At 61.9% G+C, this 227652-nt stretch carries 214 protein-coding genes, 1 tRNA gene and 2 pseudogenes (1 of these 217 only partly in view); 95 read left to right on the forward strand and 122 right to left on the reverse strand.

What is annotated here, in order from left to right:
* The 4 genes from NITMOv2_RS20830 to NITMOv2_RS20845 all read right to left on the reverse strand — a co-directional run.
* A protein-coding gene (locus NITMOv2_RS20830) for a sigma-54-dependent Fis family transcriptional regulator (protein WP_083448269.1) crosses the window boundary here: on the reverse strand, window positions 1-1187 show its 5' portion. 451 nt of this gene lie to the left of the window's left edge; 1187 of the gene's 1638 nt are visible here — the first part of the coding sequence; it begins with the start codon at window positions 1185-1187; the stop codon falls past the left edge of the window.
* A 39-nt stretch (window positions 1188-1226) separates the two neighbouring features.
* Window positions 1227-1856 (reverse strand): CHASE3 domain-containing protein, encoded by a 630-nt coding sequence (locus NITMOv2_RS20835; RefSeq protein WP_187299297.1) that lies wholly within the window; start codon window positions 1854-1856, stop codon window positions 1227-1229.
* A 143-nt stretch (window positions 1857-1999) separates the two neighbouring features.
* A complete protein-coding gene (locus NITMOv2_RS20840) occupies window positions 2000-3289 on the reverse strand; it encodes a 4Fe-4S dicluster domain-containing protein (protein WP_053381685.1) in 1290 nt (429 codons plus the stop codon).
* An 86-nt stretch (window positions 3290-3375) separates the two neighbouring features.
* Entirely contained in the window at window positions 3376-6813 is a 3438-nt protein-coding gene (locus NITMOv2_RS20845) for a molybdopterin-dependent oxidoreductase (protein ID WP_053381686.1), read from the reverse strand.
* Here NITMOv2_RS20845 and NITMOv2_RS24575 point away from each other — a divergent pair.
* Window positions 6801-6974 (forward strand): hypothetical protein, encoded by a 174-nt coding sequence (locus NITMOv2_RS24575; RefSeq protein ID WP_238590413.1) that lies wholly within the window; start codon window positions 6801-6803, stop codon window positions 6972-6974. The two genes, NITMOv2_RS20845 and NITMOv2_RS24575, sit on opposite strands and share 13 nt — an antisense overlap.
* Window positions 6975-7202: 228 nt before the next feature.
* Here NITMOv2_RS24575 and NITMOv2_RS20850 read toward each other — a convergent pair whose 3' ends face one another.
* The 10 genes from NITMOv2_RS20850 to tolA form a co-directional block, all read right to left on the reverse strand.
* Window positions 7203-8558, reverse strand: a complete 1356-nt coding sequence (locus NITMOv2_RS20850; protein WP_187299298.1) for a sigma-54-dependent transcriptional regulator — start codon at window positions 8556-8558, stop codon at window positions 7203-7205.
* A 544-nt stretch (window positions 8559-9102) separates the two neighbouring features.
* Window positions 9103-10392 (reverse strand): 4Fe-4S dicluster domain-containing protein, encoded by a 1290-nt coding sequence (locus NITMOv2_RS20855; protein ID WP_053381688.1) that lies wholly within the window; start codon window positions 10390-10392, stop codon window positions 9103-9105.
* A gap of 86 nt (window positions 10393-10478) precedes the next feature.
* Window positions 10479-13916: a molybdopterin-dependent oxidoreductase gene (locus NITMOv2_RS20860; RefSeq protein WP_053381689.1), complete on the reverse strand. Its 3438-nt coding sequence runs from the start codon at window positions 13914-13916 to the stop codon at window positions 10479-10481.
* Between the two features lie 426 nt (window positions 13917-14342).
* Entirely contained in the window at window positions 14343-15761 is a 1419-nt protein-coding gene (locus tag NITMOv2_RS20865) for a sigma-54-dependent transcriptional regulator (protein WP_053381690.1), read from the reverse strand.
* Between the two features lie 18 nt (window positions 15762-15779).
* Complete coding sequence (locus tag NITMOv2_RS20870; RefSeq protein ID WP_053381691.1) at window positions 15780-17837, reverse strand: sensor histidine kinase; 2058 nt, start codon at window positions 17835-17837, stop codon at window positions 15780-15782.
* A 27-nt stretch (window positions 17838-17864) separates the two neighbouring features.
* On the reverse strand, window positions 17865-18779 hold the full coding sequence (locus NITMOv2_RS20875; RefSeq protein ID WP_083448272.1) for a formylglycine-generating enzyme family protein: 915 nt from the start codon (window positions 18777-18779) through the stop codon (window positions 17865-17867).
* 19 nt (window positions 18780-18798) lie between these two features.
* The gene (locus tag NITMOv2_RS20880; protein WP_053381693.1) at window positions 18799-19389 is read right to left on the reverse strand and encodes a hypothetical protein; all 591 of its coding nucleotides are present in this window, start codon (window positions 19387-19389) and stop codon (window positions 18799-18801) included.
* A gap of 40 nt (window positions 19390-19429) precedes the next feature.
* Window positions 19430-20419, reverse strand: coding sequence for a zinc-dependent alcohol dehydrogenase family protein (locus NITMOv2_RS20885; protein ID WP_238590414.1), 990 nt, complete (start codon window positions 20417-20419; stop codon window positions 19430-19432).
* A 115-nt stretch (window positions 20420-20534) separates the two neighbouring features.
* Window positions 20535-21146, reverse strand: a complete 612-nt coding sequence (locus NITMOv2_RS20890; protein ID WP_053381695.1) for a YceI family protein — start codon at window positions 21144-21146, stop codon at window positions 20535-20537.
* A gap of 40 nt (window positions 21147-21186) precedes the next feature.
* Window positions 21187-22176, reverse strand: coding sequence for a cell envelope integrity protein TolA (gene tolA, locus NITMOv2_RS20895; RefSeq protein ID WP_053381696.1), 990 nt, complete (start codon window positions 22174-22176; stop codon window positions 21187-21189).
* 95 nt (window positions 22177-22271) lie between these two features.
* On the opposite strand from tolA, the gene tdh reads away from it, so the two are divergent.
* Together tdh and NITMOv2_RS20905 are read left to right on the forward strand one after the other, a co-directional pair.
* The gene (tdh, locus tag NITMOv2_RS20900) at window positions 22272-23306 is read left to right on the forward strand and encodes an L-threonine 3-dehydrogenase (RefSeq protein WP_053381697.1); all 1035 of its coding nucleotides are present in this window, start codon (window positions 22272-22274) and stop codon (window positions 23304-23306) included.
* 152 nt (window positions 23307-23458) lie between these two features.
* Window positions 23459-24649 carry a glycine C-acetyltransferase gene (locus NITMOv2_RS20905; RefSeq protein ID WP_053381698.1) on the forward strand — a complete coding sequence of 397 codons (1191 nt, stop codon included), beginning with the start codon at window positions 23459-23461 and terminating at the stop codon, window positions 24647-24649.
* On the opposite strand, the gene NITMOv2_RS20910 is transcribed toward NITMOv2_RS20905, so the two are convergent.
* The 6 genes from NITMOv2_RS20910 to NITMOv2_RS20930 all read right to left on the reverse strand — a co-directional run bounded on the left by NITMOv2_RS20910 (window position 24639) and on the right by NITMOv2_RS20930 (window position 28654).
* Window positions 24639-25322, reverse strand: a complete 684-nt coding sequence (locus tag NITMOv2_RS20910; protein ID WP_053381699.1) for a CBS domain-containing protein — start codon at window positions 25320-25322, stop codon at window positions 24639-24641. The genes NITMOv2_RS20905 and NITMOv2_RS20910 overlap by 11 nt on opposite strands.
* Before the next feature lie 82 nt (window positions 25323-25404).
* Window positions 25405-26304, reverse strand: coding sequence for an MlaA family lipoprotein (locus NITMOv2_RS20915; protein WP_053381700.1), 900 nt, complete (start codon window positions 26302-26304; stop codon window positions 25405-25407).
* A 117-nt stretch (window positions 26305-26421) separates the two neighbouring features.
* Window positions 26422-27186: an alpha/beta hydrolase gene (locus NITMOv2_RS20920; protein WP_053381701.1), complete on the reverse strand. Its 765-nt coding sequence runs from the start codon at window positions 27184-27186 to the stop codon at window positions 26422-26424.
* Window positions 27183-27467, reverse strand: coding sequence for a type II toxin-antitoxin system HicA family toxin (locus NITMOv2_RS25230; protein WP_083448275.1), 285 nt, complete (start codon window positions 27465-27467; stop codon window positions 27183-27185). Before NITMOv2_RS25230 ends, NITMOv2_RS20920 begins: the two co-directional genes overlap by 4 nt.
* The gene (locus NITMOv2_RS20925) at window positions 27464-27718 is read right to left on the reverse strand and encodes a type II toxin-antitoxin system HicB family antitoxin (protein WP_053381702.1); all 255 of its coding nucleotides are present in this window, start codon (window positions 27716-27718) and stop codon (window positions 27464-27466) included. The genes NITMOv2_RS25230 and NITMOv2_RS20925 overlap by 4 nt, the downstream gene beginning before the upstream one ends.
* Window positions 27719-27952: 234 nt before the next feature.
* A complete protein-coding gene (locus tag NITMOv2_RS20930; RefSeq protein WP_053381703.1) occupies window positions 27953-28654 on the reverse strand; it encodes an outer membrane protein in 702 nt (233 codons plus the stop codon).
* A 209-nt stretch (window positions 28655-28863) separates the two neighbouring features.
* Here NITMOv2_RS20930 and NITMOv2_RS20935 point away from each other — a divergent pair, with 209 nt between their 5' ends.
* Window positions 28864-29361, forward strand: coding sequence for a hypothetical protein (locus tag NITMOv2_RS20935; RefSeq protein WP_053381704.1), 498 nt, complete (start codon window positions 28864-28866; stop codon window positions 29359-29361).
* Between the two features lie 27 nt (window positions 29362-29388).
* Here NITMOv2_RS20935 and NITMOv2_RS20940 read toward each other — a convergent pair whose 3' ends face one another.
* The 11 genes from NITMOv2_RS20940 to NITMOv2_RS20990 all read right to left on the reverse strand — a co-directional run bounded on the left by NITMOv2_RS20940 (window position 29389) and on the right by NITMOv2_RS20990 (window position 38406).
* Window positions 29389-31299 carry an Lnb N-terminal periplasmic domain-containing protein gene (locus NITMOv2_RS20940; RefSeq protein ID WP_238590415.1) on the reverse strand — a complete coding sequence of 637 codons (1911 nt, stop codon included), beginning with the start codon at window positions 31297-31299 and terminating at the stop codon, window positions 29389-29391.
* Window positions 31300-31354: 55 nt separating this feature from the next.
* Window positions 31355-31864 (reverse strand): DUF3015 domain-containing protein, encoded by a 510-nt coding sequence (locus NITMOv2_RS20945; protein ID WP_053381705.1) that lies wholly within the window; start codon window positions 31862-31864, stop codon window positions 31355-31357.
* Between the two features lie 107 nt (window positions 31865-31971).
* The gene (locus tag NITMOv2_RS20950; RefSeq protein WP_053381706.1) at window positions 31972-32484 is read right to left on the reverse strand and encodes a DUF3015 domain-containing protein; all 513 of its coding nucleotides are present in this window, start codon (window positions 32482-32484) and stop codon (window positions 31972-31974) included.
* A complete protein-coding gene (locus NITMOv2_RS20955; protein WP_053381707.1) occupies window positions 32481-33101 on the reverse strand; it encodes a metallophosphoesterase family protein in 621 nt (206 codons plus the stop codon). Before NITMOv2_RS20955 ends, NITMOv2_RS20950 begins: the two co-directional genes overlap by 4 nt.
* On the reverse strand, window positions 33098-34231 hold the full coding sequence (locus NITMOv2_RS20960) for a M48 family metallopeptidase (RefSeq protein ID WP_053381708.1): 1134 nt from the start codon (window positions 34229-34231) through the stop codon (window positions 33098-33100). Before NITMOv2_RS20960 ends, NITMOv2_RS20955 begins: the two co-directional genes overlap by 4 nt.
* Window positions 34232-34250: 19 nt before the next feature.
* Window positions 34251-34934, reverse strand: coding sequence for a TIGR00266 family protein (locus NITMOv2_RS20965; RefSeq protein WP_053381709.1), 684 nt, complete (start codon window positions 34932-34934; stop codon window positions 34251-34253).
* 145 nt (window positions 34935-35079) lie between these two features.
* Entirely contained in the window at window positions 35080-36561 is a 1482-nt protein-coding gene (locus NITMOv2_RS20970; RefSeq protein WP_145976464.1) for an amidohydrolase family protein, read from the reverse strand.
* A 70-nt stretch (window positions 36562-36631) separates the two neighbouring features.
* The gene (locus NITMOv2_RS20975) at window positions 36632-37162 is read right to left on the reverse strand and encodes a DUF3106 domain-containing protein (protein WP_053381711.1); all 531 of its coding nucleotides are present in this window, start codon (window positions 37160-37162) and stop codon (window positions 36632-36634) included.
* On the reverse strand, window positions 37159-37473 hold the full coding sequence (locus tag NITMOv2_RS20980; RefSeq protein WP_053381712.1) for a hypothetical protein: 315 nt from the start codon (window positions 37471-37473) through the stop codon (window positions 37159-37161). Before NITMOv2_RS20980 ends, NITMOv2_RS20975 begins: the two co-directional genes overlap by 4 nt.
* Entirely contained in the window at window positions 37454-37807 is a 354-nt protein-coding gene (locus NITMOv2_RS20985) for a hypothetical protein (protein ID WP_053381713.1), read from the reverse strand. The genes NITMOv2_RS20980 and NITMOv2_RS20985 overlap by 20 nt, the downstream gene beginning before the upstream one ends.
* Window positions 37804-38406 (reverse strand): RNA polymerase sigma factor, encoded by a 603-nt coding sequence (locus NITMOv2_RS20990; protein ID WP_053382188.1) that lies wholly within the window; start codon window positions 38404-38406, stop codon window positions 37804-37806. Before NITMOv2_RS20990 ends, NITMOv2_RS20985 begins: the two co-directional genes overlap by 4 nt.
* 333 nt (window positions 38407-38739) lie before the next feature.
* Here NITMOv2_RS20990 and NITMOv2_RS20995 point away from each other — a divergent pair, with 333 nt between their 5' ends.
* Window positions 38740-39633, forward strand: a complete 894-nt coding sequence (locus NITMOv2_RS20995) for a class I SAM-dependent methyltransferase (protein ID WP_083448278.1) — start codon at window positions 38740-38742, stop codon at window positions 39631-39633.
* A gap of 15 nt (window positions 39634-39648) precedes the next feature.
* On the opposite strand, the gene NITMOv2_RS21000 is transcribed toward NITMOv2_RS20995, so the two are convergent.
* Complete coding sequence (locus tag NITMOv2_RS21000; RefSeq protein ID WP_145976465.1) at window positions 39649-43653, reverse strand: tetratricopeptide repeat protein; 4005 nt, start codon at window positions 43651-43653, stop codon at window positions 39649-39651.
* Between the two features lie 375 nt (window positions 43654-44028).
* Here NITMOv2_RS21000 and NITMOv2_RS21005 point away from each other — a divergent pair, with 375 nt between their 5' ends.
* Genes NITMOv2_RS21005 through NITMOv2_RS21015 form a run of 3 tightly spaced genes read left to right on the forward strand, consistent with a single transcriptional unit; the run spans window position 44029 to window position 46132 of the window.
* Window positions 44029-44361 carry a hypothetical protein gene (locus NITMOv2_RS21005; protein ID WP_053381715.1) on the forward strand — a complete coding sequence of 111 codons (333 nt, stop codon included), beginning with the start codon at window positions 44029-44031 and terminating at the stop codon, window positions 44359-44361.
* Window positions 44358-45194 carry an HDOD domain-containing protein gene (locus NITMOv2_RS21010; RefSeq protein ID WP_053381716.1) on the forward strand — a complete coding sequence of 279 codons (837 nt, stop codon included), beginning with the start codon at window positions 44358-44360 and terminating at the stop codon, window positions 45192-45194. Before NITMOv2_RS21005 ends, NITMOv2_RS21010 begins: the two co-directional genes overlap by 4 nt.
* Window positions 45191-46132, forward strand: coding sequence for a GGDEF domain-containing protein (locus tag NITMOv2_RS21015; RefSeq protein WP_053381717.1), 942 nt, complete (start codon window positions 45191-45193; stop codon window positions 46130-46132). Before NITMOv2_RS21010 ends, NITMOv2_RS21015 begins: the two co-directional genes overlap by 4 nt.
* Window positions 46133-46177: 45 nt before the next feature.
* Here the strand turns inward: NITMOv2_RS21015 and NITMOv2_RS21020 are convergent, their stop codons facing one another.
* Entirely contained in the window at window positions 46178-46645 is a 468-nt protein-coding gene (locus tag NITMOv2_RS21020; RefSeq protein ID WP_053381718.1) for a hypothetical protein, read from the reverse strand.
* A gap of 375 nt (window positions 46646-47020) precedes the next feature.
* Here NITMOv2_RS21020 and NITMOv2_RS21025 point away from each other — a divergent pair, with 375 nt between their 5' ends.
* From NITMOv2_RS21025 to NITMOv2_RS21040, 4 genes are all read left to right on the forward strand, one after another.
* The gene (locus NITMOv2_RS21025; RefSeq protein WP_053381719.1) at window positions 47021-47758 is read left to right on the forward strand and encodes a hypothetical protein; all 738 of its coding nucleotides are present in this window, start codon (window positions 47021-47023) and stop codon (window positions 47756-47758) included.
* 237 nt (window positions 47759-47995) lie between these two features.
* Window positions 47996-49570: a secretin N-terminal domain-containing protein gene (locus NITMOv2_RS21030; RefSeq protein WP_053381720.1), complete on the forward strand. Its 1575-nt coding sequence runs from the start codon at window positions 47996-47998 to the stop codon at window positions 49568-49570.
* A 73-nt stretch (window positions 49571-49643) separates the two neighbouring features.
* Window positions 49644-50003, forward strand: a complete 360-nt coding sequence (locus NITMOv2_RS21035; RefSeq protein ID WP_053381721.1) for a PilZ domain-containing protein — start codon at window positions 49644-49646, stop codon at window positions 50001-50003.
* 248 nt (window positions 50004-50251) lie between these two features.
* A complete protein-coding gene (locus tag NITMOv2_RS21040; protein ID WP_053381722.1) occupies window positions 50252-52324 on the forward strand; it encodes a cadherin-like domain-containing protein in 2073 nt (690 codons plus the stop codon).
* A gap of 17 nt (window positions 52325-52341) precedes the next feature.
* On the opposite strand, the gene NITMOv2_RS21045 is transcribed toward NITMOv2_RS21040, so the two are convergent.
* A tRNA-His gene (locus tag NITMOv2_RS21045) sits at window positions 52342-52418 on the reverse strand.
* Window positions 52419-52480: 62 nt separating this feature from the next.
* Complete coding sequence (pyrF, locus tag NITMOv2_RS21050; RefSeq protein WP_053381723.1) at window positions 52481-53197, reverse strand: orotidine-5'-phosphate decarboxylase; 717 nt, start codon at window positions 53195-53197, stop codon at window positions 52481-52483.
* Between the two features lie 85 nt (window positions 53198-53282).
* Here pyrF and rpsT point away from each other — a divergent pair, with 85 nt between their 5' ends.
* Complete coding sequence (gene rpsT / locus NITMOv2_RS21055; RefSeq protein ID WP_053381724.1) at window positions 53283-53561, forward strand: 30S ribosomal protein S20; 279 nt, start codon at window positions 53283-53285, stop codon at window positions 53559-53561.
* Here rpsT and holA read toward each other — a convergent pair.
* From holA to leuS, 3 genes are read right to left on the reverse strand one after another with little or no spacing between them, the layout of a single operon-like run.
* Complete coding sequence (gene holA / locus NITMOv2_RS21060; protein WP_053381725.1) at window positions 53533-54645, reverse strand: DNA polymerase III subunit delta; 1113 nt, start codon at window positions 54643-54645, stop codon at window positions 53533-53535. The genes rpsT and holA overlap by 29 nt on opposite strands.
* 13 nt (window positions 54646-54658) lie before the next feature.
* Window positions 54659-55288, reverse strand: a complete 630-nt coding sequence (gene lptE / locus NITMOv2_RS21065) for an LPS assembly lipoprotein LptE (protein WP_053381726.1) — start codon at window positions 55286-55288, stop codon at window positions 54659-54661.
* Between the two features lie 30 nt (window positions 55289-55318).
* Window positions 55319-57754 carry a leucine--tRNA ligase gene (gene leuS, locus NITMOv2_RS21070; RefSeq protein WP_053381727.1) on the reverse strand — a complete coding sequence of 812 codons (2436 nt, stop codon included), beginning with the start codon at window positions 57752-57754 and terminating at the stop codon, window positions 55319-55321.
* 98 nt (window positions 57755-57852) lie between these two features.
* On the opposite strand from leuS, the gene NITMOv2_RS21075 reads away from it, so the two are divergent.
* A complete protein-coding gene (locus tag NITMOv2_RS21075) occupies window positions 57853-58473 on the forward strand; it encodes a class I SAM-dependent methyltransferase (protein WP_053381728.1) in 621 nt (206 codons plus the stop codon).
* Window positions 58474-58488: 15 nt separating this feature from the next.
* On the opposite strand, the gene NITMOv2_RS21080 is transcribed toward NITMOv2_RS21075, so the two are convergent.
* Window positions 58489-59187, reverse strand: a complete 699-nt coding sequence (locus NITMOv2_RS21080) for an HAD family hydrolase (protein ID WP_053381729.1) — start codon at window positions 59185-59187, stop codon at window positions 58489-58491.
* 77 nt (window positions 59188-59264) lie between these two features.
* On the opposite strand from NITMOv2_RS21080, the gene der reads away from it, so the two are divergent.
* From der to NITMOv2_RS24780, 9 genes are all read left to right on the forward strand, one after another.
* A complete protein-coding gene (gene der, locus NITMOv2_RS21085; RefSeq protein WP_053382190.1) occupies window positions 59265-60617 on the forward strand; it encodes a ribosome biogenesis GTPase Der in 1353 nt (450 codons plus the stop codon).
* 188 nt (window positions 60618-60805) lie between these two features.
* The gene (locus tag NITMOv2_RS21090) at window positions 60806-61789 is read left to right on the forward strand and encodes a hypothetical protein (RefSeq protein ID WP_053381730.1); all 984 of its coding nucleotides are present in this window, start codon (window positions 60806-60808) and stop codon (window positions 61787-61789) included.
* 61 nt (window positions 61790-61850) lie between these two features.
* Window positions 61851-62474 carry an RNA polymerase sigma factor gene (locus NITMOv2_RS21095; protein WP_053381731.1) on the forward strand — a complete coding sequence of 208 codons (624 nt, stop codon included), beginning with the start codon at window positions 61851-61853 and terminating at the stop codon, window positions 62472-62474.
* Between the two features lie 12 nt (window positions 62475-62486).
* Entirely contained in the window at window positions 62487-62786 is a 300-nt protein-coding gene (locus tag NITMOv2_RS21100; protein WP_053381732.1) for an anti-sigma factor family protein, read from the forward strand.
* A gap of 17 nt (window positions 62787-62803) precedes the next feature.
* A complete protein-coding gene (locus tag NITMOv2_RS21105; RefSeq protein WP_053381733.1) occupies window positions 62804-63220 on the forward strand; it encodes a cupredoxin domain-containing protein in 417 nt (138 codons plus the stop codon).
* A 6-nt stretch (window positions 63221-63226) separates the two neighbouring features.
* A complete protein-coding gene (locus NITMOv2_RS21110) occupies window positions 63227-63613 on the forward strand; it encodes a c-type cytochrome (protein ID WP_053381734.1) in 387 nt (128 codons plus the stop codon).
* A gap of 133 nt (window positions 63614-63746) precedes the next feature.
* The gene (locus NITMOv2_RS21115) at window positions 63747-65447 is read left to right on the forward strand and encodes a hypothetical protein (protein ID WP_053381735.1); all 1701 of its coding nucleotides are present in this window, start codon (window positions 63747-63749) and stop codon (window positions 65445-65447) included.
* Between the two features lie 43 nt (window positions 65448-65490).
* A complete protein-coding gene (aat, locus tag NITMOv2_RS21120) occupies window positions 65491-66180 on the forward strand; it encodes a leucyl/phenylalanyl-tRNA--protein transferase (RefSeq protein WP_053381736.1) in 690 nt (229 codons plus the stop codon).
* Window positions 66159-66293, forward strand: coding sequence for a hypothetical protein (locus tag NITMOv2_RS24780; protein ID WP_274519488.1), 135 nt, complete (start codon window positions 66159-66161; stop codon window positions 66291-66293). The genes aat and NITMOv2_RS24780 overlap by 22 nt, the downstream gene beginning before the upstream one ends.
* 155 nt (window positions 66294-66448) lie before the next feature.
* Here the strand turns inward: NITMOv2_RS24780 and NITMOv2_RS21125 are convergent, their stop codons facing one another.
* Window positions 66449-67816, reverse strand: coding sequence for a M20/M25/M40 family metallo-hydrolase (locus NITMOv2_RS21125; protein WP_053381737.1), 1368 nt, complete (start codon window positions 67814-67816; stop codon window positions 66449-66451).
* Between the two features lie 81 nt (window positions 67817-67897).
* Here NITMOv2_RS21125 and NITMOv2_RS21130 point away from each other — a divergent pair, with 81 nt between their 5' ends.
* Window positions 67898-68374 carry a hypothetical protein gene (locus NITMOv2_RS21130; RefSeq protein WP_145976466.1) on the forward strand — a complete coding sequence of 159 codons (477 nt, stop codon included), beginning with the start codon at window positions 67898-67900 and terminating at the stop codon, window positions 68372-68374.
* 7 nt (window positions 68375-68381) lie between these two features.
* A complete protein-coding gene (locus NITMOv2_RS21135; protein WP_145976467.1) occupies window positions 68382-69122 on the forward strand; it encodes a hypothetical protein in 741 nt (246 codons plus the stop codon).
* Here the strand turns inward: NITMOv2_RS21135 and NITMOv2_RS21140 are convergent.
* Together NITMOv2_RS21140 and NITMOv2_RS21145 are read right to left on the reverse strand one after the other, a co-directional pair.
* Complete coding sequence (locus NITMOv2_RS21140) at window positions 69099-70262, reverse strand: outer membrane beta-barrel protein (RefSeq protein WP_053381740.1); 1164 nt, start codon at window positions 70260-70262, stop codon at window positions 69099-69101. The two genes, NITMOv2_RS21135 and NITMOv2_RS21140, sit on opposite strands and share 24 nt — an antisense overlap.
* Window positions 70262-70741 carry an Lcl C-terminal domain-containing protein gene (locus NITMOv2_RS21145; RefSeq protein ID WP_053381741.1) on the reverse strand — a complete coding sequence of 160 codons (480 nt, stop codon included), beginning with the start codon at window positions 70739-70741 and terminating at the stop codon, window positions 70262-70264. The genes NITMOv2_RS21140 and NITMOv2_RS21145 overlap by 1 nt, the downstream gene beginning before the upstream one ends.
* A gap of 164 nt (window positions 70742-70905) precedes the next feature.
* On the opposite strand from NITMOv2_RS21145, the gene NITMOv2_RS21150 reads away from it, so the two are divergent.
* Window positions 70906-71547 (forward strand): acetate uptake transporter, encoded by a 642-nt coding sequence (locus NITMOv2_RS21150; protein WP_053381742.1) that lies wholly within the window; start codon window positions 70906-70908, stop codon window positions 71545-71547.
* On the opposite strand, the gene NITMOv2_RS21155 is transcribed toward NITMOv2_RS21150, so the two are convergent.
* The 8 genes from NITMOv2_RS21155 to pyk all read right to left on the reverse strand — a co-directional run bounded on the left by NITMOv2_RS21155 (window position 71535) and on the right by pyk (window position 80181).
* The gene (locus NITMOv2_RS21155; protein ID WP_053381743.1) at window positions 71535-72143 is read right to left on the reverse strand and encodes a hypothetical protein; all 609 of its coding nucleotides are present in this window, start codon (window positions 72141-72143) and stop codon (window positions 71535-71537) included. The two genes, NITMOv2_RS21150 and NITMOv2_RS21155, sit on opposite strands and share 13 nt — an antisense overlap.
* A gap of 103 nt (window positions 72144-72246) precedes the next feature.
* Window positions 72247-73230 carry a site-2 protease family protein gene (locus tag NITMOv2_RS21160; RefSeq protein ID WP_053381744.1) on the reverse strand — a complete coding sequence of 328 codons (984 nt, stop codon included), beginning with the start codon at window positions 73228-73230 and terminating at the stop codon, window positions 72247-72249.
* Between the two features lie 11 nt (window positions 73231-73241).
* Window positions 73242-74084, reverse strand: a complete 843-nt coding sequence (locus tag NITMOv2_RS21165) for an MBL fold metallo-hydrolase (RefSeq protein ID WP_053381745.1) — start codon at window positions 74082-74084, stop codon at window positions 73242-73244.
* Between the two features lie 252 nt (window positions 74085-74336).
* Window positions 74337-75815: a M16 family metallopeptidase gene (locus NITMOv2_RS21170; RefSeq protein WP_053381746.1), complete on the reverse strand. Its 1479-nt coding sequence runs from the start codon at window positions 75813-75815 to the stop codon at window positions 74337-74339.
* Window positions 75812-77443 (reverse strand): M16 family metallopeptidase, encoded by a 1632-nt coding sequence (locus NITMOv2_RS21175; RefSeq protein WP_238590417.1) that lies wholly within the window; start codon window positions 77441-77443, stop codon window positions 75812-75814. Before NITMOv2_RS21175 ends, NITMOv2_RS21170 begins: the two co-directional genes overlap by 4 nt.
* Window positions 77440-78090, reverse strand: a complete 651-nt coding sequence (locus NITMOv2_RS21180; protein WP_083448285.1) for an HAD family hydrolase — start codon at window positions 78088-78090, stop codon at window positions 77440-77442. Before NITMOv2_RS21180 ends, NITMOv2_RS21175 begins: the two co-directional genes overlap by 4 nt.
* Window positions 78087-78620 (reverse strand): hypothetical protein, encoded by a 534-nt coding sequence (locus NITMOv2_RS21185; RefSeq protein WP_145976468.1) that lies wholly within the window; start codon window positions 78618-78620, stop codon window positions 78087-78089. The genes NITMOv2_RS21180 and NITMOv2_RS21185 overlap by 4 nt, the downstream gene beginning before the upstream one ends.
* A 40-nt stretch (window positions 78621-78660) precedes the next feature.
* On the reverse strand, window positions 78661-80181 hold the full coding sequence (gene pyk, locus NITMOv2_RS21190) for a pyruvate kinase (RefSeq protein WP_202967282.1): 1521 nt from the start codon (window positions 80179-80181) through the stop codon (window positions 78661-78663).
* Window positions 80182-80292: 111 nt separating this feature from the next.
* Here pyk and NITMOv2_RS21195 point away from each other — a divergent pair, with 111 nt between their 5' ends.
* A complete protein-coding gene (locus tag NITMOv2_RS21195; RefSeq protein WP_053381749.1) occupies window positions 80293-80706 on the forward strand; it encodes a ribonuclease domain-containing protein in 414 nt (137 codons plus the stop codon).
* Window positions 80707-80736: 30 nt separating this feature from the next.
* Window positions 80737-81282 carry a barstar family protein gene (locus NITMOv2_RS21200; protein ID WP_053381750.1) on the forward strand — a complete coding sequence of 182 codons (546 nt, stop codon included), beginning with the start codon at window positions 80737-80739 and terminating at the stop codon, window positions 81280-81282.
* Window positions 81283-81375: 93 nt separating this feature from the next.
* Here the strand turns inward: NITMOv2_RS21200 and NITMOv2_RS21205 are convergent, their stop codons facing one another.
* Window positions 81376-81570, reverse strand: coding sequence for a hypothetical protein (locus NITMOv2_RS21205; protein WP_053381751.1), 195 nt, complete (start codon window positions 81568-81570; stop codon window positions 81376-81378).
* Window positions 81571-81829: 259 nt separating this feature from the next.
* Here NITMOv2_RS21205 and hemL point away from each other — a divergent pair, with 259 nt between their 5' ends.
* The gene (gene hemL, locus NITMOv2_RS21210; protein WP_053381752.1) at window positions 81830-83113 is read left to right on the forward strand and encodes a glutamate-1-semialdehyde 2,1-aminomutase; all 1284 of its coding nucleotides are present in this window, start codon (window positions 81830-81832) and stop codon (window positions 83111-83113) included.
* 234 nt (window positions 83114-83347) lie between these two features.
* On the opposite strand, the gene NITMOv2_RS21215 is transcribed toward hemL, so the two are convergent.
* Complete coding sequence (locus tag NITMOv2_RS21215; protein ID WP_053381753.1) at window positions 83348-83578, reverse strand: hypothetical protein; 231 nt, start codon at window positions 83576-83578, stop codon at window positions 83348-83350.
* A 133-nt stretch (window positions 83579-83711) separates the two neighbouring features.
* Between NITMOv2_RS21215 and NITMOv2_RS21220 the strand changes: the two genes are divergently transcribed.
* Together NITMOv2_RS21220 and NITMOv2_RS21225 are read left to right on the forward strand one after the other, a co-directional pair.
* Complete coding sequence (locus NITMOv2_RS21220; RefSeq protein ID WP_053381754.1) at window positions 83712-84290, forward strand: thermonuclease family protein; 579 nt, start codon at window positions 83712-83714, stop codon at window positions 84288-84290.
* A 12-nt stretch (window positions 84291-84302) separates the two neighbouring features.
* Window positions 84303-85133, forward strand: a complete 831-nt coding sequence (locus NITMOv2_RS21225; RefSeq protein ID WP_145976469.1) for an amidohydrolase family protein — start codon at window positions 84303-84305, stop codon at window positions 85131-85133.
* Window positions 85134-85270: 137 nt separating this feature from the next.
* On the opposite strand, the gene NITMOv2_RS21230 is transcribed toward NITMOv2_RS21225, so the two are convergent.
* Together NITMOv2_RS21230 and NITMOv2_RS21235 are read right to left on the reverse strand one after the other, a co-directional pair.
* A complete protein-coding gene (locus NITMOv2_RS21230) occupies window positions 85271-85672 on the reverse strand; it encodes an acyl-CoA thioesterase (RefSeq protein WP_053381756.1) in 402 nt (133 codons plus the stop codon).
* The gene (locus NITMOv2_RS21235) at window positions 85673-86929 is read right to left on the reverse strand and encodes a TIGR02710 family CRISPR-associated CARF protein (protein WP_053381757.1); all 1257 of its coding nucleotides are present in this window, start codon (window positions 86927-86929) and stop codon (window positions 85673-85675) included.
* Between the two features lie 142 nt (window positions 86930-87071).
* Between NITMOv2_RS21235 and NITMOv2_RS21240 the strand changes: the two genes are divergently transcribed.
* From NITMOv2_RS21240 to NITMOv2_RS21260, 5 genes are read left to right on the forward strand one after another with little or no spacing between them, the layout of a single operon-like run.
* Window positions 87072-87506, forward strand: coding sequence for an NfeD family protein (locus NITMOv2_RS21240; RefSeq protein WP_053381758.1), 435 nt, complete (start codon window positions 87072-87074; stop codon window positions 87504-87506).
* Window positions 87507-87540: 34 nt separating this feature from the next.
* Complete coding sequence (locus NITMOv2_RS21245; RefSeq protein ID WP_202967283.1) at window positions 87541-88479, forward strand: SPFH domain-containing protein; 939 nt, start codon at window positions 87541-87543, stop codon at window positions 88477-88479.
* Between the two features lie 46 nt (window positions 88480-88525).
* Window positions 88526-89104 carry a D-sedoheptulose-7-phosphate isomerase gene (locus tag NITMOv2_RS21250; protein WP_053381760.1) on the forward strand — a complete coding sequence of 193 codons (579 nt, stop codon included), beginning with the start codon at window positions 88526-88528 and terminating at the stop codon, window positions 89102-89104.
* On the forward strand, window positions 89088-90086 hold the full coding sequence (locus tag NITMOv2_RS21255; protein ID WP_053381761.1) for a GSU2086 family protein: 999 nt from the start codon (window positions 89088-89090) through the stop codon (window positions 90084-90086). The genes NITMOv2_RS21250 and NITMOv2_RS21255 overlap by 17 nt, the downstream gene beginning before the upstream one ends.
* Entirely contained in the window at window positions 90083-90724 is a 642-nt protein-coding gene (locus tag NITMOv2_RS21260) for a SprT-like domain-containing protein (protein ID WP_053381762.1), read from the forward strand. The genes NITMOv2_RS21255 and NITMOv2_RS21260 overlap by 4 nt, the downstream gene beginning before the upstream one ends.
* Here NITMOv2_RS21260 and NITMOv2_RS21265 read toward each other — a convergent pair.
* On the reverse strand, window positions 90721-94374 hold the full coding sequence (locus NITMOv2_RS21265; RefSeq protein WP_083448288.1) for a response regulator: 3654 nt from the start codon (window positions 94372-94374) through the stop codon (window positions 90721-90723). The two genes, NITMOv2_RS21260 and NITMOv2_RS21265, sit on opposite strands and share 4 nt — an antisense overlap.
* A gap of 153 nt (window positions 94375-94527) precedes the next feature.
* Here NITMOv2_RS21265 and rfaE2 point away from each other — a divergent pair, with 153 nt between their 5' ends.
* From rfaE2 to NITMOv2_RS21285, 4 genes are all read left to right on the forward strand, one after another.
* The gene (gene rfaE2, locus NITMOv2_RS21270) at window positions 94528-95010 is read left to right on the forward strand and encodes a D-glycero-beta-D-manno-heptose 1-phosphate adenylyltransferase (protein ID WP_053381764.1); all 483 of its coding nucleotides are present in this window, start codon (window positions 94528-94530) and stop codon (window positions 95008-95010) included.
* A gap of 3 nt (window positions 95011-95013) precedes the next feature.
* The gene (gene mfd, locus NITMOv2_RS21275; protein WP_145976470.1) at window positions 95014-98481 is read left to right on the forward strand and encodes a transcription-repair coupling factor; all 3468 of its coding nucleotides are present in this window, start codon (window positions 95014-95016) and stop codon (window positions 98479-98481) included.
* Between the two features lie 25 nt (window positions 98482-98506).
* Window positions 98507-99385 (forward strand): peptidylprolyl isomerase, encoded by an 879-nt coding sequence (locus NITMOv2_RS23675; protein WP_053381766.1) that lies wholly within the window; start codon window positions 98507-98509, stop codon window positions 99383-99385.
* Between the two features lie 91 nt (window positions 99386-99476).
* Entirely contained in the window at window positions 99477-100454 is a 978-nt protein-coding gene (locus NITMOv2_RS21285) for a peptidylprolyl isomerase (protein WP_053381767.1), read from the forward strand.
* Here the strand turns inward: NITMOv2_RS21285 and yihA are convergent.
* Window positions 100444-101046, reverse strand: a complete 603-nt coding sequence (gene yihA, locus NITMOv2_RS21290; RefSeq protein WP_053381768.1) for a ribosome biogenesis GTP-binding protein YihA/YsxC — start codon at window positions 101044-101046, stop codon at window positions 100444-100446. The two genes, NITMOv2_RS21285 and yihA, sit on opposite strands and share 11 nt — an antisense overlap.
* Before the next feature lie 78 nt (window positions 101047-101124).
* Between yihA and mtgA the strand changes: the two genes are divergently transcribed.
* Window positions 101125-101865, forward strand: coding sequence for a monofunctional biosynthetic peptidoglycan transglycosylase (gene mtgA, locus NITMOv2_RS21295; RefSeq protein WP_053381769.1), 741 nt, complete (start codon window positions 101125-101127; stop codon window positions 101863-101865).
* Between the two features lie 10 nt (window positions 101866-101875).
* Here mtgA and NITMOv2_RS21300 read toward each other — a convergent pair whose 3' ends face one another.
* The 14 genes from NITMOv2_RS21300 to NITMOv2_RS21365 form a co-directional block, all read right to left on the reverse strand.
* Window positions 101876-102310, reverse strand: coding sequence for a VOC family protein (locus tag NITMOv2_RS21300; protein ID WP_053381770.1), 435 nt, complete (start codon window positions 102308-102310; stop codon window positions 101876-101878).
* A complete protein-coding gene (locus NITMOv2_RS21305; protein WP_053381771.1) occupies window positions 102307-103188 on the reverse strand; it encodes an isoaspartyl peptidase/L-asparaginase family protein in 882 nt (293 codons plus the stop codon). The genes NITMOv2_RS21300 and NITMOv2_RS21305 overlap by 4 nt, the downstream gene beginning before the upstream one ends.
* Before the next feature lie 50 nt (window positions 103189-103238).
* Window positions 103239-103805 (reverse strand): hypothetical protein, encoded by a 567-nt coding sequence (locus NITMOv2_RS21310; RefSeq protein WP_053381772.1) that lies wholly within the window; start codon window positions 103803-103805, stop codon window positions 103239-103241.
* Between the two features lie 119 nt (window positions 103806-103924).
* A complete protein-coding gene (gene dtd / locus NITMOv2_RS21315) occupies window positions 103925-104374 on the reverse strand; it encodes a D-aminoacyl-tRNA deacylase (protein ID WP_053381773.1) in 450 nt (149 codons plus the stop codon).
* Window positions 104375-104408: 34 nt separating this feature from the next.
* Window positions 104409-104936, reverse strand: a complete 528-nt coding sequence (locus NITMOv2_RS21320) for a methylated-DNA--[protein]-cysteine S-methyltransferase (RefSeq protein WP_145976472.1) — start codon at window positions 104934-104936, stop codon at window positions 104409-104411.
* A 5-nt stretch (window positions 104937-104941) separates the two neighbouring features.
* Window positions 104942-106558, reverse strand: coding sequence for a murein biosynthesis integral membrane protein MurJ (murJ, locus tag NITMOv2_RS21325; RefSeq protein WP_053381775.1), 1617 nt, complete (start codon window positions 106556-106558; stop codon window positions 104942-104944).
* Window positions 106559-106611: 53 nt separating this feature from the next.
* Window positions 106612-107259, reverse strand: coding sequence for a TPM domain-containing protein (locus NITMOv2_RS21330; protein WP_053381776.1), 648 nt, complete (start codon window positions 107257-107259; stop codon window positions 106612-106614).
* Complete coding sequence (locus tag NITMOv2_RS21335) at window positions 107259-108053, reverse strand: TPM domain-containing protein (RefSeq protein WP_187299300.1); 795 nt, start codon at window positions 108051-108053, stop codon at window positions 107259-107261. Before NITMOv2_RS21335 ends, NITMOv2_RS21330 begins: the two co-directional genes overlap by 1 nt.
* A gap of 110 nt (window positions 108054-108163) precedes the next feature.
* A complete protein-coding gene (locus tag NITMOv2_RS21340) occupies window positions 108164-108763 on the reverse strand; it encodes a LemA family protein (protein ID WP_053381778.1) in 600 nt (199 codons plus the stop codon).
* A gap of 142 nt (window positions 108764-108905) precedes the next feature.
* The gene (locus NITMOv2_RS21345) at window positions 108906-109439 is read right to left on the reverse strand and encodes a PilZ domain-containing protein (RefSeq protein WP_053381779.1); all 534 of its coding nucleotides are present in this window, start codon (window positions 109437-109439) and stop codon (window positions 108906-108908) included.
* A 102-nt stretch (window positions 109440-109541) separates the two neighbouring features.
* On the reverse strand, window positions 109542-110330 hold the full coding sequence (locus NITMOv2_RS21350; RefSeq protein WP_053381780.1) for a succinate dehydrogenase/fumarate reductase iron-sulfur subunit: 789 nt from the start codon (window positions 110328-110330) through the stop codon (window positions 109542-109544).
* Window positions 110331-110362: 32 nt separating this feature from the next.
* A complete protein-coding gene (locus NITMOv2_RS21355; protein ID WP_053381781.1) occupies window positions 110363-112273 on the reverse strand; it encodes a fumarate reductase/succinate dehydrogenase flavoprotein subunit in 1911 nt (636 codons plus the stop codon).
* On the reverse strand, window positions 112273-112950 hold the full coding sequence (locus NITMOv2_RS21360) for a succinate dehydrogenase cytochrome b subunit (RefSeq protein ID WP_083448290.1): 678 nt from the start codon (window positions 112948-112950) through the stop codon (window positions 112273-112275). Before NITMOv2_RS21360 ends, NITMOv2_RS21355 begins: the two co-directional genes overlap by 1 nt.
* A gap of 72 nt (window positions 112951-113022) precedes the next feature.
* On the reverse strand, window positions 113023-114276 hold the full coding sequence (locus tag NITMOv2_RS21365; protein WP_053381782.1) for a BaiN/RdsA family NAD(P)/FAD-dependent oxidoreductase: 1254 nt from the start codon (window positions 114274-114276) through the stop codon (window positions 113023-113025).
* Between the two features lie 124 nt (window positions 114277-114400).
* Between NITMOv2_RS21365 and NITMOv2_RS21370 the strand changes: the two genes are divergently transcribed.
* The 10 genes from NITMOv2_RS21370 to NITMOv2_RS21415 all read left to right on the forward strand — a co-directional run bounded on the left by NITMOv2_RS21370 (window position 114401) and on the right by NITMOv2_RS21415 (window position 126846).
* Window positions 114401-115975: a glycoside hydrolase family 32 protein gene (locus tag NITMOv2_RS21370; protein WP_053381783.1), complete on the forward strand. Its 1575-nt coding sequence runs from the start codon at window positions 114401-114403 to the stop codon at window positions 115973-115975.
* Window positions 115976-116475: 500 nt separating this feature from the next.
* Window positions 116476-117822, forward strand: coding sequence for an undecaprenyl-phosphate glucose phosphotransferase (locus NITMOv2_RS21375; protein WP_053381784.1), 1347 nt, complete (start codon window positions 116476-116478; stop codon window positions 117820-117822).
* Entirely contained in the window at window positions 117806-119080 is a 1275-nt protein-coding gene (locus NITMOv2_RS21380; protein WP_053381785.1) for an O-antigen ligase family protein, read from the forward strand. The genes NITMOv2_RS21375 and NITMOv2_RS21380 overlap by 17 nt, the downstream gene beginning before the upstream one ends.
* A 16-nt stretch (window positions 119081-119096) precedes the next feature.
* Complete coding sequence (locus tag NITMOv2_RS21385) at window positions 119097-120299, forward strand: glycosyltransferase (protein WP_202967284.1); 1203 nt, start codon at window positions 119097-119099, stop codon at window positions 120297-120299.
* Window positions 120299-121087, forward strand: coding sequence for an ABC transporter permease (locus tag NITMOv2_RS21390; RefSeq protein ID WP_202967285.1), 789 nt, complete (start codon window positions 120299-120301; stop codon window positions 121085-121087). The genes NITMOv2_RS21385 and NITMOv2_RS21390 overlap by 1 nt, the downstream gene beginning before the upstream one ends.
* A 4-nt stretch (window positions 121088-121091) precedes the next feature.
* Window positions 121092-121856 carry an ABC transporter ATP-binding protein gene (locus tag NITMOv2_RS21395; protein ID WP_053381786.1) on the forward strand — a complete coding sequence of 255 codons (765 nt, stop codon included), beginning with the start codon at window positions 121092-121094 and terminating at the stop codon, window positions 121854-121856.
* Entirely contained in the window at window positions 121844-123601 is a 1758-nt protein-coding gene (locus tag NITMOv2_RS21400) for a phosphotransferase (protein ID WP_053381787.1), read from the forward strand. The genes NITMOv2_RS21395 and NITMOv2_RS21400 overlap by 13 nt, the downstream gene beginning before the upstream one ends.
* Window positions 123585-124742 carry a sugar phosphate nucleotidyltransferase gene (locus NITMOv2_RS24145; RefSeq protein ID WP_187299301.1) on the forward strand — a complete coding sequence of 386 codons (1158 nt, stop codon included), beginning with the start codon at window positions 123585-123587 and terminating at the stop codon, window positions 124740-124742. The genes NITMOv2_RS21400 and NITMOv2_RS24145 overlap by 17 nt, the downstream gene beginning before the upstream one ends.
* Window positions 124743-124749: 7 nt before the next feature.
* Window positions 124750-125763 carry a hypothetical protein gene (locus NITMOv2_RS21410; protein ID WP_053381789.1) on the forward strand — a complete coding sequence of 338 codons (1014 nt, stop codon included), beginning with the start codon at window positions 124750-124752 and terminating at the stop codon, window positions 125761-125763.
* A gap of 9 nt (window positions 125764-125772) precedes the next feature.
* Window positions 125773-126846: a WavE lipopolysaccharide synthesis family protein gene (locus NITMOv2_RS21415; protein ID WP_053381790.1), complete on the forward strand. Its 1074-nt coding sequence runs from the start codon at window positions 125773-125775 to the stop codon at window positions 126844-126846.
* 31 nt (window positions 126847-126877) lie between these two features.
* Here NITMOv2_RS21415 and NITMOv2_RS21420 read toward each other — a convergent pair whose 3' ends face one another.
* A complete protein-coding gene (locus NITMOv2_RS21420) occupies window positions 126878-127351 on the reverse strand; it encodes a hypothetical protein (RefSeq protein ID WP_053381791.1) in 474 nt (157 codons plus the stop codon).
* A gap of 156 nt (window positions 127352-127507) precedes the next feature.
* On the opposite strand from NITMOv2_RS21420, the gene NITMOv2_RS21425 reads away from it, so the two are divergent.
* Window positions 127508-129811 carry a mechanosensitive ion channel domain-containing protein gene (locus tag NITMOv2_RS21425; RefSeq protein ID WP_053381792.1) on the forward strand — a complete coding sequence of 768 codons (2304 nt, stop codon included), beginning with the start codon at window positions 127508-127510 and terminating at the stop codon, window positions 129809-129811.
* A 31-nt stretch (window positions 129812-129842) separates the two neighbouring features.
* On the opposite strand, the gene NITMOv2_RS21430 is transcribed toward NITMOv2_RS21425, so the two are convergent.
* The 3 genes from NITMOv2_RS21430 to NITMOv2_RS21440 are packed head-to-tail and all read right to left on the reverse strand — an operon-like array spanning window position 129843 to window position 132830.
* Entirely contained in the window at window positions 129843-130577 is a 735-nt protein-coding gene (locus tag NITMOv2_RS21430) for a dTMP kinase (protein WP_053381793.1), read from the reverse strand.
* On the reverse strand, window positions 130525-131280 hold the full coding sequence (locus tag NITMOv2_RS21435; protein WP_202967286.1) for a dTMP kinase: 756 nt from the start codon (window positions 131278-131280) through the stop codon (window positions 130525-130527). The genes NITMOv2_RS21430 and NITMOv2_RS21435 overlap by 53 nt, the downstream gene beginning before the upstream one ends.
* Window positions 131277-132830, reverse strand: coding sequence for a Ppx/GppA phosphatase family protein (locus NITMOv2_RS21440; protein WP_053381794.1), 1554 nt, complete (start codon window positions 132828-132830; stop codon window positions 131277-131279). The genes NITMOv2_RS21435 and NITMOv2_RS21440 overlap by 4 nt, the downstream gene beginning before the upstream one ends.
* Before the next feature lie 285 nt (window positions 132831-133115).
* Here NITMOv2_RS21440 and NITMOv2_RS25235 point away from each other — a divergent pair, with 285 nt between their 5' ends.
* From NITMOv2_RS25235 to NITMOv2_RS25240, 6 genes are all read left to right on the forward strand, one after another.
* Entirely contained in the window at window positions 133116-133628 is a 513-nt protein-coding gene (locus NITMOv2_RS25235; RefSeq protein ID WP_083447634.1) for a helix-turn-helix domain-containing protein, read from the forward strand.
* A 74-nt stretch (window positions 133629-133702) separates the two neighbouring features.
* On the forward strand, window positions 133703-134503 hold the full coding sequence (locus NITMOv2_RS23125) for a TnsA endonuclease N-terminal domain-containing protein (RefSeq protein WP_145976119.1): 801 nt from the start codon (window positions 133703-133705) through the stop codon (window positions 134501-134503).
* Window positions 134504-134511: 8 nt separating this feature from the next.
* Window positions 134512-136701: a Mu transposase C-terminal domain-containing protein gene (locus tag NITMOv2_RS21455; protein ID WP_053378032.1), complete on the forward strand. Its 2190-nt coding sequence runs from the start codon at window positions 134512-134514 to the stop codon at window positions 136699-136701.
* On the forward strand, window positions 136674-138266 hold the full coding sequence (locus NITMOv2_RS21460; RefSeq protein WP_083447632.1) for an ATP-binding protein: 1593 nt from the start codon (window positions 136674-136676) through the stop codon (window positions 138264-138266). Before NITMOv2_RS21455 ends, NITMOv2_RS21460 begins: the two co-directional genes overlap by 28 nt.
* Window positions 138267-139403 carry a TniQ family protein gene (locus NITMOv2_RS21465; protein WP_053378030.1) on the forward strand — a complete coding sequence of 379 codons (1137 nt, stop codon included), beginning with the start codon at window positions 138267-138269 and terminating at the stop codon, window positions 139401-139403. It begins immediately after the preceding gene.
* Between the two features lie 25 nt (window positions 139404-139428).
* Window positions 139429-141111, forward strand: a complete 1683-nt coding sequence (locus NITMOv2_RS25240; protein ID WP_420799905.1) for a TnsD family Tn7-like transposition protein — start codon at window positions 139429-139431, stop codon at window positions 141109-141111.
* Between the two features lie 358 nt (window positions 141112-141469).
* Here NITMOv2_RS25240 and istB (NITMOv2_RS21475) read toward each other — a convergent pair whose 3' ends face one another.
* Together istB (NITMOv2_RS21475) and istA (NITMOv2_RS21480) are read right to left on the reverse strand one after the other, a co-directional pair.
* On the reverse strand, window positions 141470-142234 hold the full coding sequence (istB, locus tag NITMOv2_RS21475; RefSeq protein WP_053378012.1) for an IS21-like element helper ATPase IstB: 765 nt from the start codon (window positions 142232-142234) through the stop codon (window positions 141470-141472).
* Entirely contained in the window at window positions 142234-143772 is a 1539-nt protein-coding gene (gene istA, locus NITMOv2_RS21480) for an IS21 family transposase (RefSeq protein WP_145976116.1), read from the reverse strand. The genes istB (NITMOv2_RS21475) and istA (NITMOv2_RS21480) overlap by 1 nt, the downstream gene beginning before the upstream one ends.
* A 133-nt stretch (window positions 143773-143905) precedes the next feature.
* Here istA (NITMOv2_RS21480) and NITMOv2_RS25245 point away from each other — a divergent pair, with 133 nt between their 5' ends.
* Window positions 143906-144316, forward strand: coding sequence for an antitoxin Xre/MbcA/ParS toxin-binding domain-containing protein (locus tag NITMOv2_RS25245; protein ID WP_145976118.1), 411 nt, complete (start codon window positions 143906-143908; stop codon window positions 144314-144316).
* Between the two features lie 572 nt (window positions 144317-144888).
* A complete protein-coding gene (locus NITMOv2_RS24580; RefSeq protein WP_053378027.1) occupies window positions 144889-145095 on the forward strand; it encodes a hypothetical protein in 207 nt (68 codons plus the stop codon).
* 68 nt (window positions 145096-145163) lie between these two features.
* On the opposite strand, the pseudogene NITMOv2_RS25250 reads toward NITMOv2_RS24580, so the two are convergent.
* The 3 genes and pseudogenes from NITMOv2_RS25250 to NITMOv2_RS21500 form a co-directional block, all read right to left on the reverse strand.
* A pseudogene (locus NITMOv2_RS25250) lies at window positions 145164-145451 on the reverse strand (thermonuclease family protein); the annotation flags it as partial.
* 55 nt (window positions 145452-145506) lie between these two features.
* Window positions 145507-146574 carry a cytochrome-c peroxidase gene (locus tag NITMOv2_RS21495; RefSeq protein ID WP_053378026.1) on the reverse strand — a complete coding sequence of 356 codons (1068 nt, stop codon included), beginning with the start codon at window positions 146572-146574 and terminating at the stop codon, window positions 145507-145509.
* A 626-nt stretch (window positions 146575-147200) separates the two neighbouring features.
* Window positions 147201-147815 (reverse strand): cytochrome P460 family protein, encoded by a 615-nt coding sequence (locus NITMOv2_RS21500; protein WP_202967287.1) that lies wholly within the window; start codon window positions 147813-147815, stop codon window positions 147201-147203.
* Between the two features lie 433 nt (window positions 147816-148248).
* Between NITMOv2_RS21500 and NITMOv2_RS21505 the strand changes: the two genes are divergently transcribed.
* From NITMOv2_RS21505 to NITMOv2_RS21530, 6 genes are all read left to right on the forward strand, one after another.
* Window positions 148249-148803: a Crp/Fnr family transcriptional regulator gene (locus NITMOv2_RS21505; protein WP_187299302.1), complete on the forward strand. Its 555-nt coding sequence runs from the start codon at window positions 148249-148251 to the stop codon at window positions 148801-148803.
* Window positions 148804-149539: 736 nt separating this feature from the next.
* Window positions 149540-150157 (forward strand): cytochrome P460 family protein, encoded by a 618-nt coding sequence (locus tag NITMOv2_RS21510; RefSeq protein WP_053378023.1) that lies wholly within the window; start codon window positions 149540-149542, stop codon window positions 150155-150157.
* A gap of 150 nt (window positions 150158-150307) precedes the next feature.
* Entirely contained in the window at window positions 150308-151813 is a 1506-nt protein-coding gene (locus tag NITMOv2_RS21515; RefSeq protein ID WP_202967288.1) for a protein adenylyltransferase SelO, read from the forward strand.
* 333 nt (window positions 151814-152146) lie between these two features.
* Entirely contained in the window at window positions 152147-152650 is a 504-nt protein-coding gene (gene msrA, locus NITMOv2_RS21520; protein ID WP_053378022.1) for a peptide-methionine (S)-S-oxide reductase MsrA, read from the forward strand.
* Between the two features lie 223 nt (window positions 152651-152873).
* Window positions 152874-153194 (forward strand): hypothetical protein, encoded by a 321-nt coding sequence (locus tag NITMOv2_RS24325; RefSeq protein WP_202967289.1) that lies wholly within the window; start codon window positions 152874-152876, stop codon window positions 153192-153194.
* Window positions 153195-153442: 248 nt separating this feature from the next.
* Window positions 153443-154762, forward strand: coding sequence for a lactonase family protein (locus NITMOv2_RS21530; RefSeq protein WP_053378020.1), 1320 nt, complete (start codon window positions 153443-153445; stop codon window positions 154760-154762).
* A 655-nt stretch (window positions 154763-155417) separates the two neighbouring features.
* Here NITMOv2_RS21530 and NITMOv2_RS23145 read toward each other — a convergent pair.
* The 3 genes from NITMOv2_RS23145 to NITMOv2_RS25260 all read right to left on the reverse strand — a co-directional run bounded on the left by NITMOv2_RS23145 (window position 155418) and on the right by NITMOv2_RS25260 (window position 156701).
* Window positions 155418-156035: a uracil-DNA glycosylase family protein gene (locus tag NITMOv2_RS23145; protein ID WP_083447627.1), complete on the reverse strand. Its 618-nt coding sequence runs from the start codon at window positions 156033-156035 to the stop codon at window positions 155418-155420.
* Window positions 156036-156241: 206 nt separating this feature from the next.
* A complete protein-coding gene (locus NITMOv2_RS25255) occupies window positions 156242-156553 on the reverse strand; it encodes a transposase (RefSeq protein ID WP_420799878.1) in 312 nt (103 codons plus the stop codon).
* On the reverse strand, window positions 156498-156701 hold the full coding sequence (locus tag NITMOv2_RS25260; RefSeq protein ID WP_083447625.1) for a twin-arginine translocation signal domain-containing protein: 204 nt from the start codon (window positions 156699-156701) through the stop codon (window positions 156498-156500). Before NITMOv2_RS25260 ends, NITMOv2_RS25255 begins: the two co-directional genes overlap by 56 nt.
* A 410-nt stretch (window positions 156702-157111) precedes the next feature.
* Between NITMOv2_RS25260 and NITMOv2_RS21540 the strand changes: the two genes are divergently transcribed.
* From NITMOv2_RS21540 to NITMOv2_RS23175, 13 genes and pseudogenes are all read left to right on the forward strand, one after another.
* The gene (locus tag NITMOv2_RS21540; RefSeq protein ID WP_083447624.1) at window positions 157112-157360 is read left to right on the forward strand and encodes a transposase; all 249 of its coding nucleotides are present in this window, start codon (window positions 157112-157114) and stop codon (window positions 157358-157360) included.
* A 141-nt stretch (window positions 157361-157501) separates the two neighbouring features.
* Complete coding sequence (locus NITMOv2_RS25265) at window positions 157502-157663, forward strand: transposase (protein WP_187299305.1); 162 nt, start codon at window positions 157502-157504, stop codon at window positions 157661-157663.
* Window positions 157642-158010, forward strand: a pseudogene (locus NITMOv2_RS21545) (integrase core domain-containing protein); the annotation flags it as partial. The gene NITMOv2_RS25265 and the pseudogene NITMOv2_RS21545, both read left to right, overlap by 22 nt.
* Window positions 158011-158729: 719 nt before the next feature.
* A complete protein-coding gene (locus NITMOv2_RS23165; protein WP_083447622.1) occupies window positions 158730-159371 on the forward strand; it encodes an acyloxyacyl hydrolase in 642 nt (213 codons plus the stop codon).
* A 178-nt stretch (window positions 159372-159549) separates the two neighbouring features.
* Window positions 159550-160563, forward strand: coding sequence for a copper-containing nitrite reductase (gene nirK, locus NITMOv2_RS21550; protein WP_053378018.1), 1014 nt, complete (start codon window positions 159550-159552; stop codon window positions 160561-160563).
* Between the two features lie 128 nt (window positions 160564-160691).
* Entirely contained in the window at window positions 160692-161156 is a 465-nt protein-coding gene (gene msrB / locus NITMOv2_RS23170) for a peptide-methionine (R)-S-oxide reductase MsrB (RefSeq protein WP_083447621.1), read from the forward strand.
* Between the two features lie 90 nt (window positions 161157-161246).
* Window positions 161247-162707, forward strand: coding sequence for a catalase (locus tag NITMOv2_RS21555; protein ID WP_083447620.1), 1461 nt, complete (start codon window positions 161247-161249; stop codon window positions 162705-162707).
* A 115-nt stretch (window positions 162708-162822) separates the two neighbouring features.
* Complete coding sequence (locus tag NITMOv2_RS21560; RefSeq protein ID WP_053378017.1) at window positions 162823-163707, forward strand: Dyp-type peroxidase; 885 nt, start codon at window positions 162823-162825, stop codon at window positions 163705-163707.
* A gap of 22 nt (window positions 163708-163729) precedes the next feature.
* The gene (locus NITMOv2_RS21565; protein ID WP_053378016.1) at window positions 163730-164353 is read left to right on the forward strand and encodes a paraquat-inducible protein A; all 624 of its coding nucleotides are present in this window, start codon (window positions 163730-163732) and stop codon (window positions 164351-164353) included.
* Window positions 164350-164988 (forward strand): paraquat-inducible protein A, encoded by a 639-nt coding sequence (locus tag NITMOv2_RS21570; RefSeq protein ID WP_053378015.1) that lies wholly within the window; start codon window positions 164350-164352, stop codon window positions 164986-164988. The genes NITMOv2_RS21565 and NITMOv2_RS21570 overlap by 4 nt, the downstream gene beginning before the upstream one ends.
* Before the next feature lie 118 nt (window positions 164989-165106).
* Complete coding sequence (locus NITMOv2_RS21575) at window positions 165107-166624, forward strand: PqiB family protein (RefSeq protein ID WP_202967290.1); 1518 nt, start codon at window positions 165107-165109, stop codon at window positions 166622-166624.
* Between the two features lie 86 nt (window positions 166625-166710).
* On the forward strand, window positions 166711-167232 hold the full coding sequence (locus NITMOv2_RS25270; RefSeq protein ID WP_420799906.1) for a PqiC family protein: 522 nt from the start codon (window positions 166711-166713) through the stop codon (window positions 167230-167232).
* A gap of 139 nt (window positions 167233-167371) precedes the next feature.
* Window positions 167372-167953: a DedA family protein gene (locus NITMOv2_RS23175; RefSeq protein ID WP_083447618.1), complete on the forward strand. Its 582-nt coding sequence runs from the start codon at window positions 167372-167374 to the stop codon at window positions 167951-167953.
* On the opposite strand, the gene istB (NITMOv2_RS21585) is transcribed toward NITMOv2_RS23175, so the two are convergent.
* Both istB (NITMOv2_RS21585) and istA (NITMOv2_RS21590) read right to left on the reverse strand, forming a co-directional pair.
* A complete protein-coding gene (gene istB, locus NITMOv2_RS21585) occupies window positions 167883-168647 on the reverse strand; it encodes an IS21-like element helper ATPase IstB (protein ID WP_053378012.1) in 765 nt (254 codons plus the stop codon). The genes NITMOv2_RS23175 and istB (NITMOv2_RS21585) overlap by 71 nt on opposite strands.
* Complete coding sequence (istA, locus tag NITMOv2_RS21590) at window positions 168647-170185, reverse strand: IS21 family transposase (RefSeq protein ID WP_145976116.1); 1539 nt, start codon at window positions 170183-170185, stop codon at window positions 168647-168649. Before istA (NITMOv2_RS21590) ends, istB (NITMOv2_RS21585) begins: the two co-directional genes overlap by 1 nt.
* Window positions 170186-170505: 320 nt before the next feature.
* Between istA (NITMOv2_RS21590) and NITMOv2_RS21595 the strand changes: the two genes are divergently transcribed.
* Window positions 170506-170964, forward strand: a complete 459-nt coding sequence (locus tag NITMOv2_RS21595; RefSeq protein ID WP_083448308.1) for a rhodanese-like domain-containing protein — start codon at window positions 170506-170508, stop codon at window positions 170962-170964.
* A gap of 215 nt (window positions 170965-171179) precedes the next feature.
* Here NITMOv2_RS21595 and NITMOv2_RS21600 read toward each other — a convergent pair whose 3' ends face one another.
* Complete coding sequence (locus NITMOv2_RS21600; RefSeq protein WP_053378009.1) at window positions 171180-172202, reverse strand: TonB-dependent receptor; 1023 nt, start codon at window positions 172200-172202, stop codon at window positions 171180-171182.
* A gap of 233 nt (window positions 172203-172435) precedes the next feature.
* Entirely contained in the window at window positions 172436-173944 is a 1509-nt protein-coding gene (gene nirK / locus NITMOv2_RS21605) for a copper-containing nitrite reductase (protein ID WP_238590516.1), read from the reverse strand.
* A gap of 1462 nt (window positions 173945-175406) precedes the next feature.
* Between nirK (NITMOv2_RS21605) and NITMOv2_RS21610 the strand changes: the two genes are divergently transcribed.
* The 6 genes from NITMOv2_RS21610 (at window position 175407) to NITMOv2_RS21630 (ending at window position 179034) form a co-directional block, all read left to right on the forward strand.
* Window positions 175407-176129: a response regulator transcription factor gene (locus tag NITMOv2_RS21610; RefSeq protein ID WP_053381796.1), complete on the forward strand. Its 723-nt coding sequence runs from the start codon at window positions 175407-175409 to the stop codon at window positions 176127-176129.
* On the forward strand, window positions 176126-176419 hold the full coding sequence (locus tag NITMOv2_RS21615) for a hypothetical protein (protein ID WP_053381797.1): 294 nt from the start codon (window positions 176126-176128) through the stop codon (window positions 176417-176419). Before NITMOv2_RS21610 ends, NITMOv2_RS21615 begins: the two co-directional genes overlap by 4 nt.
* Before the next feature lie 337 nt (window positions 176420-176756).
* Window positions 176757-176975: a TraR/DksA family transcriptional regulator gene (locus NITMOv2_RS25275; protein WP_083448292.1), complete on the forward strand. Its 219-nt coding sequence runs from the start codon at window positions 176757-176759 to the stop codon at window positions 176973-176975.
* Window positions 176976-177024: 49 nt separating this feature from the next.
* Window positions 177025-177285: a hypothetical protein gene (locus NITMOv2_RS23685; RefSeq protein WP_145976473.1), complete on the forward strand. Its 261-nt coding sequence runs from the start codon at window positions 177025-177027 to the stop codon at window positions 177283-177285.
* Between the two features lie 228 nt (window positions 177286-177513).
* Window positions 177514-178623 carry an RMD1 family protein gene (locus NITMOv2_RS21625; RefSeq protein WP_053381799.1) on the forward strand — a complete coding sequence of 370 codons (1110 nt, stop codon included), beginning with the start codon at window positions 177514-177516 and terminating at the stop codon, window positions 178621-178623.
* Between the two features lie 168 nt (window positions 178624-178791).
* Window positions 178792-179034 (forward strand): hypothetical protein, encoded by a 243-nt coding sequence (locus NITMOv2_RS21630; protein WP_145976474.1) that lies wholly within the window; start codon window positions 178792-178794, stop codon window positions 179032-179034.
* Window positions 179035-179447: 413 nt separating this feature from the next.
* Here the strand turns inward: NITMOv2_RS21630 and phoU are convergent, their stop codons facing one another.
* From phoU to NITMOv2_RS21670, 7 genes are all read right to left on the reverse strand, one after another.
* Window positions 179448-180140 (reverse strand): phosphate signaling complex protein PhoU, encoded by a 693-nt coding sequence (phoU, locus tag NITMOv2_RS21640; RefSeq protein ID WP_053381802.1) that lies wholly within the window; start codon window positions 180138-180140, stop codon window positions 179448-179450.
* A gap of 12 nt (window positions 180141-180152) precedes the next feature.
* A complete protein-coding gene (gene pstB, locus NITMOv2_RS21645) occupies window positions 180153-180938 on the reverse strand; it encodes a phosphate ABC transporter ATP-binding protein PstB (protein WP_053381803.1) in 786 nt (261 codons plus the stop codon).
* 4 nt (window positions 180939-180942) lie between these two features.
* Window positions 180943-181851 carry a phosphate ABC transporter permease PstA gene (gene pstA, locus NITMOv2_RS21650; RefSeq protein WP_053381804.1) on the reverse strand — a complete coding sequence of 303 codons (909 nt, stop codon included), beginning with the start codon at window positions 181849-181851 and terminating at the stop codon, window positions 180943-180945.
* A 9-nt stretch (window positions 181852-181860) separates the two neighbouring features.
* Window positions 181861-182793, reverse strand: a complete 933-nt coding sequence (pstC, locus tag NITMOv2_RS21655; protein ID WP_053381805.1) for a phosphate ABC transporter permease subunit PstC — start codon at window positions 182791-182793, stop codon at window positions 181861-181863.
* Between the two features lie 13 nt (window positions 182794-182806).
* Entirely contained in the window at window positions 182807-183823 is a 1017-nt protein-coding gene (locus NITMOv2_RS21660; RefSeq protein WP_053381806.1) for a PstS family phosphate ABC transporter substrate-binding protein, read from the reverse strand.
* Between the two features lie 258 nt (window positions 183824-184081).
* Window positions 184082-184777, reverse strand: coding sequence for a response regulator transcription factor (locus NITMOv2_RS21665; RefSeq protein WP_053381807.1), 696 nt, complete (start codon window positions 184775-184777; stop codon window positions 184082-184084).
* 118 nt (window positions 184778-184895) lie between these two features.
* Entirely contained in the window at window positions 184896-185174 is a 279-nt protein-coding gene (locus NITMOv2_RS21670) for a HigA family addiction module antitoxin (protein ID WP_053381808.1), read from the reverse strand.
* A gap of 232 nt (window positions 185175-185406) precedes the next feature.
* Here NITMOv2_RS21670 and NITMOv2_RS21675 point away from each other — a divergent pair, with 232 nt between their 5' ends.
* Entirely contained in the window at window positions 185407-185766 is a 360-nt protein-coding gene (locus tag NITMOv2_RS21675) for an HMA2 domain-containing protein (RefSeq protein ID WP_053381809.1), read from the forward strand.
* Here NITMOv2_RS21675 and NITMOv2_RS21680 read toward each other — a convergent pair.
* From NITMOv2_RS21680 to NITMOv2_RS21695, 4 genes are all read right to left on the reverse strand, one after another.
* Window positions 185703-187823, reverse strand: a complete 2121-nt coding sequence (locus NITMOv2_RS21680) for a heavy metal translocating P-type ATPase (RefSeq protein WP_053381810.1) — start codon at window positions 187821-187823, stop codon at window positions 185703-185705. The two genes, NITMOv2_RS21675 and NITMOv2_RS21680, sit on opposite strands and share 64 nt — an antisense overlap.
* 101 nt (window positions 187824-187924) lie before the next feature.
* Complete coding sequence (locus tag NITMOv2_RS21685; RefSeq protein ID WP_053381811.1) at window positions 187925-188500, reverse strand: HMA2 domain-containing protein; 576 nt, start codon at window positions 188498-188500, stop codon at window positions 187925-187927.
* A gap of 38 nt (window positions 188501-188538) precedes the next feature.
* Window positions 188539-188856, reverse strand: a complete 318-nt coding sequence (locus NITMOv2_RS21690) for a DUF5132 domain-containing protein (protein WP_053381812.1) — start codon at window positions 188854-188856, stop codon at window positions 188539-188541.
* A gap of 152 nt (window positions 188857-189008) precedes the next feature.
* Window positions 189009-189356, reverse strand: a complete 348-nt coding sequence (locus NITMOv2_RS21695; protein ID WP_053381813.1) for a DUF5132 domain-containing protein — start codon at window positions 189354-189356, stop codon at window positions 189009-189011.
* A 142-nt stretch (window positions 189357-189498) separates the two neighbouring features.
* Between NITMOv2_RS21695 and NITMOv2_RS21700 the strand changes: the two genes are divergently transcribed.
* Window positions 189499-190938 carry a CYTH and CHAD domain-containing protein gene (locus NITMOv2_RS21700; RefSeq protein ID WP_053381814.1) on the forward strand — a complete coding sequence of 480 codons (1440 nt, stop codon included), beginning with the start codon at window positions 189499-189501 and terminating at the stop codon, window positions 190936-190938.
* A 306-nt stretch (window positions 190939-191244) separates the two neighbouring features.
* On the opposite strand, the gene NITMOv2_RS21705 is transcribed toward NITMOv2_RS21700, so the two are convergent.
* The 6 genes from NITMOv2_RS21705 to NITMOv2_RS21730 all read right to left on the reverse strand — a co-directional run bounded on the left by NITMOv2_RS21705 (window position 191245) and on the right by NITMOv2_RS21730 (window position 196783).
* Window positions 191245-193233 carry a PhoX family protein gene (locus tag NITMOv2_RS21705; protein ID WP_053381815.1) on the reverse strand — a complete coding sequence of 663 codons (1989 nt, stop codon included), beginning with the start codon at window positions 193231-193233 and terminating at the stop codon, window positions 191245-191247.
* A 372-nt stretch (window positions 193234-193605) separates the two neighbouring features.
* On the reverse strand, window positions 193606-193959 hold the full coding sequence (locus NITMOv2_RS21710; RefSeq protein ID WP_053381816.1) for a hypothetical protein: 354 nt from the start codon (window positions 193957-193959) through the stop codon (window positions 193606-193608).
* Window positions 193960-194685: 726 nt separating this feature from the next.
* Window positions 194686-195027, reverse strand: a complete 342-nt coding sequence (locus tag NITMOv2_RS21715; protein ID WP_053381817.1) for a hypothetical protein — start codon at window positions 195025-195027, stop codon at window positions 194686-194688.
* A 9-nt stretch (window positions 195028-195036) separates the two neighbouring features.
* Window positions 195037-195543: a hypothetical protein gene (locus NITMOv2_RS21720; protein WP_053381818.1), complete on the reverse strand. Its 507-nt coding sequence runs from the start codon at window positions 195541-195543 to the stop codon at window positions 195037-195039.
* A gap of 94 nt (window positions 195544-195637) precedes the next feature.
* Window positions 195638-196387, reverse strand: a complete 750-nt coding sequence (locus NITMOv2_RS21725) for a tetratricopeptide repeat protein (protein WP_053381819.1) — start codon at window positions 196385-196387, stop codon at window positions 195638-195640.
* A gap of 12 nt (window positions 196388-196399) precedes the next feature.
* Entirely contained in the window at window positions 196400-196783 is a 384-nt protein-coding gene (locus NITMOv2_RS21730) for a response regulator (protein ID WP_053381820.1), read from the reverse strand.
* A 139-nt stretch (window positions 196784-196922) separates the two neighbouring features.
* Here NITMOv2_RS21730 and NITMOv2_RS21735 point away from each other — a divergent pair, with 139 nt between their 5' ends.
* Complete coding sequence (locus NITMOv2_RS21735) at window positions 196923-197501, forward strand: OmpA family protein (protein ID WP_053381821.1); 579 nt, start codon at window positions 196923-196925, stop codon at window positions 197499-197501.
* Here NITMOv2_RS21735 and NITMOv2_RS21740 read toward each other — a convergent pair.
* Window positions 197491-198264: an alpha/beta fold hydrolase gene (locus NITMOv2_RS21740; protein ID WP_053381822.1), complete on the reverse strand. Its 774-nt coding sequence runs from the start codon at window positions 198262-198264 to the stop codon at window positions 197491-197493. The two genes, NITMOv2_RS21735 and NITMOv2_RS21740, sit on opposite strands and share 11 nt — an antisense overlap.
* Window positions 198265-198532: 268 nt before the next feature.
* Here NITMOv2_RS21740 and NITMOv2_RS21745 point away from each other — a divergent pair, with 268 nt between their 5' ends.
* From NITMOv2_RS21745 to NITMOv2_RS21755, 3 genes are read left to right on the forward strand one after another with little or no spacing between them, the layout of a single operon-like run.
* Window positions 198533-199369 (forward strand): UDP-2,3-diacylglucosamine diphosphatase, encoded by an 837-nt coding sequence (locus NITMOv2_RS21745; protein ID WP_053381823.1) that lies wholly within the window; start codon window positions 198533-198535, stop codon window positions 199367-199369.
* A 44-nt stretch (window positions 199370-199413) separates the two neighbouring features.
* The gene (locus NITMOv2_RS21750) at window positions 199414-201723 is read left to right on the forward strand and encodes an aminotransferase class III-fold pyridoxal phosphate-dependent enzyme (protein ID WP_053381824.1); all 2310 of its coding nucleotides are present in this window, start codon (window positions 199414-199416) and stop codon (window positions 201721-201723) included.
* Complete coding sequence (locus NITMOv2_RS21755; RefSeq protein WP_053381825.1) at window positions 201723-202259, forward strand: methyltransferase; 537 nt, start codon at window positions 201723-201725, stop codon at window positions 202257-202259. The genes NITMOv2_RS21750 and NITMOv2_RS21755 overlap by 1 nt, the downstream gene beginning before the upstream one ends.
* A 16-nt stretch (window positions 202260-202275) precedes the next feature.
* On the opposite strand, the gene NITMOv2_RS21760 is transcribed toward NITMOv2_RS21755, so the two are convergent.
* From NITMOv2_RS21760 to NITMOv2_RS21780, 5 genes are all read right to left on the reverse strand, one after another.
* Window positions 202276-202572: a type II toxin-antitoxin system RelE/ParE family toxin gene (locus tag NITMOv2_RS21760; RefSeq protein WP_053381826.1), complete on the reverse strand. Its 297-nt coding sequence runs from the start codon at window positions 202570-202572 to the stop codon at window positions 202276-202278.
* Window positions 202573-202788 (reverse strand): addiction module protein, encoded by a 216-nt coding sequence (locus NITMOv2_RS21765; RefSeq protein WP_053381827.1) that lies wholly within the window; start codon window positions 202786-202788, stop codon window positions 202573-202575.
* Window positions 202789-203621: 833 nt separating this feature from the next.
* Window positions 203622-204191, reverse strand: coding sequence for a hypothetical protein (locus NITMOv2_RS24585; RefSeq protein WP_145976475.1), 570 nt, complete (start codon window positions 204189-204191; stop codon window positions 203622-203624).
* Window positions 204192-204205: 14 nt separating this feature from the next.
* Window positions 204206-205219: a glycosyltransferase family 4 protein gene (locus tag NITMOv2_RS21775; RefSeq protein ID WP_053381829.1), complete on the reverse strand. Its 1014-nt coding sequence runs from the start codon at window positions 205217-205219 to the stop codon at window positions 204206-204208.
* A gap of 8 nt (window positions 205220-205227) precedes the next feature.
* On the reverse strand, window positions 205228-206184 hold the full coding sequence (locus NITMOv2_RS21780; protein ID WP_053381830.1) for a hypothetical protein: 957 nt from the start codon (window positions 206182-206184) through the stop codon (window positions 205228-205230).
* A gap of 264 nt (window positions 206185-206448) precedes the next feature.
* On the opposite strand from NITMOv2_RS21780, the gene NITMOv2_RS21785 reads away from it, so the two are divergent.
* A complete protein-coding gene (locus tag NITMOv2_RS21785; protein WP_053381831.1) occupies window positions 206449-206832 on the forward strand; it encodes a CBS domain-containing protein in 384 nt (127 codons plus the stop codon).
* Window positions 206833-206916: 84 nt separating this feature from the next.
* Here the strand turns inward: NITMOv2_RS21785 and NITMOv2_RS21790 are convergent, their stop codons facing one another.
* Window positions 206917-207624: a response regulator transcription factor gene (locus NITMOv2_RS21790; RefSeq protein WP_053381832.1), complete on the reverse strand. Its 708-nt coding sequence runs from the start codon at window positions 207622-207624 to the stop codon at window positions 206917-206919.
* Window positions 207625-207877: 253 nt separating this feature from the next.
* Here NITMOv2_RS21790 and NITMOv2_RS21795 point away from each other — a divergent pair, with 253 nt between their 5' ends.
* Together NITMOv2_RS21795 and NITMOv2_RS21800 are read left to right on the forward strand one after the other, a co-directional pair.
* Window positions 207878-208858 carry a PstS family phosphate ABC transporter substrate-binding protein gene (locus NITMOv2_RS21795; RefSeq protein WP_053381833.1) on the forward strand — a complete coding sequence of 327 codons (981 nt, stop codon included), beginning with the start codon at window positions 207878-207880 and terminating at the stop codon, window positions 208856-208858.
* Window positions 208859-208884: 26 nt separating this feature from the next.
* Window positions 208885-209619 carry a hypothetical protein gene (locus NITMOv2_RS21800; RefSeq protein WP_145976476.1) on the forward strand — a complete coding sequence of 245 codons (735 nt, stop codon included), beginning with the start codon at window positions 208885-208887 and terminating at the stop codon, window positions 209617-209619.
* On the opposite strand, the gene NITMOv2_RS21805 is transcribed toward NITMOv2_RS21800, so the two are convergent.
* The 12 genes from NITMOv2_RS21805 to NITMOv2_RS21860 form a co-directional block, all read right to left on the reverse strand.
* Window positions 209616-211091, reverse strand: coding sequence for a porin (locus tag NITMOv2_RS21805; protein ID WP_053381835.1), 1476 nt, complete (start codon window positions 211089-211091; stop codon window positions 209616-209618). The two genes, NITMOv2_RS21800 and NITMOv2_RS21805, sit on opposite strands and share 4 nt — an antisense overlap.
* A gap of 116 nt (window positions 211092-211207) precedes the next feature.
* Complete coding sequence (locus NITMOv2_RS21810; RefSeq protein ID WP_053381836.1) at window positions 211208-212620, reverse strand: AAA family ATPase; 1413 nt, start codon at window positions 212618-212620, stop codon at window positions 211208-211210.
* Window positions 212621-212628: 8 nt separating this feature from the next.
* The gene (locus tag NITMOv2_RS21815) at window positions 212629-213471 is read right to left on the reverse strand and encodes a CpsD/CapB family tyrosine-protein kinase (RefSeq protein ID WP_238590418.1); all 843 of its coding nucleotides are present in this window, start codon (window positions 213469-213471) and stop codon (window positions 212629-212631) included.
* Window positions 213468-215213 (reverse strand): Wzz/FepE/Etk N-terminal domain-containing protein, encoded by a 1746-nt coding sequence (locus tag NITMOv2_RS21820; protein WP_053381838.1) that lies wholly within the window; start codon window positions 215211-215213, stop codon window positions 213468-213470. Before NITMOv2_RS21820 ends, NITMOv2_RS21815 begins: the two co-directional genes overlap by 4 nt.
* 33 nt (window positions 215214-215246) lie before the next feature.
* Window positions 215247-216437, reverse strand: a complete 1191-nt coding sequence (locus NITMOv2_RS21825) for a hypothetical protein (protein WP_053381839.1) — start codon at window positions 216435-216437, stop codon at window positions 215247-215249.
* A gap of 52 nt (window positions 216438-216489) precedes the next feature.
* Complete coding sequence (locus NITMOv2_RS21830; protein ID WP_238590419.1) at window positions 216490-217104, reverse strand: polysaccharide biosynthesis/export family protein; 615 nt, start codon at window positions 217102-217104, stop codon at window positions 216490-216492.
* A 3-nt stretch (window positions 217105-217107) separates the two neighbouring features.
* Window positions 217108-219498 (reverse strand): tetratricopeptide repeat protein, encoded by a 2391-nt coding sequence (locus NITMOv2_RS21835; protein ID WP_053381840.1) that lies wholly within the window; start codon window positions 219496-219498, stop codon window positions 217108-217110.
* Window positions 219499-219520: 22 nt separating this feature from the next.
* On the reverse strand, window positions 219521-221149 hold the full coding sequence (locus NITMOv2_RS21840; protein WP_053381841.1) for a glycosyltransferase family 4 protein: 1629 nt from the start codon (window positions 221147-221149) through the stop codon (window positions 219521-219523).
* A 31-nt stretch (window positions 221150-221180) separates the two neighbouring features.
* Complete coding sequence (gene xrtD / locus NITMOv2_RS21845; RefSeq protein ID WP_187299306.1) at window positions 221181-222824, reverse strand: VPLPA-CTERM-specific exosortase XrtD; 1644 nt, start codon at window positions 222822-222824, stop codon at window positions 221181-221183.
* Window positions 222821-223555: a WecB/TagA/CpsF family glycosyltransferase gene (locus NITMOv2_RS21850; protein ID WP_202967291.1), complete on the reverse strand. Its 735-nt coding sequence runs from the start codon at window positions 223553-223555 to the stop codon at window positions 222821-222823. Before NITMOv2_RS21850 ends, xrtD begins: the two co-directional genes overlap by 4 nt.
* Window positions 223536-225476 (reverse strand): heparinase II/III family protein, encoded by a 1941-nt coding sequence (locus tag NITMOv2_RS21855; RefSeq protein WP_053381842.1) that lies wholly within the window; start codon window positions 225474-225476, stop codon window positions 223536-223538. The genes NITMOv2_RS21850 and NITMOv2_RS21855 overlap by 20 nt, the downstream gene beginning before the upstream one ends.
* Before the next feature lies 1 nt (window position 225477).
* Complete coding sequence (locus NITMOv2_RS21860; protein WP_053381843.1) at window positions 225478-227628, reverse strand: bi-domain-containing oxidoreductase; 2151 nt, start codon at window positions 227626-227628, stop codon at window positions 225478-225480.
* Window positions 227629-227652 lie beyond the last annotated feature (24 nt).

Here is a 227652-nt window from a genome sequence, read left to right on the forward strand (position 1 = left end):
AGCCGGTAATAGAGATCCGAGCGGAACTGGCCGTCGCTCACCGCGGCGACGAGATCGCTGTTGGTCGCGGCGATGACCCGCACGTCGACCGGCACCGGCCGTGTCCCGCCGACACGATCCACCAAGCCGTCCTCCAACACCCGCAACAATTTGGCTTGGGCTTCCAACGGCATCTCGCCGATTTCATCCAGAAAGAGCGTGCCGCCGTTCGCGAGCTCGAACCGCCCGGGGCGGCGTTGGTCGGCTCCGGTGAAGGCGCCGCGCTCGTGGCCGAACAACTCGCTTTCGACCAATCCCATCGGCAACGCGGCGCAGTTGACCCTTATGAAAGGCTTGTCCCGCCGCGGGCTCAGCTCATGGATGGCCCGCGCCATCAACTCTTTGCCGGTGCCGGTTTCGCCCGTGATCAGGACCGTCGTCGAAGTCGGGGCCACCGCTTCGGCCTGCGCCATGCCTTTGCGAAACGCGGCGCTGAGCCCCACCATGGCGCCGAAGTTGTGGGTCAGTTTCAGCTCTTCGACCAAATAGGCGTTCTCACGCGCCAGTTGATGCCGCAGCTTGTCGATTTGCTCGTAGGATTTGACGTGATCGACCGCATAGGCAATCTGGGTGGCGACGAGCTGAAGAAATTCCAGATGCCCGGGGTCCGGCTCTCCGCGTTCCACGCTGCCGATGTTCAACGTCCCGATGCAGGCGTCGCCCACCAACAAGGGCAGGTTGATCATCCGCCCCAGCCCTTCCTGGGCGTAATACTGGTCTTCCAAAAATACCCGCTCGCGATGCAGATCCGGCCGCACATGGATCGCCCGGTGCTCGTAGACCCAGCCGACGGCGCTGCCCGCCTTCGGAATGACCGCATCGCGCTGCAGCACGCGGTTCGGCATGTTGGTTTCCACGGCGTGGAACCGGAACGAGTCGGTCTCGGGGTGGTAGAGGGTGATGCCGGCCCGCTCCCAGGACAGCACCTTGCGGATCTGTTCGGTGATCGCGCGCCACAGACTGTCGGTGTCGCGCTGAGAGTTCAGCACGTTCGTGACGGCGAGCAGCGCGCGATAGCTTGCTTCGTTGTCCCCCACCGGCGCTCCTGACAGACGGGCCCCTCCCGAGCAGACGGGGACCGCCGTCCGGATCTCAGTGGAGTCCGCCGCGGCGCCCGCAGGAGGATGATGAAAGAATACGTGACCCATCAGTTCACTCGCAAGACCGATGTCGGGATTGCATGCGGGCTATGTCTCGTGCCGCCGTGCCACCGGGAACGCCCCAAGGAGCGATTGAACGATCAGGACGCCGAGGACGACGACGCCGGCCCGGACCGCGACCAGTTTTGGGATCTCGAGGTGCGAGAACTGGGCCGGTGGAAATTGCCGCTCGATCTTGTCTTCCAGGTCGTCGAACGCGGCGGTGAGGATCCTGGCAAGCGCCACCCCGTCGCCGTTCCGGAGGTAAGCCAGCACTTCTTCGTGCTCGCCCTCGTCGACCTTCCTCACGAGCCGGCGTTTCGTGTTCACCAGTTCTTCCAGCCGCCGCTTCAAGACCTGCGCGCGGCCATGCAGGGACGGCGGGGTCTCCGCCATCCCGATCAGCCGCTCCAACGAAAGGGGAAGGGCCTCCTCGGCCGACAGCATCGGCGCGAGAAAGATGCGCTGCCGCATCAAGACATACCCGCGGAATCCGTTGTCGATATCGGAGGCCAATCGCCGCAGCCGCAGCAGCTCTTCTTTGAGGGCGCTTCGCCGCTCGTGTACTTCGAGCACCTGGCGCCATTGGTTGAGGATGAAGACTTCCGCCGCGGCGAGGAAGAGCAGCAGCGCGAGTCCGGCACAGAGATACACCCACCATGTCTGAGTTCGCCACACCGGTGACCTCATAAGGCTCTTGTATGCCGAAAGGCTGATACATCATCCAAGAATGGAGTCGTGTAACAGACGGTGTACTGAGATGAGTGCGAGGGCTGAGCGGAAAATCCCGCTCAGCCCTCAGTCGTCGCTCAGTCCTGCGATTACAGCCAGGTGACGCGCTCGGCCGGCCGAATGTAGATCGGCTCTTCGACCTGGATGCGCGCCACTTCCTTGCCCGACTTGTTGAAGCCCAGCACGGTGTCGTTGTACATCTCGAACCGCTTCCCGTGGATCTGGGTCTCGAACACCTTCGGGCCCGGAATCACATCGTACCGGAAGATGATCTGCTGGCTCGCTCGCCAGAGCTGGAGAACGGCCAACAGTTCCCGGCTCGGCACCAGGTACTTCTCGATGGCGTTGTCCACGCCCGGGCCGAACATCTGCCGCGCATAGCCTCTCGGCGAATGCCGCGGCGGAATGTAGTAGCCGTTGGGCTCGGTGCCCCATTGCGGATAGAGGGGGAGCGCCACCTGCTCCACGCGGATCGCGTAGTACAGGGGATGCCACCGGTCTTCGGCCCACAGGCCGTCTTCCCCGATGCGCACCAGGCTCTGCATGCGGATCTTCCCCACGCAGGCCGCCATACAGCGCGTTTCCATCGGCTCGCCGCCCGTGAGCGGGTCCTTCCCCTCGATCCGAGGATAACAGGCGATGCATTTTTCTGAGACCCGGGTCGTGCCCCGGTACATGGGTTTCTTATAAGGGCACTGCTCCACGCACTTCTTGTACCCCCGGCAGCGGTTCTGGTCGATCAACACAATGCCGTCTTCCGGCCGCTTGTAGATGGCCTTTCTGGGACAGGCCGCCAAACAGCCCGGGTACGTACAGTGGTTACAGATCCGCTGGAGGTAGAAGAAGAACGTTTCATGCTCCGGCAGCGAGCTGCCCGTCATCTTCCACGGCTCGTCCCGCGAGAACCCGGTCTTGTCGATGCCTTCGACCAAGGCCCGCATCGAGGTCGCCGTATCCTCATAGATATTGACGAACCGCCACTCCTGGTCGGTCGGGATGTACCCGATCGCCGCCTGGCCCACCTTGGCCCCGGCGTCGAAAATGGTCATCCCTTCGAACACCCCGTAGGGCGCATGGTGTTTGCGGCCCACCCGCACGTTCCACACCTGCCCGCCCGGGTTCACTTGCTCGATCAGCTGCGTGATCTTCACGTCGTAGAACTGGGGATACCCGCCGTAGGGCTTGGTCTCCACGTTGTTCCACCACATGTACTCCTGCCCTTTGGAAAAGAGCCAGGTGGACTTGTCGGCCATGCTACAGGTCTGGCACGCCAGACACCGGTTGATGTTGAATACAAACGTGAACTGCCACTTCGGATGCCGCTCCTCGTAGGGATACAGCATCTTCCGTCCCAGTTGCCAGTTATAGACTTCGGGCATACGACCTCCAGTGACGCGTGACTGGTGACGCGTGACGCGACGGGCTCGCTCGTCTTCCACCCGTCACTCGTCACTCGTCACGTCCGTTAGACTTTAATCTTGATGTGTTCGCCTTTGAGCCACTTGATCATGAACTCGTTCTCTTGGCCCGGGGTAAAGCCGGTCCGGACCGGTTCCCACGGCCCGCGCGCCCCGATGCCGCCGTCTTCCGCCTTGGTGATGCGGATCAGACATTCCTTCGGCACCGTGTTGATCGCGTGGTGGTCGACCTGATAGCCCCACTTGAACTTCCAGGCAATCGCGTGTTTGCCCGGCAAGCTGTCGGTCTGGTGCATCGGCATCAACCAGTTCCGGGTAAAGGACTGCTGCGCCCCGTACCGGAAGTTGGACTGATAGCCGGTGTCGACCGCGATGGCGCGCCCGTCCGGCCGCGTCTCGTGGCCCTTCACGGATTTGGCGGTTGAGACATAGGGCGCGTGTTTGGCCATCGTCACATGGTACGGATAGGCCGGGTTGTACTTCGCCCGGATCATCAACCGCGCGACCTTGTAGTAGGGGTCACTCGGCTTCCAGCCGCGATAGGGCCGGTCCACCGGGTTGCCGTCCACATAGACGTAGTCGCCGTCGTTGATGCCGCGGTCTTTGGCCGCCTGCGGATTGATGTGCAACTGGTGCTCGCCCACGCCCGGCGTCCGCTTGTCCATCCGGTACGGATCGCCGAAGTTGCTCTCGTAGATCTGCACCCAGTCGTTCACCGACCACTGGCTGTGCACCCGGTGCCGGGTCTTCGGGGTCACGCAGTAGAACTGGTACCCCTTCTCCCACAACGGATTGCTGTGCCGCTTGATCTCGTGCCACGACAACTTGATGTTGCGGACCGTCTTGTCGTCGTGGTGTTGCGCCGTGATGGGAATGCCGTAGTCATCCGGCCGACAGTACGGGTTCGTCGTAAAGATGGCGTTCGGCAGGTACGGTGTGGCTTCCGGGCCTTCCCGGTGGCTGATGAAGTTCTCGCCGTACTCGATGGCTTCCGGCTCGATCCGGTAGTTCTCGTACCGGCCGGACCGCGTCCACATGGGCTTCGACTCGTTGGTCTCTTCCCAGAACGGATGCCGCGGATAGGTCCGGACCATCACCATCCAGCCCTTCTCGCTCTTCAGCATGACGTCAGCCGAATACCCATAGAAGGTGCTCGACGCGTCCAACATGCGCTGTGCGTAGACGTCGACGCGGTTGGCGTACACCATCGCGAAGTAGTCCTTCATGCGCTTGTCGCCGGTCATGTCCGACAACTTGGCCGCCACGCCGGCGAACGTGTCGAGGTCGTTGCGGGTGTCGTACAGGGGCCGGATGCCGCCCTTCCAAATCTGCACCCAGGGATTGGACACCGTCACCGTCATTTCCGGATAGGTGAACTCCATCCACGAGTTGCAGGCAAAGGCGATATCGTTGTGGTTCACGTCCGAGGTCATCTCGATGTCCTGCGTGATCAGGGTCTCGATGTTCGGATCGACGTTGCGCACCATGTCATAGTGGTGCTTCGCATTGTTGAGCACGTTCACGTTGGTCACCCAACGCAGTTTGCTGGGCGTCGGCATGTGGGTCTTGCCGGTGAAGACCTTCCGCCCATATTTCGGGGTATTCACAATGAGGGCGGTATCCCCGTGGTTCCAGTAGCCGACCTCTTCACCGTAGTAGTACGACTTGGTCTTGATCTCCTTGCCGTGCGCGTTCGGATCCGTGGTGATGTTGAAGGGATCTTCACCCGTATGCACGGCCAGACCCGCGCCGGACCACGGCGTGGCCGTCCAGGTGCCGGCCTTGTAGTTGCCGGCCCAGGTGTGCTGCCCGGTGCCGAACTTCCCGACGTTGCCGGTGATGATGAGCACCATCGCGGCGCCGCGGGCATTGATGGTCTGATGGAAATAGTGGCAGGTGCCTTCGCCGTTGTGGATCGCGGCGGGCTTGATGGTGCCCGAATCCCGCGCCCACCGGACGATCAGGTCTTTGGGTGTCCGGCAGATCTGATGCACGGTGTCCAGGTCGTAGTCTTGGAAGTGCACCAGGTACATCTGCCAGACCGGCATCGCGTCGATCTCGCGGCCGTTGAGCAGCTTGACACGGTAGGTCCCGGTGAGGGCCGCGTCGATGCCGCTGTTCACGTAATGCCAGCCCACCTGTTCACGATGGAGCGGCACGGCCTGCTTCTTGTTGAGATCCCAGACCATCATGCCGCCCAAGCGCTCGATCTGCTCCGGCTTCAAGGACTGAATCCGGCCCGAGTAGCTCTTGGAGAAGTCCGGGAACTTGTAGTCCGCCACCACGTCGCGCGGATCGAGGTATTGCAACGTATCCGTGCGAACGAGGATCGGGGCGTCGGTGAAGCTCTTCAGGAAGTCGATGTCGTGCATGTTCTCATCGACGATGATCTTCATGGCCCCCAGGAACAAGGAGCCGTCCGACTCCGGCCGTAAGGGCATCCAGTAGTCGGCGCGATAGGCGGTCGGATTGTATTCGGGCGTGATGACGACCACGCGGGCGCCGCGCTCGATACATTCCAACTTCCAGTGCGCTTCCGGCATCTTGTTCTCGACGAAGTTCTTGCCCCAGCTGGTGTTCAGCTTGGAGAAGCGCATGTCGGAGAGGTCGATATCGGAGCCTTGCGCCCCCGACCACCAGGGATGGGCCGGGTTCTGGTCGCCGTGCCAGGTGTAGTTCGACCAGTAGCGGCCGCCCTGCGCCTGTTCGGGGTTGACCTTCCGGATCCAGGTATCCAAGAGGGCGTTGATGCCGCCGTTCATGCGGGTGTTGCCCATCTTGCCCAGGATGCCGAGGACCGGCATGCCCGCGCGGTGCTTGAAGCAGCGCGTGCCCGCGCCCTTCATCATCTCGATCATTTCCGGCGCATAGCCCTGCTCGCGCAGCCGCCGCGCGCCCGCTTCACCGCTGTAGCGCGTCGCCACGATGATCATCGCCTTGGCGGCATAGGTGAAGGCCGTGTCCCAGGACACGCGCAGCATGTCGTCGAGGAAACGGCTATCGAATTTGTACTTGCGCTTTACATCGGGCGTCAGCTCGGGGGAGCCGGCATCCATCCATTCCTTCCAGCCCTTCCGCATCAACGGGCCCTTCAACCGATAGGGTCCGTACACGCGCCGATGAAAGGTATAGCCCTTGAGGCACATGCGCGGATTGTGGGCGAACGTCCCGCGGTTGCCGTAGAGGTCTTCGTAGGTCTGGTGGTCGTAGTTCTGCTCGACCCGCATCACGACGCCGTTCCGGACAAAGGCCCGGATGCGGCAGGCGTGTGTGTCGTTGGGGGAGCAGCACCAGGTAAACGATGAGTCATACCGATATTGATCGTGATAGACACGCTCCCATGACCGGTCGGGATATTCCCCCAACGGGTTCCCCACCTCCACGACCGGCTGCAGGGCCGTCAGCGCCAGGGCCTTATCAGCCAGCATGGCCGCCGCGACGGTGCCCGACGAAACTTTTAAGAATTGCCGACGTGAAAGAAACATTGTTCTTACCTCCGTTGAAAAAGACCGACACGTTGAATGAAGCCCGGGGAAACAATCACCTCCCTTCTTTGGCCGGTATCGAAGTGCTCTTCACCGGAGATTACAAACGCTATGCCGGACCATGCGGCAAGTCCCGGAAGGACGGGCTGGAAACCCGTTGAGGTACAGCGCCTTACGTGACGGGCTACGATGAAAATCGACAGGACGAAGAGACCGTCATACTCGTCTAACAACGGCACGCCGGGAAAAGAGGATAAGTGCTTGGAAGGAATACAGAAGAAAAACTGACAGTCACCCTGCCGCGGAGCAGGACGGAATCACACATTTTTATGCGCGCTTAGATCTGCTTGGGAGTTATCGGGTGTCAGAAATATCTGACAATTCGGCGATCACGCAGCCCGTCGATAGCGCCGCATGATTTCATGAAAATATGGGCGGGGCAGTCCGGCTTCGACGGCAGCGCGAGTGACGTTTCCTTGGTTGTTTGCCAGCTTAAAAGAGATGTAGCGACGATTAAACTCCTCGAGAATTTTCTCCTTTGCCTGAGAGTACGGCAGCAGCAGATACTCGCCCGAAACCCATGGATCCTTGGTCACACCCTGCAGGATACTGACGATGACTTGCGCGTCTATGTGTTGATGACCTTGCGAGAGCATAACGGCCCGCTCGATCACGTTTCTGAGCTCCCTCACGTTGCCCGGCCATGGATGAGCGATCAGCTCAGTGACGGCCGAGGGATGCAACTCCGGTACAGGCTTGCCGAAGTCGTTGGCGTACTTGTTGATGAAATAGCGCGCCAAGACGGGAATGTCCTCTTTGCGATCTCGTAACGCCGGGACCCGAATCACCATCACGTTGAGCCGGTAATACAAGTCCTTTCTGAATTCTCCTTTCTGCACCTTCTCCGCCAGATCCTGATTGGTGGCCGCTATAAAACGCGTGTGAACCTTCTTGGGGTGAGTGCTTCCCACCGCCCGTACTTCACCTTCCTCGAGTACGCGAAGCAACTTCGCTTGGAGTGCCAACGGTATGTCGCCAATCTCGTCGAGAAAGACCGTGCCTTGACTCCCGGACTCGATTAATCCGCGCTTGTCGGCGATGGCGCCGGTGAACGCCCCCCGGACATGGCCGAACAATTCACTCTCTACGGTGCCTTCCGCGAACATCGTACAGTCGATGACCTGAAAGGGGCCGGTCCTTTCATCGCTCCGCTCGTGTATGGCTTTCGCAATCAGTTCCTTCCCCGTCCCCGTTTCGCCTACGATCAAGGCCGTGGCTGATACCTTCGCGACGGCATCGATCAATCCCGTGACGGTGCGCATCGCCGGACTCACGCAGACGATATCGTTGAACGGCTGCGGCTGTCTGGGCTGGGGAATTGGCACGGAGCTCAGCAGGATTTCCGACATGCGCATCGCCCGATGTATGCGGGGAACGGCAGTCACTCTCTCGTATGGTTTCACCAGGTAATCAAACGCTCCATGGCGCATGGCTTCGACGATCCCATCGAGCGTATCCATGCAGCCCGTTACGAGAACCGGAATACGGTGCTCGGCGTCATGGATTCGATCCATCAACTGGATGCCCGTCATGTCGGGTAACCGGAGTCCGGTTATCACAAGGTGGATGGGCTGTTCTCGGAGTCGTCGCAGCGCTCCTTCGGCCGTCGCATTGATCACGATCTCGACCTGTTCGTCTTCATACCGAGGCAGGTCTTGCTCCAGGGTGCGCAGAAACAGCTCCACGTCGCTTCCATTGCTCTCCACGAGCAGGAGCGTACACACTTTTTGCTCCACGGCATTCATCCTCACCGACCCTCCTCCAGCATTCTTGAGAAGGTGCTCAAGCGGCCTGTTATATGCCATCATGAATTGATGAATTGCATAGCCTCTGCTTCACGTAGAGGATGCCTGACCTCAGATGCCTTACGTTGGTTCCAGTGTGCGGAGATGGTAAGAAAGAAGGACTCACTGCGCCACCACCCCCCATAAAATACCGAGGCGGTCCGCGAACGGAACTTTACTGTACGCCTCGCCCGAATTACCGGTCAAGATCTGTGGCGGTGGCCGAAGAAGAGAAGCCGTTTCGGGACTATCCGGACGAACAGCAGATGGAGGTTTTCAATGAAGTGCTGGGCGGGAAGCGCCGGTCTTGTGGTGAAAATCGACGTAAGGAAACGGGTTGGGAGAACAAGTCTCCCAACCCATTTCTGCGTGCCCACTGAAGGACTGACGCTTTAGAGCCGGGTCCAAACCGGGCGCGCCGGATGAACGCCACTCATGGTCTGTCTTACAACCAGGTCACTCTTTCCGCCGGTCTGATGTAGATCGGCTCTTCGACCTGGATGCGCGCCACTTCCTTGCCCGACTTGTTGAAGCCCAGCACGGTGTCGTTGTACATCTCGAACCGCTTCCCGTGGATCTGGGTCTCGAACACCTTCGGGCCCGGAATCACATCGTACCGGAAGATGATCTGCTGGCTCGCGCGCCAGAGCTGGAGGACGGCCAACAGTTCCCGACTCGGTACCAGGTACTTCTCGATGGCGTTGTCCACGCCCGGGCCGAACATCTGCCGCGCATAGCCGCGCGGGCTGTGCCGCGGCGGGATGTAGAAGCCGTTGGGCTCCGTCCCCCACTGCGGGTATAGCGGGAGCGCCACCTGCTCCACGCGGATCGCGTAGTACAGGGGATGCCACCGGTCTTCGGCCCACAGGCCGTCCTCCCCGATGCGCACCAGGCTCTGCATGCGGATCTTCCCCACGCAGGCCGCCATACAGCGCGTCTCCATCGGCTCGCCGCCCGTCAACGGATCCTTGCCCTCGATGCGCGGATAGCACGCGATGCACTTCTCGCTCACGCGCGTCGTGCCCCGGTACATCGGCTTCTTGAACGGGCACTGTTCCACGCACTTCTTGTACCCCCGGCACCGGTTCTGGTCGATCAATACAATGCCGTCTTCCGGCCGCTTGTAGATGGCCTTTCTGGGACAGGCCGCCAAACAGCCCGGGTACGTGCAGTGGTTACAGATCCGCTGGAGGTAGAAGAAGAACGTTTCATGCTCCGGCAGCGAGCTGCCCGTCATCTTCCACGGCTCGTCCCGCGAGAACCCGGTCTTGTCGATGCCTTCGACCAAGGCCCGCATCGAGGTCGCCGTATCCTCATAAATATTGACGAACCGCCACTCCTGGTCGGTCGGGATGTACCCGATCGCCGCCTGGCCCACCTTGGCCCCCGCGTCGAAAATGGTCATCCCTTCGAACACCCCGTAGGGCGCATGGTGCTTGCGGCCCACCCGCACGTTCCACACCTGCCCGCCCGGGTTCACTTGCTCGATCAGCTGCGTGATCTTCACGTCGTAGAACTGGGGATACCCGCCGTAGGGCTTGGTCTCCACGTTGTTCCACCACATGTACTCCTGCCCTTTGGAAAAGAGCCAGGTGGACTTGTCGGCCATGCTGCAGGTCTGGCACGCCAAGCACCGGTTGATGTTGAACACGAAGGCAAACTGCCACTTCGGATGCCGCTCCTCGTAGGGATACAGCATCTTCCGTCCCAGTTGCCAGTTATAGACTTCGGGCATACGACCTCCAGTGACGCGTGACTGGTGACGCGTGACGCGACGGGCTCGCTCGTCTTCCACCCGTCACTCGTCACTCGTCACGTCCGTTAGACTTTAATCTTGATGTGTTCGCCTTTGAGCCACTTGATCATGAACTCGTTCTCTTGGCCCGGGGTAAAGCCGGTCCGGACCGGTTCCCACGGCCCGCGCGCCCCGATGCCGCCGTCTTCCGCCTTGGTGATGCGGATCAGACATTCCTTCGGCACCGTGTTGATCGCGTGGTGGTCGACCTGATAGCCCCACTTGAACTTCCAGGCAATCGCGTGTTTGCCCGGCAAGCTGTCGGTCTGGTGCATCGGCATCAACCAGTTCCGGGTAAAGGACTGCTGCGCCCCGTACCGGAAGTTGGATTGATAGCCGGTGTCGACCGCAATCGCTCTGCCGTCGGGTCGGGTCTCGTGGCCCTTCACCGACTTCGCCGTCGACACGTACGGGGCGTGCTTCGCCATCGTGACGTGGTACGGGTAGCTGGGGTTGTACTTGGCCCGGATCATCAACCGCGCGACCTTGTAGTAGGGGTCACTCGGCTTCCAGCCGCGATAGGGCCGGTCCACCGGGTTGCCGTCCACATAGACGTAGTCGCCGTCGTTGATGCCGCGGTCTTTGGCCGCCTGCGGGTTGATGTGCAACTGGTGCTCGCCCACGCCCGGCGTCCGCTTGTCCATCCGGTACGGATCGCCGAAGTTCGACTCGTAGATCTGCACCCAGTCGTTCACCGACCACTGGCTGTGCACCCGGTGCCGGGTCTTGGGCGTCACGCAGTAGAACTGGTAGCCCTTCTCCCACAACGGGTTCGAGTGGCGCTTGATCTCGTCCCACGACAACTTGATGTTGCGGACCGTCTTGTCGTCGTGGTGTTGCGCCGTGATGGGAATGCCGTAGTCATCCGGACGGACGAAGGGGTTCGTCGTAAAGATGGCGTTCGGCAGGTACGGTGTGGCCTCCGGGCCTTCCCGGTGGCTGATGAAGTTCTCGCCGTACTCGATGGCTTCCGGCTCGATGCGATAGTTCTCGTACCGGCCGCTGCGGGTCCACATGGGCTTCGACTCGTTGGTCTCTTCCCAGAACGGATGCCGCGGATAGGTCCGGACCATCACCATCCAGCCCTTCTCGCTCTTCAGCATGACGTCAGCCGAATACCCATAGAAGGTGCTCGACGCGTCCAACATGCGCTGTGCGTAGACGTCGACGCGGTTGGCGTACACCATCGCGAAGTAGTCCTTCATGCGCTTGTCGCCCGTCATGTCCGACAACTTGGCCGCCACGCCGGCGAACGTGTCGAGGTCGTTGCGGGTGTCGTACAGCGGCCGGATGCCGCCCTTCCAGATCTGCACCCAGGGATTGGACACCGTCACCGTCATTTCCGGATAGGTGAACTCCATCCAGGAGTTGCAGGCAAAGGCGATATCGTTGTGGTTCACGTCCGAGGTCATCTCGATGTCCTGCGTGATCAGGGTCTCGATGTTCGGATCGACGTTGCGCACCATGTCGTAATGGTGCTTGGCATTGTTGAGCACGTTCACGTTCACCACCCAGCGGAACTTGCTCGGCGTCGGCATGTGGGTCTTGCCGGTGAAGACCTTCCGTCCATATTTCGGGGTATTCACAATGAGGGCGGTATCCCCGTGGTTCCAATACCCGACTTCTTCGCCGTAGTAGTACGACTTGGTCTTGATCTCCTTGCCGTGGGCGTTCGGATCCGTGGTGATGTTGAAGGGATCCTCACCCGTGTGCACCGCAATGCCGGCGCCGGACCACGGCGTGGCCGTCCAGGTGCCGGCCTTGTAGTTGCCGGCCCAGGTGTGCTGCCCGGTGCCGAACTTCCCGACGTTGCCGGTGATGATGAGCACCATCGCGGCCGCCCGGGCGTTCTCCGTCTGATGGAAATAGTGACAGGTGCCTTCGCCGTTGTGGATCGCGGCGGGCTTGATGGTGCCCGAATCCCGCGCCCACCGGACGATCAGGTCCTTGGGCGTCCGGCAGATCTGATGCGTCGTGTCCAAGTCGTAGTCCTGGAAGTGCACCAGGTACATCTGCCAGACCGGCATCGCGTCGATTTCGCGGCCGTTCAACAGCTTCACGCGATACGTGCCGTTCAGCGCCGCGTCGATGCCGCTGTTCACGTAATGCCAGCCCACCTGTTCCCGATGGAGCGGCACGGCCTGCTTCTTGTTGAGATCCCAGACCATCATGCCGCCCAAGCGCTCGATCTGCTCCGGCTTCAAGGACTGAATCCGGCCCGAGTAGCTCTTGGAGAAGTCCGGGAACTTGTAGTCCGCGACGACATCCCGGGGATCCAAATACTGGAGGGTGTCGGTTCGCACCAAGATCGGCGCGTCCGTGAACTGCTTCAGGAAGTCGATGTCGTGCATGTTCTCGTCCACCATGATTTTCATGGCGCCCAGGAACAATGCACCGTCCGACTCCGGCCGCAAGGGCATCCAGTAGTCGGCGCGATAGGCGGTCGGATTGTATTCGGGCGTGATGACGACCACGCGGGCGCCCCGCTCGATACATTCCAACTTCCAGTGCGCTTCCGGCATCTTGTTCTCGACGAAGTTCTTGCCCCAGCTGGTGTTCAGCTTGGAGAAACGCATGTCGGAGAGGTCGATATCGGAGCCTTGCGCCCCCGACCACCAGGGATGGGCCGGGTTCTGGTCGCCGTGCCAGGTGTAGTTCGACCAGTAGCGGCCGCCCTGCGCCTGATCCGGGCTGACTTTGCGGATCCAGGTATCCAAGAGGGCGTTGATGCCGCCGTTCATGCGGGTGTTGCCCATCTTGCCCAGGATGCCGAGGACCGGCATGCCGGCGCGGTGCTTGAAGCAGCGCGTGCCCGCGCCCTTCATCATCTCGATCATTTCCGGCGCATAGCCCTGCTCGCGCAGCCGCCGCGCGCCCGCTTCACCGCTGTAGCGCGTCGCTACAATAATGTAAGCCTTGGCCGCATAGGTGAAGGCCGTATCCCAGGACACGCGGAGCATGTCGTCCAGGAAGCGGCTGTCGAATTTGTACTTGCGCTTGGTTTCGGGCGTCAGCTCGGGGGAGCCGTCGTCCATCCACTGCTTCCAGCCCTTCCGCATCAACGGGCCCTTCAACCGATACGGGCCGTACACCCGGCGGTGGAACGTGAACCCCTTCAAACACATGCGCGGGTTGTGCGCGAACGTCCCGCGGTTGCCGTAGAGGTCTTCGTAAGTCTGGTGGTCGTAGTTCTGTTCGACCCGCATCACGACGCCGTTCCGGACGAAGGCCCGGATGCGGCACGCGTGCGTGTCGTTCGGGGAGCAGCACCAGGTAAAGGATGAATCATACCGGTATTGATCGTGATAGACGCGCTCCCACGACCGGTCCGGATAATCGCCCAGCGGGTTCCCGACTTCGATGACCGGCTGCAACGCGGTCAACGCCAGGACCTTGTCCGCCACGGCCACGGCCGCGACGGTCCCCGCGGAGACTTTCAAGAATTGCCGACGTGACAAAAACATTGTGGACACCTCCTAAGTTGAGGGCTGCCGTCAGCCCACGCTTCTTCTCTCACACACCCAGCGAACCTCTTCCCACCTCCCTTCTTTGCCACGAGTTGATGGACGGTCATCCCTTCATGGCGCCTTCCACAAGTACAAGCCCTGTGCCACCAGGCCGTTTCTTCGCCTGTGATGGCATGCGTGGATCGTGTGAGAAATCAGCGACTTAACTACGTTTTGCAAAGCCGAATAGCGGTGGGAGAATCGAGTACGCAGAGAGGTGTCAGTCGCTACTGACAGCCTGGTCGTGTGAGCAATCTAAGCCTTTGTATCGCCGATTGATTTTGGTGTCAGGTGAAGGTGACGGATGGCTGGAAAGATGGAATTCGGCGTTTTACGCGGCAATACCGCCGAAAGGGCTCCCGAGGTGTCAGTGAAAGAAGACGGTTAGACCTCGTCCCGATCCTTCAAATAACGCCGCATGATTTCGTGGAAGTACGACCGGGGCAGGCCTGCTTCGTTGGCCGCATGTGTGACATTACCCTGGTGATGATCCAACTTCGCCTTGATGTATCGACGGCTGAACTCTTCGAGCACTTTCTCTTTGGCCTTCGCATAGGGCAACGAGAGATAGTCCTCCTGCAATCCCTGCCCGGGATCGGTGAACTGCAAAAGGCCGAGCACGTCGTTGCGGCTGATCCGGTCGCCTTTGCAGAGCATGACGGCCCGTTCGATCACATTGCGCAGTTCCCGCACGTTGCCGGGCCAGGGATAGGCGACCAGCTCCGTCACGGCGGACGGATGCAGGTTGTCCACGTACTTGCCGAACTCCTTCGTGTAGCGGGCGATGAAATGGCGCGCAATCAACGGAATGTCCTCCGTCCGCTCCCGCAACGGCGGCACGCGGATCGCCATCACGTTGAGCCGGAAAAAGAGATCCTTCCGGAATTCGTTGCGTTTCACCTTTTCGGTCAATTCCTGATTCGTGGCGGCGATGAACCGGGCGCTGACCTTCTTCGACTGCACACTGCCCACCGCCCGCACCTCGCCCACTTCGAGGACCCGCAGGAGTTTGGTTTGGAGCGCCAACGGCAGGTCGCCGATCTCGTCGAGAAACACCGTGCCGCCCACGCCGTGCTCGATGAGGCCCAGCTTGTCCGCCACCGCCCCGGTGAAGGCCCCCCGGACGTGCCCGAAGAGCTCGCTGTCCGCCGTCCCTTCCGTGAAGGTCGTACAGTCCACCACTTGGAAGGGACCGTTCCGCTGCTCGCTCCGCTCATGGATGGCCCGGGCGATCAGCTCCTTGCCGGTGCCGGTTTCCCCGATGATGAGCGCCGTGGAATGGACCTGCGCCGCGGCTTCGATCATGGCAAGGACGTTCTGAAAGGCGGGGCTTACCCCGACGAAATCGGCGACCGGCGGCGCCTCGGTCCGCCGGTCCGGCTCATAGCGATACAGGATTTCGGAGATTCGCATCGCGCGGTGAATGCGCGCCGCCAGATCCAGCTTCTCGAACGGCTTGGTGATATAGTCGAACGCGCCGCACCGCATGGCCTCGACGGCGATATCCACCGTATCGACCCAACTAACCATGATCACCGGGATGCGCCGGTCCATGGCTTGGATCCGCTGCAACAGCTCGATGCCGCTCATGCCGGGAAGACGAACGTCTGAAATGACGAGATCAATCCGGCGCTCTTGCAGGATTTTGAGGCCGCCTTCAGCGCGTGCCGCAATGACCAGTTCCACGTCTTCGTCCTCACGCCGCGGCAGCTCATCCTCGACCGTGCGGAGGAACATTTCGACATCTCCCCCGTTGTCCTCCACCAGTAAAATGGTAAACGTTTTCTCTTTGAGACTGGGCATCTCGCCGCTCCTACTTCGTTATGCTCCGCGACGTTTGAGCCCCGGAGCCGCCCCCGCCACGGCGTCGCCGTGCAATTCAGTCTGGCCGGCCGGGGCGGATAATACCGGCAGGCGGACAAAGAACGTACTGCCCTTGCCCGGGGAGGACTCCACCGTCACCTCGCCCTCATACTGCTCGACGACGGTTTTCACAATCGACAACCCGATACCCGAACCGGGGATCTCCTCCGTCACCAGACGGGAGAACGGAAGGAAAATCCGGTCGCGCATCGCGGGATCGATGCCCATCCCGTTGTCACGGACATACAGCAGCAGACCCCGATCGCTGTCCTGCGTGCCGATGTCCACCTCGGGGACGGGTTGGTCCCCCATATACTTGATCGCGTTTCCGATCAGATTGTCGAACACCTGCTTCAAATGGATCCGCCGGCAGGCCAACCTGGGCAACCCGGGTTGAATGGTGATGCGCACGCCGCGTTTGTCGCGGTCGGCCTGCAGCGCCGTGATCACCTCCCGGACCACCGAATCCACATCCACACTCTCCAGCGGCGAGGGCTCGTGATTGATGCGGGCCAGGTCCAGGGTTCGACCGGCGAGGGCCGCGAGGTCCCGGCCCTCGTTCTTGATCCAGGCGAGATACCGGAGCCCCTTCTCGTCGAGTCGGCGCGCGTAATCCTGCTCCAGCCAGGAGGCAAACTCCGCTACGCGGCCCGCGGGGGCTTTCACTTCGTGCATGAGCTCCGCCACGTTCCGCTCCACCGCGCGCAGCTTGGCCCGCAAGGTCTCGGATTCCGATTCGACGGTCTCGAACAGCCGCGCGTTTTCCATCGTGACGGCCGCGTAGGAGGCGAACTGCTGGGCGAGCTGGATATCCCATTCGGTGAACGTGCGCATGCGCGTGATGCTCAGGAGGACGAGGACGCCCCGGCACTCGTGGGGGCCGACCAGGGGCACCGCCATGTAGCTCTTCGCGCCGAATTGGTCCCGGAACCGGATGGGCCGATCCGCATATTGGGCGAGGTCCGTCACGACGACCGGGCGCTTCGTTTCGTACGCCTGGTTGGAGAACGGGGTCTCTTCGAACAGCATGATCTGCTCGCGGATGTGGTCGAAGGCGGTGCCCGACGCCGCTTCCACCACCCAGCATTCCATCGTCAGGTGCCGGACCATCACCAGCGCGACATCGGCATCCAAGGACTCCGTGGCGCGGTCCGCGATCCGGCGCAACACCCCCTCGAGCCCGCCCGGCTCCAGCATGCCGATCTCTTCGCCCGTCGCATGCAAGGCTTTCATTTCCTCGATGTGCGTTTGAATCGTCTCCGCCATGCGCTCGAACGTCCGCGCGAGCTGTCCCAACTCATCGTGGCCGTGCACCTGGATTTTGGTGTGGAGTTCGCCGGCCGCCATATGCTCGGCGCCCTCGGTCAGTCGCTTGAGCGGCTCCCGAATGGCGCGGTGCAGGAACATCAAGGCCAGGGCCGCCAAACTCAGAGACGCCAGAAGAAATCCGATCTGCAAACTGTAGAGCGACTGCACGCGGCCGGCCGATTCCTGCTCCACCGACTGGACCAGTGCGTCCATATCGGTGACAAACTCGTCGGTCAGCGCCAAATACTCCCGCTGCAGCGCCGCCAACCGCTCGCCGGTCGCGCCCAGCGCCTGTTCCAGCGCGGGCCGGAGCTGAATCGACCAGCGGTCCTGGACCTTCTGCATCCGTGTCGACAACGCGGGGCTGATGTCCGCGACCGCGCCATGCTCGATCGTGCCGAAGCGCAGCCCTTCCAACACGCGTTCCAGCTCGACGATGTCAGCGCGGATGCGTTCCGCTTCTCTTCCGGTATCCGAGCCGGGCAGGCGCTGGATGAGCGCGGCCAATTTGTAGACGCGCATGCGCTCCGCCCCGGCCTGTTCGATGGCTTTGCTCGTCCCGATGAGCTGGCGGGTGAGGTGCGAGGTGATCAGCAGCAGGACGCCGAACGCCAGCGACAGCGCGCCGACGACGAGCCCGACCTTGAACAGGATCGAGGCCGGGCGTCCCGACCGCGACCGCCCGCTTGGATTGGTCGTCGCGGTCATCGAAGGTATACGTGGGTGCGGCGTCCGTCAGCTCTGCCCACCGGAGCCCTCACGGGCATCCCGGGCGCAGCGGAAGCCCATCCAGTTCATCTTTGTGTTGGGATCGGTGCCGTTGCGCTGTGCGGCGCGGACGCTGGGGGTGCTGTCGATCCACCCGCCGCCGCGGAAACTTCGCTGCGTGCCGGTCTCGGGCCCCTTGGGATTCTTGTCGGGCGCCTTGCCGTAATACTTGGGGTCGTACCAATCGGCGACCCATTCGGCCACGTTGCCCGCCATCTGAAAGACCCCATAGGGACTCACCGCGTTGTCGTACTTATCGACCGAGATAATCGGCGGGTAGAGCAGCAACCGCTCGGGGCGATCCCGGACCGGCCCCGAGAGGCCCGTGCGTCCGAAGTTGGCGCGGGAAAGCCCGGCCATCTGATTGCCCCAGGGATAGATCCGCCCGTCGTCGCCGCGCGCCGCCTTCTCCCATTCGGCTTCAGTCGGCAGCCGTTTGCCGGCCCACTTGCAATACGCATCGGCGTCGAACCAGGACACATGCATGACCGGATGGCTGACCATGGTCTCCTGGAAATTCCCGCCGTCATATTGCCAGTCGATCAACGGATCCCGACTCGTGGCCAAGACGAACTTGAGGAACTGCACCGTCGTGACCTCATACTTATCGATGTCATAGGCGTCCAAATAGACGGTGCGCTGCGGGAACTCGGGTTGATAGGCGTTTTTGTCCACCTTCCTGTCGCTGCCCATCAGGAACGGGCCGGCGGGAATGCGCACCATCTCGTCGTGGGCCGGCAGCTTCACGCGCTCGGCGGCGAGTTGCTTTCCTTCTGCAGTCCACTCCCGGGTGACGTCGGCGACATCCAGCGCGTAAACCAATCCACCCACTCCCAACAGCCCTGCGATGACGGCACTTGTAATACCACTTCCCCGTCGCACGTTCCGGCCTCCTTGTGAGTTACATTCCCTGGTTCTGAGGTTCCGCAGTGGGATCCTTGTCGAACTCCTCGAGCGGCCGGAAGTTCACCGGCAGCTGGAAGAGGTAGTCCGACACGGGCCGCATCTTCACATGCTGATACTCCAGGATCCAGCTCCCGTCCTTCTTCGCCAACTTCATCGGAAAATGAATATCGGTCGCCACCCACTGGTAATAGACCTCCGTCTGTTCGCCCTGTTTGGTCGTGACTTCGTACAAGATCGTCGGATGCCCTTCGCGCGTTTCCTGGCCGATTTCCTCCCGGGACACTTCGCCGTGCAGCTTCTCGGTGACAAACAACTCCTGCTCGGCGGTATAGGGCACGGTCTTGAAATGCTTCATGCGGGACAAGAGCAGCCACACCACCTGCTTGTCCTTCCGCACGATGCTGACGTTCACCGGCCCCATGGCATGGTGCTCGATCCGCCACCTGTCGTCCCGGTAGTAGACGACGGACTTGGCGGTCCGGCCGTCCATCTTCATCACGCGGTCCGCCGTGAACTCCAATGCCCGAGCCGGCACGGCGATGCTGAGCACCACGGTGAGGAAGAACGCTGCGATCGTTCGAGACATAGCCGTCCAATGTACCAAGCTCGGGGGCCTCAACGCTAGATCACATCGCCAGGACGGCGGCGCCTTGGAAGGAGCCCGCCTTGAGGGCGCGCAACGCCTGGTTGGCCTGCTCCAGCGGAAAACGCACCGTATGGGGTGTGATGGGAATGGCGGCCGCCTCGCGCAACAACTCCAATGCGTCCTCCCGCGTGTTGGCGGTCACGCTGCGGAGCACGCGCTCCCCGAACAGATGGCGGCCGTAGTCGAGCGAGGGAATCGGCGACAGATGGATGCCGGCCACGGCGAGGGTGCCACCGCGGTCCAACGCCTCCAAGGCGTGAGGAACCAGATCGCCAGCCGGTGCAAACAGGATGGCCGCGTCCAATTTGTCCGGCGGACGATCCTTGGCGCCGCCGACCCAGCGGGCGCCGAGCCGCCTCGCCAGCGCCTGATGTTCCGCTTTCAGCGAGCTGACGTAGACGTCGCATTTCCAGTGACGGGCGATTTGGATCGCGATATGCGCCGACGCCCCGAAGCCGTAGAGGCCGAGCCGCTGCCCCGGCTGGACGCCGCTGAGCCGCAGCGCGCGATACCCGATGATGCCGGCGCACAGGAGCGGCGCCGCGTCGTCGTCGGAAAAAATCGAGGGGATGGGATAGGCAAAACGCGCCGGGACGACCGCATACTCCGCGTAGCCGCCGTCGACGTGATAGCCGGTGAACCGCGCCTGCAGACAGAGATTCTCCCGGCCGGTCGCGCAGAACCGGCATTGTCCGCAGGTCCCCTGCAGCCAGGCGATCCCCACGCGCTCACCCGCCTGCAGACCCTTCACGTCCGGGCCGAGGCGCGCGACGGTTCCCACGGCCTGATGGCCCGGAATGAGCGGCAGCTGGACGTCCGGCAGTTCGCCCTCCACCACATGCAGATCCGTCCGGCACACGCCGCAGACATGGATCTTCACCAAGACCTGACCAGGGCCGGGAACCGGCACAGTACGCTCGCACAACTCCAGCTGGTCGCCGGACACGTCGCCCGTCCGGCTGAGAACCATGGCTCTCATGGATTTGGTCTATCTGGTCTATCTGGTCTATCTGGTCTGTCTCGTCTGTTCGCACCAGATAGACGAGATAGACCAGACAGACCTTTCACCATTCACCCATCACTCATCACTGCTTTTTGGACTTGATGCACTCGATATCCAATCTGATATGGACGTCGTCGCCGACGACGAGGCCGCCGCTGTCGAGCGTCTTGTTCCACACCATGCCGAAGTCTTTCCGGTTGAGCGTGCCCTCCCCGCTGAAGCCGGCCCGCTGGTTGCCCCACGGATCTTTCGTCACGCCGTTGAAGTTGCCGACGAGCAGGATTTCTTTCGTGATGCCGCGCAAGGTGAGATCGCCGACCGCGGCATACCTGTCGCCTTGTTTCTTGTAGCTCTTCATCTTGTAGGTCATGGTGGGAAACTTTTCCGTGTCGAAAAAGTCGGCGTTGCGCAGATGCGCGTCGCGCTTCTCCTGGTTCGTGTTGACGGACGCCGTGTTGATCGTCGCTTCGATGGCCTTGAACGTCTTGGCCTCCGGGTCCATCTCCACGAATCCGCTGTAGTCCATGAACCGCCCGGCCGTTTTGGACACCACCATATGGGCCACGCGGAACTCGATGATCGAGTGATCGGGATCCACATCCCAGCGTGACGTTTCGGCGGCCGCCAGCGTGAACGACCCGGCGGCCAGCACGCAGGCCGCCACCCCGGAGCACACGACGCCTCCCCGCTTCATGAAGCTCCCTCCTGTGCGATTCATAGGCCCCTTGCCCGATTCATTTCTTTGGTGTGACGGTGCCTTTGGGCGGGCCGGCCGGCTGAGCGTTCCCGACCGATCGCGTCTCTTGCGCGCCCAATTTCGGCCCGGTCCTCATGCGGACGTGGACATCCACCGGGTCCGTCCCGATGTCCTCCGGAAACGGAGGAAAGGGCTGGGCGTGGACGACGGCGAAGATCCCCGCCTCGTCGATCTCGCGGGCGCCGGAGCCCTTTTCGATTTCGATCAACTGCGCCCGCCCGCTGGGATAGAGGCGAAACCGGACACGGACCGTCTCGCTGGAGGGGGAGTGCCGCACGCGCCGCGCGGTCCGGCTCCAGCTGCGGCTGACCAGCAGGCTGACCTGCTGCCAATAGGCCCGCCCCTGCCCCGGCGCGGGCAGCGGCAACAAGTCCTCTTCGACCATACGGCCGCTCGCCATCGGTTCCACGTCCGGTTGGACTTCCTCCTGTTGGCTTGCCTCCGCCGGAGCGGGCTCCTCTCCTCCGGCCGATCCGGCCGTTTCCATGTCACCGTCCTGGTCCTGCCGCCCGAGCGTCACGTAGACAATGCGGGTCATCACGCGCTCCAGCTTGTCCTGTTGCGAGCGCGCGAAGGTCACCTGCACGCGGGCGACCTTGGGAGTCACGGAGAGTTTGCCGTGGGGAATCGGCTGCAAGGTCGCCGTCCCCTTGACGGCCGTCGACTCAGCATCCGGCTCCAGCATCACCACCTGGCGCGCGAAGAGCACGGACTCGCAGACCGCCACCAGCGGGCTGATACCCGGGGCCACGCCGCCGACGGTCATGGTGAGTTGGACCGGCTGGCCGACCGGCAGCTCACCGGACGCGTCGAGATTCTGGAGATCGAACCGCACCCAGCGTTTGGCGGAGACCGGGGATGCCGAACCGGCGGAAGCGGGCGCGGAAGGACTCGCGAGCGCGGGATCCGGAAGCCCTCCGAGCAGACCGGCGATCGCGAGGAGCAGGCTCAAGCCGACGCGGACCATGCAGGCCATCCTACCGATCCCCATTCGGCCTCCGCAACCCGATTTTGATCGATGAATCGGCGTGATCGTCCGGCGGGAATCGGCTAGAATGCCGTATGCGCGCGCTCGTCAAAACCGCCGCCGCGCCGGGGCTCACCGCCACGGCCTGGCCGGACCCGACGCCGGGCCCGCGGGACGTGGTCGTCAAAGTTGCCGCCACGTCGCTGTGCGGCACGGACGCGCATATCTACCGGTGGGACGACTGGGCGCAGCACCGCATCCATCCACCCAGAATCATCGGGCACGAAATGGCGGGCACCGTGGTCGAGGTCGGCCGGGAAGTGTCCCTCGTCTCCGCCGGCGACTATGTGGCGGCGGAATCGCATTTGACCTGCGGCCGCTGTTTTCAATGCCGCACCGGACAGGCGCACGTCTGCCGAAACTACACGATCCTGGGGATCGACCGAGACGGATCCTTCGCGGACTATGTCGCCCTGCCTGAAGAAGTGCTGTGGCGCACGGCGCCCGACATTCCGCCGGAGTATGCCTGCGTGCAGGAGCCGCTCGGCAATGCGGTCGACGCGGCGCTGGCCGAAGACCTCACCGGGCAGTCGGTCCTGATCACCGGCTGCGGTCCGACCGGCTTGTTCGCCGCGGCCGTGGCCCGGGTCGCGGGCGCGGCGGTCATCATCGCGTCGGACATCAGCGACTATCGCCTCGGCTTGGCGAAGCAAGTGGGGGCCGACCATACGATCAACGCCAAGGCGGATACGGCGGAGGCGATGGCAGCGGCCATCCGCGACATCACCGCCGGCGAAGGCGTGGACGCGGCGCTGGAGATGTCCGGCGATCCGGCCGCGCTGCATCAGGCGTTTCGCGCCGTCAAGAATGGCGGGCGCGTCACGCTGTTCGGGATCCCGACCGGCTCCGTCTGCTTCGATCTGCCGAATGAGATCATTTTCAAAGGCATCCGGGTCTACGGCGTCACGGGGCGGCGGTTGTTCGGCACCTGGTACCGCCTGGCCGGCCTCTTCAAGGCCGGGCTGAACGTGCGCCCGGTCGTGACGCACAGTTTTCCGATGAGCGAGTTTGCGGAAGGGTTCGAGTTGATTCAGTCCGGGCGGTGCGGGAAAGTGGTGCTGTTCCCGTAATCAGGCGCTGAAAAAGGTCTCCACCTTCGTTCTCGGCTCGCACGGATCCTCAACGTACCCCAGAGGGTACGCCTCCGGTCCGTGCGTCGCCTGCGGCCTCGTTGGATGACCTTTTTGAGCACCTGCAAAATGAGCACGGGATAGATCAGCCGATGGCCTACACTTCCCTCAAGAAAATCCTCGAGGCGCAGCTGGCGGACATTCGTTCAGCCGGCCTCTACAAGCGCGAGCGGCGGTTGCTCGGGCCCCAGGGGCCGGAAGTGCAGGTCGCCCAAGGCACGGTGCTGAATCTCTGCGCCAACAACTATCTGGGCCTCGCCAATCATCCGGAGATCCGCCAGGCCGCTGCAGAGGGACTCGACCGGTACGGCTACGGCATGGCCTCGGTGCGGTTCATCTGCGGCACGCAGGAGCTGCACACACAGTTGGAGCAGGCGATCAGGACGTTTCTGCGGACCGACGACGCGATTCTTTACAGTTCCTGCTTCGACGCGAACGGCGGCTTGTTCGAAGTCCTGCTCGACGAGCGCGACGCGGTCATCAGCGACGCGCTGAACCACGCCAGCGTCATCGACGGCATCCGGCTCTGCAAGGCCGCCCGCCTCCGCTACGCCCACGGCGACATGGCGGACTTGGAAGCGAAGTTGAACCAAGCCGCCTCCGCCCGCCTGCGGCTGATCGCCACCGACGGCGTATTCTCCATGGACGGCGATCTCGCCAGGCTGGACCGGATCGTGGAATTGGCCGATCGCTACGACGCGATCGTGATGGTGGACGACAGCCATGCCACCGGCGTGTTGGGACCGAACGGCCGGGGCACGCCCGCCCATTTCGGCGTGGCCGATCGTGTGGACATCGTGACCAGCACGCTGGGCAAAACCTTGGGCGGGGCCGCCGGCGGATTCACGGCGGGACGCGCCGAAATCGTCGAATTGCTCCGGCAGCGGTCCCGGCCCTATCTGTTTTCCAACGCCCTCCCGCCCGTCATCGCGGCGGCCGCGCTGCGTGCCGTCACGCTGGTCGAACACGGCGACGCGCTTCGGGCCAGGCTCCGGGACAATGCGGCCTTTTTCCGCGCGCAGCTCGGCTCATTGGGATTCACCCTCGTGCCGGGCGATCATCCCATCATCCCCGTCATGTTGGGCGACGCGGCGCTGGCGGCGCGCATGGCCGACCGGTTGTTGGAGGAAGGCATTTATGTAGTCGGTTTCAGCTATCCGGTGGTGCCGAAGGGCCAGGCGAGAATCCGCGTGCAGATGTCGGCGGCTCATACCAGCACGCAGTTGGAGCGGGCGGTGGCGGCGTTTGCCGCGATCGGGCGGGAAGCCGGCGTTATTTCTTAGGCGGCTCGGACGGTTTCAGCCCGCTGACTTTGGCTGTGGGGCGCTCATCCGGCCGGTCGTCCTCCGGCGCGTGACCCGGCGCAGCCTGAGAAGAGGAGACAAGCCGGGACGAGGCCCACGGCGACCAATGTCCCACCGCCAGGAGCGAGAGGACTCCGCCGAGAGCCGCCACCGCCACGGTCGCCCCGATCCATCGCCAGTTCGCCGCCACCTCTTGCTTCAGTTTGAAGGCGATCCGTCTCCAGCATCGGCGCTTGACCATCGGAACGAGGACCGTGGACCGCCGGATCGCCGCTCCCTCGCCCGATTCGTTCACCGCCGCCAGCCCGACGAGATTGCCCGCGCCGTCGACCAAGGGAATCTGCCGGATCCGGCTCGCGAGCATGCGCTGCAGGAGCGGCTCATCCGATTCGTCCACGCTCATGGTCACGATCGGGGTCGTCATCACGCGGCTGACCGGATTCGTCCTGGACTCCAACCCTTCGCCGAGGACGCGCGTGGCGAGATCGCGATCCGTCACGATGCCGACCGGCTGGTGATCGCGCACGACGACGATCACGCCCACGTGCCGCCAGGTCATCAAGCGCGCCGCATCGTACACCGAAATGGTCGGCGGCGCCGTATGGACGGAGGAAGGAAATCCGGGGCTCTGTCCGAACACGGGCGTGTGCATGGCGAATGGGAGCGGACCGGGTCTGCTCTCCCGGTCGCCCCTCTTTATCGGCGAAGTGCGGAGAAACTGAAGGGGGAAGGGACTATTCCCGGATCGCTTTCGCGCGCGTCTGCAGGTAGGCGTTGCGGACGGCGGTGTACAGGTCGAGCGTGGCTTCTTCCACGCCCTGGAACTTTTCCAGATTGAGCGAGCGGTCGTTGACGATCTCATACGTGCGACCGCTTAACTGGACGACCGTCGTGGTGGTGCGATTCTTGTGCGCGATCACCGACGGCACGCCGTCGACCTCGATGATCGGCGCCACCAGCCAGTTGATCGGGTTCAAAAAAATGTCGCCCGCGTAGCCGAGGAGATCGCGCGCCGTAAACGGAGGAAGCAGCGGCAGCACGATATACGGCCCGGGTCCGACCCCGTAAAAGCCCAGCGTCTGGCCCGTGTCCTCTTCGGGCGTTCTCAGATCCAGATGTTGCGCGACGTCGATGAAGCCGCCGATCCCGGCCGTCGTATTGACGAGAAACCGGCCGGCTTCAATCCCCGCGCCCTTGAGCTTGCCCTGAAAAATGTTGTTGAAGAAGCGCGGCGGGAACCGGAGATTGTAGAAGAAGTTTCGCACGCCGACCTGCACGGGGTTCGGCACGACGAAGTTGTAGCCCTTGGCGACCGGCTTCAAGATCCACCGGTCCACCTGCCGGTTGAACTCGAAGATTTTCGTGTTGAGCGGTTCCCAGGGATCATATTCCTCCAGGCCCTCTTCACCCGGCTTGGCGAACGGATCGAAGTCCTCCGGCGGCGCGCCAGTCTCGGCGGTCGGCGTCTCTTGCGGGACCGGTCTCGTGCCCAACGCCGGCGGATGCAGCGACGCGTCGTTCGCGGCGCTGCGCTGGCCGGCGCAGCCGGTGAGCCACAGCAGGCCGGCCAGAAGGATCATCCCGTACATCATTCCCCTGTCATCGGTCGCTCTCGTCCCCGACTTGATCGTCATGCCATCGCCTCGTCTCTCATGTCGTTGGGCCCGGCCTTGATCGAAAGACGCCGCACTGTACCAAATGTCCGGCGAATCGCCAACTTGTTCTTGCGTTTGATTTGAGAAGGATCCGTCTTAACGACCGAGGCTGTCTCGAATGAACTCGGTGATGCGCCGGAAGTATGGGCCTCCGCCGGCTTGATACGTGTCGTTATGGTCAGCGCCGTGAATGACGTACCACTCTTTCGGCGGCTTCGCCGCCTCGAAGACTTGCCGGCCGAATTGAATCGGAATAATCCGGTCGCGATCGCCGTGGAGGATCAGCTTGGGCAGCGAGAGGTGGGGCAGTCGATCGATCAATCGATATTGCGCGCCCAGCAGCCAATGCACCGGCAAGCCGCCGTAGTAGTATCGCGCCACGGCTTCGACCGAAGGAAAGGGCGATTCGAGAATCAACGCCGCAGCCGGCCTTTGCACCGCCACTTCGGCTGCGACCGCGGCGCCCAGCGAGCGGCCGAAGAGAACCAGCCGTTCCGGCCGCACGAGTCTCTTCCGCGTCACATAGTCGTAGGCGCCCAGCGCGTCGTGATAGAGCCCGCTTTCGGTGGGACGGAGCGACTGGCTCCTCCCGTAGCCGCGGTAGTCGAACAGGAACACCGACAGGCCCAATTGATGGAGGTATCGAAGATTTTCCAGCCGGTGAATAATGTTGCCGCCGTTTCCATGACACCAGATCAGCACGGCGCTCGTCGCATGCGCCTCCGCGTACCAGCCGAACAGCCGCGCCCCATCGGCCGCCGGAAACCACACGTCTTCCAACGGCAGGCGACTGCTCCCGCGCCAATCCCGCTCTTCCCACGGCTCGGGATGGTAGACGAAAAGTTGGTCGAGGAGATTCATCGGTCAATTGCTCTCTCCTGCCGGCGATGGCGCCGCGAACGACGGGAGCGTCCTACAGCAGGGCTCAAACTCTTCGAGGGAGAGCCCCGACTGCTCGACAATTGAATCAAGCGTCCTCCGTTAGAGCTCCCTGTAATGGAAGGCACCGTCACTCGGAGAGCCGGCTTGTCGGGATGTTTGAGAATGTAATGACTGCCCGGCGTATGGTGGACAACAAATCCGGCTTTCGCCAGGGCGTGGAGAACTTCTTTGGGCTTGAGAGGTGGGAGCCGCGGACTCACGCGGCGTCAAGTCCAACGGTCAATTCCTCTTTGATGGGATCGAGACGAATCGGCTTATCAGGAGGAATAGGAAGGCCGTCCTTGCGCAAACTTTCCAGATACGCCCGAATGGCGTCCTGGGCCATGGCCCGAGCTTCCTCGAGTGACTGACCTTCCGTAACCAAGCCCGGCAAGGTGGGACAGGTCACCACATAGCCCCCCTCTTCGGCAGGCTCGAACAGGACCGTGTACCGATATTCATTCCCCTTCACCGCCAGCCCCCATCAAAATTTGCGGTAGTGTAGAAACGTCCGGAGACAATGTCAAACTCACAAGCACACCGGCCTCCAGCGGCAGCCGGCCGATCCCGCGCCGGTCCCGCTCTTCCACCGGCTCGGGATGTAGGCTAAGTGTTGATCGAGGAAATTCACGGGATGAGAGTACCCGAAAGGGCTTGAAGCGGAAAGATGTATGCGGCATGCCAAGACCTGCCGAGACAAGCGAGTTCAGAAGGAGATCCCGATCCCGCCGGAAACGATCTGAGTTCTGAAATCCAATTTCGTCGCGGGACTTCCCGTGCCAATTCCCTCGCTTTCCCACTTATAGTTGGCGGCAAAGTACTTGTATTCACCGAACAAGAAGATTCCTTTTGTCACATATGCACGGATACCACCGAGGAATTGATAAGCAAACGCTCCATCGGTCGATTTACCGGTCAATTGGCTTGATCCAGCCCGAATGTTGGCATCGCTCAGTTGTCCGGCTGACACTCCGATCCCTGTCCCGATGTAAGGCTGGATCACCTCTCCGGGATAGCGCGCAATGACATTGACCATAAAATTAATGACTGCCAGATCTCCCTGAGCCTGCGGCGCGGTGACGTTCCCCCCATGTCCGAAGACTTCCCCTTCGACACCCACCATTCCATTTGTGAACTTTGGGATGATTCCCGCCTTGAGACCAGCGCCGACGGAGCCCTTCACGTTAGTGTTTGGAACGGCTGTGCCGCCGACATCCAGATTCTCATCGATCGGTATGGTGCCTAAGATGGACAAGGCGCCATAAAATTCATTCTTCGCTTTCGGCGGGGAGGCGGATGTCGGCGTTGGTCCGCCGGCCGGGGGTGCTTCCGCCTGCGCGAACGCTGCCTGCACCAGTACCGCCATGAGCATCGTGGTACCGATAATCCGACGAGAACCGCTTTTCATACATTCCTCCTCGCCAAAGTTAAGAACCATGAAGTCTGTTAGGAAAACGCGCGATGTTACCACAGAGGCACATCTTGGGCCTAGGCCTAGAATGAAATACCTTGATGACGGACACTAAATGCCTTGCCATGGCGCATGATTTTCTTTATAAGGACTGTTCGCATTCCTCGACACGCGGGACATATGCCTGAACGGAAGGGAGGTCTATCGTGGGGATTTGGACGAAACTGGCTCTGCTGCTTTACGCTGCCTTGCTGTCCGGATGCTCGATCGCCATGGCGCTTAACGGCCATCCTGAACCGAATTTCGATGCCTTTGAAGTGGGGTCGACCAGAAAGCAGGCAGAAATTCAGCTAGGTACGCCCGCTTCATCGAAAGTCCTCGAGAACGGCAACAAGGAAGACACTTACAAGTACGAAATGGGAAATTCACCGAATGGTGCGAGGGCGACCCTCTATTTTTACTATGATCTGGCAACTATCGGTCTGGCGGAACCTATCTTCAGCCTCATTGAGGTCTTCCAAGGCCACGATGAAGAAACTCAGATCGTCTATGGTCCTGACGACCGAGTAGTAGAGATAAAGGGCTATCGCCCACCGCCTCCTTCCCCCGAACTCAAAGCCGCGGAGGAGGCACAGCAGCAGCTCATTAAGCGACCCCAACCCGAGATCAATGCCACCCCGGCCTCCGCACCTGCGTCTCAATGATGACGCTTGCGGCATTTGCGTGCCGGACTAAAAGAATGCTTGGATGCTCAGGACCACATCATCGTCATGGTCGCGGTGCTGGTATTCGACCCTGACGGTCCAATTCCGGGCCAGTGTGAAACGCGAGCCGACGAACCAGCGTAAGTCGTCGGACTTGTCTCCCAGGGGATACTTCAGATAGGTCCCCGTCGCCATGATCTTCCATCGATCCGTCAGGTCCGCCAGCATTCCGGCGGTTCCCCCCCCGCCGACGCGATGACGCTCGTCATAGGCGCCGCTGTAATTCGCTTCGGCTTCCCCGAACGCAAACCAGACCTCCCGTTTCAGCCAGCGCGATTCGACGGCGCCGCCGATGCCGCCGTTCACCACCCCGTTGCTGCACAGGCGGCAGTCGCGATAGCGGATGGTCTGCATGCCGACGTTGATCTTCCACGAGGGCGCATGGAAGACGGCGTCGATCGGCAGCAGGGAGATGACGTTGGCAAGCGTGGCCCGTTCGATCCGCGCCTGGTCGGCGCGGTTGTAACGGCGGAGGGCGATGGACGCGAGTTCGATCTGCGCGTCGGGGGTGTAGCCGATTTCCGGATCGAGGAGATCATGGTAGCCGGCCCGCACGGCGAGCTCTTCGAAGGTGTCGTTGTTCCGCCATCCGGCGCCGACCGACGCGCGGGACGTCTTGTGGCCCAATTCCGGTCGTTGGGCAAACGGCACGGCGGCGAACGGCTCGGACGGAATGCGAAGCCGGCTGCGGGCAGTCAGCACTTCCCGATTACGATCCTTCAGCTCGGTCGGCGGGGCATCGCTCGTATCGATGCGATACCGCAGATAGTCGGAGGCCAGATCGAGCAGGAACGCCTGTTTGGGCGGATCCAAGCGGGCAAATGCGGGTGACTGGATTTCGGCCGTGTCGTGCGCAATCCGTTGCGCCAACCGGCGCTCGCTCGCAGACAGCGTTTCGCGTTTTCTCCGGATGACGTTGCTGCGGGAGGGTCGATAGGCCACGTCGGCGACCAATCCGGGTTTGGAGGCGATCAGCCGCACCGTGTCGGCCGGCACGGTCCAGAAGAGAAATTCATCCGTCAGGTGCAGCGTCGGATCGGCATAATCGAGCAACGCCAGCAGATGATAGGAGCAATTCTCTTTGAAGAAGAAATAATCGAAATAGGCGTTGCCCAGTTCCCACGCGTGCATCAACAGCCGTCGCAATTGATCCGGCGTGAAGTTCAACCGGTATTCCCAGATGTCCCGATTTTCGATATCCCGGTACGTCTGCACTTTCAGGTAGTACGGAATGGTCGAAAAGTACCCGCGATAGCCGCCGAAAATGCCTTTGATGGGATAGGCGATCCCGGCGTCCGGCGGCACGTCGGCCGCGTAATTGATGGTGTAGGCGAGAATCCGCGTGAGCTCCGTCTGCCCCTTCTGATCCACGCGCAGCAAGGTATGGCCGAACATGGAGGCCGGGTTGTTCAAAAACGCCGAGGGGAAGATGAGCGTGATGGATTCGGCTTGGAATTCCTCATACCACCGTGTGAATCGATCGCACGCGAGCGGCGGGAGGCGCGCGGCGTCGAAATTCAACCGGGTCTTGAGCCAGTGGTAGCGGGCGACGAAGGCACATTGTGCGGGCTGCTGCGAGCGGCCAACGAGGTCGGTCGAAAAAAACTGTCTGAGCGTGGACTCGAGCTCGGCTTCAGGATCCGTCTTACCGGTGGGAGACAAAAAGAAGCCAGGATCGTCCTGCTCGCTTTCATAGCCGCCGAACAGGCCCGGCCGGTAATGCAGCAAGAGATGCCACTCCCGCTCATCGGCGAGCTTGTGCTCGCGGGCCTGGGCCACGAGTTGCGCCGCATAGTCATCCGCGCCGGACGCATCTCCGATGGTGAGCGCGACGATGAACGAGAGAGCGGATGCAACAAGCGCGGGAAACAGCCACAAAGGCGAGAGGACAAAACAAGGGCCCTGGCCTGCAGGCCAGGGCCCTTGACGATGCTTATCGGGACGAGACGCGCGCGAGGACGGGATGGCCGGCAATCGCATCATTGAGTGCCTTCACCAGGGCCACCGGAGACGTTTCACCCGCCTTCACTAATGACGTGTAGCGTTCCTGGGTCATGGCGAAGAATGCCGCGTGGTTCTCCGCCGGCACCCCCATCAACGACGCCAGTGAAGCCAGGTGCTCGCCCTGTCCCTGAGCCATCTCGGCGGAGAGGGCATCGAGATTCAGCGACGCGAACACGGTCGTTTTGTGCTCTGCCATGATCTTGCCGTCGTTGGTGCAGCCCGATGTTCCGGAGCTGATGCCGAAGGTCTGGCTGCCGAACGTGCCGTTCGTAGTCGCCATCAAGACTTGTGGCGCGATTTCCTTTTGGCCCTTGTAATCGCTCCAAGCCAGCTTCCCGAGTCCGCACCCCGGTCCGGTATCGGGATTGGCCGCCATCGCAAGGCCGGCTTGCAAGCCGAAGAGCACCGCCACAGAGCACAGAAGCACTTTCTTCGCCATAAGTCCTCCTCCTGATATGGTTAAGTATCAATGCTACCCAGGAGGCCGATTATAGCGCAGCCCGCATGATTTGTTGACACATTTTTTGCGCTCATGCATCACTGCGGTCAGCGATTCATCGTCACCTTTGTCAGGACCGGATGCGTCTCCATGACGTCCTGCATGGCCTGCAGCATAGCGATCGGCGTTATGTCCTCGGACTCAACTATCAAGGCGAACTTCTCCTGCACCAAGGAGAAGAACACGGGCTGCTCTTCATCCGGGACTCCGAGCAGCGTGGCCAATGCCGCAAGATGCTCTCCGCCCCCCTGGGCCATTTCTTGCTTGAGACTGTCAAACGCGCCGCTCGCGAGATTGATATGCTTGTTCTTCATGATCACGCCGTCATTGGTGCATCCTGATGTGCCGGAGGATATCCCGAACGTTTGACTGCCAAACGTTCCGTTGGTGGTGGCCATAAAGACCTGTGGTGCGATTTGTTTCTGCCCGCCGTAGTCGGACCAGGCCAATTTCCCCAGCCCGCATCCCGGCCCGTTGTCGGGGTTTCCGAGCGCAGCGGCGATGCCGGTCTGCGCCACGCCAAGAAGAATGACCAGGAACACGGTGCCCCGTACTCTCATGAATTGTCCCTCCTTTGTTTGATCCGGCTAGACGACTTGCTGTCCTTGGTAACCTTTACCGTACCGGACCTGCTTCTATTCCGCCAGAAATAACCCTCTGAACGAAGACCCTCCGCCCCGGATCGGTCAGGCAAGGAAATCAGGCGCGGTGTCACTCCGCCATGTAAAATAGTGAGCAGCCCTATCCCGCGCGGCAATGAAAACCGCCGCGGCCCCGCCGAGCCGGGGTTGAACAGGAGCGTGCCACCGTACCGCTCGATCGTCGGCCGGTGGCTGTGGCCGAAGACGCAGACGGCCGGCCGTGCACGATCCAGCCAGGCCCGGGCGTCTTTCGTCATCTGTCCCTTTTCATAGAGGACATGGCGCACGGCGATCGGGACGCCGCCGCGCCGCAGGAGCCGCTGCCGGGGGAAGCCGCTTTGTTCGTAGTCGTCGACGTTGCCGGACACGGCGACGACCGGCGCGATCTTGCGCAGGCGGCGCAGGACGAGCGGATCGCCGATGTCGCCCGCGTGCAGAATTTCCCGCACGCCCGCGAAGTGGGCTTCGACCGCCGGATCGTACAGGCCGTGCGTATCGGCGATCACGCCGATGCGGATTGCGCGGTCCCTCTTCATGGCTGCGGCTCCGGTTGCACGCCGAGCGTCGCCCGCATGTTCGCCCAATCGAAGGTAAAGGGCTCCGGGGTCGTCTTGGGCAGTGCGGCGAGCTCGGATTGCAATCGCTCCGCCCGCGCCCGGCTCATGGGATGCGTCGACAGCAGCTCGACGCGTCCTTCGTCCTTCTCGGACAGCCGCCGAAAAAACGTGATCATGCCGCGGGGATCGATCCGGGCCTTGTGGAGCAGCCGCAGACCGGTGAGGTCGGCCTCCGTTTCCTGCGCCCGGCCGAATTTGAGCGAGAGCAATTCCACGCCGACTTGCCGCATGAGACCGACGAGTCCCTGCTGATCGCCGACCACGATCGCGACGACGGTGAGAAGCCCGAGGTTCTTCACGATCCGCTCCAGCCCATGGCGTTGCAGCACGTGGTTCAGCTCGTGGCCCAGCACGCCCGCCACCTCCTCGCCGCTCTCGGCCTTCTTCATCAGTCCGGTAAAGACGACGACGTAGCCGCCTGGCAAGGCGAATGCGTTCACCACGTCGCTTTTCACCACCGTCACGGTGAAGTTGTAGGGGCTGTCGGGAATCTGTTCGGTGAGGCGCCGCGTCATTTCTTCGACGGCCGCGACGGCCGGGCCCTCCTTCATGACGTCGTGCCGCGCGAGGAAGTCCTGATAGGCCGACTCGCCCAGCTTCTGCTCCCATTCGACGGGAATGCGGTCCACCGCCAGCTCCACCAGCAGATCGGAGCCGAACCAGAGCCCGAAGACTACCGCCAGGATCGCCCCCCCGACGGCGGTCCAGACCATTCGCCGGCGATGCCGCACTTGCCGGACACGGTGCGCCGCCCGCTCGAACGGCAGACTCAGCTCATCCGGCGCCGCCTGCCGGAACGCGCGAATCAGCTCCGGACTCTTCAGATAGAGCGTCCGTTCGCCTCGCTCGGCTTTCCATGTGATGACGAGATGATCGTGATCCAGCCCGCCGGCCGACACGGTCAGGGCCGAAAAGGGCACCGTTTCAGATTCTCCGACGGGGTCCTCTGCCCCCAATGTCAGAGTCAGTCCGTGCCCTTCGACGTGCACGATACAAGGCGCGCCGCTGGCGGGAAAGTCGTCGCCGAAGCAGAGCGCGTTGGGTCTCATAGTAGAGGTAACGAGGGGTTTACTCAGAGACGGGGATGAATTGCCGGATCCAGTTGCCAAATCCGCCGGGATTGCGGCTTTGGATATAGACGACGCCGGGGCCGCGGAAGCGGCAGACGAGCCCTTCACCCGACGTGATGCTCGCGACCCAGCCGGAAGAGGCCTTCTCGATGCTGTACGACGTGGTGGCCGACCAGGCGACGAGGTGGCTGTTGTCCACGATGTATTCCTGCTCCGGCTTCAGCTCGATTTTGTGGATCGCCCCGAAGCTGTTCAACACCAGCGTGCCCTTGCCGCCGATTTTCAGGATGAACAATCCTTCGCCGCCCAACAAGCCTCGACTCAGGCTCTGCATCTTGCTCTCGATGGCGACCGCCTCGGCGCCGGCCAGGAAACCGTCCTTCTGCACCATGTATTCGTTCACGCCGTCGAGTTCGATGATGACGATTTCGCCCGGCACGGTCGGAGCCAGCAGGACTTCTCCCGGACCGCGAGTTGCGCGCAGCGTCTGGAAAAAAAACTTTTCTCCGGTGAGCAGCTTCCGCGATAGCGCGCCGAGAAACCCGCCTTCCATTTTGCTTTCAACGTCGATCGTCGGCGAGGACGCTACCATGGCCCCTGACTCGGCCTTGATGTGCTCCCCCGCCGCCAGCTCGATACGTACCATCGGAAAGGCGCCGGGATACAAAATCTCGCTTTTCATTTTCTTGTCATCTCCTCTCCCTCTTCTTGTCCCATCATAGAGCGGGTGGCGACGAGCACCGGCGTTCACGCGCCCGCAGCGGGGCCCTACACCGGGCGGGGTGCGAGGACGCGTGAACGCCGGTGCTCGTTGACAGGACCTGCGCTCATCCCGCCACCCACCCATACACCCGTCGGCTGGGCCCCGGCCCCTCTTCCAGGTAACTCATGCGTAGACGTCCCAGCACGTCCTGCGGCAGCTCATGCCGCTTGGCCTGCACATCAATGCCGAACACCCGCGCCGCATTCAATCCGAAAATCTGCTCCTTCACCTGGCGCGTGAGCGGTGGATAACGATGCTGCTCGACCAGCTGATCCGGAATGTGAAACCGCCGAAAAGCCTCGACTTGCCATTGCGGCGTGCCGTACCAAATGGAGTCCGTCCCCCACAAGACATGATCGGTCCCGAAGGCTTGTAGGATCCGTCCCAGCAGATGCGCGCAGACCGCGGGATGGAGCGTCACCAATTGGGCGAAGGTCGATCCGAGCTCCATATAGATGTTGCGGATGCCGGGTTCCCGCTGCTTCATGCGGCAGAATTCTGTGGTCCAGGGAATCTCGCCGGTCTCGGCAAAGACCGCTTCGATCGTCGCGGCGCTCTTGAAGCCCGAATGGTAGACGAGGAAGTCGAGGTCGGGAAAATCCTTGGCGGCCTGGATGAGATCCTTCGGATGGTTGTAGTCGGGCACCGGTCCCAGCGGCAGACCCTTGTGGACACAGACGCGCTTGACGTTGAGCTTCCGGGCCTGCTCCAGCATCGGATAGGCCACGGACTCATCGTCCATCCACCAGCCATGGTCGAATCCCTTGGGACAGGATCCGGTGTAGCACTTCCAGGCGTCGACGTTGAGGGTCTCGGCCTGCAGCGCCATGAAGTCCCGATCGGCTGCGCCGAGCTGCGGCGTCGCGAGCCCATGCGCCAGCATCCGTTGGGATCCGGCCAGACGGTTGATCTCGTCGCGGATGTGCGCCATCTCCTTCGGCGGCACGACGGCGTCCTGGGGATAGGGCCCGGGCGGGGTGCTGATGAGGCCGACGGCCGTCTCGCTGTCGAGGAACACCTCTTTGATGAAGTTGCGCCAGGACAGATCCTCGATCGTGCCGCGATCGGCGCTGAGCTTGGGATTCAGCCCGCTCTCGCGCGCGCGGCGCCTCAGCGAGAGCAACGCCTGTTTCGACACGGCGCCTTTCCGGTCCGCCTCGGCGTCCGCGGGATCGTACTGCGCGCTGACATAGTGCGTCTGCACGTCGAAGATAAAATAGGGCGCCCCCTGCTGCTCGGCGAAAGCGGCGGGCTCGAACAGCTCCACGCCGGCCACGTCGAAGAACCGCCCGAACACCGTATTCATCGCCATCAAGGCCGCCGCCATGCCGCCGGTGGTTTTTAAGAAGTCCCGGCGGGATAGGCCGCAACGCGCGGCGGCCTGCGCGGCCAGCGACGCCGCGACATGCTCGGCGTGGGCTTGACCCGCCGTTTGCCCGAACGGGGCGAATTCTTCGTTGGAGACGACACGCGTGGGGATGGCGCACGGACAGGTCGCTCCCTTCCGAGCCGACCGAAGATGCGAAGCTGGTGTTGGCGTAGACACAGGATACCCGCAGTCAAGACGTGCGGTGATTCTGTGGAAGAGGCCGCCCGGTGTCAAGGACCGGCATGGATCAGCGGCCCGGACGGAACGGGCGGTCGCGTTGCGGCATCTGATTGCTCGGTGCGCCGGACCCTTCCCCGCGGAAGCTGCGGCGGAACTGCCGGCGAAAGGTTTGGCGCTCGTCGGGGGTCATGTTCTTCCACCGCCGCCGCATCTCTTGACGTTCTTCGGGCGGCAGCGACCGGAACCAGCGCCGGGCATCGCGAATGGCTTCCCGCTGCTCCGGCGGGAGGTTCCGGAATCGCTGGAACCGCTCGCGCAGCTGTTGCTGCCGCTCCGGCGGGAGCTGCTTCCACTGTTGAAAGCGCTGCTTCGCTTGATCGCGCTCGTCCGGCGTCATCGCGGACCACTGCCGCGCGCCGTGGCGCAGCCGCTCCTGCCGCTCCGGCGGCAGTCGATCCCATTGTTGGTTGAATCGCTGCAAGAGGGCCTGCTCTTCTTGGGTGAGCTGTTCCCAGGGCACGCCTTGACTCTCCGTCTGCGCCCAGAGACACGCGGCGCCGCCCAGCCACACACTCATAGTCAGAATGATCAGCTTCATGGCATCACATCCCGCCGAGGATGACTCCGGTCGGACTGCCGAGGCCGGGCATCGTCTTGTGGACCGGTTGGCTGGCGGGTTCTCGCGCCTTCGTCCTTTGTCGCATCCTGGCTTCGCCCGCTACTTCCGATCCCGGGCGGATCGTCCAATTGAAAAGGATCGATCCAGCGCTCGTCTCCTACATGCCAGGAGCCCAAGAATTCCAGAAAGTCGGCATCCGGCGCAGGCATGGCGTCACGCGGCGCCGCTTCGGCCAACGAGACCGCTGCGGCCAGCAGGATCAACAGCTTGCTAGCCGGTGGTGTCGTCATCGGCCAACCAGTGGTAAAAGTCCAGATCCTCGGCGAGCTCGACGTTTTCGACCGACGTGATCAGCTCGAAATCCTCGAGCGGCACCGCGGCTTGACGCTCGGGAGCCGGCGGCGCGAGCCAGAGCACCAGCGCGAGCGCGGCCAGCGAGGCGGCCGCCAGTCCGCCGATCCACGCCGCCCGCCGTCCGCGCTTCGGGCGCCGCTCCAGCGCCACGACACGGGCGCGCTGCAGCTTGCGCGCAGCGGCGGCGTCGAGGTCCTCCACCGAACGATCGAGCACGGCCTTGGCCCGCGCAACGAATGCCTGCGCGTCTGGATGAAATTCGTGGCTCATGGCCAGTGACTTCCCAATCGTTTTCTCAAGGTTTGGACCGCCCGGAAGTAATGCGTCTTGACGCTGCCTTCGGAGCAGCCCATGGCCGCCGCCGTCTGGGCCACGTCCAGCTCTTCCCAGGCCCGCAGCAGAAACGCCTGCTGCTGCCGCAGCGGCAACGATCGCAGCGCCTCCTCGAGCGCCGCGGCCGCTTGTTTTGTTTTCACCTGATGCTCGACCGACGGGGTCGCCGTGTCCGCGATCGATTCCAGCGGATCGTCCGCCTCTTCGCTCTCATCGCCGCGCCCGAGCCACAACCGCCACCGGCTCCGGACTTTGGTCCGGCGGTACCAGTCGCGGATTTTCGACTGCAGGATGCGATGGAACAGCGGCGCCCACCCGGCTTCGCCGCATCCGGCATAGCGCTCGACCAGTTTCAGCATGGCATCCTGGACGAGATCGTGCGCGTCTTCTTCCTGCCCCGTGGCAATGAACGCCATGCGGAACGCGCGGCGTTCGACAGACGCGAGAAACCGGTCGAGGGCCCGACTGTCCTCCAGCGTGGAGCACCTCCTCGTCACAGGCACACGATGGTCCGGGACCAGTATGACCAGATCCATCGCCGACATGGCCTTTCCCTCACGTCTGCACCCGGACGAGGACGCCATGACCTGGCCGGGATTGTCGTGCCGCTTCCGCCGCCGGTCAAGCCGTTTTTCCGGCCACCCTCTCGCTGACCGCTACCGGTGAATAACGTGTGGGCCGCCGTCCTGTTGACAGATCGCACACAGCCACGGCGACGAAACGGACACCGAGAGCGCCATGCCCTAGGGATGTGAGCGCAGTCGGCCAGGTGAGTCCCTAGTATGGCAACCATGCGAGGATGCCTTCGAATACGGCTACAAATCGGCAGTGAATCCGGATCGGGGAGCGCCACATCGGAGGTCAGAATAATGAGCATCACCACTTATGATCACATAGAGGGCCAGGCGGAGGACACCGCGCAGAAGGAGGCGCGATTCAGCTTCGGAGAAAACTGGGCGCGCTTCCTCGATGTGCTGAACGAAGACCGTATTGCATCGGCGGAAAAGTCCCTGTGCCGGATGTTGGGGCTTCCCAATTTGTCTGGAAAGCGTTTCCTGGATGTCGGATCCGGCAGCGGCCTGTTCAGCTTGGCGGCACACCGGCTGGGTGCGCGCGTCCATTCCTTCGACCTTGATCCCCAGTCGGTTGCCTGCACCAAAGAGCTGCGCAGACGGTACGCCGTGAATGCCGCCGACTGGCGCATCGAACAGCACTCGGCGCTCGACGCCGATTACCTCTCTTCCCTCGGCTCTTTTGACATCGTCTATTCGTGGGGAGTGCTCCATCACACGGGAGCCATGTGGCGGGCGCTCGATCTGGTGCATCGTCCGGTGGTCGAAGGCGGCCTGCTGTTTGTCGCCATCTATAACGACACCGGGACACAAAGCGCCCGGTGGCTCCGCATCAAGCGTCTGTACAATAGGCTGCCTCGACCCCTCCGCATACCCTACGCCGTCGCCGTCGCGACACCCGGCGAAATCAAGGAGGCCCTGCGCTCATTGGTGACCGGCAACGCCGGCCACTACCTCCGAACGTGGGGCTCCAGCGGATACCGCGGCATGAGCCGCTGGCACGACACCCTCGATTGGATCGGAGGGTACCCGTATGAAGTGGCGAAACCGGAAGAGATTTTTGACTTCTACACAGAACGGCACTTTATCCTGCGCCGCATGAAGTGCGGGGGCGTCGGACTGGGGTGCAACGAGTTCGTCTTCGAAAAAACCGGGACGGCGCGCAGGCACGGGATCCCGGCTGGTGAGTAGACGCTCTGCCGGAGACTACCTTCCGCGGAACGATGAGGTCGGGATCGCCACGACGATATCATCCAGCGGATCGGCCTCCTGGTCTTTCCCGTCATGGCCCACGCTGTACATCACGCCCTTCTTCAAATTCACCAGCATGGGGAGCCCGGTATACGGATCGTAAAAATTCTGGCCGGCCTTTGCGATGCGGGCCAGGAGATCGGCGTCCTGAGGACCCCGGCGCAGCCAGGCTTGCAGACTCGCGAGGCGCAAGTGCGCGTCCGTATCGACCACCAGGCCGGTATAGCGATCCCACGCAGCCAACGGTTCAAGGCCGATGATGTTTTCGATCGGGTTGCCGAGGTAGTCCAACAACGACGCGGCGGGGTACCGGATGTAGTAGCTCCACTTCGGCATCGAGCCGTACCGGCCCTCCCCCGCGGCCTTGTAGGAGGCTTCGTAGTAGGCCGCGTAGTCGTTGAACCGGCGCTGCTTCGGCAAGGGCAGCGCGGCGGCGATGGTGGCATAGAGCGGCGGATCTTCGCCCTGTTCGGCCTTGAGCCGAGCCGCGAATGTCTTGGCGGCTGAGACCAGCTGGCTCTGCATCGGCCATCGAATCGAGAGCTCCACCTGATCGAGCGGACGAAGCATCTTGGCGAGGCGTCCCAGGTGTTTGCCGTCAAAATCCGGTTTCACCAGCAGACCGGACGCCACGGCGATGTTGTCATGGATGGCTTGCAGCGCCATCGTCTTGACCGGCAGCGTCTTGGCCTGACCGAGCGCGATGCGCCAGGCCTCCATGTCGGCTTCCAGCCGGTCCAGCCCGGCCTCCGATCCCTGCACGAACCCGTCGGCCAGATAGAGCCGATGGGTAAAGAGGATAGCGCCGCAGGGAGGGCTCATGGCTTGGCCGTATCCCCAATCTTCGAACGGCAGCTTGAGCCATTGTCTGTACCGGGCCAAGGCCGGCTCGGCCTGACCGGCCCAGCCCTTGATCGTGTCTTGATGGGACAGAAACCGGCCGGCCGGATCGCTTCCCCGAAACCATCCGCTCGCCACACTCTCCGACGCATTCGCCGGCCCGACCCCGCCTCCGTCACCCGGCCACCCCAGACAGGCGGCCGCCCTTGCCGCCTCCGCTCCGTCCGGTTTCCGTTCATAACCGGCCTGCAGAGGGTCGGAGCCCGGCGGGGCGTCGAATCCCAGCAGGAGCAGGTACCCGTTTTTTCTCGGATCCGACAAGGTCCGTTGCGGCGGCGTCGTCAGGCTGTGGAACGCCGGTGACGGAGGCTGTTCCATGATGAGCCAGGCCAGCCCGATTCCCCCGACCGTGAGCGCAGCCATCGCACAGAACAAGACGGTGAGCGCCAGGAGCGACATCGTGACGGCGCGCGTCGTCGAAAAACAGGATCCGACGAAGATCGTGACGGCGATGCGGATACGGGAGACCGCCGCTCCCACTCTGCGCCGCTTGGTTTTCGAGGGACGCTCCGGGGCGGCGGTCTTCGTGAAGCGGCCGGAGGATTCGAACAGCACATCGACGGCCGCCGCGGCGGTCGAGACGGACCCCGTGGCGCGCGACTCCGCTTGGGAGAACACTTGAGGCGCCGGCTCCACCGCGACGGGAGGCAGCGACTCGATGAAGCGGATCGCCTCGCCGGTCCTGATCCATTCTTCCTGTGGTTCTTCCTGTGGTGGATCGGGCGGGAGTGGCGCAGATTCCTGGAGCAGCGGGGGCGACGGCTTCGGTTCTTCCGCCGCTGGAGGCTCATGAGGGGTGAGAGACTCGGCTGGAAGCTCGGGCTCCGGCTGGGAAGCTTTCTTTCTCTTCTTCGCGGATGGTCGATGCGGCTGGATCGCCACTTCGCCGGTGCTCCAATGGGACAAGTCGACAGAAGGCGGCGCAGGAGCATGAGTGGACGGTGATGGCGTCTCGGGCATGGCGGGGCGGTCTGGTGGAGAAGATGGATATTCCAAGTGGACCGGCGCGCCGCTGCTTGCACCCCGAAGGGCCGAAGCCTCCGCGGCCGGCGCTACCGACGGCGCAGGCGGCTCAAATGCGAGACTCTGCGGTCCGGCAACCGGCGTTGAGCCTTCTTCCACGGACGGGGACGGTGCAACGGCGGCCGGGGCCGGCTGGCCTTCAGCCTTTTCCCTTTCCTGCACATGGCGATCCGCCGCCGATTCAGTTCCCATCGATTCGGTAACAACCGGCGTCGTCGAACTTATCGAGAACGACGGCGGCTCTGATTCCTCCTCTTTCAGATCAAAGGCCTGACTCAGATCGGGCGAGGAAGAGACAGCGGCGGAACCGGTTTCGTCGGCGCCGACCACGCGCATGTCCGGTTCCGGCTGTGGAGCCGGCCGTGGCTCGCCGATCGAACCGTTTGGCTCGTCCGTGATGGAAAGCGGCGCCGACGCAGCGGCTTCCGGCTGACGGGCTTCGTCAGTAAAGAGAAGCTGCCCGCTCGTCCCGCCCGTATCCGACACCTCCGCCGGCGCCTCGTCGACCGATGCGGGCGGGATCATGACCACCGTGTCTTGCACTTGATCCCACGGCATCGGCTGAGCGACCGAAGCAGCGGAAGCGGTCGCAGTGTCCGCCGCCGACGCCTGTTCAACCGGAGCAGGACTGATCGAAGCGGACTGGTCGCACGCAGGTGCGACAGACCCTATGGCATCGGAGCCCGTTTCTTGCGTCTCCGGTTGAGGCGCGTCTTCTACAGACTTGTCTCCGAATTTCCACGCGCCATTGAACAGCGATTCCCAGGAAAACGTCCCGTTCTTCAATGCCTCCAGGCTCGGCGTCGGGGCCGGCGCGTCCGGCGTGGCCGCGACTGATTCCCGGGCTGGTTCCGGCGGCGTGGGCTCTTGTCCGGCTTCTGGAAACGATGCGACGGAGGCGGAAGGGACGGCTGGAGCTTCGCCGGGAAGAGGGGGCGGTTCTTCGGCAACCGGTTGGGGAATATCGATGGTCGCCTCTTGAACCTGTTCCCAAGGCATGGGAGCGGGAACAGGACTCTCCCCTGAAACCGGGCCGGCCGGTTGCTCGATGTAGCCTTCCGGCTCCAGTGCCTGGACGCCTTCGGGTTCGGAAGGACCTGCTTCAGGAAGAATGGACTCGACCGCCGTGGTGTCTTCTGCCGGAACCCCGCCGGCCGGTGTGATTTCCACTGCTTCCGGCGGCAGCGGGGACGGCGGCTGGTCAGGCAACGATTCTCGGCGATCCTCTACAAGCGGCTCCGGCGTAACCATCGAAAGCGTGTCATCGACGGAGACGTCGGCCGTTGCTTGAAGACCGTCCGGCGGTTCCGGCGGCCCCGCAATCGACGGCTCGATGGATGGTCCCTCGACGCCTTCCTCCGAAGGCATCGGGCCCGCGACTGGTTCCAGTGCCGTGGAATCCTGGACCAGGCTCGCCACGTCGGGCGCCGTCGTCTCAGGCTGTGCGGCGGGAGGGGGAGCGATCAATTCTCCCGTCTGAGCGTCAAAGAACGGCGCGAGACGAAGCGCGACAGGGCTCGCCGGGGCCAGTTCACGAATCTTGGCGAACAATTGGGACGCATGCCCCGGATTTTCCGGATCGGGATCTTCGACCAGGATGTCGATGGCTTTGCCGTACTCGGTCACGGCTTCGAGCGCATCCCCCTTCTCTTCGTACACCGACCCAAGCTTTTCCAGGAAGGGGACGCACCGCGGACCCGCCGCCAAATATTCCCGCAACAGGGATTCGGCGAGCCAATAGTCCTGCCGCTCGAACGCTTCGGTAATAAGGGCATCAAACGCCTGGCGGGCCGGAATCAAACTGCCGAGCCGGAGATGGAGGGTGGCAAACAGTCGCCGCGCCTCCATGTTCGACGGATCGAGCGCGAGCAACTCCTTCAGCGCCGTGGACGACCGGCCGTATTTGCCGGCGTTCATTTGCGTGATGGCTTCTTCGAGCAGCGCGCTCTTTTTGCTGTAGCCGAGCACACCCCGTTTGTGGCTCCGGGCCGGCGACTTCTTCTCGGATTTTAGCGGGGTTCTCTTGTCTGCACGCACGCTACAACCTTAGCAGATGGCGGCTCGCTCGGAGGGCGCGTCGCCGGAGGATCCCCCTTGGGAAAGGGGACGGCCGGACCGATTGGCCTGAGCGATGGTGAAACCTTCCAGCGGACTGCAATCCAGGTGCCCTGCCCGCCGGCCCCACGTCGCGCGCAATATGCTGAGAACATGCAGACTTGCCATTCCCTCTATCCCCGTGGCGCCTGTAGGACTGGTCGGTTTTTGAACACTTCGGTGAAGAAGCCCTCCGCGATCGCTGCGGCGGGCCGACCATCGAAATCGAGAGACGGTCTTTAGAAACAGCCGGCCGCGGCCGATGAGAGACATGGCGTGGGGAACGCCTGCCGACGGGACTGACCCGGAGCTTTCCGCGTGAAACGCGTCGTTATTGAGGACCTGCAGCCCGGAATGGTGCTCGCGAAGCCGGTCGTGAACGGCGCCGGCCTTCCCGTCGTGGCCGCCGGCGCGCAGCTCGACAGCACGATGATTCAGCGGCTGAGCACGCTCGCCGTGACGGCCGTCTATGTGGAGGGCGAATCCGGCGACACGGCCGGACAAACGCTGGCGGAATTGGCGGCCGGTCTGGAGCGCCGGTTCCGAGGCGTCGTGCAGGATCCTGTGCAACGCCTGATTTTCGAACGCCTGCTGGCCCATCTCCGTTCGACGCGCGGAATGCTCGACCCCGACCGATCGGCCGACAGATGAACCACACCGGAGCCGCCGCCTTACGAACTCGACTCGATCAGCTCGGAGAACTGCCGACGCTGCCTCACGTCGTGCAGAAGCTGGCTTCCACCATCGGCCGCCCCAATGTCTCGGCGGAAGAAATCGGCGGGCTCATCGAAAAAGACCAAGTGCTGTCGGCCAAGGTGCTGCGGTTGGCCAATTCTCCCTTCTATGGGTTTCCGGCTCGCATCGCCTCGGTCGGTCACGCGGTGGTCATTCTCGGCCTCAACGTCGTGAAGGGGCTCACGCTTTGCGCGACCGCCTTCGACATGATGAAGGACGCGGGCATGGATCAGTTGTGGCGGCATTCCCTCGGCGTCGCCATCACCGCGCAAATCCTCGGAACGTGGAAAGCGATGAAAAACCCGGAGGAGGTGTTTGTCGCGGGCCTGCTCCATGACATCGGCAAGGTCGTGCTTTATGTCAAATGGGCCGACGTAGGCGCCCGCATCAAAGCGGCGCAGCGCGTCGGGGACCGCCCCCTCCTCTCGATCGAACAGGAGCTGCTCGATCTCACCCATGCCGACGTGGGAGGCTGGCTGGCGCATGCGTGGCACTTGCCGACCACGCTGCGGGAGCCGATGCAATTTCACCACACGCCGGCGGCCGCGCAGGAGGCTCCGCTGCACACCGCGATCGTCCATGTGGCCGACGTGCTGGTGAAGGGATGGGGCTGCGGCAATCCGGGCGACGACCAGGTGCCGGCACTTTCCCGGCAGGCGTGGGAGTTGGTGGGACTCGACGAGGCGGCGCTGGACGCCTGCATCGCGAAAGCCGCCGAGGAGTTCGCGACCATCGACGACTACCTATGAGCCGTCCCTCCTCGACCCGCCGTATCTTGTTGCTGCACCACGACCCGGCCGAGATCCAGACCATCAGCCAAGCGCTGAACAAGGCCGGTTTCAGCGTGGTGGAAGCGGACGCGGCGCGGATGGCCCTTCATGAGCTGGTGCATGATCCGCCCTGCCTGATGCTGGCCGCCGAAGGAGCGGGCGGCCGATCGGTGGACACGCTCGCGCACCAGCTCAAGCACGATCCCTTTCTGGGACGTTTGCCGCTGATCGTGCTCGTGCGCGGGAGCCGCCTCAACGACATCGATTGGAGCGCGGTCGGCGTCGACGATTACGTCACAGTGCCGTCTCATCCCGAGGAGGTCGTGCAACGGGTCAGGCTGTGCCTGAGCCGTCTGACCCGGTCGCTCGATGCCAACCCCTTGACCCGGCTCCCGGGCAATACCACGATCCTGCACGAGACGACGGCTCGCATCGAGAGCGGGCAACCGTTCGCACTGGCCTATCTCGACATCGACAACTTCAAATCCTTCAACGACCGCTACGGCTATGGGCGCGGGGACGAAGTGCTCGTCGTGACCTGCCGCATTCTCACCACCGTGGTGGGAGAACTGGCGGGACCGGACGGGTTCGTCGGCCATGTCGGCGGCGACGATTTTGTGCTCATGAGCGCGCCGGCGGCGATCGACGCGATTTGTGAGACGGTGATCAAACGGTTCGATCTGGTCATCCCGGACTTCTACGATCGCGAGGATCGAGCGCGGGGCTCTATCGATTCGGTGGACCGCCGCGGGAACCGGGAGCAGTTTCCTTTGATGAGCGTTTCGATCGCGGTGGTGGCGAACGACGGTCGGCGCATCACCCATCCGGGCGATGTCAGCAAGATCGCCTCCGAGCTGAAAAAGCGCGCCAAATCTCTGCCGGGCAGCGTGTTCGTCAAGGATGAGCGGGCGAGCTAGAAGGGGCCGGAAGGCAGCGCGGCGACCAGGCGGCTCGGAAGCGGGCTAGACGCAGAGCTCGAAGTCTTCGCAGGCGTCCGACGTGAAGCGCAAACCGATTTCATAGACGTAGCCAGCGGTCAGCGCGTTGCCCCGCTCATGACAGTTGCGGGCGAGCACCTTGGCGCAGCGCAAACAGTGTTGGACGCCTTCCCAAGACACGTGCCCGGCCAAATGTTGGATCGGCTTGCCGGTCTCCACCGGCGGATCCGGCATGAGCACTTTGCGGACCTCCAACACCAGCCGCTGCGCATGTTCCCCTGACGCGAGATCCGACCCATCGAGCACCAGCACAAGCAGGCCCAGCGCCCGGACCGGATCGCCGTTCGCTTCGTCAAGGAGGCGTTGCGCAAAGGCCTGTACTTTTTCTTGAAGCAGCCGGTCCATTTTGTTGTCGTCTCTCTCGCCGTGCGCGGTGAATCGCCGCCGTGTTGCATTGCGAATCGCACGATGTATGCCACTGATGCTGTTCACCGATCGTCCTTGGAAGCTTCCTCTTACGGAGCCGTCTCCCGCGCGGTAGGGTCTATTGGGCGGGACGTCCGTAGAGCCAAAAAACCGCGACCGTCCTTATTGATCATCGTGGCAATGTAGTAGAAACTTCAATTACTTACTCCTCTTTTGTCGGGGGCATCGCCCGCTCTGAAGACGTTCGGACTATGTTGACGCATCCTCCGGGTGATCATGAGTTCGGCTCCCTCGCTCCGATTCCGGTTCGTTCCAGTTTGAACAGTCACTTCCCATTTCTCGGCACTCCGAAACGACCTGATGCGGCGCTGGGTATCGATGACCCGGACGCCCACCTACGGCATTCTGTCCGATCAACGCTTACCCTCAGGGAGGACTCCCATGGAGACGTCGCAGGCAGACTTGTTACAGGACTTTTCGCAGGTCACGCGCGCGTTCGAGCAGCTCAGCCAACGACTCTCGGAAGTCGCGGAACAGGTCCGCACCTCCGGCATCCTCCCCTCCGACAGCTTGATTGACGAGATCGCCACCTCGCGACGGAGCTTCATCGAGTTGCGCCATCGGGCGCTCGAGCTCGTCGGCCTGCTCGCCGGCTCCTCACCGAAGCCGGCGGACGAGATCGAATCGATGAAGGACCTGGAGGCGCTGTTGCAATTGGCGGCGGACGCGCAGCGGAAGAAAGCGCAGGACGAAAAGGCGCGCGTGCGGGCGCTCACCGTCCTGGACCGGATCTTGTCCTTGATCCATCGCGAGAAACCGGAGTTCTCTCCGCTCGATGACGCGCAGGCACAGGCCCGGGCGCTCCGGGAGGCGCTGCGAAGCCACGAGGGACCGGACCTCCATCCCGCTGTCGTTCCGCTGGCCCAGGGACGCCACCCGCTCGCGGAACTGCTCACCCTCGTGGAAGGCTCCGGCGATCTCGATGACGATCTCTGGCTCCTCTTGAAACATGCCGTGGCGGAGAACTTCGGCAAGTCCCTGGCCATGAGCGCCGCTCGGGGAAAGCTGGGCCCGTCGCCCGGCCGGTTGATCCAGGAGCACGGGGCCTCCGACGCGAAAAACGGTCACAAGCCCGCTCCGGTCAGCACGACCTTTACCGACGGGGACTCGCAGTCCTAGCCCATCCGCTTACCCCCGACACCGAGCCGCTTCCGGGACTTTGACGAGATTCTCTCCGCCCGCCTGTCCTCCCTCCGTCTTCATCCCGATCGTCACGTGGCGCACCGTATGATGTTTGTGCAGACCGGCGCCCCACCTGGATCGGCATGGTTGAGTCCCTTCGGAGCCTGTGATACGGTCTCCCCTGCCTGGGAACTGGACCTTTCCCTCACAAAGACCGCGGAGAATCACCGGACCATGCATGATCCTTGTCAGACGGCCGGCCTCAGGGGCGGCCGGGGCCTGCTCTTGACCCTCTGTCTCGTCCTCAGCCTGTTCGGGGGACCGCAAATCCTCCGGGCTCAGGGAACCTCCGCGCAGCCGGCCAAGATCGGACTCGACTTCAATGATGTGGAGATCCCCGTGTTCGTGCGTTTCATCAGCGAACTGACCGGCAAGAATTTCGTGCTCGATGAAACGGTCAAGAAGCAGGGCGGCAAGATTTCCGTGTTTTCGCCCACGAAAGTCACGCCGGAGCAGGCCTTCAACATGTTCGTTTCGGCCTTGGAAGTCGCCCGGCTCGCGGTCGTGCCGAAGGGCAGCGTGTACCAGATCGTGCAGATGGGAGACCTGCCGCCCGAACGGGGCGTCTTCGTCTACAAGCTGAAGCATGCGAACGCCACCGACCTGGCCGCGGTGCTCACCAACCTGGTGGCGCGCTCGCAGACGGTCGCCCAGACCGCGCCCGGCGCCCGCCCGCCGATCCGGCCGCTGACGGAGTTTGAAGCGCCCGTGCAAGTCTTCGCGGACAAGGCGACCAATTCGATTATCGTCAGCGCCACGAAATCGGCCTATGCCCGAATCCAATCCGTGATCCGGGATTTGGACGCCAGACGCAAACAAGTCTTCGTGGAAGCCGTCATTCTGGAAGTGACCGTCGACCGGTTGAGACAAATCGGCAGCGATCCGCTGCAGGTGATCGGCGCCGGCCGGTTCGGCTCGTTCCAAGGCATCGGCGGATTCAATCGCGCGCCCGAAGACTTGGCCTCCATCGCGCAGACGATCAGCGGCGTCGCGGCGGGAGCGGCGACCGGCGGCGCGGTCACCGTGCTCAACACCGTCAACGTCCGCAGCTTTCTCCAGTTGCTGCTCAGTTTGACGGACACGAATATCCTGTCCACACCTCAAGTCCTCGCCGCCGACAATCAGAAAGCCAAGATCGTCGTCGGTGAAAATCGGCCGTTTCCCACCGGCCAGGCACAAGGTATTACGGGCGGCACCCTGGTCACGATCGAACGGAGAGACGTCGGCGTCACGCTGGAGCTGACTCCGCAAGTCCTCGAAGACGACCTCATTCGCCTGGAGATCAAACAGGAGATCACCGCCATCGCCGAAAACGTGGCGCAGACGATCGGATCGGGCGCCGCCACGGTGCCCGTCGGCCCTACGACGACCAAACGGTCCATGGAAACGACCACCATCGCGAAAGATCAACAGACCCTCGTGGTCGGCGGCCTCGTGCGGGATAACGTGACGCTCAGCGAGCGGAAAGTGCCGCTGCTGGGAGACATTCCGTTCCTCGGCTGGCTCTTTCGCTTCCAAAGCCGGCAAACCGAAAAGCTCAACCTGTTGGTGTTCCTGACCCCCCAGCTCGTGCGCGACGAAATCGACATGGCGGATCTGAATGCCCGGAAAGCCAAGGAGATGAACGTGCTGCAGCGGGAAAACCGGATCGAAGAGCCGACCAGACTGAAGCAGGAAATCATCGAGCGCCTCGAACGCCCCGTCGACACGCCGCTTCCCCCCGCCGAGACGCCGGTCAAAACGCCCTAGCTTGCTCCCCTCCTCCGGGGGATAGAGCAGGCCAAGAGAAACCCTCTACACTGACGCCCATTGGAGGGGTGCGATGTCTGAGGGCGTCCTTCGATTCCGTTCTTCACGTCGGTTTCCCACCGCGTATCCGGTCGTGTTCGCCGGGGCGCCGTTTGTCGGGGAAGGTCGGCTCTCAGATCTTTCGTTGACCGGTTGCGCCGTCACCACCGATCGCACGGTGCTGATCGGAAGCTACGTCAAGCTGAGCCTGCTACTGCCCAATCAACCGAGGGCGCTACTCATCGAACTGGGACGCATCCGCTGGGTGCGGGGCCAGGCCTTCGGCGTGGAGTTTATCCGGTTGCCGTCGATAGCCCGACAGCAGCTGGACCGGAAGGAATGGGAACGGTTGATGATTCAGTCGACGGCACGCGCCCCCGTCACGGCAAGTTGATTACCCCCGACCCGCTGTCCCCCATTTTGGAAGCAGACCGTAGGGCCCCGACTAGGGCTTTTCCCAGTATCCTCATTCCTGAATCCTCTCTACCAATATCGTAAGTAAATACTCTCCATGGCGTTCACTGTCGACAACAAGAGGACAGGACGATGATAGTGGTTGTCGAAACAGTTATGACTTGCCGGAACCCCTAATTTGGGGCACAGTCCGATAGTGGCATCGCACCTCACCGTGGAATTCTCTCCATGCATGCGTTTACGTTCGAACTGTCGGCCCTACGCCATGCGAGCCGGTTTACCTTATGGATCGCTCCCCTTTTGTTCGCCGCCTGTGCACAGGGCGGAGACGGGAACGGGTCCTCCGCTCCTCTCGCCGCCGTCTCGGCAGCCGCTGCGCCGTCGACCCTCACCGGTCTCGATTTCCCCGGATCTGCCGGCGTCTCCACTACGATGCGTTTCAAGTTCGCGCGACCCGATCTGAACGGCCTCCCCATCTATGGACCGTCCAACGCCGGAGTGACCTACATTTGGCGCGCCTATCCGAGGCGACAACGCGGCTACTACACCGCATTCTTTTGGGGGAACGACGATTTCCCGTTCACGTGGCATAACGGGGACGCCGATACGTACTACGGAGCCCATCCTTACCCGTGGCCCGACGAACCGATCGGGTCAACCCACAGGTGGGAAATCGCGGTCGATGCCGGAGACGTGTTGGGCAGCGCCGTCGTCTATGACCGTTGGTATACGCAGGCGTTCCGGGTATGGGCGGACGCGACGGGCAAGCACCATGAATTCTATTGGGATCTTCCCAACACCGACCCCAGTCATGTGGTGGTGTGGAATAGCCCCCCGAGCAAGAACAACGTGAATCCTCCCTCTCCCGCCCTCACGTGGGGGGACGCGCCCTGGGCGCCGGGCGGGGAAGTCTGGTGCGGCATTCTCCGGGGCTTTCAGATTTATGCGACGAAGCTGTCGTTGTCGGACCTGCAAAGCGAAGTGGGGAGCCCCCTATCGACCGCAGCCGGAGCATCAAGCGTCTGGTATTTGAATCTCAACCCAACCCCCGGCGACATTACAGACAAGAGCGGGCGGGGTCACAACCCCGTGTGGGTGGGGAATGAGCGGCCGGCACTCTATACACAAAACGCGGGCAGTCCCCTCGCTTCAAACGATACGTACGCGGCACAGAGCGGCGTCTTATTGACGGTCTCTGCGCCAGGCGTCCTCACCGACGATACCAGTCCCAATGGCGGCTCTCTCAGCGCCATCCTCGTCTCCGGCACGAGCAATGGGACGCTGACATTCAATCCCAACGGGAGCTTCAGCTATGTGCCGAACGCCGGCTTTACCGGATCCGATTCCTTCTCGTATCAGGCGACCGACGGCACACTGCCGTCCGATCCTGCGATCGTCACGTTGACCGTCAGCGCCACCAACCGCCCGCCGACCGCCGTCATCGATAGCTATGCGGGACTCGCAGGTTCACCGCTGACCGTGCAGCCCCCCGGTATCCTCGGCAATGATACCGACCCGGACAGCGGTGCATTGAGCGCCGTCCTGGTCTCCGGTACAACGAGCGGGGTGCTGGCGCTCAATCCGAACGGCGGGTTCAGTTATGTCCCGGCCGCCGGCTTCACCGGCACCGATTCTTTCACCTATCACGTGAGTGACGGCGCGCTGCAATCGAATGTCGTGACGGTTACCTTGACGGTCGGCGGCGGCCAACAGCCGCCGACCGCCGCCAATGATTCCTATACCGCACCGGTCGGTTCGACGTTGACCGTACCGGCTCCCGGCGTCCTCAGTAACGATACCGATCCGGACGGCGGCGCATTGAGCGCCGTCCTGGTCTCCGGTACAACCAACGGCACACTCACACTGAATCCCGATGGAAGCTTCGGCTACGTCCCGAACGCCGGTTTCACCGGTTCTGACTCCTTCTCCTACCAAGCCGCCGGCGGCGCATTGACGTCCAAGTCAGCCACGGTCACCCTCACGGTCAATGCGTCAACCGGGCCCTTTACCGTTTTCCCCGCTTCCATGACCTATACCGGAACCGTCAACGGACCTCCTCAGGACGCCGGCGTCACCATCATGAACAATCGAAGCACGAACCTGAAAGTCACATGGAACGATAATATCTGGTGGCTGGTCGCAACGTCCGGCGATGTCGTGACCATTCCGCCCGGTGGCTCGGCCAGCATCATTCATACTGCATCGATGGCAGGGGTGAGCCCGGGCACCTACCGCGGAACCGCTACTTTAAGAGGCGGGGGAGTCACGCAGCGTATTACAGTGACACTGATCGTAAAGTAACAAGGAGGAGCACGCATTGGGGTGGATGACGGGTTTCGAACCCGCGACCTCCGGATCCACAATCCGGCGCTCTAACCAACTGAGCTACATCCACCACGCGAGAGGTTGAGGCGGGAGGGCGAATCTTAGCAAACGGGAACTTGCGCCCGCAACCGGCTAGATCGGCCGGGCATCGAACGCCGCCTGCATTTCCGACACGATGGTGGTCACGGTCGCCACCGGGTCGGCTGCGTCTCGGATCGGGCGGCCGATGACGAGATAGTCTGCGCCGGCGGCGATCGTTTGGGTGGGCGTGGTCGCCCTGGCGTGATCATCCACCCCCTTCCCGGCCGGGCGGACGCCCGGCGTGACGATGACGAATCGCGGGCCGACTTTTTGTCTGATGGCCGCCGGCTCTTCTCCGGAGGCGACCACGCCGTCACAGCCGACTTCCGAGGCGAGCAGAGCCCGCGCCGCCACCAAATCCTGCACGCTTCGTTGAATGCCCATGTCGCGAAGATCCTGGCTGTCGAAATTGGTGAGCACCGTGACCGCTAAAAGCTTGAGCGACGAGCCTTCCCGCCCCTGAACCGCCGCGGTGAGCGCCTTCCGATTGGCGTGGATCGTCAGAAAATCCACCCCCATGGCCGCCACCCGCGCCGTCGCGCGTCGAACGGTTTCCTCGATGTCGAGAAACTTGAGGTCGAGAAACACCCGCATGCCGCGCCCGACCACCCGCTTGATCATGTCCGGACCGGCCGCCGTGTAGAGCTCCAGGCCGATCTTGACGAACGAGATGTGGCCCTGCAGCCGGTCTAAGAGTCGGTCGGCCTCCGCCGCAGACGGCACATCGAGCGCGAAGATCAGCCGGTCGCGCGCCGCAATCTTGGACATGGACTCCTCCTTTTGTACTGCCGATCCTTGACGGTCAGCGAGGCCCTGTGATAGAAGTCAGCTTCTTTTTTGGGAGGAATGTACGATGCCGGTGATCCATAAGTCCACGATCCGACGCGCCCGTCAGGCCGAACGCCGCCGCGAGCAGAACCGCGCCACCATGAACACCGTGAAGACGCTGGTCAAAAAGGTCCAATCCGCCGTCGCGGAGAAGAAGGCTGAAGAAGCAAAGACGTTGTTGCGCGAAGCCGCCTCGGCGATCGGAAAGGCCGTGTCCAAGGGAGTCGTCAAGCGGAATACCGCATCCCGCCGTATTTCCCGTCTGACCCTGCACGTCAACGCCCTGTCCGCCCCGCGCTCGTAATCGTCCGCACATTGGGCAGGCTCCGCGTCTGACCGCGCCCGCCGACGTTCGGACGCCGTCCGGACGGCCCCGGGGGAGCCTGTGTCGCCGCGTCGCACAGGCGCAGCAGCAGCCGCTCCATCACGATTCTGGGATGGCTCTGACTCCCGCCCTTCAAAAGCCCGTCGGTTTCGAGGAAGAGCGGCAACGCGGCTTGCAAGTGCGCGTGGGAAAACCGACTCAGAAACTCCCGCACCCTGGTCGGATCCATCCGCAGGGTGCGAGCTGCCTCGCCCTCCCGTCCACCGGCCTCGAACTGGTCTTTGACTTTCCAGAGGCGGCGGTACTGCCAGGCTAAGGAACCCAGGATGCGCAGCGGCGCTTCGCCGGCGTCGAGATTGCGCGCGAGGATGGACAGGGTCCTGGCGCGATCCCCGCCGGCGATGGCGAGCGTGAGGTCGAACACCGACGCGCCCGGCTCCGTCCCGCGAAGCATCTGCACGTCGTCGGCGGTCGCCAGCCGGCCTGCCGTCACATAGGACGCGAGTTTCTCCAATTCTCGCCGCAGGCCGTAGAGCGATCCGCCGCCGATCTCCTTGAGCACCTGCACGGCCTCATCCTGCAAGCGAACTCCCAGACGGGCGGCTTCCCGTGTGATCCACGGACCCAACTGCGCCTCGCGCAGCGGAGAACAATCCACAGTCACGGCGGCGCGGGCCAACGCCTGGGAAAACTTGAGACGACCGTCCAGCTTGGGGCAGACGAACACCAACGTGGTCGTCCCCACCGGGTCTTTCAGGTACGGCAGCAGCGCGTCGCTTTCGCGCGCCGACAGTTTCTCGGCGGACTTTACGACGACCAACCGGCGCTCGGCAAACACCGGCATCTCCGACGCGCAATTCACAATATCGGCGCCATGGGCCTCATCGCCGTAGAACTGATCGAAGTTGAAGTCCCCCTGGTCCCCCAGAATTCCGGTTTTGAGCGACGCCAGGGCCCCATCCCGCAACAGGTCCTCCTCGCCCGTGATCAAGTACAGCGGCGCAGGCGATTGTTGTTTCAGCGCCTGGTCCAGTTGAAGAGCGGTGAGCGAGGAAGCCGCCATGGTGATTCGCTCGCTAAGGCGCCGGAGGCGGAGCGGCCGGCGTTTTCGCTTCCTTGCGCAACCCACCCGACTCCACATGCATGAGAAAGCGGGCCGCCAAGTCCGAGGCGATAAATCGCCCGGCTTGCTCCATGGCCCGGTTCTGGAGGGCCCGGTTGAATTGAAGATCCGGCGTAATGAAGAACTCCGACATCCCCTTGATGGTCTGCGCCCAGATCTGCTTCTTGGTCCGCGTCTCTTCCACTTTTACGAACACCACCACCTCCGTCCGGCTTTCCAAGGTCGTCGTCAGGTTGAAGCTCAACGTGGGCAACGTGACGGAGAGAATCTGGCCGCTGAGGACCAAATCCGCCGCTTCCGAATCGGGCACGACCTGCGCCCCGCTCCCGTTTTCGAACTCATAGCGGATATAGTTGGTGTAGCGGGTTTCCAGATTCGGCTCGAAGGTCCGGTTTTCCAATGTCCTGATGACGAGGCGCGGCGGCGGTTCCGCCGACGCGGCGGCTTTCGCCCCGCCGATGGTCGGGCCGGCGCCTTCGACCTGGAATTGATAGCCGCAGGCGGAAACCGACGCGAGAGCGGCGAGACACGCAAGACTCGCGAGAAACGTTCCGCCGCTGCTGATTCTCCACAGGCCCCGCATGTCTCGCCCGTCTCGCCCGTCGCGCATCGTTCAGACGACAAAATTGATCAGCTTCTTCTCGACGTAGATGACTTTCTTAGGCTCTTGTCCTTTTAGCCACTCGGCCACGACGTGGCGGGCCGCCTGCTCGACGGTGTCGCGGGGCGCGTCCGCCGCCACGTCGATCTTGCCTCGCAACTTGCCGTTCACCTGCACAGGAATCGTCAACCGGTCGCTCACGGTGAGGATCGGATCGAACCGCGGCCAGGGCTGCTGCGACACGCTGGGCGGGTGGCCGAGGACGGCCCACAGCTCCTCCGACAGGTGCGGCGCAAACGGGCTCAACAGCAACACAAACGGTTCGACCAACGCGCGGGGCCGTTGCTCGGCTTTGGTCATCTCATTGGTGAACACCATCATCTGTGAGATCGCCGTATTGAACCGCAGGTCTTCGATATCCTCCGTCACTTTCTTGATCGTCTGATGCAAGAGCCGCTGGTGCTCGAGGCCGGGGGTGACTGAGACCACGGCGGGCGACAACCGGCCTTCTTCCGTCACCATCAGGCGCCATACCCGCTCCAGGAATCGGGTAATGCCTTCGACGCCCCGCGTGCTCCACGGCTTCATGGCTTCAAGCGGCCCCATGAACATTTCATACAGCCGGACGGCGTCCGCGCCGAACTGGTCCATCATCTCGTCGGGATTCACGACGTTGCCGCGCGACTTGGACATCTTCTGATTGTCTTCGCCGAGCACAATTCCCTGATGCACCAGTTTCTTGAACGGCTCGGGCGTGCTGACCACGCCGATGTCGTAGAGCACCTTGTGCCAGAACCGCGCATACAAGAGGTGCAGCACGGCATGTTCGCTGCCGCCGATGTAGAGATCGACCGGCATCCAATAGCGTTCTTTCGCCGGATCGACCAGTTGCCGGCTGTTCTTCGGGTCGATGAACCGCAGGTAGTACCAGCAGGAGCCGGCCCACTGCGGCATGGTGTTGGTCTCCCGGCGGGCCGGTTTGCCGGTGGACGGGTCGGTCGTGTGCAGCCAGGGCTCCAGGTTGGCCAAGGGGCTTTCGCCGGTGCCGGAGGGCTTGAAATTGTTCGTCTCGGGCAGCACCAGCGGCAACTGCTCTTCGGGAAGCGGATGCGGCTCGCCGTCCACCCAATTGATCGGGAAAGGCTCGCCCCAATAGCGCTGCCGGGCAAACAGCCAATCGCGCAACTTATAGTTGACGGCCTTGGCTCCCTTCCCCTGCTTCGCCAGCCAGTCCGTGACGGCGGGGATGGCGTCGGACGGGGTGAGCCCGTCAATGGTGAAGGAGCCGTCCGGCGTCGTCGAGTTGATCACCGTCCCCCGCTCCGTGTCGGTAAAGGCCGCCTGCTCGACCTGACCGCCGGCGATGACTTCGCGGATCGGCAAGTGATAGTGCCGCGCAAACGCCCAGTCCCGCTCGTCATGCGCCGGCACGGCCATGATCGCGCCGGTGCCATACGACATGAGCACGTAATCGGCGATCCAGATCGGCAACCGCTCGCCGTTGACCGGATTGATCGCAACGCCGCCGGTGAAGCAGCCGGTTTTCTCTTTGTCCAGCTCCTGCCGTTGAAGATCGCTCTTTCTCGCCGCCGCCTCGCGGTAGGCCGCGACGGCTGGCTGTTGCGCGGCCGTCGTCACCACGGGGACCAAGGGATGCTCGGGCGCCAGCACCATATAGGTGGCGCCGAAGAGCGTATCCGGCCTCGTCGTAAAAATCCGGACGGCACCGGGCTTGCCGGCCAACGAAAATTCCACCTCGGCGCCGATGGACCGGCCGATCCAGTTCTTCTGCATCTCCAGCGTGCTGGCCGGCCACTCCACCAGCTTCAAATCCTCCAGCAACCGCTCGGCATAGGCCGTGATCTTCAACACCCATTGCCGCATCGGCTTGCGGATGACGTCAAAGCCGCCGACCTCGCTTTTGCCGTCGACGATTTCTTCGTTCGCCAAGACCGTGCCGAGGGCCGGACACCAGTTCACCGGTACCTCCGCGACATAGGCCAGCCCGCGCTCGAAGAGCTTCAAGAAGATCCATTGGGTCCAGCGATAGTAGTCAGGATCCGTGGTGCTCAGTTCGCGTTCCCAATCGTACGACAGTCCGACCCGCTTCATCTGCCGTTTGAACGTGGCGATGTTCTGGGCCGTCGTGATGGCGGGATGGATACCGGTTTTCACGGCATACTGCTCGGCCGGCAGGCCGAAGGCATCCCACCCCATCGGATGCAGGACGTTGAACCCGCGCATGCGCTTATAGCGCGAGACGATGTCGGTGGCGGTGTACCCTTCCAAGTGCCCGACGTGCAGGCCGGAGCCGGAGGGATAGGGAAACATGTCCAAGCAGTAAAACTTGGGCTTCGAGGAATCGTCCAGCGCCCGGAAGGGACGATGGTCTTCCCAATAGGCCTGCCATTTCGCCTCGATGGCGTGGTGATCGTAGCCTTTGCTCATGGTGCCCCGTCAAAGAAGCAGGACTCTAACATAGCCCCTGTGGGCTCACAAGATTCGCGCCGCCGGCCTCGACGCCCTTGCTATACTACCGGCCTGGCATGAGACTCTACGCCGAGCATATTTTTCCCCGGTTGATGGATTGGATCATGGCCGGCGAGGAATTCCGCCGACTGCGGGGGGCGCTGCTCGCCGAAGCGCGGGGTCGGGTGCTGGAGCTGGGCGTCGGGACCGGGCTCAATCTTCCGCATTACCCTTCGGCGGTTCAGTCGCTGGCCGCGGTGGATCCCGCCGTCCTCCTTCCGAAGCGGCTCGCCGTCCGCAAGGCCACCCTGACTTTTCCGCTGAGGCTGGAGCGGCGAACTGCCGAATCGCTGCCGTACGACGCCCGCGTTTTCGACTACGTCGTGAGTACCTGGACGCTCTGCACCATTCCCGACCCGGCGGCGGCGCTGCGCGAAGTCCATCGCGTCCTCAAGCCGACCGGATGGTTTCTCTTTCTGGAACACGGGCGAAGCGATGATCCCCGGATTGCCGCCTGGCAGGACCGATTGAATCCGATCCAACGCATCATCGGCTGCGGCTGCAATTTGAACCGGCCGATCGACCGGCTCATCACGCAAGCGGGCCTGCGTCTCGATCGGCTCGACCGCTTTCGGATGGAGCGGGTTCCCCGGATCGGCGGCGAGATGTACCGCGGCGCGGCGGTGCCGTCGGCGTAAGGGCCGCTCATCCGGCTAGCCGGCGGCCCGGCCGTTCAGAAGAGGGCCGAAGCCGGTGACGGACATGAAGTGCGGCAGCGGGGCCGCAGGCCGCTGCGAGCTGGACTTGGCGCTATGGATCAGATGCGCGACGCCGAACTCCCGCGCCGCGTTCAAACAGCCTTCGTCGTCGTCCATATACAGCGACCGCGCCGGGTCGAATCCCACCAGCCGCCGGCAGGCCGGCCAATACTCCGGCCGCATCTTGAGATAGCCGACCTCAAAGGCATTGACGATGCGGTCCACGTGCCGATCGAGCCCGGTCTTGGCGACTTTGATCGAGACGCCGGATTCGTGCGCGTTCGTCACGATGGTCACCCGCTTGCCGAGCCGGCGGAGATGCCGCAAAAACTCTACGGCGCCCGGCAGAAACCCGATCATGTGCTTCAATTCCTCGTGCATCGCCACGACATCGAGGCCCACCCGTTTGGTCCAGTAATGCAAATCCGTCCACGCGAGCTCGCCCTCCACCGAACGGTACATCGCCAGCAAACGATCGCGCGCGGCGTCGAACGGCAATGCGTGCAGAGCGGCATACCGGCGCGGCAGCTCCTCTTCGAAAAAAAAGTTGTCGAAGTGCCGGTCCAGCAGCGTGCCGTCCATATCGAGCAGGACGTCGTCGATCCGGTCCCAGTCGAGCACGTGATGCGTGATGCGCGATGCGTCATGCGTCATGGAGCAAGTATATCGGAGGGGAACCGCTAAGACGAGCGGTTGTCTTTGCCAAAATTGCTGTGTTACGGTCCGAGCCGATGACTGTCCACGCATCACCCAACACGCATCACGCCTCACCTCCTCTCGTCGCCATCATCGGCCGCCCCAATGTGGGCAAATCGACGTTGTTCAACAAAATCTTGGGCATGAAGACCGCCATCGTCGACGACGTCCCGGGCGTCACGCGCGACCGCAATTATGCCGACGCGACGTATCGCGGGCGCGCGTTTCGTCTGGTCGATACCGGCGGGCTGGAGCCGTCCGCGTCGGACGGGATGCTCGCGCTCATCCGGCGGCAGTCGGAGCTCGCGATCGCGGAAGCCGACATCCTGATCGTCCTGATGGACGGCCGATCCGGCCTGACGCCGCCCGATTATGAAGTGGTGAAGCTGTTGCGCGGCATTGCGAAGCCGGTGTTCTTCGCCGTCAACAAGATCGACACGCCGAAAGCCGATCCGCTCGTGGCCGACTTTTATCGGTTGGGAACGGACAAGCTGTATCCCCTCTCCGCCGAACATGGTATCGGCGTGGCGGAGTTGCTGGACGCCCTCTATCCCCTGTTGCCGGCGGCGGATGAGGCGAGCGCGACGGCGCAGCTGCCGCGTATCGCCGTCGTCGGCCGCCCCAACGTCGGCAAATCGACCCTCGTGAATGCCCTGCTCGGCGAAGAACGGGTGGTGGTGAGCGACGTACCGGGCACGACGCGGGATCCCATCGACTCGCTCGTGACGCACGGCGATCGGCGCTATCTCTTTACCGATACCGCCGGCATCCGGCGGCGCGGGAAGATCGACCGCGGCGTCGAAGGCTACAGTGTCATGCGGTCGCTGCGGGCGATCGGGCGCTCCGATCTGGCCGTGCTGCTGTTGGACGGCGTGGAAGGCGTCACCGAACAGGACACCAAGATCGCCGGAGCGATCCTCAAGCAAGGCCGCGCCTGCATCCTCTTCGTGAACAAGTGGGATCTGCGGGCGGGCGAGACCGAGGCCCGCCAACAGTACGAACGCGCGCTGCGGCGCCGCTTTCCCTTTCTGACCTGGGCGCCGGTGTTGTACGGCTCCGCGCTCACACCGGAATCGCTCCGGCCGTTCTTCCCGGCGATCAACGACGTGCACGCCATGTTCACCAAGCGGATTCCGACCGGCGCGTTGAATAGTTGGCTGCAAGAGCTGCTCGTGGCCCATCCCCTGCCGGTCCGCAAAGGCAAGCCGTCCAAAATCACGAAGTCCGCCTTCATCACGCAGGTGGCGACCAAGCCGCCCGTCTTCGCCTTGTTCGTGGGCCATCCGGGAGACGTGACCCCCGCCTATCTGCGCTACCTCGAAAACCAACTGCGCGACACCTATGGATTCGCCGGCACGCCGCTGCGCCTGCTCGTGAGAAAAAAATAGCGCCGCCGGCACGCCGCCCTCCCCTCGTAACTTTCCGAGGCAACCGGCTTTCAGATTGACTCGGCGCCGGGCTCGTGCTATTCGCATAACAGCCGCCGGTGGAATCACATGCGCTCGCCGAGACGTCGATAGCAGAGCATCCGGACCATCTACGCACGCATCGTGACCGAGCACCGTCGAATCGAACGATGATCAGCCGATTGTCCAAAGCCCCTCGAATCCTGCCGGCGCTGCTCTTCGCGACCATGGTCATCAGTTCGGCCGGCCCGGGTTTCGCTGAGGAGGCGCCCGCCGTTTATCCCGATGCATCCGTTCCCGCGCCCGAATCGACCGCTCCCTTCGATGACGTCAACCCCTCCGTCATCCTGAAAGGATCGGTCTGGCGCATGAAGCCCGGCATCGTCTTTCTCCGAACGCCCATCGGCCTCTTGACGCTGAGCTCGAAGACCACGCTCAAAGATGTGCGGGCCTCGCACGAGGTCACGTTCTGGATCCACGGCGCGCAGCTGGCGGTCGACATCCGGAAGCGCGCCGACGGATCGCTCCTGCATCGCTACCTGAGCGGACCGTTCAAGCCGGCCGACGGTGAGGACAAAACGCTTCGGCGCTGGACGCCGGAAGGAGAAAAATCGTTTCACTACGGCGCACAGGAGCGCGCGCTGGCCGCCCTGCGCGAGGACGACCTCCTGACCGTCGAAGTCGACGACACCGACACGGTGGTCGGCCTGCACGATCTGCAGTTCGACCTGCAAGTGAGCCAGCTCCCGGCCAGCGGCTCGGACACCCATCTGCTGCTGACCGGTACGGTGTCGAAGCTGAAGTCCAACTTCATTTTCTTCCGCACGCCGATCGGCGTCGTCAACGTGAACGCCAAGATCGGCATCAAGAACGCCAAGGTCGGGCAGACGATGACGCTGCATATCCATCGGCATCACGTCGTGGCCGACCTCGCCTCTCAGAATGCCGCCGCGCCGGTCCGGCGCTTCGTGACCGGGCCGCTCCAATTCGCCACGCCGGAACACACCAGCGTCAAGCTCTGGACGCCGGACGGTGAACAGACCTATCCGGCGGACCGGGGCCGCTCCGCCTTGAGCGGAGCCAAGGAAGGAAGTCCGATCACGGTCGAATTGAACGGGCAGGGGAGCGTCGTGGAATTCCACCGCTTCCATTAGTCCCGTCCTCTGGCGGTTCCTTGACTCATCTTTCCGTCCCCTCGTAGACTGCCCCCGGCACATGACTGAAGCACCCACCAATCTGCGTGACGGGCATGCGGAGCGGCCCGCCCCTCCACCGGCCAGTTTTGATACGCTGTATCGCGATCATGTCGACCTGATGTACCGCTTCGCGAACCGGCTTTGCGGGGAAACGGAAGCCGCCAAGGATCTGGTGCAGGAAACCTTCCTGAATGCGTACCGGGGTTTCAAGAACTTTCGCGGGGACGCGCAAGTCTCCACCTGGCTTTACACCATCGCGTCGCGCGCCTGTCTGCGCATGCGGCGCAAGCGTAAGGGGGCGCCCGAGCGCGAGTTGTCGCTGGACGAGTTCATCCCGACGTCCGACGGCGAGTTCCGGTTGCAGATCCCGATGGAAGGGCTGAGTCCAGAAGAGGCGCTGCAGAACAAGCAACTGCGCCAGGCGCTGGATGCGGCGATCAACCAGCTGCCGAAGAAGTATAAAATGGTGTTGGTGCTGCGCGACATGGAAGGGCTGAGCGCCAAGGAAGTGGGCGGCATCATGGGCTTGAATGAGCGCGCCGTGAAATCGCGCCTTCACCGGGCGCGCCTTTTCGTGCGGCGCGAGCTCAGCGCGCGCGGCGTCGCAGACGGCCAGCCCGTCGACCACCGGCCGCGCGGATAACAGGAGACCAGCATGGCCAAGCGCAGACCGACGCAACGCAAAACCGGCACGCCGCAGCCTGCGCATCAACACGAAATGGGCGGCTGCCTTCGCATCCTCCGGGAGCTGTCGGCCTACATCGACGACGAACTGTCCGCGGATGTCTGCCGCCAGATCCGCCGGCACTTGGGCGCCTGCCCCCACTGCGAGGACTTCTTGAGTTCCCTGCGGCAGACCGTATCGCTGTGCCGCCACGCCCCGGCCGCGGCCCTCTCGCCGGCGGACCGGACCCGGATGCGCGAGAAGATCCTGCAGGCGGCGCGCGCCCGCTGACTCGACGAGGTAGCCGGATGCCGGTCGCTCTCCGTCTCATCTTCCTCATCATGGTCGGTCTCCCGGGAGAAGGGCCCGCGGCTCAGGCGTCGGACGTCGGCGCGCCGGACGAAGACCGCGCGCCGGTCGTCATCCAAGGGCGCCAGTTCACACCGGACCGGACTTTGTTGCATCAGGGCCGCAAAGCTCGGCTGGTCTTCACCAATCTGGATTCGGAGCTGCATACGTTTGCGCCGTCCGGCCTCTTCGCCGGCGAAAGCTTTATCATCGCGGGGAACGGCGCGCCGGAATTCGGACCGGGAGGATTGAAGCGGGTCATCATCCCTCCCGACGGCGTGGCCGAGATCAGTTTTACACCGGCGACCCGCGGCGAGTACCGGTACATCTGCGACATGCCGGGCCATCAAATGAGCGCCCTGATCATCGTGGAGTGACCGCCGATGAGAGCCGTATCCGCCTGTATCGTTCTCCTCATCACGACGGGGACGGCGAGCATCGGGCCGGCCGGCCAGCCGTCGGCGGCGGGGGTCGAGCAGGGCCGCCGCATTTATGAAACCCGCTGCCTCGATTGCCACGGGCCGCAGGGGCGCGGCGACGGGGTCAAGGCGCCGTTTCTGTCTCCGCGGCCCGGGAATCTGGTGTCGGCGGCGACGGCGGCCAAGTCCGACAAGGATCTGTTGAACGTCATCGCGAACGGACGGCCGCGGACCGCCATGCCGGCATGGAAGGATCAGTTGTCGGAAGAAGAGCAGCGCCTGGTCCTGCGGTATATCCGGTCCTTGGTGCGATTCCATCATCCGCTGACGCCGCCTCCGCCCGAGCCCTGATCGCCGGAACCCGCATCCCCGGCCCCTTTCGGTTCGCTTCACCCCCATGTTAGAGTAACCGGCGATTCGTTCGGTCACGCGCCTTATCGCCGCCGTTACGACACTTACAACACTACACAAGAGGTCAGGAACCATGAGACGCTTGGTCAGGTTTCACGCTCTTTTCGCCGGAACAGTCGCGTGGCTCGTCTGCGCGGCGATGACCGACGCAGCCGTCGCCGCATCGACTCCATCCAGAACCAAGGGGAAGCCCGCTGCGACGCAGGCGGTGGACGCCGCGCGCCGGTTCGCCGAAGCCATCTCACAAGGCGACCGGGTGGCCGCCGGCCAGCTCGACTTCGCTTGCCAATACCGCCTGGTGACGGGCGGCCCCGCGGGCCTCAAGGCCTACCCGCCTGCGTCGGATCCCATCTACGACGACTGCTGGGCGGCCCTGACGGCCGCGCATGCCCCCGCGACGAAACGGACGGATGTCGGCATGGACGTGCTCTGGCCGAGCACCGGTCCGCTGGTGTTTTACGGAGACGAGCTGCCGCGGCTCCCGGCCTCCGCGTTTGTGATGGACGCGCTCGGGATTTCACCGCCGGGGAGCGGCGTGCGGCTGGAAGTGAAGGACAGCCGGGCGATTCCCAACGGATCGTTCCCGTTGAAGCGAAGCGGGAAGTCCGTCGCGGTGCCGACAACCTTGGTTCGCCTGGTGGTGCACTATCATGATCCGCTGACCTCGCCGGTGAGTTATGCGGAGGGGACCGTCAAGTGGGCCAACACCATCAAGCGCGCGCGCCGCGCGGTGAAATCCATTACGACGCAATGGGTCGTCTTCACCGGGCTGAAGAAACACGGATTCCCCGGCGACGCGGCCGTCTTCCTCCTGCCCGTGCCGACGCAGCCGGAAGCGCCCGGCATGCCCGCCCCTCAAATCCCGTTTACGACGGAGATCAGCCGCGCCCTCCCCGACTCGTTGGTCTGGTGGACGGCCGAGGATCAGCCGGGAACCCTGACCGCCGCCGCCGCGCGCGCCGCCACCTTTCCGGAGTTGCGCGATCGGGTGGCCCTGCTCAACCGCGTGTTGATCATCGATCCCAATCAGACGGATGCGCTGATGGTGTTGACCAGAAACCTGTATGCCGTCCTGCTGCGCGAGGCGGCCAACGAGCACAAGCTGGTGGTGAAGGATCCGGCGCTGTCCCTCGTGGTGAATGAATTCTATTGGAACGTCTATGCGGGCGCCGAGCGGTTGGCGCTGTCCAACGGCATGGAAATGGGGGGGTTCTCCCAGCCGACGCCCGCGGACTACCTCTATCGGATGTTGCCCGCGTTGGAGACGCTGGCGAAGAATCATCCCGAGCAGCTGGACAGCCGGTTCCGCCTCGGCGTGGCGTACCGCTGGAACAACGATCAGCTCCCGATGATCGAAACGTTTGAAGCGCTCGTCCGGGACATCCCCGAAGGCCGCAACACCCCGAAAGCCGAAGCGCTGCTGCAATTGGCCTGGTCGCGGATCAACAAGGTCGCCTGGAACCGGATTCTCCACGATCCGGAAAGCGTCAAGGCTTACGCCGACGCCGAGGCGTCGCTCGCCGTCGCGGAGTTGCCGCTGGACAAGTTTCTCGCGGAATACACGATGGCCTACAGCATGATTTTCATGCCCGACTACGGCGACAAGGCCAAGATGCTGCACCATCTGACGGAAGCCAAACGCTGGTTCGAGGAAGTGCCCGGGAAGAACGACGACGTTTGGCGGTATTTCCTTGAGAGCGACCTGCTGAAGGCGGTGCTCGACGCCGACCCGAGTTTCCAGCCGATCCTGGCATCCGTGGAAAAGAAGGCCTAAGCGCCCGCGCCGCGGCATCTCACTGCGGCGTACCGGAGCCGGTATGTACCGGTTGAGCGCAACCGCACTGCACTTTCCGCCGCCGGACCAGGCCACGCCGGAGGGGTTGCTCGCCGTAGGCGGCGATCTGCGCCCCGAGCGTCTGATCGAGGCCTACCGCCACGGCATCTTCCCCTGGTACAACGAGGACCAGCCGATTCTCTGGTGGTCGCCGGATCCGCGAGCCGTGCTGTTCCCCTCCCGTCTGCATGTCCCGCGCAGCCTGGAAAAGACGCTTCGGCGGGGGCGCTTCACGTTCACGCTCGACACCTGCTTTCGTGACGTCATGATCCGGTGCGCCGGACCGCGCATCCAATACCCTGAGGGCGGCACCTGGATCACCCCGGCGATGATCGAGGCCTACACGGAACTGCACCAGCTCGGCTACGCCCACTCCATCGAAACCTGGCAGGACGGCCGGCTCGTCGGCGGCCTCTACGGCGTCGCCCTGGGCGCCGCGTTCTTCGCCGAATCGATGTTCATGCGCGTCCCCGATGCCTCGAAGGCGGCGCTGGTCCGGCTCGTGCGCCAACTCCGGGCCTGGGACTTCCAGCTTATCGATTGCCAGCAATCGTCACCTCACGTCAGGCGTTTCGGGGCGCAGAACATTCCGCGCCGTGAATTCATCGCTCGGCTCGCGGCGGCCCTCGCCGTACTGGATCGACGAGGGCCGTGGCGCGTCGACGGGCGGTGATTTCGGCCCGCGAACAACCCTCCTCCTCGATCATCACCGGCAACTCCGGGCAAGACGCGCTCCAACACCTGGGGCTCGCGGACAAGACACGGCTCATTTCGACGCCGGTGTGATATCGATGGACCTGACAATGCCGGGAATAGACGGGCTGGAAGTGTGCCGCCGCATCCCGCGCCGCGGAGCATTGGTGCGGTGCGATGGTACGCATTGAGGGACCACCGTTTCACCGTGGGGCCTCAGCGAGCAAGAAGGATGGTCGGGCCGCTTGCTATGTCTTCCCCATCTTCGCCAGCTCCGCGAAATAATGGGCGAAGGCTTTCATGCCGCCGGAGGCTTGACCCCAGTCGAAGTATTCGTTCGGCGCGTGGTAGCCGTGCTCGGGGAGGCTCAGCCCTAGAAACAGGATCGGGACCTTCCAGGCCTTCTGCATCGTCACCACCGCGCCGATCGAGCCGCCCTCGCGGATGAAGGCCGGCTGTTTGCCGAAGCCCGCTTGCGCGGCCCGCTTCACCGCGTCGACATAGGGCCCGTCAAACCATCCCTTGAACGGCTGCAGCATGCCTTCGCGCTCCACCGTGACGCTCGGATTGACCTTGGCGACATGTTTCTTGAGCAAGGCGAAGGCCTTCTCGGGCGTCTGATTCGGCACCAGCCGCATGCTGACTTTCAATTCACCCTGCCCCGGCACCACCGTCTTGACGCCGGGGCCCTGGTAGCCGCCGGTAAGCCCGTGAATTTCGAACGTGGGCCTGGCCCAAATGCGGCGCATGATGTCCGACGGATCGTTCGTCCGCAGCGACTGAAATCCGTAGGCCTGCTTGAACCGCTTCACGTTGAAGCCGGACGCGAGGAAGCTCTTGATCTCCGCCTTGGTCGGCTCGACCACGTCGTCATAGAAGCCGGGGATCTTGACCTTCCCGGTTTTCGCGTCGACGCAGCTCTGTGCCACCTCCATCAGCTCGGCCAAGGGATTCCTGGCCGCGCCACCGGTGAGACCGGAATGCGCGTCCTTGCTTCCCGTCCGCAACATGAGTCTCGCGCCGAGCAGGCCGCGGAGGCCGTAGGGCATCGCCGGCCGGCCTTTGGCGATCCAGATGGTATCCGACACCACTACGGAATCCGGCCGTGGAATCGCCGTGCGGTCCTTGAGGCCCTGCGAAAAATGCGGGCTTCCGATTTCTTCTTCCAGCTCCCAGAGGAATCGAACGTTGATCGGCCAACCCTGGTCGACGGCGAAGCGCGCGCCGAGCAAGGCCGCCAGGGCCGGCCCTTTGTCGTCGGTCGCGCCGCGGCCGCGATACAGTCCATTGTCGTTCGCGAACGCAAACGGCGCCTGTGTCCATTCCGGCTCCTGCGCCGGCTGGACGTCCATGTGATTGTAGACCGTGACGGTGGGATGGCCAGGACCGGTGGTCCAGCCGCCGCAGACGATCGGATAGCCGCCGGTCTCGACGATCCGGGCCTCCGCGCCCAGATCGGTCAGATACTGTACCGCCAATTCGGCCATCTTCCGCAGATCGCCGGCGCGCGACGGATCCATGCTGATGGACGGGACTTCGACCATTTGGCCGAGCAGGTCTTCGAACCGCCCGCGCGCACTATTCACATACGTTTCCAGTTGCCGCCGATTCACCATGGACCAATCCTCCCGCGATGAGAGCGGATTATAACGGTCATGTGGGGGAAGGGAAAGCGGCGGCATGGTAGAATCCGCCGCATGCGACGACATTCGCGAGCGACCCTCCTTTGGAGTCTGCCGGCCGTCCTCGTCATGGTCGCCGTGACACTGGCTCCTGCGCCGGCGCGGGCCGAAGAGCCGATCGGTATCCGGCAGATCCTCGATGAGCCGACGGTCTATCATCTCAGGCGCGTCACGCTGGCCGGGACCGTGCGCGACGTGCAACCCCTCGATCCCTATACCGTTCCCAACGGGACGAATTGTTACGGCGCGTACTTGTTCCGCTTGGAAGATGAGTCCTCTTCCATCTCAGTGGCCGTCTTGGGCATTTGCGCCAGCAAGCCGGTGTTCCGCGATCCGGAGGTGGAGGACGGCGATCGCGTCGAAGTGAGCGCGACGATTCAGGCGCCGAGTCACGGTGGGTACTATCTGAGCTTCCGCGGGCTGAAAGTCGTCACGGAACAAGAGGGCTTCGTGCAGGCCGTCGCCGACCGCATTCTCCCCATCGTCGAATAGTGCACCCATGCGGAACTACACTGCCGCCACACTGATGATGCTCCTCTGCTGGCTCCCCGGCTGCGCCGGCAGCCAAGGCTTCGATCGGCCCGCCATGCAGGCATTCCTCAAAGCCGACGCGAGCGAGATATTCGAGCTCGAAACGGCCGGCCGGCCGAGCCTCCGGACGCCGCTCCGCCTGGCCTTCTTCTTCATCGAGGACGAACTGCCCTCCCATCGCACGATCCGCAAGGCGGACTGGGTGACGGCCGACAAAGAACGTTTGAAACAGAGTCTGGCGCCGCTCCTCGAAGAGGGACTGCTCTCGGAGATCGTCTTTCTGTCGGATGCCACCATCCGGGGGCATCACGCGGTCAAGATCCGCCAAGCCGCGCTGCGCTATGGCGCGGACGCGGTGCTGGTGGTGAACGGGCTCTCCGCCGTCGATCGCTTCAACAATGCGTCGGCCTGGCTGTACCCCACTCTGCTCGGCGCCTATGTGGCCGATGGCACCGAAAGCCGTGCCTTGTTCATGCTGGAGGGGAGCCTGCGCGATGTCGGTGCCGGGAAGGTCCTGGCGAGGGAGCAGGCGGAAGGAACGGCGGCGCGCATCGGACCGGCCATGGCGGTGGAGGACCGGGAAGTGCTCCGTCAAGCGAAGGCGAAGGCGTTGGACGAACTGGGCGCGCGGATCGCGGTGCTCCTTCGTGGCCTCCCACAAGCCGCGCCCAAATCCGGCAGCCCCTCACGGCGAGTCGAACGTCAGTAAGATCCCCAGTAAGAGCAGATGCTGGGCCGGCGACAATCCGATCACGCCGGGCGCGATTTCTCCCTTTCGAAAGAATCCGCCGCCGGGTCCGGTCGATTCGTCATACCGGTACTCCAGCCGCACGATCGCCGTCGTCCGTTGAACGGACGTCTTATATTCGACGGTCGACGTGACGGCCCGCACGAACTGCTCCCGCCCCGTCCATCGCCCGTTGCGATCCCAGTAGAATTCGGGCCGCAGGGCCGTTGACCAGGGCCCGGCTACGTGCCATCGAGCCACCACGTTGCCGCCCATGACGAAGGCTCGTGGGCTTCCCGGCCGACCGGCGATGTTTTCCGTGCCGACATCGTAAGAGGCCGCCAGCACAAGCTCCTCGCCTTTCCATTCCAAGATGTGATTGCCGTAGAGCCGCCAGAATTCCAGCGCCGTGCTCGCTTGATCCGGCCCCCAATAGAGGGTTTGCGTCGCCGTGAGCTGCGGCGTCAGCCGGTACGACCATTGCCCGCCATAGGACGGCTGGTCGTTCGGATGCGAGAGGTGCGCGTAGCCGTTGATGATGAACCCGGCCAGAGTGAGGCGGTCACTCACCGAATATCTGGCGGTGAGCCCGAACATCATATAGGGCGTGTAGTCGGCGATCCAGGAGCGGGTATAGTTCGGATTGTCCTTGGCATAGAGCGATTCATAACCGATAAGACTGTTGAACAGACCGGCGGTGATCAGCAGGCCGTTCCCCGCCGGCGCGAGATACGATACATTGGCGCGCGAGAAGTGGCGCAACGTGTCGGCCCCGCCAACCTTGGGTTCGTTCGGCAGAAAGGCGAACTCTTTCGTGTCGTACCCGCCCTGCACCGCGAACTCCATGCCCCAGCGCGACGCCTCAACCGGATCTTTGCGGACGTACCCCAGCGCCATGTTCGGCGCGAATTCATTATGGCGCGCGGCCGTCGAGCGGCTGCGCCACAGATGGTTTTCCGGGAAATTGAAATTGACGATGTAGGCAAGGTCGAGGTAGGCGCCGTAGTGCCAGTCGGGCCAAGGTGCCTGCGTGCTCTCCGGTTGCTGGCTGTGCGCGACAAGGGGCAGGACGGCCACGAGCGACAGCAGGAGGCCGAGCGACGTGAACGCGCGACTCGGCACTACTTCGTGGGCTCCCCGAGCACGCACCACAGGCGCCTGGTTCCCGACTTCTGATCCGTCACCGGTTCGCCGCTGAAGAAGCTGATCTGCCAGGCCACGATGTCGTCGGTGGGATGCGGCGTCGCCGTCCAATAGATTTCCGATTTGATGTTGGAGAAGGGATGGCCGGCCGGCAAGGCGGGATCGTGCTGCGTCGGATCGATCAGCGTTTTCAGCTCATCGACGGACGGCGCGCGCCAGCCCTTCCGCCCGCCCACTTCCTTCGTCAGGCAGCGCGCCACCGAGGCGCTCCACACGTCGTGAATGCGATCCGGCTCCTGCTCCCAAATCAGGCCCGTCCGGTTGTCCCGGACAGCCGCGCCATCCAGCACGAGCGTAAAGCGGTCGGCCGCCTGTTCGGCGCCGACGGGAGCGCGAAGCAGGAACGCCAGCGCCGCACCCACCAGCCACAGCGCCGTCTGCCGGCCGACCTTTTCCATGGAGCCCTCCTTCAGTGAATGGACGAGGACGTCCGCCCGCCGGCAGTCTGCCGCAGCGCGCTTGTCTTTTCAATAGCGCCTGCGGCATGCTGTCGGCCATTTGAGCAGCCGGCCGCGTCATTCGGAGAGGGGTGAGGCAGCCGGCGACAACCCAGGAGGACGTCATGAGCGCAGTGGAGCATCATCGACGCATCGATGTCTTGGCGATCGGGCTCTTCGGTCTGGCGGTGGGAGCCTTGACGCTCGGCGTCGCACAGGTCGGCGGCATTCCGGGGACGAACAAGATCGGCACATTGGTCATCGCGCTCGTCTTCGGCGGGATCGTCCAGATCCTCGCCGGCATCACCGACATCCGGTATCACGAACAACTGGGCGGCACCGCGCTGACGATGTACGGCTTCTTCTGGCTGACGGTCTGCACCGCCAAGCTCGTGAGCGCCAGCAGTTCTTATCATCTGGACATGATTCTGTACGCTCCCATCAACCTGGTCTACGCGGCCTTTTCGGCCGTCATGGTCTATCTCACCGCCTATCGCAACGCGACGCTCTGCATCCTGCACGTCGTCATCACGCTGACCTTTGCCTTCACGGTGTTGGCGCGGCTCGAAGCCATTTCCGAGCTGATCCCCGGGTTTCTCCACATCGTCGTGGGGCTCATGGCGTTCTACCACGCCATCGCCAGCCTGACGCAGGCCTTCACCGGCCATCAGCTGGTGCCGCTCGGCCCGGCCTTCCTGCACCACGGTGAACGGGCGTTCAACCGTCACGAAGCCGATAGGAAAGACCGGCTGGTTCAACCGGGCTGACGGCGGCGATAGTGGCGGAGCAGGAGCAGACCGCCCCAGGCATACGACGCCAGCATGAGCAGGATGCCGACATGCTGGACGAGGCGGGCCAAACGATGGTCGTATTCCAGCCAGCCCAGCATCGTCAGCAGATTGTTCCAGTCGTGCCCGTCGGTCTCTTGCCCCGTCACACCGCCCAATAGGATCAGCTCGAGCGCGCGGGCATCGTTGATGTAGGGCGCGAGGTCCATGAGACTCTCCGCCAGCCACCACAGCGCGACCGAGGCGGCGAAGGGATCGCGGGTCTGCACGAGAAAGGTGACGAGACAGACGAGGGGCATCAGCACCTGTCCCAGACTTCCACCCAAGATCGTCATGAACCGGCCGAACGGCATGAAGAGCAGATGGCCCGCTTCATGGAACGGCAGGTTGACCAGATGGAGAACGGATTCTCCGGCATAATTCGTTTCGAGCGGCGTGGCGATGAAGGTCCAGCCCCACCGGACGAGTATCACGAATAAGACCGCCCGGCCGTAGAATGACCACGCGTCCGTCTTCGTATCGGACTCGATCAGCCACTGCTTCGCGGCCTGCCGCCACGCGATCGCGCTCTTCATGAACGCATGCTAAAACCGCGACGGCGATGCGGCAAGACTTTCCGCGTAACCGGTCCGATCCGTTCGTGCTGAGCCGGCCGACGCGCTCTCCGTCCACGATCTGTCAGCGCGACATGATGGGAAACGGCGGAAAGATGAGGAAGAACAAGACGACCGTCGCACGCCCGAGCCAGACCCGGACGGGCCCCAGCGCATCATCGGGTCGCGGGATAGACGGATGGGAAAATCCCAGCAGCCCCGCCATCCCGACCCACAACAGCCAGCCGTGCCAGCCGAAGTAACCCAGCACCAATAAAATCGGCAGCGCCGCCAAGGCGATCGCCCGCTGCCGTTCCCCCCACATCGCATAGGCGACGTGACCACCGTCCAATTGTCCGATGGGAATCAAATTCAAGCAGGTCACAAAGAGGCCGAACCACGCCGCTTCCGCGATCGGGTGGAGATTGACGCTGGCTCCCGCCGGCAAGTCCCCCATCACCAGCGACATGATCAGATCCAGCAAGAGCGAGCGGCCGACCAAGAAGGGACTGTCGGGGCTGATGCCGATCTCCACCCGCGACCAGTGCAGCCCGGCGATCAGCGCCGCGACGGCCACCACGAGCCCGGCGAGCGGGCCCGAGATCCCGATGTCGAAGAGAGCCTTGCGCTCGAGGATCGGGCCCTTGACGCGGATGATCGCCCCGAAGGTGCCGACGAGAATGGGCAGGCCCGGAATGAACAGCGGCAGAGAGGCCGGCACACGGTGCAGTTTCGAACAGACGAAATGGGCCAACTCGTGGGTGACCAGGATCGCGAGCAACGTCAGGGCGAACGGAATGCCGTTGAGCAATTCCGCCGGGCGTTCCGTGAGGAGGGCCCAGGCCCCGAGAAAGGGATGAAAGAGATCCGGATGGTCTTGATAGGCGCCGGCCCACAGCGTGGTGAACACCGTGACGAGAAATAAGCCGGCCGGCAGCAAATATTCGGAGAAGCGGCTTTCGTCGGACGTCTCGAGCGTCCAGCCCGCGTCGGCCGCGAGGCGCTCTTCCGTCCGATCTCCGGCCGATGCTGGCGGCAGCTGCGCACCGTTCGGCGGCTCCTGATCCATCGGCTGCTCCGCTACGATCCGGCGTAGAAGGGATTGTGCTGGAGTTCTTCCTCGACGGTCGTCGCAGGACCGTGCCCCGGGAATAAGCGATACTCCGGCGCGAGCGCCAACACGCGGCCGCGCACCGATTCGAGGTGCGTCGGGTACAACTTGCTGGGATTGGACCGGCCGATCGACCCGGCAAACAGCGTGTCGCCGACGAAACAGATCGGATGGCGCGGGTCCTCGACGCGATAGCAGACGCCGCCCGGCGTATGGCCGGGCGTCGGCATGCAAAGGACCGTTCGCCGGCCCACTGTAATCGGATGGCCGTCTTGGGGCACCGCCAACACATCGGCGCGTGGGCGCCAGCTCAGTAAGTCCCTATCCTCAGGCCCGAGATACACCGGCACTTCGCGATGGCGGAGGAGATGATCGAGGCCGTCGGCATGGTCGGCATGGCCGTGCGTGAGGCAGACGGCGACGAGCCGCAGGCCGCGCTTGCCGAGCGCCTCGACCATGGCGGCAGCATTGTAGGCGGTGTCGACGATGACGGCCTCGCCGTTGTCGTGCACGAGATAGCCCTGCACGCCATAACCGTTGATGGAGCCGTGAACGATGTCCACCCAGGACGGCGGCTGCTGGGCCACCGGCTCCCATTTGTCAACGGCGATCTGTTCGAGCGGCGCCGCGCGCAGCCCCAACGCCTTGGCCAACGCCCGGACTTCCGCTCGGTCCCGCGGCCGATCTCCACGCTCCAAGGCCGAGATGTCGCCGCCGGGCAACCCCGTCGCGCGCGCCACATCGCCGACCGACAGCCCCCGCCCCACCCGCGCCTTCTTCAAAATGTCGGAGAACTCGTCCTCAAGCGGCATGAATGAGCCTTCGGCAGTCCGCGATCAGCTCTCTACTCCTTTAGCTCGGCCGGAGGGGCGGGCATGTTCGGCGCTGCCATAGCGTCAGCGGCGGCCTCATAGCTCGATCTAGGAGCACGCGACGGCATTGCGGCCCTTGGCCGCAATCTCATAGGAGCGTGCGGTCGCAAACGTACACGATCCATCACCCACCACGGTCCATCGCATCATGGCAGCGCCGAACATGCCCGCCCCTCCGGCCGAGCCCCTCCCCTACCCTTCGGGGCTCAAACGAATCTCCTTCACTTCCCCGAACGACGACAACACTTTCGGCAGCGCTTCCCCGGAGCCCACCGCCACGATTTTCAACCGCTCCGGCTGGAAATGTTTCTTCGCCGCCGCCAACACATCATCCTTGGTGAGCGCCACCACTTTCGCGCGGAGCTGCTGGAGAAAGTCTTTCGGCAAGCCGTCATACTCCAGCTCCACGAGGCGATTCACGATCGCCGACGGGCTGGAAAAGGAAAATACGAACGAGTTGACGTAGGCCTCCTTCGCCTCGGCCAGCTCCTCGTCGCTGACCGGCTCCGTGCGCATCCGCTCCATGTTGGCGACGAACCGGCTCACCACTTCCTGCGTGGACGCCAGTTTGGTTTCCGCCCGCATGAGCCACACGCCTTCGTCGTGCACGCCGGTGTTCAACCGGCTGCCGACCGAATAGGCGAGCCCGCGCTTCGTCCGCACGTCGTTGAAGAGCCGGCTGCGGAAGGAGCTCCCGCCCAAAATATCGTTCGCGATCGCCAAGGGGACGTAGTCGGGATCGGTCTCCTTGATCGTCAGGTGGCCGGCGCGCAGATGGGTCTGGGAGGTCTCTTTGTTGATGAAGCGGACCGCGGGCTTCGCCGCCTGCTGCGGCGGCACATCGGGGATCTTGAGCTCGGGCACCGCGCCTTTCTTCCAATCACCGAAGACCGCCCGCAAGGCCGCCAGCATCTCATCCTTCTTGAAATCGCCGGTGATGCCCAGGATGATCCCGTTCGGATGGACCGTGGCGCGATGGAAGGCCACCAGATCCTCCCGCGTGATCCGGGTGACGGACTCGATGGAGCTTTCCCGGGCGGTAGGATGGTCGGGCCCGTACAATACTTTGACGAATTCCCGGCTCACGACCGATCCGGGATTGTCCTGCCGCCGGCGGATCGTCTCCAGCGCCTGCAGCTTGGCGAGCTCGACGCGCGCCGGCTCGAAGGCGGGAGCCCGCAGGAGGCCGGCGAAGATCTGCAAGCCCCGCGCGAAGTCCTTGCTCAGCACATCGAGCGACGCGGACCCAGATTGCCGGCCGATGGAGATATTGATATCGCCGGCGAAGTGTTCCAATTCTTCGTCCACCTGCTCGGCCGTCAATCCGCCGCCGCCGCCGGTCCGCATGACCGAGCCGGTGAGCGAGGCCAAGCCGATCTTGTCCGCCGGATCGAGCCAGGCGCCCGTCCGGATCGTTGCGGTCAAGGTCATCAGCGGCAGTTCGTGATCCTCGAGCAGATAGACGACCAGTCCGTTGTCCAGCACCACGCGGTCCGGCTCCGGCGGGGTAAACTCCACCGGCGCGAACGTCATCTTGCGCGGATCGCCCAACGACAGATCGCCCGCCGCGCCGCTCGCCGCCCATAAGAGGAGCCCCACGGCAACCGCCAGCGGGCGGAGCAGTCTCGATTCGCCCTTCACGCTGAACGCTTCACGCTTCACGCTCCTCATGGCGCCACCTCGCTCAGCGCGAGCACCGCCACTTTCTTAGGCTTCTGATGCTCTTTCTTCACGAGTGTCCCCACGGTGCGATTGGTTCGGGTGAAGTATTGCGCCGCCACCCGTTGGATATCCGCCGCGGTCACGGCCGCGATCCTGTCGCGCGACTTGAGCACATAGCGCCAGTCGCCCGCGACGGTTTGATAGAGCGCCAGTTGCGAAGCCAGCCCGCTGTTCGAACGCAGCGCCCGCACAAGGTCGGCATCCAGATTGTTGATCACTTTTTCCAGCTCCTTGGCCGAGACCGGCTCCGTCTTGAGCCGGTCCAATTCTTCGTAGATCGCGGCCTCCGCCTCCGCCGCCGTATGGGGCGCGAGCGGCGTGGCGGTGACGATGAACAGATTCGGCGCACGGACGCCGGGATAGTTGGCGTCGGAATTCACCGAGGCCGCGATCCGCTTCTCCCGCACGAGCTTCTGATGGAGCCGCGACGTCAGGCCATCCGTCAGGATGGCGTCGATCACATCGAACACGTCGTCGTCCGGGTGGCCGAGGCCCGGCTTGTGATAGCCGATCGCCACCATCGGCTCGGCGTCGAATTCGACTTCCACCCGCCGTTCGCCGCGCTGCTCCGGCTCCACGGTCACGAGAGGCGGGGGCGCCGGCGCCGCGGGAATCTTTCCGAACGTCTGCTCGATCAACTCGATCGTGTCTTTCGGATTGATGTCGCCGACCAGCGCGATGGTCGCCCGGTTCGGGCCGTAGTACGTTTTGAAAAACGCCTCGGTTTCGGCCGGGGTCAACGCCAGGATATCCGACCCCCACCCGATCGTGGGCACCCCATATTGATGCGCCCGGAAGGCCGCCGAGGTGAAGGTTTCGAACAACGACCCCTGCGGGCTGTCGTCGTTCCTGAGCCGGCGCTCCTCCATGACGACGCCGCGCTCTTTGTAGAACTCGCGCAGCACGGGATTGGCCATGCGGTCCGCTTCGACGGCGGCCCACAGCGGCAGCCGGTTGGACGGCAGGCTGATGGTGTAGCGGGTGAGATCCTTGCCGGTCGAGGCGTTGAGCCCCACGCCGCCGTGGCGCTGGTAGAGCAACGCCATTTCGTTGCCGACCACATACTGCTGGGCCTGGGCCTGCAGCTCGGCGAAGCGTTTCTGAAGGGCCTCGACGGCCGCCTGCTCCTCGGCCGGCACCGGATTCTTGCCGGCGAGGGCCCGCTGGCGCTGCTCCAGCTCGGTGCCGACGTGGGACAGCTCGTCGAGAATCGGCTTTTCCTTTTCATAATCTTTCGTGCCCACCGTGCGGGTGCCTTTGAACGCCATGTGCTCGTACAGGTGCGCGAGGCCGGTTTGTCCGACCTGTTCGTTGACGCCGCCCACCGCGAAGGTGATATTGATCGACACCACCGGCGTCTGATGGCGCTCGACCATCAGAACGGTCAGTCCGTTCGCCAACTTGTGTTCGATGACGCGGTCCGCCAAGCTCGGCATCCCGGCGTACATCAGATCGCCGTTGAGGCTGAGGCTGAGGAGCACGATCACGGCCGTGAAGCGTGAAGCGTGACGCGTCTCCCGCCGACAGTGATCGGCGAGACACGAGAGACGAGATACGAAATACATTCCCGTAGTCATTCGAAGATCTCCATGAGTTGTTCCGGTCGTTCGATGAACCATTCGGGCTGGCAGGCTTCCATCTTGGCGCGATTGCCCATGCCATAGCCGACGGCGCAGACGCGGATGCCCGCATTGTGGCCGCCGTTGATGTCGTTGGTGCTGTCGCCGATCAGCACGGTGCGCTCCGGCGCCGCCCCGACCTGCTTCATGATGTGCAGCAGCATCCCCGGCTCCGGCTTCAACCCGAAGCCGTTGTCCCCTCCGACCACCACGGGAAAATGGTGGGCGCCCAGGCCGTCGAGGATGACCCGCGTGTATTCAATGGACTTGTTCGTGGCGACCGCCTTCTCCTTGCCGGCGAAGTGCCGCAGCATCGGTTCGATGCCGGGGTAAAACACCGTGCGGTCGAGACAATGCTCCAGATAGTGCCCGCGAAACACTTTCAGCGCCTGCTCGTACCGGTCCTCGTGGGCTTCGCCCACGGCGAGTCGCAACAGGCGCTTGACGCCGTCGCCGACGAAGCCGAAGATTTCCTCCAGCGACCGCTCCGGCAGTCCCAACTCGGCGAGCGTCAAGTTCACGGAACGGGCGATGTCCCACTTCGATTCGATCAGCGTCCCGTCGAGATCGAAGATCAGCAGATCTACCGGCGTCTTCCGCATCATTTTGCCTTTCGGAGGGAAGCCTCGAGCGCGACGAGCGTGCTGCGCTTCTCCTGGTCGGTTTCCTGTCGCTGCGCCTCACGGACGAAATTCACCATGCGTTTCAACCCGACGTGCGGCGGGATGACGGGTTCGATGATCCGCCACGTGCCGTGCACGGCCTTCACGCGGAACCGCACTTCCTCCACGGCTTCCTCGGGGACGAACACAGCGGTCTCCAGATAGACGGACCCCAACACGCGATAGGTAACCGGGATGATGACCTCCAGCTTATCGATGATCTCCCATTGCCGGTGATCCTCCGGCACCGTCGCTTCCTGAATGACGACGACGCGGCCCCACGCCGGCTCTTGCCGCCAATCGATGTAGGGCGCGAGCGTCTCGAAGGACATCGCGTCCAGCCGCGCGCCCTTCTGATCGAGCACGACATAACGCTTGACGATGTCGGTCGGCGGATGGCTGATCGAGCCGGTCTGCGCCAGCGCTGAAGCGGCAAGCAACAAGACGGTCGTCGCCAGCGGGACACACGGCAAAAAAACACATGACCGATGACCAGTGACCATTAACCTGGTTTTATTCCACTTCATGCAGCTTCATGACGTTCGTGCCGCCCGGCCGCCCGGCCACCGTCCCGGCCAGCAAGACCATCCGGTCGCCGGTTTTCACCAGCCGGTTTGTTTTAAGACTCCGCTCCACTTCCACCAGTTGCCGGTCGGAATCGTCGACGCGCGCCATCACCAGCGGCTCCACGCCCCAGAAGAGCGCCATCCGGCGACGGATGCCCTCGTGCGGCGTGAAAGCGACGATCGGCGCCCCGGGACGCTGCTTGGACAACAGTCGCGCGGTCGTGCCCGACTCGGTGAGCACCGCGAGCACGGCCGCCTCGGTCGTCGCCGACGCCGACGCCGCGGCGGCGCACATGGCCTCCGCGATCGAGCCCTGCGGCGACGGTCGCGCCGGGGGCGAGGCTTGGACGGTCGGTTCCGCTTCGGCCGCGCGGACGATGCGATCCATGACCCGCACCGCCTCCACCGGAAAGCGGCCGCTCGCCGTTTCGCCGGACAGCATGACGGCGTCGGTCCCGTCGAACACGGCGTTGGCCACGTCGGAGGCTTCCGCGCGGGTGGGGACGGATTCCGTGATCATCGATTCCAGCATCTGCGTCGCCGTGATGATAACACGCCGGCGCCGGTTCGCCGCAGCAATCATGCGCTTCTGCAACAACGGCACAGCCTCCGGTCCCATTTCAACGCCGAGATCGCCGCGCGCGATCATGACCCCGTCGGCCGCCTCCAGGATCGCGTCGAGCGACTCGACCGCCTCGGCGCGCTCCACCTTGGCGATGATCGGCTGATCGCCTCCACAGTCTTGTACGAAGCGCCGCGCCGCATGGATGTCCGCCGGCCCGCGCACGAACGACAGCGCGAGATACTCGACGCCCTGCCCGACGCCGAAGCGGATGTCGTCGCGATCCTTGTCGGTCAAGGTCGGCGCGCTGATCGTCGTGCCCGGCAGGTTCAGGCCTTTGTGGGTGGTGACCCGGCCGCCGCGCTTCACCCGGCACTCGACCGCGCCGTTCGCCACGGTCATCGCGGACAACTCGACCCGCCCGTCGTCGATCAGGATTCTCGCGCCCGGGCGGACATCCCGCGTGAGATGCGGGTACGTCACCGGCAGCTCCGGCATCGAGCCGGCGGCGGTCGCCCGCGCGCCGAGCTGCCCACCGGATCGTAGCTGCCCGCCGACGAGGCGGACCATCTGGCCTTCGGCCAACTCGACACCTCCCTCGGAAACCGTGGCGATCCGAATGCGCGGCCCTTGGAGGTCTTGAAGAACGGCTACGGCGGCCCCACGCCGGTCGGCCGCGGCGCGGATCGCCTGTATGGCCGCTCCATGCGACGCCTGCGTGCCGTGGGAAAAATTGAGACGGGCCACGTTCATGCCGGCGTCGATCAGCCGTTCGAGCACGGCCGGCTCCTGGCTCGCGGGACCGATGGTGCAGACGATTTTGGCTTTGCGCATCGTGATGAGAATGAGGCGCGAGGAAGGGACCATCCCCGCCATGACATGCCGGACAGACGCGGCTGCGGGCATTGTAACAAACGCGTTTCGAACGCCGCAAAGCCGACGGGCGGCGCGGCGTTGACCTCTTCGGTGCACCCGTGCTAGCGTCCGCCCTCCGGCGAAACCGTGAAGACGATGCGCATGACTCGCTGGTGCTCGCGCGCGGTCCTCCTGCTCGGTGTCGTCTCGTGCTGGGGCGCCGGCGGTCTCATCGACACCCGAGCCCACCCCGACGCGTCTCTGCGCGCGGCGGCGCCGGAGCAGGCCGCCGCGGAGGCTGAGCAGCCGGTCCTGCGCAGTGACGCTCCGCAGAAAGCCCGTGACCTGCTGCAGGCGCTGTTGAAGCGCGACGGCGCGCCGTTGCCGGGTTATGCCGGCGGGCGGGAGTTCCGCAACCGCGAGCGGCGCTTGCCAAGAGGCCGCTATCGGGAGTATGACGTAAATCCGACGGTGCGCGGACGGCCGCGAGACGCCGAGCGCATCGTCATCGAACAGCGGACCCGAAAGGCCTATTACACGCCGGACCACTATCGCACGTTCGTCCCGCTGAACTGATTCCATCGCACAGGACTCCCGCACAGGATTATGCCTCCCCGACAAAACGTCCATACGCACCTCCAACATGCCACGGCTCCCTGGTCATCCCTGCTCGTCGTGCCGCCCGGCGCCACGGCCGCCGCCTTGGTGAAACCGCCGGCCGGCTTCGCGCTACGCCGGATCGAGGGAAAGAAGTGCGCCACGCCGGCCGGGGTCTTCAAAGAGTTCGCGCGGGCGCTCGACTTCCCCGACTACTTCGGACACAACTGGGATGCGCTGGAAGAGTGCCTCGCGGATCTGGAATGGCTGCCCGCGAAAGGGTACGTCGTCCTGATCACCGACGCCCATCACGTGATTCCCGATGATGAAGAGGAATATGAAACGCTGTTGGAAGTCTTGAGCGACGCCGGTGAAGCCTGGAGCAAGGGCCACACGGCCGACGGCCGGCGCGCGCCGTTTCACGTCTTTTTCGCGGTATCCGAACGGGACAAGGGGAAGCGCAAACACTGGGGATTGACGGAACTGCCGCCTAACGACACCGCCGCCAAGACTGCCAGAGGGAGCAAGAGATCCGGGGAGGCTGGACGGGACTGAGTGGGACTACCGATCTGACTGCGGGATGCGCTCTGCGAGGCTGTTCAACAGACGGGCAAGCAAGAACGGGAGTTCAAGCGGCAACGGCGGCAGTCACTGCCCGCCGTTGCCGCGGCCGATGGACGGCTCACCCCGCTCCGTGCGGGAAAGATCTTTCCAACGGGCGCGCACCGCATGCCGGTGCGTCGTGCAGATGCCGTGTGTTTCGCGCCGGTCGTCCAGCGGCGCTTTCTCGCCAACTATCCCTGTTTGTCCTTCGCCCCGGCACCAGGAACAAATAATCGTCATACCGGTCTCTCACCCCTCCGCAGGCGCATTATATGCCAGCAAGAATTACGCCCAAGTAAAAACTACGTTAATAAAAACGCGTCCGATCGGAGTGGCTGTAAAGACCGATGCGGGAGCAGCCGGCAGGTGTATCGAATTGGATAGCGGTGTATCGAATCAGACATTTTTGGGCCGCACGTGAGGCAATCCACGGCAGACATTCCGGAGCAGGGAGTTTCTTGACCGATTCTCCGGCTGCATGATAGGGTGCGCCCCCGCTATGAAGACGACTCGCTCCGCCAAACTCTTCGCCGAGGCGCAAACCCTGATTCCCGGCGGGGTGAACAGCCCTGTGCGCGCCTTCCGATCCGTGGGGGGCCAGCCCCGTTTCATCACACGAGCCAAGGGATCACGACTCTACGATGTCGACGGCAATCGGTATCTTGACTACGTGCTGTCGTGGGGACCGATGATTCTGGGCCATGCGGCGCCCGCCGTGATCAGCGCGATCAAGAAGGCGGCCGGACAGGGCACCAGTTACGGGGCCCCGACGGAATTGGAAGTGGCGCTCGCGAAGGAGATCCGCGCGGCCGTTCCATCGATGGAGAAAATTCGACTCGTCAGCTCGGGCACCGAAGCGGTGATGAGCGCCATCCGGGTCGCCCGGGCCTTTACCAAGCGCGATGGAGTGCTGAAATTCGAGGGGTGTTATCACGGCCACAGCGACTATCTGTTGGCGAAGGCCGGCTCCGGCTTGGCCACACTCGGCATCCCGGACAGTCCGGGTGTGCCGGCGGATTTCGCCAAGCATACACTCACGGCGCCCTATAACGACATTCGGACCGTTCAGCAGCTCGTGAAGGAGCACCATCGCGAGCTGGCCTGCATCATTCTGGAGCCGATCGCCGGCAACATGGGGGTGGTCCCGCCGGCGCCGGACTTCTTAGCGGCATTGCGGCAGCTCACTGCGGATCACGACATGCTGCTCATCTTTGATGAAGTGATCTCCGGATTCCGGGTGCGGTACGGCGGCGCGCAGGCGCTCTACGGAATTCAGCCGGATCTGACCATCTTGGGAAAGATCATCGGCGGCGGGCTGCCGGTCGGCGCGTACGGTGGACGCGCCGAGATCATGGATCTCATCGCCCCGTCGGGACCCGTCTATCAAGCAGGGACCCTGTCCGGCAATCCGCTTGCGGTCACGGCCGGCTTGGCGACGCTCAAGCAGTTGAGAGCCCGGGGGGTCTATAAAGAGCTGGAAGAACGGTCGGCTGCGTTAGCCCGGGGCATCGGCGGAGCGGCCAAGAAGGCAGGGATCCCACTCACGCAAACGCGGGTCGGCTCGATGTTGACGGCGTTTTTCACACCCGGCCCCGTGGTCGATTGGGACACCGCAAAACGGTCCGACACGAAGCGATACGGAACATTCTTCCATCTCATGCTCGAACAGGGCGTTTATCTCGCCCCGTCTCAATTCGAAGCGGCCTTCCTCTCGACCGCCCACACTTCAGCCGACATCGACAAGACCATCAAAGCCGCCGCCACCGCCTTCAAGAAACTGTAGCTTGTCGTTCGCGAAGCGTCGGGTGAGTGAGCCGCCTCGTTCGTATCTCGTAAGATACAAACGGTGTCTCATCCGATACAGTGCCGCCGCGCAACAAGCGTAGCGCAGTTGGCAGGATGCTCAAAACGAGTTCATTGCTAGGCCGCAGCGAGCGAAAGTCCGAGGCGTGCTCCGAGCACGTTGAGGACTTGAGCGACGCGAGAACGACGCAAGGAACCGTTTTCAGCATCCTGCTTATTCGTCGTCCTCGTCGTCCGCTTCGAGCGCCTCCTGCCGCTTCTGCTCCTCCATCGCGTTGTGCAGCAGCATGCGGATGAACATCGAATAGAGCGAGCCCTTTTCGAGCGTGCCGCCCGGCGGAATCGCGATCTTGCCTTCTTTGATCATACGGTCCATCCAGGCTTTCTGATCGGGCGCGATCAGAATCGGGACCTCGACCAATCCGACTCGGCCAAACATTTCCATGGTGTATCCCTCCGCGTCACTCTCTTGCTATCGGCTATCAACCATCAGCTATCGGCTTTGAAAATGCCACGCGGTTTTCTTCATTGTCAACCGAGCTGAGCGCGTGGCACGGCGCGTGCTTTAGCCTTCCGCCATGCGCCTTCCACGAATCATCCCGGCCTGCATGCTCCTCGGCCTGAGCGGCACGGTGTTGCTGGAGATTGCCGAAGCGTCTCGCCTTTCAACGTCGAGCGCAGAATCGACCGTTCACAAGCATTGCGATCTCTGCCGGGCTCCATCGATCACCGACACGCCCCCTCCTTCGACGCTGCAGCCCCATCGGCGCCACAGTCCGCCCGACAGCAGACCACACCGATTACCCAAAGGTCGATACAAGCTCACGCCCTATCAAAAGCATGCGCGCCCGTCCGCCTTGGGACGGATCTACGGCAGAGGCCAGCCGGGCAGCCAGCCGATCTACACCATCGACGGCGATACGTTGCGCGTCGGGCCGGATCGTATCAGACTCCGCGGCATCAACACGCCGGAATTGAACGAGCCGGGCGGTGACGCGGCGCGCGAACGGCTTGCGCAGCTCTTGCAGCAGGGCCCCATCCGCATCGTCCCCTATGGGCAAGACGTGTACGGCCGAACCGTCGCCGATGTGTTTGTCGGCGGGCGCAACGTGGCGGAGATGCTGAGACAGGAAGGCTACGCGAAACCACCATCCTGAACAGAGATTACCGTGGTTTCCCTTCGTTTCGCTCTTGTCCTCGTTGCGCTGCTAGCCACAGATGCTGTCTCCTACCCCGGCGACTTCCCACTCTTCGACGCCCATATCCACTACAACCACGATGTCTGGGACTCGCTGCCGCCGAATGAGGCGGTCCAGCGATTGCGCGAGGCCGGAATTCTACGGGCGCTGGTATCGAGCTCCAGCGACGAGGGCACGCAGAAGCTCTATGCCGAGGCGCCGGATCTGATCATTCCGGAGCTGCGGCCCTATCGGAAGACCGGAGAAACTGGTTCGTGGTTCCGCGATGAATCGGTCATCGAGTATCTTCAGGAACGTCTGGCACGCTACCGATATGTGGCGATCGGAGAATTCCACGTGAGCGGCGCGAACGCCGATCTGCCGGTGGTGCGTCATCTGGTGCTGCTCGCCAAGCAGCATGGCCTTCTACTCCACGCCCACTCGGATGCGGACGCCGTCGACCGCTTATTCCGGCATGATCCCGACGCGCGGCTCGTCTGGGCGCATGCCGGATACGAGCCTCCTTCGCTGGTCCATGAGCTGCTGCGCCGTCACACTCACCTCTGGGTGGACCTTTCATCCCGCGATGATCTGACCGCGAACGGCAAGCTGGTGCCCGAGTGGCGAGCGCTGTTGGTCGAGTTTCCCGACCGCTTCATGGTCGGCACGGACACCCATGCGCCTCACCGGTGGAACGCCATCGGGTCGAGCGCCCGATCGGTGCGCGGCTGGCTCGCCGACTTGCCGGCCGACATCGCCGAACGCATCGCGCACAAGAACGGTGAAGAGGTGCTCACTCAAGCATTCTTGAAGGGCGGCTGATCTGTTCGAAGAAAGGAAGGAGGAGGCGCGAGTTATTTCTTTTTCTTGTCGCTGTCCGAAAACAGCAGCCATCCCAGGACGATGAAGCCGATCGCGACGCCCGCGATGGCGAGCCAGGTTCCGATTTTATCCATTTTTTAGCGACTCCTCGGCGCACCTGACTCTAACGCGGCGACAACGGCCTTGTCGAGGCGCTTCACTTTGCCGTTTCCATCCGTCGCGGCCAGCCGGGCGGACCCTTCTACGATCACTCGGCCGCTATTTTTCTCCTTCACCACGTGCGCGAACGTGAAGGAGGCCGCGCTCATATCTGTCACCACCGTGTCGATCGCCAACGTGTCACCGTACCGAGCTGGAGAACGATACTCCACCTCGGCATGGACGACGACAAAGACCGTCCCCTCATTCATCAACGCCGCAACGGACAGCCCCCGTTCTTCCAAGTATTGGGTCCGCGCGCGCTCAAAGTATCTGAGGTAGTTGGCGTAATACACGACCCCGCCGCAATCGGTGTCTTCGTAGTAGATTTTGACTTCCATTTAGAGTGGGAGGGTCGGAAATTTTGGCAGGGCGCTTTCTTGGACCCCGGCCAGCTTGACCACGACCTCGTACAACTGCTGCACCCGCTCGGCTTTGAGCGGTTCGAATCCGTGGCCGAGGACCGCATGGTTCGCGGCGTCGAGCAGCGGCTTCATGGTCGGCCAGGCGCGAAGGAAGGCCTGGCCCAGCGGATCGCCGAGCCCGGCGAGCGTGCGATACTGCGCCTGCAGCGGGAGCTTGTGTTTGCCGTCGATGTCTTCGAGGTAGCAGGTGCGGCAGAGTTCCTGGAGCGCGTGGGGAAGCTGCTCGGGCGTCACATCCCATGTTTTGATCCGATGCGCCTTGAACAATTGCCGCTGGGCGAAGGCTTCGAGGGCGCGGATCAACGCCACCATGGCGGCTTCCGGATCATGCGACACATGCAGGCGCCGGCCGGCGTGCGCGAGCAGATCGGCCGCCGCCCACTCCTTCACGTCCGCCGGATCGAGGACCAGTTTTTCCAGAAAGCCGGCGTTGGTTTTGATCGGCGCGAGGACGGTCTTCAATCCCGGCGGCCCGCCCCAGAGCGATGCCATTTCCAGCGCCTTCACGGCGGTCTTCAACTTGTCCCACGCTTGCCGGTAGTGGAATCGTTCCCAGCCGTCGTACCCGTCGGCCAAGTCGGCCAGCGCGCGATAGAGCGGCTTCTGTCCGCCGCTGACGCGGACTTCCGCCTCGCGAAAACGTTGCGCCGCGGCGGGAAACAGGCCGCGGTTAAATAGCTCACACCCGTCCCGGCGCGTGACGGCGGCCGCTTCATCCCACGGATTGTGCTGAGCCCACAGGAGTCGCCTGTCCGCGACATCGACGGTCTCGCCGTCCTGATCGGCGGCAACAGGAACGAGGCTTACGACACGGGAGCTCCAGGGGAGTGCCACGATGGACAGCGCGGCGGCGATGGGCGCGGGCGCTCCGGTCAGGTCCACCACCACGTCGCCCGGTTGCACGTCCCAGGCCTTCAACAGATCGGGAAGGGCGCGGGCGATCGTCTGATACGAAGCCGCAAACCGCGGCGGTTCGTCAATGACGAGCCAGTCCCAGCGGCGCGGCATCTGCTCGATCTTGGGCTGCACCGACGTCTCGACCAGCGCCTTGCCCGCTTCCGGCAAGACGAAGCACAGGGCCTCCGGCTTGAGCCGATTGATGACCACGACGGCCGCCGCCGCGTCATCCGTCAAGGCGAGGACGAGGGCTTTGACCGGTTGATCGTGCGCCATGGGGCGGATGATAGCATGGCGATCTCCCCGGCTCCTACCGTCCGTCCGCCTTCTGCCATCGCCCTTTTGCTTGACGGTCTCGGGAAACCTGCTTAGACTTCGCCATCACCGATCCTCAGGCTCACCGCGGACGAGGCCCACGATGACATGGTGGTATTGGATGTTGCTCGGACTGCTGCTGCTCGGCGCCGAGACCATGACCCCCGGCGGCTTTTACATGCTGTTTTTCGGCCTGTCGGCGTTGATCGTCGGCACGCTCGCAGGCGTGGGGTTCGTCGAGACGGACTGGTTGCAGTGGCTGCTCTTCTCGCTCGTCGCGGTGGGATCGCTGCTGATCTTTCGCGGGCCTCTGTCGGCGTCGCTGAAACAGACGCCGGTCGAGGCAGGCGCCGTCGATTCAATGGTCGGGGAAACCGCCATTCCGCTTGAACCCCTCCCCGTCGGAGCCACCGGCAAAGCGGAACTGCGTGGCACGACGTGGACGGCCAAGAATGTCGGAGCCGCGCCTCTCTCCAAAGGCCAACGGGGGAAAGTCATGCGGGTCGACGGCCTGACGCTCTGGGTGACGGCGGAATGAAGCGGGCCCGATAAATAGGATGGAGGAGGTCGGCATGACAGGCGGATTTCTCGTGGTGCTCTTTCTCGCATTGCTGGTCCTCTACGTCATCGCCAAGACCGCGGTCGTGGTTCCGCAGCAAAGCGCCTACGTCGTGGAGCGCCTCGGCAAATACTCGGCCACGTTGGATGCGGGCTTTCACATTCTGCTCCCGTTCATCGACACCATTCGCTACAAACATTCGCTGAAAGAAACGGCCGTCGATATTCCCGAGCAGGTCTGCATCACGCGCGACAACGTGCAGGTGTCCGTCGACGGGGTGCTGTATCTCAAAGTCTTGCATCCGCAACGGGCCTCGTACGGCATCAGCGACTATCACTTCGCCCTGTCCCAACTGGCGCAAACCACCCTGCGCAGCGAGATCGGCAAGATCGAGCTGGATCGGACGTTCGAGGAGCGGACGAACATCAACATCCAGGTCGTCAACGAACTGGACAAGGCGTCGGAGCCGTGGGGCGTGAAAGTCCTGCGCTACGAGATCAAGAACATCACGCCGCCGAAAGACGTGTTGAACGCGATGGAGAAGCAGATGCGCGCCGAACGGGAAAAACGCGCCCTGATTTTGACGTCCGAAGGCGAGCGTGACGCCGCGATCAACCAGGCCGAGGGCGAGAAGCAGCAAGTGATCAAGGCCTCGGAAGCCAAGAAACAGCAGCAGATCAACGAAGCGGAGGGCGCGGCGGCGGCCATCTTGGCCATCGCGCAGGCCACCGCGGAAGGTTTGCGGAAAGTCGCGGAGACGATCCAAGTGCCGGGCGGGCAGGAAGCGGTGCAGCTGCGCGTGGCCGAACAATACATCACGAAATTCGGCGAACTGGCCAAAGCGACCAACACACTCGTGCTCCCGGCCAGCGTGTCGGACGTCGGATCGATGATCGCGCTCGCAATGAGCGCCATGCGGCAGCCCGCGCCAGGCAGCACCGCCAAGTCGTGACCGGTTTGACTTGGTCTCAGCCGTCGCCTAGAATCCGCCACCGATTATGACGAAGGTCATCCTCGACGCCTTCGACGAGAGCGCGCGCGTCAAACAGCAATTCGCGCGCGACCACGCCGACCGGATCGCAGTGGTCGCCACGCTCCTCGCCCGGGCCTTTCGCGACGGCTCTAAAGTCCTGTTGTTCGGCAACGGCGGCAGCGCCACCGACGCGGCCCACATCGCCGCCGAGTTCGTCGGCCGATACAAGCGGGACCGCCGGCCGTTGCCCGCCATCGCCCTCGCCACGGACATCGCCGCCATCACCTGCATCGCCAACGACTACGGGTATGATGAGCTGTTCGCGCGGCAGATCCGGGCGCATGGCCGGAAGGGCGATATCGCCATCGCGATCAGCACGAGCGGGAACAGCCCCAACGTCCTCAAGGGCGTCGAAGCGGCCAAGGACCTCGGCTTGACGACGATCGCCTGGACGGGCGGCACCGGCGGCAAGCTGGCCGCGCTGGTCGACCATCCCTTCGTCGTACCCTCCACCGTGACGGCCCGGATTCAGGAGAGCCATATCACGCTCGGCCACGTCTTGTGCGAGCTCGCAGAGGAACAGCTCCTTGGCCAGCAGGCGTAAGCGGTCGCGCGGGCCGGCTTCCACGGGCCGGCTGATCGCCCCCATCAATGCGTCGGACCTGAAGACCTATCCGCTTAAAAAACGCCACAGCAAAGTCCGGGTGTCGGACTTTGCCGCGCCGTGGCGGCGGGGAGGTTCCTTGTCCAAATTCCTCGCGACCCTGCCGGATATTCTGGCAGTGAAGGCCCTCCGCGCCGTCGTCGCGGCCATCGTCACGGCCCGCCGAACCGGCCGCCCGGTCATCCTGGGAATCGGCGCGCACGTCCTCAAGGTGGGATTGGCGCCGGTGATCACCGACTTGATGGAACAAGGCGTCGTCACCGCCGTGGCGATGAACGGCGCCGGCATCATTCACGACTTCGAATTGGCGCTCATGGGCCATACGTCGGAAGAAGTCGACGCGGAAATCGACGACGGCCGGTTCGGCATGGCGGAAGAAACGGGCCGGATGCTGAACGAGGCCATCTGCGGGGGCGCGGCGGCCGGGCAGGGTTTGGGCGAAGCGGTCGGGCGCTACATCAACCGCTCCGCCGCGCTCTTTCCGCACCGCGCGACCAGCATCCTCGCCGCCGGCGCGCGCCTCGGCCTGCCGGTGACCGTCCATGTCGCGCTGGGGACCGACATCATCCACATGCATCCGTCCGCGGACGGCGCGGCGATCGGCGCGACGTCTCTGTTGGACTTCCGCCGCCTGGCGGCTGTCGTCGCCGGCATGGAGGGTGGCGTCTATGTGAACGTGGGCTCCGCCGTGATTTTGCCGGAAGTGTTTCTCAAAACGGTCTCCCTGGGGAGGAACCTCGGCTACCCGTTGTCGAAGATCACGACCGTGAACATGGATTTTCTCTCGCACTATCGTCCCCAAACCAACGTGGTTCGCCGCCCCACCCAGAAGGGCGGCCGGGGCTACTCGTTGACGGGGCACCACGAAATCATGCTGCCGCTGCTGGCCGCCGCGGTCATTGAGGCGCTGGGGCGTCCATGATCCGGCTGTCCGCGGACGCCTTGCAGCAGCGCTGGCGGGAGTTGAACGAGCGGTTCTTCGAGGGCCAGTTGCAGCCGATTCCCATCGTCTGGAGCCGGCGGTTGACCGCATCGGTCGGCATGTTCGTGAGCCGCGGAGGCCCGCGCGCACGCGATCTGGACGCCGGCCGGCGCCATCGGGAAATCCGCCTGTCGCTCCCCCTGCTTGAACGCCTCGCCCAGCGCAGCGCGTACGCCGAGCAGGAGCTGCTGAACACGCTGGCGCACGAGATGATCCATCAATGGCAGTTCGACGTCTTACGGCGCCGGCCGAATCACGGGCTGGACTTCATGCGGAAGATGACGGAGATGAATCGGTCGGGAACGGTGACGATCACCACCTACCATGCCTTGCAGAAAGAAGTGGCGGCCTTGTCGCGCTTTGCCTGGCGCTGCCGGCACTGCGGCCGGGTGTATCGGCGGCAACGCCGGACGATCGAGCCGGCGCGCCATCATTGCGGCCGATGCCGCGGGCCCCTCCAGGAGCTTCCGCTCCCCACCCCGCCCGCTCCGCACGCGCCGGCCGGTCGTCGCGGCTCGCCGGCGGGTTCCCGCCCCTCCGGTCCGGTGCAGTTGGTCCTCGCCTGGCGGGATTCTTAGGCGGCCCGATTCCGTTTGTCCGCACTGGCCCGTTCGGCACCGGCCTGTTCCAGCGCGGCTCGCACCCGGATGAGCTCGCGATTCAGCTCCGCCAGGAGTCGGCCGCATTGATCGGCGTCCGCCAGGTCCGCAGCCCGCTGCGCCCGCTCGCAGAGTTTCGCCATCGCGAGCGCGCCCAGATGGCCGGCGCTGCCTTTGAGCCGATGCGCCAGCCGCCCCATCTCCCGGAGATCCCCGGCGTCCCGGGCAGCCCGCATCTGATTCATCGACTCAGGAACATCTTTCAGAAATTGGCCGATCAACGCGGGCAGGAATTCCGGCGCATCGTCGCCGCCCAACTCGCGCAGCCCTTGGAAGATCAGCGGGTCGATGGCCGGCTCTTCCCGGTTCATCGCGGGATCGTGCCTCACTGGAGACAGGCGTCGGTCCAACACAGCTGCGAGCGTCTCCAGCATGATCGGTTTCGAGAGATACTCGTCCATGCCGGCGGCCAGGCAGCGTTCCCGGTCCCCTTCCATCGCATTGGCCGTCATGGCGATGATGGGGACATGATGTGTGACGCGTGATCCGTGACGCGTTGAGGCGGAACCTTGTTCCGGCTCGTCACTCGTTGCGCGTAACTCGTCACGTTGTTCCCGATCCCGAATCCGCCGCGTGGCTTCGAACCCGTCCATCTCGGGCATTTGGCAGTCCATGAAAATCAGATCGTATCGCAGGCGGCCCGCCGCCTCGACCGCTTCAGCTCCGTTGGCCACGAGATCCACGCGATAGCCCAGCCGCTCGAAGAGCCGCACCGCCACTTTCTGATTGATGACGTTATCCTCCGCCAACAAGATCCGGATGTGCGCGCCGGCGCGGGCCTCCGCGACCGTATGGCGGGTGACGAGCGGCGGATGGTGCCGGTCTCCGGACGGACGGCCAGCGGCGGGCGGGGAGGCGTCCAGCGCGGCGACGAGCGCCTCGTAGAGGTGGGACTCCCGGATCGGTTTGGTCAGGTACGCCGCCAGGCCGGCTTCCCGGGCGGCCGCGGCGTCGCCGCGCCGCCCGAGCGACGTCAGCAGCACCAGGCGCACACCGGCCCAGCGCGGATCCGCTTTCATCGCCCGGGCCAGAGCCAACCCATCGACGGATCCCATATCGGCGTCCAACAAGGCCAGATCGAACGGGGCCGGTTCCTGCTGCTGCGCGATCCAGTCTCGGACGGCCGGGCCGCCCACCATCGGCGTCGGATGCATGCCCCACCGGTTCAGGAGCTCGACCAGGATGGCCCGATTGACGGCCTTGTCGTCGACGATCAATGCCCGGCGCCCCTGCAGCCGTTCCAAGGATCGCGTGATGCCCGCCGCCACGCCGGCGCTCTTGTCGAGGCGCACGGTGAACCAGAAACAGCTTCCCTCGCCGGGGCGGCTCGTGACTCCGATCGCCCCGCCCATCAGCTCGACCAGCCGCTTGCAAATCGCGAGGCCGAGTCCGGTCCCGCCGTATTTCCTGGTGGTGGACGCGTCCGCCTGGCTGAACGATTGGAACAACCGCTGCTGCGCGTCCTCCGCGATGCCGATGCCCGTATCCGTGATCGCGATCCGGATGGCGGCGGCGCGCTCGGATTGCTCCTCCACCGTCACCTGCAGGACGACGTCGCCGCGGTCGGTAAACTTGATCGCGTTGCCCGCGAGGTTCATCAGGATCTGGCGCAGCCGGCCCGGGTCGCCGACGACGCCGCGCGGCACGTCGGCATGAAACAGGCAGGCGAGGTTCAGCCCTTTGGACGACGCCCGCTCCGCCAGCAGTTCCAAGGCGTCCTCCACGGCGACCCGCAGGTCGAAGTCGATCCGTTCGAGGCTCAGCTTGCCCGCTTCGATTTTCGAGAAATCGAGGATGTCGTCGATGAGCATCAGGAGATGGTCACCGCAGCAGCGCACCGTCTCCCCGTACTCCCGCTGTTCCTCCGTCAACGCGGTGTCCAGCAGCAGGCCCGTCATGCCGATGATGCCGTTCATCGGCGTGCGGATTTCATGGCTCATCGTCGCGAGGAACGCGGATTTGGCTTCGGTGGCCGCCTGGGCCTCTCGCAGCGCGGCGTCGAGCTGATGATTGATGCGTTCGAGCTGTTGCGCATAGTCGGTCACGGCCTTTTCCGATTCCTTGCGGGCCGTGATGTCGCGGATGAACGCGCTGAAACTCACCGTGCCGTCCAGTCGGAGGGGCGCGATCGCCAGCTCGATCGGAAACTCCCGGCCGTCGCGGCGCAGCCCCACGATTTCGATCAACTTGTTGAAGACGGTGGCGGTCCCTGTTTGGCAAAAGCGCGCCAGCCCCGCCCGGTGCGCGGCCCGATAGACCGGCGGGATGATCGTGTCCGCCAGATCCCGCCCGACGGCCTCGTGATGCGTCCAGCCGAACATCGTCTCGGCTTGGCTGTTCCATTCGGTGATGACGCCGTTCACGTCCATCGCGATGACGGCGTCCAGCGCCGTGTCGATGATAAGGCGCGTCCGGCTTTCATTCTCGCGCAACGCCCCTTCCACTTCCGTCCGTTCGAGAAACAACCCGATTTGGCTGCCGATAATGCCGAGCGCCCGCAGCAACTCCGGGTCGGAGGGGTGCGCCTCTTCGCTGAAGAATTCCATGACGCCGTAGACGTTCGCCCGTAGCCACACGGGAAAGGCGCAGGCGGCGCGCAGCCCGCCCAGCGCCGCCTGCGGCCCGGACCCGTCGGGCTCCCCGCGCATGTCGCCGATCCACTGCGGCTCCCCGCGCGCCCAACAGCGTCCGGGCAGCCCGACACCCGATGCGAAGGTACGTTCGCGGCACCGGGCCAGAACGTCCTGAGCGACCGACGGATCCCGAGTCCAGGTTTGCGTGCAGGCCAACACCGGAGGCTCGTCGCGCACCTGCCAGAGCAGGCCGACCGACCAGTCCAAGGCCGCGGCGACGGCGCGGAGCAGATCGGGCAAGGCCTGCTCCACTGAGCTGGATTCCGCCAGCACTTTCGCCACCGCATGTTGCAACGCCTGGCGGCGGTCGCTCCGCCGCTGTTCGGTGATGTCCCGAAACACGCAGAGCACCGAGACTCCGGCTTCGCCGCCGGTGGGCAGCGACACCGCCGTCATGTCGACCCAGCGGACCGCACCGGAGAAGCCGAGGAGGCGCCCCGTGGCGACGACGCCCCGCCCCTGGAAGGCCGCGTCATGTCCCCGTTCGAAGGCGGCATGATCGTCGGGGTGCACGAACTGATCGAGCGATTTTCCGACCACTTCCTCGGGAAAGGCGGCGGCGATGAGCGCGCACCCCGCAGGATTGATGTGCACTACACGACGCGCCCGGTCCAGCACCAATACCCCTTCCGGATCGATTTCCAGAATCGTTTCCAGGCGCCGCTGCTTCTCGCAGGCGCTGGCTCGCTCCTCTTCCGCTTGCATCCATTGGCGTTGCGCCCTATGGGTGATCACGGCCAACCAGGCACACAGCGGAACGGCGAGCAGCGTCGCTGCGAGGGATACCCGCCACCCGGACTCCCAGCCCAACGGTCCGATCCATCCCATGCCGAGCGTGACGGCGGACACCAGACCGATCAGCGCCATTTGGCGGCGGTACGTGATCCGCCGCCCGCCCTGAGGGACAGGCCCTTGCGCCGGCAGTTCAGTAGTCATACGGTCGGGACCGGGAGCCTGGCTCAAGACAGACCTCTCTCCACGTTCCTTACCGTTTGTATCGGTTTGGAACTGCGCCGGCTTAAGACCGGTGCGGCGGGGTCCTGCTCTTCCGCTCTTTCCCTCCCGGGAGCGGCCAGGTATGATGCAGCCATGAGCGGGAAAGTGGTGTCACGCGAACAGGCGATCGAGGAAACGGCTCGGGCGCGCGCCGCCGGGAAACGCGTCGTCTTCACGAACGGCTGCTTCGATCTGATGCACGTCGGCCATACGCGCTATCTACAGCAGGCGCGTGCGATGGGCGATCTGTTGATTGTCGGAGTCAACTCCGATGCGTCCGTGCGTAGCCTCGACAAAGCGCCGGACCGGCCCATCGTCCCGGAGTCCCAGCGGGCGGAAGTGCTGGCCGCCCTGAGCTGCGTGGATCTCGTCGTGATCTTTCCCGAGCCGGACCCCGGTAGCCTGATCACCGCCCTGCAGCCGGATGTGCTGGTCAAGGGAGGCGACTGGGCGCTGGACCGCATCATCGGCCGCGACGCGGTCGAAGCGCGCGGCGGCGTCGTGCGCACGGTCCCGCTCGTTCCCGGCCAATCGACCACGGCCCTGCTTCAACGCATCCGGTCAACCCCGGCGTGATTCGTGTCTGATCTCGGTGCTCCATCCCCGTCATGGCTGGCTCCTCTCCGCGCCGCGCTGCGGAGCGAGCGGGCGCGGGCCTGTCTCGTGGGCCTGCACGGCTCGACGTCCGCCTGCGCTCTGGCGCTGCTGGCGCAGCCGCCGGCGGCGCCGGAGGAGGCGAAGGGATGGCTCGTGCTGACGGCCACCGATGAATCGGCGGAACGGCTGTACCACGACCTCCGGTTTTTTCACGGCCTGATGGGCCGGCCGACGGACGCCGTGGCCTGGTTTCCCGAATGGGAAACGCTGCCGTACGAAGCCACCGCGCCGCATGTCGGGCTGATCGCCCGCCGGATGACGACGCTGCAGCGGTTGCGCACCGCGCCGCCGGCGTTTCTCGTCACCTCGGTCGCCGCGGCCATGCATCGCTTGATGCCGGTGAAGACCTTCGAGCAGGCCGTCGTCCGATTTCAGACCGGCGGCAATTACGAGCGCGAGCCCTTGACCACCGGACTGTTGCGTCTCGGATACCGGCGCGTCTCGGTGGTCGAAATCCCGGGGGAATTCAGCGTCCGCGGCGGGATCATCGACATTTTCTCCACCGCCTACGCCGATCCACTCCGCGTCGAATTTCTCGGCGATACGGTCGAATCGATCCGCTTGTTCGACGCGGCGACGCAAACCTCGATCAAGAAGTTGACCGACGGTTGGGTGTTGCCTGCGCGGGAATACATCCGCGCAGCCGGCGCCCCGGACGCCCTCGCGCCGATTCCGGCCGATGCCGAATGGCGGGCGCCGGAGCTCTATCCGCAGATGGAGACCTTGTTCGACTATCTCACCGCTCTCACCCATGTGGTCCTGGATCAGCCGTCGGTCCTGGAGAAGACCAGCGCGTCGGCCTGGGAGCGCATCGACGACGGCTATCTGCGGCACGTCGATCGCGACGCGGCGCAGCCCTATCCGTCGCCGGAACGGCTGTTTTTAACGTGGCCGCAGCTCTGGGAGCGCGCAAGCGCCGGACCGATAGTGGCCCTGGAACCGCTCGCGGCCTCCGGCGACGCCTGGAGCCCGGTCGTGACGTTCACGGGCCAGACGCCGGCCGGCGTCGGCCTCGGGATCCGGGGCACCCCGTTCAGCCAGACACTCGGCATCCTGGAACGGCTGAGAGAGGACCATCGGGTGGTGCTCGTCGCCCGGAGCCGCGGACAGGTCGACCGGCTGTTGGCCCTGCTGCGCGAGCACGATCTGCCGGCGGACGAATGGACGGCCGCCGCCTGGCCGCGCCGGGCGAGCGGCAAATCTCCCTTCTACGTGCTGCACGGCGATCTCTCGGCGGGCTTTCTTTCCGGCGAGCTGCGGCTCGCGCTGCTCACGGAAGAAGAGCTGTTCGCCAAAGGCGCCCGTCACAAGCCGCAGCCGAAAAGCAAAGCCGCCACTTTCCTCTCGTCGCTGGAGGATCTCAACGTCGGGGACTATGTCGTGCACGTGCAGCACGGCCTCGCGAAGTACCGGGGGCTGAAACGGCTGGCCGTCCAGGATTTCGAGAGCGACTTTCTGATCCTGGAATTCGCCGGCGGCGACACGCTCTACGTGCCGCTCGACCGGTTGAATCAGGTGCAGCGGTACAGCGGCGCCGAGGGCCACGTGCCGCGGCTCGACCGCCTCGGCGGAACGAGTTGGGCCAAGACGACCGCCCGCGTGAAGAAGGACATCGAGGAAATGGCGCAGGAGTTGATCGACCTCTACGCCAACCGCGAGTTGGTCACGCGCCGCGCCTATGGGCCGCCGAGCACGCTGTATCATGAATTCGAGGCGGCCTTCGAATACGAGGAAACGCCGGATCAGCTCAAGGCGATCGACGACATCGTCCGGGACATGGAATCTACCAAACCGATGGACCGCCTGGTCTGCGGCGACGTGGGCTACGGCAAGACGGAGGTCGCGATGCGCGCGGCGTTCAAGACGGTGGAGCAGGGCCGGCAAGTCGCCGTGCTGGTGCCCACCACGCTGCTGGCGCATCAACATTACGACAATTTCGCCGAGCGCTTCGCGCCGTTCCCGACCCGCGTGGCGCTGCTGTCGCGCTTCCAATCGCCGAAGGAGTCCACAGCCATCCTGAAAGACGTGGCGGCGGGGGTGATCGACGTGGTGATCGGCACCCACCGCCTGCTGCAGAAGGACGTGATCTTCCGGGACCTGGGCCTGGTCATCATCGACGAAGAGCAGTGGTTCGGTGTGAAGCACAAGGAGCGGCTCAAGCAGCTCCGCACCCAGGTCGACGTGCTGACCCTCACCGCCACACCGATCCCCCGGACCTTGCAGATGGCCATGTCGAGCGTCCGCGATCTGTCGATCATCGACACGCCGCCGGCCGGCCGCCTGGCGATCAAGACCGACGTCATGCGCTTCAGCGACAAGGCGGTGCGCGACGCGATCCTGCGCGAGCTGGGCCGCGGCGGGCAGGTCTACTTCGTCCACAACCGGGTGGAGACGATGGAGCGTATCGGCGCCTGGCTCCGCCAGCTGGTGCCCGAAGCGCGCATGGTCATGGCGCACGGCCAGATGGACGCCAAACCGCTCGAAGCGGTCATGCTGAAGTTCGTGAAGCGCGAGGCCGACGTCTTGATCGCGTCGGCCATCATCCAATCGGGCCTGGACGTCCCCAACGCCAATACGATCATCGTGAACCGGGCCGACACGTTCGGCCTCGCGCAGCTGTACCAGCTGCGCGGCCGGGTGGGCCGCGGCGGCGAGCAGGCCTACGCCTATTTCCTGATCCCGGACGAAGGCGCGCTGACCGGCGACGCGCAGAAGCGGCTGATCGCCATCCAACAGTTCACGGAGCTGGGCTCCGGGTTCCGCATCGCCGCCGCCGATCTGGAAATCCGCGGCGCCGGCAATCTCCTGGGCAAGCAGCAGTCCGGCCACATCGCCGCGATCGGACTCGATCTCTACATGCAAATGGTCGAGCAGGCGGTGCAGCGCCTCAAGGGCCACGTCGTGGAGGAGGAACCGGACCCCGTGCTCCAGCTGCCGGTCTCGGCCTTCATCCCCGAAGACTTCGTCGCCGATCCCCATCAGCGCCTGTCGTTGTACAAGCGGCTCACCGCCTGCGGGCAAGTCGGCGAGCTGGCGCTTCTCCATGGGGAAGTCCAGGACCGCTACGGCCTCCCGCCCGACCCGGTCGAGCGGCTCTTCGAAGTCATGCAGCTTCGCATTCATGCAAAGCGGCTGAAACTGGCGTCGGTCGAGGTGCACGACCGGTCGGTGACCATCACGTTACGGCCCAACGCCGCGGTGCCGGAAGCGGCCGTCCACCGCCTCATGGACCGGTTCAAAAAGCGGCTGCGGTTCCTGAGCCCGCTCTCCTTCGAGTTGCAGACGCCGCATGCCGACTGGGGTTCCATCTTTTCGGAACTCAACACAACCTTGCAAAGCCTTGCCCGCTGTGATACCAACACAAGCGGAAAGGATGCGCAGACCGCTTGATCGAGATCCGCATGCGCCGTCACCCATGACAGCCCGTCGCTTCCGCGTGGCCCGCTTCTCCTCCTTCGCCGCACTCGTCGGACTGGTGTTGAGCCTGTGGAGCTGCGCTCCGCAGCAGGAAGAGCCGGTCCTTGCCCTGGTGAACGGGCGCGCGATCACGCAATTGGAATTCGACGTCCGGTGGAACGAGCTCTCCGACGCCACCCGGGCGCGCTACGAGAAGGAAGGCGGGAAACGGCGGTTCCTGGACGAGCTGATCACCCGCGAGCTGTTGATGCAGGAAGCCCGGCGTCAGGGGCTGGACCAGAGCGACGCGATCCGTGACAAGACACAGCGGTACAAAGAGCAGCTGATTCTCGACGAGCTGCTCAAAGACAAGCTGAAGACGAAAGTGGAGCTCTCGCAGGCGGAACTGGACGCGTATTATGAGAAGCACGCCCATGAGCTGCTGGCGCCGCTCAAAGTGCAGGTGTTCCAAATGCTGCTTCCGAATTTCTCCGCCGCCAAGGACCTCGAAACACAGATCAACAAGGGCGGCGACTTCGGGAAGTTCGCCCAGCGCTATTCGATCGATAACAAGAGCAAGGCGAAAGGCGGCGACCTGGGCCCCTACCGCAAGGATTTGGTCATTCCGGAAGTCGACGCGGTGATCCATCAACTGAAGCCCGGCATGGTGAGCGCCCCGATCAAGACGGACGCGGGCTATTATCTCGTGATGATCACCCCGCTCGACAAGGAAACGATCCAAGCCGACCTGGCGACTCGCGAACGGCTGCGCCAGGAGTTGCTCGCCGACAAACGCCGCAAACGGTTCGAGGAAGTCATCGCCGATATCCGGACCAACGCCACCGTCCGCCTCGCCGACGCGTCGCGCTATATCACCGAAGGGACTCGGAAGAACTAGCCCGCCGCGCCCCGGCCCCGTTCTCCCCAGCGCCGTGGGTTTCGTGTACAATCCAGCTCGTTTCAAACACTCTTCCATCACAGGCCTGTCCATGGTCATGACGCTCTTGCAGCGGCGCCGCGCCGCGCCTCCCGTCTCCCGCCGATGGCCGGCCGGCGCCGGCTGCCTGCTGGCGCTGTGGCTCGCCCTGCCGTGCGCGGCGCCGGCCGCGCGCGTGGAAGACCGCATCGTGGCCGTCGTGAACAGCGATCTCATCATGCTGTCCGACGTGAAACGCGAATTGGAGCCGGAACGCGAACGGATCGCGCGCCAGCACCGGGGGGACGAGCTGGCGCAGCGGCTGAAGACCGCCGAGTACATGGCCCTGACCAAGATGATCGAGCGGCGCCTGCAATTGCAGGAGGCCAAGGCCCGGGGCGTCGACGTGTCCGATCAGGAAGTCAAGCAGGCCGTCGCGCAGCTGAAGCAGCAAGGGGAGAAGATCGATGATGCCGATCCCCTCAGCCTACGGAACGTCCGGGACCAATTGATTTTGCTCAAGGTGGTGGACCGCGAAGTGCGCAGCGGCGTGATGGTCGGGGAGAACGAAATGAAGCGGTATTATCAGGAACACCGGGACCGCTTCGCGCTGCCGGAAGAGTACCAGCTGAGCCAAATCCTCATCCAGCCTCGGTCGCCGGACGACACGGCCGACGCCCTCGCCAAGGCCCGCCGCGTCATGGAGGAGCTCAAGAAAGGGGAAACATTCGAGGATCTGGCCCTGCAATACTCCGACGGCCCGAATGCCTCGCGCGGCGGACGGCTCGGCTTGGTGCGGCAGGGAGAGCTGCTCCCGGCCATCGAGCGGGCCATTGCGCCGCTCGCCCCGGGCGGCATCTCGGACATCATCGAAACGCCGCAGGGATTCCACATCATCCGGGTGGAAGAAAAAAAGCCGAAACAGTTCCGGCCGTTCGAGCAAGTGAAGCTCGAAATCCAAGGGCTGGTGTTCCAGCAGAAGAGCGAGGACGTCTTCCAGTCCTGGCTGGTCGACTTGAAAAACAAAGCCTATATCGAGATCAAGTTTTAGCCAGATCCCGTAACGCGCCCCACAACCTGTCCCGTCCATCGCCGGTCACGACCGAATAGGGGATCAACATCTCGCCGTCCGCCAAACCCAGGTCGCGATGCGCCTGCCGGAGCAGCCGCACCCGTTCGCTGGGCTTGAGCTTGTCCGCCTTCGTCGCGACGACGAGCGGACGGTGCCCGATGGCACGGAGCCAGATGAGCGTCTGGCGATCCTGTTCGGTGACCACCCGGCTTTCGACGAGCAGCACGACTCCAAGCAACGATGGGCGTTCCGTGAGGTAGGATTCGATCAACGGCGCCCAGCGCGCCCGCTCGGCCTTCGACACCTTCGCGAATCCATAGCCGGGAAGATCGACCAGATAGAACTGCGACAGAACGGGGTCGGAGGTCGAAACGAGGAACAGGTTGACGGCCCTGGTTTTCCCGGGCGTGCGGCTGGTCTTCGCCAGGTCACGCCGGTTCAGCAGCGAATTGATCACCGACGACTTCCCGACGTTCGACCGCCCGACGAAGGCGATCTCCGGCGTCCCGTCGGCTGGAAACTGTTCTGGCGCGACGCAACTTTTGATAAACTCGGCGGCGAAGATTTTCATGACCCCCCGTGAGGAACCTGCTGATGCCCATCGTCCCGACTCCGTCCGCCGAGACGCCCCACACATACGCATCGCATCATGGCTAAGTCAACCAGGCAGCGAACCCGCGCGCGCCTTCTGCTCTGGACGACGCTGCTCGTCGGCCTTCCGCTCGGCCTGCTGGCCTTCGTGTGGCTGCTGACACTGCCCGATGTGGCGGTGCTCTCGAACACCAATCCCGCATCGACGGCCCTCATGGAAAGCCGCATGGCGAAAGCCAAGGAGCAGGGTCGCGCGCCGGCGAAGCAGTGGACGTGGGTGCCGCTCGCCCGCATTTCCCCGCATCTGCAGCGGGCCGTCGTCGCGGCGGAGGACGCGTCGTTCTTCGTGCATGAAGGCTTCGATTGGGAAGGCATCAAGGACGCCGCGGTACACAATTTGGAGGCCGGCGAGCTGAAACGCGGCGGGAGCACCATCACGCAACAGCTCGCGAAGAATCTCTATCTCTCCTCGGAGCGCTCGTTGCTGCGCAAAGCGCGGGAGGCGCTCATCACGCGCTCGCTGGAACATCGCCTGACCAAAGAACGGATCCTCGAATTGTATTTGAATGTGGCCGAATGGGGCCGCGGCGTGTACGGGGCCGAGGCCGCCGCGCGGCATCATTTCGGCAAATCCGCCGCGGAGCTCACCGCCGACGAAGCGGCCTGGCTGGCCGCCATGCTTCCGTCGCCGCAGCGGTACGACCCCCTGCGCAAAACCGCCGCCCTCGCGCGCCGGCACCAGCGAATTGTACGGTGGATGAACAAGGTGCCGGCGGCGACGCCGGTGCAGAACAAGTAGAGAAGAGACGTCAGGGCCGGCCCGTGTCTCCGACCTCCGTGACCTCGCGCTCCCCGAAAATCGCCGACTCGTGCGTGTAGTGTTTGAACTCCAGCAGATTGTGCGAGGGATCTTCGAGGAAAAACGTGTGGTGTTCGATGCGGGTGCCGGGAAAGCGCACGCGGGGTTGCTGGTAGAAAGTGAGCCCTTGGGCCTTCGCCCGCTCGGCCAGCTGCCGCCAGTCGGCCAATGAAGCAAAGATCAACCCGAAATGGCGCGGGTAAATGCCTTTCTGCTGCGGCACATTCTCCGCGACATGCCCCACTAGTTGGTGTCCCGCCAGTCCGAATGTAATGGCCGTCTTGGATTCGCGGCCGAGCGAGCAGCCCAAACCGTCCACATAGAACCGCTTCGCCGCGGCGATATCGTGGATCGGAAACGCCAGATGAAAGATGCTGCCGTTCATCGCCAGTGCCCTCGGACCGCCGGATCGCCTCGTCCGTTCCACCAGCCGGCCGCCATGCGGGGTGTGACGTGCACAATCGCAAATCGCCCGTCCGGCGTCAGGACCAGCGCTCCGGCCCGGCCCTCGACACGCGCGACGAGTGCGCGCAGGACATGGCGCGCCGCGGCGGCCGGCGATCCGCCTTGAGCCAATCGCTCGCAGATGGCCCTGGCGACCGCCAGGCGAATGATGCCTTCTCCAAGGCCCGTCATCGATACGGCTCCGCTCTCGTTATCAGCATACACCCCACTGCCGATGAGAGGCGTATCGCCGACTCGTCCGGGCAACATCAGCTCGACGCCGCCGGTGGAGGCGCCCGCGGCCAGGGTCCCGGCACGGTCGAGCGCCACCGCGCCGACGGTTTCTTTTCCGTGCTTCTCCCGCATCGCGAGCCCTCCGCCGGTCATCGCGCGGTACAATCGGAGCGTGCGGCGCCGAAGCAGACTCGTCACGCTGGCGCGACGTTTCGGATGGTCCGCCGGTCGGCGCGGCTGCCGCTCCAGTTTGAAATGCCGGGCGAAGGCAGTGGCCGGGGGCCCGGCCAGCAGCACATGGTTCGTCTCGTCCATCACCAATCGAGCGGCCGTGATCGGATGGACGATACCTTCGATGGAGGCGACCGCGCCGGCGCGCAAGTCCATGCCCTCCATGAGGGAGGCATCCATCCGGCGCACACCGTCGAGCTGCAGATGAGCACCCCTGCCCGCGTTAAACAGGCCGCTTCCCTCCAAGACGCGAATCGCTTCTTCCACGGCGGTGACCGAGGAGGCGTCCCGGTCGAGCAGGTCGTAGCCGGCGCGCAGTGCGGCCCGCAGGCCGTCGGCCTGCGCAGCGGTCATGGAACGGAGACCCGCGCCTCCGTGAGCGAGGATGATCGGACGAGAAGGTTTCAATTCAACAAGAGGTCCCGGGCGCGCTGATAGGCGGGGTCCTGCATGCGGTCCAGATCGGACCGGACGAAGCCCAGTCCGGTGACACAGAGCTCGAAGTTGTCCGACAATTTTCTGAATAAGGGCGGGTCCGCTTCCGCGTCGTCCCGCCCGATCTCCGCGACGAGCCGATACGATCGCTTGCCGGTCTTCACATAGTCTACGAGAAAGTCCTTGTGATAGATCAAGCCGGCGGATTTCAGCCGGCGCAGATACTCGGGGAACAGCCCGGCCATGAACAGGGTGAAATCCCCGATGTGGCGATGGACGTCCCGTTCGCGATCCATCGATTGCGCGCCGAACAGCACTTCGGATTCGAAGAGCAGATCGACGACGGTGTCGACCGGTTGATCCTGCTGGTTCCTGATCTTGTAGAGCCGGTCCGTGTGGGTAAAATCGACCAGCAGATTCGACACGTAGGAGGTCACATTGAGATCCGGCCAGCCGAGGTGTTCGGTAAAGCTTTTCTCGGTCAAGGCGCCGAAGAGTTCGCGGAGCGGATGTCGTGGAGGAACTGCGGTTCCCATCACCACCTCTCGCTAGAGCCGGAGACGCTTGCCCATAGTATATCAGACTCGCCGCAGGATGCGGCCCAATCGGCTCGCAGTTCTTCTATCGGCCCGGCGGGAAGAGACTTGAGCCGCGATCATGCCCGGTCTCGGCTGTCCAGCACGAAGGTCACCGGTCCGTCGTTCAGCAAGTCGACCGTCATATGCGCGGCAAAGACACCGGTTTCCACCGCGATGCCGTGCGCGCGGAGTTCGGCCGCGAGCCGTTCGTAGAGACGCTTCGCTTCGTCGGGCGGCGCGGCATCGTCGAAGCTGGGGCGGCGGCCGTTCGCCGTCCGGGCGAGCACGGTGAACTGCGACACCAAGAGAACCGAGCCGCCGATGTCCTGTAACGAGCGATTCATCTTTCCCTGTTCGTCGGAAAAGATCCGCAGCGTGCGGATTTTCTCCGCCAGGTACCGCCCATCCGCATCACCGTCGCCTTTCGCCACGCCCACGAGCACGAGCAGACCGGCATCGATCCGCCCGACGATCTTTTCCTCCACTTCGACCGAGGCGCGTGAGACACGTTGAACGACGGCTTTCATTGAACGTTGCCGAGTGACGAATGACGGGTTGGCGTTATTTCAGATACCGCAGGGTGCCTTCCAGGGTCAGCAACTTCCGTTTGGTCGGCAGCCCACCGGAAAATCCGCCCAACGAGGCGTCCTGCGCAACGATCCGATGGCATGGAATGACGATCGGCAAGGGATTGGCGCCGACCGCGTTGCCGACGGCGCGGGCGTAGCGCGGTCCGCCGACCCGCGCCGCCACCCATTGATAGGACCGCAGCTTGCCGTAGGGGACCCGCTGCAACGTTCGCCAGACCTGCCGCTGAAAACCCGTGCCGCCCGACAAGTCGAGCGGCAGATCGAACCGATCGCGCCGGCCCTTGAGATAGTCGAGGACTTGGCGCTTGGCCGTCTCCAATCGATCGGACCCGGTCGCCTCCGCCAAGTCTACGTGCAGCTCGGCCGACACGGCTTGCTTCGATCGCTTGGGCAATACGATCCTGTCGAGCCCTTTCTCTGTTTCCGACACGCCCATCCAGCCCCATGGAGTCGAAAAGATCACCGCCGACCGCTGCGCCTTTCCGTTTGTCATAGCCATAGTGTTCACCCTCTCGACTTAGTCCTGATTTTCCGTTGCGCCATGCTCCAGAGGACATCGAGCTCTTCCGAGCGTAACAACGCATGAACCCCTAAATAACCGGTGACGCTCAGTCCGATCCCCACGAACAACATGACCGACTTGGCGATCCAATCGGCCGGATGGCTCCACACCTGCGCCTCCGCCACCCACCAGCAGGCGGCCGCCATGGGGAGGCACGCCGCCAGCACGCGCGCCGACGACCGTCCGATCGAGGGCCAGTCGACGCCGCCCAACCGGCGGTTCAACACGGCGACGAGAATGCCGCCGTTCACCATGGCGGCCAGGGCCGTGGCGAGCGCGAGCCCGGCGGGCCCCAAGGGGCGCATCAACACGAGTGAGAAGACGATGTTCGCGACAACCGCGATCGCGGCCGACAGCGCCGGAGTCTTCGTATCTTGCAGCGAATAGAAGGCCGATACGATGATCCGCACGCCGCCGAAAGCCCACAAGCCGACGGAGTAACAGAGCACCGCCAACGCCGTCTCGGCCGTATCCTGCGAAGTAAAAGTCCCGTGCTCGAAAAAGAGATGGACGATCGGGGTGCGCAGGAGGATCAGCCCGATCATGGCCGGCAGAATGATGAACAGGATCATGCGCAGCCCGAAGCCGAGCGTGGTGCGCAGCTCTTCGAGCGCGCCGCGGGCCGCCTGAGCCGAGAGGGTCGGCAGGATCGCCGTCGCCAGCGCCACGCCGAAAATCCCCAAGGGAAATTGAATCAGCCGCATCCCATAGAACAGATAGGTCGGGCCGCCGGCGAAGAACGAACCGAGGATCGTGCTGACCGTGATGTTGATCTGCGTCACGGACAAGCCGAGCAGCGACGGCACCATCAGCAGGCCGATGCGCCGCAAGCCCGGATGCGCCGGCTCGAACCGCAGGCCGAACAACAGTCCGCGCAGCTTGAGGCTGGGAAGCTGCATCGCAAACTGCGCCGCGCCTCCCGCCACCACGCCGATCGCCACCCCGATGATCGGCTCCGGCAGAGACGGCGAGAGATAGAGGGCGCAGCCGATAATGAACACGTTCAAGAACAACGGCGAGAAGGCCGGCACGGCGAAGGCCCGCACGCTGTTGAGGACGCCCATCGCGAGCGCCGCGAGGCTGATGAACAGGAGATAGGGAAACATCACGCGGGCCAGCAACGTCGTCAACGCCAGCTTCTCGGGATCCGCCTGAAACCCCGGCGCGAGCGCCTGCACCAGCCACGGCGCCGTCAGGATGCCGGCCAGCGTGACGAAGGTGACGACCGTCAACAAGGTGGTGAAGACGGCGCTCGCCAACTCCCATGCCTCCTGCTTGCCCCGGAGCGTCCGGTACTCGGTGAACACCGGAATAAAGGCGGAGGACATCGAGCCCTCGGCGAACAGCTCGCGCAGCAGACTGGGAATGCGAAAGGCGACGAAAAAGGCATCGGCCGCGGGGGTGGCGCCGAAGAGGCGCGCCAACACCATGTCGCGGATAAACCCCAGGATGCGGCTGGAGAAGGTCGCGACCCCGACCACTCCGGCGGCCTTGAGCACGGAATCGTGAGAGTCCTGTGTGGCCGCGGCGGCGGCCGAAACGGTGGTCGGATCGGGCATGGGCCGGAATTCTAACGGAAGCGTCCGCGGCAGTCTATCGAATGGATGAATCGCTATGGCTCTTGAATGAGCCGGTCCGGCAATTCGTTGGGGTTGTCATCTGATTCCGCCGGACACCGGCTCGCAAGCAACTCGCCGCAGCGCGCGATGGCGTCGCAGATCGCGTCGGTCGGCCGGCCCTGCTTGATGCCCTCGATGATGCCGTGGACCACTTCGTCCCACGTGCCGGCCGGCACGCAGTCGTTGATGCCCTTGTCCGCCAACACCTGCACGCGATGCTCGAGCAGCGAGACGAGGATCAGAATGCCGGTCCGCCCCTTCGTGTGTTGTAAGCCGTGCTGATAGAAGGCCTGCTGCGCGCGCAACTGCACCTTATAAGCCATCCGCTCGCGAGACGTGACGAGACGGATCACCACCGGGAACCGCCCCAGCCATTCACCGAGCCCATAGGCGGCAATCACGCCCAAGAGCAGCCATCCGGCGTTACCGGCATGCCAGCCCCAGGGCAGCCAATACATTTCGATGGTGAGCAACAGCGCCAGGGTGAGCCAGCCGAGGATCAGCCCCATCCGATAGCCGGCCTCGCGATAGCGCGCGGACGACGGCACGATCATCGGGACGATTTCGCCCGTCGTCCGCTGCTCCGCCCGCCGCACGGCCTCGTGAATCCGCGCCCGCTCGTGATCCGTGAACGTCAACATCACCAGTCTCCCGAGGCTCCGCCTCCCCCGAAATCGCCTCCGCCCCCGCTGAATCCGCCGGACCAGCCGCCGCCGGACCAGCCCACGTCCGGGGTCCATCCGATATGGCGGCCGCGGCCACCCCGTCCTGCGTGCAGCATCAGCAGGAGCAGAAACGCCGTCGCGGCGGCGGCCACGACGCCTAAGAGGATACTGCCGAACTGTGCGATAAGAAACGCCAGCACACTGCCCAACAGCGCGCGTGTGCGCTGCAGGCCTTGGCTCAGGATCAACCCCGCCAAGGTACCGACCACGATGCCGATCAAGAGATATTGAACCGCCGGCGTCTCGTCCGTGGCTGGACGCGTGGAGGCCGACCCCTCGGGCGCCGCCCCTTCAATGGTCCCCAGAATCGCCCGGACCCCGGCGGCGATGCCGCCGGGCAGATCGCCGGCGCGGAATCGCGGGACGATCTCGTTGCGGATAATCCGGGCGGACCGCAAATCGGTCAGGGTGCCTTCAAGCCCATAGCCCACTTCGATCCGGACCTTGCGTTCACGGAGCGCGACGAGGAGCAGCACGCCGTTGTCCGTGCCCTTCTTCCCGAGGGCCCAGGTCGTGGCGACCCGGTGAGAAAAAGGCTCCAGCGGTTCTCCCTCAAGCGACGGGAGTACCAGTACGGCGACTTGATTACCGGTCTTCGCCTCGTGCGCTTCCAGCTCTTGTGTCAGTTTGGCCGCCAGGTCGCCGGGCAGGACCTGCGCGAGATCGACGATGCGCCCGGTGAGCGGCGGAACGTCGAGGGCAGAAACCAAAGAGGCTGAGGTTGAGGTTAAGGCTAAGGTCAGCAAGAAGAAAGCGAGACCAGACATAGAGGGCGCTCGTTTTCTTCGTTCCACAGACTCAACCTAAGCCTCAACCCAGCCTAGAACTTCACTTCCGGCGGCTTCGCCACGGCCTTTTCGTCCGCCACGGTGAAGTTCGGCTTCTCTTCCATGTGCAGGATGAATTTGGCGGTGAGATTGGTGGGGAAAAAGCGCACCATCTTATTGTATTCCGCCACCCGGTCGATGTAGCGCTTGCGGGCGACGGCGATCCGGTTTTCCGTGCCTTCGAGCTGGCTCTGCAGATCGCGGAAATTCTGATCGGCTTTCAAGTTGGGATAGTTCTCCGCCACCGCGATCAGCCGGCCGAGGGCCGACGACAAGCCGGCTTGGGCTTTCTGAAATTGCTCGAACTTGGCCGGGTCTTGCAACGTCTCGGGCGTGACCTGGATGCCGGTCGCCTGGGCCCGTGCTTGTACGACATTCTCCAAGGTCTCCTGCTCGTGTGCGGCGTACCCTTTGACGGTCGCCACGAGATTGGGAATCAGATCCGCCCGGCGCTGGTATTGGTTGACGACTTCGCTCCAGGCCGCTTTCGTATCTTCGTCCAACCCCTGCAAGTCGTTGTAGCCGCACCCGGCCGCGACGGAGAGGCTGGCGATCAGCACCATGGCGGCAGACAACCGAACGTTTCGAGTCATGGTCTCACTCCTCTCGCTGAGCGGGCGATCCCGCCGGTCACCATGCTATCACGGCCCTATCGATGAAGACACGACCGCCTGATGAACGGACTTGCTCCGCCCGTTCGTGCTGAGCTTGTCGAAACGCCGCTGATGGCTAGGGCTAATGTGACGAGCCGGAGGCGGCCGTTTCGACGGCTTTGGTGAGGACGGACGAGGTGGAGCCGGAGTTGGACTGGATGAAGGCCAGCAGGCGCTTGTTCTCCTGGGCTTTCCGGAGAAACTTGAAGGCGATGCCGCGGGCGCTCACGGACCGCACCATCGCCGCCACTTCGATGGGCGGCTCCTGATCGGCGATCGCGATCTCCAGGTAGAAAATATCGTCCACGTGGACCTGCGTCTGGCTCTTGATGATGCAGCCGCCCATCGAGAGATCCATGACCGTGCCCTCCCCGCGGACCTTCCCGCCGGAGAACGACAGGAACAGTCGCACCGGAATGCGGAGATGCTCGCGGCGGTCCATCGGATGTTGCGGATGGTTCAAGCCCAGCCGGCAGGCCAGAAACCGATGGCTGCAATGCTGACAATGGAACGGCGCGATGAAGACGAGGGCGGCGGCATGCTCGCGCGGCGACTGCGGCCGGGATCGCAGCACGCCGATCTGTTGACACTGCGGGCAGGTGAGGTGGCGGCCCATCGGGCTCCTGCTGGTCGAAGGCTTACCACCGCACTATAAAGGCCTTTCCCTTAGAGTCAAGCCGATTGCCATCTCATGCAGCGAGGACTGGAGACGAACGAGCTAGGCCGATTCGTCGTGCGGATGTTCGCTGGAAGCCCGTGAGCCGGATTGAATGACGGCCGCGCGGAGATATTCGCGGTTCAACTGGGCGATGAAGCGGACGCTGATGTGTTTCGGGCACACCGCTTCGCATTCGTTTTGATTGCTGCAGGAGCCGAAACCTTCCCGGTCCATCGCCTCCATCATGGCGGTCACCCGGCGGACCCGTTCCGGTTCTCCTTGGGGCAGCGAGGCGAGGTGGGAGACCTTCGCCGCGACGAACAGCGTGGCGGAGGCGTTCTTGCAGGCGGCCACACAGGCCCCGCACGAGATGCAGGAGGCGGCGTCCATGGCGGTCTCCTGCCGTTCTTTGGGGATCAACATCACGTTGCCGTCGACCGCGCCGCCCGTATTGACGGAAATGTAGCCGCCCGCCTGGATGATGCGGTCGAGCGCGCTCCGGTCCGTCACGAGGTCTTTCACGATCGGAAAGGCCCGCGCGCGCCAGGGCTCGATCGTGATGGTGGCGCCGTCGGCAAACCGCCGCATGTACAACTGGCAGGTGGCGATGCCGCGCTCGGGCCCGTGCGGCAGGCCGTCGATCATCAGCGAACAGGTCCCGCAGATCCCTTCGCGGCAGTCGTACTCGAACGCCACCGGGTCTTCGCCCTTCAGCACCAGACGTTGATTCAGGATGTCCAGCATCTCCAGAAACGACATGTCGGGGCTGATCCCATCGATGGGATAGTCGACGAATCGTCCCGGATCGCGGGTATCCCGCTGCCGCCAGATTTTCAGTGTCAACGTCACTCTCCGCTCCCCACCCCTTCCTCACGCCTTCGTTACTGGTAACTCCTCGTCGACGGTGTGACGAACTCGAACTTCAGCGGTTCCTTGTGCAGCACCGGCGGCCCCTGCTCGACATACTCCCACGCCGCGACATGCGCGCAGCGGTCATCGTCACGCTTCGGTTCCCCCTCCTGCGTTTGGTGCTCCTCGCGAAAGTGCGCGCCGCAGGATTCTTCCCGCTCCAGCGCGTCGAGACACATCAGCTCGGCGAATTCCAGATAGTCTGCGACGCGGCCCGCGTATTCGAGCTCCTGGTTGAAGGCTTCTCCCGACCCCGGCACGGCCACGTCGCGCCAGAATTTGTCGCGCAGCGGCGGGATAGACTTCAGCGCGAGGGTCAAGCCCTCGCGGTTCCGGGTCATACCGCAATGGTCCCAGAGCAGACGTCCCAATTCCCGATGAAAGGAAGCGGCCGTGCGCCGCTTCTGCCCCTGCAGCAGCTTCCCGATGCGGGCCCGCACCCGTTGGAGCGCCCGGTCCACTTCCGGATGGTGGGAGGGCACCGGCTTCTGCACGGTCGTCGCGAGGTAATGGCCGATGGTGTAGGGCAGGATGAAGTAGCCGTCGCCGAGACCCTGCATCAGCGAGCTGGCGCCCAGACGGTTGGCGCCGTGATCCGCGAAGTTCGCCTCCCCGATGACGAACAGGCCCGGCACCGTGCTCATCAAATTATAATCGACCCACAGCCCTCCCATCGTATAGTGCGGGGCCGGATAGATCCGCATCGGCACACGCGTGGCATCCTCCCCGGTGATCCGCTGGTACATCTCGAAGAGATTGCCGTACCGTTCGCGCACGACGTCGAGGCCCAATCGTTCGATCGCATCGCTGAAATCCAAATACACGCCGTGCCCGCCCGGCCCCACGCCGCGCTTGTCGTCGCAGATGGCCTTGACCGCCCGGGAGGCCACATCGCGGGGCACGAGATTGCCGAAGCGCGGATACCGGCGCTCCAAAAAATAATCCCGCTCCTCGGGAGGGATCTGGTCCGGCGCGCGGCGGTCGGACGGCATCTTCGGCACCCAGATCCGGCCGTCGTTCCGGAGCGATTCCGACATCAGCGTGAGCTTTGCCTGGTGGTCCTCCGTCGGCGGAATCGCGGTGGGATGGATCTGCGTGAAGCAGGGATTAGCGAAAGCCGCGCCTTGTTTCCAGGCCCGGTAGGTCGCGGTGACGTTGCTGCTGGCGGCGTTCGTCGAGAGATAAAACACGTTGCTGTAGCCGCCGGTGGCGAGCACGACGGCGTGGGCCGTGTGCACCTCCAACCGGCCGGTAATCAAATCGCGTGTCACGATGCCGCGCGCGTGGCCGTCGATCACGATGAGGTCGAGCATCTCCGTGCGGGGGTGCATGCGGACCTGGCCGCGCTCGATCTGCCAGCAGAGCGCCGAGTAGGCGCCGAGGAGCAGCTGCTGGCCGGTTTGGCCCCGGCAATAGAACGTCCTCGACACCTGCACGCCGCCGAACGAGCGATTGGCGAGCTGGCCTCCGTATTCGCGCGCGAACGGGACGCCCTGCGCGACGCATTGATCGATGATCTGCGTGCTGACCTGCGCCAACCGGTAGACGTTCGCTTCCCGAGACCGGAAATCGCCGCCTTTGATCGTGTCGTAAAACAGCCGCGCGACGCTGTCGCCGTCGTCCTGGTAATTCTTCGCGGCGTTGATGCCGCCTTGCGCCGCGATGCTGTGGGCGCGGCGCGGGCTGTCCTGCACGCAAAAACAGTCCACGTGGTACCCGAGTTGGCCCAATGTGGACGCGGCGCTGGCGCCGGCCAAGCCGGTTCCGACGACGATGATCGAGATCCGGCGCTTGTTGGTGGGGCTCACCAGCTTTTCGCCGAACCGGTGCCGGTCCCATTTGGTTTCGAGCGGCCCCGCCGGGACTTTTGAATCGAGTTTCATCAGCGCACGACTCCCAAGAGGACGGCCAGGACGATGACGACGTTGCCGAGCACCACCAGCAGGGCGACCGCGGGCCCCGCCGCTTTGAACATCCGGTTCAGCGCCGGGTGTTCCAGGCCCAACGTCTGGAAGCTGCTGGTGACGCCGTGGCTCACATGCAATCCCAGCACCGCCTGCCCCGCCAGATACACCACCGCCAACCAGGGATTGCCGAAGGCATGGATCATCTTACCGTACACATCGCGTTGCCCGCGGAGGTCCAGCCCTTCGGTGAAGGACCGATCCACCACGCCGAAGGTGAGGTGCAGCAGGTGAAAGATGATGAACAGCAACAGGAGCGTGCCGCTGACCGCCATGGTGCGCGAGGCGAACGACGCCTGGCGGTAGACGTGCGCGGTATAGTTCAGCGGCCGCGCTTGTCGGTTGCGGATCGCCAGCTTGATCGCGGTCCAGATATGGATCCCGGCCAATCCCAACAGACCGGCCCGCGCGGTCCAGAGAAGGATCGGCATGTCGCGGAGAAACGCCGCATACGCGTTCAGCGCTTCCCGCCCCTCGAAGATCTGCAGATTGCCGATCATGTGAAAGACGACGAACCCGGCGAGGGCGAGGCCGGTCAGCGCGACGATAAGTTTACTGCCGATGGAGGCGTGCAGTTGATGATAGAGGCGAATCATCTCCGTCCTTTTGAATTGTACCGCATCCCGACGCGTCTGTATCGCGCGGCGGACACTTCTTGCCTGATGCGCTTAGAGGCGTCCCGCCGCGCGTCCCGCGAGAGAGCCCGTGGCCCAGGCCCATTGAAAATTGAAGCCGCCGATGCGGCCGTCGCAATCGAGGATTTCGCCGGCCAGATACAATCCGGGAACGAGCTTGGAGGCCATCGTCCGATAGTCGATTTCTTCCAGCGGCACCCCGCCGGCCGTCACCTCGGCATAATTCCAGCCGCGATCCCGCTCCACGGGAAACCGGAATTTCGTGAGGGCCTCGCGCACCCGGTCCCGGTCTTGGCGCGGGACTTGGGCCATGGGCCGCTGCGGATCACAGGCAAGGTGCGTACAGAGCGCGTCGGCGAAGCGCTCCGGCAGCAGCGTCGCGAGCGTCCGCGCCAGCGAGCGCCGGGGATGCGCGGCCGCCTCCGCCGTCAGCCATGAGCGGACTTGCTCGCCCGTGCGTCCCGGCAGAAAGCTGCCGTAGAGATCCACCGGCTCACCTCGCTCTCTCGCGAGGGTCCAGAAGCGGCTGGCATCCATGACCACCGGACCGCTGATCCCGAAATGCGTCCAGAGCAGACTCCCCCGGCGCCGATCCACCGCTCGGCCCTGCACGACGGTCGTCAATTCGACGTCATGGGAGAGGCCCGAGAGGGACGCCTGGAACATGGCCGAGTCGAGCACCAGCGGCACCAAGGCGGGCACGGTCGGCGTCACCCGGTGGCCCAACGCGCGGACCAGCCGATAGCCGAGACCGTCGCTTCCCGTTCTGGGCAGCGACCGGCCGCCGGTGGCGAGCACGAGCCGGTCCGCGTGCAGCGTCCCGCGGCGATGGTGCACGGCAAAGCGGCCCTCCGAACGCGACACGTCGTGCACCCGGTGGTCCTGCCAGAGTTCGACGCCCGCTTGTGCGGCGCGGCCGACGAGCGCGTGCAGCACCGTGCGCGCCTGGTCGGTGACGGGAAAGAGCTTTCCCGTCTCTTCCCGCTTCAGCTCGACGCCCAACGAGGCGAACCATGTGACCGTGTCCTCGACGGGGAACGCGGCGAGCACGTTGCGGATGATGTGCCGGTTGCCGAAAAAATCGCCCGGCGTCACGGCGTCATGGGTCACGTTGCAGCGCCCGCCGCCCGACACGAGGATCTTGGCGCCGAGCTGCCGCGCGCCATCGAGCAGCACGATGCGTCCCCGCGTTCCGCCTGTCGGCCGCGTCTCCGCCGCAAAGATGGCGGCCGCGAGGCCGGCCGCGCCCGCCCCGATGACCGCTATGCTCGCCGCATCCTTGTCCATGCCACCCGTTCCTCTACCGCTCCTCCACTAGCATGTATTTTTAACGTGGTCTTCGCTAATGTTTTACTTGGCCTGCGCGCCGATTTAACATCATCGGGCTCGGTGGATGCTATGGTCCCCCGCTATGGTGGGTGGGCTGGGCCCCTGCATCACCGTACGCGTGTTTCCGGCAGTCTTTTCACTCGCCGCGCTGGCACTGGGAGTCGGCTGCGGCTCATCGTCTTCCTCTCCGTCGGATGCCTCCATCGCCGCCCTCGACGCACGACCGGCCTATCACTTCACTCCGCCGACGAATTGGATGAACGATCCGAACGGCCTCGTCCACGTGGACGGGGAATACCATCTGTTTTACCAATATAATCCGGCGCTCCCATCCTGGGGGTTCATTCATTGGGGCCACGCCGTCAGCACGGACCTCGTCCACTGGACCGATCTCCCGGCGGCGCTGGCGCCCGATCCGGTGCTCGGCATGCCGTTCTCCGGCAGCGCGGTGGTCGACCGGGACCGCACGAGCGGCCTTTGCGGCGCGACGGCCCCAGACTGCGTGATCGCGGTCTTTACGCACCACGGCAGCGCGCAGGTCCAAAGCGTCGCGGTGAGCGACGACGGAGCCCGGACGTTCCGGCTCAACCACGCCAACCCCGTGCTCTCGAATCCGGGTCTGATCGACTTTCGCGATCCGAAAGTGTTCTATCACACGCCCACGCGGCGCTGGATCATGGTGCTGGCCGCCGGCGACCGCGTCAGGCTCTACGGCTCAAGCAACCTGACCGGATGGACACATCTCTCCGACATCGGACCCAGCGAGAGCCTCCGCGGGGGCGTGCTGGAATGTCCCGATCTGTTCGAGCTTCCGGTGTCCAACGAGCCCGGCGTCATGCGCTGGGTCTTGAAGATCGACAGCAATCCGGGCGGTCGGTACGGCGGCTCCGGGTCGCGCTACCTGGTCGGGACCTTTGACGGTGTCACATTCACGCCCTTGGCCCAAGCGCCTCAATGGGCGGACTTCGGCCCGGATTTTTATGCCGCGCAATCGTTCGCCAACACACCGGCGGACGGCCGGCATCTCTGGCTGGCATGGATGAACAATTGGGCCTACGCGAGCGCCTTGCCGACCGGCTCCTGGCGCGGCGCCATGACGGTACCGCGCGAAGTCGGACTGATCCGAGCGGACGACGGGACCTATCTGTTGACCCAGCGTCCCGCGGCCGAGTTGCGGGCGTTGCGGGACGGCGCACCGGCAATCGAAGTGGCCGACCAACCGATCGGGACTCCCTGCACCTTGCTCGACGGATTGACCGGTGACGCGCTGGAAATCGCCCTGGCCTTCGAACCGGGCACCGCCCGTGAAGTGGGGCTCGCGATCCGGCGCGGAGCGGGCGAAGAAACGCGGGTGGGGTACGACGCGGTGCGCGGGACGCTGTTCGTCGACCGCTCGATCTCCGGCTCGACTCTGCTGCGCGAGACGCTTCCCGCCCGTCACCATGCGCCGCTCCGCGCCGACGGCGCGGGGCTCGTCACGCTGACCGTGCTGCTCGACCGGTCCTCCGTCGAAGTGTTTGCAGGCGACGGACGCGCCGTCATCACGGACGTGCTCCTGGCCTCGCCCGCCAGCCGCGGCGCGCAGCTGTACGTCGACGGCGGCACCGCGCGTCTCCGCTCGCTGCGCGCCTGGACGCTGCGCCGGGTTCTCCGTTGAGAGTCCCCTTCTGAGAGTCCCTTCGTGACGCTCCCCTAACCCGCATTATTCACGAGCGTTTCTGCTGCAATCGCCGATCCGCTGCTGCGACGAGCCTTCGGCCGGCGGGCTCGCCCTTCGGGCCCTCGACGTACTGCACGAGTACGCCTCGGGTCCTCAGGGCTCCGCGCGCCGGTCTCGCGACGCGGCTCCGCGATTTCGCGACGAACCGTCATGAATAATGCGGGCTAAAGGCTTCTCGTCGCCACATTTCGATGGTTTTCCGGCCGATCACTGGGGACCTGCCTAGTGATTCCCGTCGCGCCTCGACTTTAGAGTGCGGTCCTAGCCGATCGTACCGTTGCAACGCCCGGCATGAATGCGGCCGAGCGCTGCGGGGCAACCGTATGAGTTCCACGCGATCCTGACGCCGCGGCGATCCTGACCGAACCACGCCGATTGTCGCGGCTCCTGCGGGCCTCATCGCGGCACCCACTCCATAGGCCGCGGACGACTCTATCATGTTGAAGCGCCACACCACGCCGCTCCTCAGTCTTGCCCTCTTGCTCGATCTTGCCTTCATGGCGGGAGCCTGGCGCCTCGCCGGATCGAACGAGGCCTGGCCCTTGGCGCCGATGAGCCTGCTCTGGATGATTTCCGCCTGGCTGTTCGACCTCCACCGCCTCTCGCCGATGCGGACCGTGCGGCACGAAATCCGGGACGTGCTGGCGGCCAATACCTTCTTTCTCGGGCTGCTCGTCGTGGCGGCCCTCTGGTTCCTGGACCGCCCGCTGCAAACGTCGCTGCTCGCGACCTTCTGGCTGTTCAATCTGGCCGGATTGGGATTGTCCCGCGCCCTCGTGCGGAGCCTGCTGCAGAACGCCGGCCAGTGGCGCTGGACCAGACGGGTGGCCTTGATCGTCGGCACGGGGACCGTGGCCCGGCGGCTGGCGCACCGGCTCCGGCGGACACCGCAGTACGGGATCGTCCTCCGGGGATTTCTGTCGGAAAGCGACGGGGAAGTGGGCCGCGCGTATGACGGTGTGCCGGTCGTCGGCGCGCTGTCCGATCTGGCCGCGACGGTGGACGACGGCATCGACGTGGTGCTGCTCTGTCTGCCGGCCCATCTGGAGCCGCAGGCCGAGAAGCTGCTGCACGAGCTCCGGAACAGCACGGCGGACGTGAAATTCGTCCCGGCCGTCGCCGCCACCGACACGCTCGGCATGGACGCGTACATGTTCGAGGGCTTTCCGATGATCACGCTGCAGGGGGCCCGGGTGCAGGGGTGGCATCAGGCCGGCAAACGGCTCGTGGACATCGTCGGCGCGGTCGCCGGATTGATCGTGACGGCGCCGCTGTTGGCCGCCATCGCGCTGCTGGTGAAAGTCTCCTCGCCCGGTCCGGTGTTGTATCGGCAAGTGCGCATGAGCCTCGCCGGCCAGCCGTTCGTCATGCTGAAGTTCCGCACGATGCGCGAGCAGGCGGAGCGCCATACCGGACCGGTCTGGACGGTGCCGGAGGATCCCCGCGTCACGAGGATCGGCCGTCTGCTGCGCAAGACGAGCCTCGATGAGCTGCCGCAACTCTGGAACGTGCTGAAGGGCGAGATGAGCCTCGTGGGGCCGAGACCGGAGCGCCCGACCTACATCGAAATGTTCCGCCTCGCCTACCCCGCCTACATGCTGCGCCTGAAGGTCAAAGCCGGCATGACGGGTTGGGCGCAGATCAACGGCTGGCGCGGCAATACCAGTTTGCACCACCGGATCGCGCACGATCTCTATTACATCCAACACTGGTCGCTGTGGTTCGACTTGAAGATCCTCTGGCACACGCTGTGGAAAGGGCTCCTGCATGAGAACGCTTACTGAGGCGGCGCCCCCCGTCGGGGCTCCGGCGGCTCGGGACGGAAGCCTGCTCGCCCGGCTGTCGCCGGCGGTTTGGCGCGCGCAGGTCGCCGGGCTGTTGGCGATCACCGTCATGAGCTTTTTCCCGGCCTGGTCCCATGTCCAGGAATATGCCTTCTTCACCCTATTCGCCGTCGCCGCCGCCACGGCCTTCGCGGAAGGACGCTCGCTGTGGTTTCCCTCTTCTCTGCATCTGCCGATCGCGCTGCTGCTCGGATGGGTGCTCCTCTCCGTCCCTTTTGCGATCGATCCGGCATACAGTTTTGCGGAATGGCGCAAACTGGTCGCTAAAATTCTCGTCTTCTACTGGGCGGTGGCCGTGTGGCGCATCGCGCTGGAGCACGGACGGGCCAGAATGAACGGCTGGCTGCTGGCTGCCCTCGCGTTCGGCTCGCTGGCGTTGAGTTTGTATGCGCTGTCCGATTTTTGGCAGCGTGGCGGCACGTGGGTGGACCGGCCGGTCCGGGCGCAGGCTCCCTCGTCGGACTATAACTGGCTCAGCACCTATCTGGTGATGGCGCTGCCCTTGTTGGCGGCGGGGGCTTTGACCACTCACCTGCGGTGGGCCCGCTATGCCTATGCCTCCTCCGCGCTGATCGCCCTGCTGGCGCAAGTCTTCTCCTATACCAGGGCCGGGTGGCTGGCAGTGCTGGCGCAGGGACTGGCCGCCGGCCTGTTGCTGAAACGGTCGCGGCTTTTCGTGACGGCCCTTGTCGGCGCCGTCGTGCTCGTCACGCTGTTGGTCGCGCTGGGGTTCTCCGGCTATCACCAGGATACGTTGGATCCCTGGACGCTGAAGGCGCGCGTGGCCGTCTGGGGCCTGATGCTCCACGAAATCGCCGACCATCCGTTCCTCGGAGTGGGGTACGGCACGCGGACCTTCATGGCCCGATTCGGCGACCATCCGGAAACGCTGAAGGCGGGGGGCAGCCACAACTTCTTCCTCATGGTCGCGATGGGCAGCGGTCTGCCGGCACTGGCGTGCCTGATCTGGGTGCTGGCCGCCGGAACGGCGGAATGCCTGCGGTTGTCCCGCCGGCTCGGACAGGATCCCTCCACCTCGGTCCTGCTCGTCGCCGTTGCGTTGATGATTATCGGATTTGCCGTGCGCAACGGATTCGACGCCATGTTCGCCGGCAGCCTGGCCTGTCTGTTCTGGCTGTTGCTCGCCGCCGCGGTGGCGCAGGAGCCGGACGCGCGAGCCGCGAGCAGAGCCGCCTAAACAGGAACGGAGTCCCGTGACCACTTGGCTGACATCGCCACCCGCCCTCTCGCTCGCCGAGCCCGCGCGGCCGCAGCCGGACCGGGACACCGGCCCGTCGTTACGCGTGCTCCACCTTTATAAGAGCTGGGCACCGGCCGGCTACGGCGGCGTGGAACAGATGATCGCCACCCTGGGAGTGGGAGCGGGCGCGCATGGGATTGTGAGCCGCGTGGCCTACTTGGGTCCGGGCCGCGGGATCGCCCGCGTGCGTTACCGAGGCATCGGCGCCTATCGCTTTCCGCTGAATCTCCACGTCGCCTCGACGGGACTCTCGCTGTCCTGGGCCGCCGCCTACCCCCGCCTCACTGAGTGGGCCGACGTGCTGCATTTTCATTTCCCCTGGCCCTATGGCGACCTGGTCCACCTCGGGAGCGGCGTCCGGAAGCCGATGCTGGTGACGTACCACTTGGACATTACCCGCCAGCGAATCTTGCGGTGGCTCTACTGGCCGCTGATGCAGCGCTTCTTGCGCCGGGCGGACCTCATCGTCGCGACATCGGAGAACGTCCGGAGGACGAGCTCCGTCCTGCAGCGGTTGGCGCACCGCACGGAGGTGATTCCCTTGGGCGTGGACGACCGGTGCGCGGGTCAGGTGGTGCCCATCCGCCTCGCGCAATGGCGGCATCGCCTGGGCGAGGGCTTCGCGCTGTTCGTCGGCGTGCTGCGGTACTACAAGGGCCTGCCGTATCTGTTGGAGGCCGCGCGGAGCATCCGGGGCCGCATCGTGATTGCAGGGACCGGCCCCTGCGAACGGGCGCTGAAGCGGCAGGCCCGGCGGCTCCGCCTGTCCAACGTCGTGTTCGTCGGCGAAGTCACGGAGGCCGATAAGGAGGCGCTCTACCGTCTGTGCCACGTCTTCGTCTTTCCCTCGCACCTCCGGTCCGAAGGGTTCGGCTTGGCGCTGGTCGAAGCGGCGATGCACGGCAAACCGATGGTCTCCTGCGAAATCGGCACCGGCACGTCGTTTGTGAACCGGCATGGAGAAACCGGCCTGGTCGTGCCGCCGCGCGATCCTGCGGCGTTGAGCGACGCCGTCAACCGCCTCTTGGCCGACCGGTGGGAACGTGACGCCTTCGGACGGAACGCCCGACAGCGTTATGTGGACCGGTTCACGGCCGATGCGATGTCGGCCGCCTATACCACGGTCTATCGCCGCTTGGCGGAAGGAGCGCAGTGATGCAGGCCCTGGCCCGCGGCGCCCATGAGCTGTTGGGAGCGATGAGCCTCAAAGACACCTGGGCCTACTCCGGCCTGCAAGACATCCGGCTGCGGTACCGGCGGTCGTTCCTGGGCCCCTGGTGGCTCACGTTGAGCACGGCCATCACCATCGCCGTGCTGGGGGTGTTGTGGTCGAAGATCTTCGAGATGGACATCGCGGAGTACCTGCCCTTCTTCGCCATCGGCCACGTGATCTGGACGTGGATTTCGGCGCAGTTGAACGACGCCTGCGCGGGCTTCACCCAATTCGAGCACATCATCAAGCAGACCCGCCTGCCGTACCCCACGTATCTCTTGCGGCTCAGCATCCGGCACACGCTCATCCTGGCGCACAACGCCGTCGTGGTGGCGGCCGTGCTGCTCTTCGCCGGCACCGGCTTCCACGCCGTGTCATGGCTGGCGTTGATCGGGGTCGCGCTAGTCTTCGTCATCTGCGTGCTCGTCGCCATCGTGCTCGCGATCGGCTGCGCGCGCTACCGCGATCTGCAGCCGCTGATCGCGAGCGGGCTGCAAATCGCGTTCTTCGTGACGCCGATCCTGTGGCAGCCGGGCGCGCTGCGGTCGGCGGCCTGGATGGCGGAGTTGAATCCCTTGTTCCACTGGATCGAATTGATCCGGCAACCGCTGCTGGGTCACCTGCCGGCGGCCGCGCACTATTGGTGGACCGGCGCCTCGATGGCCGTGCTGGGAGCCGTCTCGCTGTGGCTGTTGGGCCGGGAACGGGACCGCATCGCCTATTGGATGTAGCGACATGGCTTGGATTCACGCCGATCGCATGGTGGTCGAGTTTCCGCTGTACAGCGTCGGGCAGCGCTCGTTCCGGCAGCAGTTGATCCATTCGGCCACCGGCGGGCGCATCGGGCGGCGCGGGGATGTGACGGTCGTGCGGGCGCTGGATGACGTGTCGTTCCGCCTGGGGCCGGGGGACCGGTTGGGCTTGTGGGGCCACAACGGCTCCGGCAAGACGACGCTGCTGCGCGCGATCGCCGGCGTCTATCCGCCGGTGTCCGGCCGCCTGGACGTGTCTGGCCGCATCGCCTCGCTGATCGACTTGAATCTCGGCATGGACGGCGACGCCAGCGGCATCGAAAACATCCGGATGCGCGGCGTGCTCTTGGGCCTGTCGCGGCGGGAAGCGGATCGGCTGCTCGACGACGTGGCGGAGTTCACCGAGCTGGGTGAGTTCCTGTCCATGCCGGTGCGCACCTATTCGAGCGGCATGCACATGCGCTTGGGGTTCGCCATTTCCACGGCGGTCGACGCCGACATCGTGCTCATGGACGAGTGGCTCTCGGTGGGCGACGCCGATTTTCAGAAACGGGCGCAGGACCGGCTGGCGCGCTTTCTGGCCCGCTCCAAGATCCTCGTCCTGGCCTCGCACTCGGAGCCACTGTTGAAAGATATGTGCACCCGGATCGTCCATTTGGACCATGGGCGCATCCAGCATACCTGGGAGCAACGGCCGGCGCATGGCTGTGAACCGATGGAAAGGAGCGAAGAGTCATGGAGACGGTGACGGTTCAATCACCGGTCGGACGGACGGCCGGCGCGGGCGCCGCGGAACCGGCGACGCCGGCCCGGACGGTCGAGCGGCTGCAGCTCGTCTTGCTGGCCGGCGGCCACGTGCGGCAGGACTTCGTGACTCTGATGGACGTGACCTCGCCGGCGATGCTCCCCTACATGGGACGCCCGCTCATTTACATCACCGTGCTGAACTTTCTTCGCGTGGGCGGCCGCGAGGTGCTCGTCGTGATTCCGGAGGGCGAGCGGCGCGTCGAAGCGTTTCTGCGCTCGGCCTTCGGCGGCCGGATTGCGCTCTCGATCGTCCGGGCGCCGAACAGACCCGGGGCGACGCCGTTGCAGTCGCTGGAGGCCGCGTTCGATGCGATGACCAGCGGCGGGACCGTGGACGGGCCCGCGCTGATCTCGCACGGCGACATTTACTACGATCTGGACCGGTTCGAGCCCGGCGAGCGACCGATCGTCTTCACGTCCGGCTACATCGATTCCGACAAGTACTCGTCCATTCATGAGACGCCGGAGGGCTATCTGTTCGAAGAAGCCTGGGCCGGCACCAAATCCGCACGCGGCCCTCGCGCGGAGCCGGCCGCCAGCCATACCGACATCGGCCTCTACTATCTGCCCTCGGTGGGGGGCGCCCATCGCGCGCTCAAGCACGGCGTCAACGCCTCCACCGTGGGCGGCCTGCTGTTTCAGCTCTACGGCCCGCGCGTGACCTTGCAACCGGTCTCAGCCTGGATCGACCTGGGACATTTGGACACGTCCGCCAGAATCAGAACGCACGTGCTGGGAACGCGGGAATGCAACCATCTCGACATCGACGAGATGCGCGGCTTGATTACCAAACGGGGGCGGAACCGGGACAAGCTCCTTCAAGAAATCAATTACTACAACCGGCTGCCCAAAGAGTTGACGGTCTATTTCCCGCGCCTGCTGGAGGCGCAGCTCGGCAAGGAGGTCTCCTACACGATCGAGTACTACGGCTATAAGACGCTTTCCGAGTACCTCGTGTTTTATGAAGTCCCGAAGTCCGTCTGGCAGCAGGTCCTGGTCAAGATCCTCTCCATCCATAAGGCCTTCGCGGCACGCGAGCAGCCGCTCGTGGAGGCGGATCGGGTGTACGACTTTTATTGGAGCAAGACGGAGCAGCGGCTGCAGGACCGCGCCAGGCTCGCGGCGATCGGCCCGTTACTGGAAGCCGAGCGCGTGCGGATCAACGGAGAAGCCTACCCCGGATGGAACGCCTGCCGGCCGGCCCTCCAGCGGCACCTCCGCCGCATCGCGGCCCGCTGCCGGCCCACGATGATCCACGGCGACCTGTGCTGCGGCAACATTTTGTACGACCCGCGCACGAGCCTGATCAAGTTCATCGACCCGCGCGGCGAGTTCTTCGAAGAGGGCTGCGACGGCGACCCGCGCTACGACATGGCGAAGCTGCTCCACTCGTTCCACGGCGGCTATGACTTCATTCTCCATGAGATGTACCAGCTCACGGCGACGGACGACGGGGGCTACGAGCTGACGCTGCTGCGCTCCGGATCCGCCCGCGACGCCGAGTCGGTGCTGTTCGAGTTACTCGCGGGCACCACGGCCTACGACGTGGCGGACGTGAAGCTCCTGGAGGCGCTGCTCTTTCTAACCATGCTCCCGTTTCATTGCGACGACGGCAAACGCCAGGCGGCGTTGTACCTCCGGGGGCTCATGCTCTTGAAGGAAGCGATCGGTGAGAATCTGCCTTGATGTGGACGGCACGCTCTGCGAGCTGAAGAGCCGGCACGACGACTACGCGGCCGTCCGGCCGCTGCCGCACGCCGCCGAATCGATCCGCAAGCTCCGCGCCGCGGGCCACTACGTGATCCTCGCGACGGCGCGTCACATGAAGACCTGCGGCGCGAACGTCGGACTGGTCGTCGCGCGCCAAGGCCAGACGCTGATCGACTGGCTGAGCCGGCACGGCATCGAGTACGACGAGCTGTGGTTCGGGAAACCGCACGCGGATCTCTACGTGGACGACAAGGCGATGGCCTTTCAGGGCAACTGGTTCACGCTCGGCGAAGACGAGCTGCTCCGCCGCGCGGGCGGCTCCGAACGGAAGATGAACCTCGTCGTCGCGATGGCCGGAGCCGGGTCCCGCTTCAGCCGGGCCGGGTACGAGCTGCCGAAACCGCTGATCCCGGCCTTCGGCGAGCCGATGTATCGGCACGCGGTCCGCTCGCTCCCCTTGCACCGGGCCGAAACGCTGATTTGCCTGATCCGGCGCGACGCGCACGCCCCGCTGCTGCGCCGCGACATCGAACGGGTCTTTCACGCCTACCGGCCCGTCGTCGTGGAGCTCGACGAGGTGACGCGCGGACAGGCCGAGACGGTGCTCTACGCCCAGCACCATCTGGCGTTTCATCTGCCCGTCCTCGTGCACAACGCCGACAGCGCGTTCGACGTGCGGAGCTTCGCCGAATTTCCCACCGGCGCCGACGGCGCGCTCCTGCTCTTCCGCGGCGCGGGGAACAAATGGAGCTATGCCGCCATGGACGCCGAGGGGCGCGTGAGCCGGGTGACGGAGAAGGACCCCATTTCGCCCTATGCGTCCACCGGCACCTACTATTTCCGATCGTCGGTCCAGCTCTTCGAGCTCATCGAAGACGCGATCCGCCGGGGCGAGACGGTGAACGGCGAATATTATCTGGGCCCGCTCTACAACCGGATGATCGCCGACGGCGCCGGCGTCCGGGGATATGAAGTCGACCGGTTCATCAGCTTCGGCACGCCGGAGGACCTGGCGTCGGCGGAAGCCGATCCGCTCAATCGCGAGGCCGTCATGCGGCTGGCGGACCGAGCCGCCGTCAAACCCGACCGCGACGGCGCATCCACACCGCAACCGTGAGGAGGTCATGACGATGCCCTTCGAGCGCGAGAAACGAGCCCCGAAAGTCGCCGTCTTGCTCTACGGGATGCTGCGCACGTTCCGCGAGACGGCCGCGTCGTTTCACCGGCACGTCGTCGAGCCAAACAATGCCGACGTCTTCTATTTCGGCCCGGCGCAGTCGGACATCGCGCCGCCATCGCTCAGCGGCCGGGTCGATATCTTCGGCAATCTGAAAGACAATCCCAAAGGCCGCGTGGACCCCGTCCACGGCGTCGACCATGAGGCCTTTGCAGCGGTCTACGGCCCCGCCATGCGGCGCGCTCGCTTTCATCACGTCGATCCGGAGGAGTTCGCCCGCCACGCCGCGGTCGTGGACCGGCGCGAGTGGATCTTCGGCTTGAACCCGGCCCGGCTCTTTTCCATGGTCTACAACATGGAAGGCGTCGTGCATCTGCTCGAAGACTACGAGCGGGAACAGGGCGTCTCCTACGACACGGTGATCGTCACGCGCCCCGACATCGCCTTTTTCTCGCCCATCCGCCCGCGCGTCCGGCCCGGCACGGTGCATCTCCCCAGCGGAGAAGGATTCGACGAATGGGGGCGCAAGCACATGGGCAACGCCCGCCTCCTCTATTATAAGAACGTGGACACGGGCGACTACGTCGAGGGCGGGGACAAGCTGACCTTCAACGATCAGATCCTGGCGTTCGCGCGGCCGGACCTGAGCTGCCTGTCCGGCCTCACCAAGGCCTTCGGCGAGTATCTGGCGCGCAAGGTCCCGGCCAGTCCCGAAACCGTCTTCTATCTGCATTTCTGTCTGCGGCGCGGCCTCAAGCCGAAGCCGCATCCGGAATGGTGCTACCAGATCCAGCGGGCCGGCATGCCGCTCGTCGAAAACGTCGCGGACACCAGCATGATCCGCCTCGTGGACCGCTACCACACGAAGGCGCGGGAGCGATTCAAACAGGATCCTGTCGGCTGCCTGCTGCGGGACGCCAAACACCTGATCAAGCGTGTCGCGCACCGATTGACGCGCTAGCATCGATTCATGACGATCACCGATTCGGACATTACCTTCGTCTTTCAGGGGCCGGTGCTTCCGGGCGCGGGAGGGACGGCGGAATTGGTCCGCTTGACGCGCCGGGCATTCCCCCGCAGTCGCTGCGTGCTCAGCACCTGGACCGGCGCCGACCTGAGCGGCGTCCCGTTCGATCGCGTCGTGCTGTCGCGCGATCCCGGCGGATTGCCTGGCATCAAAGCCAGAGACGGGGCCGGCGAATCGAACAACGTGAACCGCCAGCTGCTGTCGACGCGGCGCGGCTTAGAGGAAGTCGTGACGGACTATGCCGTCAAGATCCGGACGGACTGCGCCCTGGAACATGCCGGATTCCTGGCGACCGCCAACCGCTTTCTCGATGCCGGCGCGGGGCCCCGCATCCTCGCCCCCTCGTTGTTCACCATCGACCCGCTCATGTTCGAGCAGATGCCTTATCATGTCAGCGATTGGTTTCAGTTCGGCCCGACGCCGGCCTTGCAACGGTACTGGTCCGCGCCCTTCATGGCGGAGCAGGACGCCGTGTTCTACGAGCGCCGGCCCCACGCCCGTCATTCGACCTTCATGGACCGGCGCTTCCGCACCCGCTTGGCCGTGGAACAGTATCTCGCGGTGCAGTATGCGGAGCCGCTCGGCTACCCGGTGCCGCAGTATCACAACGACATTGCCGATTCGGTCATGGAGGGACATCGGCGGTTTGTGGCCCGGCATTGGCTGATTGTCGATCCGTGGGATCTCGGTTTGCGGTTTTCGAAGTACCACTGGGCCTACCGGTCCGGATTTCAACGGCTGAACTGCCTGCTCTTCGTCGATTGGTACGGGCTCTATCTCGAAGAGGGCGGCAGGCCGGTGGGCGCGATGCCTGCCCGTCTGCTCGCGCGGCGGCGCATGCAAAAACAAGCGGCGCGGTTGTTGGGACGCTGGATGGACAAAGCGGGACCGCTCCTGTTACGACCGGGGCTGAAGCGGATGGTCAATCGGTTGTTGGCGGTCCTAGCGTGGCAGTCTGAACGGCGTCCCCCGCGGGTCCTCGCCGAGCCGCAGCGTTCGCTCCTGCCTCGTCCATAACAGAGCGCCGCCGCGTCGTCGAAGAAACAGGTCACCAACGATGCCGCCAATGGCCGTGCCATCGCGGCCCCCAATAGGGCGGACCGTAGAGGTAGGGGCCGCCGTAGATCCAGGGTCTGCCGAAGTACAGGCCGAGCCCGATCCCCGGCGGAGCGGCATAGAGGTAGGGAGAGGGATAAGGGACGGGCGCCGGAGCGATGGAAGGCGGACGGTCCGTGAGCTGCCGCTGCAGATCGGCCGCGGCGCGGGACTCGCGGTCGAGCTGACTGCGCAACTCGCCGATCTGCGATTGCTGAGATTGGATCCGTCCTTCCAGTTGACCGATTTTCTCGCGCTGCGACTCGATCATGGCCTGCATGCAGCGCGTCTGCGCTTCCGGACTGTAAGTGGAACATTCCCACGGCACCGACTCGGCGCCGTGCGCTTGTCCGGTCAGCAGCCATAGAGCCGCCAGCATTGCGCTCCCCGCGAGTACGCCGATCCGCCGCCTACGATCCATCTCCATTTACTTCTCCTTACTTCTCTCCGCCCGGTGACTCAGCCTACCACGCGGAGCAGCCGGCTGACAGGTCCTCCTCTGCTATTCCTAACGCGGTCCGGTGCTCGGCGGTTGACGTGTGTCCACAGGCTAGATGAATCCCTAGTAGGCGAATCGCTGCTCATGGGTCAGAACTGTTTTTCGATGGTACTCTGCCGGCGCTGCACAGTCGCAAGCCTCGTCCTCAGTCTGCTGCTGGGGCACTCCCTCAACCTTCCCGCGCAAGCCCCGCCGGTCGCCGCTCCTCCCGGCCCGCAATCGAATCAGCCTCCGCCTGCCGACGCGGAGAAACAGGCCGCCGAGTGGCGCGAGAAACGCGAACAGGCACAGGCCGCATTGAACGCCGTCGGCGCGCCGGCCAAGGCGGCGCCGGAGGCCACCCAGGAAGAGCTGCAAGAGCGGCGGGCGCTGCTCGAACAAATCGTGCGCGGGTACGACCAGCAACTGGGCGATCTGCAGCGGCTGGCCGAAGCGCGCCAGCGCCATGCCGACATCGTGCGGACCAGCAACGAGTGGAAGGGCTTTCCCGAGCCGCCGCCCTATACCGTGTTCCTCGCGGATCAATTGTGGGACGCCGCCTATTCCCTCCGCCTGACGATGGAGGGACTCCAGTCGCAGCTCGAGTTGTTGACGCTGCGCTTCGAGCGGGCGCGCGAGGCGCTCGCGGCGGCCGAGGAGCGGCTGCGGCAGGCGGCGGAACGACTGGAAGCCGTGAAGGATCCGGCGCAGGCCGGGCGCGAGCGCTGGCTGCGCGACCTGGCCGCGCTCCGCGTACAGGCCGCCTCCGTGGCGGTGGGAGCGGCGCAGCTGTCGAACACGCGCGTGGAGGAAGAACTGGCGGACACCAAGGCCCGCCTCGCGTACGAGCAGCGCCGGCTCGAGGCCGTCGCGCCGCACGTGGTCTTCAGTGAAGCCGACCTGGACAACGTCCGCGCCCGCCTCGCGCAGGAACGGCAGCGGCTGGAAGAAGAGCTGGAACAGACACTCGCCGAGCGGCGCCGGCAATCGACGGCGGTGCAGGAAGCCGAGCGGCGCTTCGAAAGTCTCCGGTCCAAGCGTCCCACCCGGAAGACGCCGGCTGCGGAGACGCCGGCCATGGCCCGGGCGAAAGCGGCCGTGGAGTTGGCCCGAGCCCACATGGACAATCTCGTCCTGCAGGGCGATCTGTTGCAGCAACTGATCGACGTCGTGGAAGGTGAGCGCCAGCTGTGGGAGAGCCGCTTCGTCATCACCCACACGGCCGAGCCGGGACAGGCCCGCGACGCCTACCATCGGTTCACGCCGCTCTTCGGCAATTTCCGCGCGGCCCGGGACTACCTGCGCCAGCAAGCCGGGATCGTCGCCGAACAGATCAGCGAGCTCGAGAACCGCCTGCGCCTGGCGTCGAGGCCCCGGCAGCGGGAGCCGCTTCAGCAGCTGGTCCAAGCGTTCCATGCACGGGAAGACGCCTATACGCGCGCGCTGCGCCGGGTGGACGAAGCGGCCCGGTTCATGGAGCGCTGGCGAACCGAATTCAAGGAACAGCAAAAAGAGCTGCCGCTCTCGGCCCATTTCGACGATTGGCTCGCCCGCGCGGCCGGCCTGATCCAGGACCTGTGGAGCTACGAGGTCTTTTCGGCGGAGGACACGATCGAAGTCGAGGGCAAGAAGATCACCGGCCGCCGCAGCGTGACGGTGGGCAAGATTGTGACCGCGCTCGGCATCTTGGTGATCGGCTACGCCGTCTGCCTCTATCTGGCCCGGCTCATCGGCCGGCTGGCCGTCACGCGCCTCGGCATGGCCCCGGAGGTGGCGAACCTCATCCGCCAGTGGAGCCAGGCGTTTCTCGTGACGATCCTGATCGTGGTCAGCTTCATGTGGGTCAAGATCCCGTTGACCATCTTCGCGTTCTTCGGCGGCGCCTTCGCCATCGGCGTCGGGTTCGGCGCCCAAACGCTGTTGAAGAACGTCATCAGCGGCATCCTCGTGCTGATCGAACGGCCGCTGCGTGTCGGAGACTTGATCGAAGTCGACAATGTCCGCGGCCGCGTGACGTCCATCGGTCTGCGCTCCTCGACGGTGAGAGACGCCAAAGGCATGGAGACCTTGATCCCGAACAGCGCCTTCCTCGAACGCCATCTCACCAATTGGACCTATTCCAGCCGCATCAGCCGGTTTTCTCTCCGCCTCGGCGCTCCGTACGGCGCCTCCTCGCAACAGGTCATGGACCTCCTGGCCAATCTTGCCCTTCAGCATCCGCTGGTCTTGAAGCAGCCGCACCCGCAAGTGCTCCTCGACGAATTCGGCGCGCAAGCCCGCATCTTCACGTTGAATTACTGGTTGGAGATCCGGCCCGACGTCGATCCCAGCGAAGTGGCGAGCGAGCTGCGCTTCGCCATCGAGCAGAAGTTCGCGGAAGCGGGGCTGAAAGTACTGCCGGCGGCGTAGTTACGGGGATGCCTCGCTTCGAAGGGGGCTATTAAGGTGCCGGCGCCGGACGGCCGGACACGTGAGCCGGCGCGAGGCGGTGGTTCTTCAACAGGGGGTGAATGCGGGCCCGAAGCTCTTCCTGGATCTCTTCCGGCGGTTTCCTGGCGTCGATCACTTCAAAATGAAATTCCTCCGCCATCTGGTCGAACTCTTTGATCAGCAGGGACTGGTACTTCTTGAAACTGTCGTACAAGTCGGCGCCCAAGCGCAGGTCCATGCCCGATTCCCAGTAGTTCATGCCCGCGGTCTCGATCACCCGCAAGGTCAGCGTATCCACGTCGATGCGGAGATAACAGACGAGATCCGGCACGAGGGCAAAGCCGAAGACGTCCCGGATCCATTGGCGGTCTCCACTCCGCACGAAGTCTCGCGCGAAGGCCGTATAGATGTACCGATCCGCCAGCACGATGAATCCCGAGCGGAGGGCCGGGATGATTTGGTGTTCCAGCCGGTCCGCGAAGTCCGTGGCATAGAGCAGGCTCAGCGACCACCGGTCGAGGATGTTCCCGGCCTTCGCCACTTCGATGGTCTTCGACATGAGGTTGGAGCGCGTCCAGCCGGTGGTGACGACGCCGTAGCCTTGCACCTCCAGCCATTCTTGGAGCAGCTCGATGTGCGTGGATCGGCCGACCCCGTCCGTCCCTTCGATCGCGATCAGCTTGCCTTTGAGGTCACTCGGATTTAGGTAGGTCAAACCGTCGCCAAAATACCGTGCGTCGACCATGGGTTCCCCGCTTGGGTTTGTAATCCTTCAGCGCCTCCGCAACCAGCGCGCGCATTTCATTCTGCTGCGTTTCGATATCCTTCGTCGCATCCATGGTGATCAACCCGTACTCCTCGACGATTTTGTCGTACTGGCTGAGAATGCGCGACTGGAAGATTCGAAAACTTTCCGTGAGATCCTGGCTCAGGCTCATGTCCATGCCGGCTTCATAGTATTTGAATTGCCCGCGCGTGCCGCCCAGCAACCGCGAGATCGCCACGTCGATCGGCACCTTGAAATAGAAGGCCATGTCCGGCCGCACCGAGAAGTTATAGAGCTTGCGGACCCACCGGGGCGACACGCCGCGCACGACATCGCGCGCGAAGGCGGTATAGGCGTAGCGGTCGGCCAGCACCAGCATCCCCGCTTTCAGCGGCGGCATGATGTCGTGGTAGAGACGGCTGGCGAAATCGGTCGCATGGAGCAGGCTGAACGTGGTCGGCGTCAGCGTCTTGGCCTTCTTGCCCCGCTTGGTCGTGTCTTTGACGAGCCGGGAGGAATTCCATTCCGTAAAGAACACCTTATGCCCTTGCGACTCCAGCCACTTGTGCAACAGCAACAGTTGCGTGCTCTTGCCGGACCCGTCGATGCCTTCGACGATGATCAGCTTGCCGGGATACGGGTGCGGTATCGACATCGACACCGTGGAGGCAGGGTCGGTCATGCCGTGGCCTCCTCTTGAGCGGCGACCCGATACACGACCGGCCGGCGGAACACCTGCTCCAAGAGATCCGCCCGGCCTTTGGCCGCCCACGTCTCCAATTCCGCATCGCCCGACACGAACAACACGATCGTGATCGTCGGGCCGAGCCGGACGTTCAAGGTCTGCACGATCGAGAAATGGGTCCGGTCCAGGGCATCGGCCACCCGCAGCAGGGCCGAGAGAATCCGGATCGTGCGCCGATGTCTCGGCGTGAGACTGTCATACGGCGCGTGCTTGCTCGCGGGCAACGCGCGGCGGTGATACCGGGCGATGTTCGCGATGAGCTCGATCTCCTCGGCGGTAAAGCCGGTCAGGTCGCTGTGTTTGATCACGTAATAGCTGTGTTTGTGGTGCTGCCGGACGTTGATGAGGTAGCCCACGTCGTGCAGCATGGCGGCATATTCCAACCAGGCACGCTCCGCGTCTCCCAGACCGTGGAGCCGCTTGGTTTGGTCGAAGAGGCGGAGCGCCAGGCTGGCGACGTGGAGCGAGTGGACTTCGGGCGCATGGCAGCGCCGCACCAGCGCCAACACGCTCCGCCGCCGCACGTCGGGGATGTCGCGCTCGGCCTGGATCTTGTCCTGATGTTTGGCAATGAAGTCGAAGATGACCCCTTCGCGGATGGCTTTGTCGCAGACCGTGAGCTCGTCGGCTTGCACCAGCTCCAGCAGGCGGCGCAGGACCATCACGGCCGGGAACAAGGTATCCACCCGTTTGGGATCGAGCCCCGGAATCGCCAGCCGCGCCCTCGTCGACGAGCGCGCCAGCAGCTGTTCGAGCTCACTGAGCTCCTTCTGAGTGACCGTGGCCAGATTCTGTTGCAGCAGCGGCCGGCCGGTCCGCTGCAAATGAATGACTTCCGCCAGATTCCCCGCCATCCCGGAGGTGGCGATCACGGCGGCGAACCGCTTCACCTTGCACGGCTCCAACGCCGCCTTGAGCTGGCGCGTGACCTCCCCTTCCAGGCGCTGCCGCATGGCGTCGGACGGCGGCGTCTTCGGCAGATATTCCTCCACAACGCGGATGGCGCCCAGCTTCAAACTCTTGGCGTACAACAGCGACTGCCTGGTGCCCACCATCAGTTCCACCGAGCCGCCGCCGATATCGACGACCAGCACCGGCTCGTCGGTGAGCGCGATCCCATGCCGGACTCCCAGGAAGATGAGACGAGCTTCTTCGAGACCGCTGATGACGCGGACGTGCAAGCCGGTCTGTTCCGCCACCGCCCCGATGAACACGCCTCCGTTGCGCGCCTCCCGCACCGCGCTGGTGGCCACCGCCTCGATTCGATCGAATCCCTTGTTGCGCGCGAGCGTGACGAGGGTGCGGATGACCTCCAAACCCCGAACCATCGCCCGCTCCGACAGACTGCGGTCGGCGAACGCCCCATCTCCCAACCGACACATATCCTTGTACCGGTCGACGATCTGATAGCTCCCATCCGGCTGGATGTCCGCCAGGACCATGTGGATCGAATTGGAGCCGATATCGATAACGGCGAGCTTGGACATAACGATCTCACTCTAATGCCGGAGACCTTGACCAACAAGGCGCGGCAGGAACGATAGTGAACAGAGCGAGAACTGTTTTAAAAAAACAATTAAGGGAACCAAGAATAATTATGGGAACTTAAAATAAATACGGAAACTTTTTGACCAGCCGGTTTACCTGCCGTCTTTCCCAATCTCTTCTGTTGGCTAGTTCCCCCTTGCTTGCTCCAGAAACGATGCTATAACAGCCTTCGCATTGCACATGGGTTGCTTTTCATTAACTCATCGACTGAATTCATATTTCTCATGAAAGATCGCGAACGTCAGCTACGCTTTGGGAGACACCTTCGTCGGCTTCGTGAAGAACGAACCCTCGGCCTACGTGAGTTAGCGCGCGAGGTTTCGACTCTTCTCAGAGGACGCGGCCTTTCTGCCACCTATTTGAGCGCAATTGAAAACGGAGCAAAACCTGCGCCCCGTCCGAAGGTCCTAAAGGCATTAGCCCACGTTTTAGCAGTCAGCCCCGCCGAAATTGAATGGCTAGCGCGAGGATGGCATGTCGAATTGTTGTCACGTCACCTCTCCTCTCACGCCGCATACGGGTCCCTGCTAAGACAAATGCGGCAACGTAAGGCCTCGAGGCCTGAGCTGTTAAGCGCCCTAGCGGCTATTCAAGCAGAGATTCCGCTCAAAACGAACGAAGCATGTATTCTGCATTTTGATAGTGGAGGCGAGGTCTTGATAGTAACCAGGCCCAGCAGATCATCTCTTCAGTCCATTGTCGACCCTGAAGAGGAACTCGTTTGTCTGCCAGAGTGATAGTTTTTTCTTGACTCAAGTGTATACTTTTAGTGTACACTTCTGGGGGCACTGAACAGGGTACGAGGGGCTTTGTGGCGGGACCCATCCCAAAAGTCACCGAAGCACTCATCCAACGCTGGATTCAAAATGGCCGTGGCCAAGGAGAAGGAGGTCTCTATTTTCCTTGGTACACGATCTTCGATGTGCGTGGCCCCTCGCTCCGCACGCGCATTTGGGGTACGAAGGTTCACCGTATCCACCATCTTCTCAGCCTCCTTGAGCTCATCCTCTTTTATCATAACGAGTTTCGCCCTTCGGTATTAGATATCAGAGAGCAATTCCCCCTCTTCCCCAGGGAAGAGTGCTTTGACATCGCGGATCAGCTTGGGATCAAACACCCGACCGCTCCCAAAACGGACTGTCGTATTGTCGTCACAACAGACCAATTTGTCACTCTAGAAAAAGGCATGGGGCGGCACTGGGAAGCGTGGAGCGTCAAATACGTCTCCGACTTGCAGGGGCGGAGTCTCGATAAGCTCGAAATTGAACGACGGTACTGGCGTCGCCGGGGCATTCCATGGCGCCTCTTTACGGATAGAGATCTGACACCAGCGATGCTGCATAACTATCGCTTTCTGCATCCCTACCGCGAACGGAGCGCGCTTCAGCATCTTCCCGATGATTTCATCGCGTATGTATCTCAACATCTGCGCGCCGAAGTCGCGCATCATACAATCCTCTCTAAGCTGTGCACTCCCTGCGATCACATTGGATCGCAGAAACCAGGCAGCGCCATGCAGGTGGCGCGGCACCTATTAGCGAATGCCACGTGGCCTCTCGATATGCATCAGCCCCTAGGGCCTCGAGCACCCTTAGCATTTCGGATGGCATAGGAGACGCGATGGACATACTGCGGTTATCCTTGATCGCTTGGAGAGACCCGAACAATCATGACCTCTATGTCGATATCAAGCGTGTCCTCTGGATATCACCGGATAAACACTCTGTCATCACGATCTCGCTGGGGATCAAGAAAGGGATGCCGCAATCATGCAGCATGAAAGACCTCTGCGAAGATCTAGCCTATCAACGCGCTGAGATCACCACGGACGACCCATTCGCCTACCTGCATCGAGACGAGTCTTCTCTTTCTGAGAATGAACGAGCGTCCCGTGACCGAATTCACGCCGTGCTTGGCCCCCTCTTAGAGATTCACTTCGAAGCGCTGCTGTGTAGACAGAAACGCGGTGCCTTCGTCACACGGATTATGAAAGACCATAAGTGGAAGAAGAAAGAGATCTATAAATACCTGCGCCGCTATTGGCAAGGCGGATGTGTGAAGAACTGCTTTCTGCCTGATTGGCACCTGCGCGGCGGGAAAGGCAAACGGAAATCCTGTTCTCCTGACAAAAAGCGAGGGCGGCCGTCTGATGCCTGGTTGACCAATCGGTCCTCAGACTGGGGCATTAATGTGGATGCGGACATCCGAGCGCGCCTCATCAAAGGGATCAAAGAGTTCTACAAAGATGGTCGAACGTTTACGAGCGCTTTTGAGGATATCAAGCGGAAACATTTTGTGCAGGAAATGCTGTTACAGAATGGCGTATGGGTTCCTCAACTGTGGTCGGTCCTTCCCACGATCGAGCAGGCCAGATACGTCTACCAGACCGAATTCCTGGATGAAACCAAAAAGCTTCTTAACAAGGTTGGCCGTCATCGTGTCAATCTTCAACACCGCGCCCTCATAGGAAATCCCAATCGTCTCGTCATCGGCCCCGGTAGCCTCTATCAGATCGATGCCACGGTCGGCGATATCTATCTGCGAAGTCAGCTGGATCCCCAACGCGTGATCGGCCGGCCAGTCATATATCTGGTGGTAGACGTCTTTAGCCGTATGATCGCCGGATTCGCCGTACTCATGGAGGGACCCAGCTGGATGGGTGCGATGCAGGCGCTCGAAAATGCCTTCTGTAACAAGGTGGAATTCTGTCAGGGGCTTGGCATTACCATTTCCCCCAATGATTGGCCCTGTGAAGGCCTACCTGAATCCATCCTTGCCGACAACGGAGAATTTCTTGGATACAACGCGGAAAGCCTGGTGCAACTCGGCGTGCCCGTCCATCAAGCCGCCCCACTGCGACCGGATTGGAAGGGACTTGTAGAACGCTATTTCAGGACCGTGCATGACAGGATCAATTGGGTTCCTGGCTATGTGCATCCCGATCGGGACCGAGGTGATCCTGACTATCGCCTCGATGGAGCCCTCACCCCACGATCGCTCAGGGAATTATTGGTCTGGTGTATTCAACAGTACAATCTGCACCACCATCTCGATCGCTATCCCTTGACGCAAGCCATGATCGAGGATCACATCACACCGTACCCGGCAGCATTGTGGAATTGGGGGGTCCAAGAAGGGTCTAGCGCGCTTCGCGCGGCAGTTCCTGACCAAGTCCGTGCCTGTCTCCTCCCACGAGACACCGCTCGGGTCACACGCCAGGGCATTCGCTTTAAGAGCCTCTATTACATGTGTTCGACGGCACTGACACAGCAATGGTGTGTCAAAGCCTCTCTTCGAGAATGGACCGTCGATGTCGCCTACCACCCACGCAGTACCAAAATCTTATTTGTTTGCTTGAACGACGGTCGGACTCTCGAGCCTTGTCAGTTGCTGGAACGTGTCAATGAAACCTCGTGGCAGGGACAAGACTTGTATGATGTCGAAGATTATTTCAAGATTCGCTCCATAGAAGGGAAAGTTGCCAAACAGTCCAAAACCCAACGGACAGCTAGCTTCGTCTCGAAGCAAGAAGCCATTGTGGAAGCGGCGGTCCAGGCCCGAGATAGCCACGTACCATCGATCAGCAAATCGGCTCAGTTAAAAGCCATCGGCCACAACAAGCGCCTCGAGCAACAGTATGAGCAACAACAACACGTTGCCAAGTATTTGCCGGCGCCGCAGGCAGAGCCAGGACCTCCGCCGCCGGACAGCCAGGACGAGTATGTGCCTCCGGACAAACCCTATGACCTGCTGCGCCAAATGCGAGAAAGGAGGGCCGCCCAATGGAAGAATCCATCCACCCCCCTATGATTATCCGCCGTGGTCGGTGGGAAATGGCTCACTACCAAGACCTCTTGGACATCCCGATGTACAACATTCCGACCATCCGTGCCCTACCACGCATTTTCTCCCGAGAAGACACGATCACCGCGCTCGCGAAAATGCCCGCCTATAATCCCAAGAATCGGTCCGCTCGTGCCGAAGATCGTTTACACATGATCCAAGCCGACATGCTCGAGTGGTTCGAGCCACTTCCGATCCACATCGACCTAGAGCAACGGCTTTCGCGTGTGATCCGAGGAAGTCTGCCCTATCGCAACCCGTTCAAGCCGGGATACTACGGTGAAGCTAACAACAAAATCGACGAGTTGGAAACGCTCATCCGCATGCGGACCCCCACCGTGGAGCAGAGAACAACGGCCTTGGGCTTTGCCATGATTGGCATGAGCGGAATGGGAAAGACGACCACGCTAGAACGGATCTTCGCCACGTACCCGCAAGTCATCCTTCACAGGGAATATGAAAAGCACCCATTTCCCTTTCAACAGCTAGTCTGGGTACACATGGATTGTCCTCCAGACGGTTCATTGCGGGCGCTATGCCTCAACTTCATCACGACCGTCGACGACATTCTTGGCACTACCTATCGCAAGACCCACGTGCGACGGATGACCACAGCCGATATGTTGATGCCCGTCATGGCAATGATTGTGAGTAATCACAATCTGGGCGTTCTCGTCGTCGAAGAGGTGCAGAATGCCAATGCCGCCACAAGCGGCGGGTCAGAAGCGCTATTGAATGCCCTTGTGCATTTGGTCAACACCATCGGTGTTCCGATCATCTATGGTGGGACCTTTGCCTCTTGGCCCTTACTGACCCGGCAGTTCCGACAAATCCGGCGAGGCTCGGGGCAGGGCGACTTTATGTGGGAGCGCATGGATCGCAACACTGAGGATTGGGCGAACCTGATCGAAAGCATGTGGCAATTCCAATATACCCGTCATAACACGCCCATAACCTCAGAGCTGATGGATGTCTTGTTTGACGAATGCCAAGGCATCACCGATTTCGCGATCAAAGTCTTCATGTTAGCCCAGTGGCGTGCCATTACTACGGGGCGTGAACGCATCACGTCGGCTCTCATCCGTTCGGTCGCACACGATAGCCTTCGGAGCTCTCGCCATGTCCTTGATGCCTTACGCGGCAACGTGACACTTGAGGATCTCACGAAGTTAGGAGACGTCTATCCACCTGACATGTCTCTTTTCAATACAGAAAAGCCCGTTAACGCTTCGGTTCCAACTGAACCAACAATCGCGTCCACTACTGGATCGGATCACGCAGAACAGACACTAGCAACACCAGGCCGATCTAAGCCTAAGGGGTCCCATAGCAATGAATCCTTATCACAGGACTCTACCGTCGTCCCAGCCGAGGTGCCCGCAGCGACCGCCGAACGGGTGAATACCGGTACAGATTCTGACTCGTCACCCGCAGAACCGACGTTACGCCAGATAGCTCAAGAGTGTGAAAAAGCGGGGATCTCCCTGCATACAGGCCTTCAGGTGCAAGATCTTGGCTTTGCATCTCTTTAAATGGTGGAGCAGAAGATGAACCATTGCCTACCTCACGGCTATCCAGAAGAGTTGCTGTATAGCATCTGTTGCCGCTTTGCAGAGAGGCTTCGCCAGCCTTCGGTGGTGTGCTTTAAAACTCTTTTGGGGACATCGAGCGGTCCGGTGCGATGGGATCTGCCTCGCAACCTAAGTACCTTCGGTCGAGAGTTGCCGCCATGGCACCCGCTGACGATCCGCCGGCTTATCTCCGAGCACACACTGCTAAATTTCTACCGGCATTTCGTCGATGCCGACATGTTGACGCACTTCCGGACGTTCGTGTATGAGGGCGCTTCGTTGCCGTGCGACGGATTGTTTGCCTGGCTCACTGGCCATTTTGTCGCCAGCGCGTACCTCAAATACTGCTGGGCGTGCGTCCAAGAGGATCGCAAGATGTATGGAGAAACGTACTGGCATCGTGCTCATCAGATCCCGGGCGTGCAAACATGCGCCACACATCAGGCGTTTCTTGCCACCAGTACCATTGTGAATTTTGGGAAAAGTTATAGCCAGCTTGCCCCTCGTTCGGCAGAGCAAGCGGTTCAAGAGGTCGCGCTCACGCTAGTCGATAAACACAAACCTAAGGATGTGAGGTGTCATGAACTGGCTCTCCTCGCCGATGAGCTGCTGCATACACACGGCAGCGATGTGATGCCGCTAGAGCAGCTCAAGCTCTATACCGCGCGGCTTGCTGAACAACAGTTGCGTCTGCCATGGTCCACACCGAAGCACCTCAAAGAGTATTTTAAGAAGGTCACGTGGATCGGGCCAGGTGGCATTCGCAGCGACAATCCATATTGCGGGCTGCTCGATATGTTAGCCGCCTACGGCCCAGACACACCTTTAAAGGTCGCCTGGCTGTCGTTCAAGGAGATTGGTGTGATGCCAGAACATCCAGGCCCCCCTCCAGAGAACAACCAGGGGTTTTTCCCAGACCATCTCTTTACACGACAGCCAGCGGAAACACCCCGAAGGCATGACTGTGCGCACCACATGTCGTTGGACGCCATCCTCGCAGAAGTGAAAGCCCTTGCCATTCGCGTTGCCGCTATCAAGCAGGAGTCTTTGGATGATTGCGCCGTGGCCAGTCCCGTATTCGGACGAGACACTCTATAGCTGGATAGCTCGATACCGTACGCGTATGCGGCATCCCTCCATCCAGTCACTCATGGAGGACCTATTTGGATCCCCAAGCACCGCTGTCTCTACAGATTATGGCTATGGGATCGAACATTTCGCAGCGAAGTTGAAGCCGTGCTTAGCACTTTCCCAGGTCGACCTTGTAAACAATCACACCCTGTTTCCCATCTATGCCCCTTTTCTGCAGCCACAACAGGCCCGTAATCTTCTGAAGGTGATTGAAAAAGGCTTAGCGAAGTGCCGGCGGCCCCCTCTCAACCCCAGACGAGATAGTGTGACAGTACCGGAATTTCTACGGTTCTGCCCGGAATGTGCCATGGAGGAGCGAACCATGTATGGCGAGTGCTATTGGCACCGTCTGCATCAAGTTCCTGGCATTGAAGTGTGTGCAAGGCATGAGGTCTGGCTTGAGTCAACGTCTGCGCCAACCCGGAGTCTCGGCGCGTGGCATACGTTCTCGCTTGCCCAAGACACAGTACCTACCGCAGAGAGTCGTTCACTTTCTGCTCACGAACCAGGCAGAAGCCTCCTTCTCCAGCTGGTCCATGATGCTGAATGGCTTCTCCAGCAACCCTCTCTTTCTGTCGATCACTCAGCGCTGTGGAAGCGTTATCGCTTTCTACTCAGAGAACAAGGACTCAGCAGTTATCGAGGAAAGGTTTCGATTGGTAAACTCCTCGCGCGCATCCATCAGACAATCCCCATGGCAATGCTATCTCGAAACGAAGGCACCTCTGGGCGCCTAACCTCAGGAAGAGGCCTTCTTAGCCTCCTGCGCAAGCCGCGGGGAGGATTGCCCCCCCTGTACCATTTGCTCATGATCCAATTACTTGGAACGACAGCGGAAGATTTCTTTCACATGCCACCCGAACCTGAAGCTTTCGGTATTGGCCCATGGCCGTGCCTTAATCCCATTGCCCCACATTACCGGACTCCGGTGGTCACGAAGTGCTCGATCGATGTGCAAAAGGATGGCGCACGTCCCGTGGCAACATTTTCGTGTGACTGTGGATTTCAGTATGTACGAGTCGGACCAGACTGGGGACCGCTCGCTCAGTATAGCTATACCCGTGTAGCCCAATATGGGGCCTTATGGGATGGCAAGTTCAAGCGCCTCTGGTCAACAGCAGAACTTACGCTGCAGTTCATTTCTCAAGAGGTTGGAATCGCAGAAAAGAATCTGTCATTGCATGCTGCCCGGCTCAAACTCCCCGTATGGAGAAGAGAGCATGGACGGGCCGCCACACCGGGTCGCAAACGCACCTGGCGCGGACGCCCGGAACGGCCCGCAGGAGCGTCACTTGCCTTAGCACGAGAGAGCTGGATAACTTTGTGTCACCTGACCCCCCTTTCAGGATCCGAATTAAGAGAAGAGCGCCGACTCTACCACTGGCTTTTTCGACATGATCATGCCTGGCTCATCGCTCAACCTCGTCGGCCGAGAATCCCTCGTCTGGCTGGATCACACACGAGAGTCGACTGGATAGAAAGAGATCAGTTTCTTGTCCATGTTCTTGAAAGACAACCCTTACTTCCAGCTCTGTCAGGACATCACCGCATCTCAATAAACAAGCTCATCAGACAATCTGGATACCGACACCTCATTCAACCTAATTTACACCGCCTTCCCGCGACTCGTGCCACACTCAATCGAATCGTCACCTCTCATATGCCAGAAGACTAGAAACGAACGGAGGATCGCATGACGATGGGTATGATGCAGGGGTATCGCCAAGCAGTGCAAAAGTTTAGTGGCATTAAGAAACTCACTGACGAGGCCATGCAAGATTGGCTCGATATTGCTTTGCCAAAACTGCCGCCACGCACACAACAGATGTTCGTCGATGAGGTCTTCTTCCTGACAACAGGATTGCCGCCCTCGTATGCGGAGAGTGAGTGCCCTCAACCGCCAAAAAGTGGTAGAGCATCGCGTGCCAAAACCAAAACTATGATGATCGACGCGCAAGCTGTGTATTCCGCTGAATCCGGCCACCGATTCCGAGCGAATCCGGCCACCCCTCGGAGCCCCGCGACGCAGGGCCTCAGTGGTCTGTCTTCAGTGGCCGACTTCCGTCCGATTTTGCCAGCCGTTTGCGCATCGATTCTCCTTTGAGCGTGATCTTATAGGCGTTGTGCACGAGCCGGTCAAGAATGGCATCGGCCAGCGTCGGCTCCCCGATCGCCGTATGCCAGTGATCGATCGGGAGTTGACTGGCCACGAGGGTGGCCCGCCGCCCGTGGCGATCATCAAGGAGTTCCAACAGATCGCGGCGCTGTTCGTCAGTTAAGGGAGCCAGCCCCCAATCATCGAGGACCACGAGGTCCGTCTTCGCGAGACTCCGGAGCAGGCGCCCATAGCGGCCATCGCCTTTGGCCACCGCCAGCTCCCGGAAGAACCGCGGCAGTCGCAAATACAAGGCGGAGCAGCCCAGCCGGCAAGCCATCTGGGCCAACGCACAGGCCAGATACGTCTTGCCCGCGCCGGTGGGCCCCACAATCAACACATTGTCATGCTGACGAATCCACTGCCCCGTAGCCAGGGACGCGATGACGCTTTTCTCCAGCCCCCGCGGATGGCGATAATCGAGATCTTCCAAGGTGGCACTGCCGGGGAACCGGGCCTGGGCCAGCCGCCGCGCCAACCGGTGATTGTCCCGGACCGTGCACTCGCGATCGACGAGCAGCCCCAGTCGTTCCTCGAAGCTGAGCCGCTGCACCTCAGGCATCTCCAGTTGTTCCGCCAAAGCGGTGGCCATGCCGGTGAGCTTCATCGCCTCCAGCGCCGTGAGTGTGGGATGACGTAACATCAGAACCCTCCTTCCTGTTGATAATAGGTGGTGCCGCGCAGATGGTCGTGCGCATGCGGGAGTGGGACCGTCGGAACCGGCTCGGGGAGCGGCTGCTGGTCGAGGCCGGTCTGTAAAATGGACTGCACGCTCTTATAGGTGAACGCCTCCAGCACCTGCGCCCGCCGACAGGCGGCCTCCAACCGCGCTGCGCTGTACGTCCGCTCCAGGCGGAGAATCCCCAGACAGGAGCGATAGCCTTGTTCGGGATGCGGCCGCCGCGCCAGGAGTTCGGCCACGACGGTGCCGGTCGCGGGCCCGACGGTCTCCGCCCACTGGATCAGCCGGGAGGGCGACCACGCCAGATAGCGTTGGTGCGCCGAGGGGAGATGCGCGGTGACCGTGGTGTGGCGGCCGCGCTCGGCACTCCGCATATGGCTGGCCACCCGCTGCCCCTTGTAGAAACACTCGATGGTGGCCGCCGTGAGCCGGACATCCAGGGCCTGATGGACCAAGGCGGAGGGGACGCTGTAGTAGTGGCCCTCGACCTCAAGATGCGAATCGATATTCACTCGGGCGATCCGCCACTCGGCATAGACGTAGGGCTCGGTCGGCAGCGGCTGCAAGGCCGGCCGATCCACGGCCTCGAACTGGGACTGCCGACAGCCAGGGAGCTTTTTGAAGGGCCGGCGATTCAGCCGGTCCAAACAGGCGGCGATGGCCGTATTGAGCTCCGCCAGACTGAAGAAGGGGTGATGCCGCAGGCAGGCCAGGATCCAGCGTTCGACGAGCAGCACGCCCGCTTCGACCTTGGCCTTGTCCCGCGGTTTGCGCACCCGCGCCGGGATTACCGCGACGCCGTAGTGCCGGGCCAGATCGGCGTAGGTGGGGTTCAGCTCCGGTTCATACCGGCAGGCCTTGGTGACGCCGCTGCGTAAATTATCGGGCACGAGGATTTCCGGCACACCGCCCAAGAAGGCGAAGGCCCGGACATGCGAGCCGGTCCAATCGGGGAGCGTTTGGGTCCAGGTCGCCTCGGCATAGGTGTAGCTCGATGCACCAAGAACCGCGACAAAGATCTGGGCCTGTCGAATCGTCCCGGTCTGCCGATCCTGGACCGGCACGGTCTGGCCGGCATAATCGACGAAGAGTTTCTCGCCCGCCCGATGCTCCTGCCGCAGACACCGATCCAGGGTGGCGCGCCAGGCCCCGTAGAGATCACAAAAGCGGCTGTACTGATAGCCGTCGGGGTGCTGCGCTTTGTATTCCTGCCACAGCAGCGCCAGGGTCACGCCCTTGCGCGTCAATTCCTGATGCACCGTGGCCCAGTCCGGCATGGCCCGCGGCGGGCTGGTCGGCGAGGGGGCCGCCGGATACAGCCGGGTTTCCAGCTGCGCGTCATCCAGCTCTTCCGGCAACGGCCAGGACAGCCCAGCCGCCGTGGCGCGATAGAGCGTTTCCGCCACCGTGCTGCGCGCCACCCCACAACTGGCCGCGACTTGTCGGTTGCTGAGCCCGCAAGCCCATTTGAGTCGCAATAGGTCTTTGATTTTTCGCATGGTCACTCGCTCCGCTGGCATCAGTCCCTCCCCCCTAGTAAATGGAGGGGACACGATACCCAGGTTGAGGAGGACCTGTGTCGCGGGCGGCTCCGACAGGAGCCCGTGGCGGATCGCCGGCTTATTCCGAGGGATGTCGGCCACCGATTCCGAGGAGACTCGAAACAGTGGCCGACTTCCGGTCGGAATCAGTGGCCGCGTTCCGTCGGAATGGGTGGCCGACTTGCGTCGGAATCAGTGGCCGGCTTGGGTCGGAATACGCACGCAAGCGACACAGGAGGCCTTTGATCTACAGCAGCGGGTAAGTGACGTATTGGGTGGCGAAGTCGCAGCAACGGCATGGCTGATCCGTAAACATCGGGCGCTCAAGAACAAAACTCCGCTTTCCATTCTTGGAACCACGGCCGGAAACGCTCGCGTGGAGCAGCTCTTGAAGAGGACTAAACGATCTCCACTTCCCGTAGACGCGCCACTTCAGAAAAAGAAAACCGTTGCCAGTCGAAAGGCTCGCTCCGTGAGCACGATCCGGAAGGCGGAAGATTGAGGCTAGGTAGTTGATCAGCTTATGGAGCACCGTCCTTCGGACGATCCTGTGGATGTCTCTAGATTCCATTCGGTCTGGCGAGAGAGGTCTCATCCCACAAGGATGAAGACTTCATTGAGATGAGCAGACAACAAGACAGCCCTCGTAACCTTACTCCGGCCATTATTCATGTCCGCCTCTCCGCTGAGCCCCTTTCACCCCAAAAGCAGGAACAGGTACGCCAAGAGGTCCAGGAGATCTTGAAGCGGCGTCAACACTATCTAGACCTGGCTCGCAGGTAACACCACCTTAATGATTGAATAGGGCTTGTCGTTAAGCTGGCCCGTGGGGTTTCTTTGTTTCCACGAACGCAATAGTTTCTAGGCAGGGCACTGAGCTTGCGTGGATCTCAGCTGAAACAAACTCGGCGCTGATCGGATCAATCTCAGTGGCGTCTAGGTGTTCCAATGCTGTGAGGATTTCCTGGAGGGAATGACCGGCACGCGGTTCAAGTATCACATGGAGCCGTGAGGGCACCTCGGGTTGTTGAGAGGATTCGTACATACTGGGATCATACCAAAACGAGGGTGTCGATGAGCAGACAACTCGAGAACCCGCACAGCATCACCCCGGCGATTATCCCTGTTATGCTCTCTTCTGACCCGCTCTCATCAGAAAAGCAGGAGCGCGTGCGTCAGGACATCCAGGAACTCAAGCAGCGGTGGCAACACCACCAGGACGAGATCCGAAAGCAGGCTACGTTAAATAATGAGTCGGATGACGTCAACCGGATCACGTAAGGCGTGGGGGGGCGTTTAGCCTTCCGCCATTCCCATGGCGGAATGGGCTGAGCCTCAGCCCAGAGCCCCATTCGCTTCTCCCCTGCGTCTGTTTCGAGCTCCTCTAACACCGCATTTCTCGGTGCATATTTGCAATACCACCAACACATTCCTACTTTCACGAGTTGCTGTTTGAGATTGCCCCCATCCGGTAGGACGACATCTGCGAGAGTCCGATCATAGCGGTCCTTTCCGAATGTCCGCATTGTGACATCTTTCCCAAGAGTGAGGGTAGATATGCCCTTTGTGGCACCCTTTCCTACGGTGTGTTGGTGCCCACATTCGGGCCGCCGCTCGTGCTTTGGAGGCGAGAGCAGCGGCCCATTTCGTTATGGCCATTGAGGAGGTGGGTTTAGCGCTAGCTTTCAGGCGTTACTTTGGGAAAGACGCCGGCGGCAGAACATGTTGCCACCCTTCTCCATTTAGAGCAGTTAAAAATGCTTCAAGATCCTCTCGTTCTTCGTCCGAAAGAAATAGTGAACCGATCGTATTGTCTTGAAACGGATTCTTTACTCCCCCATGGTTATAGAAATTGATGACCTCCCTCAAGGTGTTAAAGCGACCGTCGTGCATATATGGGGCCGTACGGGAGATCTCTCGCAAGGTAGGTGTTTTAAATGCTCCAATATCCTCAGGCTGATGGGTTATGGCATATCGTCCTAAATCCACGTGACTCGATTCCCAACCAATTCCCAAATTATGAAATTGTTCATCTGTATAATTTGGTCCCGCGTGACATCGTATACAACGGCCCTTTCCTTGAAAGACACGAAATCCCCGTTGGGCTGACTGCGTCAAAGCGTTGAGGTCGACACCGTAATCGAAACGGTCTACAGGGCTATTGCCGGACAATATCGTTCGTTGAAAATTTGCGAGAGCGATCCCAACATTTTCTATAGTGATGTTTTCGCTAAATACTTCCATGAATAACTTGCGGTAGCCCCGAATGGACCTGAGCGTCTTCACTACGTCATCGTAAACGAGAAACCCATGCTCTACGGAGTTTACTAACGGACCGAGGGATTGTTCTTCCAGCGTGGCTGCGCGCCCATCCCAAAACAGCTGCTTGCCAAAGACACGATTGATGACCGTCGGAGCATTACGGTCGCCAGTCAAACCTCTGACCCCTCTTGAGACCGGGCGAGAGTCCGTAAACGCCGTTGTAGCGATGTGGCAACTTGCGCAAGCAATTGATCGGTCGATGGAGAGCCGCTTGTCGAAAAACAACAGTCTTCCGAGCTGGATCTGCCCTTCGGTCAATACGTTTCCAGCAAGAAGACGGTCATTGGGATTCTCGAGGCCTAAGAGGGATTTCAGAACGACGGGTGTCCGCGTGGAAGGAGGTTTCTCCTGGGTGCCGGCTGTCGCATATGACGCCCCCACGAATTGAATGATCGCCCACGTGCTGATCGTCAGTATCGAGCCCAAGACGATTCTCATGTCTATGTTCCTTCCGGTACTTCTCCGCGCTGGTGGAAGACAGACGTCTCTACCCAAACCCCGTTTACAACTCGCTGGGCAACCGTTTCGTACGCAGATTTGTACTGCATCAAGCAGTGATGTGTCGTCACCAAGATACTATTCAACCGAAGGCTGAACGCCACGTATCCTGTTGGGTCTAATGGAGCTGTAATGTCTCTCGGGTGATTAACTATATGATGCACGGGAATCCGATCGACGTACAATCCCGGGATATACGATCCCTTAGGTGTTGGCAATAATGATTCTCCGATGTACGTACGGGAGCTTGGGGATTCGACGCAGACCAGAATCCCTTCTATTGTGAAGCGAGTCTGCCGTTCAAGCGCCCAAATCATCGCGGAAAGGGCATTGACCAACTAGGGCATTCATAGAGTGTTTCTGAGCCTGGTTTGGTGGAAAGGTATAACGATGATCTACATTAAGACCCTCAAACAGCTCCTGTCTTTCTGGAAATCTCTGTCATCAAACAGTACGCTTGCGGGTCTCTTGGCGTGTCATTCGTCGAAGAACTTCATGAGAGCGCCGTTAAATAAATCCGCGCCTGAACTCCGTAGAAGTTCAGGCGCGGGTCTCCGAACAACGCTCTACTTTCCTGCCGCTGCGATGGCTGCTCGAATCACAGGGTAGTGCTTCGAAAATACAAAGTCGGTGGCATTGGCCTCATGACATCGGTTGCACTCATCGACCTTATTCGGTAAGGATACTTCCTTGAGTGGATAGGAATGTCCAAAGCTGAAATACCCCCAGTGTCCTGGGTCCTTTGGGAAGCGCTTGGTATCCAGGACCGATACCTCAAGGCCAATAAATTCTCCTTGGAAATATCCAGCCCCGCTGCTGGCTTCTTTCTGCCCCACGCTGACTAATTCTTTCACCAACACAGTCCCGTCACGGTACTTCCCGGTCTTTTCCAAATAGGCAAAGCTTTCGGGGTCCATATAGACGTTGTGAAATTCCGGGAAGTTGGCTTTCCCATCATTCATATCATTCGGCGTAACCGGCGTGCCGACATAGACCCACTTCCGATAGGCCGCTGGCGAGAGCCTCTTCATCTTACCTTCTGGCGTATACTCGACCGTTTTCGAGCCCCCATTCCCCTCTCCAGCTTGGGCGACTACACCGACGCTCCCCGAATACCAAAGCAATCCTCCGAGTAACGCAGCAATCACTAACGTGCTCTTCCTTTTTGACATGCTGTACATGCGGCCCCCCTTAAATGTTTGTAGGTAGAAGACAAGTAAACCAGCTGCAAACTGTTTGTAACAAATTACGGGGTAGCCATCAGTCATGTGTATGACAAATGATTAATTACTTTTTATGTAGAGTAACCTGCACGGTCAGGGACGCGGCATTTCAAGATATGAATGGACGCGCCTGCTCAGAGAGATTGTGAGTTGAAGCGGAAGCTAACGAGTAGCTATTTCTGGCGGCATAGAATATCTCAATAGTTACAAATTATTACCGTAAAGCGTATCATTCGCTCGACTAGCTGACCAATCGACTAACTCAGGGTGTGCTCATATGGATCTTCCTCAAGCCCTTGCTCAGCGTACACTTTCAATCTGGAAGCAATTGTGCTCTTTTCGGCGGCACACCCTCAAGCACGGAGCGGAGATACACCTGTCGTCGACCAACATGAAATTCTATATCGTAGATAAGGGCTTTGTGCGACTCACGTCCATTCAATTAGATGGAAAACGGGTAACAAGAATGATTCTTGGAAAAGGAGGGATGTTTGGCCAGCTACCGTTTGTTCCGAGTCTCTTTAGAACCGATGAGGACGCACTGGCCAACGGACCAACCTGCGTCCTTGAGTTTGATTTTGTGTCTATGGAAGAAGCGTTGGGAGACAACACGGCCGCGCAGCGCCTTCTGGTGGAACTCCTTGGAGCACAGTTACAGATGCTGTCTCGCAGACTGCAGTGGCAGCAAACCAATCCGCTAGACAAACGTATAGCTCTGGTCCTTTATGACCTCTTGTGCTTCGGAGGGAGACCCTGTCCCCATGGCCCGGGTTATGCCGTTGATATTCGGGTAACGCACGAAGAGCTTGCGGAAATCATCGGAGCAGCCCGTCCAACTGTGAGCGCCATCTTAAGCATTTTTCACCAAGAACAACTTATCTCATCCACGAGAGCGTTCATATGCGTAAGAAATCTTGAACGGCTAAAACACCGTTTAGCCTATTGACCAGCCGAAGAACGGAAAGATCCATCCAATGCGTTCCTGCGCAAGGCACTAGCTGCCGGATTATATCCCAAATGTTACCTTGGCAATCCTCCGCCAGAGATAGGAATGTTAGCTTCTCGGGTGCCTGGATCATAGCGAATGCACAGGCTGCAAGCGTTCCGCTCTCACACCCGATTCCTCCTCGCAATATCTGACCAGGCTAATTCCCGTTGTTTTCGCAGGGGCCATACTCACGGCTATGGGCACAAGTCGCAAAAGCACTCGAGGGCTGGGTATTGACGAGAACTAAGGAAAGTCTGATTTATTCCGGTTCTGACATAAGTAAATATTGAAAATCAGGGAACTCCTACGCGTTCCCGTCGAGGAGAATATATTAATCAGACTTTCCCTAAGAAAGAACCTGACGCGATTGCATTTCGCTTTTAAAGCTATCTACCTTACCATCCTTTCCCCCGATGCATGGATACGCTCCATTATCACCGTAGGTATCTTCTAATTTATTATTTACATACGTCATATATCTGACAGACGCGTGCACATGCCTTGCGATATTTTCTCACACTATGTCACTCATTCGAATGAATCATGGAATTTGTCGTTTTCCTATACGGAGCAAATTGCTCAGAAGTGTACGCAGCGGCGTGGTGATCAAATATCAGTGCCAGTGGGCTTGATCGAGGCAACTGAGTCATATCAGATCTGATTCAGATCTGAGCTTAACCTAGGAGGTGTGCACATGAGCAAGGCTGGATACTTAATTGTCGTACTTTATTTCGTGCTCATATCAATTGCCCAGAGCAGTTCATCGCTCGCCGAGGGGGAACAGCCCTTTTCTCCAGCTGTCGATGTTGCAACGGGAGCACTTCACGTTCCGGAAAACTATACGGAGTGGCCGACGTTGGGAACGTGGGCTCACGCGAACACTGGTGAAAGTCTTGAGAAGATGGGGCCGGGCCTCCACGAATACCATACGGTATACACTCAGCCTGAGACCATCGCCTACTATAAAAAGACGGGACGGTTTCCCGATGGGGCCGTGCTGGTAAAAGAATTACTAAATGCGAAGACTATGGCGATGACAACGGGACCGGCGGTCGGTCACGCCACCACTATTAAAGGGTGGTTCGTGTTAGTGCGCGATACCAAAGGGCGTTACAAGGAATCGAGTCTGTGGGGAGATGGTTGGGCCTGGTCACTTTTCAATGCAGAGGACCCCAACCATACAGTGTCTAAAAATTACAAGACTGATTGCATCCCTTGTCACGTACCAGCGAGGGAACTTGCGCGGTCCAATGCACCTGATGCAGACAAATGGATCTATGCATTTGGTTATCCCGTTCTCCAGAAGAAGTGATTGAGGCCGATCTGCTCGGATTGTCAGCTCAGATCCGTGGGGGCAAATCGAGGGTTTAAGAAGAAGTGGTTCTCCGAAAACCTCGAGTGGGCATAGGTATCTATATTTGGTCCGAAATGAGAACCGCACCGAGGCCCTAATACGATAGCCATGGATCTTAATAGCACGGTATCACGAGAGGAAGAGATGGTTCGGCTCGAACACACCTACGCTGAAGAGCTTCTAGGATGCTATGTTTCATGGCACCCGGTCCATGTCGTGAAACCTGTCCTGCTTCAGCTGAACTACCCCTTGGCTCGCCAGTTAGGTTTTGCCGTCGACAATGTAGATTCGTCACGTTGGGCTGCCATTTTCTCTGGGAATGCACAATTACCCGGATGTTTTCCGTTGGCTCAGGCATATGCCGGACACCAGTTCGGGGTATTCTCTCCGACACTGGGAGACGGCCGTGCGCTCCTCCTCGGCGAGATCGTGGACCGCCTAGCGCGTCGATATGATATTGCACTGAAGGGTTCAGGGCCAACGCCCTTTTCACGGGGAGGGGACGGACGGGCGGCAATAGGTCCGGTCCTTCGGGAGTACCTGATTGGGGAAGCCATGCATGCTCTAGGGATCCCCACCACGCGCGCCTTGGCAGCGGTCGGCACTGGGACAATCGTCTATCGGGACACACCGTTGCCTGGCGCTGTTTTGACGCGTGTAGCAGCGAGCCATTTGCGGATCGGTACATTTGAGTTTTTTGCGGCCCGTGGAGAGTTTGATCAGGTGCAAAAGCTCGCAGACTACGCAATCCGACGACATGATTCTGAACTGTTCAATCATCCGGATCGGTATGTCGAATGGCTGCGTGCCATTGCAGATCGTCAAGCACAATTGATCGCCCAATGGATGCATGTCGGGTTTGTTCATGGCGTGATGAATACCGATAACGTGACCATTTCAGGAGAGACAATCGATTATGGACCATGTGCATTTATGGAGACCCATGATCCACAGGCCGTCTTCAGTTCGATCGATCATCAGGGGCGCTATGCCTATGGAAATCAGCCTCGTATTGCACAATGGAATTTTCTGCGATTGGCTGAAACGGTATTGCCGTTGATAGCCGAGCATGATCCCGGTCGCTCATTATCAAGGGTAGTTGATATCATCGAGGCCTTCCCTGCGCGTTACGAGATTCATTGGTTGAGTATCGCGCGGGATAAATTGGGGCTCATCACGAATGAACCTGACGACGGTATTCTCGCTCGAGATTGGATCGTACTACTGGAAGAATCCGCAGTCGATCATACTCTGGCCTGGCGAAGGCTTGCCGACGCTGCGGAGGGGAATGAACAAAGCCTAGCATCGTTGTTTGTCACGACGACGAAATTGTCTCGCTGGTTGGGGCGTTGGCGTGAACGAAGCCGACGAGATCCGACACGGGTCCTGACTCAAGCTGAAAGAATGCGGCGCGTGAATCCCCTGTACATTCCACGGAATTACCAGGTGGAAGAGGCTCTCACGGCGGCGACAGTTCATGCCGACCTCCAACCCTTTGAACGACTGCTGGAGGTTTTAGCGCATCCGTTTGAGGAACGCGCCGATTCAGCCTCCTATGCCGAACCGGCGCCTGCTGAGGCCACGGCCTGCTACAAAACATTCTGTGGTACCTAACTACATCTGTCGTAGATGTGGGCGCTAAAGGCTCTTGGGAGGGCCTGGGTTAGGACACGTCTTATAGGTGTCCAGGAAGGGGCAGCCTTTTGGATTGCATTCTTTCTGTGGCTAGTTTCATTGCGAGGGATTTGCTTCCGTCAGCTGGGCGAGCGGGCGAGCAGGCGAGTGTGCCGATGAGTGGGCTGAGTGGGAGGATAAGATGAAAGTAAGCGGTCGCCGGTAATAAGAGTGTGGAAGTTATGATTATGAAGTTCATGAGAGGCCTGAGGAAAGCCAGCAATCTACGAACCACTAAACTAGGCTGAACCACGTTCATGAATGGAGACCGTCATGAGCCGAGCAGAGACAGTGATTTTAGCGGGTGGATGTTTTTGGGGGATGCAGGATCTGATTCGTAAACTGCCCGGTGTGCTCTCCACGCGAGTGGGCTACAGCGGCGGCAACGCACCGACTGCGACTTATCGCAATCATGGAACCCATGCCGAAGCAATCGAAGTGGTTTTCGACCCAGATCGGCTGCCGTTTCGAGGCTTATTGGAAACATTTTTTCAGATCCACGACCCCACAACCATCAATCGTCAGGGCAACGATCGAGGAACGTCCTATCGTTCTGGGATTTATTACACGTCCGATGAGCAGGGGCTGGAGGCGGAACGGATAATCGGAGAGATTGATGCCTCGGGAATTTGGCCAGGAAAGGTAGTCACGGAAGTCCACCCCGCAGGACCATTTTGGATAGCGGAGCCCGAACACCAGGACTATCTCAAGCACAACCCTCAGGGGTACACCTGCCATTTCGTGAGACCTAACTGGAAACTCCCGAAGCCGGCATGAACGTATGAGTCACTAGGAACGGATACATCTGCCCAAGAGGATAGATATGAATCAACGGGCGTCATCGCTTCTCAAGGCTCCGGAACTACGCGTCAGCCGATGGCTGGATGGTTATGGCCGACCGTGTGCTCCGCTGAAGCTAGCTGATCTTGGCACAGGATATAGAATCATCTTTTGTTTCCAACATTGGTGTCCTGGATGCCATTCCACTGGTTTTCCGACAATGAAAAAGCTGGTGAAGGCCCTCTCTCCAAAGGGATTTGGCTTTGCCGTTGTGCAGACCGTCTTTGAAGGCAAAGATGTGAATACATTCGAACGGATGCGGGACGCTCAGCTACTCTACGATCTTCAAGTGCCGTTCGGATACGACGCGCCGGAACGCGGATATCCTACGATCATGTCTGATTACCACACACGTGGGACTCCATGGTTCATCGTCATCAATCCGTCTGGGGAACCTATCTACGGAGGATTTACGCTCGACGCGGAAGGTCTTATTGCGTCCGCGGACTATCTCTCCTCGGTTACCACAGAGCCGGCCTGACAATCGGCTGCGTCGGGGAGAAGGATTCCACCTCCCATCGTGCTTACAGGAGATTCGAAATAGCACCTTGCTGAGACGCGCTGGAAGTGTGCTTCCGAATTATCTGAAACTTGTACGGGGCAGTGCCAGAACGGTCTTCAGCACGTGCTCCTGTCGTTACAGCGATTTCCGTGAAACGTCTTTAGCGTTGATATGTGTTCAGTGCTCGAAAGGCACCCACTTTTTACAAAATAGGAGGCGCAACGAACATGAAAGCCCAAGGTCGATATTTATACATCCAGACCAACGACATTCGTGAAGGCCAGAATGCAGTGCTAGGCTATACACGAAACGACGATGGGACGCTCACGCCCTTGCCTGGCAATCCATTTTATACAGGGGGAACGGGCATCAACAATGACACCCATGGCAAACTCGGCCCACATGACAACGATACCCCGCTGATTGTCAGCCAGGACGGGAAGCGTCTCTTTACGGTCAACACACATAGCAACACCATCGCCGTCTTCGATATTCAGTCCGATGGGACGTTACGGCATGTGAAAGGATCGCCCTTTTCGTCGCGCGGCGTCGCGCCGAACAGTCTTTCGCTGAGCGGAACGACGTTGCTCGTGTCAAACCGGAATGAAGATTATCATCAACTAGAGGCGTTGCGTGGCACGGCGAAAGCCAGCTACGTCTCATTCACGATCGAGCAGGACGGCACATTGCGATTTGTCTCTAAGATTGACGTGGAGAACTCACAGAAACCGACGCAGGTCTATGTCCCATCCGCATATCCTGACATAGCGTTCGGCAATGACTTCCAGGTGGATGTGGATTTCGATGGTGAAGGAACGAGATCGTTCTTAGCTGGACTCAAACCGAGCGTGCAAGGCCAACTCCATGTCTTTCAGGTGGGGCGAGACGGCCGGCTAACCGAGCGACGCTTGGTGCAACTACCAGAGACGAATCCCGGCTATAAGTACAAGGACATGGACGGCGTTCCGTCGATGCCTTTAGGCATCTGGGCACATCCTACGGAACCACTGCTTTATGTTGGGTTTGTCACCCGCAACGAATTGGGTGTCTACCGTTTCAATAAGGAAGGAGCGATGACATTTCTTGGCTCCGTCCCCAATAGCGGTCAGGATATTTGCTGGGTGTTGCCCAACAAAGAAGGCACTCGCCTCTATACGATCAATAATTTGCCTCGTACCGACAAAGACGATAAGGCAGCAACCGTGAGTACCTACGATATTTCCGGAGAGCGGGCCGTGAAACCCATCGAGATCAGCCGATTGCAGCTTCCACATCCAGGGGAGTGGTTTATTAACAACCGAATGTTCAGTCACCCAGGAAGCACGGCATTTCAATGCGTTCTGGATCCAAAGGAACAGTTCCTGTATGTCATCTGCCAACGGATCAATCAGACTGACGAGAACACGCGCGAAGAGGGAAATATTTTACATTGTCTACGGGTAGATGGCGAAGGCATCCCGTCCGTTGCACACTCCCGACATCTTGGTCAGGACGGGGTGTACTATCGGTCCCGGCCGCAGGGTATCACCACGTGTGACCAATCATGATGACGTACACATTTGATGCGAACATGATCATGCAGAGGGATAATTATTCGATCCACCTGGACAGCGAGTGGTGTTGATAATAGTGCTCTAGTCACTATTTGAGACCACGAGCTGGCTTTCAAGCAAAAAGGAGAATGCGATGAAATCGATCGGCAAAATGGTTGTACTCGTCGGGACCCCTCATCTTATCGGCATTCATGGTAGGAACAGGCTCCGCAGCCGAAGAGAAGATTGTCTTCAATAAAGATGGTTCCTTGAATCGGCCAGTTGGGTGCCGTGGCTGGATCCATGTAGGATCAGTCATCCTTCCGAAAGGTCTGATGAATGTCCTCGACAAGAAGCCGATACTGACGGCCGAATAATTAGATACCTATGTAATCCCTTGGCCCTATGACGTGTACATGAAGACCGGCAAGTGGCCTGACGGAACGATCGGTCCTCCCCCTGTTCTAACAACCACCCTAAAGTGTCCGTGAAAGCCCAGGAAGTCCACGATCGACTCTTCGAGTCGACGCGAAAAGGCTACGAAGCCCACAATTCCAAGGAGGATGATTGCAATCCGATACAGTTCCGGCATGAGGACGCTTTCAAATGTTAGGCGGGAGAAGCTCCCTGTAACCGCGCGTCGCCTTACCACAAGTAAGCCCAGAGATGCTCATTTCTTCAGAATCGTTCCCTTACGCAAGACAGTCTTCACTCTTCTTCTCAGCACCGGCAAGAGATCGTGTTCAAACCACAAATTGCGTTTCAACCAAATATTATTCCTCGGACTAGGGTGCGGAAGTGGAAGCCGGTCTGGCCAAAATTCCTTCCAAGCTTTGACAGCCTCGGTGACGCTCCGAAATGGGGATTCCTGTAAGTGATAGTCGAGAGCGTATTGACCAATTACGAGTGTGAGCTTGATATTGGGCAACATGGCTAAAAGCTCGGCTCGCCAGGCCGATGCACATTCTGGACGCGGAGGGAGATCCCCAGACTTGCCGGCCCCAGGATAGCAAAACCCCATGGGAAGGATCGCAATTTGATGGGCATCATAAAAGGTTTTTCGATTCACCCCTAGCCATTCTCGAAGGCGGTCTCCACTCGGATCATCAAAGGGTACACGGGTCTCATGGGCTTTTCGCCCCGGTGCCTGCCCAGCAATTAAAATAGAAGCCTTCGGGTGAATCTGTAGAATCGGTCGTGGCCCGAGAGGAAGGGTCGGTTGGCATATGGTACAAGCCTGAATATCTTGTAGGAGAAGGGAAATTCGCTTCTTCATGGTCTGGGCCATTTTATTGGTGCTCCTGATTCATGAGCAGCTAAGGCTCCTATAATCTGAAGATGAAAAACAAAGACATCGATAGAGCGGACAGCCTGCTTTTCCACTTTTTCGCATGGTCGGTGTTCTTCGATCACTGGTGATTGTCATTTCCCTGCAGTACTGTTTACCAGGTTCGGTAAAGTATTTCTGTTACTAAGGCTGGCGTTAGTAAAGCCTCATGCGGCAGCATAGAGGCATGAGGGCGCATGAAAGAACCGGCGGACAAGATGGGGGCGACGTTGAAAGCTGCACAGAATCCCATGCGCGCGGGTCTTCAACTCCGTTTTTGTCCGGGCGATCCCCCGGCCCAGCTCGGTTTTGACATGAGCCCATGCCAGTTCGTCGGGGTTCAAGTCTGGCGAGTACGGTGGCAAGAAGTGCACCTCCAAGCGTCCTGCCTGCCGTGTGGCAAACTGCTGAACCCGTCTCGCCTTATGCATAGGATGGCCATCGAGGATCAGCACAATCTTGCGGGGCACCACTTGCACCAGATGGAGTCGTGAGCAGGCCGACGGAATCCTTTGTGGCGGTCTTCGCCTTCTCATCGACCGCGGCGACCGAATGAACGGTCAGCACCGACGCAGCGACACCTGACCACTTCAGAAAATCACGACGGGAAACATTAGCTTTATACATGTTGTCACCCTTTTCTATTCAATATGCCCATGAATATCGATTCAATCGGGCAATCCGACGATTATTTCCCCCTCTCCAGTGCAATACCTGCATGCCTACTGTATTCCTGCTTCCGTGCAACGAGTGCCTGCCTCAATAATCTTATGCGTGGCCTCCGGCTTGCCATCCTTTAAAGCCCGTTGCGTAAAATCTTAATCACTCAGCTTTCACCAGACATCAACGAAACGTTGTGCATTCTAGTCAATACCTTCCTCAGGGTCTGTCATATACAGGACAAACCATTGCAATACCGTGAGAATCTTAGCGCCAATTTAGATAACAAACCGAATGATCGTACTAGGGTCGGGACTCATTAAGCTTTGGCCTTCCCTCGGGAAACGAGATGTGCTTCATTCGGGCTGGAGGTGGCCATGAGGGAAGTGTCTCTGTTGACCCAGCAGCAGTTGAACAGGATCAAGCCGTATTTCCCCGTCTCGTACGGCATCCCACGTGTGGATGATAGGCGGGTGATCAGCGGGATCATCTGTGTCATCCGATACGGCCTGCAATGGAAAGATGCGCCACCGGCCTATGGTTCGTACAAGACGCTTTACAACCGCTTCGTGCGATGGAGCCGGGCTGGGATCTTCAATAAGATCTTCCACGAGGTAGCACAGTAACACGGGACAACCGAATGCCTCATGATCGATGCCACGCATCTGAAGGCCCACAGAACCGCGGCCAGCTAGCTTACTTAAAAAAGGGCGCTGCCCCGCTGCATTGGCCGCACGAAAGGCGGCCTGAACTCGAAGCTGCACACCGTGTGCGACGACACTGGGAAGCCGGTACGTCTGTTGCTAACCACCGGGCCGACGAGTGATTACACCGGCGCGGGACACTTGCTCCTCAGTCTTCCTCGAGCCCAACATCTGATCGCCGACCGTGGGTATGACGCCGATTGCAGGTGCTGGATCGCGTCATGAGCCAAGGCCTGAGCCCTCGCTCCATCACCGTCGATCATGGCACCGAATTCCAATCACGCGCCTTGGAGGATTGGGCTTATCGACGTGGTGTCCAGCTCGACTTCATTCGACCGGGGAAACCAGTCGAAAACGCGTTCATTGAGTCATTTAACGGGCGGCTCCGCGATGAGTGCTTGAACGTCCACCAGTTCGCCTCGCTCGCCGAGGCCCAGGCCATCATCGAAGCGTGGCGGATGGATCACAATCACCACCGCCTGCACAGCTCACTCGGGCACCTGACCTCGAATGAGTTTCTCGCGCAACGTCAGGGACAATCGATCGTCGAAAAAGTCGTCTGCTCTGGTTAAGGACTGTCTCGTTACGGGACCAACGTCAACAGGCCTGCACACGACTCACCGAGAAGGCGTCCTGAAGCTGGCGGGTAAGTTCTCGGCGGGACGTGGGCTTCAAGCCTATTTCACAGGGCCTTCGACCGCATGAGCTTGTTTAGTGGGAGATCTGCCCAAACCGCTTCAGCTAGCTGTTCTCTTCCTCTTCCTGCCTAAACCTGCAGGGCTCACCCACTCGGAGATAAACATACCTCTCCTTTCAGATGTAGAAGGTTGCTCGGCGATGCCGAGCTGCTGGCAGATATCTCCGGTAGGGGGACGAATTCAGATTGTCAGAGGGCGTAAGCGATTGGCTCGTCGGTGCACTTTGGCCGCCTTATCGATCCACTCCTTTCGCAAGGGACCGCCAAAGCCGCTAGCGTCCCCCCGCTTTAACTTGCCGTCGTTTCCTAGAGAGCAATACATGACTTCAGACGGTATCTTTGCTCTCCAGATGAGCTTACACAGCCCTGTGTCTGACCTGATTACCATAGTCTTTTTCCGTATCGTTACTATCATGCCCATATGACAGGTTTTTGAATTGTCGGATATCTGACAGACTGATATCAGAAGACAGGCATATCATGTCAAACGATGGCCATTTAGAAAGTTGCCTGAGCGAGTGAGATGGGCAATCCACGCAGCAAGTATCTCATGTTGCAAGTTCTTTCCCTTAATAGAATGAGTTGCGAACCATCATGCCACGAGAACATCGTCATGCCGTCATCATAGTAGGAATTTTCATCGTCGCAATGCTCACAGGCGTCTGCCCCGCGCTTGGTGGGCCAACGGCATTCGAAGCGCGGGATGTGCTGACAAAGGGTACGATCGAATTAGGAGTGGCCGCAGGGTTTGATCAAGCCACAACGGCGATAGGGAATGCGCCGTCCGCTGATCGAAGCGCCGTTTTCGTCATGCCGAGGCTAGGCATGGTGTTGACTGATCCCGTGGCATCTGGCTGGTGGCAAGGTAACTTCGAGTTTGTGGTTCAGCCAGTGTTTGCTCGATTTACGAGGCCCTTTGCTGCGGAAGCCGCTGGGGGATCTTTTCTTCTTGCGTATAACTTCCTGTCATTAGGTCGATGGGTGCCTTTTGTGGACGCGGGGGCAGGCATGATTTGGACCAATCTTGCACCACGCATTTCGGAACAGAGCACTCAATTTGAGTTTACGTTGGAGACTGGACTTGGTGTTCATTATTTTCTTTACGAACACGTGACTTGGACAATGGGTGTACGGCTACATCACATCTCAAACGGCGGGCTTGGTGATCGCAATACAGGAATAAACGGAGTTCTTCCGTATGTGGGCATTTCGTTTTTTACCCCTAAATGGTTTTGACTGAATGTGCCTTGGGGTCACAACGCCTCTTACCGGCAGGTCAGGAACCGAATATAAGAGAAAGGAGCAATAGGCTAATCGGTGACGGTGGCATTTTGTAGAAATCTTTTTAATCTCCACGACTATAGCAGCGGGGGGGTCATGTAAACCGGCAGTGTACCATGGGAGGATATGGTTTATGTTCACATGCAAACGTTTCTTGTGTTGGTGTTTTGCAACATTGATGGGGCTTGCTTTCCCCTTTCCAAGTAACGCAACGGCGATGGAAACAATAGAGGCTCGTCTCACGACACCTCCAGAAGTTCCTCCTCCCACAGGCCGGACTCAACCAGCGCATGTTGTTGTACGTGTCCAGGCAAAGGAATTGATTGGTTCCATCGGGGATGGCGTCCAATACAAACTGTGGACGTTCAACGGAACGGTTCCTGGGCCTATGGTACGCGTGCGAGTGGGGGATACGGTCGAGGTTCGCTTAGAAAATCCAAAAGAGAATAAATTCGCGCATAACATGGATCTCCATGCGGTTAATGGACCCGGTGGAGGGGCAGGAGCGAATTTAGCGTTTCCCGGAGCCACAGGGGTGTTTACGTTTAAGGCATTAGCACCGGGTCTTTTTATGTATCATTGCGCGTCCCCCGTTCCCAACCCGCACATTCATCTTGCCAATGGCATGTATGGAATGATCCTCGTCGAGCCAGAGCATGGATTGCCGAAAGTTGATCGGGAGTATGCCGTCATAGAAAGCGAGTTCTTCACCAAGCCAAGCGAAGACAAAGATGTCTTAGAATTTTCGATGGAAAAGGGGTTGGCGGAACATTCCGACTACGTCGTGTTCAACGGGCACACCGGATCGTTATTAGGTAAGGGGGAATTGAAGGCCAGTGTGGGAGAAACTGTTCGCCTGTATTTCGGGAATATCGGACCCAACAGCGCCTCCTCTTTCCACATCATCGGAGAAATCTTCGATAACGTTCATACGGAGGGAACGATCGGAGGAACTGTAAACCATCATGTGCAATCAACGCTCGTTCCGGCTGCAGGGGCCACGATCGTAGAGTTTAAGGTCGACGTGCCTGGGGCATACGTCTTGGTGGATCATAGTTTTTTCAGGGTAGCCAAGGGCGCGTTGGGGATTCTTAAAGTGGGTGGAAATGATGATCCTAGTATTTTTCAAGCACACCCCGCTCCATAGAGGGGGGAGAGAATAACGACCGCCCATGATTGAACGACTGCCTGCTTGTGTGTGTTTTAGCATGGGCAGGCAGTTTCTTTTTGCTGCGGATTTGAGTCGTTCTTCGCGGGCCAAAGGAGACGATCACGATGCTGAACTGGTCCAACGTCATTCATCTGGCTCATACGGGCAATCCCAGTCCTGATCGGGCCATCATAAAATCTACCGAGGAGTGGAAGCGGCTTCTTTCGGCAGAACAATATCGAATAACGCGCCTCAAGGGGACCGAGCATGCGCATAGCTCGCCTATGTGCAATCTATTTGTCCCCGGCCTATACGCGTGTGTGTGCTGTGGTACCGTGTTGTTTGACTCAACCGGTAAATTCCCGTCACAAACGGGATGGCCGTCTTTTACTCAACCGGTTAAACCCAATGTAATCGCGTATCATGATGACAACGCTCATGGCATGCGCCGCATTGAAACAACTTGTAACGCATGTGAAGCCCATCTTGGGCATGTGTTCCCGGATGGGCCAGCCCCCAGCGGCCTTCGATATTGCATTAACGCTCTTTCTTTGGTGATGCTAGAGCAAGGCCCGGTTGAGACTCTCTGACAGAACAACTGGCTCAGAAGTATCGTGGTATGGCAATACAGCAAGCATGATTTCTAAGGCCGATCGATTCTCTTAGGGAGGTTATCCATTGTGGGAGATAAGGACAAGAAGCTAACAACTAACGCAGGGGCGCCTGTCGTCGACAATCAAAATGTCATGACGGCTGGCCCTCGGGGCCCTCAATTACTACAGGACGTCTGGTTTCTAGAAAAGCTTGGTCATTTCAACCGGGAAGTGATTCCTGAGCGGCGCATGCATGCCAAAGGGTCTGGTGCCTTTGGGACGTTCACGGTCACGCACAATGTGACCCGGTACACTCGCGCAAAACTATTTGCTCAGATTGGCAAGACCACAGAACTGTTCGCTCGTTTCACGACCGTGGCTGGCGAACGCGGCGCTGCGGACGCTGAACGCGATATCCGAGGGTTTGCCGTGAAGTTTTATACGGAGGAGGGAAATTGGGATCTGGTGGGAAATAATACTCCCGTGTTCTTTCATCGGGACCCGCTCAAGTTCCCTGACCTTAACCACGCCGTCAAACGTGACCCTCGTACAAACATGCGCAGCGCTAAGAACATGTGGGATTTTTGGACTTCCCTCCCAGAAGCCTTGCATCAAATTACAATCGTCATGAGTGAGCGCGGAATTCCGGCGACCTATCGACACATGCACGGGTTTGGGAGCCATACGTTCAGTTTCATTAATGAACAAAGGGAGCGTCACTGGGTCAAGTTTCACTTTGTCTCACAGCAAGGCATTCGTAATTTGACCGATGCAGAGGCAGAGGCCATGATCGGCAAAGACAGAGAGAGCCATCAACGGGACCTCTTTGAGAGTCTTGAAAAAGGCGATTTCCCGAAGTGGGCTATTAAGGTGCAGATCATGCCGGAGGGTGACACACGAAAGGTCTCGTATAATCCGTTTGATCTCACCAAAGTCTGGCCTCACAAAGACTATCCGTTGATGGATGTGGGGACCATGGAGTTAAATCGTAACCCAGCCAATTTTTTCGCCGATGTTGAACAGTCAGCATTTAACCCGGCCAACGTTCCTCCTGGGATCGGTTTTTCACCGGACAGAATGTTACAGGGGCGCCTTTTCGCGTACGGGGATGCCCAGCGGTATCGGCTAGGAGTCAATCACCACCTGATCCCCGTTAATGCCCCTCGTTGCCCAGCCCATAGTTTCCACCGTGATGGCGCCATGCGAGTCGATGGCAATCATGGGGGGACTCTCAGCTATGAACCCAACAGCGGTGGTGAGTGGCTGGAGCAGCCAGAATTCCGAGAGCCGGCGTTGAGTCTCGATGGTGCAGCGGATCACTGGAGCCATCGTGAGGACACGGATTATTATTCGCAGCCGGCTGCGTTATTCCGCCTGATGAATTCTGCACAGCAAACCGCCCTGTTTGGGAATACGGCCCGTGCCATGGGGAACATTCCCAGAGAGATTAAGATCCGCCATATCGGTAACTGCTATAGGGCGGATCCTGCTTACGGGGAGGGAGTGGCTAAGGCGTTGGGCATCGCACTCTGCGAGGCGTTGCAATAGTTCGTTCTTCCTCGGTCGGACACCTGGCCCCTGAGGAGAGCGCGTAGCGGATCCACGTGTTTTTGTAATAAACGATATGGCCGCTGTTTCCCAGGGCTAAGCCTGAGAGGGTTCCATGAGTTTAATCCAGAAAGGTATCCTCGAGCCGGTGCCAGAACAGGCGCGATATCTGTTTTTTACTATGGCGCCGGGAGGCGATTTCACCAAGGCATTGGTGAATCTTCGTAAGTTCATCGACGGCAAGACGACTGTTGTGGGGATTGGCAACTGGCTTGTCGCTGCGTTGAATCGTGAGGTGCCTGGCCTTCGTCCATTTCCAGCCTTTTCTAAAACTGACATCAACATGTCTGCGACACCTGCAGCTCTCTGGTGTTGGGTTCGAGGAAACGACCGAGGAGAACTTTTCCATCAGACCCATGATATTGCCGGAAGTGTCTCTCCTGCTCTGCATTTATTCAGGGTGGTTGACGCTTTTCGATATCGTTCGGGATTTGACCTACTTGGGTATGAGGATGGAACTGAGAATCCTGAAGGAACCGATGCGGTCAATGCCGCGGTAGCGAGCGGCCTTGGCCTCGGACTTGACGGCGGCAGTTACGTGGCTGTGCAACAGTGGGTCCATGACTTCAGCCGATTTCGAGGTCTGGACCCATCGAAGCAAGATGATGCTATCGGCCGTCGAAGGGATGACAACAGCGAGCTTCCTTTGGCGTCACAATCTGCGCACGTCAAACGGACCGCACAGGAAAGTTTTTCGCCGCCTGCGTTTATCGTGAGGCGATCGATGCCTTGGATAGAAGATCAACAAGGGGGGCTCATGTTTGTGGCATTTGGCCGTACCTTTGACCCGTTTGAGGCTCTTCTAGGCAGAATGGCTGGTGCTGAAGATGGAATAACGGATGCGCTGTTTACCTTCACTCGTCCGGTCTCGGGAGATTATTTCTGGTGCCCGCCGATGGAGAGCGGGCGCCTTGATTTGCGGGCGCTCGGCTTGCAGTAATTCCCCCTCCACGCTATTGGGGATGCAAAAGAAAGCTGCCAACTTCTTGAACTCAGTCGTCGCGTGTGATGAATGCGATCTCGTCCAGCACCCCATCCCTCTGCATGATGGAGGATGGGCGCTCTGTCGTGGGTGCGAAGGTCCGCTGTATTATCGTGCTCAAGGGGGCCTCGATCGCGCGTTCGCCTTTGCACTGGGCGCCCTGGTCTTGTTTCTTGTGGCCAACGCATATCCGATCATCGAATTGGAAATCCAGGGCAACAGAATCTCCTCCAGCCTCTACGGTGCGATCACACAATTGTGGCATCAAGACATGAAGACACTCGCTGCGCTCATTGCCGCGACAACGATAGTCCTTCCTACCGTGGAGTTGGTCATCATGCTGTCGATTCTGTTTGCGTTGCGCCGCGGTGCTACCCCGGTAGGGATGTCCATGCTGCTTCGGCTCCTGCACGAAGTGCGGCCATGGAGCATGACGGAAGTATTCGTCTTGGCGGTACTGGTCTCGCTCGTGAAGTTGGCCCATATTGCCCATGTCGTCGTAGGTATTGCGCTGTGGTCATTCGGCGGCATGATGATATTGCTGATTGCCGCAGGCCAAGCGTTCAATCTCCAAGAGCTGTGGGAGCACGTGAATCCCGAATGACACCAGCCATCCCTACAGTGAAAGCGCTCGGGCTCTACTCCTGCCATACCTGCGGCCTCATCTCGAGGCCATCGCAGCAGGGGGACTCTGATTGTGCCCGCTGTGGCACCCATCTGCGCCTGCGCAAGCCTCAAAGCGTCGCACGTGCTGCGGCCTTTCTTGTGGCAGCTTATATCCTATATGTACCCGCGAACGTCCTGCCACTCATGGAAACGGGTTCCTTGTTCGGCGCTCAGGAAAACACGATTGTGAGCGGCGTGATCTATCTCTGGACGTCCGGGGCATGGGCACTTGCCTCAGTGGTGTTCATCGCGAGTGTGTTGGTGCCGCTTTTGAAATTATTCGCACTGACGCTGCTGGTGGCGACGGCCTGGCGCCGGTCGACTTGGCGGCCTTATCTACGGGCCAAAGTCTATCGGATGGTCGAGCTCGTCGGCCGCTGGTCCATGCTCGACGTCTACGTGGTCGCCGTGCTCGTGGCTCTTGTGCAATTACAACCACTTGCGGCCATTTCGGCCGGGCCTGGCGCAATCGCCTTTGGGGCAGTTGTCGTACTCAGTATGCTGTCAGCCAGGGCATTCGACCCACGGCTGATTTGGGATCCTGTGCACGAAGCGAGAAGCCTTGATGACTAACCGTCCACACGACACCGCGATCCCAGAAATACCAGACGCCGTCGCTGCGCCAAAGGGGCGGTGGTATCTACACCTTGTCTGGCTCGTCCCTATTATCGCTGCCTTGATCGGAGGGTGGTTGGCGTTTAAGGCTATTTGGGATCAGGGACCAACCATTACCATCACGTTTCGAGCCGCCGAGGGGCTTGAGGCCAACAAAACAAAGATCAAATACAAGGACGTCGACATTGGGGAAGTCAAACAAGTAATGATCAGTGAAGATTTGACACAGGTCATTGTCACCGCGGAGATGTCGAAACGGTTTTCTCCGTATCTGAGAGATGATACCCGGTTCTGGATCGTCAGACCGAGGATTGCCTTCGGCCAGGTTTCAGGAATTGGCACATTGTTCTCTGGCGCCTACATTGGGTTGGATGTTGGGTCTTCCGCGGAGGCGAGAAGGGATTTTCAGGGCCTCGAAGCGCCCCCTGTTTTTACGGGCGATGTAGCCGGCAGACAATTCATCATCAAAGGGCCGGATCAAGGGTCAATCGATGTGGGGACATCGGTGTACCTTCGCAGAGTGCCTGTGGGACGGGTGTTAGCGGCCAACCTCGATCAAGATGGAGCAGGAGTCACACTTACTGTTTTTGTGGAGGCTCCGTACGATCGATTTGTTACCGAAAATACTCGATTTTGGAACGCGAGCGGGGTCGATGTCACGCTGGATTCGACCGGGTTTATGGTCCAGACCCAATCCCTTGCCACCATCGTACTTGGCGGCATCGCATTTGAAACCCCCGACGGTACGGTGGCCATGGAGGAAGCCAAGGAACATACGATTTTTCGCCTATTTGAAAATCGGGCGCAGGCGATGAAAGCGCCAGACAAGCAGGCTATCCGATTCGCCGCAAGCTTCACAGAATCTTTGCGTGGACTGACTGTTGGTTCTCCCGTCGAATTTCACGGTATTTCGGTTGGAGAAATCACGTCTATCGGAGCGGAGTACGATGCACACACCCAGACGTACCACTTTCCGGTCGAATTCTCCCTTCACCCCGATCGATTAGCCAGACATTTCAAGAACAACTTAATGCGAGAAGAAGATACTGGCTTGACTACAAAGGACAAAATAAACGCACTCGTAGAGCACGGGCTGCGCGCGCAATTGAATACGGGAAGCTTCCTCACGGGACAACTGTTTGTCGCGCTAGACTTTTTCCCTGACGTTGAAAAAGCTGCAGCGGACTGGACCAGGGACCCGCCTGAGCTACCGACCATTCCCGGTGGTCTTTCCGGAATTGAGCGAAACCTTTCGAACCTGGCTAAAAAGCTGGATAAGGTTCCGTTCGACGCGATCGCAACGGATGTCCGCCATACGCTCCTATCCATGCGCACCGCACTGCAGCGTACGGAGCACCTGGTGCAACGGGTTGACGAACAGCTTCTACCGACAGCGCTGGCAACTATCGCGGAATCTAAACAAGCGTTGCAGTCTGTGGAGCGCCTCACGGCATCCAATTCACCGCTCCAACAGGATGCGCGGGAAGCGATGCGCCAGCTAGGGAGAGCCTCCCAATCTCTTCAGACGTTGGCTGATTATTTGGATCGCCACCCGGAAGCACTGATTCGCGGGAGAAAGGATGACAATCCATGAGCCTTGTCCAGGCGCGACTTGCCATGGGGGTGGTTTTATCCGTGCTCATCGCGGGTTGCGGGGCCTCGCCTCCCATACAGTATTACATGCTCAATAGCGTTGTTGTAACTGGAAAGGAACGCCCCCATCTTGCTCCGAATCTATCGGTCGGGCTTGGTCCGATCACGCTACCCGAGATGATAGATCGCCCACAGCTCGTGGTGCGGACCAATACTAACCGCGTCGTCGTTGCCGACACCCATCGTTGGGCCGGGCTGCTTAAGAACGAAATTCCCCGAGTCATTGCGGAGAATCTTTCTCGGATACTTGGCTCTACGAACATTCGGTATTATCCTCAGCACGGATCGGACACGGCCGAAACTCGAATCTATGTCGACATCCAGCGATTTGAGTCCGTCCTCGGTAAGGCCGCCACAATTGACGCCATTTGGACTATCCAACGGGCCGGTAGCACAGGACGACAGACCGATAGTGTGCACGTTCAAGAATCTGTACCCGATGAGAGTTACGACGCTGTGGTTGCCGCGTATGGTCGGGCTGTTTTCGCTGTGAGTCAAGCCATTGCCTCAACTCTCCAGGCGGCTGAGGCGGCAAGCTCAACTCCTTGAAGTGAGTCGACATACTTAGGTTCACAGCAGTGGGCGAAGGGATTGGCAGTAAATGCCTGCGTGACACTCCCACAATTCCGTGTGGGGATCTTGTGAGTAGATGGCCGTTCATATGAGCCTGATTGATAAGGAATATTGAATGAATGCTCTAGAAGTCTTAGTCAACTACGGACCGTGGATACTATTCATTGTCGTATTTCTAGAACAAGCAGGGATTCCAATTCCTGCTATTCCTCTTTTGGTGACGGCAGGTGCTTTGGTAGGTGCCGGGAAAATGCATGTCGGTGTTGCGCTGCTGATTCCCCTCTTCGCCGCTGTCCTTCCCGATCTTGCCTGGTTTTACTTGGGGCGGTCGAGAGGGGGGAAAGTGTTGGGCCTTCTTTGCAAGGTGTCTCTCGAGCCTGATTCCTGCGTGAGGAGTTCGGAGAATCTGTTTCGACGCCATGGCACTCGCACGCTCCTGGTCGCGAAGTTCATCCCAGGCCTAAGCACCATTGCGCCTCCACTCGCGGGCATCGTCGGAATGTCAATTCCCATCTTCATCCTGTATGACACGGCTGGATCATTGTTGTGGATTGTGTATTCCGCTGAATCCGGCCACCGATTCCGAGCGAATCCGGCCACCCCTCGGAGCCCCGCGACGCAGGGCCTCAGTGGTCTGTCTTCAGTGGCCGACTTCCGTCCGATTTTGCCAGCCGTTTGCGCATCGATTCTCCTTTGAGCGTGATCTTATAGGCGTTGTGCACGAGCCGGTCAAGAATGGCATCGGCCAGCGTCGGCTCCCCGATCGCCGTATGCCAGTGATCGATCGGGAGTTGACTGGCCACGAGGGTGGCCCGCCGCCCGTGGCGATCATCAAGGAGTTCCAACAGATCGCGGCGCTGTTCGTCAGTTAAGGGAGCCAGCCCCCAATCATCGAGGACCACGAGGTCCGTCTTCGCGAGACTCCGGAGCAGGCGCCCATAGCGGCCATCGCCTTTGGCCACCGCCAGCTCCCGGAAGAACCGCGGCAGTCGCAAATACAAGGCGGAGCAGCCCAGCCGGCAAGCCATCTGGGCCAACGCACAGGCCAGATACGTCTTGCCCGCGCCGGTGGGCCCCACAATCAACACATTGTCATGCTGACGAATCCACTGCCCCGTAGCCAGGGACGCGATGACGCTTTTCTCCAGCCCCCGCGGATGGCGATAATCGAGATCTTCCAAGGTGGCACTGCCGGGGAACCGGGCCTGGGCCAGCCGCCGCGCCAACCGGTGATTGTCCCGGACCGTGCACTCGCGATCGACGAGCAGCCCCAGTCGTTCCTCGAAGCTGAGCCGCTGCACCTCAGGCATCTCCAGTTGTTCCGCCAAAGCGGTGGCCATGCCGGTGAGCTTCATCGCCTCCAGCGCCGTGAGTGTGGGATGACGTAACATCAGAACCCTCCTTCCTGTTGATAATAGGTGGTGCCGCGCAGATGGTCGTGCGCATGCGGGAGTGGGACCGTCGGAACCGGCTCGGGGAGCGGCTGCTGGTCGAGGCCGGTCTGTAAAATGGACTGCACGCTCTTATAGGTGAACGCCTCCAGCACCTGCGCCCGCCGACAGGCGGCCTCCAACCGCGCTGCGCTGTACGTCCGCTCCAGGCGGAGAATCCCCAGACAGGAGCGATAGCCTTGTTCGGGATGCGGCCGCCGCGCCAGGAGTTCGGCCACGACGGTGCCGGTCGCGGGCCCGACGGTCTCCGCCCACTGGATCAGCCGGGAGGGCGACCACGCCAGATAGCGTTGGTGCGCCGAGGGGAGATGCGCGGTGACCGTGGTGTGGCGGCCGCGCTCGGCACTCCGCATATGGCTGGCCACCCGCTGCCCCTTGTAGAAACACTCGATGGTGGCCGCCGTGAGCCGGACATCCAGGGCCTGATGGACCAAGGCGGAGGGGACGCTGTAGTAGTGGCCCTCGACCTCAAGATGCGAATCGATATTCACTCGGGCGATCCGCCACTCGGCATAGACGTAGGGCTCGGTCGGCAGCGGCTGCAAGGCCGGCCGATCCACGGCCTCGAACTGGGACTGCCGACAGCCAGGGAGCTTTTTGAAGGGCCGGCGATTCAGCCGGTCCAAACAGGCGGCGATGGCCGTATTGAGCTCCGCCAGACTGAAGAAGGGGTGATGCCGCAGGCAGGCCAGGATCCAGCGTTCGACGAGCAGCACGCCCGCTTCGACCTTGGCCTTGTCCCGCGGTTTGCGCACCCGCGCCGGGATTACCGCGACGCCGTAGTGCCGGGCCAGATCGGCGTAGGTGGGGTTCAGCTCCGGTTCATACCGGCAGGCCTTGGTGACGCCGCTGCGTAAATTATCGGGCACGAGGATTTCCGGCACACCGCCCAAGAAGGCGAAGGCCCGGACATGCGAGCCGGTCCAATCGGGGAGCGTTTGGGTCCAGGTCGCCTCGGCATAGGTGTAGCTCGATGCACCAAGAACCGCGACAAAGATCTGGGCCTGTCGAATCGTCCCGGTCTGCCGATCCTGGACCGGCACGGTCTGGCCGGCATAATCGACGAAGAGTTTCTCGCCCGCCCGATGCTCCTGCCGCAGACACCGATCCAGGGTGGCGCGCCAGGCCCCGTAGAGATCACAAAAGCGGCTGTACTGATAGCCGTCGGGGTGCTGCGCTTTGTATTCCTGCCACAGCAGCGCCAGGGTCACGCCCTTGCGCGTCAATTCCTGATGCACCGTGGCCCAGTCCGGCATGGCCCGCGGCGGGCTGGTCGGCGAGGGGGCCGCCGGATACAGCCGGGTTTCCAGCTGCGCGTCATCCAGCTCTTCCGGCAACGGCCAGGACAGCCCAGCCGCCGTGGCGCGATAGAGCGTTTCCGCCACCGTGCTGCGCGCCACCCCACAACTGGCCGCGACTTGTCGGTTGCTGAGCCCGCAAGCCCATTTGAGTCGCAATAGGTCTTTGATTTTTCGCATGGTCACTCGCTCCGCTGGCATCAGTCCCTCCCCCCTAGTAAATGGAGGGGACACGATACCCAGGTTGAGGAGGACCTGTGTCGCGGGCGGCTCCGACAGGAGCCCGTGGCGGATCGCCGGCTTATTCCGAGGGATGTCGGCCACCGATTCCGAGGAGACTCGAAACAGTGGCCGACTTCCGGTCGGAATCAGTGGCCGCGTTCCGTCGGAATGGGTGGCCGACTTGCGTCGGAATCAGTGGCCGGCTTGGGTCGGAATACGCATTGTGGATCGCTATTTCCGAGGGAGTGGGATTCTTATTTAGCAATCAACTGGAGTCCATGATGGCTCTTTTCGATCAGGCTGGTGAATGGATCCTCGTCACTGCTCTCATCGGGATTGCCATTTTTATCGGGCACAAATTTCATCGTAGACAACAGGTGTTGCGTGAACATCGGATGGCGAAGATTTCCACCGATGAATTGAAAGACATGATGGATGGCGGGCAGCCGGTCAAGATTATTGACGTCAGAAACCTCCTGTCGCGTGAGACGGACCCCGAAAGTATTCCGGGCGCCATACACTTGCTATTCGAAGAGATTGATCATCGCAAAGATGAGCTGCCGAGAGATCACGAGGTTATCCTGTACTGCACGTGCCCGAACGATATTTCCAGCGCCCGCACCGCATTAAAGCTGAAACAACACGGCATTCAACGTGTTCGGCCTCTTGAAGGGGGACTTGATGCGTGGAGAGAACGGAGGTACCCCACTGAGCGAATTGACCTCCCGAGACTGTAGGTTTATGTAGTGAGGCTCGGCCTGGATAGGGCGTGATCATGAAAAGAGCAAGACAAGCTCTCTAACATACCCGGAGCCCGTAGGCCTCATCAGCTTGCAGGAGAACCAGGTATGCGATGGACATGGGTTGCCTGACAGAGCTCAAGATCCGGTACCTGTGCTGAGGGGAGGACCATCTCTTGGGTGAGGCACAACCAAGGACTCCATCTGTTTGATTAGAAGCGGAAGGCACTACCAATCCAGACCGTATTCACGATAGTGAGATCTTTCTCAAAAGTCAGTTTTCCTTGTGATCGAAGATAGCCAAGCGTGAGATCAATTCCTTGAGTGAGCGCGTATCGTCCTTCAATCTCACCCTGCAAGGTTGTATCATGGGCGCCTCGAAAATCATCATCAGGTATACCCGACGTCAACGAATTCCTTTCATAGTCTATTCCGCATCTAATCGAAAGCCTCTCTGTTAGACGCGCAACGATTTCCGCCTCAAGGTAATGAATGTACCCGGAGACGTCCTCGCCAAATTCAGGTTGTTTTCGCCCCCTCGCAAGGCCACGCTCGAGGTGGTAGCCGAGCATAAAGGTGAGTCCTTCACGAAACTCCCACTCCATATGCGTACCCAGTGTCCAAAAGAACGTGTCCCGTCCAGAAAATGCTTCGTTGTACGAACGGGTTCCGTATCGATTAAGGAGACGGAGCGTCAAATTATCAAGAACCTTACGCTCTAATTCAATTGCTCCAAAATGAGTTGTGACACGCTCTTGCCCGATGCGGGATTCCCCCAGTCTGCTCTCTTCGTGGGTCCCTAAAAGCAGGTTGGGACCGTAATGATACCGAAGCCTCAGCTGTGTATTTGCCGGGAGCGCTTGCGTAATCTGTGCGCCGAATGTGCCGTGATTGAATTCAGGAGTGTTCTCGAAAATAAATCCTTGGGCACGAATGGCGGCATCAAGCTTACCCCACGAGGGGAGAAAAGAGCGGGTCGCCTGAATCACTGGCTCGACGACAAAGCTGCGCCCTTGCCTGGGAATATCAAGGACCGGCTGTGTTGGGTCCTCAAGCAGTGATAGACGCTGCGAGGCAGAGAAATTGGATACGTTATCAGTATAAAATGTGTTTAACTCTCCGCTAAACTTCCATGTAGACACAACCGATTCGGTGGGCTCGGCCCCCATCAATGAAGCGGGCCAGAGGAACAAAGCAAGAAACAATGCACGCCGGTCACGAAAAACAAACCTCATATCAGTTCCGTTCTCCTTCGACTTGGGAATCTTATTCGCCCGCCCTATGCTCCTAGCCAAGGTTTGAAAGTCCGCTTTATAGAAGATCTACTTGCTGCGAGACAGACATGCCTTGCACCGCCCCGACCCTAGGGAAACTGGTGCTGAGGGGGAGAACCTCAGCACAAAGCAAGGATAGGAGTGGGGAGGACGGCGCAAGAACCCGCCGCCCTCCCTCCACCATAATGTGTAGGTTATTGCTTGAGAGACCCGTGATAGAGGCTTTGCAGCAATTCGCTATTCCAACCACCTTCGACCATGACATGACCAGCCGCACCAAACTCGACCGCTTCGATCAGATTGTGATTGAGATACACGTATAAACCAGGCTGCTTAAAGGTATATAAAGCCGCACCTGCCGCACCTCCTCGCACAAACCACGTCTGCACATCTTTTAATGGCGGAGAGGAAAACGAGCCTGTTTCCCACACGTAGTCTCCGTGGCCACCGATAAGGTGAGGCCGGGTATCTCGGTTTCCTTGCATGTGGATAAACAACACTCGCTCGCCGACTTTCGCTTTCATGGCGTCCTTGCCTGTTAATCCTCCGACACGTCCGTTAAAAACAATGTGAGATGGGGTGAGGCTATGCATCGAGGCAACCCAGTCGTTCAGATCTTCGCCAGAGAACGAGTATTGTTTAAACTTTCCCGTGGCATCGCGTGGCACATAAAAATCATTTTCTCCGATGTAATAGGCTCGATCATAGGTTAAGGAATTACCCTTTTCGTCGGTGAGCCCCTGGCGAGGCAGGACCAATATGACTCCCGTCATCCCATGCGTGACATGGTAGGGGGTCATGATTCCCTCTGGAGCGCAGTGATACAAGAACGTACCTGATTTCGTAGCCTTAAAACGAATGGTGGCTTGATTGCCTGGTGTCACAGTCGTCAATGCCGCTCCTCCAAGTTTTCCAGTCACTGCGTGCAGATCGATGTTATGCTCCATCAGATTGGAAGATGGATTTCTAATCGTTAATTCAACGTAATCTCCCTCATGAGCGACGATAGCTGGAGCAGGGATTGAGCCGTTGTAAGTCAGCGCCATAATCGCTGTGCCGTCACTATCCAAAACCCATTTCTTTTCCTGCACCGTCAGCTCAACGACAACCACTTTAGGATCACCGGTCGTGGCTTGATCGTGTAGTGGCAACATAGGCGGAGGGACGAGATCAAGCTTCACTCGCTCGAGCTTAGCAACTAAATCCGCTACTTCCTTGGAAGCGGCCGTGGTCACCATACTTAAGTCATGGCCGGCTGTATCCATGTTGGAACTCTCATGTGCGAGCGTTCCAAGATAGGCGACGACGTCACGACGCGCCTGGGCGTCCTCGACCATGATCGGCATCTTGCTATGCGCCTTTGGATTGCCTAAATAGAGCCGAACAAAATCAGACGGTCCATGCAGCCATTGCGTAAGTAAATCCTCGGTCCAAATGAGCCCTTTTGCGTTGGATTCCTGAAGGGCATGACTATAGTCGTATCCAGGGTAGGAACCTGCTTTCCTGCCGACCACCCCATTTAGAACCGGCCCAAATGCGTTTTGTGCCGTCTCGCCAACTTGGTGACAGGCGAGGCACTGCTTAAACAAGGCCTTCCCACGCTCCGGGCTACCTGGGAAATCTTTCGCCGCCACGGCAGGGCTCAACCAAGCCAGAAGGCCAACCATCCCTGCCAATGCCAGAAACAATCTTGATGAGTTCATTTTCAAACCCTTTCATTTCCTAGGAACGCCATGACCAAGCACGTGGAGCGTTCAGGGAGGATAGATCCTGCATCAGCAGGCTGTGTCAGTGGGGCGACACTGAACTTTGGCTATAGTGGTATACTGAGCGAACATTTTTTAAGTTTTGCACATTACAGCCATTGATCATCCCCAACCAGAATCCGCGTCAGCACCATATGATCAACGGGCGTGCTTTTTGTGGTTCAAGCGTTTAAACACTTTCACGGATACTAATAGGTCGTCCAAATCCAAGTCTGTCAGCTTAATGACAAACAACCAGCAGAATGCCTGAGTTGAGAAACAGTAATGGATTCAGAAACGCGAGATGCCTTCAGCAGCTCCAACTCAGTCGATTTTTGGCCGGATGAAAATGAGCCTGGCAAACAAGAGAGGGGACAACCTGAAATGTAGCCGTATTCCACAAGGAATATGGCCCGCGGATAGCGCGGCAATGCGGAGTGGCAGGCCCTGGATGATGATTTAACCCATGATCTTGCCAACCGTCTAAATCGCGAGTTCCACCATCGGTGGCGCGGTGGTTGCCGAGGGTGAGAATTCTCGGGATGGTGCGGTTCACCGCATACACGCCATTCAGCGCATTCGTGTCTGACTAGATCGACTCGAAAGTGGAGGAGTGGAGCGGATTAGGCTGGGGCCGCCTGTGATCAACTGGGACTAACATCTGACGGCGCATCGTCTGCCGGCCAACGCAGAGATGAGATCCAGCGTATCGGGCCTTATGAGCCAAGGCGGGAATGTCCCCGCCGTCGATCAGCTTTGGGATCTAGTATGGAAGAAGATTAGAAAACATGCACGCGTCCGGTTAAGCCTTGTACCTCTAGTGACTTTTCTGTATGAAGATGATCTCCTTCATATGTCCAGAAAATCCGTTGAATGGGTCTCATTTTGGAGTTGGCAGGTGAGGTTTAGGCTGGAGTGGTCCGCCCCCAGGGGTTAGGCCACCAGGCCAATTTAGTCACGCCAAGAATGAGATTTCACTGAAACCTAGGCCGCTGGGAGTTTTCTGAAGAAAAGAAGAAAGAGAATTAGTTTCCATATTTTTTGTTATGAATTTGGATCTCGCTGGATTGGCCGATTTGAAAAGTTTCCATATCTTCTATCTTTGCCAGGTTGTATACCAACGTGATATCAATTGGTTAGAAAAGAGGAAGTTTCTCTAAATTTTGTAATGCCACAAGAACCTGTCAAGATTCGAAATATTAAGAATGTATTACAGAAACTAGGGACGTCCCTCGTGCAGCCAGTCGCATTCCACCGGTGTCAGCGCCTGCATGCGCTGGATGGCGGGAGAGATGAACATTGGCGGCGGCGTCAGGAACGGCCCACCATTGAAACTTTAACGCATTGGTAATGCCCCTGTAACACGGGGGAGCTAGCGTGGTGGCGTTGGGTGTGGTTTCATTCCCAAGAGAGGCTCTGTATGGCTGCCCACTCGCCGAAAAAGATTCTGATCGTAGAGGACGAGGCGGACATCGCCCGCTTGGTCAAACTCTATTTGGAGAAAGAGGGCTATCAGACGACCCTCGCGAGAACGGGGTTGGAGGGATGGAAAGCGCTGGCGTCGGAACGTCCCGATCTGGTGATTCTCGACTTGATGCTCCCGGAAATGGACGGCCTCGAGCTGTGCAAGAAGCTTCGCGGCCGGGCGGAGACCGCTCTGCTTCCGGTGATCATGCTCACCGCCAAGGCCGACGAAGCCGACACGATTGTGGGCCTCGAGTTGGGGGCGGACGACTATGTTACCAAACCCTTCAGTCCCAAGGCCCTGGTAGCCCGCATGAAGGCCTTGTTTCGCCGTCTCGACCGGCAGGATGACGACAGGCCGTCGTTGTATCGCTATGGACATCTGGTCATGGACCTGTCCCGGCATGAAGTCACCGTCGACGGGCGTGAGACTCCCCTCACCGCGAAAGAGTTCGGGCTGCTCGAGCATTTTCTTCGTCATCCCGGCCGCGTATTGACCCGGGATGTGCTGCTCAATGCGATCTGGGGCTACGAATACTACGGCACGACACGAACGGTCGACGTCCATGTGCGTCGTCTGAAATCCAAGCTGCCTGTTTTGAACCAGGCAGTCGTTTCGGTGAAATCGCTCGGCTATAAGCTGCTCGAACCGGAGCCGGCCTCCCCCGCGCGGCGATGACCCCGAAGGCGTCACGCCTCCTTGCCCCAGCCTCTCTGCTTCTGCTTCTCGCCTGCATCCATGAGCCTCGTCTGGAGGCGTTCGAAGAGAGCGTCGGTCGCCTCACTCAAGACGAGCTCCGCCATCAATTCGGCGATCCCCAGCGGCTCAAGCGGCTGCCGACCGGCACGGAAGTCTGGGACTACGATTTCCTGGCCGGCGGGTCGCGCTGCGCCGGCTATCGGGTGTACTTCGACGACGCCCAACGCTCGACGCGCTGGGAGTCTCGCGCCTGTGCGGCCGCACCGTGAGCCGAATGCCGCACGCCGCCCTGCCCGTCGATGCCTCCCGCCCGCGCGGGTCCCCGCCTGTTACAGGAATTTGAGCCGCTCCTGACATAACCGGCGCACCCGGTGCAGTACGCTAACGTCCAATCCACGGTGTCGCCATGCCTTATACAGGCTCTTCACACAACAAGCGGACGTCGGCGCCGAGCCCCGGCTCAGGCCGGCCCGTCATCCCGCACCGTGAGTTGGGTAGGCAATTGGAGCGCCAACGGGCGATGCTCTTGAACAGCACGGCCCTCTCCCTCGCCGCATCGGACATATCAGAGACGTCCGCCGACCTCGCCGACCAGGCCGCCATGGAATGCGCGCACGATCTTGCGCTGGAGGTAAAACAACGCACGTTCAAAAACTGCGCCGGATCGAACGCGCGCTGCAATTGATACGGACAGCTGATTATGGACGCTGCCGGCAGTGCGGCGCGGACATTCCGTCTCGCCGGCTGCAGGTACAGCCGGACGCCGTCTTCTGCGTGCCCTGCCTCAGCGCCGTGGAAAGACAGGCGCTCGACCGAGGCTGGTAAAAACACCTCGCTGACGGTGACCCCGGGGTCGTGTAACGAGGAGGATGCCATGCGGTGCGGACGTTGCGCCGGCATGAGCGTGCCGGAAATCATCTCGGAGGGCGGCACACGGCTGGCGGCGCAGCGGTGCATTCACTGCGGCGACGTGGTGGACGGGGTGATCCTCCGCAACCGGCATGCGGGCCAACGCCCCCGGCCCGGCCGAGCCCGAACGCCCGCCTACAGCCGGCGCAGCCTCCCGCCACCCGCTCTCGCGTCGTGGCCGGCTACAACGATCCTCGATCACCCATGCCGGTCAGGCGGGGCTTGATCTTCAGCCGTGAATGCACGATGCGCGGCGGTGTCTCTCGCTCGAATCCGCTCCTTCTCTTGCGCCGGCCCGCGTACCTGTAACCATAAGGCTCCCCGGTGAGGTTCGACGATCAGCACGAACGTGAGCTGCGGCGAACACCGCCCTTCGAAAAGGAGGACCGATGTGGAGGACGGGCCCATGCCCGGCCTCGTGGTAGAATGATCCGTTGTCTGTGAGCGCTCCCTTATGCCTGCACCCCCAAGCCCGCTCGTCATTACCAAAGGGACCTGCTTCGCCCTCTTCGCGTACGACATCGGGCTGTCCATCAACTTGACGGAGGCCGAGCGCCGCATCACCGCGAGCACCGAACGGGGGCGCCTGCGCCATAAGGCCCGCGCGCCGCAATATTTCGAGTACCGCCCGGCTCCGCTGCGCCTGGTGCAGGAAGGCGGCGTGTTCGCCGTCGGCCTGTACCAGTCCAGTCCTACCGTGGAGGTCATGGTCTACGATTTCGGCGCCGTCACCATCACCTATCGTTTTCCGCTGGACGGTCCGTTCGACCATTTATTGGATCTGAGCGAGTCGCTCTACGAAAATGAGCAGCTCCTGATGGAATCGCGCACGCGCGTGGATCAATTGATTCACGTGTTGTCGCCGGCCATCGAGCGACCGCGGGTCGCCGACGAAGTCGAGGACTATCTCATTTTTTCCATTGAATCGTGCCAATCGGCGGGAGGCCGCCCCTTGTGGATGACTGAAGAAGCGGAGCTGGCGCGCATTCTGCGGGCCGAGCGCACGCCGCTCTCGGAACAAGAGACGGCCGATGCGCTGTCGTGCCGGATTTCGTTCGGACTGGAGGACGCCGCGCTCATCGATTGGAACGCGGCGGTGCTGTTCGGCAAGGAGATGGACGATGTGCGCGCCGTGCTGGAGTTCGCCAACGTCGAATTGCTCGAAATGCGCCTGCTCGACGAGCAGCTGGACCGTTCGCTGGACCAGGCCTACGAGGCCCTGTCCCGCAAGCCGCGCCTCCTGTCGCTGCCCGGCTCGCACGAGAAAGACACGACGCACATCGCGCAGCTGCAGGTCGACGCCGCGCTGCTGTTCGAGCGGGTCACGAACACGCTGAAGCTGCTCGGCGATCAATATCTCGCCCGCGTCTACCGCCTGGTCTCACAACGGTTCCACCTGGAAGCCTGGGACGCGAGCATCTTGCGGAAGCTCCAGACGCTGGAAAGCATCTACGGCAAGATGTCCGACCGCGCCGGCACCAGGCGAATGGAAGTCCTGGAATGGATCATCATCGTGCTGATCGCCGTGTCCATCGCCGTCTCGTTCCTGCCGCCCGGACACTAGCCGCAGAAGGGAGGATCTATGCGTCACCCCATCAGGAGGGTTCTCCGAATGGGCCTCGTGGCTGTCGCGTTTCTGACGTGCGCCGCATGCGCCGCTGACAGGACGGATTGGATACAGCCGGGGAAAACCACGAGATCCGAGGTGGTGCAGCGCTACGGGGAGGCCGATATGGTTCAGGCGTCTCAGGATGGAGAGATCGCGACTTATCGGCCGCCCCTTACACGAACTCCGCCGCCCCCAATGGAAATCCCCGTGGTTCGGGCCGCCCCGTTCGGCGTGGCACGGACCGAGATGGAGCCGGTGAATCCGTGGCTGGGGGTGCGCGACGTGGCGGCCGGGACGGAGCGCCCGCCGGACGGACTTCGTATCGAATACGACACCCGAGGCATCGTCCGCGACGTGCAGCGATGACAGCTCGCGCCGCACTGCGATTTAACGGAAGCTTGACGCAAACTTGACCGAGTCCGCCTCCCGCTCGGTGTACCTTCTGCCGTCGAGCCCAGGAGGTGCCGGATGATCCTCTCGCCCGACGACCGGTTTATCGAGATTCAGGTGCCGGACGCGGACACTGAACAGAAATTTCTCCGCCTTGCCGTGCAGGCCGCCGTAAGGCGGTACCGCGAGCGGCATGAGATGCCCGTGCCCTTGCGGACGGTGCCGACTGGGCCCTCCGTTCCGCAGGGAGGATCTAGAGCGCTTTACATGGAATCAGCCGACGGTGATGCCCCTCGTCGCCTGGCACCAGACGCCGGTATTCCACCGGCATGAGCGACGGGGTCCCGCCCAGGCATCATTAGGCACGCCGGTGTTACAGCCAGTGAACGCTATGGCGAGGTCATGGCGAAGCCGTCGTCCGGACTCTCCTGGCTCATGTGGCGGATGATCTTGCCTTCCACCATGTAGACGACCAGTTCGGCCACGTTCGTCGCGTGGTCGGCGATCCGCTCGAAGTACTTGCCGATGAACGTGAGGCGGATCGCGCGTGTGATCGTGCGCGGGTCTTCGAGCATGAACGAGACGAGCTCGCGAAACAACTGCTCGGTCAGATCGTCCACGAAGTCGTCGTCCCGGCAGACTTTGCGCGCCAAGGCGGCGTCGCGGCCGACGAAGGCGTCGAGCGACTCCTTCACCATGCGGATAGTCCAGTGGGCCATGCGCGGGATGTCGATATAGGGTTTGAGCTGCGGTTCCTTGTTGAGCTCGATCGCCCGTTCGGCGATGTTTTCCGCCAGATCGCTCATCCGTTCCAGCTCGGTGGAGATCTTCATCGCCGTCGTGATGAAGCGCAGGTCGCCGGCCGTCGGTTGCTGCAGCGCGAGGAGCCGGAGGCAGGCCTCGTCGATTTCCACATCGAGCTTGTTCACCCTCAGATCGTTCTCGACCACCCGGATCGCCACGTCGGAATTGCGCTCCGTCAACGCCAGGAGGGCGTCTTCCAACTGCGACTCGACCGAGCCCCCCATGAGCAGGATCTTTTCCCTCAGCTCCTTGAGTTCCATGTCGAGGTGCCGTTCCATCGTCCCTCCTCCTTATCCGAAGCGCCCGGTTACGTATTCTTCCGTCAACTTATTCGACGGATTCGTGAAAATGGCGTCCGTGTGGTCGAATTCGATCAGCTTGCCGAGGAACATGAACGCGGTGAAGTCCGACACCCGCGCCGCCTGCTGCATGTTGTGGGTCACGACGACGATGGTCACTTTTTGTTTCAGGGTCGTCATCAACTCCTCGATCTTGGCGGTCGCGACGGGATCGAGCGCGGACGTGGGCTCGTCGAAGAGCAGGATCTCGGGGTTCGTCGCCAACGTCCGCGCGATGCACAGCCGCTGTTGTTGACCGCCCGACAAGGCGGTCGCGGGACCGCGGAGGCGATCCTTCACCTCCTCCCACAAGGCGGCGTCCCGCAACGCCTGCACCGTCCGTTCTTCCAGCACCGCGCGATCCCGGATGCCCCTGATTGTAAGCCCATAGGCCACGTTCTCGGCGATCGATTTTGGAAAGGGGTTGGGTTTCTGGAACACCATGCCGATCCGCATCCGGATTTCGATCGGATCGACGGCCGGATCGAGCAGGTTGATCTTGTCGGGATACAACGTGATGTCGCCCCCATACCGAGCGGCGGGTTGTAGGTCGTGCATGCGGTTCAGACACCGGAGAAACGTGGTCTTCCCGCACCCGCTCGGTCCGATCAACGCGGTAATGCGCCGCTCGGCGACCGGCAGCGTCAGCGAGTTCAGCACCTGGGTCTGCCCGAACGAGAAGCTCAAGTCGCGGACATCGGCTTTGATCGGTGGAGAGGGAGCGGCTTTCGATATCATCCGTTCACCAGTGAATGCGGCGGCGTGCGCGATAGCGGATGTAAAACGCCAGGCCGTTCATGGCCAGCGTCACCGACATCAGAATCAGACCGGCGGCGGCCGCATTCAGGTGAAACGCCGCCTGCGGCCGCGACACCCAATTGAAAATCTGCATGGGCAGCACGGTGAACGGATCGAACAGCCAGTCCAACGACACAAAGGGCGGATCGGCGGTCACCGGTGACGAGGGGAGAAAGGCGATGAACGAGAGGGCGCCGATCGTGATCAAGGGCGCCGTTTCACCGATCGCGCGGGACAACGCGATGATGACCCCGGTCAAGATGCCCCCGGTGGCATAGGGCAGGACGTGGTCGCGGATCGTCTGCCACTTCGTCGCCCCCAGGGCATACGCCGCTTCGCGGATCGCGGTCGGCACCGTTCGGACGGCTTCGCGCGTCGCGATGATCACGACCGGCAAACACAAGAGGGCCAGCGTGAGCCCCGCGGTCAGGATGCTGTGGCCCAGCTGCAGTTGGTGGACAAAGAGTCCCAGGGCCATCAGCCCGTACACGATCGAGGGGACCCCCGCGAGGTTGGCGATGTTGATTTCGATGAGCGCGGTCACCCGATTTCTGGGCGCGTACTCTTCGAGGTAGACCGCGGCCGCCACGCCGAGCGGGATGGACGCCAGGGCCGTCACCAGCATGACGAGGAAGGTGCCGACGCAGGCCGGCAGAATGCCGGCCTCGGCGGGCATCCGCGACGGATACGAGGTGAGGAACTGCCAGCTGAGCCGCCGGCCTCCTTCGACTCCCAGCGTGCCGAGAAGAAAGATCAGAATCACCACGGCGGAGGCCATCGAGCCGAGCCCTGCCCACCGGAACAGCCGGTCTATCCGCTGACTCCTCGCGATATGGCCTTGAAGCTCGCGCACCGGTCCTCCTCAATACTTTCGATGAAATCTGGTTCTCAGGAGGTATCCGCCGACATTGAAGAGAAAGGTGAGGAGGAACAGCGTCAGGCCGGCCGCGAAAATCGTCTGGTAGCCGACGCTGCCGTGGGGCAGGTCTCCCAAACTGACCTGGACGATGTAGGCCGTCACGGTCGCCGCCGGCTCCAGCGGATTCCAGGTGAGGGTCGGCTGCATGCCCGCGGCGATGGCCACGACCATCGTCTCGCCGATGGCCCGCGAGACGGCCAGCACATAGGCCGCCCCGATGCCCGACACGGCGGACGGCAGGACCACCCGCAGCGCCGTCTGCATGCGCGTGGCGCCCAGGGCGAAGGACCCTTCGCGGATATGGACCGGGACGGCATGCAGCGCGTCCTCCGCCACCGAGGTGATATAGGGAACGATCATCACCCCGATGACCAAGCCGGCGCTCAGCATGTTGAAACCCGGCAGATCCGGCCACAGACGCTGTAAGAACGGCGTGACGACCAGCAAGGCGAAATAGCCGAAAATAACGGTCGGCACCGAAGTCAGCAGCTCCAAAAAAGGCTTCACCGTTTCCCGTACGCCTCTGGCGGCGTATTCGCTCAAGTAGAGTGCGGTCAGGGTGCCGGTCGGCAGCGCCACAGCCAGAGCGACCGCCGTGGTGGTGCACGTCCCGGCCAGGAGCGGCAGGATGCCGTAGTGGGCGTCGGCGAAGAGCGGCGTCCACTGCGTATCGGTCAGGAAGTCGAACAGGGACACGGAGCGGAAAAAGACGGCCGACTCGTACAGAAGTATCCCGACGATGCCGAGCGTGATCCCGACGGACGACAACGCGGCCGCGAGCAGCAGGAATTCGATGACCCGCTCACCCGGCCGGGAGAGCGAGACGGACCTGCGGACGATGCGCGGGTCGGCTTCGATGGACGGAGCCTCATGCATGGCGTGCGGACTCCTACAGGGCCGGCTCCAGCTTGACGATCTCGATGAGCGGCAGACCGGCCGCCGGTTTGGCCGCAAAGACGGTCCCGACGCGTCTCGCGCGGAAGTGCTCGGCGGCCATGCGATACACCTCCCCGGGCAACGGCACAAAGCCGACTTCGGTCGCCAACCGGCCCGCCGCGGTGAGGTAGGATTCGACGAATTGTTCCACCTCAGGGCGAGCCGCCGACTTCTCGTTGACATAGATCAGGAGCGGCCGCGACAGCGGCCGATAGGCGCCGTTCTCCACCGTCTCGCGGGACGGCAGGATCGGACCGTGCCCCGCATCGACGGGAATCGCCCGGAGCTGATGCTGATTGTTCTCGTAGTAGCCGTAGGGCAGATAACCCAACGCATACCGGTCCCGCATGATGCCTTGGACGAGTGTGTTGTCGTCCTCGCTGGCGGTATAGTCTCCCCGGCTCGCTTTGGCCTTCCCTACCACCGCCTCGGTGAAGTAATCGAACGTTCCGGAATCAGAGCCGGCGCCGAACAACTGGAGCGGCGCGTCCGGCCACTCCGGCCTGATCTGGTTCCAGCGAGTGACCGCGCGCTGCGCGGACGGTTCCCACATGCGTTTCAATTCCTCCAGCGTGATCCGATCGATCCAGGTGTTCCGCCGGCTGACCACAATCGTCATTGCGTCGTAGGCGACGGGCAGCTCGTGATAGCCCACGCCGTGTTGCCGGCACATCTCACGCTCGGCTGGCGCAATCGGCCGGGAGGCGTCTTGGATGTCGGTCTCTCCGCGGCAGAATTTCTTGAATCCGCCGCCGGTGCCGGAGATGCCCACCGTGATTCTGATGCGTCCCTGCTGCGCCAATTGAAAATCCTCCGCCGCCGCTTCGGTGATCGGAAACACCGTGCTAGAGCCGTCGATCGTGATCAACGGAACGGTCCGGCCCTTCCCCGAGGCCGCGACAACCCACGCCACATAGAGCGCGAGCAAGACCGCCGCCGCGTACGTCCATATCTTGGCTGTGGAGAACATTGTCGTCTGTCGGACGGCTCGCGGATTGAGAGAACGGCAAGATCGATATCAATTACCGTAACAGTGTTACGCGGTCACAACTGATCGGTTAACAGAGTGTTAACTTCCGATCGATCGGATCGGGAAAACCCTTGGCATCCAGCTTTGCGCACCCCTGCGACAGGGGAGTCATGCGCTGAACATCGTGAACGGAATTCCGCCCCGGATGCAGATGTAACTTGACCCCTGCATGGCCACGCGGTTCACTCGCCGTCACAATCATCCGGTCTTCAACTTGTAGCCCAATCCTCTGACCGTCACGATGAGCGTAGGCCGGGCGGGATTCCGTTCTATCTTGTGCCGGAGCGCATGGATGTGGACGTCCAGGGCATGTTCCTCAAGCGCATATCCCTCGCCCCATACTTTGTTCAGCATGTCGTCGCGTGAGAAGACGCGGCCCGGCGCCGCAAGAAAACAGCGCAAGATGGCGAACTCCTTTGTCGTGAGCGCAATGAGCCGTCCGTTCACCGTCACCTCGTGCCGGTCGAGATCCATCCGAACGCCTCCCGCAGCCAGCACGCGCGGCGGTTCGCGGTGAATCCGGCGCCGGCGAAGAAGCGCTCGAACCTTTGCGACAAGCTGCCGGCTGGTTTGGCCCACCACCAGATCATCGATGCCCGCTTCAAATTCTTGCACGTACTGGTCTTCGGAGCAGCGCGCGTCCATAGGCCAGACCGACACGAAGAGCGTGGGTGCGGAGTCGCCGGACCGCACCGAGGGCGGAGTCTCCAACGGCACATGCGGGCGGTCGATCAGGATGAGGGCGGGGTGGGCGCCATCCGGCTCGACGACTGCGTCCTCAAGCGTCGTCGCGATCCGGGCGTGATAGCCGGCCTGCGCCAAGGCCTTTCGAAGCTCCTCCACCGCCGCAGGATTGCGGGTGAGAATGACTACGCGCTCTGAGTCATCGGGCACCGTCCACCCCTCCGGCGAGCGGACCGGTACTGTACAGGGGTGGGAAGTACGGACGTTTAGGGCGGGATTAAGTTTCGGTTAACTGAAGACTGATGTGGCCCTCATCCCGCCGAAGCATTTACGCGGCGACCCGCAGGCGTTTCTTTCCGGCCTGCCGATCATAAGTCGCTTGAAGGCTCAGCCAGTATTGCTGGGTCGTCCGGCACAGGACTCCGAGCCGCGCGGCGATGTCCGGAGTCACGTCCCGTCTCCCATGGAGGAGATCAACCACCTCTTCATCGGAGAGGCCGATCGCTTGTGAAACGGCGGGCACAGTCCAGGGCGGCCAGGCCTCCCTGATATAGACCTCGGAAAGCACCTCTCCCGGATGGATGGCTTGGGCGCGCACTGGTCGCATTGGTAGCCTCCTTTCAGCTCAGGCTGTCTGGAGCTCCTAGCAGAGAGAGCCGGTCCGCCCAACTGGGGAACGCACTAGACCTGGGGAGGGGAAGTCGAGAACAGGCTGGATTTTACTCCGATTTAACTTCCCGATAGCGGAATTGTAATGCCGGATTTTTAGACTTGCGCTATAGAAGAAGCGGCAAGCCGAGGTACGGCTCCGACGGACCACACTACTAATAGGAGTGACTATGACCGATGTACCCTCCTACCTGCATGTGATGGACGGCCGATTGCGGGTGAAAGTGCCGGAAATCAAGCGATCGGTTCAGAAGGCGTTGCATGTCGAAGGAGTCTTGGCATCGCTCGAAGGGGTCATCCGTGTCACGGCGAATCCCACCACCGGGAACGTGTTGGTGCTCTTTCATTCCCATCTGTTGACGCATACGGCGATCATCCAGACGCTGAGGCAATCGGATTATCTTCGTACTCAGACGACCGTCACCTCCACCGTTCGGTTCACGGAACACATGGTCGACACCGTCTCTCATGCCATCGCCCGCTCCGTCGCGGAAGTGGTGATGGAACGCGCCCTTCTGGCTTTACTCTGAAGACCCGCTCCGTTGCTCCAGAGAGGACGGAGAGAGTTTCCCGTCGCCAGGATGGCGGAGCCGTTGCTCAGGAGCGTGGCGGCGCCCGGGCCCAATACGCCGAAGCACGCCAGCGCCAGCGCAACGGTGTTGGGCACGGCGATGATGTTCCAATTCTCATGAATCAGGTCCACCGCTTCCCTCGCGAGTTGAATGGCCAGCGGGATGTGCGCGAGATCTCCGTTCAACAACACGACGTGCGCGGTGTCTTGCGCGACGTCCGCCCCTCCCTTGACGGCGATCCCGATGTCCGCATGCGCAAGGGCCGGTGAATCGTTGATGCCGTCTCCGATGAAAGCGACCCGGTAACCGCGCTGTTGCAGGCTCTTCACCTCCTCCAGTTTCCGCTCGGGCAGCACGTCGGCCGCATAGCGTGTGATCCCCACGTGTTTCGCCACGTGCGCGGCGACGTCGGGATGATCCCCGGTCAGCATGACGATCTCTTTGACACCCAGATCTCTCAGGCTTTGGACGACCGACGCGGCTTCCGATCGAATCTGATCGGCATACCCGATCAATCCGATCACTCGGTGATCCATCGCGACGCAGACCGGAGACACCGCCTGCTCGCCGAACCTCGCCAGATCGCGCTGCGCGTCGTCCGGCACATCGATGCCCAGCTTCTTCATGTACCGCGTGCAGCCGACATGCACCACATAGCCGTTCACGTGCGACGTGACGCCGAGGCCGATGGAGTAGTCCGAGGACTTGCGTGAAGGGACGGCCAGCTTGGCGTCGGTCGCGGCCCGGACGATGGCCTGGGCCACCGGATGATTGAGCCGCTGCTCGGCCGCAGCCGCCAACGCGAGCACCTTGTCCCGGCCGGCGTTTCCATAGGCGCGGACCTCGGTCACTTCGGGGCGTCCGGTGGTCAACGTGCCCGTCTTATCGAGCACCACCGCGTCCACCGCCGCCAATTGCTCGAGCGCGCGGCCTCCCTTGAACAAAATCCCCTGCCGGACCGCCTTGGTCATCGTGGCGAGCACCGCCGTCGGCGCCGCGATGCGAATCCCCGTGCCGTAGTCGATGACCAACACCGACGCAGCGGCGCTGGCGCCCCCCGCCATGAGCCCGCGGGCGCCGGCCCCCATGAAACTGTAGGGCACCAGATCATTGGCCCACCGTTCGGCGTAGTTTTGGATCGCCGTTTCATGGGCCGGCGCGCCCTCCACCAGCCGGACGATCTTGGCCGCTTCCGTTTGATCGCCCACGCGCGAAGCGCGGATGTACAATTTGCCGTCATGAATGACCGTCGCGGCATAGACGGACGCGCCCGCCTCCTTCTCCACCGGCAGCGATTCTCCCGTCAACGCGCGTTGGTCCACGGTTGCCTTTCCGGAGAGCACGACGCCGTCCACCGGAATCCGGTCGCCGGGATACACGATCACGGTGTCCCCGACGGCGATGTTCGGAACCGGAAGCTTCACCTTCCGTCGACCCTTGACCACCCACGCGTACGACTCCTGGTAGGACAGGACCGATTCAACCGCCGCCTTGGCCTGGCTCACCGTGGCGTCTCGGATGTAGTCCCCCAGATTAATCAGCCAGACCATGAACGTCGCCATGCTGAACCGGCCCTGGAGTCCGAGCAAGGCGGTGGCGGAGGCATCCAGCACATCCACGGTCAAACGCCCTTCTTTCGCCAACGCCTCGTACGCCCGCTTCAACATGGGAAGGGCGCTGCCGGCCAGCAGCAAAGGCACCAAGACCGGGGCCAATGGCTCGCACAGCAATCCCAACGCGACTCCGGTGGAGGACAGAGACAGCTCAAACCAGGAGGAGTGTTGTGTCCCATTCGTCCCGGATGGCGTGTTCGCCACCGGCAGCCGCGCAATCTGCCGGGGCGTCAGCCCATTCAACCGCCGGCAGAGCTTCGCTCCCGTCCACGTGCCTTCTTCATAACACAGCGTGACACTGGCGCAGTCGGCGTTCGCCTCGGACTGTGTAATCCCTTGAAGCCCGCCCAGCCAGGCCGCCAATCCTTGTGCCAGATCCGGCTGATCTTTGATCCAGGGCACGCGCAGCCGGACCCTGCCCGGTGAGCGATGAATGATGTGGGTGGATGGGTGAAGGTGACGCGGGTGTATTGTGCGGGGCTGCTCTGTCGGGACCATTTCCTTCAATGCATGTCCTCCGTCCGGTGCTCTGCCCCCAATGGGAGAGGAGCAGGTGAGGGACGATTGAGCGCGAAGTAGGTACCGAACGCGAACCACAAATAGTCGTACCAAGACGGCAAGACGGTCTTCTCCGAAACCATCAAGCTGCGGAGGCCGAGCCCGGCCAGAAGGAGGGGCAGGACGATTCCCAGGTCCGCGCCGATCGTGCGCGTGAGCGCGGCGTTCAGATCCTTCACGGCCGATTCAAGTCCGGCGGCGATGGCGCCGTCCGTCGGTTCGGCGCCGTTGCCATGGTGCGACATGAGGCGGCGCAACTCGTCCGGGTCCAAATCGTTCAACGAGATTCCGAGAATACGCGCGACGGAGAACGGCAGCTCCATCGACTCCATGGCCGCTTCGTCGTAATCGAGCACCAGGCTGCCGGTGATCGGGTTGGCGGCCGCCGAATGGATGCCGGATACGGAGCGAAGTTGCGCTTCGATGTCCCTGGCCCGACGCTCATCGTGCTTGAGATCGTCGACTTTCAGCCGGATGCGACCCGGCGAGAGATGGGCCAACCGCACACCGATAGCCTGCACGTGGTGCCTCCTCGGTCAGTCTGTGACGGATTCTGTGCTTAGGAACGGGCGCGCCGGCGGCGTGTGCGGCCGGTGGCCGCCACGTACTCCTCTTCCGCGCTGTTGGTCTCGGCTTTCGCCCCGTTCGCCATCTCGGCCCGCGTTTCCGCGACGAGGTCGTTCAACTGTTCGCCCGCCTCGGCCACGCCTTCCCTCGCCGCGTCATAGAGGGTCAATCCGCCCCGGACCAACGCCTTGGCGAGCGGCCGTAAGCCGGACGCCATGGCGGGAATCACGGTGGGAGCGACCATCGCGACCCCGATGCCGATCAGCACGGTGGAAATCGGTCCTTTGGTGATGTCCTCGAAGAGCGCCATAGACAACCTCCTGGTTCAATGCAGAGGCGCCACTATAGGAGGTCTGTCATAAAGGCGCACTAGGAAAACCCCTGGTTATTAAAAAATTGATCGTTTCTTAATAAATGGACAGGGGTGTGCGTAGAAATTCAGGATGAGCACCGGCCGTCGACTTACGAACGGGCGCGCCGGCGGCGTGTGCGACCGGCCGCCGTACTTTCCTCTTCGCCTGTTTCATCTTCTCCATTCGCCATGGCCGGCTCCCGCCTCGTCGTGCGCCGCGCGCCGTTTCCCATTTCCGCCCGCGTTTCGGCCACGAGGTCGCTCAGTTGCTCGCCCGCCTCGGCCACGCCTTCTCTGGCCGCGTCGTAGAGTGTCACTCCTCCCTTTACAAGCGCCTTCGCCAGCGGTCTCAAACCTGAGGCGAGCGCAGGCAGCACGGTCGGCGCCACCATGGCCACGCCCAGCCCCACCAAGACGGTTGATACATTCCCTTTGCCGATGTCTTCGAACATTCCCATACGTCCCTCCTTTCAAGGATTCATTTCAAATTAATTTATGCCGACAGTGATGCCTACTGGCAGTGTCCCCTGTCCGAGCGGCGATTGACAAAAACCGGCCGGCTTCTTAGCCTTCACACACTCCACCCTGCGCGAGTCTTATATGGCGACCGGCGACTTGGAAACAGAGAAGAAGTTTCATGTGGAGATGGGATGGGCCCTCCCGCCCATTGAGGGGCAGGGACTGCCTCCACGCCGCTTCACCTCCACGTACTATGATACGGACTCGCGCAGGCTCGCGGTTCATGGCCTGACGCTTCGCTACCGCAGCGAAGCGCGACGGGGCCGCTGGCAACTGAAGATCCCGCGCACGGAAGGACGGAGGGAGTTGGAGTTTCGCGGAGCCGGCCGACGGATGCCCCGCGACCTCGTCCGATTGCTCTTGGCGTACCAACGCGGGCAGCGCATCCGGCCGGTGGCGACGCTTCGCACAAGCCGCATCGGCGTACGGGTACGGCAGCACGAGGGACAAGCCAACGTGCTGTTGGATGCAGTGGCGGTTCTGCGTGGCCGGAAGGTGGTCGAGCGCTTCTCCGAAGTCGAACTGGAACACCGGGGCATAGAGGACCCGGTGCTCGACGAACTGACACGGCGCCTTGAAGAGGCCGGGGCCGAGCCGAGCCCCTGCATGCCGAAGGTCTTTCGCGTCCTCGGCCTGCCGCTTCCGTCGTTCTCCACGATGCCCGATCCGGACGCGGGACCCGCTGAACATCTGAAGGCCGTGCTGCGGCGCCATGAACACCACCTGCTCATCCACGATCCCGGCACGAGGCTCGGCACCGACCCCGAGGATCTCCATCAGTTGCGGGTGGCGACCAGAAAGCTGCGGGCCATCTTCCGAGCGGCACGGCCCATGCTGTCGTTGGAATGGGCTGAAGCCCTGCGCGGTGAGTTGGCCTGGCTCGGGGACGCGCTGGGTCCCGCGCGCGACCTGGACGTGTTTCTCTCGCACCTGCTCCAGGAGACTGAGAATCTCTCGCCGGCCGAGCAGAACACGCTCGCGCCGCTGCGCGCGGCGCTCGAACGGGAGCGGAGTGAGGCGCAGACCGTGGTGGTACGGACGCTGGAACAGGAGCGCTATCTGCGGCTGCTGGAACGGCTGGAAGCCGCGGCGGAAGCGCCGGAGATCAAGAGCGTCGAAGTGTCCTTGGTGAATCTGGCCCGGAGCGACTACAAGAAGCTGAAGCGGGCGATGCAGGACTGTCCCGCCGATCCCGCTCCCGCGTGGCTGCACCGGCTCCGGATTCTGGGCAAACGGGCCCGCTATGCCGCCGAACTCGCCGAACCGGCGGGGGGCAAACCGGTGTCGCGGTTCATGGAGCAGGTGAAAGCTTTCCAGGATCTTCTCGGCGAGCATCAGGACGCCGCGGTGGCGGAGGCGCGGCTGCGCAAATGCGCGGGCGAGACGTCGGATCCTCTGACGTCATTGGTGCTCGGCCGATTGATCGAGCGCCAGTACGCGCGGCAACAGCGCGCTCGCGCGCGCCTGGCCGGCGTCTGGAAGAAGGTCAAGAAGCGCGGCAGGACCGCTTGGGAGGCGTGATGCCATCGCCTGCGCCGCGAGAACGCCGGACCTCGGTGTCGCAGCAGAGCGCCTGACGGTCATGTCGTACGGCGAAGCCCGGCCGCTCTGCCACGCGCCCACCGAGTCATGTTATGGGGACAATCGCCGCGGGCATCTCGTGGTCACGCCGTGAACGGAATTGCTCTTTTCGGCATCGTCGTCCGGCACTTCCCGGCCGCTGCTTCGAGCACCTATCGCGACGAGGGCGCGGGCGCCGGATGTCAGGCGCCCGCGTCACTGTGACCGCACGCGAAGACAGAACTTGGGTCCGTTCATCGGGATCCGTCAGCTACCGATTTTTCCTCCGTCGTCTTTTGTGATCACAATGCAGGCCGAGCGGGGCCGTCCGCCGGCCGGACCGTCGGGCCATGCGCTGAACTGCTTCGGGTTCGCGGGATCGCCGGGCAGGTCATCCGGCCGCTCGCCCGGATGTTGAATCCCGACGAACATGGTCCGCTCATCCGGCGTCATCATGACGCCGGTGACCTCGCACTGCTTCGGCCCGACCAGGAACCGCCGCGTCTCCCTGGTATGCGGGTCGACAGCCACCATCACGTTGTTCCCGAAACCGGCATAGGCGCCGGCATTGATCGTCGAAGTCGACACATCGGTTTGCACCCAGAGCCGGCCGCTGGGATCGACATAGATCCCGTCCGGCGAGCCGTACTTGTCGCCCACGATCGTCGAGCCGTGCGCCGGATTGGCCGGATCGCCGCACAGGGCGAAGACATCCCAGCCGAACGTCGGCTCGGTCCAATCGTGCCGATAGAACCAGCGAATCAGGTGCCCGTAGTTGTTGATCGCGCGCGGATTCGCGGCGTCCACCGGCGGTCGGGCGGAGCCGGCCGCCGTGCTGCCGTCCGGATTGTTGACCGACGGCGGGCTCGAGCCGCGCCGGCTGTTGTTGGTGAGCGTGGCGATCGCGGTGAGGGCGCGCGGGAAGGTATCGATCCATTCAGGCCGATCCATCATGGTGGCGCCGGCCGCGTCGGCCGCGCCGCGCGTGTTGATCAGGATGTCGTTGAGCGACCACCCCGCCAGCCGGGGATTGTCCGGGGTCAGCGGCAGCCATTCCCCCGTCCCGTCCGCATGGAACTTGGCGACGTAGAGAATCCCGTCGTCCAGCGGATTGATGCCCTGCGCGCGAGCCACGCGCCATGGCAGGTTCGAGACGTAGCGATAGATGTACTCGTTGCGCTCGTCGTCTCCCATATAGACGACGATACGACCGTTTCGCGCTTCCTGCACCCATGCGCCTTCATGTTTCATGCGCCCGAGGGCCGTGCGCTTCACCGGCGTGGATTGAGGTCTGAACGGATCGATCTCGACCACCCAGCCGAAGCGATTCGGTTCATTCGGCTCCTCGTCCGCTCGGAATCGCTTGTCCGTCGTGTGCCACAGATACCCGAACCCGGCGGCCGTGATGCCATAGCGGCGTTCGAGCAACGTCTGGGGACCGTTCTTGCGGAAGTAGCCGTTGAAATTCTCTTCGCAGGCCAGGTATGTGCCCCAGGGCGTGAAACCCATCGCGCAGTTGTTCAACGTACCCAAAACCCGCCGGCCGGTGGGGTCCTCGCTGGTGACCAAGCGAGGGTCGCCGGCCGCCGGCCCGCCGATTTCGATGGGGGTCATGCCGGTGATCCGCCGGGCAAACGGAGACGGCCGAACGACATCCCACTGCCCGCGGCGGCGCCGCCGGTCCCAGGGAAAGCCGGTTCGCTTGGTCACCTCGATGATCGACACGCCGTGCGCGTTGAGCGACTTGTTGGTCTTTTCTTGATTCCAATTCGCCACGCCGTCAGGGAACAGGAGTCCGTCGTCGGTGTACTCATTGTTCTGCACGAGCAGGCCGCGTTGCGACCCGACGAAGGGAAAATAGACCAGCCCGTCGTTATGCATGCCCCATTGCTGCGCCTGTTCGGCGGCCGTATTGCTCGCGTCCTGCTTGAACACCGGCCCGTTGGAAACCGGATCGCCCCAGGCGATCAACACCTCAGCCGTGTAGCCTTTCGGCACCACGACCTCGTCGGCCGTCGATACAGGCACGCTCTCGAACCCGAGCACCGGTCGCTCGCCCCGGCTCTCCGTATCCTCCTCCGCCGACGCAGGAACCGCTCTCAACAGCGCCTCGACACCGCCGAGTGAGAGGGCCGCAGCAGCCGCCAGTCCCCCGGTAAGCAGATTTCTCCGCGATAGGCGGGCGTCGAGGACCTCTTGAAAATGTTCGTTCCCTGACTGGTTGCACTCATTCTTGTCATCATCGATCAGCGACATACGAATCTCCCTTGGATGAAGGTGAACAAATACATCTTGCTTGTGGACGCGCGCTGCGTCACGGCAACGGGCACAGATACGCGATGCCGGAGCCTGCGTTCGGGATTGCGGAGGAATCATGAGACCGCGCGGAGGAGACTGCAGTCCTCCTTCCTAGCCTGTCTCGCCCACATCCCGTGCGCGGTAGTTTTGCAAGGAGCGGTTACGGGCGACTCTGAACGGGCTCAATAATGCGTAACGGACCGGTTAAGAAGTGGTGAGAGAGAAAGGACGTTTCGGCAAGTTCTCCGCGAGAGGCATACGGCTCGTGAACGCCGCTGTCCAGTTCGACTCGCTATCGGTGAGAGCAATCGCCGGCCCCTCGTGTTCTGCTCAACCCTCTAAAAGCCGTCGAATGAACGAGACCACCGGCTGGGCCTTAGTTTCATCGAAGTACCCCGCCGTCATCCCGCGCTGGAGTAGGACGAGAGCCTCACCGGCATACTCCCTTCGCGCCTCATGGTCAGACTTCTCCGCCGCATTCACAGATTGATCGAGAAAAAACACGATGTCGTGGAGATCTCGCTGAATGGAGTCCTGCCGGCTATGCCAGTGACGGCTTTCTTGAGCGGCCTGTTTCAACATCCGCTCGGCATGCCCGACCACGTCCTCGGCCACCATGCCCGCCGGATTCAGAAGCGAGATGGCCTGAAATAAGACGACCACGCGGATCAGGATCGACTTCAAGAACTGCCCCCCTTACAGACTCGTCCTGAAGATCGGTAACTCCGTATGATCAGACCGAACAAACGTGTCGTGAATATCAAGAAGACTCACCGTTCTCTGCTTCTTGGTTCGGCCTAGTCTCGGCGGTCCTCAGGCGAACGCGGTATTCCGTCCAGAGCGTCCGCCGTGCTTCCTCGTCACCCACGGCAGCCGCTTTCAGGAGCGTGCGCCGGTACTCGAGTTCCGGATCCTTGTAAGCACTCATCGCGATGACCTCACAGGTTGCCACTTCCTGCAGCCTACTCGATCACACCGCAACCCGGCATTACGTGTGTGTTGCTTCGGCGTTAAATCTTCCGGCCAGCAATCGAAGGCTCTTTGAGCCATGTGCGGTGTGAGCATCATTCACACGAGCAAGCCGGTCGTACTCACATGCAGTGAAGAGCGAGCAGCATGATGACGAGAACTGGCATATGGGCTCGGCGGATCGCACAGCCTACTGCTAAGAGACCTGGGGCAAAGAGCAAAGCGGCTCCAGGCAGGGGCACTGCGGCGGGATACGCTCAGCAGGCTTTGATTGGTGGTTACATGGATTTCAATGGGACCGGTCAATTCTATCGGAGTCGCGTACGAGGCACCGAGCGTAAGAGGACCAAGAAACGCCCCAAGCACTAACAGGGCTAGCGACGATCTTCCCGCCGGAGATGCCTTGCTCATGTCACACCCCGCCCTTTCGCCGTATATAAATCAGCTCGTGCCGTCGTATCGAAAGCCCTGAGCCGGATTGCTCCCATCATAATAATAGTACGTGCCGACGACGTGACCGTGGTTATTGATGTCGAGGACGCCAGTACTCGCGGCACCCGGATAAGCCAGTGGCGTAAAGGTTCCGCCCGATGCCACAAAGGCCTGACCGGGCGATGCTGATCCGCCCACCATCTGGCCAGCATTGTTGATTCCAGCCAGGGCGGTGACCATGGCGCCCGGCGCATCGATCGGCGTATAGGTGAACTGCCATGCGAATACGTTCTGGCTGAATGCGAATAGGAGTGGCACGACCGTGAGGAGAACGATCTTGATCTGTGGCATCACACCCTCCTAGGGATCATGACGTTGGGCGCGCCGTAAGGCCACCACAAGGATGCTCAGACCCGTCGAAAACAACGTGAGCGCCGCCGGCAAGGGCACGGGGGCCACGGCGGTACTTTCCAAGGTCAGGGATGAGCCGGAGATAGTGCCGGCGAGAGACGAAGACGTTAGGCCGGAAATCGTTCCGCCCGTCAGGTTCACCGTGCTTGAACGGAGTGTGATCGTGCCGGCTTCGATTCCGGTTTCCGGCGCGATGATGGGCCGGTCGGTGCTGCTCGACAGGCTGAAGTTGCCGAACGCATCCCGCATCCCGCCAAGCGAGAGGTTCGAGGAGCCGTCGCGAACGATCACGATCCCCGAGCCCGCATCGAGCGGGCTCAGCAAAGGCAGTCTGTCGGGCGAGGCCGGGCTGCCGGCTTGAATACTCAGGATCTGGACCGGCTCGATCACTGCGGCATGAGTCGGAACAACGCGCAGACAGAATACCGCGATACAGACACCAGTCCGCCACCACATAGCTCGTCCTTTCTCCTACAGGATTGTCATGATGCGGCGAGCATGATATTGAGGGAAGCGAGGTGGGGCCAGTTAAGATTGTGTTACAGAAGGCTTAACGGCCGGTCGCTTCAGCGCCCTTCGAATCGGCGATTTCCCTCAACATCCGCTCGGCTTGCGGCTTGTACTCCCGTTCCCACGTATAGGCGTAGTGCGGGCGCTCGGCGTGGATCACGGCCTCGAGCTGGCGTCTCGCTTCGTCGATCCGGCCTTGTTTCCGATACAGCTGAGCCAGGAGCAGGCGCGCCTTGGTGTAGTTGCCGTCGGCCGCGATCGCGCGCTCCAAATACTCTTGCGCTTTCTTGTCGTCGCCGCCGAGAAACCACGGCAGCTCAATCAGCATGCCGCCCATAAACTGGAGCACCTGGGCGTGTTTCGGATTCAGCTCGATGGCTCGCAGGGCGCAGGTTTTCATCTCTTGGACGACCAGCGCGGCGTTCGTGACGCCTTTGAGCCGCGCGGCGCTGCCGATGTTGATCGCGTGGAAGAAATGCGCGTCCGCGCTCGACTCGTCCATCTCAAAGGCCCGCTTCGCCGCCTGGGCCCCTGCCTCATAGGCCTCCAGCCGTTTCGCGGCGTCCGTGAGCCAGTCATCCGCGAGATCGAAATAGGCCTCCGCCAGCCGGACCAAGAGAGCGGGAGACGGCACGCCTTCCCGCACCCGAATCAACAGGGCTTGCAGGTCGCTTTCGAGCGACTGCGGATAGCCGGCCGGCATCTCGTTGCGTTGGGCGACGGCGTCGTAGACCGAGCCGGCGCCGAGGAGCGTGGCGGTGAACAGCGCGATAGCGACCCACACCTTCATGGCGCTCGAACGTTACGCCCCCACCGTTTCGTCGAGCGCCTGCTTCACCGCTTGCAGCAGCGTCCCGACCTCGAACGGTTTTTGCAGAGCGCCGTGCGCGCCCACGTGCTTGGCGACATCGAGAAACTTCGATCCGCCGGCGAACGAGCCGCCTCCGGACATGGCCATGATACGCGTCTTGGGATACCGCCGGCGGAGGTCCGGGATACGCTCGAGGCCGTTGCACTCGGGCATCAGGATATCGAGGATCATGAGGTCGATCGGCTCGTTGGTAAGATATGCAGCGGCGTCGCCCATTGTTCCCGTTTCCCGTACTCTGTAGCCCTCTTCTTGGAGGACGAGTTGCATGAGCACGCGAATGGCGGGCTCGTCGTCCACGATCAGAATGGTCGCCATGATCTCCTCGACACTGACAGCCGGAGCATAGCGCCGCCGTGTTTCACGAATGTTTGGCGAAAGTTAACATCAGCTTGAGGATGCTGTAAGCATGGATCGCCATACAGGTGTCCACGGTCACCACGGAGGTCTGCATCACATGGCTTCGCGCCTCATCTACCTGCTCGCCGTCGGCCATCTTTTGGTATGGAGCGCGGCCTGCTCACAGCAGGCGCTCCGTGCGGATGGAGACGATTGGCCCGTGATATCCGGCGCCACGATGAGCGACGTGCCGCTTCGCGGCATTGAGCGGATCGAGCCCGACGCGCTGCTCGCGGAAGTCGATCCGAAGCTCGCCGCACGCCGGATGCAGGAGACTCACGAACTGGAAGAACAGGTGCGTTCAGCCGATCTCCATGACGTCTTCTTCGCCTACGACAGCTCGCTCCTGGATGATGAAGGCATGCTCATGCTCTCGGCCGATGCCAAGTGGCTGCTGAGACACGGTAACGCCAAACTCCGCATCGAAGGGCACTGCGACGAGCGCGGGAGTTCGGCCTACAATTTCGTTCTGGGCGAGAAGCGGGCTTTGGCGGTCCAACACTATCTGCTGGAGCTGGGGGTACCGGAAGAGCAGTTGACGGTCTTGTCCTACGGCGAGGAGCGGCCTTTCTGTAGCGGGCACACGGAAACCTGTCACCAGCAAAACCGCCGGGGCCATCTGGTCGTCACCCGCTGACCAACCGATGCACACCGGCATGCCGCCCGGCTGACTGCCGGTGTCGTGCTTCCACGTCAGCCACAAATCGGCGGATGATGGCTCCCGCCGGGCCGGCGTTTTTGTAGAGCGCGAAGTGGCAGCCCTCGATCATCCGCACCTCCACCGACGGCCGCACCCGTTTCATTTCGTCCACGTTCCGCCCCGGCACGACCCCGTCGTTCGTGCCGGCGAGGCACAGCACCGGCTGAGGACACCGGCGAAGCAGGTCCCGCGCATCGACCTCCAGCAACGTGCGGATGCGTGCCGCGACCATACGGGCGCTCACCCGCTTCCACGTTTCCGCCTTGTCGAGCCTGAATTGATCGACAGGACCATGAGAGAGCCAGACAGGAATCCGCCGGCAGGCTCGCAGCATCCATATCGCCGGGGTGACGGCGGCGAACTTGAGACGCGTATACGTCGGTCGCGGGGCTGTCACAAATGTCGTGGACAGGACCACACCCCGGATTTTATCCGGCTCTGCGCAGGCGGCCATCAGCGCTAACGGGCCGGCGAATGAGGAGCCCAAGACATAGCAGTACGGGATGTCGGCCAGCGCCGCTCTCACGAGGCTGAGCAGCGCGGGATAGTCGTTCACGCCTTCCGGCGGGAAATGGACGACCCGCGGCTCAATCCAGTCCGGCAGCGCCGCAATCAGCGGGCGGAAGAAGACATCGGTGCCGTCGAGTCCGGGCAAGAGGACCAACGCCGTGGGCTGTCGCAATGGAGCGCCGGCTGCCATGGGATGGCATCTTGAAACAGCGCTAGACGACGGTCAATGAGGGAACGCGCCTGTAACGCAATCTTAACTTCGATGACACGCGACGCGGCGCTTTTTGTCCGTCTTTCCGTAGAACGTCCTTTATTAAGGATCTGTCCCGCTTGTCACACCCTTTTCATCCAAAGTTCACACGGATGTCGGCCGTCCGTTATCCGCCCGAAACAGTGCGGCCTTACACTTCCTCACGTGATGTCGGCTCGTGTCGCACCGAACACGGAGGGTAGACCGGTTGAGTAAAGCCGCCGGATCGCGCTTATTCTCGTACCGCACGGTGTGGATTTCCGATGTCCATTTGGGCTTCCGCGGCTGCAGCGCCGACCATCTCCTGAGCTTTCTCCGCTCGGTCGAATGCGAGTATCTCTACCTCGTCGGCGACATCATCGACATCTGGGAAATGAAGAAGCGGATGTTCTGGCCGCAATCGCACAACAACGTCGTGCGGACCATCCTCGGCAAGGCCAAGCACGGCGTCAACGTCGTGTACGTGCCGGGCAATCACGACGAACTGCTGCGGGACTTCCACGACATGACGTTCGGCAACGTCCATATCGTCGAGGAGGCCATCCATACCAACGCCGACGGCCGCCGCCTGCTCGTCACGCACGGCGACAAGTTCGACAGCGTGGTCCGGTGCTCGCGCGCGATGGCCATGCTGGGGACCCGGCTCTACGACTGGCTGCTCAAGGCCAATTATGTGGTGCATGGGGTCCGGCGGCGGTTCAATCTGCCCTACTGGTCGCTGGCGGGCTTCCTGAAACACAAAGTGAAGAACGCCGTGCAGTTCATCAGCAACTTCGAAGCAGCCGTGGCGTATGAGACGGCCCGGCTCGGGGTCGACGGCGTCGTCTGCGGCCATATCCACCGCCCGGAGATCACCAAGCTGAACGACGTCATCTACTGCAACTGCGGCGATTGGGTCGAAAGCTGCAGCGCCCTGGTGGAGCACCACGACGGCAGTCTCGAACTGATCCGGTGGGCGGACACCGTCGCGAGCCTCAAGCGCACCCGCTTCGTGAAGAGCGATCGATTGACGCTGTATCCGGACGACGATCTGGTCGTCGCATGACCGCGCGGCCTGAGCGGCGCGCCGATCCGTGAAAGGAGAGTCTCATGTTTGACGAGATCGTGCAGCGTTGGAGCGAATACGCGGCAACCGTCGCGCGAGCCTGCGGATTCGAAGGGGCGCAGGCCGGAATTGTGATCGGGTTGTCCGTCGTGGCGGGGGCGGCGCTCCTCTACGCACGGCGGCTCATGCGGGCGCTCCTGACGCTCAAGGCCAGATCGTGGGCTCCCGCCGTCTCTCGAATGCTTTCCACATGGGTCAAGCGGAACGACTACACGGGAGAGGATTTCTTCCGAGCCGACGGCGCGGACCAGGCGACCGTGACGCGGCGGCAACAGGCGCTCGCCCGCCTCGCGGCTCATTTTCAGGGGACGTATCCGCAATCCATCGCCTGGGGGAACGCCATACGGGAGGGCCTCTCCGATCTGCGGTTTACGGACGCGGGCCGCGTCCCCTTTCCCTTCGCGCGCGCCATGCGGGAGCAGTTCAACCTCTGTTCCGTGGTCACCGACTCCGACGGACCGATGCTGCGCGACCTCGACGGCCACTGGTCGCTGGACGTCACCGGCTCCTACGGCGTCAACGTCGCCGGGTACGACCAGTACAAAGAATGGATGCAGCGCGGCTGGGAACGGGTCAAGGGCTTGGGGCCGGTGCTGGGCCCGCTGCATCCCCTCGTCGCCGAGAACATCGCCATGCTGAGGTCCATCTCGAAGCTGGACGAAGTCTCGTTCCACATGAGCGGCACGGAAGCGGTGATGGCCGCGGTCCGGCTGGCGCGGTTCAACACGCGCAGGAAACTGATCGTGTGCTTCGCCGGCGCCTATCACGGCTGGTGGGACGGCGTGCAGCCGGGGCTGGGCAGCGAACGGGAGATCAACGACTGCCTCACACTCAAGGACGTGCATCCCGCTTCTCTCGCCGCCATCCGCCGGATGAAACATGACATTGCCGGCGTCGTCGTCAATCCGATTCAATCCTTCCACCCCAACTCGCCGCCGCCGAGCGATGCGATCCTCTTGACCAGCGACGTGCGCAAGACCCAGGACGCGCACGCGCCCTATGCGCAGTGGCTGCGGCAGTTGCGGGCGGTCTGCGCCGAGTGCGACATCCCGCTGATCTTCGACGAGGTCTATTCGGGCTTCCGCCTCGCGCCGGGCGGCGCGCAGGAGTATTTCGGCGTGCAGGCCGACGTGGTCGTCTACGGCAAGACGGTCGGCGGCGGCATGCCCATCGGCGTCTGCTGCGGCAAGAAGGAGTTGATGCGGCGCTTCGACCCTGACCATCCGATGCGGCTCGCCTACGTCATCGGCACCTTCTCAGCCCACCCGCATGTCATGGGCGCGATGAACGAATTCTTGCGCTGGGTGACCAGGCCGGAAGCCCAGCAGCGCTACGACGAGGCGAATCAGCGCTGCGCGGAATGGGCGGCGGACGTGAATCGCGCGTGCGCGACGCGCGCCTTGCCGGTCCGCGTGGTCAATCTGGCGACCGTCTGGACGATCCTCTTCCAGCAGCCGGGCCGGTACAACTGGCTGCTGCAATACTACCTGCGGGCGGAAGGCGTCACCCTCAGCTGGGTGGGCACAGGCCGCTGCCTGAGCAACATGGCGTTCACGCAGGCACACTACGACGCGCTGCAGGCGAAGCTGGTCGCCGCAGCCTCCCGCATGCTGGTGGACGGCTGGTGGCTCGACGGGCTGGACCAACCGGAACGGAGGAAGGCGATGAAGTCACGATTGATGTGGGAGATGATCGGCAGCCTCGTGCAAGTGCCCAGACCGCTCAAGACGTTTTACGCCGACGTCATGCGGCGCAAACACGACGACCACGTGGCGTCGCACAGTCATCCGCTGAATCAATTGTTCCACCTGCTGAGCTCCAGCGTGTTCATCTATTGCTACGTCCTGATCTTCACCGATCTCACGACGGCCGTCACGGCGAGCCTCGTCGCGCTCTTCGTGCGGCAGTTCGGCCATGCGATCGTGGAGCCGCCCTGCCATGACAAGGAAGAGCTGCTGCTCGGCTTCAATACGCCGAACAAGACGATGATCGTCTCGGCCTACTGTCTGATTCCGCTCGCCAACATGCTGGCGGCCGAAAACTGGTCCCTCGCCACCTTCATGGAGAAGTGGCCGGCCATCGCCCAGCAGTGGTGGGGCTTGACGCTGGTGGTGGTGCTCGGCCGCGTGGCCTATCTGGCTTGGCTGCACGACTTCCGGATTTCCATGATTTGGTTCGTGAAGCTGATCACGGATCCTTTCACGGACATCAAAGCCTACCTGCCCCGCACCGCGAGCGGGTGGCGGGCGTTCCTGCCGCCGTACGCGTTGGATCAGGCCACGCACAAACATTGATGACGGTCTGGACTCTGCTGACGGCGGCCAGCGTGCTGAGCCTCGAGCGGCTCTGGTATGCCTGGGTCTGGTATCACCCGGACTCGTTCCGCCGGTTCTGCTCGAAACCGGCCGTCGCCGTCTTCGGCGAGCCGGTCGACGTGCTGCGGAACTTCTTTCTGTGCTTCAAGACGCTGCAGTTGGCGGTGTTCCTCGGCTGGTGCTATCTCTACGGCGGCGGCAACATTCTTCCGCCCGGCGAGGACGGACCGTGGATGGCGGTCGGAGGCGCCTTGATCGCCGTCGGTCAAGCGCTCAACGTCGGCGTGTTCGTGCAATTGGGCAAGATCGGCGTCTTCTACGGCAACAAGCTCGGCTATCAGGTCCCCTGGTGCAACGGCTTTCCCTTCTCCCTGATGCCCCATCCCCAATACGTCGGCGCGGTGCTCTCCATCTGGGGCTTCTTCCTCACCACCCGCTTTCCCCACGACGATTGGTACATCCTGCCCATCTTACAAACCGGCCAGTACGCGCTGGGGGCCTATCTGGAGCAGTAGGTATGCGTGATCTCGATTATTGAGCGCGCTCCAACCACGTGTCGGGATGCCGGTGTCCGTGAATGACCCCTATCACGCTGATCGTCGATGAGTACACTTTGTAATAAACGGCGTAGGGAAAGCGCCGCACCAGCACCCGGCGGAGACGACCTCTAATAATGGGATGGCGCAACGGAGAATCCTCGATCGCGGTGATCACCTCATCGACCGCGTCGAGGAACTGCCTGGCAGCGGCCGGAGACCGTTCGAGATACCAATCGAACGCGGCGCTGATTTCAGTTCTGGCGATCTTTCGAACTCGAACCCGGCGCACCTACTTGAGCTTCTTTCGGAGGTCGTCTCTGATGACTGACCAGGCGTCTCCTGAGTCCGGCGCCGAGTCCGCTTCCAGCTCGCGACGGTCCAATTCGGCTGCTACATCGGCCGTGATCGGAGCAGCAAGCGCGGGATCGAGGCTGTCCCACAGCTTCCCCATCAGCTCAATGCGTTCTTCAGCGGTCAAATCGTCCAAAGGGATCGGATTACTCATAGAACAAGTATAGGCACTTCGTTATAGAGCTGCAACTTGCCACGCTGACCGAACATCAGGGGATACGTTTGCAGACTTTCCTCATCGGTTTTCTTCAAAGGGCTCCAGCAGCGACACAAACCGCTCGGTCCAGTTCCGCCAGGAACGAGTGGCCAACCCCCTTCGCTTGGACCTTCGTCTCTATGTCCTGAGCCTGCGGAACGCAGACAAGCAGAGACTAAGACCGGTGGAAAAGAGCACAGTGCCGGATGGCAAAGGCACGGGGGTTACCGAACTAATATTCCCTGCAACCATAGAAGTACTTGGAACTTGAGGATACGGGGCGTCGTCGGTGAATCGGAGCGTAAACCACTTGGTTCCGAATGCAGACGAGGGTGGAAGGGGTCCAAGCGCCGTACTATCAAGTGCCAGTCCGGAGAAGTCTTGCAAACTGAGAGTGAAGGCAAAGGGGTGACTTCCGTTGAGCGGTAAACCTGTTGTAGGGCTTCCCATCGAAAAAACGTCGCCAAGGCTGGTGTTACCGACCTGGATATCTCCAGGACCACCGGTTACGGAATAAGAACCAAATGAAAGGCTGAGCTGTGTAACGGCGCCATTGTACTGTCCACTGATTGGGTCCAAGGAAACATTAACGGTTGAAGTGTCATAGGTAAATGATCCGCTCATGCTTTGTCCAACAGTGAAGGGATGCGGCCCACTGCCGGAAAGACCGGTCACGTTCCCCTCAAAACTATACGTGATCAGAGCGGCCCGTGACTCTTGAAGCGGCACGAGCCCCAGTAGCAGGAACAGCGAGGCATACGAGGCACGGTACGGTTTCAGCGGGTGTTTTATCATGGAGCGCAAAGGAAGAGCTTAGGCGGAGGCACCGGGGAGACGTTGGCCAAAAGAGTTTCTTCCTTTAAATATGACCTGGCGCTCGCGAGGTCTCGGCGGAGATCGACCGTACCATCCTCGGCATAAACGAAATCGCCGAGGTAGACCGCTCGTCCAGCAGGCACTTCGAACGCCCAAGTCTTTCGCGCCTGAGCGCTATTGAACCCGCTATACACATAGTGACCCGGCTGAACATCAAACATGAAATATTGTCGTGTCCCGACAATAGCTGTGATGGACGCTTCCATTCTATTGAACCGCCAGCAGCTTCCAGTGATAGACTGATTTCGAGCGTCGTATTCATCTAGCGCCACGGTTAAGCCCGGGAAACTCCATCTCCCTTCGATACCTATTCCGTAAATGACGAGAGCGCGGCCATGTTTCGGCGTTAGCTTCTCAAACGTGTTGATTGAAACTGGAGTCACATCATTGAGCAGTAAACATCCGGAGCAAGCGACAGCCGTGGCGATAATTGCCGCTACTTGAAGCATCCGATTTGAGACATATCGGGTTATGGTCGTTTTCATTCTACGTTGACCCTTCATCCCCATCGATCCTCGCTAAACGGCTCCAGCAGCGACACGAAGCGCTCGGTCCAGTTCCGCCAGGAATGCCGGCGCGCATAGGCCACGCAGTCGGCCGGGTCGAGTTTGAGCGCGCCGAGCACGGCCTGCTTGAGATCCTCGTGCAGCACGCCCGTCTTCCCGTTCTGTACCACGTCGATTGGTCCGGTCACGGGATAGGCCGCGACCGGCACACCGCAGGCCATGGCTTCGAGCAGCACCAACCCGAACGTATCGGTCAGACTGGGAAACACGAACACATCGGCGGCGGCCAGATGCGCGGTCAACTCCCGTCCAACCTTCTGGCCGGTGAACATGACGTGGGGATAGCGCCGGCGCAGCAGTTCCAAGTCAGGGCCGTCACCGACGACGTACTTGGAGCCCGGCAGGTCGAGATTCAAGAACGCCTCGATGTTCTTCTCGACCGCCACGCGGCCCATGTACATCGCGATCGGCCGCGGTCCTGCAAGAAACGACTTGGGACCCGGATGAAACACCTCTGCATCCACCCCTCGCGCCCAAATCGCCAGATTGCGGAATCCGCGTGCCTCCAGTTGACGCTTCATCGAATTGGTCGCCACCATAGTCCTCGTGGCGCGGCTGTGGTAGCGGCGCAGGTACGCGTAGGACCAGGCGATCGGGAGCGGAAACCGGGCGCGCACGTACTCCGGAAACTGGGTGTGATACGACGTCGTACAGGGCAGCGACAGCCTGAAGCACAAGGCCGTGGCCGCATGGCCGAGCGGCCCTTCGGTGGCGATATGGATCGCCTGGGGACGAAATTCCCGTAGCGCGCGGGTCACGCCTCTTCGGGGAAACACAGCGAGGCGAATCGACGGATAGGTCGGGCAGGGATACGTGCGGAAGTCGAGCGGCGTGATGAAGCGCACCTCGTGCCCCAGGTCTTTCAAATGCGCGCCGGTCTGTCCGAGGGTGCGTACGACGCCGTTGATCTGCGGGTGCCACGCATCGGTGACGATGGCAATGCGCATGGGCTCCCTCACCGCCACGGGTCCGCTCGCTCTGCCTGCGCGACCGCCCCGACGCCCGCTACTCCGAGCGCCATCGGATCTCTCCGCTCATCCAGACCGAGCGGCTCGCGCCGGAGTTCGGTGCCGCTCCGCGAGCGATAGACCAGTTCGTCGGTCTGGACGTCGTATTCGGGAATATCCTGATTCTCCCAGCGCTTGGTGAAGTACTGGTAAAAAAGCGTATAGAGGCCATGATGGTTCACATTATATTGAAAGACGTATTCGGGCATCGATCGGACATCCAGCCCCGTGTGGTAGTGCTGGAGCCAGAGATAGTCGCCGAGAATGATCATCCGGATGTGCGGGCGATCCGAATAGAGTTTGAGGCGGATGACCTTGCCCGTGGCCCGCAGCCGTTTGATGAAGGCGATCGTCTCCTTGAGCTCCTCGCGAAACCGATCCGGCGAAATATCCGGGTGCGAGAGCGATTGCGCCCTGCGCGCGGCCTCCTCGCTGAAGGGGTTGAGGAGCAGCAATTTGGCCTCCAGACAGGTGTCCAGCAGCGCGTGAAGTTCGGCCTTGTCCCCGACGACGCTCCCCCGGCCGGTCACCCCGATGGCCAACACCGTTCGCCCCAATCCGTCGCGCTCTTTCAGTTCCCGGATCCGTCTCTCCGCTGCGGGATCGTGGGCGGGAAAGAACGAGACGAGCCCCGCCGCGTCGGCCAAGTCGGCATGGCGACGATCTTGGACGCTGCGCCAGAGAAAGTTGAACAACATGATCAGCAGCACGGCGATGGCCACTTCGACCGTCAGCGACACGACACGTTCGTGCTCCACGCGGCTCCAAAACGAGAGGAACTGGCGGGCCAGACTGGGCAACGACCAGGCCACGCCGGCGCTCACGGTGACGACGACGGCGTGAAACAACAACGAGCCGACTTCTGTATGGAAATGGCGGACGCTCGGTCGAGACGGCCTGGGCATGATGCTCCTCGCGACGCTGGCCTTCATGAAGCTGTCCTTCCAGCATCTCCGGTGGACGTTACAGGCTCGTAAATTCCGCACCAACAAGCGGTAACACTTTCGCGCGGCGGTTCCAAGGCGGTCGCGCGGGCCCGAGCGCCGCTTGCTACGGGAGAGACGCGGCTCGCCGGACAAGAGCGAAATTTACCGCCCAGTAACAATGCCCTGACACGGCTGCAACCGCTGGCTCGTACGATGAGAGCATAACCACTAAGGAGGAGCCCGATGGTGACAGTGGGTCAACTGATGAAGCGGGAACTGGTTGCGGTGGACGCGGGCACGTCGGTGGTCGACGCAGCGAAACTGATGAAGGCCTGCAACGTAGGGAGCGTGCTGGTGAAGCAGGACGGCGCGACGGTGGGCATCGTCACCGAGGCCGATATCGTCAAGAAAGTGATCGGCGCCGACCGCGGCGCCTGTTTCGTTCCCGTCGAAGAGATCATGAGCAGTCCCGTGGTGGGAATCGAAGAACGGCGGCCCTTGACGGAGGCCGCCGATCTCATGGCCAAACACCACACCCGACATCTTGGGGTCACCAAAGGCGGCGCGATGGTCGGCATCCTCTCCGTGCGCGACCTCCTGCGTCCCGTGTCGGTCGACGACTTCTAGGCTCGCGTCTCCTCGTTATCGCAGCCGCTCGTCCGCACGGGACGTGAGGACACCGCTCCGCCGCGCCTTTTTCTGACGACGGAATTACAGCGTCCGCAGCTTGTAGCCGATGCCGCGGACCGTGACGATGGAGCGGGGGCTGGAGGGATCCGTTTCGATCTTATGGCGGAGTGAATGAATATGCACGTCCAGCGCATGCTCTTCGAGCGCATAGCCCTCACCCCACACGCGGTTCAGCATCTCCTGCCGGGAGAAGACCCGCCCGGGTGATTCCATGAATTGGCGGAGGATCTGAAACTCTTTCGGGGTCAGGTCGACCAGCCGCCGATTGACGGTCACTTCGTGCCGATCCAAGTCCATGTGGATCGGACCGACCGTGTAGTGCGTCGTCGCGTCGGCCCGCCGGTCCTGCCGTCGGAGGATGGCGCGCACGCGCGCCACCAGTTCGCGCGCGCTCTGATTGCATACGACGAGGTCGATGTCCCGCTCATAGTCCTGGAGGCATTCGTCGTCCGAACAAGGCGTGGGGCCGTGTTGCACGGCGACGATGGGGACGGCAAACAGGGACCGCCACTGGCGCAGAAGCGACGTCGTTGCGTACCGCCGATCGATGACGATCACGGCCGGCGGCGAGGCCTTCGCTTCGGCAAGCGCGGCGGCCTCGCTGGTGACGACCGTGCTCTTGGTGCCGCCGGACTCCAGTCCCTTCTTGAGCGCCAGCGCGAGCGGTTCGGCCGTGAGGAAAATCAGTATGGAGTCGCGCACAGCGATCGTCGAGGCCCCGGTGGTCATGGCGTGTGATACTAGGAGAATCCCCGGCACGGAGTCGTTAGCCCGGTGTTAATTGTCGGTAAACTTCCTTGACGCCGTAGTCCATAGAGCTGTCCCGAGTTAACGCGGAGTTAACACCGGATTGATTATCCGGAAACGTCGCTTTCTTAGAGTAGTGCGGATTGCGGTCTCAACGAGGGTACGCGGAGGCAGGATACCGATGAGTATGCGTTGTCTGAGGGTATGGATCCACTTGACTTGCCTGGGGCTTGTCATGCTTGCCCCGTCGGGCACTTCCGGGCAAGTGCGGCCGGAGCTGGACCCTCTTATCCCGCCTTATCAATTCAGCGAAGCCGTCACCGGCAAGTTCTCCGTCGCCGGATCGGACAGCATGAAGCCGCTGATACAAGCCTGGGTGGAGGAACTGAGGCGCCGCCATCCCGGCGTCCACATCGCCATAGACAGCGCCGGCTCCCAGACAGGCCTCCAGGCGGTCCTTGAGCACCGGGCTGAGGTCGCCGCGATGTCACGGCGCATGACGGCGAAGGAGATCGGCGAGTTCGTCCGGGAGTACGGGTACGAGCCGACCGAGATCCCGGTGGCCGTCGACGCCATGGCGATCTTCGTGCATCGCGACAATCCGGTCGCCGGTCTCTCGCTGGAAGAGCTCGACTCGATATTCTGCGTGCAACGGCGGCGCGGATTGAGCTACGTGGTCGACTCCTGGGGGCTGGTGGGATTGATGGACGAATGGTTCGACGCCCCGATTCACCTCTACGGACGCAACGGCAATTCGGGCACCAGCTACTTCTTTCGGGAAGAGGTCTGCAAAGGCGGTTCGTTTCGCCCGCAGATGGTCAACGGGGACGGGTCGGCCTCCGTCGTGCTGGACGTCATGAACGATCGGCAGGGGATCGGCTTCAGCGCGGTCGGCTATCGCACCTCGATGGTGAGACCCGTGCCGATCGCGGCAGTCAAGGGCGGGCGCTACGTGAAGCCGACCTTCGAGAACGCCATGAACGGCACGTACCCGCTCAGGCGCCATCTCTACCTCTATCTCGCCCAGCAGACCAACCAAGCCCCGTCACCGCCGATTGCACGGTTGGTGCAATTCGCGTTGAGCGCGCAAGGACAGCAACTCGCCTTGGACCACGGGTACTTTCCGTTGACGCTGCAAGAGATTACCCGGCTGCAGGCCAAATGGTCGGCCGTCAAGGCCGCGCTTGTGCCTACGACTCCCCGTCCGGCAAACTAGCGCTTAGTTCGGCCACCGGGAGGTCTGTGCGGAACCGACACTCACCCATCCCCTTGCTTGCCCTGGGCGCACTGTCGGCCATGCTGGGCTGCCAACCGGCCGCGATCGTCACCATGGCGCTGTACGAGACGCCTCAGGCCTACGTGCGTCTGCAGACCGACCCGGCGGCCACCGGCAAGGATGGACACAGCCATCCGGCTCATATTAGCCCAGAGATCATGGCGGCGGCGCTCGCAGGCATTGTGATCGAAGAGCCGGCGACCCGCCTCCCCGTCTATGACGACCTCTCTCAGCCGAGGCGGCGCCAGGCTTTGACGGATAAAGAGATCGCGCAACTGGCTCCCCTGCTCAGTCTCGCGTTGGAGAAGGCCACCCCGGAGGAAGTGGTCGCCTTCTACGAATCCGTCAGATTTCCCGGGGGAAGACGGGAAGTGACGTCAGGCGGGCTGTTCGTAGTCGGGGATGAGCTGCATGTCATCCTAAGCAACCTGCGTTCCGACGCGCGTTACATGGCGGATGTCGGCGCTGCGGATCACCAGGACGACCGCATGACGCCCATGCGGCCGATCGCACCGCAGCCTGGATCCCTGTCGTTTACACCGAAGTCCGCCGCCCGAGATCCGGCCCCCGCAGGGCTGAAAAGGCTACTGTATTGGGACCGCCGGGAACTGATCATCCACTATCGGCATCTGGCGCCGCGGCGGTTGGAGTCCTCTGTCCCAACTTCCGGCACTTTACCTGAGCCGGGCTCCTCGCGCTAGAAGTTCCACTGCAGCTGAAAGCGAATCAGATTGCCGGAGTTGCGCTGATACGGCGTTTGCAAACACCCGATGTTGTTCACTCCCGGGGAATTCCCGAAGCTGGTACAGGCGACAGGATCAAACTGGCTGTCGGACGAGTTCCGGGATGTGAACGTCCCCATCACGGTCAACTCGAGCGCACGGTTGAACTGATATTCCAAACCGATTTCGAGTTCCCGCACGGAGTTCCGCGGTACATTGCCTTCGCTCTTCCGGCCGCCGAAATATTCCTGGTACCGGACAAAAGGAAAGACGTTCAGGCAATAGGTGTCGCATTGATAGTTGTAAAACAATTGCACGTAGCCGCCGCTGAGACTGCCGGTGACGACCTCGGTCCGGTCCCTGTTCAGCTCCGGGCCGCGGCCGATGGTGTATTCCGCCTGAATCCCGAAGGGCTGCGGATACAGCACGAAGTGCCACGCCACCCGTTCGTCCAGATAGTTGCCGCCGTTTCGCAGCACGGGGGCCACGGGAATGGCCTGCCCGGCGGAAGAGGAGCCGGCCGGGAAGAATGACGGATTGACCGGAACGACCGGAGACGCCGAGACGCCATACTGTCCGGTGTAGGCATCCATGCCGATTTCGACCATTTGGTGATTCACGAACGGCAGCTCGAACGGATAGGTCGAATGGAAGACCACGTGCTTGTTCTTGTTGAGATCCCTGGCATTGGGGCCTTGTCCATTGTAGATGCCGATGCCCAGCATGCCGTAGTCGCCCGAGCCTTTGAGGCCGCTCTCCACGAGACGGCGGAACCGCTCACGAACCGCCGTCGGTGCATAGTACAGAAAGATGCCGAGATCGCGCTCGTTCGGGACGGCGCTGTTGAGCGCGTCGTTGCGGTCGAGCGCGAGGCGGTTTTGGCTTGACTGGATATTCTCGAAGCCATAAGGGACCTTGGACAACCCCGCTCGGATGCGCCACTCCTTGTTTTCGGTCAGAAACAGGTCGGCATAAAAGTCGCGCAGCGCGGCGACTTGTTCCGTGCCGCTCACGAGACTGGCGAATTCCGGCTGGATGTAGAAGAACACGCGCTCGTGAGGCTGGCCGCTGATGATCACGCGGCCCCGGCGCAGAAAGAACTCGTTGTTCCTCCCGATGGAGCGATCCCCCTGATTACTTAGGAGTTCGTCGCGATTCAACGTATGGTTATAGCGGAACTGGGCATAGCCGCGAAGGCTGATTTTTTCGTACCAGCGCTCCCGCACCGGCACATCCCCGACTCCCCGGCTCTCTTCGAACTCTTTGGCCTGGCGCTTTTCCTCTTCGGCTTTGAGGCGGACCCATTGGTCGATGCTGATCTGTTTGTTTTCCAGGAGCATGTCTTCGAGCCGTCCCGCCCACGCGTCGGTCGCATCCGAGGACAGCGCGAGACCGGCGACAACACCGGCCCACAGGCAGGCTTTCACGCATGTCCGGATGTGATGGCGCATCGATCCCCTCACTGGCCGCCGCGGAACCGCGCCGGGCCAGCGGAGGATAGGGACGATTGATTACAGGGAGGTTACGGTGCGTTCCAGGATGGGTAAACTCGTTCCGGGAGATGACCTTACTTGAGCACCAAATCGTCAGGCTGCGACCCGCTCCGAAACTGTTGCCAGTTCTGTCTGAGGGAGTAGAACCACGAGAACGGGAAAGAACGGCCGTTCTCGACAGGTTCGAGCCGTCCGGCGATATCACGGAAGGCGGGATTGGTCTGGTGAATCTGACGATATTGTTCCTGGGCGGCTTCGCCCTGGCCTAACTGGTCGAGCGTGAGCGCCAAAACATACCGGACGTTGAGAAGGTCCGTGGCCTTCGCCCCGTTCACGCTCAGGGCATGGCGGAACGACGACGCGGCGTCCTCGAGCTTGCCGATCGCGCGTAAACACAATCCCCGTTGGGCGGCCGTTTTGAAGCGATACGCCGGATCCTGACCCGCCTGGTCCAATTTCTTCAGGGCCTTCCGGTACTGGCCGGCCTTTTTCAGCGCCAATGCTTCTCGATAGGACTCGTATCCATCTTCCGGCAGGACGGCAGGAAGCGGCACGACGATGCTCGTCGCCGCGGCCGGCGCCTGCACCGGCTCCGGCGCAGGCGGCTCCAGGCCTCCGGTCTCTTCCTGTACCTTGACTGGATCGAGTGGGATGCCGCGCGGGTCCACCAACGACGGCAGAATCCCCCCGGCGGCGCGATCCATCGCCACCTGCCGGACCAGCGACGACGAGATCCGTTCCGCGCCTTCACCGAATCCGTAGGCCAGGGACAGGTCGCAGAGTTGATTGATGACGCGCGGCGTCCCGCCGCTGAGTTGGTGCAGCAGAGAACAGGCGTAATCCGTGAAGAGCGCGGGATCGCCGCCTGCGACCCGTAGGCGGTGCCGGATATACGCGAGCGTATCGTCCTCGCCGAGCGGATCCAGCGCGTAGTCGACCGCCACGCGCTGCGCCAGCTGCTTCATATCCGGTCTCGTCAGCAAGGCCCGGAGCGTCGGCTGGCCGGCCAGCATGATCTGAATGCCGCTTTGGCGGCCGTCATTCACGTTGGACAGCAATCTCAACTCTTCCAGCATCTGGAGGTTGAGGTTCTGCGCTTCGTCCACGACGAGGAGGACTTGTCGACCTGCGGCGAAGCATTGTCCGAGAAACGCCGTGAACGCTCGGAAATATCCCACCGCGTCCTGTCCGGCTCCGTTCAGTCCGAACGCATCGGCCACCCAAGGAAGGAGCGTGTCGGCATTGGGATGGGTGGTCGTAATCATCCCCACAAGACAACGTCCCGCGCTCTGCTCAAGCACCTTGTTCAAGAGCGTCGTCTTGCCGGTCCCCGGCTCTCCGGTCAGCACGGTGAACGCCGCGCGATTCAGCAATCCGTACTCCAGGACGCTCAAGCCGGCCTTGTGACGGGTACTCAGGAACAGAAACTCGGGATCCGGCAAGAGCGAGAACGGCTTTGAGCGGAACCGATAAAACGATTCATACATGGTGGTTCCTATGGTGCCGGCTTGGTTTCCAGGGCGCCGAGGCGCCTGAGTTTCGACAGACTGAGTTCGTCCCGTCCGTGCTTGTTCAACACGGTTCCGAGAATCGGCGTGCTTCCCTTCAAGACTTGCAAGGCTTGTTGGAGCTCCGGCTCCGACGTCTTGCCTTCCTCCACCACGAGGAGCAACGCGTCCAGCTGGGGGGCAAACGCCAGTACATCGGCTCGTCCCAATACCGGAGGAAGATCGAACACGACCACTCTCGACGTATAGCGATGCTTCAACTCTTTGCTCAAGGCCGACATGCGGGGCGTGGTCAGCAGCTCCGCAGATTGCTCTGTCGCACGACCTGCCGGCAAAAAGATCAGCCGCCCAAGGTTGGGATAGATCAGCAGCTCTTCGATCGGCCGGCCGTCGAGCAGAAACTGGGTCAATCCCTCCTGCACATCCAAGCCGAATTCGCCCGGAATCCGGGGTGAGCGCAAATCGGCGTCAACCAGCAACACGGTGTGCGTCGGTTCCGCCGCCATGGCGATGGCCAAATTGATGGCGGTGAGCGTCTTGCCTTCGCCGTCCCGCGGGCTGCTGATGCCGAGGACGTTCCATCCGTTCTCTCGCAGCCGGTGCAGCACCTGAGTCCTCAGGATTTTGTAGGCATCGGCAAAGGGTGAATCGTGGCCGATCAGAATCCGGTGCTGCCGGAGGACGTACGGAGGGATGACGAGAGAGCGCGTCCGGGAGTAGATCACAGCCGACTGCGAGGCAATGTGCCCGCTCGTGAAACGCGGGGGCGCCTGAGCCGACCGGTGCTGTTCGCGCACCCGTTCCATCGCGCTTTGCAGTTTATCCATCATGACAAGCCCAACTTTCTGAGCGCCGCAAACCAGACCACATCAAGCGGGTACCCCAGCACCAGCACGACAATCAGCGAGACTACCAGCACGCCGGCGCCGGCCGCAGCGAATCGCACCCGACGGCGGACCATGCGTCTCACATCATCCTCGTTGGGCATATACGGGATGACCGCCAGAGGAGGCAGACCGGCGAGCCTCCCGAGCTGTGCAGCGCCGCGGATCGACCGGTCGAGCTGTTCCAACACCGTCCCGCTGCCGATGCCGCCGGCAACAGCCAGAATCAGACCCAGGAACATGATCACCGGCCGATTGGGCTTGTCCGGTTTCTCGGGCAGGTCCGGCGGATCGATGAGCGAGAAGCGCTCGCCTTTTCGTTGAATCTCCAACTCCTTCGAAACCTCCGCCTCCAGCAGACGGGACATGATCTCCTGGTGCTTGCGCACGGATTCTTCCCGGTTCCGGCTGAGATCCAGGTAGGTCGGCTCGATTTCAATCGTCCGCTCGAGCCGGCCTGCGAATTCCTCCACGCGGCGCTTGATGCCTTCCCGCGATTTCCGAAGCGATTGTAGCGACGCCGTAGTCGACGAGAGTTGTGCGCGGATATTGATATAAGCCGGATTCTCCGGCTTGATCGTGCGCGCCTGCGTGCCCGCCGCCAGAACACGCTCGAGTTCCTGCTCAAGAGAGGCGACGATCCGGCGTGACCGGATGACGTCGGGATGCTCATCGCCATACCGATCGACCAGTCCCGCCAGTTCCGCCCGCTCGCCGCTCAGCTTCTTATGCAATTCTTCGGGCGCGGCATGCCGCCCCGTTTCTCTTTCCAGGGCGGCGATCTCCTGCTGCATCTTCAGCACATCTGGATGCTCCGCGGACAGGTACCCGATCGCGCTGGCATACTGAGCCCGCAACGCCTTCAAGCGTTCGGCTGAATCGAGAATCCGCTCTCCCCCGGCCGCGATAATCGGCGTGTGGGGCTTCAGCGTGGCCAGTTCGCCCTCGAGGTAAGCTTTCTTTTCCTCCAACGCCCGGATTTCCCGGTCGGCATCCTGGAGTTCGCGTTCGGCCTGATTGAGCATCGTCATGTTGAGCGACGTCAATTCCGGCAGGGCGCCGTCCGCCTTCTGCTTGATCGCGGACAACTGCAGCTCCAGCGCGCCGATCTGTCGCGCCAGCGTCTCGGATTCTTTTTTCAAGAAAGCCGTGGTTTCTTGCGCGTGGCGCTCCCGCGTCTTGAGATTTTCTCCCAGAAACAGGCTCGTCAGTTCGTTGGCCACCTTCTGCGCGATGTCCGGACTTTCCCCGTCGTATGTCAGCGTGAACGCGATCGTCGCCTGCGTCGCGTTTTGCGTCCGTTTGTCGATGACCTTGGCATTGATGACGTCAACGCGAATGTCCTTGGTGAACCTTGCCAGGACCTCCTCGGTAGGACTATCCCGGCGCAAGCTGGCGTACAAGCCGTACTGCTCCACGATCTTCCACAAGGTCGAGCGGGTCATGATCTGCTGCTTGATCGTCTCGATCCGCTGGTCGGCATAACTGGTGATGGCGGACCGGACGATGTCCGAGGGAATCTCCTGCTCTTCGATCAGGATGGTCGCCGTCGAGCGATAGGAGGGCGGAAGCACGAACGCCACCGCCACTCCGGCACTCGCGATGGCAAGCCCGACGAGAAGCATCGGCAGCTTACGGCGCCGGAGGATGCCCACCATGTCCTTCAGGTCGTGTGTCGGCTGTTCCATCACCTGATCCTTCCGGTTCGTCCGTCCGACGCGTTAACGCGAGAACGAGAGTTTCGGCACTATGTACGTGAGCCGCAGAAACATGGAGTGCCCGTGGCTCCGGTCGTCGTTCGCATCGATCTGCCTGTCGGCATAGGTGTACGCGGCTTCCAGTGTCCACCATTGAGCGAGTTTCCACGTGACGGCGGGCGATACGGTGATGACCCGTGTCTCGGCGATCTGGATGCCGCCGGTCCCTTGGACGGGAACGGCCTGGACCAGGTAGACCGCGCCGGCCAGCGAGACGGTGACGTTCTCGGTCACGTCCTTGCTGGCGGCCGCTCCCAAGCGATCAGTCCGTAGAAGCACTCCCAGTCCGCTGACGTTGACGTCGCGGCTGGCGTCGAGACTCGCCTGCGCATCTTCCCACTTGGTCCCGATCGAACCTCCGAACGCCCAAATGATTTGTTTATCAGCCAGGGAGGTGCTTCCGACCGTGAGGGTCTGATCCAGGAACTTCGGCCCTCCGAACACCGTCCCGCTCGTGGATTCCGAAAAGGCGTGCGTGAAAGAAAGCGCCGCGCCCGTATTGCCGATCTTCAGCCCGTTATCGGGTATGTCGACCTTCGAGTATGATCCGGTCAATTGCACAGTGTCGCGCTCCGTCGGTTTGTACGACGCCCCCAGGTTTCCGCCGTGGAGATCATAGTCAAACAGGCCCAGTCGGCTTCCGTTTTCATAGGTCGCGTTCGCGAACTGATACCCGACCTGGAGCGAGAGGTTCTCGGTGACCGTGCGGGTCCATGACGGACTCACCGACAGCATGTTGCGCTGGGTAAAACTCAACACCGCGCCCGTCTGCCGCAACTCCGACATGAGCGTGTTGTCCCGGGTAAATCCACCGTCGAGGCCGAATACATCCCGTTCGGAGGTATAGCGGACGGTCAGCGGGAAATAGAGGTTCGTCAGCGACCGGTTTTGATCGCCATAATAGGTCACAAAATCGGCGGCGGCCTTCCCGCTGACTTCCAATCGTTCGGTGGAACCGGCGAATCGAACCGAGGGCGACATCCAATGTCCCCAGACCTCGCCGGGAATCGATGACAGCGTCAGGTTACTGTTGTACTCGCCTTTCACGGCCATCGATGGCTCTGCCGACCACTCGGCGGCGCCCGTCTCTCTCACCGCCATGCACACGAGACCGCCCACGATCACCCCCACGATAAGAACCTGCCGTCGTGTCATCTGGAGTCCCTGATCGCATCCTCCGCCCCGCGAAGAATACTCCCTTGCTTAATCAGGGAACGACCACGACGTCGCCGCGTTCCAAAATGATATTCTGGCTCAGGTCCTTCCCCTTGCGGACATCTCCATAGCGAAACTGAAACACCCGCTGCTCCCCGCGGTCGCGACGCATGACGCGAATGTCGTTTTCGGCGGCGAACGGGGTCAGCCCGCCCGCCAGGCTCAACGCCTGGAGGACGTCCGTATAATGGCCGACCAGGAATTCCCCCGGCTTATTGACCCGGCCGATCACGTAAATCTTGTAGCTCAAAATCTTCGTGGCCAGGACCGACACGTGCGGATTCGGCATAAATTTGGCCAGCCGCTTGACCAATTCCAGCCGCAGATCCTCGACGGTTCTGCCGGCGGCGGGGATGTCTCCGACCAGCGGGAACGAGATCATGCCGTCCGGCCGCACGACCACCTCCTGTGTCAGATGCTCGTCCTTCCACACGGAGATCTTGACCATGTCTTCCGGGCCGAGCAGATAGGACGCATCGGCCGCGGGCGGCGGCTCGCTGCCGTTCGGAAGCGACGCAGCGGCGGCCTCGCCGCCCTGGACGAGCCGGCAGACCGACAGGCACAAGACCAGGACCGGCATCATGATGGACGTTGGCCACAGCTTCATGGTCTATCCTTGCAGCTGAGCCAGAACGGACTTCGCGTCTTCAAGACCGGGAAACGGGTTCGGAGATCCGACCGCTTTTTGAAGGTACGTCCTCGCTTCCGCCGTCTGCCCCGCTCTGAAATAGGCGAGCCCGAGGTGATAATTGACCACCGGATGGTCCGGCGCTTTCGCCGCCGCTTGCCGGATAAAGTGCAACGCCTGGCCGGAGTTCCCCATCTTGTAGTGGACCCATCCGAGCGTATCGAGAAAAAAGGCGTTGGGCGCCGCCGTCTCGAAATCCCTGGTCAGGACCAGCGCCCGTTCCAGGCTTTTCGGGTCGCCTTTCCGGTCCACCAGGAGCGAAGCCAGATTGTTGGCGGCGAGGAGGGCGCGCGGATTGGCGCGCAACAGTGTTTCGTACTCCTCGATCGCCCGGTCTATCTGTCCGGTTTCGGTCAGGGTGGTCGCCAGCAGCAGACGCAATTCCTCGCTCTTCGGGACAGCCTTGAGGCCGTTCTCCAGCACGGCGCGGGCTTCATCGGACTTCTTCTGGGCGAGTTTGAGAGTCGTCAGGTGCAACCAGGGCTGCACCCAATCGGGCTTCCGTTGAGTCGCCTCCAGGAACCGGCGCTCAGCGGAGGCCTGATCGCCGCCGACGAGCGCGATTTCCCCGAGAAGACCCGCGGCATACAAGTGAGTCGGATTGCGGGCGAGCACCTGCTCCAAGCGCCGCTTGGCTTCCAGAGTGTTGCCTTGTTGCAGATCGAGCTGCACCAGTGCGATCAGGGGTTCGGGTGCATCGGGGTGGCGCGTGAACGCCCGTTCGAACGCCGCCCCGGCCTGTGCCCATTCCTTCCGCGCCTGATGGAGCCGGCCCTCCGCCAGGTCCGCCGCTGCGCGGTCGGCGCCGGCCGCGCGAGCCCTGGCTAAGGTCTGTTCCGTGGCGGCCCAGTCTTGCTCGGCCGCCTGCAGCTTCAGCAGCACGCTGAGCGTCTGCAGATTATCCGCATCCAGCTTCAGCAGCCCCTCCACCCGGCTGCGGGCTTCCTTGAACTTTCCGGCCGACGTATCGAGCGCGACCAACGCCATGTGCGCGTCGGCAAGCCTGGGGTTCAGCGCCACCGCCTTCTCCAGGCTTTCCCTGGCCAGCATCGTCTCCGATGTGCTGAGGTAGGCCCGGCCGAGCAGCGCCTGCACCTCGGCCAATTCCGGCTGATCCTTCAGCACCGTGCGAAAGTCCTGGATCGCATCCTTCCCGCTTCCGCGCTGGAGCGCGATCCGGCCCCGCAGCAGCAGGGCCTCGGAGGAGCGGGGATTTTCCTTCAGCACATCCGCAATCTGCTTGTCGGCTTCTTCCTGCTTGCCGGCCGACCAGTCGAGAGCCGCCAGCTTGACCTTCGCTTCGAGCGCGGCCGGCTTGCCCCGAAAATCGTCACGCACTTCTTCATAGATGGCTCGAGCCTTGTCGGACTGCCGGTTCACCTCGTGCAATTCGGCCAACGCGAAGCGGATCATCGACGAGCGGGGCAGCGCGCGGCGGCCCTCCAGGAGCGCCGCCTCCCCTTCCGATGCTCCTCGCCGGCCGACCTGAAACTTGGCCAGGTGAAGGTACCGTTGCTCGTTGTCCGGATCGAGACGGATCACTTCCCGCAGCAGGGCTTCGGCCTGATCGTACCGGCGCCGCTCGTCGTAGAAGCCGGCCAGACGCAGTCGACGGTCAAGCACCTTCGGATCGGCCTCGACGAGCTTCTTCAAGACCTCTTCGGCCCGGTCGTACTGTTCCAGCCGCATCAAGGCGGAGGCGAAGGAGTCCATGAGCTCTAGGTTGGCGGGATTCGCCTCCACCGCGCGTTGCATCACCGGCTCCACCCTGTTCGGCCTTCCCTGCGCGAGGTACAAGGTGGCCAGGAGGGTAGCTGCATCAGGGTCCGTCGGATGCTTGTCTCCGAGCGCCTCCGCCGCAACCAATGCTCCGTCCCGATCGCCCTTGAGCGCCTGCACTGCAATCTTCAACGTTTCCGCCCCGACGTGGCCCGGCGTTTTTGCCGACACTTTTTCGGTCATTTCGAGGACTTTGTCGGTCGCCCGAGCTTCGAGATAGAACTTGGCCAGCTTGATCAACGCCCGCTCATGATCGGGCACAAGCTCGATCACGCGTTGGTAGTTGGCGAAGGCGTTCTTCCAGTTCTTTTCCTTCTCCTCGACTTCGGCGAAGAAGTAATAGGCCTCCGCGTCTTTCGGGTCGATCTTGAGGACGTTGCGCAGCGCCACCCGGGCTTTGGGGAAGTTGCCGTCCTGAATGAAGCCCTGGGCCTTGGCCAGGTAGCCGGCCTTTCGCTCTTCCGGTCCTCCGCAGCCGCCGACCGCGAGCAGGACACTCAGCGCCAGAATGATGGACCTCATGTGCAACCGCATGACCCTTCTCCTTGGCCCGGCGTCACCACCAGGCTCGTAATCCGAGCATCACCAAGACCCACAACGACACCACGCCGAACTGCGTCAACCGCTCGCCGAGAACGTGGAGCATCAATTCAAAGGCCAGGAACATCACGATCATTTTGGCCGTGAGGACGCTCAGATTGATGTCCCCTACACGCATCTCCGGCAGGAACGGAATCGTGAAGGCCAGGAACACCATCAAATAGTCCAGCGGCGTGGTCTGAAAACGCTGCTTCACCCCGAATCGAATGGCCAGCATGATCAAAATGGTCAACCCGAGAAAAAACACGTTCAGCGCGGTGTGGAGATCCCACGGTTCACCCGGGGCCGGCTGTTCGATCAGGTAAATCACGAACGTGCCTCCGACATAGAGCCCCGTTCGGATCAAAATCGGCGCGGCCGTCGGCGCCGCCAGCAGCCCCGCTCCCACGACGAACGACAGGCCCGCCGCGACGTATCCCATGTCGGCGGGCACGTGGCTCGGAAGAAAGACGCCCGCGATGAGGAACAGCGGAACGGCGACACTCAGCAATGTGACCGGCAGCGTCGAGTACCATTCGTCCCCGCGCAGGCCCCGCTCGTCCGTGTGAGGATGGATCGCGTTCGGCTTGATCGAAGAAAACCGGCCGCCGACTCCTGTCATGAAGAGGGCCAAGATCGCGCACGCGAACAGAGCGTAGACCGCGATGACGACGACATCGGATTGCCATCGCAGCGCATAGGCAAGGGCAACCAGCAGGGCCTGAACGGCGTAGATCGAAAGGACCGCTTCGCGGTGCGACAATCCGATTCCCAGCAGTTTGTGGTGCACGTGGTTCTTGTCCGCGGCGAAAGGCGAGCGCCTCTCCGCGAGGCGCTGGATCATCACACCCGCCGTATCGAGAATGGGAAGCCCCCAGATCAGACTCACGAGAGCCGGGCTATACGGTCCCCGCGTAGGATCCGTCAGCACGATGGCGCAGACGCCGAGGTAAAAGCCGAGAAACTGGCTGCCGGCGTCCCCCATGAAAATCCGCGCGGGATAGGTGTTGAAGCGAAGAAATCCGAGCAGTCCACCGAGCACCGGGACCATCATGCTCATCACCACCCAGTCGCCCGCCTGGTAGGCCAGATACGCCATGCCCCCGAAGCTGAGCAACGAGAGTCCGCCCGCCAACCCGTCCAAACCGTCGGCCAGATTCAAGGCATTGGTGACGGCCACCAGCAGGAACAGGGTGAGCGGGACCGCCGCCCATAGCGGCAGTATCGCGTCGCTGAGAAAGGGCAGGGTGGTCAGATGCACGCCCCCCAGCCCGACGACCAGGGCCGCGGCGAGGAGTTGGCCGAGGAACTTGGGCTTATAGCCGAGGCCGACCCGATCGTCCCACGCGCCGAATATCAAAATGACCGCGCCGCCGAGTAGACCGGCCGTGACGATCTGATCTTTGGGGGCCCACAGCAACATGGCGACGAAGGTGCCCGCCCCGAAGGCGAGTCCCCCGACCTTTGCGATCGGCGACGGATGAATCTTGCGGCCGCCGGGCAGATCGACGAACTGCAGCCGCCCGGCCGTGGCCATCAGGGCGGGAATCAACGCCATGCAGATGACGAGAGAACCGATGAAGCTGAAAAACAAAGGTCCGGACATGGTGTCGCTTCCGCCTCTTGGAAATAGCGCGTCAATCCGGCACGTAACGGGTGATGGCCGGCTGGACCGCGCGCACGAAGTCCTGCAACAGGCCGTCCGCGTCATGTTCGTCCTGCCCCGGCCGGACGGCAGCCGCCAGCCGGATGAGGGCGCCGTCCGTTCGCCCTTTCGTCACGGCATCCCAGAACAGGTACACCTTGACGAGATATTCGTTCGTCAATAGGCGATCCCGTTGCTTGAACCAGTAATACACGACCTGTTTCGCGTCGCCCTTCTGGATGGCGACGCGATTGACGGGAAGCAGCGACTGGGACGATCCCTCCATCATCGGGACAGCCACCGTCTGCAAGGACGTAATTTCCCACCCGCCGCCGGGAATGCAGGTCCTGGGCGAATGGGCCGACTGGCCTTTGCGCTGTGACTGATAGTAGGCCACGTAGAAGTTCACCGATTCTCCCCCTGCGCGATAGTCCGCCAGCAGATAATCGTCGAACCGGAGCGCGTCGATGTATTCCCGCTCCAGAGGAAACACCGTGCCCTGCCAACGCTCGACTTGAAGCGGAAACCCCAGCAGCGGCTCACGGATCGGGGCCTGTTCCTCGCGCGACATCAGATAGGGCGACGCCATCGCCGTGATCGCCAGCAGTCCCACCCCGCACAACAGCGGCGCCGGCATCGCGCCCGCGAAGAGGGCCGCCCGGTCGTCCGGCCGCCCTGAACGCTGCGGCGACGGAATGAGCACCAAGTTGGACCAGGCCGTTCGCTCAGCCGATGTTCCGATCCGCGAGAGGCCCCACATGACGCCGAGCAGAACGGCCAGGCTCATCAGAAAAATCACCCACCCCTCGAAGAGATGCAGAAAACCTTCGGCCGCCCCCGCGCCGAAGATGTCCACGAGGACCCCGACCACTCCGATCCGCAGCCCGTTCAAGAGAATCGCGATCGGCATGCTGCACAGGAACACCGTGAACCGCTTCCAGAGCGGGGCGTGAAACAAGTACGCGCAGAGCAGCGCGAGCGACATCAGGGGGAACAGATACCGGAGGCCGCTGCAGGCCTCCACGACTTGCAACTGGATCGGACCCAGATCGATCACATTGCCTTCACGGAACGCGGTGACGCCCACGAGCTGCAGACAGCCGACCCCCAGGGCGGACGAGAGGAGCTGCAGTTGACCCGACAGTCCTTGAAAGAGAAATTGCGGCAGCGGAATCATGGTCAACAGATAGAGCAGCGGGAATCCGGCCGGCCTGAGGATATCCCGTCCGAACGCCGAGAGCGCGAGCCCGACCAGCATGAGCCAGAAGGACAGTTGCAGCAGGGCATAGACGGTCCCGAACTCTCCCAGCCCGTACAGCCCGATGGCCAGCAGCATGATCGGCAAGCCCCACCAGGATCCCCGTCGTTCTATCGATATGATCTGGTCGCGCTTCATCCAGAGGAGAAAGAGGGAGATAAAGGGGACGAAGAACCCGTGGCCGTAATTCTCGTCCTCACTCCACACCCGAACCATTTCCGACAGGGCATCGAAATAGACCAGGCCCAGCAGCAGCGGGAGACAGAGACCGTTTGCGATAATCCATGTTCCAGGCCATGTGGCGGACGGGAGCCGCGCCGGTTTGGAGAGAAGCGGCTGAACGATTTTGGACGCCACGTCGGAGCCGGAGAGATTCATCCACACACCCGTTGCTTGAGGATCTGAACGGCAAAGAGCGGCAGCGCAGCCTGGCGGCGAAGTCGCCGGGGGTTGGACACGAGCCGGTAGAACCATTCGAGATGCACGGCGCGGAATGCCGCAGGCGCTCGTCGCACGCGGCCGGCAAGGACGTCGAATGTGCCGCCGACCCCCTGGCAAATCTTGACCCTCAGACGCGGCACAAATCGGTCCATCCAGTCTTCCTGCTTCGGGCTTCCGAGCGCGACGAAGAGCAGATCGACCTGCAGCCGATTGATGCGCTCGATGAAGGCCGGCATCTCGCTGTCGGCGAGGAAGCCGTGCTGCGTTCCGGCCACAATCAGCCCGGGGTACCGCTCGCAGAGGACCTGAGCGGCGCGTTCGTTGACGTCCGGCGCCGCGCCGAAGAGAAACACGCGGTAGCCGCGACGCGCGGCGAGTTCGCAGAGTCGCGGCATCAATTCCGAACCGGGCACCCGCCGGAGCCGCCCCAGTCCAAGAATTCTGGCCGCCATGACGACGCCGATGCCGTCGGGAATGAGCACGTTCGCCCTCCGCAACTGCCCGCGTAAAGCCGGGTCCCGGCGCGCCCGCATGACTTTCTCCGGATTGACCGCCACCACGCTGTGCGGCTTGTCGCCGGCAAGGATCGACGCGGCGAGTTCCACCGTCCGGTCCATCGTCAGGCAATCCACCGGCACCCCGAGAATCTCAATGCGTGTGGGCGTCATCCATCACCGTTCTCAAGCGTGACACAGCGGCCTGTCGCCCTGCCCCGTCCGCATCTCCCATGGCCACACAGGTCACGAACTCGTGCGGAAGAGTCCCGCGCCGGCTCATGCGCAGCGTATCCATCGGTTCTTTGGCTCCATAGAACGACGACCGCCAACCGATGATCGGAGCGGTCTGCCCGCGATGAACGGCCACCGCGCCGCCTTCAACCATCAGCCGCAGTCCGCCTATCGATCCGTCCAACATATACCCGTCACCGTCGGGAACCGGCGTGAGTCCGAGATGCCAGTTCACTTCCAGGTCATGGGTTCCTGACCCCGTCAGCCGGTCCAAGATGACCCACAATCCGGGGGGACGATAGAGGATGCCGCGCCAATGGACGACGCCTGTTCGGGCCAGATACCCGTCATGCATCGCGATCAGGATGGTGTCCCCGCCCGCGCATTCTTTGCAGGTCAGCAGGCGCGACGTGTACGGCGACGACCACTGAAATGCCGTCTCCTGGACCGCTTGATCGAGCCCGTCGACGACGACCGTGTTATGGGCCCTCGTGCCGCGAAAATATTTCCGCCATTCCGGATGCCCCGTGTAGGTGTACGTGCCCGGGTCGACCAGCACCTCTTGCCCGCCAGTTCGAAGCAGGACCGCAAGCGCATCGGCGTGCCCATGCGCATAGCAGGGCGCCATACCCAGCGGGCCGTGGTCCAGGATCAACCGGGTCCCCGACGAACCGGCCGGCTCCAGCACGGTATAACCGGATGCCTCGAAGGTCGTGAGTCCCGTTGCGCGGCCGGAGACCGCCGGAGTGAAATCGAGCACCGGGCCGAGCGCATATCCGCCGTCGCCGTCCCCGATCGACAGGAGCGCGCCGGCCTCGTCCGTCATGGCGGCGAGAAAACTCCGGCTCCGGGTCACGGCCTGTTCGAGACCGTCTGGAACCGGTTCACCGCGCGCATCAAGAAGCGCCGAGGCCAGATGAAACAGATCCGATACAAAGCGGAGATAGCAGAGCCCCTGCTCGATGCCTCCCCCGTCGGCCAAGACCTGGTGCGAGGATTCGGACTCCAGCAGCGTGAGTCCGGCCATGCGCCACCTCGACGCATGGGGCATCTCCGGAAAGAGGAGGCCGGCATACAGCAACGCCGTCGCCTCGGCGATCGTGTGATTGCCCAGAGAGGAATGGAGCGACACCCGCTGCCGGATCAAAGCGGCATGGCCCTCGACGAGCCGAACGACAGCCAGCCAAACCCGCTCAGGCCGCCGGAGCCACGGCCTGACCTGGTCGAACGCATGGCAGACCGCGAGAAGCCGGAGCCCGCATTCCATCGCGGAGATGTAGTGCACCCCCGTGAGATAGGGATTGGCATTGATCCAGGAGAGAAACTGCGCTTCCATCAGCCCGACCGCCCGCTCGCGCAGCGCCGCCGGCCCCTCCACCGCGATCCGCGCCAGCGTCACCAGTTGCTGAAGTCGGGACGGCTCCCACACCCGACGGACATCGCCGAAGGTGTTTCCTTCGCGGTACGGGATTGATCCGAAAAACCGCGCCGGCCAGGTCCGTCCCGTATCGGGGGCGGTATGCCACACATCCGGCTCGTCGTCCCACCGCCAGTTCCATCCGCCCTCGGGCAATCCGCCAGCCAGCACGCGATTACAGATTCCCGGATCGAGGTGCGCCCGGTAGATCCATATCGGCAACTGCGGCTCCATCGCCCGACAGAAACGATAGCCGCGCGCCTCGAGCCGGTTGGCCGGCGCCGCCGCCAACCCGAGATGGTGCCGGATCGACAGGACGGCCAGCCCGCATTGCGAACCGAGGCGGGTCAAGACTTCGCCCGGCTGCATCACGCTCAGACGCTTGGCATACCAGGAGAGGGGCCGTCCCGAGATCGTGGCTGTCGGTGAGTCAGGAATGAACATGTCAGACGTCATACACGGCCCCGGTTTTCAAACCGGCGGCCGCAAGAAGACAGGCGCGTGTGACGGCGTAGATGTCTTCGAATTGCATCGACGGCGCACCGCCCTGCGCGACGGCCTGCGTGAACCCGCGCATTTCCCGATCGAAGCCCTTATCGCGGACGCCGGTCTTGTGCCTCGTCCGTTTCCCATGCGAGTAGAACTCCGTTAGCGCGAAGTCGTCCAAGGTCACCGCTTTGCCGTCCCCGAACGCCTCGAAACGCTCCTTGGGCAGGGCGGTATCGCCGCCCGCCGTGTAGATGACCGTGCCGATCGAGCCGTCCTTGAACGTCAACGAGAGCATGCACTGATCCTCCGCCATCCCGGACGTATGGCTGCCGATGCGGACGGCGTGGACCGAAATGGGACGGGCGCCGCAGACGGCCTGCATGAAGTCGACGAAGTGACAGACCTCTCCGACGATTCGTCCTCCACCGACCTGAGGGTCCTGGATCCAATGGGTCGGCGAAATCGCCCCGGCATTGACGCGGTAGACCATCACGAGCGGATTTCTACGGTCCCGGAAAAAGTCGATGACCTTCGCGCCGTGGGACGAATAGCGCCGATTGAATCCCACCCAGAGCTGCAGCCCCGTCGCGGCGCTGCCGGTATATTGCTCGGCAATCAAATCGAGTTCCTGCTCCGTGAGACACAAGGGCTTTTCGACAAACACATGTTTGCCCGCCCTCAGGGCCTCGCACACGATCTCCGCATGCGTGTTGTGGCGGGTGGCGATCAACACGGCATTGACGGCGTCGTCGCGAAGGACGGCTCGAAAATCGGTCGTGCAGGAGGCAGCCTGGAGTTTTTCCCCCATCCTCTTTGCGGTGATGCCCGATCCCGTGCAAACGGCCGCAATAGTTACATCCGGCAGGCGGGACAGCGACGGCAGCAACATGTCCCGCGCGTGCTGGCCTGCTCCGATGATTCCCATCCTGACCGGCCCGGCCGGGCGCGCCCCTTTGAGCGGGAGCACGGAGGGACCAGAACGACCGGCTGCCGTTGGATAGGAAATCAGCATGCCGAGGCAGGCACTCGAACTTTGAGCTAAACGCTCATAGGCCGTTTCGGCCTGATCGATCGGATGGCGGTCCGTGACAAGACGCGCCACGTTGATTTTTTTCTGCGCGAGCACATCGAGGAACGCCTCCATGTTGCGCTGTTCCGTCCAGCGCACATACCCGAACGGATAATCGCGGCCCTCTTCCTCGTACGAGCGGTCGTACCGGCCGGGGCCGTAGGACATCGAAAGCCGGACCTCGAGTTCCTTCCTGTAGTAAGGCTCGCGCGGCAGCGTCATGCCGACGGCGCCCACGACGACGACCCGCCCTTTTTGCCGGGCGATGTGTCCGGCCGCTTCCACCGGCAAGTCCGACTTGGTGCTCGCCGTGATGATCACGCCGTCGACCCCCCGCCCCTCGCTGAACGCCTCCGCGGCTGCTGACAAATCGGCCGGCCCGGTCGTGCAATCGGCGCCCAGCTCCGCGGCCAGCTCCTGTCGCGACCGGTCAAGGTCGGATCCCAACACGCGACATCCGGACGCCTTCAGCAGTTGCACGGTCAGTTGTCCCAGCAGCCCCAACCCGATCACGGCGACACGTTCGCCCAATCGCGGCTCGAGCTGCCTGAGGCCTTGCAGAGCGATCGCTCCCAACGTGACGAACGAGGCGTCTTCGAAACTCACACCGTCGGGCACCTTCGCGCAGAGGTGCTTCGGCACGGAGACGATCTCGGCATGCGACGCGTAGTTCTGGCCGGCGCAGGCGACGCGATCGCCGGCAGCCAGGCCCGCTATTCCCCGGCCGACCTCCAGCACGACGCCGGCGCAGCTATAGCCGAGCGCGGCGGGATGCTCGAGGCGATCGGACACGCGGCGCATCGTGGCGAGCAATCCGTCCTTTTGAACGGCGGCGAATACTTTCTTCGCCATCTCAGGGCGCTCCAGCGCCTTGCCCAGCAGGGTTTTCTGCGCCACCTGGACGGTCGATCGCTCGGTGCCCGGGCTGATCAACGAGAAACGGTTGGCCACCAGCACCTGCCCGGCGGAGACAACGGGGGCGGGGACCGATTCGACTTTCAAGACGCCGGTTCTAAAATTCTGGATGACTTGTTTCATACCGGAGGCTCATAGGCTGTGACG

Source organism: Nitrospira moscoviensis (genome assembly GCF_001273775.1).
In the GTDB taxonomy this organism is placed as follows: Bacteria; Nitrospirota; Nitrospiria; order Nitrospirales; family Nitrospiraceae; genus Nitrospira_D; species Nitrospira_D moscoviensis.

What these genes read in the sequence shown, in the direction of transcription:
- NITMOv2_RS21365 (WP_053381782.1), bottom strand. Translation starts at nt 114,276, where the DNA reads ATGGACAAGGATGCGGCGAGCATAGCGGTCATCGGGGCGGGCGCGGCC.
- NITMOv2_RS21395 (WP_053381786.1), top strand. Translation starts at nt 121,092, where the DNA reads ATGGCTTGGATTCACGCCGATCGCATGGTGGTCGAGTTTCCGCTGTAC.
- NITMOv2_RS21115 (WP_053381735.1), top strand. Translation starts at nt 63,747, where the DNA reads ATGAGACGCTTGGTCAGGTTTCACGCTCTTTTCGCCGGAACAGTCGCG.
- rpsT (WP_053381724.1), top strand. Translation starts at nt 53,283, where the DNA reads ATGCCGGTGATCCATAAGTCCACGATCCGACGCGCCCGTCAGGCCGAA.
- NITMOv2_RS20860 (WP_053381689.1), bottom strand. Translation starts at nt 13,916, where the DNA reads ATGTTTTTGTCACGTCGGCAATTCTTGAAAGTCTCCGCGGGGACCGTC.
- NITMOv2_RS21855 (WP_053381842.1), bottom strand. Translation starts at nt 225,476, where the DNA reads ATGTTCATTCCTGACTCACCGACAGCCACGATCTCGGGACGGCCCCTC.
- NITMOv2_RS20890 (WP_053381695.1), bottom strand. Translation starts at nt 21,146, where the DNA reads ATGAAGCGGGGAGGCGTCGTGTGCTCCGGGGTGGCGGCCTGCGTGCTG.
- NITMOv2_RS21825 (WP_053381839.1), bottom strand. Translation starts at nt 216,437, where the DNA reads ATGACACGACGGCAGGTTCTTATCGTGGGGGTGATCGTGGGCGGTCTC.
- NITMOv2_RS21830 (WP_238590419.1), bottom strand. Translation starts at nt 217,104, where the DNA reads ATGAAGCTGTGGCCAACGTCCATCATGATGCCGGTCCTGGTCTTGTGC.
- NITMOv2_RS21700 (WP_053381814.1), top strand. Translation starts at nt 189,499, where the DNA reads ATGGCGACCGGCGACTTGGAAACAGAGAAGAAGTTTCATGTGGAGATG.
- NITMOv2_RS21180 (WP_083448285.1), bottom strand. Translation starts at nt 78,090, where the DNA reads ATGATGCGGAAGACGCCGGTAGATCTGCTGATCTTCGATCTCGACGGG.
- NITMOv2_RS21160 (WP_053381744.1), bottom strand. Translation starts at nt 73,230, where the DNA reads ATGGATCAGGAGCCGCCGAACGGTGCGCAGCTGCCGCCAGCATCGGCC.
- NITMOv2_RS21145 (WP_053381741.1), bottom strand. Translation starts at nt 70,741, where the DNA reads ATGGAAAAGGTCGGCCGGCAGACGGCGCTGTGGCTGGTGGGTGCGGCG.
- NITMOv2_RS21410 (WP_053381789.1), top strand. Translation starts at nt 124,750, where the DNA reads ATGACGATGCCCTTCGAGCGCGAGAAACGAGCCCCGAAAGTCGCCGTC.
- NITMOv2_RS21505 (WP_187299302.1), top strand. Translation starts at nt 148,249, where the DNA reads ATGAAATTCTATATCGTAGATAAGGGCTTTGTGCGACTCACGTCCATT.
- NITMOv2_RS21205 (WP_053381751.1), bottom strand. Translation starts at nt 81,570, where the DNA reads ATGACGATTATTTGTTCCTGGTGCCGGGGCGAAGGACAAACAGGGATA.
- NITMOv2_RS21750 (WP_053381824.1), top strand. Translation starts at nt 199,414, where the DNA reads ATGTTTGACGAGATCGTGCAGCGTTGGAGCGAATACGCGGCAACCGTC.
- NITMOv2_RS21250 (WP_053381760.1), top strand. Translation starts at nt 88,526, where the DNA reads ATGACGAAGGTCATCCTCGACGCCTTCGACGAGAGCGCGCGCGTCAAA.
- NITMOv2_RS21730 (WP_053381820.1), bottom strand. Translation starts at nt 196,783, where the DNA reads ATGGCGACCATTCTGATCGTGGACGACGAGCCCGCCATTCGCGTGCTC.
- NITMOv2_RS21695 (WP_053381813.1), bottom strand. Translation starts at nt 189,356, where the DNA reads ATGGGAATGTTCGAAGACATCGGCAAAGGGAATGTATCAACCGTCTTG.
- NITMOv2_RS21515 (WP_202967288.1), top strand. Translation starts at nt 150,308, where the DNA reads ATGGATCTTAATAGCACGGTATCACGAGAGGAAGAGATGGTTCGGCTC.
- NITMOv2_RS20870 (WP_053381691.1), bottom strand. Translation starts at nt 17,837, where the DNA reads ATGACCGCGACGACCAATCCAAGCGGGCGGTCGCGGTCGGGACGCCCG.
- NITMOv2_RS21260 (WP_053381762.1), top strand. Translation starts at nt 90,083, where the DNA reads ATGATCCGGCTGTCCGCGGACGCCTTGCAGCAGCGCTGGCGGGAGTTG.
- NITMOv2_RS25235 (WP_083447634.1), top strand. Translation starts at nt 133,116, where the DNA reads ATGAAAGATCGCGAACGTCAGCTACGCTTTGGGAGACACCTTCGTCGG.
- NITMOv2_RS21090 (WP_053381730.1), top strand. Translation starts at nt 60,806, where the DNA reads ATGATCAGCCGATTGTCCAAAGCCCCTCGAATCCTGCCGGCGCTGCTC.
- NITMOv2_RS20915 (WP_053381700.1), bottom strand. Translation starts at nt 26,304, where the DNA reads ATGACGATCAAGTCGGGGACGAGAGCGACCGATGACAGGGGAATGATG.
- NITMOv2_RS21435 (WP_202967286.1), bottom strand. Translation starts at nt 131,280, where the DNA reads ATGACCGACCCTGCCTCCACGGTGTCGATGTCGATACCGCACCCGTAT.
- NITMOv2_RS20985 (WP_053381713.1), bottom strand. Translation starts at nt 37,807, where the DNA reads ATGAGCCACGAATTTCATCCAGACGCGCAGGCATTCGTTGCGCGGGCC.
- NITMOv2_RS21330 (WP_053381776.1), bottom strand. Translation starts at nt 107,259, where the DNA reads ATGTTGACGTTCACGGATCACGAGCGGGCGCGGATTCACGAGGCCGTG.
- NITMOv2_RS20950 (WP_053381706.1), bottom strand. Translation starts at nt 32,484, where the DNA reads ATGAGAGTACGGGGCACCGTGTTCCTGGTCATTCTTCTTGGCGTGGCG.
- NITMOv2_RS21285 (WP_053381767.1), top strand. Translation starts at nt 99,477, where the DNA reads ATGGTCATGACGCTCTTGCAGCGGCGCCGCGCCGCGCCTCCCGTCTCC.
- NITMOv2_RS21015 (WP_053381717.1), top strand. Translation starts at nt 45,191, where the DNA reads ATGAGCCGTCCCTCCTCGACCCGCCGTATCTTGTTGCTGCACCACGAC.
- hemL (WP_053381752.1), top strand. Translation starts at nt 81,830, where the DNA reads ATGAAGACGACTCGCTCCGCCAAACTCTTCGCCGAGGCGCAAACCCTG.
- NITMOv2_RS24580 (WP_053378027.1), top strand. Translation starts at nt 144,889, where the DNA reads ATGAGCAGACAACTCGAGAACCCGCACAGCATCACCCCGGCGATTATC.
- NITMOv2_RS21440 (WP_053381794.1), bottom strand. Translation starts at nt 132,830, where the DNA reads ATGTCCAAGCTCGCCGTTATCGATATCGGCTCCAATTCGATCCACATG.
- NITMOv2_RS21510 (WP_053378023.1), top strand. Translation starts at nt 149,540, where the DNA reads ATGAGCAAGGCTGGATACTTAATTGTCGTACTTTATTTCGTGCTCATA.
- NITMOv2_RS21775 (WP_053381829.1), bottom strand. Translation starts at nt 205,219, where the DNA reads ATGCGCATTGCCATCGTCACCGATGCGTGGCACCCGCAGATCAACGGC.
- NITMOv2_RS21540 (WP_083447624.1), top strand. Translation starts at nt 157,112, where the DNA reads ATGAGGGAAGTGTCTCTGTTGACCCAGCAGCAGTTGAACAGGATCAAG.
- NITMOv2_RS20920 (WP_053381701.1), bottom strand. Translation starts at nt 27,186, where the DNA reads ATGAATCTCCTCGACCAACTTTTCGTCTACCATCCCGAGCCGTGGGAA.
- NITMOv2_RS21235 (WP_053381757.1), bottom strand. Translation starts at nt 86,929, where the DNA reads ATGGCGCACGATCAACCGGTCAAAGCCCTCGTCCTCGCCTTGACGGAT.
- NITMOv2_RS21455 (WP_053378032.1), top strand. Translation starts at nt 134,512, where the DNA reads ATGGACATACTGCGGTTATCCTTGATCGCTTGGAGAGACCCGAACAAT.
- istA (WP_145976116.1), bottom strand. Translation starts at nt 143,772, where the DNA reads ATGCGAAAAATCAAAGACCTATTGCGACTCAAATGGGCTTGCGGGCTC.
- NITMOv2_RS21725 (WP_053381819.1), bottom strand. Translation starts at nt 196,387, where the DNA reads ATGAAGGTGTGGGTCGCTATCGCGCTGTTCACCGCCACGCTCCTCGGC.
- NITMOv2_RS21500 (WP_202967287.1), bottom strand. Translation starts at nt 147,815, where the DNA reads ATGTACAGCATGTCAAAAAGGAAGAGCACGTTAGTGATTGCTGCGTTA.
- NITMOv2_RS20845 (WP_053381686.1), bottom strand. Translation starts at nt 6,813, where the DNA reads ATGTTTCTTTCACGTCGGCAATTCTTAAAAGTTTCGTCGGGCACCGTC.
- NITMOv2_RS21690 (WP_053381812.1), bottom strand. Translation starts at nt 188,856, where the DNA reads ATGGCGCTCTTCGAGGACATCACCAAAGGACCGATTTCCACCGTGCTG.
- NITMOv2_RS21560 (WP_053378017.1), top strand. Translation starts at nt 162,823, where the DNA reads ATGAGTTTAATCCAGAAAGGTATCCTCGAGCCGGTGCCAGAACAGGCG.
- NITMOv2_RS20930 (WP_053381703.1), bottom strand. Translation starts at nt 28,654, where the DNA reads ATGAAAAGCGGTTCTCGTCGGATTATCGGTACCACGATGCTCATGGCG.
- NITMOv2_RS21785 (WP_053381831.1), top strand. Translation starts at nt 206,449, where the DNA reads ATGGTGACAGTGGGTCAACTGATGAAGCGGGAACTGGTTGCGGTGGAC.
- NITMOv2_RS24325 (WP_202967289.1), top strand. Translation starts at nt 152,874, where the DNA reads ATGAAAAAGCTGGTGAAGGCCCTCTCTCCAAAGGGATTTGGCTTTGCC.
- NITMOv2_RS23675 (WP_053381766.1), top strand. Translation starts at nt 98,507, where the DNA reads ATGACAGCCCGTCGCTTCCGCGTGGCCCGCTTCTCCTCCTTCGCCGCA.
- NITMOv2_RS21040 (WP_053381722.1), top strand. Translation starts at nt 50,252, where the DNA reads ATGCATGCGTTTACGTTCGAACTGTCGGCCCTACGCCATGCGAGCCGG.
- NITMOv2_RS21105 (WP_053381733.1), top strand. Translation starts at nt 62,804, where the DNA reads ATGCCGGTCGCTCTCCGTCTCATCTTCCTCATCATGGTCGGTCTCCCG.
- NITMOv2_RS21610 (WP_053381796.1), top strand. Translation starts at nt 175,407, where the DNA reads ATGGCTGCCCACTCGCCGAAAAAGATTCTGATCGTAGAGGACGAGGCG.
- NITMOv2_RS20945 (WP_053381705.1), bottom strand. Translation starts at nt 31,864, where the DNA reads ATGGCGAAGAAAGTGCTTCTGTGCTCTGTGGCGGTGCTCTTCGGCTTG.
- NITMOv2_RS21110 (WP_053381734.1), top strand. Translation starts at nt 63,227, where the DNA reads ATGAGAGCCGTATCCGCCTGTATCGTTCTCCTCATCACGACGGGGACG.
- NITMOv2_RS21815 (WP_238590418.1), bottom strand. Translation starts at nt 213,471, where the DNA reads ATGATGGATAAACTGCAAAGCGCGATGGAACGGGTGCGCGAACAGCAC.
- NITMOv2_RS21200 (WP_053381750.1), top strand. Translation starts at nt 80,737, where the DNA reads ATGCCTCCCCGACAAAACGTCCATACGCACCTCCAACATGCCACGGCT.
- aat (WP_053381736.1), top strand. Translation starts at nt 65,491, where the DNA reads ATGTACCGGTTGAGCGCAACCGCACTGCACTTTCCGCCGCCGGACCAG.
- NITMOv2_RS25245 (WP_145976118.1), top strand. Translation starts at nt 143,906, where the DNA reads ATGTCGGCCACCGATTCCGAGGAGACTCGAAACAGTGGCCGACTTCCG.
- NITMOv2_RS21130 (WP_145976466.1), top strand. Translation starts at nt 67,898, where the DNA reads ATGCGACGACATTCGCGAGCGACCCTCCTTTGGAGTCTGCCGGCCGTC.
- NITMOv2_RS20880 (WP_053381693.1), bottom strand. Translation starts at nt 19,389, where the DNA reads ATGTCTCGAACGATCGCAGCGTTCTTCCTCACCGTGGTGCTCAGCATC.
- NITMOv2_RS21135 (WP_145976467.1), top strand. Translation starts at nt 68,382, where the DNA reads ATGCGGAACTACACTGCCGCCACACTGATGATGCTCCTCTGCTGGCTC.
- NITMOv2_RS21810 (WP_053381836.1), bottom strand. Translation starts at nt 212,620, where the DNA reads ATGTATGAATCGTTTTATCGGTTCCGCTCAAAGCCGTTCTCGCTCTTG.
- NITMOv2_RS21530 (WP_053378020.1), top strand. Translation starts at nt 153,443, where the DNA reads ATGAAAGCCCAAGGTCGATATTTATACATCCAGACCAACGACATTCGT.
- NITMOv2_RS20995 (WP_083448278.1), top strand. Translation starts at nt 38,740, where the DNA reads ATGAGCATCACCACTTATGATCACATAGAGGGCCAGGCGGAGGACACC.
- pyk (WP_202967282.1), bottom strand. Translation starts at nt 80,181, where the DNA reads ATGCCCGCAGCCGCGTCTGTCCGGCATGTCATGGCGGGGATGGTCCCT.
- NITMOv2_RS23685 (WP_145976473.1), top strand. Translation starts at nt 177,025, where the DNA reads ATGCGGTGCGGACGTTGCGCCGGCATGAGCGTGCCGGAAATCATCTCG.
- NITMOv2_RS21565 (WP_053378016.1), top strand. Translation starts at nt 163,730, where the DNA reads ATGCAAAAGAAAGCTGCCAACTTCTTGAACTCAGTCGTCGCGTGTGAT.
- pyrF (WP_053381723.1), bottom strand. Translation starts at nt 53,197, where the DNA reads ATGTCCAAGATTGCGGCGCGCGACCGGCTGATCTTCGCGCTCGATGTG.
- NITMOv2_RS21805 (WP_053381835.1), bottom strand. Translation starts at nt 211,091, where the DNA reads ATGCGCCATCACATCCGGACATGCGTGAAAGCCTGCCTGTGGGCCGGT.
- NITMOv2_RS25270 (WP_420799906.1), top strand. Translation starts at nt 166,711, where the DNA reads ATGCTCAATAGCGTTGTTGTAACTGGAAAGGAACGCCCCCATCTTGCT.
- NITMOv2_RS20865 (WP_053381690.1), bottom strand. Translation starts at nt 15,761, where the DNA reads ATGCCCAGTCTCAAAGAGAAAACGTTTACCATTTTACTGGTGGAGGAC.
- NITMOv2_RS21765 (WP_053381827.1), bottom strand. Translation starts at nt 202,788, where the DNA reads ATGAGTAATCCGATCCCTTTGGACGATTTGACCGCTGAAGAACGCATT.
- NITMOv2_RS21340 (WP_053381778.1), bottom strand. Translation starts at nt 108,763, where the DNA reads ATGACTCGAAACGTTCGGTTGTCTGCCGCCATGGTGCTGATCGCCAGC.
- NITMOv2_RS21345 (WP_053381779.1), bottom strand. Translation starts at nt 109,439, where the DNA reads ATGGGCCGCCACCTCACCTGCCCGCAGTGTCAACAGATCGGCGTGCTG.
- pstC (WP_053381805.1), bottom strand. Translation starts at nt 182,793, where the DNA reads ATGCATGAGGCTCCGTCCATCGAAGCCGACCCGCGCATCGTCCGCAGG.
- NITMOv2_RS21220 (WP_053381754.1), top strand. Translation starts at nt 83,712, where the DNA reads ATGCGCCTTCCACGAATCATCCCGGCCTGCATGCTCCTCGGCCTGAGC.
- NITMOv2_RS20955 (WP_053381707.1), bottom strand. Translation starts at nt 33,101, where the DNA reads ATGAAGAGGGACCGCGCAATCCGCATCGGCGTGATCGCCGATACGCAC.
- NITMOv2_RS21705 (WP_053381815.1), bottom strand. Translation starts at nt 193,233, where the DNA reads ATGTCGCTGATCGATGATGACAAGAATGAGTGCAACCAGTCAGGGAAC.
- NITMOv2_RS21860 (WP_053381843.1), bottom strand. Translation starts at nt 227,628, where the DNA reads ATGAAACAAGTCATCCAGAATTTTAGAACCGGCGTCTTGAAAGTCGAA.
- NITMOv2_RS21630 (WP_145976474.1), top strand. Translation starts at nt 178,792, where the DNA reads ATGGTTCAGGCGTCTCAGGATGGAGAGATCGCGACTTATCGGCCGCCC.
- NITMOv2_RS20885 (WP_238590414.1), bottom strand. Translation starts at nt 20,419, where the DNA reads ATGGTTCTCAGCCGGACGGGCGACGTGTCCGGCGACCAGCTGGAGTTG.
- NITMOv2_RS21820 (WP_053381838.1), bottom strand. Translation starts at nt 215,213, where the DNA reads ATGGAACAGCCGACACACGACCTGAAGGACATGGTGGGCATCCTCCGG.
- NITMOv2_RS21075 (WP_053381728.1), top strand. Translation starts at nt 57,853, where the DNA reads ATGAGACTCTACGCCGAGCATATTTTTCCCCGGTTGATGGATTGGATC.
- istA (WP_145976116.1), bottom strand. Translation starts at nt 170,185, where the DNA reads ATGCGAAAAATCAAAGACCTATTGCGACTCAAATGGGCTTGCGGGCTC.
- yihA (WP_053381768.1), bottom strand. Translation starts at nt 101,046, where the DNA reads ATGAAAATCTTCGCCGCCGAGTTTATCAAAAGTTGCGTCGCGCCAGAA.
- NITMOv2_RS20980 (WP_053381712.1), bottom strand. Translation starts at nt 37,473, where the DNA reads ATGACGACACCACCGGCTAGCAAGCTGTTGATCCTGCTGGCCGCAGCG.
- NITMOv2_RS21390 (WP_202967285.1), top strand. Translation starts at nt 120,299, where the DNA reads ATGCAGGCCCTGGCCCGCGGCGCCCATGAGCTGTTGGGAGCGATGAGC.
- NITMOv2_RS21155 (WP_053381743.1), bottom strand. Translation starts at nt 72,143, where the DNA reads ATGAAGAGCGCGATCGCGTGGCGGCAGGCCGCGAAGCAGTGGCTGATC.
- NITMOv2_RS21795 (WP_053381833.1), top strand. Translation starts at nt 207,878, where the DNA reads ATGCTTGCCCCGTCGGGCACTTCCGGGCAAGTGCGGCCGGAGCTGGAC.
- NITMOv2_RS21735 (WP_053381821.1), top strand. Translation starts at nt 196,923, where the DNA reads ATGGCTTCGCGCCTCATCTACCTGCTCGCCGTCGGCCATCTTTTGGTA.
- istB (WP_053378012.1), bottom strand. Translation starts at nt 168,647, where the DNA reads ATGTTACGTCATCCCACACTCACGGCGCTGGAGGCGATGAAGCTCACC.
- NITMOv2_RS21850 (WP_202967291.1), bottom strand. Translation starts at nt 223,555, where the DNA reads ATGACGCCCACACGCATTGAGATTCTCGGGGTGCCGGTGGATTGCCTG.
- nirK (WP_238590516.1), bottom strand. Translation starts at nt 173,944, where the DNA reads ATGAACTCATCAAGATTGTTTCTGGCATTGGCAGGGATGGTTGGCCTT.
- NITMOv2_RS20960 (WP_053381708.1), bottom strand. Translation starts at nt 34,231, where the DNA reads ATGAGACCCAACGCGCTCTGCTTCGGCGACGACTTTCCCGCCAGCGGC.
- NITMOv2_RS20905 (WP_053381698.1), top strand. Translation starts at nt 23,459, where the DNA reads ATGGCCTACACTTCCCTCAAGAAAATCCTCGAGGCGCAGCTGGCGGAC.
- NITMOv2_RS21780 (WP_053381830.1), bottom strand. Translation starts at nt 206,184, where the DNA reads ATGCCCAGGCCGTCTCGACCGAGCGTCCGCCATTTCCATACAGAAGTC.
- NITMOv2_RS21370 (WP_053381783.1), top strand. Translation starts at nt 114,401, where the DNA reads ATGGTGGGTGGGCTGGGCCCCTGCATCACCGTACGCGTGTTTCCGGCA.
- NITMOv2_RS21675 (WP_053381809.1), top strand. Translation starts at nt 185,407, where the DNA reads ATGACCGATGTACCCTCCTACCTGCATGTGATGGACGGCCGATTGCGG.
- NITMOv2_RS21025 (WP_053381719.1), top strand. Translation starts at nt 47,021, where the DNA reads ATGGAGACGTCGCAGGCAGACTTGTTACAGGACTTTTCGCAGGTCACG.
- lptE (WP_053381726.1), bottom strand. Translation starts at nt 55,288, where the DNA reads ATGCGGGGCCTGTGGAGAATCAGCAGCGGCGGAACGTTTCTCGCGAGT.
- NITMOv2_RS21360 (WP_083448290.1), bottom strand. Translation starts at nt 112,950, where the DNA reads ATGATTCGCCTCTATCATCAACTGCACGCCTCCATCGGCAGTAAACTT.
- NITMOv2_RS21245 (WP_202967283.1), top strand. Translation starts at nt 87,541, where the DNA reads ATGACAGGCGGATTTCTCGTGGTGCTCTTTCTCGCATTGCTGGTCCTC.
- NITMOv2_RS21310 (WP_053381772.1), bottom strand. Translation starts at nt 103,805, where the DNA reads ATGGGAACCGCAGTTCCTCCACGACATCCGCTCCGCGAACTCTTCGGC.
- murJ (WP_053381775.1), bottom strand. Translation starts at nt 106,558, where the DNA reads ATGCCCGATCCGACCACCGTTTCGGCCGCCGCCGCGGCCACACAGGAC.
- NITMOv2_RS21150 (WP_053381742.1), top strand. Translation starts at nt 70,906, where the DNA reads ATGAGCGCAGTGGAGCATCATCGACGCATCGATGTCTTGGCGATCGGG.
- NITMOv2_RS21835 (WP_053381840.1), bottom strand. Translation starts at nt 219,498, where the DNA reads ATGCGGTTGCACATGAGGTCCATCATTCTGGCGCTGAGTGTCCTGCTC.
- NITMOv2_RS21265 (WP_083448288.1), bottom strand. Translation starts at nt 94,374, where the DNA reads ATGACTACTGAACTGCCGGCGCAAGGGCCTGTCCCTCAGGGCGGGCGG.
- NITMOv2_RS20990 (WP_053382188.1), bottom strand. Translation starts at nt 38,406, where the DNA reads ATGGATCTGGTCATACTGGTCCCGGACCATCGTGTGCCTGTGACGAGG.
- NITMOv2_RS21300 (WP_053381770.1), bottom strand. Translation starts at nt 102,310, where the DNA reads ATGAACGGCAGCATCTTTCATCTGGCGTTTCCGATCCACGATATCGCC.
- NITMOv2_RS21380 (WP_053381785.1), top strand. Translation starts at nt 117,806, where the DNA reads ATGAGAACGCTTACTGAGGCGGCGCCCCCCGTCGGGGCTCCGGCGGCT.
- NITMOv2_RS25275 (WP_083448292.1), top strand. Translation starts at nt 176,757, where the DNA reads ATGCGCGCACGATCTTGCGCTGGAGGTAAAACAACGCACGTTCAAAAA.
- NITMOv2_RS21595 (WP_083448308.1), top strand. Translation starts at nt 170,506, where the DNA reads ATGATGGCTCTTTTCGATCAGGCTGGTGAATGGATCCTCGTCACTGCT.
- NITMOv2_RS25260 (WP_083447625.1), bottom strand. Translation starts at nt 156,701, where the DNA reads ATGTATAAAGCTAATGTTTCCCGTCGTGATTTTCTGAAGTGGTCAGGT.
- NITMOv2_RS21400 (WP_053381787.1), top strand. Translation starts at nt 121,844, where the DNA reads ATGGAGACGGTGACGGTTCAATCACCGGTCGGACGGACGGCCGGCGCG.
- NITMOv2_RS21740 (WP_053381822.1), bottom strand. Translation starts at nt 198,264, where the DNA reads ATGGCAGCCGGCGCTCCATTGCGACAGCCCACGGCGTTGGTCCTCTTG.
- NITMOv2_RS21240 (WP_053381758.1), top strand. Translation starts at nt 87,072, where the DNA reads ATGACATGGTGGTATTGGATGTTGCTCGGACTGCTGCTGCTCGGCGCC.
- xrtD (WP_187299306.1), bottom strand. Translation starts at nt 222,824, where the DNA reads ATGAATCTCTCCGGCTCCGACGTGGCGTCCAAAATCGTTCAGCCGCTT.
- NITMOv2_RS21670 (WP_053381808.1), bottom strand. Translation starts at nt 185,174, where the DNA reads ATGCGACCAGTGCGCGCCCAAGCCATCCATCCGGGAGAGGTGCTTTCC.
- NITMOv2_RS21375 (WP_053381784.1), top strand. Translation starts at nt 116,476, where the DNA reads ATGTTGAAGCGCCACACCACGCCGCTCCTCAGTCTTGCCCTCTTGCTC.
- NITMOv2_RS21460 (WP_083447632.1), top strand. Translation starts at nt 136,674, where the DNA reads ATGGAAGAATCCATCCACCCCCCTATGATTATCCGCCGTGGTCGGTGG.
- NITMOv2_RS21415 (WP_053381790.1), top strand. Translation starts at nt 125,773, where the DNA reads ATGACGATCACCGATTCGGACATTACCTTCGTCTTTCAGGGGCCGGTG.
- NITMOv2_RS21100 (WP_053381732.1), top strand. Translation starts at nt 62,487, where the DNA reads ATGGCCAAGCGCAGACCGACGCAACGCAAAACCGGCACGCCGCAGCCT.
- NITMOv2_RS20965 (WP_053381709.1), bottom strand. Translation starts at nt 34,934, where the DNA reads ATGAAAAGCGAGATTTTGTATCCCGGCGCCTTTCCGATGGTACGTATC.
- NITMOv2_RS21230 (WP_053381756.1), bottom strand. Translation starts at nt 85,672, where the DNA reads ATGGAAGTCAAAATCTACTACGAAGACACCGATTGCGGCGGGGTCGTG.
- NITMOv2_RS21625 (WP_053381799.1), top strand. Translation starts at nt 177,514, where the DNA reads ATGCCTGCACCCCCAAGCCCGCTCGTCATTACCAAAGGGACCTGCTTC.
- NITMOv2_RS21755 (WP_053381825.1), top strand. Translation starts at nt 201,723, where the DNA reads ATGACGGTCTGGACTCTGCTGACGGCGGCCAGCGTGCTGAGCCTCGAG.
- NITMOv2_RS21840 (WP_053381841.1), bottom strand. Translation starts at nt 221,149, where the DNA reads ATGTCCGGACCTTTGTTTTTCAGCTTCATCGGTTCTCTCGTCATCTGC.
- NITMOv2_RS20975 (WP_053381711.1), bottom strand. Translation starts at nt 37,162, where the DNA reads ATGAAGCTGATCATTCTGACTATGAGTGTGTGGCTGGGCGGCGCCGCG.
- NITMOv2_RS21355 (WP_053381781.1), bottom strand. Translation starts at nt 112,273, where the DNA reads ATGAAACTCGATTCAAAAGTCCCGGCGGGGCCGCTCGAAACCAAATGG.
- NITMOv2_RS21600 (WP_053378009.1), bottom strand. Translation starts at nt 172,202, where the DNA reads ATGAGGTTTGTTTTTCGTGACCGGCGTGCATTGTTTCTTGCTTTGTTC.
- msrB (WP_083447621.1), top strand. Translation starts at nt 160,692, where the DNA reads ATGCTGAACTGGTCCAACGTCATTCATCTGGCTCATACGGGCAATCCC.
- NITMOv2_RS21195 (WP_053381749.1), top strand. Translation starts at nt 80,293, where the DNA reads ATGACTCGCTGGTGCTCGCGCGCGGTCCTCCTGCTCGGTGTCGTCTCG.
- NITMOv2_RS20910 (WP_053381699.1), bottom strand. Translation starts at nt 25,322, where the DNA reads ATGCACACGCCCGTGTTCGGACAGAGCCCCGGATTTCCTTCCTCCGTC.
- NITMOv2_RS21010 (WP_053381716.1), top strand. Translation starts at nt 44,358, where the DNA reads ATGAACCACACCGGAGCCGCCGCCTTACGAACTCGACTCGATCAGCTC.
- NITMOv2_RS20840 (WP_053381685.1), bottom strand. Translation starts at nt 3,289, where the DNA reads ATGCCCGAAGTCTATAACTGGCAACTGGGACGGAAGATGCTGTATCCC.
- NITMOv2_RS20855 (WP_053381688.1), bottom strand. Translation starts at nt 10,392, where the DNA reads ATGCCCGAAGTCTATAACTGGCAACTGGGACGGAAGATGCTGTATCCC.
- NITMOv2_RS25240 (WP_420799905.1), top strand. Translation starts at nt 139,429, where the DNA reads ATGCGGCATCCCTCCATCCAGTCACTCATGGAGGACCTATTTGGATCC.
- NITMOv2_RS21420 (WP_053381791.1), bottom strand. Translation starts at nt 127,351, where the DNA reads ATGGAGATGGATCGTAGGCGGCGGATCGGCGTACTCGCGGGGAGCGCA.
- NITMOv2_RS23175 (WP_083447618.1), top strand. Translation starts at nt 167,372, where the DNA reads ATGAATGCTCTAGAAGTCTTAGTCAACTACGGACCGTGGATACTATTC.
- NITMOv2_RS24585 (WP_145976475.1), bottom strand. Translation starts at nt 204,191, where the DNA reads ATGAAAACGACCATAACCCGATATGTCTCAAATCGGATGCTTCAAGTA.
- mtgA (WP_053381769.1), top strand. Translation starts at nt 101,125, where the DNA reads ATGGCTAAGTCAACCAGGCAGCGAACCCGCGCGCGCCTTCTGCTCTGG.
- NITMOv2_RS21165 (WP_053381745.1), bottom strand. Translation starts at nt 74,084, where the DNA reads ATGCCGCTTGAGGACGAGTTCTCCGACATTTTGAAGAAGGCGCGGGTG.
- NITMOv2_RS21790 (WP_053381832.1), bottom strand. Translation starts at nt 207,624, where the DNA reads ATGACCACCGGGGCCTCGACGATCGCTGTGCGCGACTCCATACTGATT.
- istB (WP_053378012.1), bottom strand. Translation starts at nt 142,234, where the DNA reads ATGTTACGTCATCCCACACTCACGGCGCTGGAGGCGATGAAGCTCACC.
- NITMOv2_RS21170 (WP_053381746.1), bottom strand. Translation starts at nt 75,815, where the DNA reads ATGAGGAGCGTGAAGCGTGAAGCGTTCAGCGTGAAGGGCGAATCGAGA.
- NITMOv2_RS21320 (WP_145976472.1), bottom strand. Translation starts at nt 104,936, where the DNA reads ATGGCTATGACAAACGGAAAGGCGCAGCGGTCGGCGGTGATCTTTTCG.
- phoU (WP_053381802.1), bottom strand. Translation starts at nt 180,140, where the DNA reads ATGGAACGGCACCTCGACATGGAACTCAAGGAGCTGAGGGAAAAGATC.
- holA (WP_053381725.1), bottom strand. Translation starts at nt 54,645, where the DNA reads ATGGCGGCTTCCTCGCTCACCGCTCTTCAACTGGACCAGGCGCTGAAA.
- NITMOv2_RS21125 (WP_053381737.1), bottom strand. Translation starts at nt 67,816, where the DNA reads ATGGTGAATCGGCGGCAACTGGAAACGTATGTGAATAGTGCGCGCGGG.
- rfaE2 (WP_053381764.1), top strand. Translation starts at nt 94,528, where the DNA reads ATGAGCGGGAAAGTGGTGTCACGCGAACAGGCGATCGAGGAAACGGCT.
- NITMOv2_RS21095 (WP_053381731.1), top strand. Translation starts at nt 61,851, where the DNA reads ATGACTGAAGCACCCACCAATCTGCGTGACGGGCATGCGGAGCGGCCC.
- pstB (WP_053381803.1), bottom strand. Translation starts at nt 180,938, where the DNA reads ATGATATCGAAAGCCGCTCCCTCTCCACCGATCAAAGCCGATGTCCGC.
- msrA (WP_053378022.1), top strand. Translation starts at nt 152,147, where the DNA reads ATGAGCCGAGCAGAGACAGTGATTTTAGCGGGTGGATGTTTTTGGGGG.
- nirK (WP_053378018.1), top strand. Translation starts at nt 159,550, where the DNA reads ATGTTCACATGCAAACGTTTCTTGTGTTGGTGTTTTGCAACATTGATG.
- NITMOv2_RS21465 (WP_053378030.1), top strand. Translation starts at nt 138,267, where the DNA reads ATGGTGGAGCAGAAGATGAACCATTGCCTACCTCACGGCTATCCAGAA.
- dtd (WP_053381773.1), bottom strand. Translation starts at nt 104,374, where the DNA reads ATGAAAGCCGTCGTTCAACGTGTCTCACGCGCCTCGGTCGAAGTGGAG.
- tdh (WP_053381697.1), top strand. Translation starts at nt 22,272, where the DNA reads ATGCGCGCGCTCGTCAAAACCGCCGCCGCGCCGGGGCTCACCGCCACG.
- der (WP_053382190.1), top strand. Translation starts at nt 59,265, where the DNA reads ATGACTGTCCACGCATCACCCAACACGCATCACGCCTCACCTCCTCTC.
- NITMOv2_RS23165 (WP_083447622.1), top strand. Translation starts at nt 158,730, where the DNA reads ATGCCACGAGAACATCGTCATGCCGTCATCATAGTAGGAATTTTCATC.
- NITMOv2_RS21080 (WP_053381729.1), bottom strand. Translation starts at nt 59,187, where the DNA reads ATGACGCATGACGCATCGCGCATCACGCATCACGTGCTCGACTGGGAC.
- NITMOv2_RS21720 (WP_053381818.1), bottom strand. Translation starts at nt 195,543, where the DNA reads ATGTGGTGGCGGACTGGTGTCTGTATCGCGGTATTCTGTCTGCGCGTT.
- NITMOv2_RS21425 (WP_053381792.1), top strand. Translation starts at nt 127,508, where the DNA reads ATGGGTCAGAACTGTTTTTCGATGGTACTCTGCCGGCGCTGCACAGTC.
- NITMOv2_RS21305 (WP_053381771.1), bottom strand. Translation starts at nt 103,188, where the DNA reads ATGACCGCTGCGCAGGCCGACGGCCTGCGGGCCGCACTGCGCGCCGGC.
- NITMOv2_RS21495 (WP_053378026.1), bottom strand. Translation starts at nt 146,574, where the DNA reads ATGAGAATCGTCTTGGGCTCGATACTGACGATCAGCACGTGGGCGATC.
- NITMOv2_RS21175 (WP_238590417.1), bottom strand. Translation starts at nt 77,443, where the DNA reads ATGACTACGGGAATGTATTTCGTATCTCGTCTCTCGTGTCTCGCCGAT.
- NITMOv2_RS21215 (WP_053381753.1), bottom strand. Translation starts at nt 83,578, where the DNA reads ATGGAAATGTTTGGCCGAGTCGGATTGGTCGAGGTCCCGATTCTGATC.
- NITMOv2_RS21715 (WP_053381817.1), bottom strand. Translation starts at nt 195,027, where the DNA reads ATGCCACAGATCAAGATCGTTCTCCTCACGGTCGTGCCACTCCTATTC.
- NITMOv2_RS21035 (WP_053381721.1), top strand. Translation starts at nt 49,644, where the DNA reads ATGTCTGAGGGCGTCCTTCGATTCCGTTCTTCACGTCGGTTTCCCACC.
- NITMOv2_RS21570 (WP_053378015.1), top strand. Translation starts at nt 164,350, where the DNA reads ATGACACCAGCCATCCCTACAGTGAAAGCGCTCGGGCTCTACTCCTGC.
- NITMOv2_RS23145 (WP_083447627.1), bottom strand. Translation starts at nt 156,035, where the DNA reads ATGGCCCAGACCATGAAGAAGCGAATTTCCCTTCTCCTACAAGATATT.
- leuS (WP_053381727.1), bottom strand. Translation starts at nt 57,754, where the DNA reads ATGAGCAAAGGCTACGATCACCACGCCATCGAGGCGAAATGGCAGGCC.
- NITMOv2_RS21030 (WP_053381720.1), top strand. Translation starts at nt 47,996, where the DNA reads ATGCATGATCCTTGTCAGACGGCCGGCCTCAGGGGCGGCCGGGGCCTG.
- NITMOv2_RS21615 (WP_053381797.1), top strand. Translation starts at nt 176,126, where the DNA reads ATGACCCCGAAGGCGTCACGCCTCCTTGCCCCAGCCTCTCTGCTTCTG.
- NITMOv2_RS21660 (WP_053381806.1), bottom strand. Translation starts at nt 183,823, where the DNA reads ATGTTCTCCACAGCCAAGATATGGACGTACGCGGCGGCGGTCTTGCTC.
- tolA (WP_053381696.1), bottom strand. Translation starts at nt 22,176, where the DNA reads ATGGTCCGCGTCGGCTTGAGCCTGCTCCTCGCGATCGCCGGTCTGCTC.
- NITMOv2_RS21430 (WP_053381793.1), bottom strand. Translation starts at nt 130,577, where the DNA reads ATGGTCGACGCACGGTATTTTGGCGACGGTTTGACCTACCTAAATCCG.